A 175,399-nucleotide genomic window follows, 5' to 3' on the forward strand; every position below is an offset into this window, starting at 1 on the left:
CGGCCAGATCCAGATGCGGAAGATCGACCGCCGGGAAACGCTTTCTCAGCCTCTCGAGCCGATGTCTCTTGACCTCGCGGCCTGACTGGAGCCAACCTCACATGCCCGGAGCCCGCTGCTCGGCAATTTCCACCACATTCGCGACACGACCCTACCAGAAGATCCTGCACAGTCATGGGTTCAAGGTATCGATGAGCGGCAAGGGCAACTGCTACGATAATTCGGCCGTCGAAAACTTTTTCAAATCGCTGAAGGCCAAACTGGTCTGGCGCCGCGACTGGCACGCGCGGCGTGACGTCGAAATCGCCATCTTCGAATACATCAACGGCTTCCACAACACGCGCCGAAAACACTCGGCCTTGAGCTGGAAATCGCCCGTGGTCTTCGAACAAAGGGCCGCCTGACATGAGCACCTGACCGGAACGAAACCGGGACAGGTCCATACGGCCGTTGGCAGCGCCGCGATCTCTCGGCCCGGCGGTATGTCTACATCTGGGCGGACGGCGTCTACCTACAGGCTCGGATGGAGCCGCAGGCCGAATGCATGCTGGTCATTCTTGGGGCTACGCCCGAAGGGAAGAAGGAGCTCGTCGGCTTCCGGGTCGGCGTGCGCGAGAGCGCGCAGAGCTGGCGTGAGCTGCTGGTCGACATCAAGGCGCGCGGCCTCGCGGTTCCGCCCGAGATCGCCGTCGGCGATGGGGCCATGGGGTTCTGGAAGGCGCTGGACGAGGTCTTCCCGGGCACGCGCCATCAACGATGTTGGGTTCACAAGATTGCCAACGTGCTCAACAAGTTCCCGAAATCCATGCAGCTGGCGGTGAAGGCCGACCCGCGCGAGATCTGGCAAGCCGAGACCCGCGCCGCGGCGGCAACCGCGATGGACACTTTCGCCGAGAAATACCGCGCCAAATACGAGAAAGCAGTGACCTGCCTGAGCAAGGACCGCGAGGCGCTGCTCGCCTTTTACGACTTCCCGGCCGATCACTGGGATCACCTGCGCACGGGAAGCCCGATCGAGAGCGTCTTCGCCACCGTTCGGCACCGGACCGTCCGGACCAAGGGCGCGCTCTCGCAGAAGACGGCGAAGCTCATGGTGTTCAAGCTCGTTCAGGCTGCCGCGAAAGCGTGGCGCCGCCTGAAGGGCGCGAACCAGTTGCCTTTGGTCATCAAAGGCGTCACATTCACCGACGGTGTCGCCGCCAGCGTCGCCGAAAATCGCGCCGCTTGATTAGGCCGCGTCACACAAATTCCCGCATAGCTCCTCGGGCGGCGAACCGACCTTCGCTGCGCCTAACCCCGATATGGGTTACGGGGCACAGTCCATGAACCCCCGATAGCCTACCCGCAGGCCCTGCTCGAGATGAAAAGTCATCTCGGCTTCGGCGCGGCGCAGGCTGCTATCGGTGTCGGTCCAGTCGGCGCCTGGGTCGGGCATCACGGAAATCTCGACGCCCTCGGCGACGAGCCGCGCGCCGTCCTCCAGCGTCTCGACCGCGATCGGCGCGCCTGCGGTGAGCGGGATCAGCACGCCCGACAGCTTGATCGCGCCGCTCCCGCCGGCCATGGCGAGCACCGGTTCGCCTTCGTCGGTGCGGCGGAAAGCGCAGGTCGCTTCGCTTTCCAAAGCAGTCTCGATCTCATCGGGCGTCAGACCGGCCGGGTCGAGACTGGCCAGCTGCGCAGAGCCAAGCGCCTCCTCGACGGTGCCCTCCTCGGCGGGCACTTTGGCTTCGCCCAAGGACGAAACGCTAGCGACACCGTTTGCTTCGATATCGGCGATCAGGTGGCGCATCTCGCCGATTTCCTTGCGCTGTGCGGCGATGATCTCATCGGCGAGCTTGCGCACCCGCGGGTCTTCAATCTGCGCCCGCTCCGATGTCATGATCGCGATGGAATGATGCGGGATCATCGCCGCCATGTAGCTGGTGTCGTCCACCGTCTCCTGGCTGCGGATCAGCCAGAGTGTCACGCCGAAGACCACGACGGCGCCCACGTAGATCGCAACGTTGATTGCCTTGCTGGAATACATCGACAGCATGAAGCTGAGCATGATCACGGCCATCACCGCGCCCATCAGCAGCGCCATGTAGGTCCGGGTCTCGCTGAAGAAGACATGCTCGAAGGCGTAGGTGTTGAGATACATCAGCCCGAACATCACCACCGTCGAGGTCGCGATCATTGCGGCGAAGCGCCAGTAGGACATAAGGACCACCTTTCCCTTTCGAGCCCTCAAGAACTAGGAGACAAGAGGCCTCGCCGAGGTGAGGTTCCAAAAGCCCGGCAAAAGTCATGAACACAGCGGCCGTTCGGCGCTATTGCGGTGCGAACCGCCCGGGGGCCGGTCGTGACGGACCAGCCGATGCTGGTACTCCAAAGGCCTCTACCTGCAACGTAATCAGTTTGGGGCTCGAAACCGACATTCCCCTTTCACTCCACCGCCTGATCCGGCCGGGCTGCGACGGCGGAGAGCGCCGCCCGCCCGCATCAGGCTGACTCAGCGCTCTCCCCCCATCGACAGCAAGGACAACGCCTAGGCGACGAAATACCATGTGCTAAGCGCCAGTCCCGTTGCGATGACGAACTGCCGGATGATGTGCTGCGGAACGAGCCGGCCGACAGCCACGCTGCCCCAGCCCCCGAGGATGCCTGCCATGGCCACAATGGCAACCGCGCCGTAGTCGATGGCTCCCGAGACTATGAACACAATGACGGCGAGGCCCTGCATGATACAGGCCAGCCAGTTCTTGGCGGCGTTGAGGGCGTGGAAGTCGCGTCCCTCGGTAAGCGAAAGAGACGCAAGCATCATGATCCCCATCCCGGCACCAAAATAGCCCCCGTAGATCGCGACCAGGCCCTGCAGGCCCGTCGCAAGCGGCCCTGGCGCATTCGTCTGGCGACGAGACGCCATGCGCTCCCCGAGGCTTGCGATACGTGGGGCGATCATGAACAGGACGGTGGCAAAAAGGATCAGGAACGGGACGAGCGCCCGGAACGCTCCCTCATCCGTGTTGAGAAGGAGGAGGCCACCGAGGATGCCGCCGACCGCGGAGACCAGCGAGAACGGGAGGAGCCTGCGAAATGCCCTGCCGATCTCCCGGCGATAGGCGAAGGTTGAGGCGATTTGCCCCGGTAGGACAGAGACCGCACTGGTTGCATTTGCAGTCACTGCCGGAAGTCCGATGGCGAGCAGCGCGGAAAATGTGAAGATGGTTCCGCCGCCAGCCAGCGCATTGATCGCGCCTGCCACGAAACCGGATCCAGAAAGCAGCAGCACATCAGCGAAGTTCATCGGGCTGTATCTCTCTCAAAAGCATGGCTCACGGGGCTACCGGCAGGTGCATCCTGCGTTCATGGTGGGCAAAGCTGGCTGGTGCTCTTGAGCACGTTCAGAAGCGAAGTTTCAAGTAATACCAAGGGCGCGGGAAACATGGGCGGTCCGCCGACCGCGTCAGCCAGCCACTCAGCCTCAGCTTGATGCTTCTCGACTGGTGCGCCAGAGAAGCCGTTGGCTGCATCGCTTATCTCTGCCACGATGAGGTGCAAATGTTCAGACGGTGGCGACCCCGCTGACCGCGTTGACAGGCATCAGTTGTCCACCACGGCAGAAGGAGAACTCATCACGAATGACGAACGCACGCAACGGGTCCGGGACCGGGCGCACGCTCTGTGGGAGCAGGCGGGCCGCCCGGAGGGGCAGGATGCCCAGCACTGGTCGCAGGCCGAGCACGACATAGCCGCAGAGGAGGAGGCACAGTCTTCCGCTCCAGGGGGGCCGGTCAGTCTAAGCCGCGGGGCGCAAGCCGAAGGCCGTCAGGCTTCTGACGGCAGCGAAAAGGCCCCGGATCTCTCCGGGGCCTTCGCGTCAGTGGATCGAGACGTCGGGGCGGGGGCCTTCGCCCACCGCGCCAAGCCGGGGGCCGGGGCGGCCGATGCGGTTGCCGACGATCAACCCGTCTGGCCCTGCGCCGACATGCACGGTCGATCCGTCCAGCACCTCGCCCGACAGAAGCAGTTCCGCCAGCGGGTCCTGCAGCGCGCGCTGGATCACACGTTTCAGCGGCCGCGCCCCGAAAACCGGATCGTAACCCTGGTCGGCCAGCCATTTGCGGGCATCGTCGTCCAGCTCCAGCGTGATCTTGCGCTGCGCCAGGCGACGCTCCAGCCGCGAGAGCTGGACCGTGACGATCCCGTCCATGTTCGCGCGGCTCAGCCGGCGGAAGATGATGATCTCGTCCAGGCGGTTCAGAAACTCGGGGCGGAAATGCGCCCTGACCGCTTCCATGACCTGATGCCGCGCATCCGTCGCATCCGCCGTTTCCGGCAGCGTCGACAGCGCCTGCGACCCCAGGTTCGAGGTCAGGATGATCAGCGTCTGCTTGAAGTCCACCGTCCGGCCCTGCCCATCGGTCAGCACACCGTCGTCCAGCACCTGCAGCAGCACGTTGAAGACGTCCGGGTGGGCCTTTTCGACCTCGTCGAACAGGATCACCTGATAAGGACGCCGACGGACGGCCTCGGTCAGCACGCCGCCCTCGTCATAGCCGACATAGCCCGGAGGGGCACCGATCAGCCGGGCCACGGAATGCTTTTCCATGAACTCGGACATGTCGATGCGGACCATCGCACTGTCGTCGTCGAACATGTATTCGGCCAGCGCCTTGGTCAACTCGGTCTTGCCAACGCCGGTGGGCCCGAGGAACAGGAACGAGCCAAGCGGCCGGTTCTCGTCATTCAGGCCCGCGCGGGCACGGCGGACGGCGTTGCTGACGGCCGTCACCGCCTCGGCCTGGCCGATCACGCGCTTGCCGATCTGCTCTTCCATCTTCAGCAGCTTGTCGCGTTCGCCCTCCAGCATCTTGGCGGTGGGGATACCGGTCCAGCGTTCGACCACCTCGGCGATCTGCTCGGGGCGGACGGCTTCCTCGACCATCAACCCGTCGCCGTCGGAGCCGTCGGCTTCGGCCAGCTTCTTTTCAAGCTGCGGGATGATGCCATAGGACAGTTCACCCGCGCGGCCCAGGTTGCCTTCGCGCTTGGCCTGGTCCAGCTCGGCCCGCGCGCGGTCAAGCTGTTCCTTGAGGTTGCGAGAGCCTTCCAGCTTGTCGCGTTCGGCCTGCCAGCGGGCGGTCATCTCGGCGCTGCGCTCCTGCAGATCCGACAGGTCCTTTTCCAGCCGCTCCAGCCGGTCCTTCGATGCCGCATCATCTTCCTTCTTCAGCGCCTCGGCCTCGATCTGCAACTGCAGGATCTGGCGATCCAGCTGGTCCAACTCCTCGGGCTTGCTGTCGACCTCCATCCGCAGGCGGCTTGCCGCCTCGTCCATCAGGTCGATGGCCTTGTCAGGCAGGAAACGGTCGGTGATGTAGCGGTGCGACAGCTGCGCCGCCGCCACCAGCGCAGCGTCGCTGATGCGGACCCCATGGTGCAGTTCGTACTTTTCCTTGATGCCGCGCAGGATGCTGATCGTGTCCTCGACCGTCGGCTCCTCGACCAGCACGGGCTGGAAGCGCCGGGCGAGGGCAGCGTCCTTTTCAATATACTTCCGGTATTCGTCCAGGGTCGTGGCGCCAACGCAATGCAGCTCGCCCCGCGCCAGCGCAGGCTTGATCAGGTTGGCGGCATCCATGGCGCCGTCGGTCTTTCCGGCACCGACCAGCGTGTGCAGTTCGTCGATGAACAGGATGATCTCGCCGGCGGCGGTCTCGATCTCCTTCAGGATGGCCTTCAGGCGCTCCTCGAACTCACCACGGTACTTCGCGCCTGCGATCAGCGCGCCCATGTCCAGCGCCATCAGCCGCTTGTCGCGCAGGCTTTCGGGCACGTCGCCGTCGATGATGCGCAGGGCCAGGCCTTCGGCAATGGCGGTCTTACCGACGCCGGGCTCGCCGATCAGGACGGGGTTGTTCTTGGTGCGGCGGGACAGCACCTGCATGGCGCGCCGGATTTCCTCGTCCCGGCCGATGATCGGGTCGATCTTGCCGTCGCGCGCCGCTTGCGTCAGGTCGCGGGCATATTTCTCCAACGCCTCATAGCTGTCCTCGGCGCTGGCCGAATCGGCGGTGCGGCCCTTGCGGATGTCGGTGATCGCGGCGTTCAACGCCTGCGCGTTCACGCCGCCCGCCGTCAGCGCATCGCGCGCCGGGGTGTTCGCCAGCGCCAGCGCCATCAGCACGCGTTCGGCCGGAACGAAGCTGTCACCTGCTTTCTTGGCGACATTCTCGGCCTCGTCCAGGACGCGGACCAGCGACGGGTCGACATAGACCTGACCGCTGCCGCCGGTCACCTTGGGCTGTTTCGCGACGGCCTGGTCGACGGCCTCCTTCACCCGCCGGGCGTCCCCGCCCGACCGGGTGATGAGGTTCGATGCCAGCCCCTGGTCGTCGTCCATCAGCGCCTTCAGCAGATGTTCGGGCATCACGCGCTGCTGATTCTCTCGGATCGCGATGGTCTGGGCGGCCTGCAGGAAACCGCGCGACCGTTCCGTGAACTTGTCCATGTTCATCGGCATATCTCCTTGGTTAAGCCCCCGAGTGGCAGGCGCCTGTCTTGCGGCACACCCCGGTCCGGGTCTGATGAAGCAAATTTGGGTTTTTTCCGGACGCTTTCAAGCGCCTTGCGGCTGTGTCATAAGGCACCGATTTCGCGGCAAGAGGGAATGGCGATGGATGACCGGCTGATCGTGGCGCTGGACGTGCCGAACGCGCTGGCGGGGCTGGACCTGGCCGAGAGGCTGGGCGATGCCGTCGGCTTCTACAAGATCGGGCTGGGGATGCTGACCGGCGGCGGGCTGGCCCTCGCCAACGAGCTGAAGCAGGACCACGGCAAGCGCATCTTCCTGGACATGAAGCTGTTCGACATCGGCGCGACGATCGAGGCGGCGGTGCGCGGCCTGGCGCAGTTCGACCTGGATTTCCTGACCGTGCACGGCGATCCGCATGTGGTGCGGGCGGCCAAGCAGGGGGCGGCCGGGTCGAACCTCAAGATCCTGGGGGTAACGGTCCTGACCTCGCTGGAACGCGCGGACCTCGATGCCGGGCTGATGCAGGCGGGCGACGTCCACCAGATCACGGTCGAGCGTGCCGCCCGCGCCTTCGAGGCCGGCGCCGACGGCATCATCTGTTCCCCGCGCGAGGCGCAGGCGATCCGCGCCCTGCCCGAGGCGCGGCTGATCGTGACGCCGGGGGTCCGGCCCGTGGGCGCGGCGCTTGGCGACCAGAAGCGGGTCGAGACACCGGCCAGCGCCATCGCCGCGGGTGCAGATCACATCGTGGTCGGCCGCCCCGTCTGGCAGGCCGGCGATCCCCGCGCCGCGGCCGAGGCCATCCTGGCCGAGATCCGCTCGCATTGACCCGCGCCCGATCGGCCGTCAGCCGGCCGGAAACGTGACGGAGGACGGCATGCAGGGCGAAGGACAGAAGGCGGCGAACCAGTTGGTCCTGTCCTTCCTGTCCGTGCGCCGCGCGATCGGGGCCCTTGGCTTCTTCCTGCCGGTGGCGCTGCTGGTTGCCTCGCTGTTCGAGCCGGGCGGGCTGAGGACCAGCATCTCGGCCTATTACTATTCCCCCATGCGAGAGATCTTCGTCGGCACGCTGATCGCGCAGGCGGTTTTTCTATGGAGCTACGAGGGGTTTCGCCCCGATGCGGGCGAATGGATCACCGACCGACGCATGGCGCGCACCGCTGCCGTGGCCATCGCGCTGGTGGCGCTGCTGCCGACGACCGGCCCCGCCCACAGCTGCACGGCGCTGCAGTGCCTGCTGGGTCCCGTCCTGTCGGCAACCGTGCATTTCCTCGCCGCAGGCGTGTTCTTCGGCGCGCTGGCCGTCTTCTGCCTGAAGCTGTTCGTCAAGGGTCAGGTCGACGGGACCGAGAAGCGCGCCTCGAACCGGATCTACCGGATCTGCGGCTGGCTGATCCTGGGCAGCATCGCCGCCATCGGCATCCTCGACCTGACGGGACTCGATGAAAGGCTGGCGACGCTGCGCCCGGTCTTCTGGCTTGAAACTGTGGCCTCTTTCGCCTTCGCGACAAGCTGGGCGGTCAAGGGCGACAGCCTGAGGCCCCTGGTGCACGGCGTGGCGCGAATTATCTAGCGGTTCATTCCCGGCATCTGGTTGATCGGATTCAAGAAGAATCCGCATGGCTTGGTCTATGCTTTGTGCCCGTCGATCGCAGCTGCGTTGCATGTTTCAACAACGGAAAGCAGCGCGGCGGCATGTCCGATCTTATTTGGCCGAACGATGCACAGATGGCGGGTCTTGAGCCGGCTTTTCCGATGCCGCAAGGCAAACCACGGGTCAATCTGCCTTGGATTGCCGTTAACCCCAAGGGTGATGCCCCTGAGGCCCGGCCCGTCACAAGGAGCTTCACGATCGGTGGCTCTTGCCTAGAAGCGGCCGTCTCGCAGCGGCACGCCTCAAAGAGAATGCCGACGTGATTGACGTGGCTTTTCTGAAGACATACCGCGCAGCATCCAATCTGGGCAGTGAAAGTGGGAGCGGACGCCTGGCAGGTCGCGCCGAAGGCGGCATGAACGCCCGGCTGTACGCATGGCAAATGCCACTCGATCAGCCTTCTTGTGATCGTTGGTCAGTCAGGGACTCCAGCCGTGCGTGGGCGCTGCCGAGCAGCCTGCACAGGTTGGGGGCGCCAGATATCGCGGATTTACCCGTCGGTTCCAGACCCACCCATGCCACACGCCCTTGGGTCGAACAGCTTTGGCCGGCCGATGATATGTGTCGTCTAGATCCCGTGGCTGTCGCCTCCGGCCTCACTCCAGATCGTCGGGCGCGGCTTCTTCGGCGCACCGCCAAGGTCCTCGGCCATCGGCGGCTTGCGCCCGTCACGACCGTCCTCGGGCCACAAGAAAGAGGACCGCCCGACAACTCTCGGGCCCTCCTCGGCTTCCGGGTCCCGGGCCGACATCGCGAACGATACCAGTGAGCGATGCTGCCATGTCGGCCTGCCCTCGCAATGGTCACGCGAACCAGTGGCCTTTCCATGGCTTGATCATGGCGCTCGCGGGGCGAACCCGGCCCCTGATGCCGCCGTGCATTGCAGGAAAAAGGACCGTGCCATTGAAGCGCGGGATCAAGCACTCAGGGTCAGCGCGCGGATCCAACTGCAGAAATGCGGGATGGATCTTGCGTGGTCCAGATACTCGATGACCGGCATAAGCCGCCATTCCTGCCCTTCGTCGCCGAAGCGGATCGCGGCGATGTCGTCGGCGCTCAGCGTGCCGCGAAAGAGCCAGGAAGACAGGCGCGGGTTCGCGTGGGACGGGAAGGCGCGGCCGGACAGGCGCTCGGGCGGGAGGTGCAGGGCGAATTCCTCGAGCAGTTCGCGCCGGGCGCAGTCCAGGGGCGATTCGCCGCCCTCGCGCCCGCCGCCGGGCAGGTCCCAGTGCGCGGGAAAGGGAAGGCCATGCCGGTCGTCGCGCAGATAGACCAGCATCCGACTTTCGTGCGTCAGCAGCAGCTTGGCCCCGTGGAAGGCGGTCATTCCGCCGCGATGCGTTCACCTGACCGATCGATGTCCAACGCGGCAAGCCGCGTGACGACCCGCGCCATCCGGTCGGCAAATTTCGGGAAGTCGGGGCGCGGCTTGATGCTGGCCTCGTCCATATAGAGAGAGCGGTCGATCTCGAGCTGGACCACATGGACGCTCTGCGCCGGCCGCCCGTAGGCCGCGCAAATATAAGCGCCAGAGAAAGGAGAGTTGCGGCGGATGCGCCAGCCCTCGGACTCGACCGCCTCGCAAACCGCGTCCGAGATGCGTGCAGCGGCGGACAGGCCGTGGCGATTGCCCAGCACCATGTCGGGCGGCGTTCCCTGCAGGTGCGACAGCGCGTCATGAGGCATCGAGTGCATGTCGATCAGGATCGCCTGGCCGAATCGGGCCCGTGCTTCGGCGATGAGGCCGGACAGCGCCTGGTGATAGGGCCGCCAGCAGAGGTCGATCCGCCGCTCGGCCGCGGTGCGGTCCATAGGCCGGTCGTGGATCACGCGGCCCTGCGATACGACGCGCGGAATCACCCCGAGCCCCGCCAAAGTGCGCTGGTTCAACGGATGGCGCGGCACGCCCTTGACGACCAGGGGGTCGATCTCGTCGGGGCCGCGGTTCAGGTCGACGATGCAACGCGGCACGCGCGCGGCCAGTGTCGCCGCGCCGCACGCCACCGCAGGGGCGATCAGTCGGTCGATGAACGCGTCCTCGGAAGAGCGCAGGACAGGAATGGGCAGGGCGGTTTCGGCCATGAACCAGTCGGGATATTCGCAGCCGGAATGGGGCGACGCGAAGATCACCCCGCTTTGCCAGCTGTCGGGACGGGTCAGGACGTAGGGCAGGTCGGGCTGGGACAAATGCAGACCTCGGCACGCGGCGGCATGGTCCATATAAACCCGAAAAATAGCCTGCCGATAGGTCTTGAATCCCCCGAACACCCCCGTTATAGACACGCGAACCACGAGGTGCCGGGACGGTTTTCACAGGAAATCGCGACGGCATCGAGAGGGGAGGGCGGTTAGCTCAGCGGTAGAGCACTACGTTGACATCGTAGTGGCCACTGGTTCGATCCCAGTACCGCCCACCATTGTTTCGCCGCCCCCGGCCAACGTCGGGGGCATTTCGTTTTCCTGGCGGCAGCGCAGCGCCGCGACGATGGAGAAGACCGATGAAGGTTCGCAACTCGCTCCGCTCGCTCAAGAGCCGGCACCGCGACTGCCAGGTCGTGCGCCGCAAGGGCCGCATTTACGTGATCAACAAGACCAACCGCCGCTTCAAGGCCCGCCAGGGCTGATCGGCAACGGGCTTGGCCGGAAAACCGGCAGGTCATGGAAAGCGAAACAACCCGCCCGGTTCGGCGGGTTTTTTCATGTCCGGACGGCGTTAACGCAGTCTTAAGAATCGTGTTCGCGGCACTTTGCCGCTGCGCTATCCTGAAGCCCTGCCGGTGATGGGCCGGTGGATGGCAGGGTGTGGGTCTATGCTTATTCTGGGCGGTCTTCTGGGTGCGCTGGTGGCAGGGCTGGTGGTCGATGTCGGCGGGCTCGCCTCGTCCCGCGACGCGGATGACGACGACACGCCCGATGCCAAGGATGATGGCGACGTCGCCGGAGATGTCGAGACCGGCCTCGCTGACGGCCCGATGATCCTGCCCCTGCCCGAGGAGGAATATCCCGTCCCGGGCGGTGCGGCCGTCGTGGATGGCGACGACCCGGACCTGCCGACCGGCGGCGGCGACAGGATCGGCGGTGGCGCAGACGACGATGACCTTCGCGGCGGGCTGGGCGACGATTCGCTGGCCGGTGGGGCCGGAAACGATTGGCTTCAGGGCGACGACGCCTATGGCGAGGGCGGCAACGACCTCCTGAACGGTGATTCGGGTGACGACCTGTTGGCGGGGCAGGGGGGCGAGGATCTGCTGTTCGGCGATGACGGCGACGACACGCTGATGGGCGGCGACGGCGACGACACGCTGTTCGGTGGGGCGGGCAACGACATCCTGGCAGGGCACGACGGCGCCGACCTGCTGGTGTCGACCGGCGGGACGGACGATCTGGACGGCGGGCGGGGCGCCGACGTCCTGATCGGCCATGACGGCCCCGAGACGGTCTGGATGAACGGCGGCGAGGGCGACGACACACTGATGCCCGGCGCGCATGACTTCGTGTCGGGGAACGACGGCGCCGACAGGTTCGAGTTGCGCCAGTCCGACGGCGGATTTCCCGTCATCGCCGATTTCGACGCGGACCGCGACCAGCTGGTGCTGCATGTCGGTGCTGACGTGGCGCGCGATGCCCGGCTGACGTTGCGCGAGGACGACGACGGCACTTTCCTGCTGGAGCTGAACGGCAGTCCTGTCGGGCGCCTGCTGACGCCGGGCGGCCTGCGGGCCGAGGACGTCCTTCTTGTCGCCGTCCGCGACTGAGGGGCTTTTCTTTTCCCGTCACTTCGGCTAATGGCGCCCATCCGCCGGACCGAAGGGCCTGTCGGATCATATGGGCCTGCGCTGGACGACATCCCGGCCTGTGCCATCACCCCAATCCGGAAGGAGATCACGATGTCGATCACCGTTGAAGAAAAAGCCCGCGTCATCAAGGAATTCGGCACCAAGGAAGGCGACACCGGCTCGCCCGAGGTGCAGGTCGCGATCCTCAGCTCGCGCATCGCCACCCTGACCGAGCACTTCAAGTCGCACAAGAAAGACAACCACTCGCGTCGTGGTCTGCTGATGATGGTCGCACAGCGCCGCAAGCTGCTGGACTATCTGAAGGCCAAGGACGAGGGCCGCTATACCGCCCTGATCGGCAAGCTGGGCCTGCGCCGCTAAGACCCGATCGGTTCAAGACTTTGTCGGAGGCCCGCGATCCTTGGTCGCGGGCCTTTCGCGTCGGCTGGCCGGTAGTGCGCGCGCAGGCGGTGGCCGCGGCAGGCACAGCCGGCACCGCTCTTCGATGCAATCGTGCAGGTGACGGAAACATCCGGGCCCTTTGTCGGTTGGTCTTGAAATGGATCCAAGGAGGCCGAGATGGTCAAGGAACCCAAGCCAAGCCGCGGCATGCCGCGGTCACTGATCTACGCGGCCATCCCTGGCGGCTTTCTTGTCCTCGTTCTGGTCTTGTTCCTCAGCGGCTGGTTCGAAAGCGACGAGCCGCAGGCGATGGAAGAGGCACGCGAGAGCGCCGAGGAGCGTTCCGAATAGAACACCGCCGCTGCTGATGCGCTCGCTTTCGCTGCCCTTTCCAATTCATCGATTTTCCTGTATCGCCCGTCCATCTGTGACGTGAGGTCCAGCCCCGGGGCACATGCAAAGGATAGGGGCGGCGGCAATGGGGCCGCCATATGACATGGGAGAGCCGGAGGGCCGGTTCACCCTTTGAGGAAATCAGATGTTTGATGAAGTGAAGAAATCGATCCAGTGGGGTCAGGAAACGCTCACGCTGGAGACGGGCAAGGTTGCCCGTCAGGCCGACGGCAGCGTCATCGCCACCCTGGGCGAGACCAGCGTCATGGCCAACGTCACCTTCGCCAAGGAACCCAAGCCCGGCCAGGACTTCTTCCCCCTGACCGTGCATTACCAGGAAAAATACTACGCCGCCGGCAAGGTCCCGGGCGGCTTCTTCAAGCGTGAGGCGCGTCCGTCGGAAAAGGAAACGCTGACCGCGCGCCTGATCGACCGTCCGATCCGCCCGCTGTTCGCGCCCGGCTTCAAGCATGAAGTGCTGGTCATGTGCACCGTGCTGTCGCACGACCTGGTCAACGATCCCGACATCGTCGCGATGATCGCCGCCAGCGCTGCGCTGACCATCAGCGGCGTGCCCTTCATGGGACCGATCGCAGGTGCGCGCGTCGGCTTCTCGAACGGCGAATACGTGCTGAACCCCGAGGTTCAGGACATGGACCAGCTGCGTTCGAACCCCGAACAGCGCCTGGACCTCGTCGTGGCCGGCACCGCCGATGCCGTGATGATGGTCGAATCGGAAGCCTACGAGCTGACCGAAGAGGAAATGCTGGGCGCCGTGAAGTTCGGCCATGACGCGATCAAGCCGGTGATCGACCTGATCATCGACCTGGCTGAATCCGCCGCGAAAGAGCCGTTCGACTTCCAGTCGCCGGACTACAGCGCGCTCCATGGCCGGGTGAAGGAACTTGGCGAGGCTGACATGCGCGCCGCCTATGCCATCCGCGACAAGTCAGACCGTCAGGACGCCATCGCCGCCGCCAAGGCCAAGGTCAAGGAAGGCCTGACCGAGGACGAGTTGGCCGACGCGAACCTGGGCTCGGCGCTGAAGAAGCTGGAATCGGGCATCCTGCGCGGCGACATCATCGGCGGCGGCGCCCGCATCGACGGCCGCGACACCAGGACCGTCCGCTCGATCGTCAGCGAAGTGGGCATCCTGCCCCGCACCCACGGGTCGTCGCTGTTCACCCGCGGCGAAACTCAGGCGCTGGTCGTGACCACGCTTGGCACCGGCGACGACGAACAGATCATCGACGCGCTGCACGGCAACTCGCGCTCGAACTTCCTGCTGCATTACAATTTCCCGCCGTACTCGGTCGGCGAAGTGGGTCGCGTGGGCAGCCCCGGCCGCCGCGAGATCGGCCACGGCAAGCTGGCCTGGCGCGCGCTGCAGGCGGTTCTGCCGGCTGCCACCGACTTCCCCTACACCATCCGCGTCGTGTCCGAGATCACCGAATCGAACGGCTCGTCCTCGATGGCGTCGGTCTGCGGCGGTTCGCTGTCGATGATGGACGCGGGCGTTCCGCTGAAGGCGCCGGTTGCCGGCGTCGCGATGGGCCTGATCCTGGAAGACGACGGCCGCTTTGCGGTGCTGACGGACATCCTGGGCGACGAGGATCACCTGGGCGACATGGACTTCAAGGTGGCGGGGACCGAAAACGGCATCACGTCGCTGCAGATGGACATCAAGGTCCAGGGCATTACGCCCGCGATCATGGAACAGGCCCTGGCGCAGGCAAAGGACGGCCGGATGCACATCCTGTCCGAGATGGCCAACGCCCTGACCGAAGGCCGTCGCGAGTTCAGCGCCCACGCCCCGCGCATCGAGACGATGCAGATCCCGACCGACAAGATCCGCGAAGTGATCGGCTCGGGTGGCAAGGTCATCCGCGAGATCGTCGAGGTTTCGGGTGCCAAGGTCGACATCAACGACGACGGCATCATCAAGATCGCCTCGGCCAACGCCGATTCGATCAAGAAGGCCTATGACATGATCTGGTCGATCGTGGCCGAGCCCGAAGAGGGCAAGGTCTATGTCGGCAAGGTCGTCAAGCTGGTCGATTTCGGGGCCTTCGTGAACTTCTTCGGCAAGCGGGACGGACTGGTGCATGTCAGCCAGATCGCCAACCGCCGTCTGGGTCACCCCAACGAGATCCTGAAGGAGGGCCAGGAGGTCAAGGTCAAGCTGCTGGGCTTCGACGACCGCGGCAAGGTTCGCCTCGGCATGAAGATGGTCGACCAGGAAACGGGTGCCGAGATCGACGAGAAGCAGGAACAGTCGGCCGAGTGATCGGCTGATCTTCCCCTCGTGGAAGCCCCGGCACATCGCCGGGGCTTCTGCCGTTTCAGCGCCGGGTGAGGCTTCGCAGCCTCTCTTTCCACCGCTGGATCATCCGCTGGCGCTGCAAGTGAGCGCATGTGTCGTGGCGCAGCAAAGGGCGAGGCGCCCCCACGCTGCGTTCGGGAAGGTCGCCCAGAGCCAGCATCATCTATGCGGCCAGCCTGATGACGTCGTTCAGCATTGCCTTAATTTTCTTTCCAAAGACCGGTCGATCTCAGGCAGGTCGGCAGGCGTTTCGGAAACGGCGATGTCGGCGATGTATTCTGCCAGCCAGAGGTTCGTGTGCGCGTTGCTTCGCACCAGAGCGGGAACACCTTTCATCGCCGCCAGGATCGCCATGCGATACCGCCCGCCAACATGCAGCCGGCAGCCTGCGACATGCGCCTCGACTGACGCCCGCCGCCGTCATTGATGCAATGCCATCTGCGTGCTGAACATGCCTGCAACAACCGGAAGCGAAAAGCCCACTTGGACGGGATCGTGACAACCTCGTTGCCGCGTGCAAAGCGGTTGCCGCTTCCCGTGCTGCGACTACTCGTCCGGACGCTGCGGCATCGGCCGGCCGAGCGGCTGACGCTTCGCCCTGAGGAAATGGCGGGCCGCCGGGTGCTGATCCTCGGTCCGGCCCGCTGTGGCCCGGAATCTGGAGGCGGTGGACCCTTCGCGGTCCGACGTGATCGTGCGGATGAACAATGGGCTGGATCCGCAGCTTTCCGCCCTCGGCCCCGACCCGCTGCGCTGCGACCTGCTGTTTCATTCGTTGACGAAGGACCCGTGACCTTGGACGAGCTGAGGCGGGCGGGCGAAGGGATGCTGGTCCACCGGACGCCGACGCGGGGCGCCTTCTTCCCGACGGTCGTTTCCGCCAGGCCATTCGCCTCGGCGAACGACGTTCGGTGTCTGCCGCTGCAGCGTTATCGAGCCCTTTCGGCGCAATTGGGCGGGCGCAGTCCGACGACGGGGCTTGTCGCGGCAAGATCTTTGCCGGGCGCGTCCATGGCCGAACTGGCGGTCGTCGGCTTTACGTTCTTCCAGACTTCCTACTGCCCTGACTATGACGCGGCGGTCGTCACGATCCTGCCGCCGCGGGGCGCCTTCTGGCGTCGCTTGTCGCTGCTGCCCGCGCGAAGGGGCAAGGGGTCGCCTTGGAACCCGGGGTCGAGGCGGCGCTTGAGGGCAGGAGGCATCTGCTGTAGGCCCGCGATGCGCCTGCACAACCAAGGGGCCGTGGCATGACAGTGGACGAACCTGTCCTGATCCTGACGATGAAGTGGGGCACGCTCTATGGCGCCGCCGACGTCAACCGGCTTGCGGCGCAGGTTCGCCGGCACCTGGCGCGCCCGCATCGGTTCATCTGCTTCACCGACGACGCGGCAGGGCTGGATACCGGCGTCGAGGCCATGCCCCTGCCAGAACTGGGCCTGCCACAAGGGCATGGCGACACGCGGTGGCGCAAGCTGGGGCTGTTCCGGCGCGACCTGGGCGGGCTGTCGGGAACGGCCCTTTTCCTAGATCTGGACCTGGTCGTCGTGGACGACCTGTCGCCGTTCTTCGATCTGCCGGGCGAGTTCTTCATCATCCGCGACGACGACCTGTTCCGCGCCAAGCCCCTGCGCCGTGTGAACCCGGCCCGCGACCGCTTTCTTCACAGCGTCGGAAACTCCAGCGTCTTTCGGTACCGGGTGGGGGCGCATGGTTATGTTCTGGATGCCTATCTCGCAGATCCAAGCGCCGCGACGTCCAGCTTCGAGATCAGCCAGCAGTTCCAGTCGGCGCAACTGGCCGCGCATGGGCACTTGAACTACTGGCCCGAAGGATGGTGCGTCAGCTTCAAGAACGACTGCGTGCCTCGGCACCTTCGCTCCTATCTGCGCGCGCCGTGCCTGCCGGATGGCGCAAAGATCGTCCTCTTTGCCGGTGCGCCCAAGATGGAGGACGTGTTCGCCGGGCGCGGGCACAAGTGGTACCGCCGCATCGGCAATATCGACTGGCTGCGCAAGGCGTGGGCCAACCCGTGATCGCCGACGCCTTCCGCCGCTTCAAGCACCGCCGCCGGACCGCCCGCGCCCTGGCCGAGATCGCCACCCGCCCCGACCGGCCGCGTAAGCCCCACGGCCTGCCGTCCGAACTGATCGTGTCGCTGACCAGCCACGCGCCGCGCTTTGCGACACTGGCCCCGACCCTGCGCGCGATCCTGCGGCAGACCGTTCAGCCAGATCGGGTGATCCTCTGGCTGGATGAGGGCGACGATGACCGCCTTTCCCCTGATATCCAGGGAATGGCTGGGCTGGAGGTGCGGATTTGCCAGAACTGGCGATCATACAAGAAGATCGTTCCCACGCTCCTGAACCATCCGCACGCATACGTGGTGACGGCCGATGACGACGTCTATTACCCCCATGACTGGCTGGAACGTCTGGTGACGGCCGCGCAGCAGGGCGCGCGTGTCGCCTGTCTTCGGGCACATCAGGTGATGCTGTCCGCGCCGGGCCGGCCTGCCCCCTACGAGGACTGGCGCCACAATCTGGCCGAACCACAATCCGGACCGCTGGTCTTTCCGACCGGCGTTTCCGGTGTTCTCTATGCCCCCGACAGCTTGCACCCGGACGTCACGCGTCCCGACCTGTTTCAGCGGCTGGCGCCGGGGGCGGACGACGTCTGGCTTTACTGGATGCACCGGATGGGGGGATCGCGGCCGTGCAAGATCGGCGGGCGGGCGCGGATTGTGGAATGGGACGGCAGCCAGGTCGTGAACCTGCGTGCCGGGAACCGGCAAGGCAACGGCAATGATCGTGCCGTTGCCGCGCTTCTGGATCGCTATGGCTGGCCCGACTGACCCCGTTACGCCGGGTCCTTGGCATAGCGCAGGTAGGGCAGCTTGATGTCCAGCGGACCGTACTTGGCTTCGGCCGCCTGGTTGTCCAGCGAAAGCGCCACGATCACGTCCTGGCCCGGCACCCAGTTCGCGGGCGTCGCCAGCGGCACGCCGTCGGTCTTGCGCACCGCATCCAGTGCGCGCAGGATCTCGGCAAAGTTGCGGCCCACGGACATCGGATAGGTCATCGTCAGGCGGACCTTCTTGTCCGGCCCGATGATGAAGACGGTGCGGACCGTCGCCGAATGGGCGGGGGTGCGGCCTTCGGTCGGCAGGTAGTATTCGGCCGGCAGCATGTCATAGGCCTTGGCAACCGTCAGATCGCTGTCGTCGATGATGGCGAAATTGGCGGGTGCGCCAGCGACAGCGGCGATGTCGCGCTTCCACTTCTGGTGGTCGTCGACGCTGTCGATCGACACCCCGAGGACCTTGGTGTTGCGCTTCTCGAACTCGGGCGCCAGCTGGGCCACCGCGCCGAATTCCGTCGTGCAGACCGGGGTGAAGTCGCGCGGATGGCTGAAGACGATGGCATAGCTGTCGCCGATCCAGTCATGGAACCGGATCTCGCCCTCGGTCGAATTGGCGGTGAAGTCCGGGGCCGTCTCGTTGATGCGCAGGGACATGGGCTGACCTTTCCGATTGGTTGCGTTGCGCACAACATAAGCGCCGTGCCGCGGATTGCCAGCAGGCAGAACGCCGGTGCGCGCTGCAGAGTGACGCGCGCTCCGGGCTTGCGGCGGGCGGTCGGCGGTGACAGGCTTCGGACCGACAGATGCACAGGAGGGCAGGATGGCCGATTTGCTGAACAAGCGCGAGTTCTATATCGACGGGGCCTGGGTGGCACCCGCGGAGGCCCGTGACCTCGAGGTGATCGACCCGTCGACCGAGGAGCCGGTGGCCGTGATCTCCCTGGGGCAGCAGGCGGATACCGATCGGGCCGTTGCCGCGGCCAAGCGGGCCTTCCCGTCCTGGTCCGCGACGCCCCCGGCGGAACGGCTTGCGGTGGTCGAACGGATCCTCGAGGTCTACGACTCCCGCGCGGGGGACATGGGCTGGGCGATCAGCCACGAGATGGGTGCCCCGCAGGACATGGCGGTCGAGGATCAGGCCGGCAGCGGCAGCTATCACATCCGCAACTTCATCACCGCGTTCAAGGACTTCAAGTTCATCCGCCCCCTTGGCGATCACGCCCCGACCAGCATGGTCGCATGGGAACCCATCGGCGTCGTGGGGCTGATCACGCCCTGGAACTGGCCGATGAACCAGGTCACGCTGAAGGTGATCCCGGCGATCCTGGCCGGCAACACCTGCGTGCTGAAGCCGTCCGAAATCGCGCCCCTGTCGTCGATGCTGTTCGCCGAGATCCTGCAAGAGGCGGGCGTGCCCGCTGGTGTCTTCAACCTGGTGAACGGCGACGGCCAGGCCGTGGGCACGCAGCTGTCGGTTCATCCCGACGTCCAGATGATCAGCTTCACCGGTTCGACCCGTGCCGGCATCGCGATCAGCAAGGCCGCGGCCGACAGCCTCAAGAAGGTGGCGCTGGAGTTGGGCGGCAAGGGTGCCAACCTCGTCTTCGCCGATGCCGACGAGACGGCGGTGATGCGGGGCGCGCGCCACTGCTTCTACAACAGCGGCCAGTCCTGCAACGCGCCGACCCGCATGCTGGTCGAGCGGTCGTCCTATGACGCCGCCGTCGAGACGGCCGCCCGTGTCGCCATGGAAACGACCGTCGCCAGCGCGCATCAACCCGGCGATCACATGGGTCCGGTGGTCAGCAAGCAGCAGTGGGACAAGATCCAGGACCTGATCCAGGTCGGCATCGACGAAGGCGCGCGCCTCGTCGCCGGCGGGCCGGGCCTGCCCGAGGGGGTCAACCGGGGCTACTTCGTGCGTCCCACGGTCTTCGCGGATGTCACCAACGACATGTCCATCGCCCAGCAGGAAATCTTTGGCCCGGTCCTCTCGATCATCCCCTTCGACAGCGAGGAAGAGGCGGTCCGCATCGCCAATGACACGCCTTACGGGTTGACGAACTACGTCCAATCGCAGGACGGCGCCCGGCGCAACCGGGTCGCCCGCCAGCTTCGCTCGGGAATGGTCGAGATGAACGGCGTCTCGCGCGGGGCAGGATCGGCCTTCGGTGGCGTGGGCATGTCCGGGCGCGCGCGCGAAGGTGGCGTCATGGGGCTCGAGGAGTTCATGGACAGCAAGGCCATCAGCGGGTGGGATCGCGAGGCCTGAGCCTGTCGGGGGCGAACGGATGCAGGGGGGGACATCAAGTTCCTTCTGACGCAGCCTTTCGAAACCAGAACAGGCTGAAGCCAAACCTGCTGTCATGTAGCAATTCCAGACAACAGTCATGGCCGGGCCGCGGGGCTTGTCCCCGCGCGAAAGCCGGACCCCTCGATGGGGTCCGGCTTTCGCTTCCTCCGCCGGTAGGGCCGCCGGACGCGCCTTGGCAGGTTCAGGTGATCTCCGCCAGGAAGATATAGCCAGCGCCATAGATCGTCTTGATCAGGCGCGGGTTCTTCGGGTCCTCGCCCAGCTTCGTGCGCAACCGAGAGATGCGGACGTCCATCGCGCGGTCGAAGCTGTCGCCTGCCGCGCCGCCCAGTGTCTCCAGCATCTGGGCGCGGGTGATCAGGCGGCGCGGGTTGTCCGTGAACATCCGCAGCACCTCGGCTTCCGCGTGGCTGAGCGGGGTCTCGGCGCCGTCCGGCGCTGTCAGCAGATAGCGGTCGAAGTCGGCGGTCCAGCCGGCGAAGCGTACCGACTGGGCGCGTGTGGCCGTTCCCGCGGCAGGACGGCGCAGCCGGGCGCGGATGCGGGCCACGACCTCGGCAGGCTCGAACGGCTTGATGATATAGTCGTCGGCGCCCAGTTCCAGCCCCGTCACCCGGTCCTGCACCTGAGCCCGCCCCGAGATGATGATGATCGCCGCCCCGGACTCGGTCGCCAGACGATGCACCAGCGCCAAGCCGTCGCGGTCCGGCAGGCCCAGGTCGATCAGGCAGGCGTCGGGTGTGATCCGGCGCAGGGCGGCCTCGAATTCGGTGGCGCGAGCGAAGCCTTGGGTGCGAAAGCCCGCCTGCTCCAGCGCGGCCGACAGCAGCCGTCGGATCTCTGGCTCGTCGTCCAGGATGGCGATCAGGGGTGCATCGGTCATGAAGTCTCCCTCGTGGCCTCGTCCAGCGCCGCCGCCAGGCGGGCGGGCGTGAAGGGCTTGGTCAGCACCGGAACCGTTGCCCGGTCCCGCAGGCGCGCGCCCGGCGGCAGCGACGTCATCAGCACCACGGGCAGCGCCGTCCCCAGGTCCAGCCCCAGCCCGTCACCCAGTTGGATGTCCGACAGGATCAGGCCCAATCCCGGCAGGTCGGTCAGGGCGCGCGCCTCGGCCAGGCTCGACGCCTCGATGACCGCATGTCCAAGGCCGGTCAGCTGGTCCCGGACCTGGGCACGGATCAGGTCGTCATCCTCGACCAGCAGCACCATCCGCCGGGTGACCGGCCGCCAGGGCAGGCGCAGCGTCACTTGCGCGCCGGTGGGTCCGTTCGTCAAGCGAAGCGTGCCGCCAACCATCTTGGTCTCGTCATAGACCATTGACAGCCCGAGCCCCGAGCCCTGGCCCTTCTTGGTGGTGAAGAAGGGCTCGGTCGCGCGCGACAGTGCCTCCGGCGAAAAGCCGGGGCCGGTGTCGCCGACAACCAGTTCCAGCCAATCGCCGCTTCGGCGCGCATCAAGGGTGATCAGGCCGGGCGGCGGCGTCGCCGCATCGGCATTCAGGATCAGGTTCAGCAGCGAATCCTGCAACGCGCCGGGGTCCAGCAGCAGCGGCGCTTCTGGCAGGTCGATGCGAAGGTCGAGGACGTTTCCCTCAGCCAGCGACGGCCGCGCCAGCACCGCCAGCTCGGCCAGCAGCGCGGGCAGGTCTGTGGGCTCCAGCGCTGCCTCGCGTCCGCCGCTGATGCGCGCCAGCCGGTCCAGAAGCGCGGCCCCTCGGCGCGCGGCCGCCAGCGTAGCGTGCACGTCCTCGGCCGCCTCGGCGTCCAGATCGCGGGCGGCCAGCCGCGCCTGCAGGCCCAGGATGATCGTCAGCAGGTTGCCGAAGTCATGCGCCATCCCCGAGGTCAGTTGCGCCGCCAGGTTGCGCTTGGCCGCATGGGCCAGCGCCTCGCGCGCCTGCACCTCGGCCGATACGTCGGTCGACAGGACATAGACCCCGTTGCCGTCGCGGTCCGGCGTCAGCGCGATCCGGATGCGCCGCCCCGAGGACGGGTGCGTGATCTCGAACACCTGCGGATCGCCGGCCAGCGCCCGCGCCACCCAGGGCTGCAGCGCCGCACAGGTCGGCGCGCCGAGCGCCTCGTGCAGGGTCATGCCGACGATGTTGTCGGCTGCGCCCGGAAAGACCACCGGCAAGCGGCGGTTCGAGAAGGTATAGCGAAACTGCGCGTCCATGTGCGCGATATGGGCCGGGACCATCTCGGTCACCTGCCGGGTGCGCGCCTCGGTCCGGGTGAGGACGCGCTGCGCTTCTTGCAGGGCGGCATTGGTCGCGGCCAGTTCCCGGTTTGCCGCCGCCAGGCTTTCGGCGTTCAGCAGCACCTGTTCGGACAACGCGTCCGATCGGGCGCGCAGCAGCGCCTCCTGCTGCTTGATGCGGGTGATGTCGGTATAGACCGTGACCCAGCCCCCCTGGCTCAGCGGCGCGCCCTCGACCGCGATCCACTGGCCGTTGGCGCGTTCTCGTTCGAAGTAGTGCGGCTGGAACGTGCGCGCCTGATCCACCCGCAGGGCCACGGCGGCATCCGTGTCGTCCTGGGCGCCGTATTCACCGCGCAGCACCAGGTAGCGGATCGTATCCTCGAAGCTGGCACCCGGCTGGGTCAGCGCGTCCGGCAGGTCGAACATCGACTGGTACTGCGTGTTGGCTACCGCAAGGCGCAGGTCGGCGTCGAAGATCGACAGCGCCTGGCCGATCAGGTTCAGCCCCGACCGCGTCAGGTCTGCACGGATTTCGGCCCGCGTCAGCAGGCCGGTGTCGGGTGCGGAATGGGCCATGGGTGTCTCCTCCGCAATCAGGGTTAGCACCGGCGCGCAATCTGCGGAAGCGCTGTAACATTTGGTTGGAATCCGGACAAACTGGCGCAAGGATTGGTGCCGAAGGTGAAGCGGTCATCGGGGCGGAGGAGGTCCCGGCGACCAAAGCTAAGAAACGCCATGTACCTGGGGAGGAAACATGACGGACCGGCAGCCGCCTGCGGGCGATTTGCGATCTGTTCCCGCGCTTCTGGCGCGGAACGTGGCCCGCTTCGGCAATCGGCCGGCTTATCGCGAGAAAGAGTACGGGATCTGGCAAAGCTGGACCTGGGCGCAGGCGGCCGCCGAGATCCGGGCGCTGGCGCTTGGGTTCCTGGCGCTTGGGGTGAAGCCCGGCGATCACGTTGCGATCATCGGGCGCAACCGTCCGGCGCATTACTGGGGCATGATTGCCGCGCAGATGTGCGGCGCGGTTCCCGTCCCGCTCTATCAGGACGCGGTGGCCGAGGAGATGGCCTACGTGCTGGACCATTGCGGCGCGCGCTTCATCCTCTGCGGCGATCAGGAGCAGGTGGACAAGGTGCTGGAAGTCGAGCGGGCAACCGGCGCGCTGGCCCAGATCATCTATACCGACAAGCGGGGCATGCGGAAATACGACCATTCCCGCATGAACGCGCTGGCCGACGTGCAGGCCGAAGGGCGGGCGGCCGCGCAGCGGCTTGGGCCGCAGCTGGACGCGCTGATCGCGGGCCTCGACTACGACAGCAACTGCGTGATGCTCTATACCAGCGGCACGACGGGCAAGCCCAAGGGTGTCGTCCTGTCCAACCGCAACATCATCGAGACCGCGAAGAACACCGCAGAATTCGACCGCCTCGACCAGCGGGAAGAGATCGTGGCATATCTGCCTATGGCTTGGGTGGGCGATTTCATCTTCTCGATGGGCCAGGCGATGTGGTCGGGCTTCACCGTGAACTGCCCCGAGGGCGCGCACACGATGATGACCGACATGCGCGAGATCGGGCCCACCTATTTCTTCGCGCCGCCGCGCGTCTTCGAAGGCCAGCTGACCTCCGTGATGATCCGCATTGAAGATGCGGGCCGGGTGAAGCGCTGGCTGTTCAGGAAGGGCATGGAGATCGCCCGCCGCACCGGCCCCGCACTGCTGGACGGCAAGCCCGTGTCCTTCGGCGAGCGCATCGCCTATGGGGTTGGCAAGATTTTCGTCTTTGGGCCGCTGAAGAACACGCTGGGCCTGTCGCGGGTGCGCGTGGGCTATACGGCGGGCGAGGCCATCGGGCCCGAGATCTTCGACTTCTACCGCAGCCTCGGCATCAACCTGAAGCAGCTCTACGGCCAGACCGAGGCGTCGGTCTTCATCACCCAGCAGCCCGACGGCCAGGTGCGGTCCGACACGGTGGGTGTGCCCAGCCCTGGGGTCGAGGTGCGGATCGGCGAGAACGGAGAGGTCTATTACCGCAGCCCCGGCACCTTCGTGGAATATTACAAGAATGCCGAAAGCACGGCCTCGACCAAGGACCCGCAGGGCTGGGTCGCCACCGGCGATGCGGGCTTCTTCGAGGAGGCGACCGGCCACCTGCGCATCATCGACCGGGCCAAGGATGTCGGAAAGATGGCCGATGGGCGGATGTTCGCGCCCAAGTATGTCGAGAACAAGCTGAAGTTCTATCCCAACATCCTGGAAGCCGTCGTGATCGGGAACGGCCGCGACTATTGCACCGCGATGATCAACATCGACCTGTCGGCGGTCGGCAATTGGGCGGAACGCAACAACATCTCCTATGGCAGCTATCAGGAGCTTGCGGGTCATCCGCAGGTCTATGCCACCATCAGGGAACATGTCGAGGCCGTGAACCGGTCCGTGGCAGAGGACCCGATGCTGTCTGGATGCCAGGTCCACCGCTTCCTGGTCCTGCACAAGGAGCTGGACCCCGACGACGGAGAGATGACCCGCACCCGTAAGGTCCGCCGGGCCGTCATCAACGACAAGTTCGCCGACCTGGTCGCCGCGCTCTATGACGGGTCGTCCAGCATCCACACCCGGACCGAGGTGACCTACGAGGACGGCCGCAAGGGCCAGATCAGCGCGACGCTGCGGATCGAGGACGTGCGCGTCTTCGGCGGCGCGACCCAGCAGAAGGTGGCCGCCGAATGATGCAGGCACATGAGGGATACGTGACTGACGACGGCCGCCAGATCGGCGGCACGGTGATGGAGCTGAAGAACATCACCCTGCGCTTCGGCGGCGTGGTGGCCATCAAGGACATCAGCTTCGACATCCGCCAAGGCGAGATCCGCGCGATCATCGGCCCGAACGGGGCCGGCAAGTCGTCGATGCTGAACGTCATCTCGGGCTTCTACCATCCGCAGGAGGGCGAGGTCTGGTTCAAGGGCTATCGCCGCGGCCCCATGAAGCCCTACCAGGTCGCGCGCTTGGGCATCGCGCGGACCTTCCAGAACATCGCCCTGTTCGACGGGATGTCGGTGCTGGACAACATCATGACCGGTCGGCTGAACAAGATGAAGGCGGGCTTCCTGTCGCAGGCCATGTGGTGGAGCACGGCCGAGCGCGAGGAGAACGAGAACCGCGAGGCGGTCGAGAAGATCATCGACTTTCTGGAAATCCAGAACATCCGCAAGACGCCGGTGGGCCGGCTGCCTTACGGCCTGAAGAAGCGGGTCGAGCTGGCCCGCGCCTTGGCCGCCGAACCGCAGCTGCTGCTTCTGGACGAGCCGATGGCGGGCATGAACGTCGAGGAAAAGGAGGACATGTCGCGCTTCATCCTCGACGTGAACGACGAATTCGGCACCACGATCTGCCTGATCGAACACGACATGGGTGTCGTCATGGACCTGTCCGACCGCGTGGTCGTGATGGATTACGGCAGGAAGATCGGCGACGGCACGCCGGATCAGGTGCGCAACAACCAGGACGTCATCGACGCCTATCTGGGGGTGGCCCATGACTGACAGGCCCATGACCGACAGGAAGGGGACCAACTGATGGACCAGCTGATTTTCGGGGCCGAGGTGTTTCTGAACGGCCTGATGACCGGTGTCATGTATTCGCTGGTGGCCTTAGGCTTCGTGCTGATCTTCAAGGCATCGGGCGTCTTCAACTATGCCCAAGGGGTGCTGGCGCTGTTCGCGGCGCTGACGCTGGTCGGCATTCAGCAGGGGCAGGTGCCCTTTGCGCATCTGATCAACGCGGCCTTCGGCACCAGCCTGCACCATTTCGGCTGGACCGTGCCGTCAATCCTGGCCATCGCGCTGACGGTGCTGGTGATGGTCGTTCTGGCATTCCTGATCGAGAAGCTGGTCCTGCAGCACCTTGTCGGGCAGGAGCCGATCATCCTCTTCATGGCGACCATCGGCCTGGCGTATTTCCTGGAAGGTCTGGGCGACGTCATGTGGGGCGCCGACATCAAGACGCTGGACGTGGGCCTGCCGCAGGGCATCTCGGACGGTATCGAATCCATCACCGCCGGCTGGTTCGGCTATGGTTTCTTCATCGACCGGCTGGACATCTGGGCCACGGTCATCGCGGCGCTTCTGGTCGCGGCGCTGGTGGCCTTTTCGCAATACACCAAGCAGGGGCGCGCCATGCGGGCCGTGGCCGATGACCACCAGGCGGCGCTGTCGGTGGGGATCAGCCTGCGCTTCATCTGGGTCATGGTCTGGTCCATTGCCGGCTTCGTGGCGCTGGTCGCGGGCATCATGTGGGGCACCAAGTCGGGAGTCCAGTTCAGCCTGTCGCTGATCGCGCTCAAGGCGCTGCCGGTGCTGATGCTGGGCGGCTTCACCTCGATCCCTGGCGCGATCGTCGGCGGCCTGATCATCGGCGTGGGCGAGAAGATGTTCGAATTCATCGTGGGTCCCATGGTCGGCGGCGCGACCGAGACATGGTTCGCCTATGTCCTGGCGCTGATCTTCCTCGTGTTCCGTCCGCAGGGCCTCTTTGGCGAACGCATCATCGAGAGGGTGTGACCGTGCTTCATCTTCCGTCTGAACATATCGCGGGCGTGCGCATGGCCGCCACGACCCGGAAAGGAGAGCGGGCATGATCTATCGTGAGGCGGGCGACTTCAAGACCAGCTACCGCGACGACAGCCAGACCTTTCCGATCCGGCTAGACCGGTGGGGATACTATGCGATCCTGGCGGTGGCCTTCGGGATCATCCCCTTCGTCATCAACGACTATTGGGCCAACGCGGTGCTGGTGCCGTTCCTGATCTACGCGATCGCGGCCCTCGGGCTGAACATCCTGACCGGCTATGCGGGTCAGGTCAGCCTGGGGACCGGTGGCTTCATGGCGGTGGGCGCCTATGCGGTCTACAAGCTGATGACGGCGTTCCCCGACATCAGCATCCTGATCCACATCCTGCTGGCGGGGGGCGTCACGGCGGTGGTCGGCGTTCTCTTCGGGCTGCCCTCGCTGCGGATCAAGGGCTTCTACCTTGCGGTGGCGACGCTGGCCGCCCAGTTCTTCCTGATCTGGCTCTTCAACAAGGTGCCGTGGTTCTACAACTACTCGGCCTCAGGGCAGATCACCGCGCCCGAACGCACCGTGCTGGGCCACGCGGTCACCGGACCCGCGACCAGCGCGCCCGCCAAGTACCTCGTCTGCCTGGTGATGGCCTTCCTGCTGGCCTGGCTGGCACGGAACCTGACGCGGGGGATGCTGGGGCGCAAGTGGATGGCCATCCGCGACATGGACATCGCGGCCGAGATCATCGGCGTCGATCCGCTGCGCGCGAAACTGTCGGCCTTCGCGGTCAGCAGCTTCTTCATCGGCATCGCGGGCGCGCTTCTGTTCGCGGTCTACCTGGGCGCGGCCGAGGCGGGCGAGGCCTTCGGCATCAACAAGAGCTTCCTCGTCCTTTTCATGATCATCATCGGCGGGCTTGGCAGCATCTTCGGCAGCTTCGCGGGCGCGGCCTTCATGGTGCTGATGCCGGTCCTGCTGAAGAACCTGCTGGTCGGCACCCTCGGCTGGCCCACCGATCTTGCCGCACATATCGAGCTGATGATCGTCGGGGGCCTGATCGTCGCCTTCCTGATCGTGGAACCTCACGGGCTGGCGCGCCTGTGGCGGCTGACGAAGGAAAAGCTGCGACTCTGGCCGTTCCCGCACTGACACAACGACCGGGCAACCGGCGCATTCCATCTTTGGGAGGAGATACGGATGAAAACGAAACTGACCGCGCTGGTGGTGGCGGGGATCATGGCGGGCGCGCCCGCGATGGCGGACCTGGTGGTTCCGAACCTCAGCTATCGCACCGGGCCCTATGGCGCCAACGGCACGCAATATGCCGACGGGTTCAACGATTACTTCACGCTTCTGAACGAACGCGACGGCGGCATCGGCGGCGAGATGATTAAGGTCCCGGAATGCGAAACCGCCTACAACACCGAAAAGGGTGTCGAGTGCTATGAGGCGACCAAGGACAGCGGCGCGCTGGTCTATAACCCGCTGTCGACCGGGATCACATATCAGCTGATCCCGAAGGTCAGCGTGGACAAGAAGGTCCTCTATACCCCCGGCTATGGCCGCACCTCGGCCAAGAACGGCGAGGTGTTCGAATGGATATTCAACGCGCCCGCGAACTATTGGGACGGCGCGTCGGTCGCGATCAAGCACCTGCTGGACGAAAATGGCGGCAGCCTGGAAGGCAAGAAGATCGCGCTGGTCTATCACAACAGCGCCTATGGCAAGGAGCCGATCCGCACATTGCAGGAGCTGGCCGAAAAGCACGGCTTCACCCTGTCCGAGATCCCGGTCGAGGCACCCGGCCAGGAGCAGGGCAGCCAGTGGCTGCAGATCCGCCGCGACCGGCCCGACTATGTCATCATGTATGGCTGGGGCGTCATGAACCAGGTCGCCATCCAGGAGGCCGCGAACATCCGCTTCCCGATGGAGAACCTGATCGGAATCTGGTGGGCCGGGTCCGAGATCGACGTCGAGCCTGCGGGCGCGGGGGCCGATGGTTACAAGTCGGTGACCTTCAACGGCGTGGGCCAAGACTATCCGCTCTATGACGACCTTCAGCAGTACGTGATCGACCCGGGCAAGGCCAGCCAGGGCGGCCAGCATGTCGGTTCCGCCGTCTATTCGCGCGGCATGTACGCAGCCGTCGTCATCGCCGAGGCGATCCGCACGGCGCAGGAGATGTCCGGCACTTCGGACATCACGCCCGAGCAGCTGCGCGAGGGGTTCGAGAACCTCGACATCACGCAGGAACGGCTGGTCGAGATCGGTCTGCCAGACTTCGGTCCCCCGATCCAGCTGAGCTGTTCCAACCACGGCGGCAGCGGCATGGCACGTATCCAGCAGTGGGACGCGGACGAGGGCAAGTGGAACCTGATCACCGAGTTCACCGAGCCCGACCAGGAGGTCGTGCAGCCGCTGATCGAGGAAGACAGCCAGGCCTATGCGACCGAGGCCGGCATCACGCCGCGCGACTGCTGACGCCACGCGACGACCCCGGCGGCCGGTCCGCCGGGGTTCCAACAAGGGGGACCGCCATGTTCGACGCCGACCGGACCGAGACGCTTCTGGACGTCAACAATATCGAGGTGATCTATAATCACGTCATCCTGGTCCTGAAGGGCGTCAGCCTGACCGTGCCCAAGGGCGGCATCACCGCGCTTCTGGGGGGCAACGGGGCGGGTAAGACGACGACGCTGAAGGCCATCTCGAACCTGCTGGCCAGCGAGCGGGGCGAGGTGACCAAGGGCACGATCACCTACCGCGGCGAAAACGTCGCCGACCTGAACCCCGCCACGCTGGTCCAGCGCGGCGTCATCCAGGTCATGGAGGGCCGCCACTGCTTCGAGCACCTGACGGTGGAGGAGAACCTGCTGACCGGCGCCTATACCCGTCGGGATGGGTCTGCGGCGATCAAGCGCGATTTGGAGATGGTCTATGACTATTTCCCCCGCCTGCGCGAGCGCCGGAAAAGTCAGGCCGGCTATACTTCGGGTGGGGAACAGCAGATGGTCGCGATGGGCCGCGCGCTGATGTCGCGCCCCGAGATGATCCTGCTGGACGAGCCGTCGATGGGCCTGGCCCCACAGCTGGTCGAGCAGATCTTCGAGATCGTGAAGGCCGTGAACGAGGGCGAGGGCGTGACCTTCCTTCTGGCCGAGCAGAACACCAACGTGGCGCTGCGCTATGCCCACAAGGGTTATATCCTGGAAAACGGCCGTGTGGTGATGGACGGGCCCGCTGCGCAACTGCGCGAGAATCCGGACGTCAAGGAATTCTACCTGGGCATGTCGGACGAAGGGCGAAAGTCCTTTCGTGACGTGCGCAGCTATCGCCGCCGCAAGCGCTGGCTGGCCTGAGGAACGCAACATGGCTGCATTTTACGACGATCTGGAAACCCGCGACGACGATATGCGGGCCGAGGCGCTGGCCCATGCCCTGCCCGCCGCCATCTCTCGTGCCAGGACTGCCCCGGCGCTGGCGCGGCTGTTGCGCGACGTGGACCCGGCCAGCATCATCGACCGCAGCGCGCTGGCCCGGCTGCCCGTGATCCGCAAGGCCGAGCTGTCCGAGGCGCAGCGACGCTCGCCACCGTTCGGCGGCTACACGACGCGGCTGGCGACCGAATTCGACCATGTCTTCCAGAGCCCCGGCCCGATTTACGAGCCCGGCCGCCGTGACGGCGACTGGTGGCGGCTGGGGCGATTCCTGCACGCGTCGGGCGTGGGCCGTGGCGACATCGTTCAGAACTGCTTCGGCTATCACCTGACACCTGCCGGGATGATGTTCGAATCGGGCGCGCGGGCCGTGGATGCCGCCGTCCTGCCCGCCGGCACGGGGCAGACCGAGCTGCAGGTCCGTGCCGCCGTCGATATCGGCACGACCTGCTATGCGGGCACGCCCGACTTCCTCAAGGTCATCCTGGACCGCGCCGACGAGATGGAAGAGCAGCTGTCCTTCACCCGTGCCGTCGTCGGCGGCGGCGCGCTGTTTCCGTCGCTGCGCCAGCTTTACGCCGACCGCGGGATCGTGACGCGGCAATGCTATGCGACCGCCGATCTGGGCAATATCGCCTATGAGACCGACGCGGTGGACGGAATGGTGGTCGACGAAGGCGTCATTGTCGAGATCGTGCGTCCCGGGACCGGCGATCCGGTTCCCGATGGCGAGGTTGGCGAGGTTTTGGTGACCACGCTGAACCCAGACTATCCTCTGGTGCGATTTGCGACAGGCGATCTGTCGGCGGTGCTGCCTGGCACCAGCCCCTGCGGCCGAACGAACATGCGGATCAAGGGCTGGATGGGGCGGGCCGACCAGACCACCAAGATCAAGGGCATGTTCGTGCGCCCCGAACAGGTCGCGGCGCTGGTCGCGCGCCACCCCGAGATCGCGCGCGCCCGCGTCATCGCCGACCGCGAGGGCGAAATGGACGTGATGACCGTGCAGCTGGAAACCATCGCGGACGGCGGCGGCTACGCGGCCTCGGTCATGGACACGCTGAAGCTGCGCGCCGAAGTCCAGGTGGTTCCCGTCGGCAGCCTGCCCAACGACGGCAAGGTGATCGAGGACCGCCGCCGCTACGATTGAACCTCAATGCGCGGCATTTGATCCGTTAACTTGTTTGAAACCTTAGTTTCCGCGACGTTGACGCCTGGCTGGAACAAGAGGTGTCATCATGGCTGCGGGCAAGGGGTTGAACGGTCCCTCGATCATCATCAAGCGGATTGAGGTCGCAGGCGAAGGCGGCCATCACGGCGGTGCCTGGAAGGTTGCCTATGCGGACTTCGTTACCGCGATGATGGCCTTTTTCCTGCTGATGTGGCTGCTGAACGCCACGAACGAGGAACAGCGCAAGGGGCTGGCCGACTATTTCACGCCCAGCATGATCCGAACGCCCGGGTCGGAGGGCGACGGGCAGGACAAGGGCGTGCGCCACGCGATCGAGGCGCCGCTGCCCGACAGCGAGAAAGCGGGCGACTTCGACCAGGTGGCGAAGGCCGTGCAGGACAGCCTGACCGGTACGGGCGCCGAATCGATGCAGCTGACGAACCTGCTGAAGCACGTCGTCACGCGCATGACCGATGAGGGCCTGGTGATCGAGCTGAACGACCTGACCGACGCACCGCTGTTCGTCGAGGACACGGCCCAGCCCCAGTCCGCTCTTTCCGAGTTGTCGCGCATCATCGCCAATGTCATCGGCCGCACGCGCAACCAGGTCGCGATCTCGGGCCATGTGCGCGCCTATCCCGAAACGCTGGTCTCCTCGCCCGTCTGGCCGCTGTCGGATGCCCGGGCGCATGCCCTGCGCAACCTCTTGGAAGCCGCCGACTTCGATCCGGACCGCATCCAGCGCGTCAGCGGCTATGCCGACCGCAAGAACCGCCAAGGCAATCCCATGGACCCGCGCAACAACCGGTTGGAGCTGATTTTACTGAGATAGCCTTGGCGATTAGGCGAATCTTAAGCCTTGTCGGACAGGGTGACGGACAAGACCGAAATCAGAAAGGTGTCTGTCCATGTCCATCTCCTCTGCGATGAATGCCGGCGTCGCCGGCCTGTCCGCGAACTCCTCTCGGCTCGGCACGATCTCGGACAATATCGCGAACGCCTCGACTTTCGGCTACAAGCGCGTCGAGACGGAGTTCGACTCGATGATCGTCGGATCGGGGCGCGGATTGTACACGGCGGGCGGCGTGCGGACCTCGACGCAGCGGGTGGTCACGCAGGACGGCGCCGTCGTCACCACCACCCACCCGCTGGACCTTGCGATGACCGGGCGGGGCATGCTGCCGGTCACCACCCTGGCCAATGTCACCGCAGGTGGCGATGCGGAACTGCTGATGACGCGCACCGGGTCGTTCCGGCCGGATGCCAATGGCATCCTGCGCACCGAAAGCGGTCTGGTCCTGATGGGATGGCCGACGGCATCGGACGGCAGCATGCCGCTGGTTCCCCGTGACACCCCCGGCGCGCTGCAGCCCATCAAGGTCGAGACGAACCGCCCCGTCGGCGATCCGACCACCCGGGTGCAGATCGGCGCCAACCTGCCCGCGACCGAGACGGCGACAGCGGCCGACGGCACGTCGATCCCGGTCAAGATCGAATACTTCGGCAATCTCGGCACCTCGGAATCGCTGGATGTCACCTTCACCCCCGTCGTCGGTGGGGCCGGGATGTCGAACGAATGGCAGGTCCAGATCCGCGACACGGCCTCGGGCGGGGCGGTCGTCGGCACGTTCAACGTCGTCTTCGACGACACGCAGGCGCTTGGCGGCAGCATTGCGACCGTCACGCCGGGCGCTGGAACCAGCTATGATGCCGCCACGGGAACGATCCCACTGACCGTCGGCGGGGGCGAGCTGGAGCTGTTCATCGGCAGCCCCGGCGGCTTTACCGGCCTGAAGCAGCTTGCCGCGCCCTTCTCGCCATCGGGGATCACACGCAACGGTTCGCCCGCAGGCCAACTCGTCAGCGTCGAGATCGACAATGCGGGTCTGGTCAACGCCACCTATGACACGGGCTTTATCAAGACGCTCTTTCGCGTGCCGGTCGTTGACGTGTCGAACCCGAACGGGCTCATTGCGACCGAGGGGCAGGCCTTCAAGCCGTCGCGCGAATCGGGCAGCTTCTACCTGTGGGACGCCGGATCGGGCCCGACGGGCGATATCGCCGCCTATGCGCGCGAGGCCTCGACCACCGACATCGCGCAAGAGCTGACGCACCTGATCACCACCCAACGCGCCTATTCCTCGAACGCGAAGATCATCCAAACGGTCGACGAGATGTTGCAGGAAACCACCAACATTAAGCGCTGACCGGCCGGCGCGCCGCCGCATCCTCAGGAGGCATCACATGAGCATTGCCAACGCCATATCGAACGCGATGTCCGGACTTGTCGCGACAGCCCGTGGGACCGAGACCGTCGCGGCGAACCTAGCCAACGTCATGACGCCCGGCTATGCCCGGAGAGAGCTGGCGATCGGCCCCCAGCTGGCCGGCGGCGGCGTGCACATCAACGGCATCACGCGCATCGTGAACGCGAGCCTGCTATCGGAATCGCGCCTGGCGACCTCGGCTGTCGGCGACATCTCGAACAGGGCGGCGTTCTTTCGCCGGATGGAGGGCGTCGTCGGCCTGCCCGGAGAGGATGGCGCCCTGTCGACGGCGCTGACCAATTTCCGCAACGCGCTGGGATCGGCAGCCACGCGCCCCGACGACGAGATCCGCCTGACTGAGGTGGTCAACGCCGCCTCTGCCTTGACCTCGCGCCTGAACTCCGCGTCCGATGCGGTTCAGGCCGCGCGGGGAACGGCGCAGCAGGCCATTGCGTCAGACGTCGCGATCCTGAACGCCTCGCTGGAGCGGGTCGCCCATCTCAACGCGCGGATCTCGATCCTCGACGCGGACGGGAAGGATGCGTCGCCCCTGCTGGACGAACGCCAGCAGGTCATAGACCGCATCGCGGAGATCGTTCCCGTGCAAGAGGTGGCGCGGGATCGCAACAAGGTGGCATTGTTCACCTCCGAGGGCGCGGTCCTGCTGGACGGCAGCGTTCCCGCGAAGATCGGGTTTCAGGGCGCCCAGCAGGTGACGGTCGACCAGACGGTCGGCGCACCGCTCAACCTCCTGACGCTGAACGGTACCGCTTTGACGTCAGGCCAGATGCGGCTGGTTGGCGGCGGATCCTTGGCGGCGAATTTCGCCATTCGTGACGAGCTGGCGCCGCAACTGCAGCAGGAGCTGGACGCCCTGGCCTTTGATCTTCACCAGCGCCTTGCAACGGCCGACCCGACGTTGGGTGCGGCTGATGCGGGGCTCTTTACCGATAACGGCGCCCGGGCGACCCCGGCGGACGTCGCCGGCCTGGCGGGACGTCTTGCGCTGAACGCTTCGGCCGATCCGGCGCAGGGCGGTGCGGCCTGGCGCGTGCGTGCGGGCCTGCAGGCCGCATCGGGCGACCCGGTGGGCCAGACTGCCGTTCTGAACAGCCTGGCCGGCTCGCTCGACGCCGTTGCCCCGGTGCCGGCAGGCACAGGTGCCGAGGGCGAGGGCACGCTCATGAGCCGGTTCAGCACCGTCGAATCCCGCGTTGTCACCCTCCGGGTCGGGGCCGAGGGCGATCTCGCGATCCGCAGCAGCCGCCTCTCGACGATCTCGTCCAGCCTGATGGGGGAAGGGGTCGACAGCGATGCCGAGATGCAGCGCCTGCTGCAGTACGAACAGTCCTATGCCGCCAACGCGCGCGTGTTGCGCGCGGTCGACGAAATGATCAACCAGATCCTGGGGATGTAAGCCGTGACGTTGAACAGTATCAGTGACCAAGCCAGGGCCTATGCGCTGCAAGTCGCGTCCCACCGGATCAAGACGACGCTGAACACGCTGACCGCCGAGGTTGCCTCCGGCGAGGTTGCCGATGTGGGGCTGCGGTTGCAGGGCAATACCCGGACTCTGGGCGATATCGAGGGGCGCATCTCGACCATCCAGCAGTTCCAGCGCAACGGCGCCGAAGCGGCGCATCAGCTGGAAGCGATGCAGAACCTGTTCGAGGGCGTCAGGAAGAACACGACGGACCTTGGCCTCTCACTGGGAACCGACCCGTTCATCGGCAACAACGTGACGGCCCGCACCACCGAGGCGTCCGCCGCCTTCGAGACCGTGATCCAGCGGCTGAACGGAGCCGACAGCAATCGCTTCCTGCTGTCGGGCGACGCAAGCACCACGGCGCCCTTGTCGCCGGCATCCGAAATCCTGGATGCGTTGCAGGTCGCGACTGCCGGAGCCACGACCGCTGACGATGTTTTTCAGGTTGTCTCCGACTGGTTCGACGCTCCGGTCGGCGGGGGCGGGTTCCTGGATGCCGCCTATCACGGCACCGTCGGCACGATCCAGCGGATCGCGGTCAGCGAGACCATCACGATCGGCATCGACACCACGGCTGCGGCGCCGGCCGTTCGTGATCTGCTCAAGGGTCTTGCCTCGGCCGCGCTTCTCGACCGGGGTGTCCTTGCCGGGCAGCCCGATGAACAGGGGCAACTGCTGGAACAGGGCGGGCTGCAGATGATGGCGGCCGATTCGCGGTTGCTGAACGAGATGAGCCGTATCGGGATGAACCAGCAGTCGGCCGAACGGGCGCGGACGGGGAACGCCTCGGCCCTGGCCACGCTGACCGTGGCGCGAAACGAGATCCGGAGTGCCGATCCGTTCGAGACTGCGGCGGCGCTGAAGGAAGTCCAGGCGCAGCTTGAATCGCTCTATACGGTCACGGCGCGCCTGTCGAACCTCAAGCTGGTGGATTACCTGCGGTGAAGAAGCTCATTTCAGCCCTGATCGTCTGGATCGCCTGTGCCGCAGCCGCCATCGCCGTGCCGGTACGCATCAAGGACCTTGCCGACTTCGACGGCGTCCGCGGCAACGACCTTGTCGGCTATGGCCTGGTCGTCGGCCTCGATGGAACGGGCGACGGGATGCGCAACGCCCCCTTCACCGAGGAGATGCTGGCCGGCCTTCTTGAACGCCTTGGCGTCAACGTCACAGATGACGCCCTGAGGTCGAAGAACGTCGCGGCGGTGATTGTCACGGCCGCGCTTCCGCCCTTCGCGCGATCCGGCAGCCGGATCGACGTGAACGTGTCCGCCATCGGCGATGCCAAGAGCCTGCTGGGCGGAACGCTTGTCATGACGCCGATGAAGGCGGCGGACGGCAACATCTATGCCGTGGCCCAAGGCTCGATCATCGCAGGCGGCGCGTCGGCCGAAGGCGATGCCGCGCGCGTTGTGGAGGGTGTGCCGACGACCGGCAGCATCCCCGTAGGCGCGCGGGTCGAACGCGAGGTCGAATTCGACTTCGCCGGCATCGACAACATCCGGATCGCGCTGCGCAATGCCGACTTCACCACCGCCACGCGGGTCGAGGATGCGATCAATCGCGACTTCGACCGCCAGCTGGCGGTCACCCTGGACAGCGGTACGGTTGTCGTCGATTTTCGCAACCTCGGCGACGTGAACCCCGCCCGCGTCGTCGGCCGCATCGAGAACCTTCTGATCGAGCCGGAGGACCGCGCCAAGGTCGTGATCGACCACAAGTCCGGCACGATCGTGGTGGGCGAACGCGTCCGGATCTCTCGGGTGGCCGTGTCGCAGGGCAACCTGACGCTGCGGGTCAGCGAAGCTCCGATCGTGTCTCAGCCCAACCCGTTCGCGCAAGGCGAGACGGTGACAGTTCCGCGCACTGCGGCCGAACTGCGGCAGGAGCCCGGCATCGGCTTTGTCGAGGTCGCAGGAGAGACGAACCTCAGCGATCTGGTCGACGGGTTGAACGCCTTGGGCGTCAGACCCCGAGACATGATCGACATCCTGAAGTCGATCCATTCGGCCGGCGCGCTGCACGCCGACCTGATCATCGATTAGCGGGCGAACCCGACCGTTCCCGCAGCGCCCCGCTGAGCGCTGACATTGCCAGGGCCGCCGTCGCGGCTCTGGTCTGCCTGTAAAAGCCACCCCGGCGCATGGCCCGCAAGGCGTGCGGGCCGGACGCGTGCAGCATGATCTCCAACTGTTCCAGAACCCGGCGGCTTTCCACCGGCATCAGCGGCACCAGCGGGGCCAGGCTGGCTTGGTTGGCGCGCATCCAGCTTCCGAACTCTCCGGCCAAGAGCTGGCGAAGACGTGCGGCAAGGGCAGGCAGCGTATCGTTGCGGCCTACCTCGCTGCGGTCATGCTGACGATAGAGCAGCACCGGCTGGTGATCGTGGATCAGGCTGGCGCCGAAGGCCGCGGTGACCTGGTAGGCCCACCAGTCGTGGGACAGGATACCGGCCCGTTTGGCATGGGGCAGTGCCTGCCGCAGCAGGTCGACCGCGACGGGATTGAAGACCGAAGCGTTTCCCGCCATCACGGCCTGCACAAGCGCGTTGCGCAGACCCAGGGGGCGCAGGAAGCGGCGCGATGGCGCCAGCGGACGGAGTGCACTGTCGGTGATGATCGTGCGCGCAGCGTAGTGGGCCGGGCCGGCGCAGGGCGCGAGGGCAGTGACGGCGCGCTGTAGCTTTTCGGGAAGCCACAGGTCGTCCTGGTCGCAAAATGCCGCCATGGCGCCGTCGGGGACGCGTTCCAGCAGCGACAGGAAGTTGTATGTCGCCCCCGCTCCCGGGCCGGACACCCGGGTGACGCGACCGGCCGGCATCCGTTTCGCGAAGTCGTCGACGATCTGCACCGTCCCGTCGGTCGAGCCGTCGTCCGAGACGATCAGCGACCAATCCTCGTGCGTCTGCTTCGCCAGGCTGTCCAGCTGCACAGGCAGATGCGGTGCGCCCTGGAAGGTCGCCAGAAGGATCACGACATGGGAAGGCGGCATCGGAACCTCGGGATGAACGACGAAAGCCGGGGTCACCCCCGGCTCCGACCGCCTGTTTCCCTTGTCGCGCCGCGTGACGCAAGCCGTTCAGCCCGGTTGGCGGGCGATGTCCTCGATCAGAACGGCTGTCAGCGGCAGATCGGTCACGCCCTGGGCGGCCTTCAGAAGATCCTCTCGCAGCACGACCAGGTTGCGATCGGCCGTGAAGTTCCCGTCGAAGCTGCCGGTGTTGGCGTGGATCATCAGCTGGCGCAGCAGCGCGTCGCGAAGCGCATGCTCTTTCCGGCCAAGCGGACCGAGGCTGGCCCCGTCCGTCTGCAATGTCAGCGTCAGGATCATCACGTCGCGCAGGTCGCCCTGGCGCATCAACGGAACAAAGAACTGGTTCGGGAACGTGAACCAAGCAGCCTCGCCGGGCGCGGCGTGTTCCTCGTCGCCGTGCGAATCGTCGGCGGGTGCGGTTTGGCTGTCGCCGCCATGCGCATCTTCCGCGGGTTCGGCATGGCTGTCGGCGACCGGCTCTTCCGCGGCATGCCCGTCTTCGGCTGCCGCAGGTTCGCCATGCTCGTCCGGGGCGGCGTGATTCTGCGACGCCTCGGCCGTACCGGCAGCCGGAGCGTGCAGCATGTCGCCCGCGACGACGCCGCCGACAAGCGCAGCGACCGGCAGCAGCAATGGAATGATTTTCTTGATCATGGCGTGGCCTCAGTAGGGCAGGACGATATCGGCGATCTGCTGGCCGTATCGCGGCTGCTGAACGTCGGTGATCTGGCCGCGCCCGCCATAGGAGATTCGGGCCCCGGCGATGCGGTCATAGGCGATCTCGTTGCTGCGATCGATGTCGGCGGGGCGCACGAAGCCGCTGACGGTCAGCTCGCGCAGTTCAAAGTTGACGCGCACCTCCTGCGTCCCTTCGATCTGCAGGGTGCCGTTGGGCAGTGTGTCGACCACAGTCGCCGCGACCCGCAGCGTCAGCTTGTCGCGACGCGAGATGTTGCCAGACCCCTTGTAGGTCGAGGACGAGGATGCATCCGCGAGGTTGTCGAAGCTGGCGCCGTCGGGCAGCTTGTCGGACAGACGCTGCGGAATGCCGACCATCTGCGGGATCGCCAGGCTCTCGCCCGAGCTGCGGTTGCGACCGCTGCTGTTGCTGATCTCGGCGCGGTCGTCGATCTCGATCACGACGGTCAGGATGTCACCGCGGATGGCGGCGCGCCGGTCGCTGATCAGCGACGACTGCGTGCCGGCCCAGAGCGAAGCCGCGGCCTCGGGGCGACCGGAATCCAGCGGCAGGTTCAGCGGCGGGTTGGTCATCGCCAGAAACTCCTCGGTCTCGCGGGGCGAGGTCAGTTCCGGCGGCTGGCCGATATTCGCGGCGCGCGAGCAGCCCGAGGCAACCAGCGCGAGGCACAGCAGGTAAGCGGATTTCATCGTCGTTCCTCTCAATTCATCACGGCCAGCGTGCCGTCGGGCATCACCTGTGCCGTGACCGTGCTGCGCGAGCCCATGTTCATGACGCGGATCATGTCACCGGCGGCGCCGTCGGACAGGGCGCGGCCTTCGGTGTCGATCTGCAAGGCGCCCCGGCGGAAGCTGAGGCGCACGATCTGGTTGCGGCCGACCACGCGGGGGGGCTGCAGCATGTTCGCGTGCAGGGGGCGACCCTCGTAGATCGTGATGCGGGTCTGCATCCCGATGGCGGCGGACGGATCGGTGAGGCCGGGGCGGTCCGTGTCAATCACGGTCAGGTCGCCCGCGCCGATCACGCTGCCCGCAGGCAGGGTGCGGGCCGCACCAAGGCCGCCCGCCAAAGCGGCGCCAGGCAGCAGGGCCAGCAGCAGAACCAGCGCCCGCATCAGCGCACCTGCGTCGTCGCGGCCAGCATCTGGTCGGCGGCGGTGATGACCTTGGCGTTCAACTCGTATCCGCGCTGCGCCTTGATCAGCTCGGTGATCTCGCGCACCGCGTCGACCGAGCTTTCTTCCAGGTAGCCCTGCCGCAGCGTCCCCAGCCCGTCCTGTCCCGGGTTCACGACCTGCGGACCACCAGATGCGGCGGTTTCAATGAAGAGGTTCGACCCGATGGCTTCCAGGCCCTTCTCGTTTGCAAAACCCGCCAGCGTCAGCTGGCCCAGCAGCTCGGGCTCGACGCGGTCATTGAAATAGGCGTAGACCTCGCCGCCTGCATTGATCGAAATCGCGCGGGCGTCTTCGGGGATGGTGATGTTCGGCACGACCGGATAGCCGTCGGATGTCACGATCAGCCCGTCCGGCGACCGCTTCAGCCCGCCGTCGCGGGTATAGCCCGAGAGGCCCGAGGGGAGCGTGACCTCCAGGTAGCCGTCGCCCTCGATGGCCAGGTCCAGGTCGCCGCCGGTTGCGGTCAGCGCGCCCTGCTGCAGGTTCACGCTGACGGCGGTGGGCCGAACGCCCAGGCCCAGCTGGACGCCTGCCGGAATTACCGTGCCGTCGGCGGCGGTCACGCTGCCGGGGCGGGCTGCCTGCTGATAGTGCAGGTCGGCGAATTCGGCGCGACGGGCGTTGTAGCCGGTGGTGGACATGTTCGCGAGGTTGTTCGAGATGACCTCGACGCGGGTCTGCTGCGCACTCATGCCTGTGGCGGCGATCTGCAGGACTCTCATGGTGGCTCCTTAGCGGGTCATGGCGGTGATCGCGCCGCGGATCCTCTGATCCTCGCGATCCAGGAAGGACTGGCCCAGTTCGTAGGCGCGCTGGACCTCGATCATGCGGGTGATCTCGAAGATCGGGTCGACGTTCGATTCCTCGAGGAAGCCCTGGCGGATGCGGGCCTCCTCGACGGGTTCGGGGTCGCCCTCGATGCTGAAGGCGGTGCCGCCCTCATGGGTCAGGTTCATGCCCTCCGGCGCGTTGAAGAGACCGATGCGTCCGAAGGGCAGGCCGTTGGACGACAGCGTGCCGTCCGCGCCCACCGCCACCGACGACGCGCCGGCAGGCAGGATGATGGGGGCCTGCCCTTCGTCCAGCAGGCGGTGGCCGTCCGCGGTCATCAGCTCGCCCTCGGCCGAGGGCATGAAGGCCCCGGCGCGGGTCAGGCGCAGGCCTTCGGGCGCCTCGACCAGGAAGAAGCCGTCGCCTTCGATGGCAAGGTCGAGGTTGTTGTTCGTCTGCGTCAGAACGCCCTGGTTCAGGTCCAGCATCCGGCCGCGGGCATGGGCCATTGACAGGGTGTCGCCCTTTCGGTCCAGCGCGGTCAGGTGCTCGGCAAAGATCACACCCTCGCGGCGAAAGCCGGTCGTGTTGGCGTTGGCGATGTTGTTGGCGACGGTGCGCATCTCGGCCATGAGGCCGGACTGGCGGGTCAGGCTGGCATAAATCGCGTTGTCCATGTCAGCTTCCTGCGATCAGGGGGATGATTTCCCCCAGGTAGAAGTCCGACAGCGCCGTGGTCATGAAGCTCATCGAGACCCAGAAAACGACCAGCATCAGCCCGACTTTCGGCACGAAGGTCAGCGTCATTTCCTGCACCGAGGTCAGCGCCTGAAAAAGGCCGATGACCACGCCCGCGATCAGCGCCACCGCCAGAAGCGGCGCCGACATGCGGACCGTGATCAGCAGTGCCTGGCGCAGCATGTCGAAGAGGACTGTCTCGCCCATCACACCGGCATCCGCAGGATTTCCTGATAGGCCTCGACCACCTTGTCGCGGATTGCGACGACGGTATTCATGGTCATCTCGGCCTCGGCGATGGTCTGGACCAGCTGGTGCGTGCTGACCTGGCCCATCATCGCGCCGGTCGAGACCTGGTCCACCTGCGCCATCTGGGCGGCGAAATCCTCGGCCGCCTGGCCGATGCGGGTCACGGTGGAGGAGCCTTGCGCGTCCGGCGCGACGGCCTGGCGGGCGGCGGAATAGGCGTTGGCGGCGTTCAGTCCGGTGATCATCTGGGTCCCTTTCAGCGGCGGAGGAGGTCGAGAAGCGACGCGCCCATCTGGCGGGTCTGTTCGAACATGCGCAGGTTGGCTTCGTAGCTGCGGCCGGCTTCGCGGCTGTCGGCCAGCTCGATCACCAGGTCCACGTTCGAGCCCCGGTAATAGCCGTCCTGGTCGGCCATCGGATGCGCGGGGTCGTGGATGCGCGGCAGCTCGGTCTGGTCCAGGCGCAGGCGCCCGGCCTCGACCTCTCCGGTGGAGCGGCCGAAGCGGACGGCCTCCTCGAAGCTGACCAGTTTGCGGCGATAGCCAGGCGTGTCGGCATTCGCGATGTTTTCGGCGGTATGGCGCAGGCGTTCGGTTTGCGCACGCATTCCTGACGCTGCCAGTCGCAGCGGCGAGATCGGGTCGGTCATGTCGATGTTTCCTTAGCGGCGGCCCAGGCTGGCCTGCATGAGATCCAGTGCCGAGCGATAGATCCCCAGCGACAGGTCGTGCTGCCGCTTGACGTCGGCGGCGCGCACCATTTCCTCTTCCAGGGAAACGGAGTTTCCGTTGGGCGAGATCGGGTCGGTCGTCTGCATCAGCCGCGCCCCGGCCGGCGACCATTGCGGCGCGGCCATGTGCCGGGGGTCGGTCGTCCGCAGGCCGCCGCCGCCCGACGCGGCCAGTTCATAGCTTTCAGCGAAGGGCTGCAGGTCAGAGGCGCGGTATCCGGGCGTATCGGCATTGACGATGTTGCGCGTCACGGCCACCTGCCGGTCGGCGACATGCTGGCCCATTGCGCGGGCCATCCGCATCATCTCGATTTTCTCAAACATGAGGCTTCTCCTCAATCACGATAAACCCGGTCTTAACTCCGATTCGTTTAGAAACCGTTTCGGGAAACGCAATTCGCAGGTCGGACGAGGACAGCTGGATGGATAAACTTGAATCGGTCGCCCGACGCCTGGAACAGATGCGCCTGGTCCGGCATTTCGGCCGCGTGCAGTCGATCCGCGCCGGGCTGATCGGGGTCGAGGGGCTGACCGCCCATGCCTCGGTCGGCGACAGGGTCCAGATCGCGCTGCCCTCGGGCCAGCTGGGCGGAGAGATCGTAGGCCTCAGCCAGCGCAGCGCGCAGGTCCTGCCCGAGGGGACGATCGAGGGGTTGTCGGTCGGCGCCGAGGTCGAACTGGTCTTCGCCCCCCGCATCGCCCCGTGCGACGCCTGGGTCGGCCGGATCATCGACCCGCTGGGTCAGCCGCTGGACGGGCGCCCGCTGCCGCAGGGGCTGGTGGCCCGCAGCTTCCGGACCGAGGCGCCGCCTGCGGTGACGCGCAAGCGGCTTGGCAAGAGGATCTCGACCGGTCTTGCCGTCTTCGATACGCTTCTGCCGCTGGTCGAAGGGCAGAGGACCGGCCTCTTTGCGGGCTCCGGCGTCGGCAAGTCCACGCTGCTGTCGCAACTGGCCAAGGGCGTGCATGCGGATATCGTCGTTATCGCCATGATCGGCGAACGCGGGCGGGAACTGCGCGAATTCGTCGAGAAGACCATGGGTCCCGAGGGGATGGCCCGCACCGTCATCGTGGCGGCGACGTCGGACCAGTCGCCGCTGATCCGGCGGCGGGCAGCCTGGGCCGCAATGAGCGTGGCCGAGCATTTTCGCGACGCGGGCAGGCACGTCCTGTTCCTGGCCGATTCGATCACCCGCTTCGCCGAGGCGCACCGGGAAATCGCCCTGGCGGCGGGGGAGCCTGCCAGCTACCGCGGTTTTCCGCCGTCGGTGTCGAACCTGATCATGGCGCTGGCCGAACGCGCGGGTCCCGGACCCGAGGGGATGGGCGACATCACCGGCATCTTCAGTGTCCTCGTCGCCGGGTCGGACATGGAGGAGCCGGTGGCCGACATCCTGCGCGGGACGCTGGACGGACATGTCGTGCTGGAGCGCTCGATCGCGGAACGCGGGCGGTTTCCCGCGGTCGATGTGGTCAGGTCCGTGTCACGCAGCCTGCCGGACGCAGCCAGCGCAGCCGAGAACGGCCTGATCGGGCGCGCCCGCGCCGCGCTTGGCGCCTATGCGGAATCCGAGCTGATGATCCGCGCGGGCCTTTACGCGCCCGGCTCGGACGCGAAGCTGGACGAGGCCGTGCGCCTGTTTCCGCAGCTCGACGACTTTGTGGCCCGGCGCTGCCCCACCACCGCCGACAGCTTCGCGGCGCTCGAGGCGGCGCTGAGGCTGCCGATGCGAAGCCGGGCCTGACCGGGATCAATGTGCAACCTTTGTCCTTCGGCGCGCGTTTGGCTGGTTAATCAATGTTATACGCCCGGCTGCGGCCATTGCGCGCCATATGCTGATTTGCAAGTGTCCGGCAGCCGAAGAAGGAAGGACGTGCATTGGCGATAACCGACTATTTTGTTCGCTTTCTTCAACGGCGTGACAGTCTGCCAGACAAGGACCTGGCGCGCCTGCGCGCGATCCGGACCCAGCACGTCAGCTTCGCGCCCGGAGAGGTGATCGTCCCGGCCGATCGTACCGCGCGACGCAGCTGCATGATGCTGCGCGGCATGTCGGCGCGGTCGCACCGGTTGGTCGGACGTCCCGACGAACGCGTGATCACGGCGCTGCACGTCCCGGGCGACTTCGTCGACCTGCACGGGTTCGTCCTTGCCGGTCTGGAACATTCCGTTGTCGCCGTGGGCTCGGCTGAGGTCGAGTTCATCGACCACGCCGAGTTGATCGACATCACCGAGAACTTCCCGCACCTGACCCGGCTTTTGTGGATGGCGACGCTGATCGACGCGGCCATTCACCGCCAGTGGCTGGTGGCGGCCGCCTCGCTGCGGTCGAGCGCGCATCTCGCGCATCTTCTGTGCGAGATCTACACGCGGCTGAACGCTGTCGGTGCTGCCGCGGACCAGGAGTTCTCGTTGCCACTGCTGCAGCGCGAACTGGCCGACATCCTGGGTTATTCGCCCATCCACGTGAACCGTGCCGTGCGCGACCTGCGGGATCGCGGCCTGATTCGCTGGTCCGGTGCCGACATCACGATCATCGACTGGAAGGGCCTTGCAACCCTGGCGCGATTCGACCCAACCTACCTGGATATCGAGCGGCTGAGCCGCTGAGTCATTCGCAAAGCCGCCACCCGCCGTTCCGCGCGGCCAGGTCGAGGTGCAGGTGGTCGTCATGGGCGGCATTCGACCCCGGCCCCAGCACCGTCGTGAACAGCAGGCAGGCCGTTCCCCGCGCCGCGCGCAGGAAGCTTTCGGCGCTGTCGCCGTCGCCGGCGCGCGGCAGGACGGTCAGCGGCGCTGACCCCGTCAGCTGAAATCCCATGATGTCGATGGCATTGCCGTAGGCGTGTTCCGAGGGCTTGGGATCGGCGGCGCCGGTTCCGACGCGGTCACGGCAGGTATAGGCAGGACCGGTCTGAAGCGCCTCGATCCGCGGCGCGCCCGGCAGCAGCGCCGCGGCAGGTTGCAGGAAATCGCGCGTCCAGAAGCCCAGGGCGCGGGCAGTGTCGCAGCGCATCACGGGATCGCCGGTCAGTTGGATGCCCGGAACGATCTCGCTGACCCGGATGGGCCGGGCGATGCCGCAGTCGCGGTTGTCGGCATCGGTCACCGGCTGCTCGACCACATAGCGCGTCCGCAGAAGCGACAGGGCCAGGCGGCAGGCGGCAAAGCTTTCGTCGCTTTCCGCCAGGGTGAACCAGACCGGCGGCGGGGGTGGACCGAAGGCTTCGGCCGGCGCCTGGTCGGCCTCCGCAGGCGCCTCCTGGTCGGAGGGCTTCGGCGCGGGCTCTTGCGCATCGACGGGACCCGCTGGTGCTGGCGCGCCATCGGGCGCGGGCCGCGGTTCCTGCGATGCCTCCTCGGTGGCCTCGGCAGGGCGCTCGGGCGGACGCATTTCCGTCGTCGCGGGTGCCTCGGGCGGCCGGTCCTGGGCGAAGACGGGCGCATGCGCCGCCAGAAGCATAGCGCAGGCGGCGGTGCAAAGCGCCCGGAGCGTCATGGTTGCGCATCCTCCAGCGGGGGAACGACGAAGCCCTCGGGCAGCGCATCGCTCAGCGCGTTGCTGAGCGGATCGGCCGGCTGCTCCTCGGCCGGTGCCGGTGCCGGCTCGGCCGTCTGCGCGGGCAGGGGCGTCGCTGCCGTGGCGCCGAGCTCCGGCAGGCTGAGCGGCGCTTCGGTGACAGGCGCGTCCGGCGTCGGCGTGCCTTCCGGCAGCGCGATATCGGCAACGGGCGGAGCGGTCACCGTGGGCGCGCCCGTCGCCTCGGCGATGGTCATGCCAGCGGGAAGGAACTCGACCGTGGTGCCGCCGATGGCAACCATGCCGGCCAGTTCCTCGGCGTCCCAGTTGGTCAGGCGGACGCAGCCGTTCGACTGGTTGCGGAACAGCTGCGACGGCGTCGGCGTGCCGTGGATGCCATAGGTGGGCTTCGTCAGCCCGATCCAGACGGAGCCCACCGGACCGTTCGGCCCCGGCGGGACGACCAGTTTGCTGTCGTTGCCTTCCTGACGGAAGTTGACGTCGGGGTTGTAGGTATAGTTCGGGTTCAGCGCCACCGTGCGGACGTTATGGGTCCCCTCGGGCGAGGGGGTCGCAGACGAACCGATGGTCGCCGGATAGTCCACGACCATGTCGCCCCGCGCGTTGTACCCGGCGACCCGACGGTTTTCCTTGTCGATGATGATCCGCGTCACCTGGCCCTTCAGCTGCGGGTTCGGCGCCATGACCTGGATGGTGACGCCTGGCACCAGTTCGATGCCGGGGTTCAGGAACTGGATGAATTTTTCATCCATGTGAAAGCGTTCGCCAAGGCGCTCGGCGACACTGGTATAGGCCATCGCCTCCATCTGCGCCTTTGCGGCATAGTCCGTGGGGATGTGGTCGACCAACCCCTCGGCATCGGCCTGGGTGATGGTATAGCTTTGCGTGACCGCGCGCGAGGCATAGGCCTGCAGCAGGTTCCAGACATGCGGGTCCATGATGCCGTCGACCGGCAGCGCGGCGCGGCGTTCGAAGGCCATGATCGCGCTCTGGCTCATGCCGCCCTTGAAGCCGTCGATGACGCCGGGCGAAGTGCCCGACCGGTCCAGCAGGATCTGCACCTTGGCGGTCAGGGCGGATCGCCCGGCCGGCAGGTCGCCCAACCCGTATTGCGCGGCCTCGATATCGGCGGCGGTGAAGGGCAGGTCGTCCTGCGCCAAGGCGGGCAGGGCAGAGGCAAGCCCGGATATGAGAGCCAGCATAAGCCGGTAGTGCATCAGGAACTCCGATCGCTTCAGGGGCAACCTTCCGGCATCGCGCGGAAGACCGCCAGATATCCGAGCGGTCACGTTTCGGTCAATTGCCTCTTGTGTTCCGCAGGGTGGAATGGCAGCCTGCATTGCGAAACGGAGGAGGTTTCGATGAGCATCCAGTTCCTGAAGACGGCCACGCTAGCCGCCGGGCTTGCCTCTGCGCTTGCCCTGCCTGCCATGGCCCAGACCACGCTGATCTATGGCGAACCCGGTCCCAACCGGGGCGCCCGTGCCGAGGCGACGCAGTGGTTCGCCGACGAGGTGGCCAAGCTGTCCGGCGGCGACCTGACGCTGGACATCACCTGGGGCGGCGCGCTCTTTTCGGAAAAGGCCGCCGTCCAGTCCCTGCGCGACGGCGTGGCGGACCTCGGAAGCGTGATCGGCGTCTATTTCCCGCAAGAGATGGTCGCCTATGGCATCGCCGACCTGCCGATCAACAACCCCGATCCCTGGGTGGGGATGAAGGCCACCGACGCGCTGATGCGCAACAACGAACAGATCAAGGCGAACCTGGCCGCGCAGAACCTGGTCTATGTCGGCACCTACACGACCTCGGCCGTGCAGATGGGCTGCAAGGGGCCTGCGGTGGCCTCGATCGACGACATTCAGGGCAAGAAGGTCCGCGGCGTCGGCGCCTATGGCCAGACCTTCCGCGACCTGGGCGCGACGCTGGTCGACATGACCGTCTACGAGGCCTACCAGGGCCTAGAAAGCGGGCTGATCGACTGCACGCAGACCTATTCCTACCTCGTCAAGGCGCTGAAATTCGATGAGGTCTTCGACAGCTATACCTTCATCGACTGGGGCCAGATCGGCGCGCTTGGCATCCTGATGAACAAGTCGATGTTCGACAGCCTCCCGCCCGAGCAGCAGGACATCATCATGACCGCCGGCGAAGGCCTTGCCGACGAGTTCGGCCGCATCATCGGCGAAGCGAACGCCGAATCGATCCAGGTGCTGGAAGACGCAGGGAAAGAAATCGTGCGCTTTTCCGACGAAGACCGCGCCGAATTGGACGAAGCCGGGCGTAAGTACATCGACGAATGGGTGGCGCGGGCCAGTGCCACGGGCCTCGACGGAGAGGCGCTGCTTGAGGAATACCGCGGCCTGATCCAGCAATACGCGACCGAGTTGGAAGAGCAGGGCTACCCGTGGGAGCGTGGGTGACCCCATGCGCCTGATCGAACGCACGCTGCTGGACATCGCGGTCCTGGCGCTGATGGCCTTGGGGGCCGTGATCTTCGCCAACGTGGCGATGCGCGCCACGATCGGCGTCAGCGTGCCGGACGCCATCATCATCGTGCGTGAACTGATGGTGGCGGCGATCATCCTGCCGATGGCTGCCGCCACGGCGGCGCGGGGGCATGTGGCGGTTACCTTCCTCAGCGACCGGATGCCGGCGGCGGTGCGCGGCCGGCTGATCCTGCTGGGCCATGTCGTGGGACTGCTGGCGCTGCTGCCGTTGATCTACGCCGCCTGGCGGGTCACCGCGCAGACCTATGTCTCGGGCGAGTTCTATTATGGCGACCTGAACCTGCTGCGCTGGCCGGGGGTGGCGCTGTTCCTGGCCGGGCTGGTGCTGATGTGGGTCCGGATCGCGGTCCTGCTGGCGGGCGACATGCGCCAGCTGCGCGCCACCGGCACCATCCTTGACGGCGACGGAAACGAGGTAGGCTGATGGACGCGATGACGATCGGGCTGGTGGCGATGTCGCTGGTCCTGCTTCTGCTGGCGCTGCGCGTGCCCATCGCCTTTGCGCTGGCGGCGGTGGCCAGCGGCGGGACCTTCCTGGTCTATGCGACCCGGACTGGCGACTGGACGCCGGAACGGGCGCTGAACCCGACCACCTCGGTCGTGTTCTCGAACTTCTTCGACCTCGTGCATTCCTATGACCTGTCGATGGTGCCGCTGTTCGTGGCGCTGGGGAACATCGCCTTCTATGCGGGCATCACGACGCGCATCTATGACGCCGCCGCCGTCTGGCTGCGCGGTCTGCCGGGCGGCGTGGCGATGGCATCGGTCATGGGCTGCGGCGGGTTTTCGGCGATCTCTGGGTCGTCCATCGCCTGCGCCTCGACCATGGGGCGGATCTGCGTCCCCGAGATGCTGCGCATGGGCTATGACCCCAAGCTTGCGACATCCTCCGTGGCGGTGGGCGGCACGCTGGGATCGCTGATCCCGCCCTCGGTCCTTTTCATCCTCTATGGCATCTTCACCGAGACGTCGATCGCGCAGCTGTTCCTGGCGGGCATCCTGCCGGGCCTGCTGTCGCTGGCGGGCATGATCCTGGTCATCGCCTGGTGGGTGGCCCGAGATCCCGCCGCCGCACCGCGCGCCGAAGGGCAGGGTGCCAGCCGGTCGCAGGCCGCGCTGGCCGCATGGCCCGCCGTCCTGCTGTTCGCGGTGATCGTCGGCGGCATCTATGGCGGCTTCTTCACCGCGACCGAGGCCGCGGCCGTCTGCGTGATCCTGACCATCGCCATCGGCTTTGCCGAGCGCCGCCTGTCCCTTGAGGTCCTCTGGCGCGCCGTCCGCGAAAGCCTGGTGCAGACTGCCGCGATCTTCCTGATCGCGGGGGCGGCCAAGATCTTCGTCAGCTTCGTCGCGCTGACCGGCATCGCCGGTGGCGTGGTGGGCTGGGTCGCTGATGCGCAGCTGTCGTTTGCCATGCTGATGCTGGTGATCGTGGTGATCTATCTGGTGCTGGGCATGTTCCTCGACCCGATCGGCATCATGGTCCTGACGCTGCCCTTCATGGTCCCGCTGGTCGAAGGTTATGGCCTGAACCTGATCTGGTTCGGCGTCATCGTCGTCAAGCTGCTGGAAATCGGGCTGATCACGCCGCCCGTCGGGCTGAACGTCTTCGTCGTCAGCAACGTCACCAAGGGCGTGGGCATCGACAAGATCTTTGCCGGCGTGTCGCGGTTCCTCGTCGTCGACCTGCTTGTGCTGGTGCTGCTGATCCTGTTCCCCGTCATCTCGATCCTGATACCGGGGTCGATGTGATACAGGACCCCCGCCCCGATTACGAGGACGACCGCAACTTCGCCACCACCCTGGCGCGGGGGCTGTCGGTCCTGCGCGCCTTCCGGGCGGGCGACGACGGGCTGACCAACGCCCAGATTGCCGAACGGACGGGGCTGCCGAAATCCACCGTGTCGCGTCTGACCTTCACGCTTGGCTGCCTGGGATACCTGACGCAGCCGCAACGCAACGACCGCTATCGGCCGGGACCGACGCTGCTGGCGATGGGCCATGTCGCGGCGGCGTCGCTGTCCTTCCTCGACCCGGCGCAGGACATGATGCAGGCGCTGGCCGACCAGACCGGCACGCTGGTCCTGTTTGCGGTGCGCGACCGCGACAAGGTGGCGCTGATGCGGACATGGCGGCCGCAGCGCGCGGCCTCGATCTGGCTGGAGGTGGGGCACCGCCTGCCCATCGGCGGCTCGTCCTCGGGGGTGGCGGTGCTGGGGTCAACGACGCGCGACGAATTTGCAAGCCTGCTGGCCGACCACCCCGAAGCGCCGCTGGACGGCGGCAGCCTCGACGCCCTGCGGCAAGAGGCCCGCGCCCAGCTGATCGGCCACGGCTATGCGGTCGTCCGGAACGAGCTTCGCTATTCGCGCAACATCTCGGCCGTGTCGGTGCCGTTCCGATCGTCGCGGCTGGCGGGGCCCGTGGCATTTTCCTGCGGCGCGCTGGACGACGTGCTGCCCGATGCCCGCATCCATGCCGAGGTCGGCCCCGCCCTGCAGGACACCGTCCACCGGCTGCAGATCCTGATCGGGCAGCAGGGGACACCCGCCTGGTCCGGCGCCCTGAACGACTGAAGGAGATCCCATGTCCGTCACCTATCGCCGCGACGGCCGCATCGGCGTCATCACCATCGACAACCCACCGGTCAATGCGCTGTCGCAGGCGGTGCGGGCCGGACTGGTGCAGGCGGCTGCGGATTTCGCCGCCGATGACCGGGCGCAGGCGGCGGTGATCCTCTGCGCGGGCCGCACCTGGGTCGCCGGGGCCGACATTTCGGAATTCGGCAAGCCGCCGGCCGAGCCGTTCCTGCCGGACGTGATCGCGGCCATCGAGGGGCTTGATAAACCCGTCGTTGCGGCCCTGCACGGCACCGCCCTGGGCGGCGGCTTGGAGCTGGCGCTTGGCGCCCATGCCCGCATCGCCGTCCCGACCGCACGGATGGGCCTGCCCGAAGTGACGCTGGGTCTGCTGCCGGGCGCCGGTGGCACACAGCGCCTGCCGCGCCTGGTGGGGCTGGAACCTGCGCTGAAGGCGATCACCTCGGCCCGGCAGATCCCTGCGCCCGAGGCCGCGGATCTGGGCCTTGTCGACCGCATCGCCGATGGTGACCTGACCTCTGCCGCCATCGCGCTGGCCGAGGAACTGGCGGGGCAGGCGCCGCGCCGCACGGGCGAACTGCCCGCGCCCGCCGCCGATCCCGCCGTGGCCGGGGCGCTGAAGACGCAGCTGTCGCAAAGCGCACGCGGCCAGATCGCGCAGGCCACCGCCGTCGACGTCGTGACCGAAGGGCTGGCGCTGCCCTTCGCCGAGGGCATGGCGATGGAACGCGCGGCCTTCCGCGCCCTCATGGACAGCCCGCAGCGCGCGGCCCTGATCCATGCCTTCTTCGCGGAACGCGCCGTCAGTCATCTACCCGAGATCGAAGGCGTCGACCCGCGCCCGCTGGACCGGATCGGTGTCATCGGCGGCGGCACGATGGGGGCGGGCATCGCGGTCGTGGCCCTGTTGGCCGGGCTGGACGTGACGCTGGTCGAACGTGACGCCGACGCGGGGACAAAGGCGCAGGCCACCGTTGCCAAGCTGCTGGACGGTTCGGTCAAGCGCGGCAAGCTGGACGCCGCACGCCGCGACGTGATCCTGTCAGGCAGCTTCCGCACCGACGCCGACTATGCCGCCCTGGGGCAGGCCGACCTGATCGTCGAGGCTGTCTTCGAATCCATGGAGGTCAAGGAGCAGGTGTTCCGTACGCTGGACCAGGTGGCCAAACCCGGGGCGGTGCTGGCGACCAACACCTCGTATCTTGACGTGAACCGGATCGCCGAAGCGACCGGCCGCCCGGCGGATGTGATCGGGCTGCATTTCTTCTCTCCCGCCCATGTCATGCGGCTTCTGGAGGTGGTGGTCGCCGACCGCACCGCGCCAGAGGTCGTGGCGACCGGTTTCACCCTGGCCAAGCGCCTGAAGAAGATCGCCGTGCGCGCCGGGGTCTGCGACGGCTTCATCGGCAACCGCATCCTGTCGCATTACCGCGCGGCGGTGGACGCGATGGTGCTGGACGGCGCCTCGCCCTACCAGATCGACCGGGCGCTGGTGGATTTCGGCTTCGCGATGGGTCCTTACGCGGTTTCGGATCTTGCAGGCCTGGACATCGGTTACATGACCCGGCAGCGCAAGGCGGCCGACCGCCATCCGCGCGACCGTGTACCGGTTTTTGCGGATCGCCTGTACGAACAGGGTCACCTGGGACGCAAGACGGGCCGCGGATACTACATCCATGGCGACGCGGCCCCGCAGGAGGACCCGGAACTGGCCCCGCTGCTGGAGCAGGTCCGCGCAGATCTGGGCATCACCCCCCGCAGCTTCAGCGACGACGAGATCGTCGCCCGAACCATGGCCGCCATGGTGAACGAGGCGGCGCGCGTGGTCGACGACGGCACCGCCCTGCGCCCGCTGGATGTCGATGTGGTGATGCTGAACGGCTATGGCTTTCCGCGCTGGCGCGGCGGTCCGATGCATTGGGCCGACCGTCAGGGCCTGCAGGCGATCCTGGACGACATCCGCTGCTTCGCCGCCGCCGATGACCACTTCTGGCAGCCTGCCGACCTGCTCAGCGACCTTGTCGCGGACGGGCGGGGCTTTGCCGATCTGAACGAAGGAACCAAGCCATGAAGCAACCCATCATCGTCCAGGCCGCCCGCACCGGCATCGGCAAGGCCAAGCGCGGCGCCTTCAACATGACCCACGGCGCGGTCATGGCCGGCGCCACCGCGCGTGCCGTCGTTGACCGCGCCGGCATCGACCCGGCGCTGATCGAGGACAGCATCTGGGGCTGCGGCTATCCGGAGTACGTCACCGGCGGAAACATCGCCCGCCAGGCGGTGATCCGCGGGGGCCTGCCGGACAGCATCGCCGGCGCCACGGTGAACCGTTTCTGCGCGTCCGGGCTGCACGCCCTGGCGATGGGCGCGCAGATGGTCGCGCATGAAGGCGCGCGCGCCGTACTGACCGGTGGCGTGGAAAGCATATCGCTGGTCCAGCCGCCGGTGCGCCATTCGCGCGAAGCTTGGATCGAGGCGAACCGCCCCGACCTCTACATGACCATGATCGAGACCGCCGACAACGTCGCCGCCCGCTATGGCATCAGCCGCGAGGCGCAGGACGAATATGCTGTCCAGTCGCAGGCCCGCACCGCCGCCGCGCAGGAGGCAGGTGTGTTCGCCGACGAGATCATCCCCCTGACCGTCACCATGTCCGTCACCGACAAGGCCACCGGGGAAACGTCCGAGCGCGAGGTCACCATCGCCGCCGACGAAGGCAACCGCCCCGGCACCACGCTCGATGCGCTGTCGCGGCTGGAGCCGGTGCGGGGACCCGGGAACTTCATCACCGCCGGCAACGCCTCGCAACTGTCGGACGGGGCGGCGGCGCTTCTGGTGATGGATGCCGATCTTGCGGCCGCCGAAGGGCTGGAGCCGCTTGGCGCCTTCCGCGGCTTTGCCGTTGCCGGCTGCGCGCCCGATGAAATGGGCATCGGCCCCGTCCTGGCCGTCCCGCGCCTGCTGGAACGGCACGGGTTGAGCGTCGACGACATCGACCTGTGGGAGCTGAACGAGGCATTCGCCAGCCAGTGCCTTTACTGCCGGGACACGCTTGGCATCGACCCGGCGAAATACAACGTCAACGGCGGCGCAATTTCCATCGGCCACCCCTTCGGCATGACCGGCGCCCGCACCGCCGGCCATCTGCTGCGCGAAGGCCGCAGGCGGGGCGCGAAATGGGGCGTCGTCACCATGTGCGTCGGCGGCGGACAGGGCGCGGCCGGACTTCTGGAGATCTTCTGATGGATATGCGCTTCACGCCCGGCGAACAGGCGTTTCGCGACCAGGTCCGCGCCTTTCTGCAGGCCGAACTGGATGCTGATCTCGCCCGCAAGGTGCGCCTGCACCAGCCGTTGACCAAGGCCGAGATGGAGGGCTGGCACGCGAAGCTGAGCGCGCAGGGCTGGTTGGCCGGAAACTGGCCGCGCGAATTCGGCGGCGCCGGCTGGACCGCCATCGAGCGCCACATCTTCGAGGAGGAATCCGCCCGCGCCCATGCGCCACGCATCGTGCCCTTCGGAATCGCCATGCTGGGGCCGGTGCTGCAGAAGTTCGGCAGCAAGGAACAGCAGGATCACTGGCTGCCGCGCATCCTGAACGGCGACGACTGGTGGTGCCAGGGCTACTCGGAACCCGGCGCCGGATCGGACCTGGCGGGCCTGCGCTGCCGTGCCGAACGGCAGGGGGACCATTACGTCGTGAACGGCCAGAAGACCTGGACGACGCTTGGCCAGCACGCCAACATGATCTTCTGCCTGGTGCGCACCTCGACCGAAGGCAAGAAGCAGGAGGGGATCAGCTTCCTGCTGATCGACATGACGACGCCCGGCGTCACCGTGCGGCCCATCGTCCTGCTGGACGGCACCGCCGAGGTGAACGAGGTTTTCTTCGACGACGTGAAGGTTCCGACCGAAAACCTGGTGGGCGAGGAGAACCAGGGCTGGACCTATGCCAAGTACCTGCTGACGCATGAGCGCACCAATATCGCGGGCGTGGGTTTCGCGACCGCCGCGCTGGAGAACCTGAAGCGCGTGGCGCAGGCGCAGGTCCATCGTGGCCGCCCGCTGGCGGATGATCCGCTGTTCGCGGCGGAGATGGCGTCCGTCGAGATCGAGCTGATGGCCATGTCCACCACCAACCTGCGGATGCTGTCGGCCGCGGCCCAGGGCCAGGCCCCCGGGATCGAGAGCAGCATGCTGAAGATCAAGGGCACCCAGATCCGCCAGCGGCTGGACGCGCTGACCCGCCGCGCCTATGGCGGGTGGGCGCTGGCGCTGCCCGCGACCGGCAACGAGGGCCAGCCGGAGGGTGCCGACGAGGTGCTGTCGGCCAGCGCCACTTGGTTGAACAACCGCAAGCTGTCGATCTATGGCGGCTCGAACGAGATCCAGCGCAGCATCATTGCCGGCGCCTTGGCAAAGGGGTGATCCCATGGATTTCCAGCTTTCCGACGACCACCGCATGCTGCAGGACAGCCTGCGCGGCATCCTGACCCGCCACAGCGGCGGGGCCCTGTGGCCCGCCCTGGTCGAGGCTGGCGTTCCCGCCGCATTGCTGACCGAGGATGAAGGCGGCTTCGACGGCTCGGGCGCCGCCGTGGCGCTGATCTTCGAAGAGATGGGCCGCGCCGGGGTGGCGCTGCCGCTGGCCGGCACGATGATCGGCGCTGCCGCGATGGCCCAGGCTGGCCAGCCGGCCGAGGACGGCGCCATCGTTGCCTTCGCCGATGCCGAACCCGGCACCAGGTACGACCGCGGTGTGGCGATCCGGGCACTGGGCGACCGGCTGACCGGCCGCAAGACCATGGTCGCCGGAGCGGAGGATGCCGCCGCCATCGTCGTCACCACCGCTGATGCGCTGTGGCTGGTCCGGCCTGGCGCCGAGGGCATGTCGCTGCGGGGCTATCCGCTGATCGATGGCCAGCGGGGGGCGGATCTGGGCTTCGACGCGACGCCGGCGATGCGTCTTGGGTCGCTGGCCGATTTCGACGGGCCGATGGCGCGCGGGGTGCTGGCGCATGCCGCGCTGGCGCTTGGCACTATCACTGCGGCGGTGAACCTGACGTTGGACTACCTGCGCACACGCAAGCAGTTCGGGCAGCCGCTGGTGTCGTTCCAGGCGCTGGCCCACCGAGCCGCCGATCTGGCGGTCGAGGTCGAGCAGGCGCGGTCGGCGGTCATCAACTTGGCGGGTCATCTGGACGATGATGCACCCCTTCGCGACCGCCACCTCCAGGCCTGCAAGGTCACCGTCGGTCGCGTCGCGCGCATCGTGGCCGAGGAAACCGTGCAGATGCACGGCGGAATCGGCATGACCGAGGAATACGCGCTGGCCGCCATGGTCCGCCGTCTGCTGGCCGCCGACGCCGCAATGGGCGATGCCGACTGGCACCTTGAACGCTTTGCCCGGGGCGAACCCGCATGGGCGTGATCCGAAACGAGACCGGCACGCAGCGGCTGATCGGTTATGACCTGGATGTGGGGCAGGGAGACGGCATCGCTCGCTGCCGGTTGCAGCTGGATGACCGGCACCTGAACCGGCAGGGCATCCTGCATGGCGGCTTGGCCGCGACGCTGCTGGACAGCGCGATGGGCGCGACGGGCAGCCTGTCGGTGGACCCGAACGGCCGCCACCCGTTCACCACGCTGTCGCTGACGGTGAACTACCTCGCCCCCGGCCGCCCAGGCCTGGTCGAGGCCAGCGGACGCATCTCCGGCGGCGGACGGGTAACCCTGTTCATCGAGGGCACGTTGCGGCATGAGGACGGTACGCTGATCGCCACCGCGACCGGCGTCTTCCGCAAGACCCGACAGGAGCCCGCATGACCGCCCTCACCAACCCGCATTGCGAAATCAGCGATCTCGGCGACCGCCTTGTGGTCGAAAACCGGAATGCCGCCCGCCGCAACGCGCTGACGCCCGAATTCTATGACGGGCTGCACCAGGCGCTGCGCATGGCCGCCGACGAACCCCGCATCGGCGCCGTGATCCTGATGGGCGAGGGCGAGTTCTTCTGCGCCGGCGGCGACCTGAACATGCTGATCACCGCCCAGCAGATGGACGAAGAGAGCCGCCGCGCCCGCATCGACGCGCTGAACGACCTGATCCGCGCCGTCGTCCGCTGCCCTCGTCCGGTGATCGCGGTCATCGAGGGTGGCGCGGCCGGTGCCGGGCTGTCGCTGGCGCTGGCATGCGACATGGTGATCTCGGCTAGGGGGGCGCAGTTCACGGCGGCCTACGTCAACGCCGGGCTGGTGCCCGATGGCGGTCTGACAGCGGCGCTGGCGGCGGGCCTGCCGCCGCAGATGGCGGCGCAGATGGCGCTGACCGGCCAACCTGTCGATGCCGAACGGCTGCATGCGCTTGGCCTGATCAACGAGCTGACCGAACCAGGCGAGGCGATCATGGCCGCCATGGCCCTGGCCGACCGCCTGTCGCAGGGGCCCGCCGATGCGCAGGCCGCGATCAAGCGCCTGCTGACCAGCGCCCGAGAGGCCGCCTTCGAGGCGCAGCTGACCGCCGAACGCGACGCGATGGCCCATGCCCTGGCCACCCCCGAAGCCGCCGAGGGCATCGGCGCCTTCCTGGGCAAGCGCGCCCCCGACTTCCGACGACTGCGCGAGGACACATGACCGACGCCACCCGCATCCACCAACTGTTCGACCGCGCCCGTGCGGGCCACCCCGATCGCCCGGCGCTGACGGACTGGGACGGGCGGGTGCTGACCTATGCGGCGCTGGACCGGCTGGTGGACGACGCCTGCGCGATCCTTCGCGGCCGGGGCCTGCGGCCGGGCGACAGGCTTCTGGTCGTGGCCGAGAACGCGGCCATGGTGCCGGTGCTGCTGCTGGCGGCCAGCCGGATGGATGCGGTGGCGGTGCCCGTGAACGCCCGCATGACCGGGCATGAACTGGCGCGCATCACCGCCCATACCGACCCGCGGCTGGTGATCCACCTGTCCGATGTCAGCCCCGCCGCCCGCGCCCATGCCGAAGCTGCGGCGGCGCGCCCGCTGGCCCTTTCGGGCGCGGCGCTGCATCTGGAAGGCCCCTTCGACTGCCCGGCCGAGGCCGTCGAGACAGACGCCCGGATGACGTCGGTGATCCTTTACACCACCGGCACGACGGGCACGCCCAAGGGAGTGATGCTGACGCATGGCAACCTGATCTTCGGCGGCCTGTCCTCGGCCCGGCTGCGCGATATCGTACCCGAAGACGTGATCTATGGCGTCCTGCCGATGACCCATGTGTTCGGGCTGACCTCGATGCTTTGTGCGGGGCTGTCGGCGGGGGCGCATGTGCGGCTGGTGCCAAGGTTCTCCGCCGCAGCCACGCTGGACGCGCTGGAGGCCGGCGTGACGGTGCTGCCCGCCGTGCCGCAGATGCACGCCGCCATCATGGCCGAGGCCCGCAGCCGGGGCCAGGACCGGCTGGACGGCCTGCGCTATGTCAGCAGCGGGGCAGCGCCTCTGGACCCCGACTGGAAACGCCGGGCCGAGGCCTTCTATGGCATCGCGCTGCAGAACGGGTACGGGATGACGGAAACCACGGCGGGCGTGACCATCACGACCAACGCCAAGGACGATCCCGACCCGTCGGCCGGGCATCCCTTGCCGGGGGTCGAAATTGCGCTGGATGAAAGCGTCGGGCGCGAACCGGGCACTGGAGAGGTGCTGACGCGCGGCCCGCACGTCATGCGCGGCTATTTCCGCAACCCCGAGGCCACCGCTCAGGTGCTGGACGCCGACGGCTGGATGCATACGGGCGACTTGGGACGGCTGGACGATCAGGGCCGCCTGCACATCGTCGGGCGCAGCAAGGAACTGATCATCCGTGGCGGTTTCAACGTCTATCCCCCCGAGGTCGAGGCCGCGTTGAACGACCACCCGGCCGTCCTGCAGGCCGCGGTGATCGGCTGCAAGCGCGACGGCGGGGATGAGGATGTGCTGGCCTTCTGCCAGCTTGTCACCCCCGGCAGCATCACCGCCGAGGCACTGGCCGAGCATGCGGCGACGCGGCTGTCGGCCTACAAGCGCCCGACGCGCATCTTCCTGACCGGCCCGCTGCCTGCGGCGGCGACGGGAAAGGTGCTGAAACACCTGCTGCTGGAGCATTTCGCCGACCTTTTGTCGGACGAGCCCCGGCGCTAGATGTCGAAGACCAGGCGGTGCTGCGGCGGATAGTGGTGGCGCGCGAAGGACACGGGCGTGCCGTGCAGCGTGTTCACCCGCTCGATCGTCAGGACGGGCGTGCCGGGCTCGATCTCCAGGCTGCGGGCACAGGCCTCGTCGGCGGCTTCGGCGATGATCGACACGTCGCTCTGCGTGACCGGAAGGTTGCGCGACAGCCATTCCTGCGGCGGCTCCAAGGCGAAGACCTCGGCGTCGGGCAGGTCGGCGACGCGGGGGTTCAGCCAGATCGCCTCGCAGCAATGCGGCCTGTCGTCGGCGGAAAAGCGTGACAGAACCAGCAGCAGCGGCTCGTCCGCGCCGACGTGCAGCGCGCGCATCGCGGCCAGGTTCGGCAGGGTCGTCTCGCAGCTGGTCAGGGCATAGCTGGCACGGGCGCCAAGGGTCTCGATCTCGTTGCGGATGGTCGGCAGGCGCAATGTGGTGCGCCGGGCGGAACTTGCGGTCACGCGGGTGCCGACCTTGCGGCGCCGTTCGATGATGCCGCTGTCGGCCAATTCGCGCAGCGCGCGGTTCACCGTGGCGCGGGCGCAGCCCAGCTCGACGGCCAGCATCTGCTCGGTGGGGATCAGCTCGCCCGGGGGCCAGTCGCCCGAGCGGATACGGCGCAGGACCTCGGCATGGATGGCCTGCCAGGTATTCAGGCGCTTGCGGTGAAGATCCGGCCCCGAGGACCGGACCAGAGGCGTCGTGCCTGTGGTGGTGGTTACCATGCGCTTAGAAACTCTTTACCGTACATGACGATTTACGCCCACCGGGGGCCATTGCGCCAGTTGTCCAAATCGATATGGATGGTCCGGCCCAGGCACGACGGTCGCGGGGGGCGTTGATGGTCGGGTGAGCCTTGGGTTCGCCTGCACGCGGAGGGTTGGTTCGGATGCAACAGATCCCAGGCCAGGCGACACTGGCGGTTCCGGGACGGGCGGGTGCGGCGCAGATGACGTCCTGGGGCGTGCTGGCCGCGATCAGCATGTGCCACATGATCAACGACGTGATGCAGTCGATGCTGGCCGCGATCTATCCGCTGCTGCAGATCGAGTTCTCGCTCAGCTATGCGCAGATCGGGGTGATGACGTTCGCCTTCCAGGTAACGGCATCGCTGTTGCAGCCGATGATCGGCATGGCGACGGACCGGCATCCGCAGCCGCGCTCTCTGCCGTTCGGGATGGCGTCGTCGCTGATGGGCGTGCTGCTGCTGGCGTCGGCCCATCGCTACGAGATGCTGCTGCTGGGGGCGATGCTGATCGGCATCGGCTCGGCGGTCTTTCATCCCGAAAGCTCGCGCGTGGCGCGGCTGGCCTCGGGCGGGCGGTTCGGGACGGCGCAGTCGATGTTCCAGCTGGGCGGGAATGGCGGACAAGCGCTGGGGCCGCTGCTGGCGGCCTTCATCGTGGTGCCGCTGGGACGCCCAGCCGTGGCGTGGTTCGCCGTTGCCGCGGCTCTGGGGGCGGCGATCCTGTGGCGCGTCGGCAGCTGGGCCGAGGTGCGCCGCCGCGCCAGCGCCGCAACCGACGACCGCCGCCTGCGCCTGCCGCGCGGCGTCGTGATCCGGGCCATCACGGTGCTGGCGGTGCTGGTCTTCACCAAGAACATCTACACCGCCTCGATGAGCAGCTATTTCACCTTCTTCACCATCGAACGGTTCGGCCTCTCCACGCAGGGCGCGCAGGTGATGCTGTTCCTGTTCCTGCTGGGCATGGCCGGCGGCGTGATGCTGGGCGGCGTGATCGGCGACCGCGTGGGGCCGCTGACGGTGATATGGGTGTCGATCCTGGGTGTGCTGCCCTTCACGCTGATGCTGCCGCATGTGGGGCTGGTGGCGACGGGGGTGCTGGCCGTTCTGATCGGGCTGATCCTCGCCTCGGCCTTTCCGGCCATTGTGGTATTTGCGCAGGAACTGGTGCCGGGGCGCACCGGCATGATCGCCGGGCTGTTCTTCGGCTTTTCCTTCGGCATGGGTGGCATCGCGGCCGCGGCGCTTGGGGTGCTGGCCGACGCGCGGGGGATCGAGACCGTGTTCCAGCTGTGTTCGGTCCTGCCGGTGCTGGGGCTGCTGACCATCCTGCTGCCACGCCGCGACCGCCTGACGGCGTAAGGCGTGTCGGCGCCCGTCGTATTCCACATCGGCCCCGACGGCCCGATGGACCGGGCGCTGGAGCGGCTCTTTCGCGCCAACGGCCATGCCACCGCCTGCCATGACGGCGGGCGGCTGGCGTCCGACATCCTCTATGCGATGGGGCGCAACGAGCGCCCGCTGGCGGACCGGCCCGAGGTGCGGCTCTTTACCGGGCTCTGGCGGTTTCGCCCGCACTGGCGTCCGCCGATCGAGGCTTGGCGCTGCGCCCGCTTCCTGCGCGACAGCGTGCCAGGCGCGCATTTCGTGCTGACCGTGCCGCAGCCGCAAGACTGGTCGCTGTGGCGCAGCGGCACGGATGCGATTCGCTGCCACGTTTTCGCGCAGGGCCTGCCCCCGGCGGCGTTGCCCGCGTTCTGGCAAGAGCAGCTGGCCCTTCATGTCGACCGGACGTTTGCGTTGTTCGACGGCGACCCGCGCCTGATCGTCGTCGATCCGGCCGACGATCCCGCCGATCTGGCGGCGCGGCTGGACCCGATCCTGCCGATGCGGACGCTGCCCTTCGACCGCTGGCCGGCTTTCCCCGCGTCCCCCGGGGTGATGCGATTGCTGGACCGTCCTGATTCGCCAGCAGCGCCGGATGGCTGGGCCGAGGATGTGACGCGCTTCTGCCTTGCGGGGCTGGACCCGGAGGCGCAGGGTGGCCCCGAGGGCCTGTCGGCCTTTGCCTGCCACTGGGACGGAAGCCGCGTGACTGACCGGCAGGGCCGGATGCGACAGTTCACGCAGGCAACGCCACCCGACGCGGTCCCGCTGGCGCTGGCGCGAAGAGATCGTCACTTCAAGCTGATCCGGGCCGAGGGCGTCGTGAACGACATCCTGCGTCTTGGCCGCAGCGATCCTGTCTGGATCGACATGGAGGATTCGCGCTGGTTCGGCAGCCCCGAGGGCGCGCCGCTGGATCGTCCGGTTCTGTGCCACAACCGGCGGGCGGGCGCGGTGAACGCCGTCCTCTGGCCCCTGCCGGACCAGCACAGCATCGGCCTGCCGGGCTTTGATCCCGATGCCGCGCCCGACCCCATCCCCTTCGAGGAGAAGGAGGACAGGCTGATCTGGCGCGGCATGATCTCGGGCTCCGAGATGCGGGCGAGGGGCAAGCCCGGTCCCGCCGCGCATGTCTGGCTGACCCGGCTGGCCGAGGCCTCGACCCCCGCCGATCGAGAGGCTGCGTGGCAGGGCCTGTGCCGCACCAACCGTCTGGCCTTCGTGCGGCGCTTCTTCGATCACCCGGACTTCGACCTGGGCGTGGTGATGGCCTGGGGCTGGCGGCACATGGCCGACGATCCCCTGCTGGCACCCTTCTGCACGCCGCGCGCATCGCCGGACATCCTTCGCCGCTTTCGCTACCAGTTGTGCCTGAGCGGCTATGACCACGGGTCGAACTTCATCGGGGCCATCGACAGCAATTCCGTCCTGCTGGCCGAGGAGGACGGCTGGCAGGTCTTCTATTCGGGCCGCTTCAAGCCCTGGCAGCATTTCATACCGGTGGCCCGCCATGCCGCTGACATCGAGGACAAGCTGGCCTGGGCCCGCGCCCATCCGTCCGAATGCAAGGCCATGTCCGCCGCTGCCCGGGTCGAGGCCGCGCATCTGCGCGACCCCGAGGCACGCGCCCACCTGCTGCGACTGATCCTCGACGGGCTGGCGGCGGCGCGCTAGAAGGCGGCCATGAATACGATCCGCATCCAGCCGCTGACCGCCGCCGCCTTCGCCCCCTTCGGCGACGTCTTGGAACCACGACCCGCGCCCGACCGCATGATCAACGCAGGCCGCTGCGAACGTCACCATGCCCTGGCGACCGTCCAGCGCGGCGGGGGCGAGGCGATCCTCTCGATCTTCCGCAGCGAAGCGGTCAGCCTGCCCTATCAGTGCGACCTGCTGGAACGGCATCCCTTGGGCAGCCAGGCCTTCATGCCGCTGGGGCCGGATGACTGGCTGTCGGTCGTGGCCCCGGACGAGGGCGGCCGCCCCGGTGCCCCGCTGGCCTTCCTGGTGCCCGCCGGCACCGGCGTGAACCTGCGGGCAGGCGTCTGGCACGGGGTCCTGACGCCCTTGGACCGCCCCGCCGACTTCCTGGTGATCGACCGGGAAGGCGACGGCGTGAATCTGGAAGAGGTGCGCATCGACCCGGTCAGGATCACCCGATGATCCCGGACTATACCTTCGAGGCCGCCGCCCTGAAGCGCGGCGCCAGCATTGTCGCCGGGGTCGACGAGGTGGGGCGCGGCCCGCTGGCCGGTCCGGTGACGGCGGCGGCGGTGATCCTCGACCCGCTGAACATCCCCGACGGGCTGAACGACAGCAAGCAGCTGACGGCCCCGCGACGCGAGGCGCTGGCCCACTGGCTGATGACGCATTGCGACTGGTCGGTGGCGCATGTGGGCGTGGACGAGATCGACCGGATCAACATCTATCACGCCAGCCACGCCGCGATGTGCCGCGCCATCGCCGGCCTGCGCCAGCGCCCCTGCCTGGTGCTGGTCGACGGCAACCGCGTGCCGGGCGACCTGTCCTGCCCCGGAGAGGCCATCGTCAAGGGCGACGCGCGCAGCGTGACCATCGCCGCGGCGTCCATCATCGCCAAGGTGTTGCGCGACCGCATCATGGTGGATTTGGCGCAACAGCACCCCGGATATGGCTGGGAAACCAATGCCGGATACCCGACGCCGGCCCACAGGCAGGCCCTGCTAGATCTGGGGATAACCCCACATCATAGACGCAGCTTCGCGCCGGTACACAATATCTTGTGTAAAGCCCCGTTGGCAAGTGCTTGATTCAAAAAAGAAATTGACGGCGATTCGGGTCTGAATCATCTTGGGGACATACCAGACCGGCAAAAGCCGGCTTTCCCCGAAGGCAGAGCACGATGAAGACCAAGGACCAGCGCGCGGATTCCGTGCGGCCATTACCACTGAACCAGATCCTGGGTGGCGACTGCATCGAGATCATGAGCGCCCTGCCGGCGGGCAGTGTCGACCTGATCTTCGCCGATCCGCCCTACAATCTGCAGCTGAAGGGTGACCTCCACCGGCCCGACAATTCCAAGGTCGACGCGGTGGACGATCATTGGGACCAGTTTTCCAGCTTTGCCATCTATGACGCCTTCACCCGCGACTGGTTGGCCGCCGCGCGCCGGCTGCTCAAGCCCAACGGGGCGATCTGGGTGATCGGCAGCTATCACAACATCTTTCGCGTGGGAGCAGAGCTGCAGAACCAGAACTTCTGGATCATGAACGACGTCATCTGGCGCAAGTCGAACCCGATGCCGAACTTTCGTGGCAAGCGCCTGACGAACGCGCATGAAACGCTGATTTGGGCGGCGAAATCCGAGACGTCGAAATACACCTTCAACTACGAGGCGCTGAAGTCGCTGAACGAAGGCACCCAGATGCGCAGCGACTGGGTCCTGCCCATCTGCAACGGCGGAGAGCGTCTGAAGGACGCGGCGGGCGAAAAGGCGCATCCGACGCAAAAGCCCGAAAGCCTGCTGCACCGCGTGATCGTGGGGACGACCAATCCTGGCGACGTGGTGCTGGACCCGTTCTTCGGCACCGGCACGACCGGCGCCGTCGCCAAGATGCTGGGCCGCGACTATATCGGGATCGAGCGCGAGGAGGCCTATCGCGAGGTCGCCACCCGTCGCCTGTCCCGCGTCCGCCGTTTTGACGCCGAAGCCATCGCCACCACCCGCGCCAAGCGCGCCGAGCCGCGCATCCCCTTCGGCCAGGTGATCGAGCGCGGCATGCTGCGGCCGGGCGAGGAGCTTTACTCCATCGGCAACCGCCACAAGGCCAAGGTCCGTGCCGACGGGTCGCTGATCGGCAATGACGTGAAGGGTTCGATCCATCAGGTCGGGGCGGCGCTGGAAGGTGCGCCCTCCTGCAACGGCTGGACCTACTGGCACTTCCGGCGCGAGGGCAAGATGATCCCGCTGGACATCCTGCGCCAGCAGATTCGCGCCGAAATCGAGGGCGAGGTCGCCCGCCCCAACTGATCCCCATCCGGTTCGCCAAGTTCCGCCCGCGTCCGCGCGGTGGAACCACCTTGCCCCGTCATGCCCCCGGCATGGCGGGGCCTTCTTATTGTCCCGCCCGGTCTTTTCGCCGCGACGGATCGGCATTATCCGTGGACGCCGGGCAAGGATGAAGGGGCGGGAATGGATGATCTGACGCAGGCGCTGGCCGATATCGTGGGGCCCGGCTACGTGCTGACCGGCACGGACGCCGCGCCATGGACCTGCGACTGGACGGGGCAGTATCGCGGCCAGCCGCTGGCCGTCGTGCGGCCGGACGGCCGAGCCCAGGTCGCCGCAGTGCTGCGCCTGGCGGTGACGCGCGGGCTGCCGGTGGTGCCGGTCTCGGGCAATACCGGACTGAACGGCGGCGCGATGGGCGAAAGCGCGATCATGCTGTCGCTGGACCGCATGCGGCGCATCCGAGAAATCAACGCCCGCGCCCGTACGGCCGTCGTCGAGGCAGGCGTCGTCGTCGCCGCGTTGGACGCGGCCGCCGAGGCCGAGGGGCTGACCTTTCCGCTGGCCTTCGGGGCCAGCGGACAGGCGATGATCGGCGGCGTGCTGTCGACCAACGCCGGCGGGGCGAATGTCCTGCGCTACGGCAACACACGCGACCTCTGCCTGGGGCTGGAGGTGGTGCTGGCGGATGGACGCGTGCTGGACCTGATGCAGGCGCTGCACAAGAACAACTCGGGCCTCGATCTGCGCGACCTGATGATCGGGGCCGAGGGGCAGCTGGGCATCATCACCGCGGCGGTCGTCAAGCTGCACCCCAGGCCGGTTCAACGTGTGACCGCCATGGTCGCGATGGGGGCGCTGGATCGCGCAACGGATCTGCTGAACGCGCTGCAGGATGCGTCGGGGAACGCCGTCGTCGCATTCGAGTTCATGCCCCGTGCCTTCATCGACGGGCATCTTGCCCTGCGCCCCGACGCCCGAGAGCCGTTCGAGGCGCCGCATCCTGTCAACCTTCTGGTCGAGTTGGCGGCCACCCGCCACGGCAACCTGTCCGAGGTCCTGGAAGAGGTGCTGGCCGCCCACCTGGACGATGGCACGGTCAGCGACGCGGTCATCGCCGCCAGCGAGGCGCAGCGGCGCGAGATGTGGTCACGGCGCGAGGCTGCGGCCGAAATCGCCTTCGCAAGGCGTCCAGTGCTGGACACCGACATCGCCCTGCCGCGCGACCGCGTCGTCGACTTCCTGCGCGACATCGAGCCGCGCCTGAGGGCGCTGGATGCCGGCTGCGACGTGCTGTCGGTGGCGCATCTGGGTGACGGCAATATCCACTATACCTGCTGGCCGTCGCGCGATGATGCCGGTTTGAAGGCCGCGCTGAGGGCCGAGATCGACGCGCTGGCGGTGGCGATGAACGGCACCTTCTCGGCCGAACACGGGGTGGGGCTGTCGAAGCTGGCCTCGATGTCGCGGCACAAGGACCCGGTGGCGCTGGACGTGATGCGGGCGATCAAGGCCGCGCTGGACCCGCAGAACATCCTGAACCCCGGCAAGACGATCCCGCGCTAGAGCGCGCTGCGGGGCATCGGCAGGGTGCCCCTGTTGTAGGCGCTCCAATCCCCGATCTCGGGGTAGAACTGGCGCCGCCAGGCGCGAACGCGGGGGTTCATCCGCCGCCGCCACAAGGGCGGGATCATTGCGACGAAGGTCATCGCCGGATAGCCGAGGGGCAGCTGCGGCGCCTCGTCCGGGGCATAGGTCTGCAACAGCGGGAAACGGCGGTCGGGCTTGAAGTGGTGGTCCGAATGACGCTGCAGGTTGATCAGCAGCCAGTTGGTCGCCCTGTGGCTGGCGTTCCAGCTGTGGCGCGGCCTGACAAGTTCATATCGGCCGTCGCCCAGGTGCTTGCGGGACAGCCCGTAATGTTCGACGTAGTTCGTCAGCTCCAGCTGCCAGACGGCGATGAACGCCTGAAAGACGAAGAGGCCCATGCCCTGCCAGCCCCCCAGGACCAGCGCCAGCGCCAGCATCGCCCCCTGAAGGGCCGCGTAGCGCCAGAAGGGGTTGCGCCTGTCCCCAAAGCTGCGCCCCGCGCGGGCCAGAAACCGCTTTTCAGCGATCCAGGCGCTGCGGGGACCGTCGCGCAGCACGCGGACGAAGAAGCTGTAGAACCCTTCGTTGTAGCGGGCCGATACCGCGTCGCGCGGGGTCGCGACCCAGGAATGGTGGACCAGCAGATGCTCGGTCCGGAAATGGGAATAAAGCACGCTGGCCAGCAGCAGGTCGCCCAGCCAGCGTTCGTGCACCGTCTTCTGGTGCAGAAGTTCATGCGCATAGACGATGCCGATGCTGCCCGACAGGACGCCGATGCCGAAGAAGAGGCCCAGCTTCTCCCACCCCGACAGGTGACCGGTCGCCTGCACGTACCAGATGGACCCGAAGATCGCGGCGAATTGCAGCGGAAACCAGACAACGGTGATGGCGCGGTGCCAGAAGAGGTCGGCGCCGGCGTCGGGGTCGGCGTTCATGCCGTTCTTGCCCAGGATGCCGTCCAGCGCGGAGGTCAGGTACCAGGCATAGGCCGGGATCAGCATCCACCACGCGCCGCCCTGCCAGGCCGCCAACGCGACCAGCGGCAGAAGCGCCGCCGACAGCCAGAAGGGCGCCGCGGCCGGAACGGCAGAGAAGGGCGAGTCGCTCATGCCCTCGATGCTACGCGGCAAGCTCTGCCTGCGCCATATCCCAGACCTTGCGCATCAGGCCTGGCAGGCCGTTCCGGTCGATCCGGTCCAGGGGCACCAGCTCTCCCCGCAAGGGATTGCCGGTCAGATTGCCCAGCATCACCTGCAGGTTCAGCGTGAAGTGGGTGAAGACATGGCGCACCTGGCCGATCGGCCGCCAGTCCGCCGGGCCGGGGGGCGGCAGGTCGCGCCCGTCCCACCGGGCCGAGGGGAAGGCCCGCGTGCCGCCCAGCAGGCCCTTGTCGGGGCGATGCTCCAGCAGCAGGGCGTCGCCATGGCGGGCGAGCCAGACCACGCCCTCGCGTTCGGGCTTGGGCGCCTTGGCGGCCTTGCGCGGCAGGTCCGCAGCGATGCCCTTCTGCCGCGCCGCGCAGGGGGTCATCAACGGGCAGATCGCGCAGGCGGGCTTGCGAGGCGTGCAGATCGTCGCGCCCAGGTCCATCATCGCCTGCGCGAAATCGCCGGGCCGGGCGGGCGGCGTCAGTGTGTCCGCCAGCGCGACAAGTTCCGGCTTGCTGCGGGGCAGGGGCGTTTCCACAGCGAAAAGCCGCGACACGACGCGTTCCACGTTACCGTCGACGACCGTTTCCGTCCGGTCGAAGGCGATGGCGGCAATGGCGGCCGAGGTATAGGGCCCGATGCCGGGCAGGGCGGCCAGCCCGGCGCGCGTGTCGGGAAAGCCGCCACGCTGCGCGACCGCACGGGCGCAGGTTAAAAGGTTGCGCGCCCGGGCATAGTAGCCAAGCCCCGCCCATTCTGCCATGACCGTTGCATCGTCCGCCGCCGCCAAGGCCTGCACCGTCGGCCACAGCGCGGTGAATCGCAGGAAATATGCCTTCACGGCGGCGACGGTGGTCTGTTGCAGCATCACCTCGGACAGCCAGACGCGATAGGGGTCGGCAGGCGCGCCGCCGGGGGGCATGCGCCAAGGCAGGTCGCGGGCATGGCGGTCATACCAGGCCAGAAGGTCGGAAGCGATCACCTTGCTGTCACGCAATTATGTGGCCTTTGTCGAATTGGCGCGCTTTCATCCCGAGGGGCGGCTGGCTAAGGATAGGGTGTGTTAACAGATCAGGCGCAGATGGCCCAGACACCCCAAGCCCCCCGCAAGGCGACCCGACGCCGCAGCCGCGGCTTCCGGGCGGCGGCATCGCTGCTGGCCGACCGGGTGCAGAAGGCGGCCGAGGGTCGGGGCTTCGCCGTCGCGCGCCTGCTGACCCACTGGCCCGAGATTGCGGGCGCGCAGCTGGCCGCCGTTACCCGTCCCGTTCGCATCAGCCACAGCCGCGGCGGCTTTGGTGCGACGCTGACGCTGCTGACCACCGGCCCGATGGCGCCGATGGTCGAGATGCAGCTGCCGCGACTGCGGGAACGCGTCAACGCCTGCTATGGCTATAACGCCGTGCAACGGATCACCTTGACCCAGACCGCCGCCAGCGGCTTCGCCGAGGGGCAGGCGCACTTCACCCAGGTTCCGCCCGCGCCCAAGGCCCCCGACCCTGCGCTGGTCGCCCAGGCCGAGGGCGTGGCCCGGCAGTTCACCGACCCCACCCTGGCCGAGGCGATGGCCCGGCTGGCGATGAACGTCGCCAGCCGCCGGCCCCGCCAAGGCTGACCCCATTCCCAGACCCGCTGAAAGGATCCATTCGATGTTTCTCCGCTCTGTCGCGACCGCCCTTGCGATGACCCTGGCCGTGCCGGCCCTGGCGCAGGAAGCCACGCCCGAAATCCTGCCCGACATCGCGATGGGCGCCGAGGACGCGCCGCTGACCGTCGTCGAATACGCCAGCTTCACCTGCGGGCATTGCGCGAACTTCCACAACGACGTGTTCCCCCGGATGAAGTCGGAATACATCGACACCGGCAAGGTCCGCTTCGTGCAGCGCGACATCTATTTCGACCAGGTGGGCCTCTGGGCCGGGATCCTGGCGCGCTGCGGTGGCGACGACAAGTACTATGCCGTCTCGGACATGCTGTTCGAGGAGCAGGGCGAGTGGCTCTCGGGCGGTTCGGGCGACGAAATCGCGGCGAACCTGCGCAAGATCGGCCTCAAGGCCGGCATGACCGAGGATCAGATGACCGCCTGCTGGGACGACACCGCCAAGGTCGAACAGCTGATCGCCACCTTCCAGCAGAACGCCACCGCCGATGAGGTCGAGGCCACGCCCACCTTCATCATCGGCGGCGAAAAGGTGCAGAACCAGGCCTGGGACAGCATGAAAGAGATCATCGACACCAAGCTCGTCGAAGCGGCCCCGGCCGAGTGACCAAAGGCCTGCCCGGCGTCTGACGCCGGGCACCCGCTGCGGGCGATTGATTTTTATTGATCCACGCCCCAGACTTCGCGCGCGGCAGAACGCCGCTTGGAAGGGACAGGGTGACATGATTCAGGAATTCAAGACCTTCATTGCCCGTGGCAACGTGATCGATCTCGCCGTCGGCATCATCATCGGCGCGGCCTTCACGGCCATCGTGAACTCTCTGGTCGTCGACTTGATCAACCCGATCCTGGGGTTGCTGACCGGCGGGATCGACTTCACCGACAAGTATCTCGCGCTGTCCGGCAACGTGCCCGAAGGGGCCAGCCTGGCCGCCGCGCGCGATTCGGGCGCGGCCATCTTCGCCTATGGCTCGTTTCTGATGGCGGTGCTGAACTTCCTGATCGTGGCCTGGGCCGTCTTCCTGCTGGTCAAGGTCGTGAACCGCCTTCAGCGGGCGGCGATGCGCCAGGAAGCGGCCAAGGAGGCCGTCGCCCCCACCGGCCCCACCCAGGAAGAGCTGCTGGCCCAGATCCGGGACCTGCTGGCCGATCGCGCCAACGCGGCGTGACCGGCCGCGGCGGTCACAGCGCCAGCAGCGCCTCGGGCGTGATCGCCTGCAACTTCAGCGCCTCGCCCACCGGGGGCGAGGTCAACTGACCCTCATGGACCGAAAGGCCCGCGCGCAGGTGCGGGTCGTCGGTGACGGCCTGCCGCCAGCCCTTGTCGGCCAGCGCCATCAGGTGCGGCATGGTTGCGTTTCCCAAGGCCTGGGTCGAGGTGCGGGCGACTGCTCCCGGCATGTTCGCCACGCAGTAATGCACGACACCGTCGACCTCGTAGATCGGGTCCTGGTGCGTGGTCGCCTTCGACGTCTCGAAGCATCCGCCCTGGTCGATGGCCACGTCCACCAGGACCGATCCCTGCGGCATGGTCGACAGCTGCGCGCGGCTGACCAGCTTGGGCGCGGCGGCGCCGGGGATCAGCACCGCGCCAATCACCATGTCGGCGGTCTGGATCAGTTCGGCCGTGGCGGCGGCGCTGGCGAATTGGGTGGTCAGCTTGCCCATGAAGATGTCGTCAAGATAGGACAGCCGCGGGACCGAGCGGTCCATCACCGTGACGTTCGCGCCCATGCCCACGGCGACCCGTGCTGCCGCCGCGCCCACGACGCCGCCGCCGATGATGACCACGTTCGCGGGCCTGACGCCCGGCACGCCGCCCATCAGGACGCCGCGCCCGCCATTGGCCTTCTGCAGCGCCCACGACCCCACTTGCGGGGCCAGTCGGCCCGCCACCTCGGACATCGGCGCCAGCAGGGGCAGGCCGCCGCGCGCATCGGTCACGGTCTCATAGGCGATGGCGGTGACGCCGCTCTCCAGCAGGTCGCGGGTCTGGTCGGGGTCGGGCGCCAGGTGCAGATAGGTAAACAGCAACTGGCCCTTGCGCAGCATCTTGCGCTCGGCGGCCTGAGGTTCCTTGACCTTGATGATCAGCTCGGCCTCGTTGAATACAGATCCGGCATCGGGCGCGATGCGGGCGCCGGCGGCGGTGTAATCCTCGTCCGTGAAGCCCGCCCCCAGGCCGGCGCCCGACTGCACCAGCACCTGGTGGCCGCGACCGACGGCCTCGGCCGCGGCGGCGGGCGTCAGGCCGACGCGGAATTCCTGCGGTTTGATCTCTGTTGGACATCCGATCTTCATGGGTTCTCTCCTTTGCTGTTTTCCCCATCCTGCCAGCGAAAGGCCGCAATGTGCTGCGAAGCTGCGGCCCAGATAGAGAGAAGCGGCGACGATCCTGCTGGAAAAAGCCTCGATCTTCGCACAAGTTGTCGCCATGGCCGACCTTGACGCAATAGACCGCCGAATCCTTGCCCTTCTCCAGGCCGAGGGGCGAATCAGCAATGCCGAACTGGCGGTGCGCGTGCACCTGTCGCCGTCGGCCTGTCACCGGCGCGTGCAGCGGCTGGAGGAAACCGGCGTCATCTCGGGTTACGTCGCGCTGTTGGACGCCCGTGCGCTGCGCCGCCAGACCACAGTCTTCGTCGAGATCACCCTGTCAGGGCAGGCCGACGAGGTGCTGGATGCGTTCGAACGTGGTGTGCGCACCATACCCGACGTGCTGGAATGCCACCTGATGGCGGGCACGGCCGACTATCTGCTGAAGATCGTGGTCGAGGATACCGACGATTTCGCCCGCATCCACCGCCAGCACCTGTCGCGCCTGCCGGGTGTCGCGCAGATGCACTCCAGTTTCGCACTGCGGACCGTGTTCCGCACCACAGCCATCCCCGTCCAGAATTGAAAACCCCCGCGACGCGGGGTCGCGGGGGTTTTCGGATGACACAAGATCGCGTCGTCTTACAGCGCGCCTTCGCGCTGTGCCTTTTTACGGGCCAGCTTGCGGGCGCGGCGAACGGCCTCGGCCTTTTCACGGGCTTTCTTGACCGACGGCTTCTCGAAATGCTGCTTGAGCTTCATTTCGCGGAAGACACCTTCGCGCTGAAGTTTCTTCTTCAGAGCGCGGAGCGCCTGTTCGACGTTGTTGTCGCGAACATTGACCTGCATGTGGTTGTCACCACCTTCCTAGGTTAGAGTTGCAAGATTGCAGGAAGCGTCCCCCTAACAAAGCCGGGCGCGTTTGTCCAGATGAGGTGTGCCATGACCCAGACCGACCGCGACGCGCTGCTGGATGCCGCGCTGATCCACGTCCCGTTCGAGGGGATGAACGACCACGCGCTGGCCGCCGGCGCACGGGACATGGGCATTTCGCCGTCGCTGGTGCGGGTGCATTTCCCGCAGGGCGGTGCCGGCCTGGCTGCCGCCTATCACCGCAACGCCGACCAAGCCCTGCGCGTCTGGCTGGCCGAGACGCCGCCAGAGGGGCGCTTTCGCGACCGCGTCGCCGAGGCCGTCTGGCGGCGGCTGGAACTGGTCGACCCCGAACTGGTCCGCGCGGGTGCCGCGACGCTGGCCCTGCCGCAGAACGCGGCGACCGCCTCCCGGCTGGTCTGGGAAACGGCTGACGTGATCTGGACAGCGCTTGGCGACCGGTCGCAGGACGTGAACTGGTATTCCAAACGGGCGATCCTGTCGGCCGTCATCTCGGCCACCGTGCTGTTCTGGCTGGGCGACGAATCAGAGGGCAAGACCGAGACCCGCGCCTTCATCGACCGCCGGATCGACGGCGTGATGAACTTCGAGTCCGCCAAGTCGCGGTTGCGCAAGCTGCCCGGCGCAGACACGCTGGCCCGCGCCGCCTTCGGCTGGATCCGCGCCCCGCGCGAGCGCGCCCTGCCCGGCAAGACCCGTTAAGGAGAGACGATGTTCCCCGACCAGATGACCGCCGTCGAGATCGCCGCCCCCGGAGACGCCGACCAGCTGCGCCCGACGACCCGGCCCGTGCCGGTCCCCTGCCACGACCAGATCCTGATCAAGATCGCCTATGCCGGGGTGAACCGGCCGGACGTACTGCAGCGCGCCGGCAGCTATGCGCCGCCGCCCGGCGCCTCGGACCTGCCGGGGCTGGAAGCTTCGGGAGAGATCGTGGGCATGGGCGCCGGCGTCACGCGCTGGAAAAAGGGCGAACAGGTCTGCGCCCTGTTGCCCGGTGGTGGCTATGCCGAATACGCCGTCTGCCACGCCGACCACGCCTTGCGCATCCCCAAGGGCATGACCCTGCGCGAAGGCGCCTGCCTGCCGGAAACCGCCTTCACCGTCTGGTCGAACGTCGTCCAGCGCGGCGGGCTGACAGGGGGGGAGCGCTTCCTGGTCCATGGCGGCACGTCCGGCATCGGCATGATGGCGATCCAGATCGCACGTGCCCTTGGCGCCCGGGTCTTCGCCACCGCCGGCAGCGACAAAAAATGCGCGGCGATCGGGGCGCTTGGCGCGACGGCGATCAACTACAGGACGCAGGATTTCACGAAGGTCCTGGCCGAGGCCGGCGGCGCGAACCTGATCCTGGACATGGTCGGCGGCAGCTATATCCCGCGCAACATCAAGTCGCTGGCGCTGGACGGCCGCCTGGTGATGATCGCCTTCCTCGAGGGTCCGAAGGTCGAGCTGAACTTTGCCCAAGTCATGGTCAACCGGCTGACGATCACCGGCTCGACCCTTCGCCCGCAGTCCGACGTCGCCAAGGCGGAGATTGCCGATGCGATCCGCAAGCAGCTTTGGCCGATGGTCGCGGCCGGGTCCGTCGGCGTCACCATCGACAGCGAGTTTGCCCTGGCAGAGGCCGCAGCCGCACACCGGCGGATGGAAAGCAGCGGTCACATCGGCAAGATCGTTCTGAAGGTCGCCGGGGACTGAGGCGGGAGCCGGTGCCTGTGGCTGGCATCGGCAAGGCAGCCACACGTCGCGATGGCGTATCCTGTGGCCGTCGCCGGCATCCCCGCCCCTCACCACATCGCAAGCCGACGACCCCACAAGCACCTTTCGGGCCAAGGCGGCGCCAGGCCGCAAGTCGGTTCAGCGCACCTGTTCCATCAGCACGCGCGGCTGGCTGCAGTCCTGCCGGACATCGGGCGCGCAGTCGCGGGGCTGCAGGTCGCGCGTCAGGCAGATCCGCACCTCGGTCAAGGCGCCGTCGCGGCAGGTGACCGTCAAGCCGTCGGGCCCAAGGTCGGGATTGGCTTCCAGAAAGGCTTCCTCGACCACCGAAGGGGGCAGCGTGATGTCGCGGTCAAGGTCGTCGAAAACCCGCGGGATCGTCAACGGCCCAAGCGCCGCGCGCGTGGCGGCGTAGTAGCTCGTGGCCGACAGCCCGGTGCAGCGGCCGTGCTTTTGCCATTGATACCAGGCCAGGCCACCCGATCCCATGATGTCGGCCATTTCCGCGCTGTCGCGGCGGGACGGATCACGCTCGGACGTGGAGCACCGTTCCGGCCAGCCGCGTTCGTATTGCGGCCAGAGCCCGTGGACGGTGAAGTCGCGCCCACTTCCGTCACGGCATTCGGGCGCGTCGCGCCCGTCGCCGGTGCTTTTGCACCAACTGGGCTGCCAGCTGAGGGCCAGGACGTAATAGTCGAACTGCCCGGCGACGTCGCGGGCCGCCAGCGGCAGCGGTGACAGCAGAAGGGCAAAGGCGGTGATCAGGTTGCGCATGCAGCCACTCTATCGACGCGCGGTGATGTTGGCAGCCGCCAATCGTGCGAATCCTCTTTTCCCCGGCCCCCTGAAACGCTATATGACGCGGCAATTCCCCCCGAAAACGAGGAATGGCACCCGCCAAAGCCGTTTTTCCGGCCCAAGCTTCCTATGTTCGGGACAGACACGCGAAGGAGACTGACATGAGCAAGCCGCTGATGGCCAAGGCCACCGCCGTCTGGCTGGTCGACAACACTACGCTCAGCTTCAAGCAGATCGGCGATTTCTGCGGCCTGCACGAGCTTGAGGTGCAGGGCATCGCCGACGGAGATGTCGCGGCCGGTGTGAAGGGTTTCGACCCCGTCGCCTCGAACCAGCTGGACGCCGAGGAGATCAAGCGCGCCGAGGCAAGCCCTGCCTATAAGCTGCGCCTGAAGCACAACCCGGCGTCCGAAGGCGAGGAAAAGCGCCGCGGGCCGCGCTATACGCCGCTGTCCAAGCGCCAGGATCGTCCGGCCGCCATCCTGTGGCTAGTCAAGTTCCACCCGGAGCTGGCGGACGCGCAGATCGCCAAGCTGGTCGGCACCACGAAGCCGACCATCGCTTCCATCCGAGAGCGGACGCACTGGAACATCCAGAACATCCAGCCGATCGACCCGGTCGCCCTGGGCCTCTGCCGCCAGACCGAGCTTGATGCCGCCGTCCAGAAGGCCGCCAAGAAGCGCGCGGCCGAGGGCGGGGTGATGACCGACGACGAACGCCGCAAGCTGGTCAGCACCGAAACGTCGCTGTCGATGTCCGAGGAGCCGCGGCTGCCGACCTCGATCGCGGGCCTCGAGAACTTCAGCCTGACCCGCGAAGAGCCGAAGAACGAGCCGGCGCGCGACGCCGACAGCTTCTTCAACCTGCCGGCCAATGACGAGGACGATGACGAGGACGAAGACGGCCGCCGCTGAGGGCGCGACGCTTCCGACGAAAAAGGGCCGGTGCGGATCAACCGCACCGGCCCTTCGTCATTTGCGGACCCGATCAGGTGCGGCCGCGCACCATCCGGACCAGCCAGATCAGGATGCAGGCGCCGATCACAGCGATGATCAACTGGCCGATGACGCTGCCTTCGGCGCTGCTGCCCAGCACGAGGTCGAAGAGGAAGTTACCGATCAGGGCGCCGATGATGCCGACGATGATGTTCATCAGCAGGCCCATATCGGACTTCATGATCTTCTCGGCGATCCAACCGGCAATCGCGCCAAGTATGATCGCAAGAATCCAGCCGATACCTTCCATGACATGTCCCTTTCAAGCCTTGGCCGCCCCCGTGGCGGCCATTCGTGGGATCAATGCGCAGCGCGGGCAAAGCGTTCCCGCGCCGTACATATCATGTTGCTGCTGTTGAAAAACGGTCACACGGTCAGGCAGATGTATTTCATTTCAAGGTAGTCCTCGATCCCGTGGTGGCTGCCCTCGCGCCCCAGGCCCGACTGCTTGACGCCGCCGAAGGGCGCCACCTCGGTCGAGATCAGGCCGGTGTTCACGCCGACGATTCCGTATTCCAGCGCCTCTTGGACCCGGGTGATGCGGCCGATGTCGCGGGCATAGAAATAGGAGGCGAGGCCGAAGATCGTGTCGTTGGCCTTGCGGACGACCTCCTCCTCGGTCTCGAACCGGAAAAGCGGCGCGAGCGGGCCGAAGGTCTCCTCGGTCGAAACCTTCATGGCGTCGGTCACCCCGGTGACGACGGTCGGCTGGAAGAACAGCCCCTCGATCCTGTCGCCGCCGGTCACGACAGCGCCGCCGCCGTCCAGCACGTCACGGATATGCTCCTGCACCTTCTCGACCGCGCTTTCGTTGATCAGGGGACCGGTTGTCGTCCCCTCCTGCAGCCCGTCGCCCACGTTCAGCTTGTCGACGGCCGCCGCCAGCTTTCGGGCGAAGGCGTCATAGACGCCCGACTGTACATAGATCCGGTTGGCGCAGACGCAGGTCTGGCCGTTGTTGCGGAACTTAGACGCCATTGCGCCTTCCACCGCGGCATCCAGATCGGCGTCGTCGAAGACGATGAAGGGGGCGTTGCCGCCCAGCTCCATGCTGCATTTCATGACCTGGTCGGCGGCCTGGCGCAGCAGGATGCGCCCCACCTCGGTCGAGCCGGTGAAGGTCAGCTTGCGAACCTTGGGGTTCTCGCAGAACTCCTTCCCGACATCGCTGGAGCGTGATGAGGTCACGACAGACAGGATGCCCCTGGGCAGGCCCGCACGTTCGCCCAGGACCGCCATGGCCAGCGCCGACAGCGGCGTTTCGGCCGCCGGGCGGGCGACGAAGCCGCAGCCCACGGCCAGGGCGGGCCCGGCCTTGCGTGCGATCATCGCGTTCGGGAAGTTCCAGGGCGTGATGCTGCCGACGACGCCGATCGGCTGGCGGATCACCGTCAGCCGCTTATCGGCGGCATGGCCGGGAATCGTCTCGCCGTAGACGCGCTTGGCTTCCTCGCCGAACCATTCGATGAAGCTGGCGCCATATGCGACCTCTCCCTTGGCTTCGGCCAGCGGCTTGCCCTGTTCGGCGGTCATGATGATGCCCAGGTCGTCCTGGTTCTGCATCATCAGGTCGTACCACTTGCGCATCACCTGTGCGCGTTCCTTGGCGGGGCGGGCGGCCCAGTCCTTCATCGCCTCGTGCGCGGCGTCGATGGCGCGGGCGACCTCGGGGCGGCCAAGGTCCGCCACCCGTGCGATGACGTCGCCGCGGGCGGGGTTCGTCACCTCGAACGTGGCGCCGTCGTCGGCATCGACCCACTCGCCCGCCAGAAAGGCGCGAGATTCCAGCAGCGACGGGTCGCGGAGCAGGGTGTTGAGGTCGGTAGGGTGCTTGGTCATGGCGTCCTCGGGGGCAATGGGATCGGGGCAGATGAGCATGCGCCCCGGTGCTTGTCAAAGCGCCCCCGGTAGCCGTGCAGATCCTTCCGATGACCGGAACGTGAAAGAAAGTTTTTCCGGGTACGCAACCTTGGGGTGGGTCGCGCGTTTTGCCTGCAATCGCTAAGCTGTCCCTCTTGGCGATCTCTCGGGGGCGGTGCGCTGGTCGCGCCGCCCTTCGGCCTGTCCGAAGGCGGCCTTCCAGCACGGTTGCAGATCACCGGGAGACGGCAATGCCGCGTAGACACCGCGCGCCACGGCCCGTGCCAGCACTGTCGCAGCGGCATGGCCCAGGCCGAACGCATCCGCCACCGGATCGGTCAGAGGGCGTGCGCCGGTGGACAGGGCAAAGATCAGGTCCCCATCCAGCGGCGTGTGGCTGGGCACCAGCGACCGCGCCAGCCCGTCATGGGCGACGATGGCCATGCGCTGCAGCGCGGCCTTGTCGAGGGCCGCATCCGTCGCAACGATGGCGATGGTCGTGGCCTCTCCCAGCCGCTTGGAGGCGAGGGGCTCCTCGGCTGCGGGAAAAGCTGTCGGCAGGCCAAGACCGCCGAATTCTGCGTCCAGTTCCCACGGTGCGGCCCAGAAATGCGGACCGTCGCCCACCGTCGCCTGTCCAAGCGCATTGACCACGACCAGCGCACCGACCGTGGCGCCGTTCGCCAGCACGGCCGACGCTGACCCGAGTCCGCCCTTCAGCGACCCCGTCAGCGCGCCGAGGCCCGCGCCGGCACTGCCGATGGCGAAGTGCTCGGCCGCCGCGGCCACCGCCGCCTTGCCAAGCGCGGGGTAGGGGTTGGTCCGCCAGACCTTGTCGCCGCCGTTCAGCAGGTCGAAGACGATGGCGCCGGGCACGATGGGCACCCGTGCCGGACCAACGGCGAAGCCACGCCCCGCCGCGTGAAGCGCCGCCATGACGCCGTCGCAGGCCGCAAGGCCAAAGGCCGACCCGCCCGACACCACCAGCGCATCGACGGCGGCGACCAGCTTGTCGGGAGCCAGCAGGTCCGTTTCCCGTGTGCCGGGGGCACCGCCCATGACATGAACCGCCGCCGCGAAGGGTCGGTCGCCCGTCAGCATGGTGACGCCGGACCGCAGGACGGAGTCATGGGCGTTGCCGACCCGCAGCCCCGCCACGTCGGTGATCAGGTTCAGCGGCCCCTGTCTCATCCCGTCGCCTTCTGCGCGGCCTCTCGGGTCTGGGTCAGCGTGGCGCCGGGGGTCAGCGCCTCTGGGTCCAGCCGCAGTTCGATCACCGACAGCCGGCCCGACAAGCGGGCGCGTTCAAAGGCGGGGGCGAAGTCCTCGTCCCCCTCGACCAGTTCGCCGTGGCCGCCATAGGCGCGGACCAGCGCCGTGAAATCGGGGTTGAAGAGGTCGGTCCCCGACACCCGCCCCGGGAAGTGGCGTTCCTGGTGCATGCGGATGGTGCCGTAGCGGCCGTTGTTGCAGACCAGCACGATGGGCGTCGCGCCGTATTGCGCGGCGGTCGACAGCTCGTTCACCGTCATCTGGATGCAGCCGTCGCCCGCCAGGCAGACCACCGTGCGGTCCGGATGCGCCAGGCTGGCCGAGATCGCCGAGGGCAGGCCGTATCCCATCGACCCAGAGGTCGGCGCCAGCTGCGTCCCGTACTGCCGCCAGCGGAAATAGCGGTGCAGGAACGCGGCATAGTTGCCGGCGCCATTGGTGACGATGGCATCGTCGGGCAGGTTCCGGGCCAGCCAATCGACGACCTGTTCCAGGCGCACGCTGCCGGGGGTCGGACGGGGCACCTGCCAATCCTGATAGTTGGCGCGCAGCCGAGCGCGCCATTCCCCCCACGCTCCCGGCTGCGGGGCCGTGTCGGCCAGCGCCGCCACGACGGCGCGGGGATCGGCCGCCAGCCCCGGATCGGCCCGCCAGAGGGTGCCCAGTTCATCGGGGTCCGGATGGACATGGATCACGCGCGCATGGGGCCGCACCGGGTCCATCAGCGCGTATCCTGCGGTCAACGTGTCGCCAAGCCGCGACCCCAGCGACAGGATCACGTCCGCCTCGCGCAGCGCGGCCCCCAGGGCTGGGTTCATCCCGATGCCCAGGTCGCCGACGTAATGCGGCAGCCTGTTGTCCATGTGGTCCTGGCGGCGAAAGGGCACCGCCACGGGCAGGTCCCAGGCCTGCGCAAAGCGTGCCAGGTCATCGGCCGCCCGCTGCGACCAGAGGCTGCCGCCGGCCACGACCAGAGGCCGCCCGGCCCCCCGCAGCGCGTCAACGATAGCCGTCGCGGCGCCCGGTCCGACCTCCGCCAGCGGCGGGCGCGCGGCGGGAAGGTCGGCGATGTCGGCGCGGCCGGACAGCATGTCCTCGGGCAGGGCCAGCACCACGGGTCCGGGCCGCCCCGAGGTGGCGACGTGGAAGGCGCGGGCGACATATTCGGCGATGCGGTCGGTGGCGTCGATCTGCGCCACCCACTTGGCCAGCGGGGCGAACATCGCGCGATAGTCGACCTCCTGAAAGGCTTCGCGGTCGGTATCGCCGCGGGCGATCTGGCCCACGAACAGGATCATCGGCGTCGAATCCTGGCGCGCGACGTGGACGCCTGCGCTGGCATTGGTGGCGCCGGGGCCGCGGGTGACGAAGCAGATGCCGGGCCGGCCGGTCAGCTTGCCCGCGGCCTCGGCCATCAGGGCGGCGCCCCCTTCGTGGCGGCAGACGATGTTGGCGATGCCGCTGTCATAGAGCCCGTCCAGCGCCGCCAAAAAGCTTTCGCCGGGGACCGAGAAGACCCGCGTGACCCCGTTCGTGCGCAGTGCCTGGATCAGGATCTGTCCGCCATGCCGCATCTCTTATCCTTTCGTGAATTCGATCTGGCGCACGCGGACATGCCGCAGCGCCTCGACCATGAAGGCCGTCATCAGGCCAAAGTACAACAGCCCGTTCGCAGCCGCCATGCCGCCCAAGATGCGCCAGTTCTGTGGCATCAGCACGTCGCCATAACCAAGCGTGGTGAAGGTGACCAAGGTGAAGTACATAGCCTCCTCGAAGCTGGCGAAGACGCCCAGCAGGTGGAATGTCGCTGCCCAGAGCCAGACCGACGCCGTCAGCATCGCCAGAACCGCGATGCTGGACGCGACCACCAGCAGGATCAGCTTGGGCCGGTGCGGCGCGCGCATCAGCCATGGCGCGCAACGCGCGAAGACAGTCTCCAGCGCCCAGACAGCCATGCCGGCCACCAGAACGCTGACCACCATCAGCACCGATCCGAACGCGATCTGCCCCAGCATTCCTGCCCCTCCTGCCACAGACGTAGCCCAGGCCCCTGCCGCCGCGCAACGCACCTGCGGCGTGACCATCCGTGGCAGGCCGTGCCTGCAATGTCGGCCGTCGCGCAGGTTTCACGCGTCACATCACGCCCAGCCTTTACAGACCCCATCGGCATGCCTATCTAGCGCCGTCATGGCCAAGGACGACGACAGCAAGAACTACAAGGTGATCGCCGAGAACCGGCGCGCCAGGTTCGACTATTTCATCGAGAGCGATCTCGAGGTGGGCATCATGCTGACCGGGTCCGAGGTGAAGTCCCTTCGCACCGGCCAATCGAACATCGCCGAAAGCTATGCCTCGGTCGAGGGCGGAGAGCTCTGGCTGATCAACGGCTATATCGCGGCCCTGGCCCGCGCCGGCGTCTTCGGCCACGAGGAGCGCCGCCGCCGCAAGCTTCTGGTGAACAAGCGCGAGCTGTCGCGGCTGTGGCAGGCGACCGCGCGAGAAGGGATGACCCTGATCCCGCTGGTGATGTATTTCAACCACCGCGGCATCGTGAAGCTGAAGATCGGCGTCGCCAAGGGCAAGAAGAACCACGACAAGCGCGAAACCAGCGCCAAGCGCGACTGGAACCGCCAGAAACAGCGCCTGCTGAAGCAGGGTTAGCGCCCGCACGCCATTGCAGCCTTGCGCCCGCGCCTGTAGATCGGGGCGGCACAGGCAAGGGGGGCGCAATGGACGATCCGAAGACTCTGGTCTCGACCGACTGGCTGGCGGCGCATCTGAACGATCCCGACCTGCGCATCCTGGACGCCAGCTGGCACATGCCGGCCACCGGCCGCGACGCCCGCGCGGAATACGATGCCGCCCATATTCCCGGCGCGCGCTTCTTCGACATCGACGCGATCAGCGACAAGCGCAGCGCCCTGCCGCACATGGCCCCGCCGGTCGAGATGTTCATCAGCCGCATGCGCGCGATGGGCGTCGGCGACGGGCACCAGGTGGTCATCTATGACAATTCGGACGTGCGCAGCGCCTTTCGCGTCTGGTGGCTGTTCCGCCTGATGGGCAAGACCGACGTGGCCGTGCTGGATGGCGGCCTGCCCAAGTGGCAGGCCGAGGGCCGCCCGGTCGAGGACATGCCCGCCGTCATGCGCGACCGCCACATCACCGTCCAGCGCCAGGCCGCGCTGGTGCGCGACGTCACCCAGGTCGCCGCCGCCAGCAAGCTGGCCGATCACGAGATCATCGACGCCCGCGCGCCCGCGCGCTTCCGCGGAGAGGTCGATGAGCCTCGACCCGGCCTGCGTGCCGGTCACATCCCCCGCGCGAAGAACCTGCCCTTCGGGCGGCTCTTCAACGCCGACGGCACGATGATCACACCGGACGCGATCCGCGCCGCCTTCGAGGATGCCGACGTTGACCTGTCGAAACCCGCCATTACCACCTGCGGCAGCGGCGTGACAGCCGCCGTCCTGTTTCACGCGCTGGAACGGATCGGCCACCGCAACCACTCGCTCTATGACGGAAGCTGGACCGAATGGGGCAGCTTTCCCGACCTGAATATCGCAACCGGAGACGCCTGATGCTGTCCAACCTGCAACCGCAAGCCCCCGACAAGATCCTGATGCTGATCGAGGAGTTCAAGGCCGACACCCGCCAGGGCAAGATCGACCTGGGCGTGGGCGTCTACAAGGACCCGCAGGGTGTGACCCCGGTGATGCGCGCGGTGAAGGCGGCCGAGCAGCGGATCTGGGAGACGCAGACGACGAAGGCCTATACCGGCCTTGCGGGCGAGGCCGACTATCGCAACGCGATGGCGCAGATGGTTCTGGCCGACGTGCCGGCGGACCGCCTGGCCTCGGTCGCCTCGGTCGGCGGCACCGGCGCGATCCGGCAGGCGCTGGAGCTGGCGCGGCTGGCGAACCCTGATGTGCGCGTGTTCGTGTCGGACCCGACCTGGCCGAACCACTTGTCGATCATGAAGTTCATGGGCCTGCCCTTCACTGAATACCGGTATTTCGACAGCGAAACCCGCGGCGTCGATTTCGACGGCATGAAGGCTGACATCGCGCAGGCGGGCCGCGGCGACATCGTCCTGCTGCACGGCTGCTGCCACAATCCGACCGGCGCCAACCTGACGCTGGACCAGTGGTCCGAGGTGGTCGCGATCTTTGAAAAATCCGGCGCGATCCCGCTGATCGACCTGGCCTACCAGGGCTTCGGCGACGGTCTGGACGCCGATGCCGAAGCCACGCGCCTTGTGGCGCGCAGCCTGCCCGAGGTCCTGATCGCCGCCTCCTGCTCCAAGAATTTCGGCATCTACCGCGAACGCACCGGCATCCTGATGGCGCTGGCGGAAAACTCCGCCGCGCGCGATCTGGCGCAGGGGTCGATGGCATACCTCAACCGCCAGAACTTCTCGTTCCCGCCGGACCATGGCGCGCGCGTCGTCAGCACCATCCTGACTGATAGCGCGCTGCGCGCCGATTGGGCGGCCGAGCTTGAGGAGGTCCGCAACACCATGCTGGGCCTGCGTGACCAGCTGGCGTCCGAGCTGCGCGACCTGTCGGGCAGCGACCGCTTCGACTTCATCGCCCGGCACCGCGGCATGTTCTCGCGCCTCGGCGCGACGCCCGAACAGGTGCAAAAGCTGAAAACCGACGCGGCGATCTACATGGTTGGCGACTCGCGCCTGAACATCGCCGGCCTGAACCGCGACACCGTTCCGGTGCTGGCCCGAGCGATCATCGACGCCGGCATCTGAGACATCGGCCACGCGGCGGGGCCACGCCTCGCCGCCTGCGACGATCCGAAAAGACGGTCGTCGCGTCCTCAGCGGCGGCCAAGCCGCTGCTCGATGTAGTCCCGCAACTCCTCGATCTCGCTGCGGGACGTCCGAAGCGCCTCCAGAGTCGCCTGGTTTTCCGCTTCGGCCCTTGCCAGCTGCGACTTCAGCGCCGCCTCGCGTTCGGCATGCGCGGCCAGGGCGCGGGCGTGCTGGTCCTCTGCCTCGTGCAGCTGATGCGCCATACGGTCCAGTTCGTTCATGTCGGATTTCGCGGGGCGCGCGATGCGATGCACCAGCCAGCTGGCCAGCCATCCCAGGACAAAGGCTCCGAACAGGATCAGGGCGGTTGCGGCGATGAATTCGGTACGGGTCATTCGTCAGGACTTCCGTCTTGCGCGGGATCGCGATCGGCAATGTCACCCGGCCGGGGACCGGGGCGGGGCGTGGTCTCGTCGGGCGTCAGCACCGGGACGCGGAGAGCCTCTTCGCGCTCGGCTGCGCTCGGGACCTGCTCCTGCACGCCGACGGTCAGAGGCGCTGTCCCTGCCGAGGCCAACTCTGGCGGCAGCTGCGGCCCCTGGATCGGCGGCAGGGGCTCGGACATCTGCATCGGGCCCTGGACGGGCGGCAGGCGCGGACCCTGCATGCCGGCAGGCATGGGCGCCACCGTAGCCGGTTCGGGCGCGGGCGCCGGGACGGGCAGCGGCTGACCGGTGACGCCTGCGACCGGCTCTGGCGGCTCTGGTGCGTCGGGGCGCACGGGATGGGGCGACAGCAGGCGGAATTCTATCCGTCGGTTCGCCTCGCGCCCGGCTTCGGTGTCGTTGGGGGCGACCGGCTGGCTTTCGCCATAGCCGCGGGCGGTCATGTTCGAAACGTCGATGCCGGCCCATTGCATCGCCATCAGGATCGCCTGTGCGCGGCTGCGGGACAGTTCGGCGTTGAACCGGTCCGAGCCTTGCGAATCGGTGTGGCCGGCAGCCTCAAGCTGGTACTCGTTGCACTCGGCCATGGTGTCGGACAAGAGCGCCAGCGTCGGCTTGGGATCGCCTGCGATGGACGAACCGCCAGGCTCGAAGCCCAGTTCGCTTTCGGACATGATCACGTTCAGCCTGCGGGCGCATTCCTCGCCGTCGGGCAGGTCCAGCGACGGGTCGAGGCGGCGGTCATAGCCGATGGCAAGCTCGAACCGGGCGCCGGCGCCAAGCCGCTCGGTCAAGAACGCCGCCGCGCGTTCGGTCGCGGCGGGCGATCCCGACATGCCGCGCAGCGTGATCAGGTCGGGCGTGACTTCGACGGTTCCGGCGTGCAGCGCGTCCATCGCCTCCAGCCCGGCAATGACGCGGACGGTCCAGCCTTCGGGGACGCGCGGATCGGCACGCAACCCGCTTTGCGCGACGTCGAAGCGGGCGGCGGCGAAGCTGGACACCGCCTCGCGCATGGCCGCATCGGCGATGCGACCCTGCATCGTCAGGGCGCCCCGATCCGACAGGTTGGCGTGGAACTCGATCGGCTGAGGGACCTCTTCCGGCTGTTCCAGCCGGGCCTCCAGCGTGAAGGCCTGCGGCAGCGCCGCCTGAAGGTCTGCCGCGACCTTGTCGAAACGGGCGCTCGTCACGCCCTCGGGCGCCGACAGCGCCACCTGCGCGTTCGACAGCGTCACGCTGCCCCGACCCAGCGTGCCGACCGCACGAATGGCCGCCACCGCCACGTCGCCCCAGTCTGCCGATGGCGCACCAAGTCCCAGCAGGCAATCGGGCGCGCCCTCCAGCCCCGCATCCGCCGCGGCAGCCAGGATACGGTCGCGCGCATCCTCGGTATCGGCCACGCAGGCCTCGAACCCGGCCCCGTTGTCGGTCGCCGCGAAGCTTAGCGTGAAGGGGGAAATCACGGGCCGGGGCGCGGTGACCTGAAGGTCAAGCTCCAGCCCCGCCGGTGCCGCGGCACGCAGGGCCGCCTCCAGCCGCGCCTGGTCGGCGGCGTCGCGTGCCAGGGCCGCGACCTGAACCCGCCCCGGCGCGACCGAGATCTTGGACTGCCCGGTCATGCCCACGGCCCGCAGGCCGAAGCGCAGCGCCGCGTCCCAGCCTTCGGGGGCCGAGTGGTCCGCGACCTCCAGCAGATCCGACAGCTGCCCGTCCGGCGCAGTAGGGCGCAGCTGGCGCAGGACGGCGTCGCGGTCGGTCGAGGCGGGGATCAGCCCGATCAGCGACACGCCCATGTCGCCGCGCAGGAACTCGATCTGGAAATCGGGGGCGGCCATCGCCTCGACCGAGGCGACGGTCATCTGGTCGATGATCCGCGCGGTTCCGGCGGCCGCGGCGGCGCGGGACATGGCGCGAAAGCGTTCCACCTCGGACGGGGCGGTGCCGGTCAGGCGGACCTGGAGGCCGTCCGTCCGCACCTCGACCCAGTCATGCCCGTCCGCGCGCAGTGCCTGGCCGACCTCGGCCGCGGCGCGATCCTCGACATAGGTGGCGGCCGCCTCGGCCCCGACCCAGGCCAATCCTCCGGCGCCTGCAAGCGCCACGAGGGTTGCCAGAGAGGTGGTGATGCGGCGCGAGGAAGCCATGAGCGGACCCTGGTCTGTGAAAGCGCATAACCTCTAGCTGCGGCACCTCACGGGCGCAATCATGCCAGCCCTGCAATGGCAAGAAAAAGCCCAAGGATCAGCCCGCTGTCACGGTTCGACCGGAAGAGGCGCAGGCAGACATCGCCCTGATCGGGTTGGAAATTTCGCAGCTGCCACCCCAGATGCGCGCCAAAGGCCAGAACGCCCGTCCAGGCGATCAACAGGTTGCGACCGGGCAGCGAAACGGCGACGGCCAGCACCGCCACCGCCGCCAGGGCGAAACCAACCAGGATGCGGGGGCTGTTCGCGCCAAAGAGGCGGGCCGTGGATTTCACGCCGATCAGGGCGTCGTCATCGGCATCCTGATGGGCATAGATCGTGTCGTAGAAGATCGTCCAGCAGATCGCGCCCAGCCAGGCCACGACCGGTGCCGGGTCGACCCGGCCCATATGGGCGGCATAGGCCAACATGACGCCCCAGTTGAAGGCAAAGCCCAGGAACACCTGCGGCCACCAGGTAAATCGCTTGGCGAAGGGATAGATCGCTACCAGGGCCAGCGAGGCGACGCCCATCCAGACGGCCGCGCGGCCGAGCGTCAGCAGGATGACCAGCCCGATCAGCCCCTGCAGGATCAGCCACAGGTACGCCCCCCGCAGCGTGATCTGCCCCGACGGCAGCGGCCGCGACCGCGTCCGCGCCACCTGCGCGTCGATCTTGCGGTCGGTGATGTCGTTCCAGGTGCAGCCCGCACCCCGCATCACGAAGGCGCCGATGGCGCAGGCCAGCGCGATCCACAGGTCGAACGGGCGCGGGCCGTCCGCCATCATCGCCAGGCCGATGCCCCACCAGCAGGGCAGCAGCAGCAGCCATGTCCCGATGGGCCGGTCGGCGCGCGACAGCCGCAGCCAGGGGCGCGTGGCGGCGGGGGCCAGCCGGTCCACCCAGTTGCCCTTTGGGGCATCGAAGACTGTGTCTGGCCTTTCGGTCCGGCTTTGCATAGCGTCGCGCCCATCATGGCTAGGATCAGACTGTTCATAGATCACCCCTTGGTCGGGGGACAACCCGTCCCCTTGGACGGCCCGCAGGCGCATTACCTGTCGGGCGTGATGCGCCTGAAGCCGGGGGACGAGCTTCGCGTCTTCAACGGCCGCGACGGCGAATGGTCCGCGACGCTGGCCGACGCCGGCAAGCGCGGCGGCAGCCTGCTGGTCGGCGCCCCCACTGCACCGCAGCAGGACCCGCCGGACCTGTGGCTGATCTTCGCGCCGATCAAGAAGGCCCGCACCGACTTCATCGTCGAGAAGGCGGCCGAGATGGGTGCGGCGCTGATCCAGCCGGTGCAGACCGATCACACGAACTCCGAACGCATCCGGCAGGACCGCCTGCAGGCCCATGCGGTCGAGGCGGCCGAGCAATGCGGCGGGACTTTCGTGCCTGCGGTGAAGGACCTCGTTCCGCTGTCGCGGCTGCTGGACGGGTGGGACCCGGCGCGCCGCATCCTCTGGGCCGATGAGTCGCGGGTGGGACCGGCCGAGGCGCTGACCGGCCTGCCGGAAGGGCCTTGGGCGATCCTGATCGGACCCGAGGGCGGCTTTTCCACCGTCGAGCGCGTGCTGCTGTCGCGGCTGCGTTTCGTCGTGCCGGTCAGTCTGGGGCCGCGGATCCTGCGGGCGGACACGGCCGCGGTCGCCGCGCTGGCGCTTTGGCAGGCGACCTTGGGCGACTGGCGTTGATGAAGCCAGCGGGGGAATGCTGCAATGCGGCATCTCATGACCCGCTTGCGACGCCTTGCCCTTATTTACGCGTTGTTTCCTTGCACGAACTGCATAGCGGCCTTGCCGGTTTCGCGGCTACTCTTCGCGGGTTGCACATTCTATCTGCTGTGTATCCGAAAACTGCCCTCCGATGGGGCAAATTGAAAAGCAGGTGATAAGATGTCGACGATCCAAACGAACCGCAGCGTGGCTGTCGGAGGCGTGGGCAACATCGTCGCGCACCTCGTCTCGCTGTTCGCGTCGTGGAAGGATACCCACGTGACGCGCCGCGAGTTGAGCCGCCTGTCCGACCGCGAACTGGACGATATCGGTCTTTGCCGCGGCGACATCGAGCGGATTGCGCGCGCCCACTGACGCCCGACTTCCCTAAAGACGAACGAACCCCCGGAAGCCGAAACGCTCGCGGGGGTTTTTTCCTGTCCGGATGCCGTCAGCCGCGGGTCATCACCAGCGTCGACCAGTCGCCCAGGTCGTCGCGACGATCCAGTGCGAAGCCTGCCCCCTGATAGGCGGCGACGACCTCTTCGGCCTGGGTGGTCAGGATGCCCGACAGGACGATCTTGCCGCCCGCCGTGACCGAACGCGCCATGTCGCCCGACAGGTCGATCAGCGGCTGCTTGAGGATGTTGGCCAGCACCAGGTCATACGGCGCCGCCTCCTCCAGCACGGGATGGTCGAACCCTGCGGCCTCCAGGCACTCGACCCGGCCCGCCAGGCCATTCGCGATGACATTGGCGGCGGCGGTGTCCACCGCCACGCGGTCGATGTCGCTGGCCAGCACGGTCACGTGCCAAAGGCGGGCGGCCCCCATCGCCAGAACAGCCGTGCCGCAGCCGATGTCGACGATCCGGAACGGTTCGAACCCGTCGGTCGCCAGACGGTCCAGCGCCTCGAGGCAGCCCTTGGTCGTGTCGTGGTGGCCGGTGCCGAATGCCATCGCAGCCTCGATGCAGAGGCCCTCGACCCCTTCCGGCACGGTGTCAGCATCGTGGCTGCCATAGACGTAGAAGCGTCCAGCCCGCACGGGGGTCAGTTCGCGCCGCACATGGGCGACCCAGTCCACCTCGGGCACTTCCGAAACGACGAAGGGCTGCGCCCCGTGCGCGGCGGCCAGAAGCGCCAGAGAGATTTCGTCGGGAGCCTCGGTGAAATAGACGCCGACTTCCCACCGCTCCGATCCGTCCTCGATCTCGAAGACGCCGGTGCCGACGGGCTCGGGGGTCAGGTCCTCGCAAGCCTCGGACAGCGCTTCGGCGGCCTCGCGGCCGTGGACATGGGTCAGTGCGGTGAATGTGGGCATCAGATCGGGTCCGGGTTGGGCATGGACGCCTCTACCCCGGTGCCCTTGAGGCCGCAATAACCGTCAAGGTTCTTTTTCAGGTATTGCTGATGCGCCTCGTGCGCGGGCCAGAAGGGGCCGGCGGGAAGGACCTGCGTGGTGATATGCCCATAGCCCTGCACGGCCAAACGGTTGTCATAGTCGACCTTCGACGCCTCGGCCGCCGATTCCTGCATGTCGGTGAAGGTCATGATCAGGCTGCGGTACTGGGACCCCACGTCGTTGCCCTGCCGGTCGCCCTGCGTGGGGTCGTGGTTTTCCCAGAACAGCTGCAGCAGGTGATCATAGCTGATCAGGGAACTGTCATAAATCACGCGCACGACCTCGGCATGGCCGGTGTCGCCGCGCTTAACCTGGTCATAGGTGGGGTTCTGCAGGTCGCCCCCGGCAAAGCCGACCTCGGTCAGCCAGACGCCGTTCTGCTGCCAGAACAGCCGCTCTACCCCCCAATAGCAGCCCATCCCGAAGATCGCCTGGTCATAGCCGGGAGGCGGATTGACGCCGAGCGGGCGGTGGAAGATGGCGTGATCGGTCATAGGACCCTCTTGTTGCAAGCGTTGCGGTTCAAACGCGGCAGGCGGGGGCAGGGTTCACCCGCGCGGATGGGCAGCACGATAGACGGCCATCAGCCGCGCGTCATCCACGCCGGTATAGACCTGGGTGGTGGACAGGCTGGCATGGCCCAGAAGTTCCTGGATGGTGCGCAGGTCGCCACCGGCGGCCAGCAGATGCGTGGCGAAGCTGTGGCGCATCGCATGCGGCGTGGCGCTGGCCGGCAGCCCCAGCGCCGCGCGCGCTTTCCGCATCGCGCCCGAGATCGCGCCGGGGTCCAGCGCGCCGCCGCGTACGCCGCGGAACAGCGGGCCGTCGGCCGCAAGCCCCCAGGGCGACTGGCGCAGATAGTCCTCGACCGCGGCGCGAGCCACGGGCAGCACCGGGACCTGCCGTTCGCGCCCGCCCTTGCCGCGGATGGTCAGCGCCTCGGGGAAGGGCCAGTCGCGGCCTTGCAGCGCCAGCGCCTCCGAGATCCGCAGCCCGCAGCCCCAGAGCAGCGTCAGCACCGCCATGTCGCGCGCGGCGATCCAGGGCGTCTCGTGCAGCGCCACCTGCGCCAGCGCCCCCTGCGCCTGGTCGGGCGTCAGCGGGCGGGGCAGCGACCGGGCATAGCGCGGGCTGCGCGCCGACAGCGCCGCCGACAGGTCGAACCCCTCGCGGTCGGAAATCCAGCGCAGGAACGACCGCACCGCCGACTGCCGCCGTGCGAGCGAGCGCGCACCAAGGCCCCGCCCGCGCTCGGCGGCGGCGAAGGCCCGCATGTCCGCCTGCGACAGCGCCGACAGCGCCTTGGGCGTGGCGGGTTCGGCCCAGTGGCCGCCCAGGAAGTGCAGGAAGGCGATCAGGTCGGCGCGATAGGCGGTGATCGTATGCGCCGACAGGTCGCGGGTGGCGGCCTCGGTCTCCAGCCAGCGGGCCAGCGCGTTGCTGGTGGCGGGGGCGAGCGTCAGCTGGTGGCTCATCGCCGCATCCGCTCCAGCAGGACAAGGCGGAAGACTTGGGCGAAGAACCGCAGCAGGTCGGTGCCGTGGGACGGCATGAACCGCGACGCATCGGCACTGCCCATCAGCAGCAGGGCGCGCGGCCGCCCGCCGCCCAGGTCCAGCGGCAGCAGCGCCTCGGAGGCGACGGACCGGCCGTGCAGCGGGCGCGTCAGCACCAGCGCGGGCCGCAGAACGATGTCCGCCCCCCGCGGCGCCCGGCGCCCGGCCGAGACGATGCGTTCGATCAGGCCCGCGGGGGCGATGATGGCGTCTTCGGGCAGGGATAGCTGAGGGTCGTCCTCGACGATCAGGCGCAGCGTCTCGATCCGCAGAAGGGGCGCGATGTCGGCCTGCAGGCTGGCTGCGAAATCGGCCAGGTCGGCCGATTCCAGCAGCCCCAGGACCGCGCGATGCACCACCGCCATGCCCGACTGGTTGTCGAAGGCGGCGGCGATGACGCTCTCGTGCGTCGCCTCCAGCCGGTCCAGCCGACTTTCCAGCGCCTCCATCGCGCGGCCGCGAATGTCGATGACATTCGCGCCCAACTCGGCCTCGCGCGCGCTGACCAGCGCGCGCATCAGGTCGCGGTCGGCCAGGATCGCCGACGGATCGGCCAAGAGCCGTTCGCGCGTTCCGGGATCCAGGTGGTCGGTCGGCATCAGCCGATCTTCTGCCCGGTCGCCTTCCAGTCGGCGTCGAACTGCGCCAGGCCCTTGTCGGTCAGCGGGTGGCTGACCATCGACTTGATGACCGACGGGGGCGCGGTGATCACGTCGGCGCCGATCTTGGCGGCCTCGACGATGTGGTTCACGGTGCGGATCGAGGCGGCCAGGATCTGGGTCTTGTAGCCGTAGTTGTCATAGATCTCGCGGATGTCGGCGATCAGGTCCATGCCGTCCAGATGGATGTCGTCCAGCCGTCCGATGAAGGGGCTGATGAAGGTCGCGCCCGCCTTGGCGGCCAGAATCGCCTGGGCGGCGCTGAAGCACAGCGTCACGTTGACCATGCGGCCTTCGTCCGAGAGCACGCGGCAGGCCTTGAGGCCGTCCCAGGTCAGCGGCACCTTGACGGTGATGTTGTCTGCGATCTTGGCCAGGTGGCGGCCCTCGCGGATCATGTCATCGGCGTCGGGCGACACCACCTCGGCCGAGACGGGGCCTTCGACCAGTTCGCAGATCTCGCGCGTGACCTCGGCGATGTCGCGGCCGGCCTTGAGGATCAGCGACGGGTTGGTCGTGACGCCGTCCACCATCCCGTGATCGTTCAGTTCCTTGATGGCGGCGACATCGGCGGTATCGACGAAGAATTTCATGGCCGGCTCCTCTGGTGCGGTTCGGACACGTCATACTGCAGACGAGGTCGCGCGGGAAGGGGCAGGGGGCTTGCAACCGGGGGCCGGGCCGTCTTTATCGTGGGCGATGAACCGCGCCCCCGCCTTCTTCGCCCCCCGCGACCGGATCGCGGTCCTGACCTGCGAACCCGTGGGTGTGCTGGATTATCTGGCGCCCGAAGGCGGCGTCAGGCAGGGCCAGCTGGTGCTGGTGCCGCTGGGTCCGCGCCGCGTGCTTGGTTTGGTCTGGGGCGAGGGCACGGGCGATTTCGATCTGGCCAAGCTGCGCCCCGTCGCGCGGCTTCTGGACGCGGAACCCTTCAGCCCCGGCTTCCTGGACTTCCTGACGCGGGCCGCCGACTACACGCTGACGCCTCTGCCCCTGATGCTGCGCATGGCGACGCGCGCGCCCGACATCGACCAGCCCCCCGCGGCGCGCCGCATCATCGTGCCGGGGTCGGGCGAGGTCAGCCGCCAGACCGAGGCCCGCGCCCGCGTCCTGCAGGTCGTGGCCGACCACGGGGGGGCCAGCTTTGCCGCGTCCGAGCTGGCGCAGCTGGCGGGCGTCGGGACTTCGGTCGTCAAGGGACTGGTGGCGCAGGGCGCCCTGGCTGAGATCGAGGCGCCGCGCGACCAGCCTTATCCGCGCCTCGACCCTACGCTGCCCGGCAAGCCGCTGGCCGCCGACCAGCAGGCGGGCGCCGACGCGCTGCGCGGGGCGATCCGGGGCGGCGGCTATGGCACGACGCTGCTGCGCGGCGTCACCGGGTCCGGCAAGACCGAGGTCTATCTTGAGGCCGTGGCCGAATGCCTGGCGCAGGGGCGGCAGGCGCTGGTCCTGCTGCCCGAGATTGCCTTGTCGGCCGAGTTCCTGGACCGGGTCGAGGCGCGGTTCGGCGCACGCCCGGGCGAATGGCACAGCGGCATCACCCGCACCGAACGTCGGCGCCTGTGGCACATGGCCGGGCGGGGCGAGGTCGGCCTGGTCGTCGGCGCACGGTCCGCGCTGTTCCTGCCCTTCCGCGACCTGGGCCTGATCGTCGTCGATGAGGAACATGACAGCAGCTATAAGCAGGAAGACGTCGTCTATTACAGCGCCCGCGACATGGCAGTGCTTCGGGCATCCATCGGACAAGCGCAGGTGGTGCTGGCCTCGGCCACGCCGTCTTTGGAAAGCTGGGTGAATGCGGCGGCCGGGAAATACACCCGGCTGGACCTGCGCAGCCGCTACGGAGAGGCAGAGCTTCCGCAGATGGCCGCCATCGACCTGCGCGCCGAGGCGATGGAGCCGGGGCGCTGGATTTCCCCGACGCTGGCGAAGGCGGTGACGGCGCGGCTGGAAAAGGGCGAACAGTCGCTGATCTTCCTCAACCGCCGCGGCTTCGCGCCGGTGACGGTGTGCCGCGCCTGCGGCGAGCAGATCGGCTGCCACCAATGCGACGCGCGGATGGTCGAACACCGCTTCCAGAACCGTCTGGTCTGCCACCAATGCGGGGAAACGCGGTCCATCCCGACCGCCTGCCCGTCCTGCGAGGTCGAGGGCAAGCTGGCCCCCATCGGCCCCGGCGTGGAACGCATCGCCGAGGAGGTCGCAGCGCGCTTTCCCGATGCCAAGGCGACGGTCCTGTCGTCGGACCTGTTCCACTCGGCGCGGGCACTGAAGGAGACAATTGCCGCGATCTCGGATGGCGACACCGACATCATCATCGGCACGCAGATCGTGGCGAAGGGACACAATTTTCCGCGCCTGACGCTGGTGGGCGTGGTGGATGCCGACCTGGGCCTGCAGGGGGCGGACCTGCGTGCGGCGGAACGCAGCTTTCAGCTGATGCGCCAGGTGGCGGGGCGTGCCGGGCGGCAGTCGGGGGCCGCGCCCGGCGTCGCGCTGTTGCAGACGCATCAGCCCGACCATGCCGTGATCCGGGCGATTCTGTCAGGTCAGGACGAGGCCTTCTGGGATGCCGAGGCGGCCGGGCGGCAGGCCGCCGGAATGCCCCCCTTCGGCCGGCTGGCGGGGATCATCCTGTCGCATCCGGATTTTGGCGCGGTGACCGATTTCGCCCGCCACCTGGCGGGGCTGGCGATGCCGCTGGCCGATGTGGGGGCCGAGCTGTGGGGACCGGCGCCGGCACCCATCGCGCGGGTGCGGGGCCGGCATCGGATGCGGATGCTGATCCGGGCACCGCGCCAGGCACCGTTGCAGGCGGCGATCGCGGATTGGCTGGGCGCAGTCAAGCTGCCCACGAACATGCGGCTGTCGGTCGATATCGACCCGCAGAGCTTCCTGTAGAAGAGCCGCCCGTCTTGTGGGAAACCGTCAGTTCCTCAGGACGATGCAGCGGCCGCCGAGCGTCTTGAAGCGGGTGCAGAAGCGCGCGGCCTCGGTCCGGGAACCATAGCCGACCTGCGCTGTATAGACAGGACGCGGCATGCCGTTCATCCGCTTGCGGACATAACCGACGCGGGCCCCGTCCTCGAGGATCGGGCGCAGAGTGCGGTTCAGCCGCGCGACCTGCTGGGCGGCGCCCGCCTGGCTGGGATGGCTGGCCACGATCACGCCCCAGGGCATGACCGGCGGCTGTGTCGTGAACTCGCGCAGGCTGCGGTCGCCGGCCATCTTCTCGCAGGCGGCGCGGAAGGGCAGGTCGGCGGCCAGCGCCAGCCGCAGATCTTCGGACGCGGGCGGGTTGTCGCGCCACCGATGGGCGCTGAAGCCCGTGATCGCCTCGACATAGTCGATCGTCTCGAAGGGCAGCGTGGTCTGCAGCGCGACAAAGCGCGCCGCGCGATTCTCGCCGCCGTTATAGGCCACCGCAGCCAAGCCGATATTGCCGAACCGTTCGCTGAGGGCGGCCAGGTACCAGGCAGCCTTGCGGATCGCCTGCGCCGGGTTGAACGGGTCGTCCAGCCGGTAGAGGTCGGCCGTGCCCGGCATGAACTGGGCGATGCCGATGGCCCCGGCGGGGCTGATGGCCGAGGGCTCGAACCGGCTCTCCTTCCACAGCAGCCGCGCCAGGAACGCCGGGTCGAGGCCGTGCTCGGACGCGTTTCTCTCGATCAGCTTGCAGACATCGGCGGCATAGGTAGCCTTGGCGATGCAGTCGCGGCCGTCGTCGCTGCAGCGGCGATCCTCGGAGACGCGCGGGGCGGGGCGGCCGTGTACCGCATCCACGGCGGCGCGCGCCCAAGCTGGCTGACCTATCGACAGGCACAGCGCAATCGCCGGCACCAGGCCGACCGCCGCCCGCCGAATCCGGCCCATCCGCGATATCCGTTGCCGAGACAGAACGGGCCTACTTGCTTTTCTTGCCGCCGCGGGCCTTCTTCTTGTCGCCCTTCGCCGCCTTGTCGGATTTCGGCGCCTTCACCTCGTGCTGGGCAGCCAGAGACGCCTTGGCGGCCTCTTTCTCGCGGGCCTTCCGGGCCTTGCGGGCGGCTTTCCGCTCTGCCTTCGCGGCTTCCTTGGCCTCATCCTTGCGCGCCTTCTCGACGGCTTTCTCGGCGTCCTTCTGGGCCTTGCGGGCAGCCTTGCGCTCGGCCTTGGCGGCCTCTTTCGCGGCGTCCCTGTCGGCCTTGCGTGTTGCCTGCTTCAGTGCCCTCTCGGCATGGGGTTCGGGCATCGGTGCGGCCGAGGTGTCGGGTGCAGCTTCGGCAGGGGCCACCCTCGGCTTCGGCACCCGGTGAGGCTCGGTCCGCAGATCGGTCTTGCGCGTTTCGGCCGACTTGCGACCGGCGGGCTTGCGCGTCTGTGTCGCGGGCTTGCGCTTGACCGAAGCCGGCTTGGCCGGCGGTTTCGGTGCGACGGGCGCCTGCGCCACCGTGGGCAGTCCGCGCTTGCGGCGCTCCGCGTCCAGGCGGCGGATGGCGGCGCGGAAGATCCCGGCCTCTTCGTCCTTCTTGGCGACCACGGCCTCGTCGCGCAGGTTACGCAGCCGCACGGCCGTCTCTTGAAGCTCGACTTCGCTCAGTTGGCCGATCGCCGGCTGGCGGCTTCCCTTGATCAGCGCAAGCTGATCCGCGCTCAGCAGTTCCTGCTCGCGCTTGGCGTAATTCGGCATTGCGGGACCCTTGGTGCAAAGGTGGCGTTGCGCATGACCTTGCCGGTGAGGCCACGGTTTTGCAAATGGAAAGGCCCCGGGACGACGCCCGGCGCCTGCTTCGATGACATGCGTCAGACCGCGATCAGCGCATGGGTACGGCGCTTTCCACAGGCGAGACGAAGCTTGCGTCCGCCGTGGCGAAGGGATCGGTGACGACAGCCGGTGCGACGGGGGCTGCGACCTGCGTCGCCGACATCGACGCATAGGGGTCCATGACCGGCTGCGCCTGCGTCTGCATCTGCGCGGGCACGGCGCTTTCGACCGGCGATCCGCTGACCGTCACGACGCCGTCCGTCGTCGGCGCGACCTGGCCTGCGGGCACGACATAGCCTTCGGGGGTCTCGACCATCGGCCCTTCCATCTGGACGCTCAGCGCCTCGGAGCGCACGACGACCTCGGTTCCGGTCGGGACGTTCTCGAACAGGTCGATGATGTCCTGGTTGAACAGGCGGATGCAGCCGGCCGAGGTGGCCTTGCCGATCGAGGACGGGTCCAGCGTGCCGTGGATGCGGTAATAGGTGTCCGTCCCGCCCTGGTACAGGTAGAGCGCGCGCGAGCCGAGCGGGTTCTGCAGGCCGCCGGGCAGGCCGCCTGCAAACTGGCCGTAAAGCTCGGGTTCGGACCGCAGCATGTTGTCGGTGGGACGCCAGCTGGGCCAGGCGGCCTTGCGCGCGATCGTGGCGCGGCCCTCGAAGCCCTTGCCGGCGCGACCGACCGCGACGCCATAGCGCATCGCCTGCCCGCCGGGCTGGACGTGATATAGTACGCGCGCATAGGGATCGACGACGATCGTGCCCGGCGCTTCGGACCCGTTATAGGGGACAAGCTGGCGCATGTTGCGGTCCGTCAGATATGCCGGGCGCACCGCCTGAATCGGGATCGGCTGGCCGTCCGGGCCTTCATCGACGCGGGCCTTGTAGATTTCCGGAACCTCCACCGGCCCCTGCGGCGCGGGGGCGGCAGTTTCCTGGCTGGGACCACAAGCCGCCAGCCCAAGGGCCAGCGCCGCGAAGAGAAAAGCGAGGCGCATCGTTGCACATTCCTTGTTCATCGCCGGATCCGCCGGCAGAGGCGGACACGAGGCAGCATTTGATTCCATCGCCGGACGGGCCGGACCCGCCTCGCGATTCGCACATCGTTCCATGAGGCCCAGTGCCGAGCCGCGTCAACCCCGCCGCCAAGGTTCGGTCGATCCTTGGCGCAATTGTGTCTGGCCGATGTGGCGCGGCGGTGTCAGCCTGGTCAACTTCGTGCGTCAGGGGAACAACTTGACGTGCGTTCCGGTTTCATCGGCACACGGCGCAAGGCGGCGGTATCCTTGCAAGATGTTGCCGGTTCGGCGCAATGACCTGCCGTGGCGCGATTGCCGGCCCACCCGTTGCGGCCTAACTTCTCCTGACGCCGGACCTGTCCGGTCACCTCAAAAGGTCTCACGTGACAAGCTCTACCGACCCGACGCCGCCCGGCCCCGCGATGCCCCGCGGCGCGCTTGCGCCTTTCGGCTATCGCGATTTCCGCCTGCTTTGGGGCGCGACGCTGATCTCTAACTTCGGGGGGCTGGTGCAGGCCGTGGGGGCGGCGTGGCTGATGACGCAGCTGACCGACAGCGCGACGTTGATCGCGCTTGTGCAGGCGTCGAACACGCTGCCGGTCATGCTGCTTGCCATCGCTTCGGGCGCGCTGGCTGACATCTTCGACCGCAAGACGCTGCTGACGGCGGCGCTGATCTTCATGTGTACCGTGTCGGTCGCGCTGGCGGTCGTGGCCTGGTCGGGCGCCTTGACGCCGTGGCTTCTGCTGGCCTTCACCTTCCTGCTGGGCGCGGGGCAGGCGGTCTATAATCCGCCATGGCAGGCCAGCATGGGCGATTTGGTCAGCCGAAAGGATCTGCCGGCGGCCGTCAGCCTGAACTCGGTCGGCTTCAACCTGATGCGCAGCGTGGGTCCCGCGGCTGGCGGTCTGATCGTGGCCACCCTGGGCGCCGCCGTCGCATTCGCGGTCAACGCGCTCTCCTATCTGCCGCTGGTGGGTGCGATGCTGCGCTGGAAGCCGCAACTGGCGCCGCGCGTCACAACGCCCGAGCCGTTCATGGCCGCGATGGGCGCGGGGCTGCGCTATGTGGTGCTGTCGCCGAACCTGATGCGCGTCATGCTGCGCGGGGCGCTTTTCGGCTTTGCCGCAATCTCTGTGCTGGCGCTGCTGCCGCTGGTCGCCAAGAGCCACCCCGAGGGCGGATCGCTGCTGTTTGGGGGGCTGCTCGGCTGCTATGGCATCGGCGCGATTGCCGGGGCGCTGTTGAACCCGCGCATCCGCGCGCGCATGGATAACGAACATGTCGTCCGCATGGCCTTCGCGGGCTTCGCGGTGGCGGCACTGGTGCTGGGCCAGACCGAGTCCGTCTGGCTGCACGCTGCGGCGCTGCTGCCGGCAGGGGCGTCCTGGGTGCTGGCGCTGTCGCTGTTCAACGTGACGGTGCAGCTGTCGACGCCGCGTTGGGTCGTGGCGCGGGCGCTGGCCTTCTATCAGACCGCGACATTCGGCGGCATGGCGACGGGGGCCTGGGCATGGGGCGCCATGGCGGGCGCGCAGGGGTTGGACAGCGCGCTGACGACGGCCGGGTTCGTCCTGATCCTGGGGGCGCTTCTGGGCTTCTGGCTGCGCGCGCCAGAGTTCGGGACCGTCGACCTCGACCCCGTGAACCGGTTCCGGGAACCCGCCTTGCGCCTGGACCTGCGCGGGCGGTCAGGACCGATCATGGTGATGGTCGACTACCGCATCGCCCAGGCCGACGTGCCGGAATTCCTGCGCCTGATGCGGCAGCGGCGCAATATCCGCCGCCGGGACGGCGCGCGGAACTGGGCGCTGCTGCGCGACCTGGAGCATCCCGATCAGTGGAGCGAAAGCTATCATATCGCCACCTGGGACGAATACGTGCGCCACAACCTGCGGCGGACCAAGACGGATGCCGAGGTCGCGGTGTCGCTGCGCGCGCTCCACCAGGGCGAGGGGGACCCGCTGGTCCACCGCATGATCGAACGCCACAGCGTCGGGCCCCAGGACGACGTGCCGCTGATGGGCAAGATCGAGATCCCCTGAGCCGGATGATTCCGCCTCGCCTGCACGCGCGGGTTGTGCCAGATTTGGCGCGACCGATGACGCGAAAGGCCGGGAAATGATCCGACTTGCCCTGATCCTGTCGCTGTCCTTTCCGGTCGTGGCCCTTGCCGGGCCGTGGCCGCGCGAGGTCGGCGAAACATTCCTGTCGCTGTCGGGCGAACACAACCGCGCGGGCAACGCCTATGGCGCGCTCTACGTCGAACACGGGCTGACGCCCCGCACCACTCTGGGGATCGAAATCGGGCGCGCCGATCAGGCCGAGACGAGCGCCATCGTGTGGCTGCAGCGCGCGCTGGACGACGGGCAGGGGCCGAACCGGTTCGCACTGCAGTCGGGGGCGGGCGTGATCCGGCGCGGCGACGACGTCTTGCCCGTGGTGCAGGGCAGCCTGTCCTGGGGCCGTGGGTTTAACCGATGGGGCGGCGGCTGGCTCACCGCGCAGGTGCTGGGCAAGATGACCGGACGCGGCGCCGACCCGCGCGAACCGGTCCGCCCGTCCTTCGCCGCCAGCTTCCTGACGGCCGAGCGTGTGGTCAAGACCGACCTGACCCTGGGCCTGCGCCCGCGCGACGGGCTGATGGTCATCAACAGCCTGTGGCTGGAGGAGCGCCAGGACGAGGCGTTCTCGGCCCGGCTGATGTCGTCGGTGGTTCTGGACGCGCCGGGGCCGGTGCAGATCGAACTGGGGATGGTCCATCCCGTCTCGGGGCCTGCCGAAAGGGCCTTCAGGCTGGGCACCTGGATCGAGTTCTGACCCTAGATCCTGTCGCGCCAGCGGTTGACCAGCGGGTAACGCCGGTCCAGCCAGAACGCGCGGGTCGATATGCGCGGCCCCGGCGCGGCCTGGTACCGCTTCCACTCACTGACATAGAGCAGCCGTTCGACGTGCCGGACCGTGTCCGCGTCGAAGCCTTGCGCGATCAGGTCGGCCAAGGACAGGTCCTTCTCGACCAGCCCGTCCAGGATCGCATCCAGAACCTCGTATGGGGGCAGCGAATCCTCGTCTTTCTGGTCGGGGCGCAACTCGGCGGAAGGCGGCTTCGAGATGATCCGCGGCGGGATCACCTCGCCGGGGCGTCCAAGCATCCAGTCACGATGGTTCTCGTTCCGCCAGCGGCAGGTCTCGAACACCCGCGTCTTGTAGAGGTCCTTGATCGGGTTATAGCCGCCCGCCATGTCGCCATAGATGGTGGCATAGCCGACCGCGACCTCTGACTTGTTGCCGGTGGTCAGCAGCATCTCGTTGAACTTGTTGGAAATCGCCATCAGCATCACGCCGCGCAGGCGCGACTGGATGTTTTCCTCGGTGATGTCGGGCGCGGTCCCTTCCATCAGATGCGCCAGCGCGTCGCCCACGGCGTCGCGCGCCCCCTCGATATGCACCGTGTCCAGCCGGGCGCCAAGTCGGGTCGCGCAGTCGGCGGCATCGTCCAGGCTGGCCTGCGAGGTGTATTCCGACGGCAGCATCACGCAGCGCACGTTTTCCGGGCCGATGGCATCCGCGGCGATGGTGGCCACCAGCGCGCTGTCGATCCCGCCCGACATGCCAAGCACGACCTTGGAAAAGCCCGACTTGCACAGGTAATCGCGCAGGCCCAGCATCATCGCGAAATAGTCCTGCTCCCACGCGTCGGGCTGGGGCGCCATGGGGCCGGGTTCGGCCCGCCAGCCATCGTCCGTCCGCAGGAAATCCACGTGGGCGATGGCCTCCTGGAACGCGGGCAACTGGACAACCTTCCTGCCGCCGGGGTTCAGCACGAAGCTGGCCCCGTCATAGAGCTGGTCGTCCTGCCCACCGACAAGGTTCACATAGACCAGCGGCAGCCCGGTTTCGACCACGCGGCCGACCATGTGGCCCATCCGCAGGTCCAGCTTCTCTCGGTGATAGGGGCTGCCGTTGGGAACCACCAGGATCTCGGCCCCGGTTTCGGCCAGCGTCTCGGCCACGTCGGGATACCAGCCGTCCTCGCAGATCGGGCTGCCGAGGCGGACGCCCGCGACCGGATATGGGCCGCTGATCGGTCCCGACTGGAACAGCCGCAATTCATCGAAAAGCTGCTGATAGGGCAGGTGGTGCTTCAGCACCCGCGCCACCAGCGCGCCGTCCCGGAAGACCCACCACGCGTTATAAAGCTTGCCGTCGTCACGCCAGGGACCGCCGATGCCGATCGCGGGGCCGTCCGCCAGCGACGTGCCCAGCTGCATCAGGGCGGCCACGGCCTGGTCGGTGAAGGCGGGCTTCAGCACCAGGTCCTGCGTCTGGTAGCCGGTGATGAACATCTCCGGCAGGGCCAGCATGTCCGCCCCGGCCGCCCGTGCCTGATCCCAGGCGGCGCGCGCCTTTGCGGCATTGCCTTCCAGGTCGCCAACGGTTGCGTTCAACTGCCCGATGGTCAGGCGGAAGCGGTCGGTCATGGTCTGTCCCCTCTGGATCGCTCCGAGGGATAGAGGATCGCGACCGAGAGGAAAAGTCAGGCTTTGCGTGCGGGCGCCTGCTGCGCTACACCTGCCGCAAACACGGGCAAGGGCACAGGCGGATGAAAGCGGCACTCGGCACGGCGATGGTTCTGGCGGTCCTGGCAGGGGCGGCGGGCGCGCAGGTCGTCACCAAGCAGTACGACGACGGCGGCGTCTACGAGGGCACGTTCCGCAACGGGGTGCAGCACGGGCGCGGCAGCTATGAATTGCCGAACGGCTATCGCTACGAGGGCGATTGGGTCGAGGGCCAGATCATGGGCCAGGGCCGGGCACAGTTTCCGAACGGCTCGGTCTATGAAGGGCAGTTCGCGCGCGGCAAGCCGGACGGGCAGGGCAAGATCACCTATGCCGACGGCGGCACCTACGAGGGCGAGTGGGTGCAGGGCGAGATCACCGGCAATGGCATCGCGCGCTATGCCAACGGGTCCGTCTACGAAGGACAGTTCGTCAAGGGCCTGCACGAGGGCAAGGGCGTCCTGACTCAGGCCAACGGCTATCGCTACGAAGGCGACTGGAAGGGCGGCGTCAAGGAAGGCCAGGGCAAGATCACCTATCCCGATGGCGCGACCTATGAAGGCGGCATGCTGGCCGGCCAGCGGGCGGGGCAGGGCAAGCTGGTGATGGCCGACGGGCTGACCTATGAGGGGATCTGGGCCGCCGGCCAGATGTCGGGCAACGGCGTCCTGGTCCAGCCCACCGGCGACCGCTACGAGGGCCAGATGGAGGGCGGTCGCCGCCAGGGCACGGGCGTCGCGACCTACGCCAATGGCGACGTCTATGACGGCGAATTCGCCGACGACCGCCGCCACGGGCAAGGCACATTCACCGGCGCCGACGGTTATGTCTATGTCGGCGAATGGGCCGAGGGGCGGATGCAGGGCCGCGGCCAGATCACCTATCCCGACGGCTCGATCTATCTGGGCCAGATGCGCGCCGACCGCCCGCACGGGACCGGCAAGATCACCTATGCCGATGGGTCCACCTACGAGGGCCAGTGGGTCGAAGGCGTGATCGACGGCGACGGCAAGGCGACCTACGCCAATGGGATGGTCTACGAGGGCAGCTTCCGCAACGCCCGGAACGAGGGGCAGGGGCGCATGTCCTATCCCGACGGCTATGTCTATTCCGGCGCGTGGAAGGACGGCCAGCGCCACGGTGAAGGGCAGGCGACCTATCCCGACGGCACGGTCTATACCGGCAGCTTCGTGAACGGGTTGCGCGAAGGCCAAGGGCGGCTGACGACGCCCGACGGCTTCGTCTACGAAGGCGGCTGGAAGGCCGGAGAGATCGACGGCGCGGGCGTCGCGACCTATGCCAACGGCGACCGATACGAGGGCAACTTCGCGGCGGGCAAGCGGCAGGGCCAGGGCGTCATGCGCTATGCCACCGGCCAGGTCGCCTCGGGCGAATGGGAAGACAACCGCCTGGTCGATGCCGATGAGACCCCGGCCGATGCGCCGGCGTCCGATGTGCAGCCTTCGGACGCCGCGCCCGCCGAGGCACCCGAGCTGCCCGTCGAAAGCGGCACCACCCCCTGATGGCCCCGGTCTTCCGCCGCGCTGTCGCCGCCGACCTGCCTGCCATCGTGGCGCTGTTGGCCGACGACCCCCTTGGCGCCGCCCGAGAGACAAGCGACATCGCAGCTTATCGCGACGCCTTCGCGTCCATCGATGCCGATCCGAACCAATATCTCTGCGTGCTCGAGGACAGCGGCCGCGTCATCGGCACAATGCAGCTGACCTTCATCGCCGGCCTGTCGCGTCGCGGCGCCCGGCGCGGCCAGATCGAGGCAGTCCGCATCCATCGCGACCATCGCGGCAGCGGGCTGGGGCGGCGAATGATCCTCTGGGCCATCGGGCGCTGCCGGTCCGAAGGCTGCACCATGGTGCAACTGACGACCGACCGGTCGCGCGAGGATGCGCACCGGTTCTATGACAGCCTTGGCTTCGTTGCATCGCACCTGGGCTACAAGCTGACCCTGGACCAGGTTTGAACACTCGCGCCGCGGTTCATCGGGGGTGGAACGGCAGAGGTGCCACGGGGGCCTTGGTTCGCAACCTCTCAGCGGCGCACGGACCTGCGGAACGGGTCGCGCGAACGTCTTGGTTCGTTCCAAGGCGCGTTTGCGGCCAGCTGTGCCAGCTGCCGTCTTGAGGATCGAAGACGCGCTCGTGCAGGAGCGGCTTGCGCGCGGACTCAAGCCGGCTGGATCGGCTTGCAGCCTGACAGATCGGCTCAGCATCGTGGAACTGCCGGATGGTGCGCCGTGCCGATGTTTCCACCTCTGGTCATCCGGCTGTCGGCGCATGGTGGCCGGAGCCAGTTTTCATGGTCCATAGATGGCGCGGCATGCGCCGGTCCGCATCATCCGGGCGTGGCGCAACATTTTCGGCGGGCTGAACGGATGACCGAACGCTGTGTTGTCGTCTGTCGTCTGTCGGCGGTGTGCGGCCCTCTGCGATATTGATGCCCAAATCCGAGGCGGCTTTGGAATGGGACGCGAGGAGCTTTCCGGAACGCCAGATGCCGATCAGGGGTCCGCCACGGTCGGTACAGGGCACGGCCGCGCAAGTTGATCGGCAGCAGGGCAGGGCGGGGTCAGCCGCCCCGCTGATCGTCGAAGAGGCCGGTCAGGGCGCGGCCGATCAGGTTGCCGACCTTCGGGCGTGGTTGCGACAGGAATGGCAGGGGGCGGCAGACCTCCATGGCGGCGATGCCGACGCGGGCGGTCAGGGCGCCGTTCACAAGCCCCTCGCCGAAGCGGCGCGACAGCTTGGACAGGATGCCGCCGCCGGCCATCGTGTGCACCAGGTCGTCGCCCGCCGCGACGGCTCCGGTCGCGATCAGGTGGGTCATCACGGTTCGGGCCAGCCGCCAGCCGCCGACGGCACCGGCGCGCCCGCCATAGATCTCGGCAATGCGGCGGATCATGCGCAGGTTCGCCGCCAGCGCCGCCGCCACGTCGGCAAAGGCCAAGGGCACCAGCGCGGTCGTTGCGGCGACGGTGCGGGCGGCGACCTCGATTTCCCGCCGCGCCTGCTGGTCGAGGCCAGCCAGAAGCTCGGTCTCGGCAAGGGTCAGCAGGGTATGGGCGTCGAAGGTTTCGGCCCGCCGCTCGGCCAGGCGGTCGCGCTGCCATTGAAGGTCGGCCCGGCGCGAAAACAGCGCCACCAGCCCGTCGGTGACCGCCCGCGCCTGGTCCAGGCTGTCCTCGGCCAGCGCCGCGCCCGCTTGGCGCTGCAGGTGATCGATCCGCCCCAGCCGTCGCCACGCCCACCATTCGCGCAGCGCCATCCCCAGGCAGGCCAGCGTGAACAGCGCGAACAGCGCCACCGCGATCCAGCCCAGCAGCGGATAGCTGACCAGCAGGCGGTTGATGAAATCCAGCGCCGCGACGCCCAGAAGGAAGGTGAAGAGGGCGACCCCGCTGTTGATGAAAAAGCGCGTCAGTCGGGATGGCCCGCGCCCGACCAGCCTTGTCACCATCTCCATCGTGCGGGGGCGGGGCAGGGGGGCGTCGCTGGCGTCGATGGGCGGGGCATCGGCGGGGCTGGGCGCGTCGTCGGTGGGCGTGCGCACCTGCGGGCCGCGGGTCGGGGCGGCCGCGGCGGCGTCGAGGTCCAGGATGACCGGGCGGCGGGGGCGCTTGGGGTCGTCGCTCATAGCCGGTCTCCGATCAGGAATTCGGCCGCGCGGTCCAGCCGGATATGGGGCGGCCCGTCGCCCGGCCGGGTGGTCAGCGGTGCGGGGGCGAAGTTCATGATGGCATAGTCGTGGTCCAGCCAGGCCTCTGCCCCCTGCCGCGCCGGATGCAGCAGCATCGCGGGATCGGCGGGCAGTTCGCCCGCAAAAAAGGCGGCTTGCCGGCCATCGACCAGGCGGCCGCGGACGGCGGGAAGCTCGTCCTCGCCCTGCGTGATCATCTCTTCGGTCGTGGCGCGCAGGGCGGCGATGGCCATCGCCTCGGTCCGGGCGCCTTGGAAGTCGGCGCGGTCGCGCGCTTCTCTCAGCATCGAGGACAGGATCGCCGTCAGGCGGTTGTGCTGGACGTGGTGCAGGTAGTCTGCCTTGGTCGCGGAAAAAAGGATGCGTTCCACCCGGCGGCTGCCCAGCAGCTGGCCCAGCCAGCCCGCGCGGCCGGGGCGGAAGGCCGACAGGATGTCGGCCATGGCACGACGCATGTCCTCGACCGCCTGCGGGCCCTGGCGGATTGCGCCCAGCACGTCGACCAGGACCACCTGGCGGTCGATGCGCGCGAAGTGGTCGCGGAAGAAGGGTTTCACCACGCGGGACTTGTAGGCGTCGAAGCGGCGGCGGAATTCGCGGCCCAGCTTGCCGTCCAACAACTCGGGCGGCAGCGGCGCGAAGGTCAGCGCCGGTGAGCCGGCAAGCTCTCCGGGGATCAGGAAGCGGCCGGGGGTGCAGTCGGACCAGCCGGCCTCGCGGGATGCATTCAGGTGGTTGGTATAGATGTCGGCCAGTTCCTGGGCCTGCGGTTCGGTGAAGCTGTCGCCCTGCGGCAGGGCGGCCAGGGCGGCGGTGAACCGGTCGGCGCCGGGGCGGCCGGCGATTCGTTCCAGCACCTCGGCAGACCACTGGGCGAAGTCACGCCCCATCAGGCGCAGGTCCAGAAGCCACTCGCCGGGATAATCGACGATGTCGAGATGCAGCGTCCGCGCACCTCGCAGGCCGCCGAAAAGACCGCCGCCTTCCAGGCGCAGCGACAGGCGCAGCTGGCTGACATGGCGCGTGCCCTCGGGCCAGTGCGGCGTCGGGCCTGTCAGCGCGGCCAGATAGCGTTCGAAGTCGAAGCGCGGGATCGTGTCATCGGGCTGGGGCTGCAGCCAGACCGCCTTGAGCCGCCCGTCCGCGGCCGCCCGCAGGGACTGCATCCGCCCCCGTTCCAGCAGGTTCGCGACCAGCGAGGTGATGAACACCGTCTTGCCCGCCCGCGACAGCCCGGTCACTCCGATGCGGACCACCGGGTCCGAGAGGCCGAGCCCCTCCATCACGTCGCTTCGGATGCCCATTGCCGCCCCTGTCGTTCCTGCCGCGCCACACAACGCCCGGTGGCGCGGATGGTTCGGACGATACCTGCCGGGAAATGGCTAAGGCCAGGGGGAACGGCTGGCAATGGCGGGATTGCCGATTGTGCTGCCCGGTCGCAGGGCGGTATCAGCGGGCGCATGTCACATGCGCTGCCGATCGACGATGTCCTGCCCGCCCTTCGCGACGCCGTTGCCCGGCACGGGCGGGCGGTGCTGGTGGCGCCGCCGGGCGCAGGCAAGACGACGCGGGTGCCGCTGGCGCTGATGGACCAGGTCCAAGGCCGCATCCTGATGCTGGAGCCGCGGCGCTTGGCCGCCCGCGCCGCCGCCGAGCGGCTGGCCGCGACCCTGGACGAGGTTGTGGGCAGGCGCGTCGGCTATCGGATGCGCGGCGAAGCGGTGCGCGGATCGCGGATCGAGGTGGTGACCGAGGGCATCCTGACGCGGATGATTCAGTCCGACCCGTCGCTGGAGGGCGTCGGCTGCGTGATCTTTGACGAGTTCCACGAGCGGAGCCTAAATGCCGACCTGGGACTTGCCCTGGTGTGGGAGGCGCGGGGCGCGCTGCGCGAGGATCTGGCCGTGGTGGTCATGTCGGCCACGCTGGATGCAGGTCCGGTGGCCGCGCTGCTGGACGACGCGCCTGTGGTGACGTCTGAGGGCCGGGCCTTCCCCGTCGAGACGCGGTGGCTGGACCGCCCCCTGCCAGCGGGCGCGCGACTGATCGACGAGGCGGCTCGGCTGATCGGCCGGGCCGAGGAGGAGACGCGGGACACGGGCGGCACGATCCTGGCCTTCCTGCCCGGCGAGGGCGAGATCAGGCGGGTGACGGGCGCCCTGGGCGGGATGGGCTGCGAGGTGCTGCCGCTTTTCGGGGCGCTGCCGGCGGCGGCGCAGAGGGCGGCGCTGGCCCCGCCGGGGGCGGTGCGGCGGATCGTGCTGGCCACGGCCATCGCCGAGACGTCGCTGACCATCCCCGAGGTGCGGGTCGTCGTCGATGCGGGGCGCGCGCGCCGGGCGCGGTTCGATCCCGGCAGCGGCATGTCGCGGCTGGTGACCGAGCGGGTCAGCCGGGCCGAGGCCGGCCAGCGGCGCGGGCGCGCGGGCCGTGTGGCGCCGGGCATCTGCTATCGCATGTGGGCGCGGGCCGAGGAAGGTGCGCTGCCGGCCTTCGCGCCGCCCGAAATCGCCGTGGCGGACCTGTCGGGGCTGGCGCTGGAACTGGCGGCCTGGGGCGCGGAGCCAGGCGAGCTGGCCTTCCTGACGCCTCCGCCCGAGGGGGCGCTGGTCGAGGCGCGGACCCTGCTGGAGGCGCTGGAGGCGGTGGACGGCGGCCGGATCACCGATCATGGGCGGTTGCTGGCCGGCCTGCCGGTGCACCCGCGTCTGGCGCATATGCTGGTCCGCGCTGGCCCCCGGGCGGCCGAGCTGGCGGCGCTGCTGTCCGAGCGCGACCCCCTGCGCGGCATCGGCGTCGACCTTTCGCCGCGGCTGGAGGCGATCCGCGATCTGCGGGGGGCATCCGCGCGGCATGGTGTGGAGGCAAACCGTGCGGTCGTGGAGCGCATCCGCACCGAGGCAAAGCGCCTTGGGCGGCTTGTTGCGTCCCGCGACGGCGGGGGGGACAGGGTCCCCCCCGCACCCCCCCTGCGGCGCGCCGAGCAGGGGGCGATCTCGGTCGGGGCGATGGCGTCCCTGGCCTATCCCGACCGCATCGGGCTGCGGCGGCGGGGCGACGACGCCCGCTATGTTCTGTCGGGCGGCAAGGGGGCGGCGATGGACAACGCCGATGCCCTGGCAGCTCAGCGCCTGATCGTCGCGCTGGACCTGGATGGCGATCAGCGCGAGGCCCGCATCCGGCTGGCCGCACCCTTGGATGAGTCCGAACTGCGGGCACTTCATGGTGACCGGATCGAGATGGTGGAGCTGTGCGAGTGGTCGCGCCGCGAGGGCCGCGTTCTGGCTCGCGTGCAGGAGCGGTTCGGGGCGCTGGTCCTGTCCGAACGCCCTTGGCCCGAGGCCTCGGCCGAGGCGATCGCCTTGGCGGCACTGGAGGGGCTGCGGCAGGACGGGCTGCGCTGGAGCCCGCCCGCGGCGCGGCTGCGGGCGCGGATCGCGCTGCTGCATGCGTCCGGCGCCGAGGTGGCGCCCGTGGATGACGCCACTCTGCTGGCGGAGGGCGACTGGCTGCTGCCCTGGCTGGGACGCGTGCGCACGCTGTCGGACCTGCGGGCGCTGGACCTGTCGGAGCCGCTGAAGGCGCGCCTTGGCTGGGAGGGGCAGCAGCGTCTGAACCGCGACGTCCCAGGGCATTTCACGACCCCGCTGGGGCGGCGGGTACCCATCGACTATGACGGCGAAGAGCCCTCGATCGAAATGCGCCTGCAGGAGCTTTTCGGCGTGACGCGCCATCCGGTGGTGGGCGGCAGGCCGCTGCGCATCACCCTGCTGTCGCCGGGGCAGCGCCCGGTGCAGGTGACGATGGACCTTCCGGGTTTCTGGGCCAATTCCTATGCCGATGTCAGGAAGGACATGCGCGGGCGGTATCCCCGTCACCCTTGGCCGGAGGATCCGACGGCCGCCGATCCGACGCTGCGAGCCAAGCCGCGCGGGACGTGACGCGGCGGTATCGTCGCCGGTGGCTAATCGACGGCGCGGATCAGCTTGCTGTCCAGCACCCGCAGCACCTGCGTCAAGTCGTGGCCGCGCTTCAGAACGCGGCCGTCCATCCCGATCACCGCATAGGCGCCCTGGGCGCTGCGCAGGCGCGGGCGTTTCTCGATGCGGTAGAGCGGGTGTTCGGCGGCGCGGCGGAAGACGCTGAAGATCGCGACGTCGCGCAGAAAGGACATGCCATAGTCGCGCCATTCGCCGGCCGCGACGAAGCGGCCATAGGTCGACAGGATCAGGCCCAGCTCTTTGCGGTCGAAGACGACGCGGTCGGGATCGGCCTGGAACGGCGGGCTTGCAGTCATCATGACGGGATGGTGACACCCCGTCCGCCGCAAATCAATGCCGTTCGGATCAGTAGCAGCTGACTTTCGAGATCCGGCCGTTCGGCGCGTATTCGATGTTCAGGCGGTCGGGCCGGAAGTCGGCGGTGACCATGTCCTCGGGGCCGATGACGCGGGTGTTCAGCGGAAAGTTCATCCGCTCCAGCACGTCGCGGGGCTGGCCGAGCAGGCCCTGGTAGCCTTCGGCCCCGCACTGGTCGGGCGCCTCGACAGGGGCTTCGGGCTGAACGGGCACGGGTTCGCAGGCGGCAAGAAGGCCTGCCGAGAGGGTCAGAAGAAGAGCTGTCTGGCGCATTGTTGTCATCCGCAATCGATTTTGGTGATGATCCCTGCCGCGTCGAGGCGGAAGACGATCCGGTTGGGGTCGTAGGTCTGCGGCTCGATCCCGCGATATTCGACCACGCGATAGGTCTTGGTCAATCCAAGCCCGGGAATGGCGCTGGCGGGCTGGCCGACGGCCGCGGACTGCGCCCGCGCGCCGCAGAGATCGGGCTCACGTTCGGTCAGGCCGCTGATGCCGTCGACCGGCGTGGGTGCCGGGGCGGCCACTGGCATGACGGGCGCCGGCGCGGGGGCATAGGGGGCCGCAGCATAGGGGGCGGCTGCGTAGGGCGCGGGCGCAGCAGGCGCGGCATAGGGTGCGGCACCTGCCGACGGCGGCATCCGGTAACCTGATGAGGCGCAGCCCGAAATCACCCCAACGACCGCCACCATAGCGGTCTTTGCAATCAATACTTTGCAGATCATCGCCCGTCACCTCTGCCGGTCCTGTTTCGGACCTTGTTCTTGCCCCAGCATAGAAGCAGCCATCCCGCTTGAGAAGCCGCCGCCTCAATCACGTTTCGATCATCGCAGGAATGCCACAGGTCGTCGCGGGGGCTGCTAGCGCCATCGGTGGTGGCGGCCCGCGGCGCTTTGGCCTAGCGTCGGGGCGCAACGGCCTGCGATGACATCAGGAGGAAAGCAGCCATGTCCGTCAACACCACCTCGTTCCGGGAATCTGTCGAACGCATGTTCACCCATGCCGCCGGGCTCATGGAACTGGCGCCGGGGCTGGAGGAGAAGATCCGGGTCTGCAACTCGACCTATACCGTCCGCTTCGGCGTGCGGCTGCGCGGCCAGATCCACACCTTCACGGGCTATCGCTCGGTCCATTCGGAACACATGGAGCCCGTGAAGGGCGGCATCCGCTATTCGCTGGACGTGAACCAGGACGAGGTCGAGGCGCTGGCTGCGCTGATGACCTATAAGTGCGCGCTGGTCGAGGTGCCCTTCGGAGGGTCGAAGGGCGGCTTGCGCATCGACCCCCGCGCCTGGAACGAGGACGAGCTGGAGCGGATCACCCGCCGCTTCACCTATGAATTGTCGCGCCGCAACCTGATCTCGCCCAGCCAGAACGTGCCGGCGCCCGACATGGGCACGGGCGAGCGCGAGATGGCCTGGATGGCCGACGCCTACAAGCGGCTGCATCCCGACGACATCAACGCCAAGGCCTGCGTCACCGGCAAGCCCCGTCATGCGGGCGGCATCGACGGCCGGGTCGAGGCCACGGGCCGGGGCGTGCAATACGCGCTGCGGGAATTCTTCCGCCACGACGACGTGATGAAGAAGGCGGGACTGACGGGCACGCTGGCCGGCAAGCGGATCATCGTGCAGGGCCTGGGCAACGTGGGCTACCACGCCGCCCAGTTCCTGTCGGCCGAGGACAACGCGCTGGTCACCTGCGTGATCGAACGCGACGGCGCCATCGTGAACCCGCAGGGGATCAACATCGACGCGCTGCGCGGCCACATCCGCGCCACCGGCGGCATCAAGGGCTTTGTCGGCGGCGACTATCGCGAGAACGGCTTGGCCGCGCTGGAGGATGACTGCGACATCCTGATCCCGGCAGCGGTCGAAAGCGTCATCCACGCCGGCAATGCCGAACGGATAAAGTGCAAGCTGATCATCGAGGCCGCGAACGGCCCCGTGACTGCAGATGCCGACGAGATCCTGCGCCGCAAGGGCATCGTCATCATCCCCGACATGTACGCGAACGCCGGCGGCGTGACCGTGTCATACTTCGAATGGGTCAAGAACCTGTCGCAGATCAGCCTGGGCCGCCTCGAACGCCGCCACGAGGAGGCGCGCGCCCGGATGCTGGTCGAGGAGCTGGAGCGGATCTCGGCGGATACGGGCACGAACTTCGAACTGGCTCGGGGCTTCAAGGAGGCGTTCCTGCATGGCGCCGACGAGCTGGACCTGGTCCGATCCGGCCTGGACGACACGATGCGCGAATCCTTCAAGAAGATGAAGGAGGTGTGGATGTCGAATCCGAAGGTCACCGACATGCGGACAGCGGCCTATGTCGTGGCGATCCGGCGCATCTCGAACGTCTATCACTCGCTGGGGCTGTAATGGGGCAGGGGGCGCTGCCCCATCGCCTGCGGCGATTCCCCCGGGGTATTTGGGCAAAGAAGAAGTCAGTTCCGGGGGGCGGCGGCGCGGCGGAGGCGGTCGTTGATCGCCGCGCCAAGGCCGTGTTCCGGGATCGGTGCAACCGAGATGGGGCGGCCGGTTTCGTCAGCGCGGCGCAGGAGGTCGAAGAGGCGCGCCGCTGCCTGCGCCAGGTCGCCGCTGTCGGACAGGCTGAAGGGACCGGGCTGGCCGAAGGTCAGGTGGGTCTCTCCGGCCTGCGGCTCGGCGTTCAGGCGCAGGGGAGCTTTGGGCGCATAGTGGCTGGTCAGCTGGCCGGGCGCGCTGGGGGCTGACGGATCGGCGTGATGCGCGGCCAGGGGCTGGCCCAGAACGGACTCGATGGCTTCGGCGGCAATCCCTCCGGGCCGGAGAAGGGCCGGGCGGCCGTCCGGCCAGCCGACGATGGTTGATTCGACGCCCACAGGGCAGGGGCCGGCGTCCAGAACCGCAGCGATCCGCCCCCTCAGCCCGCCATCCGCAGCCAGCACGTGGTCGGCGCTTGTGGGGCTGATCCGCCCCGACGCGTTGGCTGACGGTGCCGCCAGTGGTGCGCCGCTGGTCCGCAGCAGCGCCTGCGCGGCGGAATGGGCGGGCACACGCAAGCCGATCGTCTGCAGCCCCGCCGTCACAAGGGACGCGATGCCGCTGTCTGCCTGCAGCGGCAGGATAAGCGTCAGCGCGCCGGGCCAGAAGCGGTCGGCCAGAAGCCGGGCCTGCGCGTCGAACTGGCCCAGGGCCTCGGCCGCGGCAAGGTCCGCGACATGCACGATCAGCGGATTGAAGCTGGGACGCCCCTTCGCCTGGTAGATGCGGGCGACCGCCTCTCCGTTGCGGGCGTCGGCGGCAAGGCCGTAGACCGTTTCCGTCGGAATGGCGACGCACTGGCCCTCTGCCAGCAGCCGGGCGGCGCGGGCCAGTCCGGGGCTATCGGGTAACAGTCGCAGGGTCTGCATCGTGACGCGGGGTTCCGGTTGAGCCTGAAGGAATGGCGGCCCAAGATGCCGCCTGACCGCCGTTCATAGTTGCGCGAGGCCCCGATGCCAAGGCGCCAGGAGGAGAACCCGATGAGCTACAAGGCCCCGGTCGAGCAGATCGACTTCATCCTGTCCCATGTCGTGCCCTTTGGCGACCTGTCCGCGACCTCTCGCTTTGCCGAGGCCACGGCCGAGACCGCGACCGCGATCCTGTCCGAGGCCGGAAAGCTGGCCCAGAATGTGCTGGCGCCGCTGAACCGGGCTGGGGACGAGCATCCGGCGCGGCTGGAAAACGGGGTGGTGCGATCCTCTCCGGGCTTTGCCGAAGGATTTCGGGCGATTGCCGACGGCGGCTGGGTCGGCGTGTCGGCAGATCCCGAATACGGCGGCATGGGCCTGCCGCAGGCGCTGAACATGGCCGTGGCCGAGATGATGTCGGGCGCTTGCCTTGCACTGCAGCTGAACCCGCTGTTGACGCAGGGCCAGATCGAGGCGCTGGAGCATCACGCGAGCGACGAGCTGAAGGCGCTCTATCTGCCCAAGCTGATCGGCGGCGAATGGTCGGGAACCATGAACCTGACCGAACCGGGTGCGGGCAGCGATGTGGGCGCGCTGACGACGCGGGCGGAACCTGCGGGCGACGGCACCTACCGGATCAGGGGACAGAAGATCTATATCACCTGGGGCGACAGCGACGTGACCGCGAACACCTGCCACCTGGTGCTGGCCCGCCTGCCGGGGGCCGCGAAGGGCACGCGGGGCATCAGCCTCTTCATGGTGCCGAAGCTGATCCCGGACGACGAGGGCAATCCGGGCGTGGCGAACAGCCTCAAGGTCGTCAGCCTGGAGGAGAAGCTGGGCATCCACGGCAGCCCGACCTGCGTGATGTCCTATGAGGGCGCCACGGGCTGGCTGGTCGGAGAGGAGCACAAGGGCATGGCCGCGATGTTCACGATGATGAACGTCGCCCGCCTTGGCGTCGGCATGCAGGGCGTCGGCGTGGCCGAGGCGGCGCTGCAGAAGGCCGTGGCCTATGCCACCGACCGCAGCCAGATGGGGCCGATCATCCGGCACCCCGACGTGCGCCGGATGCTGGCCACCGCGAGGGCCGAGGTCTTTGCCGCCCGCGCCATCGGCCTGGGCTGCGCCACCGCAATCGACATGGCCCGCGCGACCGGAGAAGTCGAACACGCCGCCCGCGCGGCCTTCCTGACGCCCATCGCCAAGGCCTATGGCACCGATGTCGGCATCCGGGTGGCCGACATGGGCGTGCAGGTGCATGGCGGCATGGGCTATGTCGAGGAGACGGGCGCGGCACAGTACCTGCGCGACGTGCGCATCACCTCGATCTATGAAGGGACGAACGGCATCCAGGCGATGGACCTGGTCGGGCGCAAGCTGGCCGACGGTGGCGATGCCGCCCTGCGCCTGCTGGATGAGGTCGCGGACGGCGCCAAGGCCGCGCAATCCGCGCACCCGGACCTTGCCCACCAGCTGTGGCAGGCGGCCGAGACGCTGCGCGAGGCGACCCACGCCCTGCTGGAGCGCGAGATGCCGGACCGCTTCGCCGGCGCGGTCCCCTACCTGACGGCCTTCGCGCGGGTGCTGGGCGGGCATTACCACCTGCGCGCGGCGGTCGCCGGGGGTGCTGCCCATCAGGCGCTGGCGCGGGTCTTCTTGGCGCGCGTCCTGCCCCGCTACGTCGGCGATCTGGCCGAGGTGCAGGCGGGCGTGGCCGATCTGCTGGCGCTTGACGATGCGGCGCTGGCGGGCGAACACGCGGCATGATCCGCACGCCGCATCCCACACCACCCGCAGAGAGCGAGGCCGTCACGGTCGCGCCGGGCGTCCTGTGGATGCGGCTGCCCCTGCCGATGGCTCTGGACCATGTCAACGTCTATGCGCTGGAGGATGACGAGGGCTGGACCATCGTCGACACGGGCTTTGACAGCCGGCGTGGGCGCGCGATCTGGGACGGGCTGCGGGATGGCCCGCTGCAGGGTCGCCCGGTCCGGCGCGTGATCGGGACGCATCACCACCCCGACCATATCGGCCTTGCGGGCTGGTTCCAGGACCGTGACGGGGCCGAGCTGATGATCAGCCGCACCGCTTGGCTGATGGCGCGGATGCTGATCCTTGACGTGCAGGACGCGGCCTCGCCGCAGGCGCTGAAGTTCTGGCGCCGCGCCGGGATGCCCGCCGACCTGCTGGCCCGCCGCAAGGCCGAGCGTCCGTTCAACTTCTCGGACGTCGTGCACCCGCTGCCTTTGGGGTTCACCCGCCTGTCCGAGGGAGACATAGCCGCCTTCGGCCGCCGCCGCTGGCGCGTGGCGATGGGGCACGGGCATGCGCCCTGCCACGCGACCTTCTGGTCGATGGACGACAACCTTGTGATCGGCGGTGACCAGCTGCTGCCCTCGATCTCGCCGAACCTGGGCGTCTATGCGACCGAGCCTTTGGCCGACCCGGTGGGCGAATGGCTGGAAAGCTGCACCCGACTTCTGGGGCTGGCGCGCGACGACCAGCTGGTGCTGCCGGGGCACAAGCTGCCCTTCACGGGCCTGCCCTTCCGGTTGTCCCAGCTGATCCAGAATCACCTGACCGCGCTGTCGCGCCTGACCGACGCGCTGGCCGCGGGGCCGCGCACCGCCGTCGGCTGTTTCGACGTCCTCTTCAAGCGCCGCATCGGCGACGGAGAGTTCGGCCTGGCCATGGTCGAGGCCGTGGCCCATGTGAACCATCTTTATCGGGCCGGGGTGATCCGCCCGGTCGGCGAAAGGGATGGTGCGGTGCTGTGGGGGGCGTGACAGGGCCGCCCGTATCGGCTATCGCAAACGCAAACCATTCCAAGAGGGCAGCCATGGCCGACCATCACGAGAAAACCGAAGCCACGCCGGGGACGATGGACCTGACCAACCACAACAAGACCTTTGCGGGCTTCATCCGCATGACGGTCTGGGTGATCGGTCTGTCGCTGGCCGCGCTGGTCTTCCTTGCGCTGACCAACGCCTGATCGCCTGTCATGAAGAGACGCGTCTTTATTGCGGCGGCCGCGCCGGCCGTGCTGGCCGCCTGCGGCGGGCAGAGCATCTGGGCCAGCGACGAACGCCTGCGCGCCGCCCGCTTCGTGTCCAGCGAGCCGCCGTCGATCACCCTGTTCACCGTGATCGGCATCCCGCGCGGCGAAGGTGGGCATTCGGGGCTGATGATCAACGGCAGCCAGCGGGTCATCTATGATCCGGCGGGCAGCTGGCAGCATCCGAACATTCCCGAACGCAACGATGTGCTTTACGGGATCACAGACAACTTCAAGAACTTCTACATCGATTACCACGCCCGCAGCACCTATTGGGTGGCCGAGGACACGATCCCCGTCCCGCTGGAAATCGCCGACCTGGCGATCCGTCGGGCGGAGCAGAACGGGGCCGGTGGAAAAAGTTTCTGCGCCGTCGAATCAAGCAAGGTCCTTTCGGGCGTTCCGGGGTTCGAGACCGTGCCGCGCGGGTTTTCCCCGCTGCGTCTGCGGCGCTGGTTCCTGGCGCAGCCGAACGTGATCTCGAAGCGGCACCAGGACGGTGACCCGGCCAACAACCACGACGTGCTTCTGCGCCAGAAGAACGGGCAGATCGTCGGCTACAACATGTAAAGAAGGCCCGCCAGCGTGACGCCTCCGGCCAGGATGGCCAATGTCACGTTGCGGGTCAAGACGCCCACGGCGACGGTGACGGCCGCGGCCGCCATGCGCGCAGGGTCAGGCTCGCCGCCGGTCGCGGCGGGCCAGACGACCAGCGGCGCCACCAGCGCGGGCAGGACCGCCACCGGGGTATAACGCAGCATCCGCATGAACCATCCGGGCATGTCCCGGTCGCCGAGCGCGCCCAGGAACGACCAGCGGATCAGATAGGTGCCGATGCCCAGCACCAGGATCACCACCCAGATCATCATGTCGGAAACCTGCATCCTCAGCGTCCCTTCCGCTCGGCCCTGACCTCGACAAGGGCGCCTGTTGCCATGCCCAAAGGCGCCGCGATCAGCAACCCCAGCCCCGAGGGCAGCCCTGCCAGAACCAGCGCGGCGGCGATGGCCACGAAGCAGGCGGCCATGTGCGCCGGAGTCCGCAGCATCGGCGCGATCATTGCAAGGAAGGTGATCGGCATCGCGAAGTCGAGCGCGATGTCGTCGGGAATGGCTTGCCCGACCGTCGCGCCGACCCAGCTGGCGATCATCCACGGAACGCAGACCACCGCCGCCGTTCCGGCGAAATAGGCAAGCCGCTGCGTCATCGACAGCCGCGGGTGGCGTTCATAGTGCTGGATCGACAGCGCATAGCTCTGGTCGACCAGCGCATAGGCGACCCAGGCCTTCTGCCCGGGCGTCGCCTGCCGCAGCCAGGGCAGAAGCGAGGCCGAATACATGGCCATGCGCAGGTTCACCGCCAGCGCCGACAGGATCACGATGATCGTGGGTGCGTTGTCGCTGAGAAGTTGCACCGCCGTGAACTGCGACGCGCCGGCCAGCACCAAGACGGAAAATCCCATGACCTGCGCGATGTCCAATCCGGCCTCGGTCGCGACGACGCCGAACAGCAGCGCGAAGGGGACGATGACGACCATGAACGGAACCGACTGCAGGATGCCGTGACGGAAGGCCGCCTGCGGGCTGCGCGCAAGCGCGCGTTCCGAGGCGTCATCGGCAGTCGCCTGCCGGGCGGCGGTCTGAGACTGGGGCAGGGGTGACATGTGCTTTCGTCCGTTCGCCGTTCGCGGCACATTGCTTGCACGTGACGCAAACCAAGGCAAGGCCGCCCGATGCAGATCCTGCACCCGATCCCCGACAAGGCGCTGCCGTCCGCCACCGCCCTCTGGAGGTCGCATTTCGGCCTTCTGGCCTGGCCCCGGCGGCTGCGGCCCCGGCACGGCATGGTCGCGGTAGGTGCGGCAGGACAAGTGCTGGGCGTGATCGGCCTTCGGGACGCTGCCGGCGGTGCGGCGGCCGGCGCTTTGTCCGCACCAGGCTGGCTGTTCCGGCCAGCGCCGCCGACGGGCGACCTGGTCATCGACGGTCTTGCGGTGGCCGGCCGGCGCCGCGGGACCGGGCGGGCGCTGGTGGCCGAGGCCCTGCGCCGGGCGCGCGGAGCCCGTCATCCGGGCCTGCGGGCCGAGGTGCGGGCGCGGAACCGCGGCGCACTGGCTTTCTATCGCAGGCTCGGTTTCACCGAGGAAAGCCGCGGCCGCTACGGCCTGCCCTGGTGGGGGCAGGTCCATGTTCTGCGGCTGGAGGCCTAGCCGAAGACGCCCGACACCCGGCCCAGCAGCATGAAGGCGCGTGCCGTGCGGCTGTCGGCGAGAACCGCGATCTGCAGATCGTCCAGCTGCGGCACCAGCCGGGCCAGCAGGCCGTCGACATGGCGCAGGAAGTGGTGGGCGGTGTCGCGGAAGATCTCGTCGTCCTGGATCATCGCGGCGGCGATCTGCAGCGCCTCGGGCTGGTGGATGCCGCCAAGTGCCGCGACGGCGCTGCCGCGCGCGCCCTCGGCATAGCGGCGCCAGGTTTCGGGGCGTGCGGGTTCCGGCGGCAGGTCGTCCATGTAGACGTCGCGCCCGGCCAGCAGCGTCACCACGTCCTGCGCGGCACGCAGCACCTTCGAATTCTTCTTGTCGCGCAGCGCGTGGCGCAGCGCGTCGATGGCCTCGACGTCGTCGGGACCGTCAGGGAAGTTCAATGCGCGGATCAGCGTGGCCGGGTCGACCTCGATATTTTCGACCGGTTCGGGCTGCGCAACGGCGGCGGCGGTCCGCGGCGGGGCAGGCGGCCGCGGGCGGGCGACGGGCGCGGCACGCGACGCCATGGAGGCGGGCTGCGGGGCACGGGCGTCGTCGGCCGGATCCTCATCCTGCGGGGCCGGGGCGCGCATGTGCGCCAGGTGCCGCCGCAGATCGTCGGTTTCCGCACGCAGCACGGCCAGCTGCCGCGCCTGCGCGACGCCCAGCCAGACCAGCGCCACGGGCAGCACGATGCCGGCCACCGACACCAGCAGGCCGACGCCCCCGCCGGCATCGGGCTCGCCCGGCGACAGGATCCAGAACAGCGCCACCAGGAACAGCCAGATCCCGGAAATGGTCAGGCCGACCGTCGTGATCCGGTCCCGGCGCGACAGGCTGGCGATGCGTGCGATCAGTGACATGAACCTATCCGTAACGGATCTCGACGATTTCGTAGCTGCGCAGACCGCCGGGCGTAGTGACGTCGACGCTGTCGCCCTCGTCCTTGCCGATCAGCGCACGCGCCAGCGGCGAACGGATGTTCAGCAGACCGTTCTCGATATCGGCCTCGGCCTCTCCGACGATCTGGTAGGTGCGCTCTTCCTCGGTGTCCTCGTCGATCAGCTTGACGCGGGCGCCGAACTTGACGCTGCCCGACAGCTTGGCGGGGTCGATCACCTCGGCGCGCGACAGCAGGCTTTCCAGTTCCTTGATCCTGCCTTCGATGAAGCCCTGTTTCTCGCGCGCGGCGTGGTATTCGGCGTTCTCGGACAGGTCGCCATGTTCGCGCGCCTCGGCGATGGCGCGGATGATGGCGGGACGTTCCTGGGATTTCAACACGCCCAGCTCGCGCTCCAGCGCCTGAAAGCCGGTCGGGGTCATCGGTATCTTTTCCATCGCTGCCCTGTCCTTCGTGGGATGCGGTTGTCCTGCGGATGCCAAGCCAACGCCCCTGCCATGCGAGGATGGCAGGGGCGCTTGACCTTAAGTCGCAAGCATCGTGACCTTAATTCAACGGCATTTGCAAGACCGCTCGCCATGGCCGGTACGTTTAAGCGCGACCCGTCGCCGCGTTATGATTGCCCCTGCGCCCGCAGCGCGCTAAATCCCCTTTCAGCCAGAATGCCGAGGGAGGGCGCCAGCAGATGACCGACGGGGCGGGGATCGAACGCGAATCCATGGAATACGACGTCGTGATCGTCGGCGCGGGTCCTGCGGGCCTGTCCGCGGCCATCCGGCTGAAGCAGATCGACGCGGACCTGTCAGTGGTGGTGCTGGAAAAGGGGTCCGAGGTCGGCGCGCACATCCTGTCGGGCGCTGTGCTGGACCCCTGCGGCCTGAACCGCCTGATCCCGGAGTGGAAGGCGAAGGGCGCGCCGGTGAACACGCCGGTGACCGACGACAACTTCTATGTGCTGGGCGAATCCGGCCAGGTGCGGATGCCGAACTGGCCGATGCCGCCCTTGATGTCGAACCACGGCAACTACATCGTCAGCATGGGCAATGTCTGCCGCTGGATGGCCGAGCAGGCCGAGGAGCTGGGCGTCGAGATCTTCCCGGGCATGGCCGCCAGCGAGATCGTCTGGGCCAAGGACGAACAGGGTCGCGTCCGGGTCAAGGGCGTGGTCGCGGGCGAATTCGGCAAGAACCCCGACGGCAGCATCGGCGACGGCTATGAGCCGGGGATGGAACTGCACGGCAAGTACGTCTTCATCGCCGAGGGCGTGCGCGGCAGCCTGGCCAAGCAGATCAACGAGCGCCTGGACCTGACTGCCGCGACCGATGCGCAGAAGTTCGGCCTGGGCATGAAGGAGATCTGGGAGGTCGCCCCCGAGAAGTTCAAGCCGGGCCGGGTCGTGCACACGATGGGCTGGCCGCTTGGCAAGAACGCTGGCGGCGGCAGCTTCATCTATCACCTTGAGAACAACCAGGTGCTGGTGGGCTTCGTCGTCCACCTGAACTACGAGAACCCTTACCTCCACCCCTACATGGAGTTCCAGCGCTTCAAGCACCACCCGATGGTGGCCGAGCTGCTGGAAGGCGGAAAGCGCATCTCCTATGGGGCGCGTGCGATCAGCGAGGGCGGCTGGCAGTCGCTGCCGCAGCTGTCCTTCGAGGGCGGGGTGCTGCTGGGCTGTTCGGCGGGCATGGTCAACGTGCCGCGCATCAAGGGCAACCACAACGCCATGCTCTCGGGGATCGAGGCCGCCGATGCCGCCGCCGCCGCCATCAAGGCGGGCCGCGAGGGCGACCGCCTGACCGCCTATGACGACGCCGTGCGCGGCGGTGCGATCGGGCAGGACCTCAAGCGGGTCAGGAACGTCAAGCCGATCTGGTCGCGCATGGGCCTGACCGCCAGCATGATGCTGGGCGCGGCCGACATGTGGGTGGCGAACCTGACCGGCTGGAACCCGATGGGAACCTGGAAGCACGGCAAGTCCGATGCCGCGGCCACCGGCAAGGCCAAGGATCACAAGCCGATCGACTATGCCAGGCCCGACGGCGTGCTGTCCTTCGACCGGCTGACGAACGTCGCTTTCAGCTTCACCAACCACGAGGAAAGCCAGCCCTGCCACCTGAAGCTGCGCGACCCGTCGGTGCCGATCGGGGTGAACCTGCCGGAATATGCCGAACCGGCGCAGCGCTATTGCCCCGCAGGCGTCTACGAGGTGGTCGAGGATGCGGACGGCCCGCGCTTCGTCATCAACTTCCAGAACTGCGTCCACTGCAAGACCTGCGACATCAAGGACCCCAGCCAGAACATCGTCTGGACCACCCCGCAGGGCGGCGACGGGCCGAACTACCCGAACATGTGATGCCTTGGCCGGGGCTGGGGGCGTTGCGGCCCCTGTGTCCCGCAGCTAGGCTGTCCGAAACGCAAATGTGATTTCGGACATGCCGCTCTTGACCCAGACCCCGACCTGCCCGCGCCTGACCCTGTCGCGCCTTGCCCTTGTCGCAGCGCTGCTGGGCGCGGCGCCTGCGCTGGCGCAGCAGGAGGACCGCCCGGACCCGCGGCCCGCGCATGAACAGCCGGCCCCCGACATGCAGGGTCTGGCGGGGCCGTACCTGGCCGCCCGCATGGCCACGGTCGAGAACGACTTCCGCGCCGCCGCCCGCTATTACGAGGAAGCCTCGGCCAAGGACCCCGAGGATGTCTACCTGCAGGACAGCGCCCTTGTCGCGCTTTCCTCGGCCGGAGAGGTCGACAAGGCCGTGGCCTTGGCCGAACGCCTGGCCGAGGCCGGTCGTGACACGGAACTGGCCGGGCTGCTGCGCCGGGCGCAGCTGATCCGCGCCGGCGACTGGGACGGCCTCTTGTCGTTGATCGCCGCCGACAGCGACCCCGAGCGTCCGATCGAGAGCGACCTTCTGGATGGCACCATGCAGGCCTGGGCGATGCTGGGCGCCGGCCGGGCGCAGGACGCGCTGGCGAAGTTCGAGGAAATGGCCGCGGCCGAGGGCATCGGCCCCGTCGTGAACTATCACCTGGCGCTGGCACGGGCGCTGGTGGGCGACTACGAGACCGCCGACGAGCTTTTACAGCAGTCCGAGGCCGGAAGCCCGCTTCTGGGCGTGATCGCCCGCGTGCAGATCCTGGCCCAGCTGGATCGGCAGGACGAGGCGCTGGCCCTCCTGGAGGACCTGCCGGGGATCGAGGCCGAGCCGCAGCTGCTGAAGCTGCGCCAGCGCCTGCAGGCCGGCGAGCCGGTGCCGTTCGATGTCATCGCCGGACCTGCCGACGGCATCGCGCATCTGTTCCTGTCCTTTGCATCGGCCCTTGCTGGAAGCCCAGACCCCGAGCCCCTGGCGCTGATCCACGCACGGCTTGCCGCCTGGATCTCGCCCGAGAACCCAGAGGCGCGGCTGATTGTCGCTCAGCTTCTGCAGGACCGCCAGCAGTTCGACCTGGCCGAGACCGAGTTCGAGGCTGTCCGCCGCATGGGCGAGATGCGTCCCCAAGCCGAATTGTCGCGGATCGACGCGCTGTCTGGCGCCGGCCGCCACGACGAGGCCGAAAAGGCCGCGCTGGCCCTGACCGTCGCCTATCCCGACCTTGCGCCTGCCTGGGTCGCGCTTGGCGACGTGATGCGGCAGCAGGAGAAGTTCCGCGAGGCCATCCCCAGCTATGACAAGGCGCTGGCGCTGCTTCAGGGCGCCCCGGCCGAGGTGCGGTGGTTCCCGCTCTATGCGCGCGGCATCGCGCTGGAACGGGCGGGCCAGTTCGACCGCGCCGAGGCGGACCTTCTGGCCGCGCTGGAGATCCGGCCCGATCAGCCCAGCCTGCTGAACTACCTTGGATATTCCTGGATCGACCGGGGCGAGAACCTGGAACGCGCGCTGGGGATGATCGAACGCGCGGTCGAGCTGTCGCCGGGCGACGGCTATATCCTCGATTCGCTGGCCTGGGCCTATTACCGCCTTGGCCGGTATCAGGAAGCCGTCGCGCCGATGGAGCAGTCAATCGCCACCATGGCCTCGGACCCGCTGGTCAATGACCACCTGGGCGACATCTACTGGATGGTCGGCCGCGGGCGCGAGGCGCAGATCCAGTGGCGCCGCGCCCTGTCGCTGGAGCCCGGAGAAAGCGGCGAGGTCGATCCCGACCGAATCCGCGACAAGCTGGAGCGGGGCCTGGATGCCGTCCTGGCCGACGAGGCCGCGGCCGGCACCGTCGACCAGCCCCGTGCCGAGGCAGACGCGACCGAATGACGCCCGCCGATCCGGCGGTCGTGACCGAGGCCGCGCCCGCCAAGCTGAACCTGGCGCTGCACGTGACGGGGCGGCGCGACGACGGCTATCACCTTCTTGATTCGCTGGTCTGCTTTGCCGCCGCTGGCGATGTCGTCCGGGTCGCGCCGGGCCCGTTGTCGCTGCGGATCGATGGGCCCTTCGCGGCAGGTCTTCAGGCCGAGGACGACAACCTCTGCCTGCGGGCCGCGCGCCTGGCGGGGATCGATGGCGCGATCCGCCTGACGAAGAACCTGCCGGTCGCCTCGGGGATCGGCGGCGGGTCGGGCGACGCGGCGGCGGTGCTGCGTGCGGCGCGGCGGATGGGCCACGCGCTGCCGCTTTCGCCAGAGCGGTTGGGTGCCGACGTGCCGGTCTGCATTGCCTCGGTCCCCGCGCGCATGCAGGGCACCGGAGAGATCGTGACCCCGCTGCCGCCGCTTCCGCCGCTGCACCTGGTGCTGGTGAACCCAGGCGTCGCGCTGTCGACGCCGCAGGTCTTCGCGCGCCTGACCTGCCGCGACAATCCGCCCCTGCCGCAGGTCCCGATGTTCCCCGACGCATCGGCGCTGGTCGCCTGGCTTGCCGGCACGCGAAACGACTTGGAACCGGCGGCCATTGGCGCGGCCCCGATCGTCGCTTGCGTCCTGCAGGCGCTGACGGCGCAGGGGGCGGCGCTGGCGCGCATGTCCGGCTCTGGCGCGACCTGCTTTGGCATCTTCGACCGTCCCGCCGCTGCGCAGGCCGCCGCCGCCGTTCTGGCCAGACAAGGGTGGTGGGCGGTCGCGACCGAACTGGCGCCCGCCCCGCAGCCCCGCTAAAGTGCCTGCAACTTCAGCGGAGGATACCATGCTGCGCCTTGGCGTCAACATCGACCACGTCGCCACCATCCGGAACGCCAGGGGCACGCCCTGGCCCGACCCGCTGCGCGCGGCACGCATCGCCGAAGCCGCCGGCGCCGACGGTATCACCGCCCACCTGCGCGAGGACCGGCGCCACATCAGCGACGCGGACATCGATGCGCTGATGGCAAACTTGACGCTGCCCCTGAACCTGGAAATGGCCGCCACGCCAGAGATGCAGGCCATTGCCCTGCGCCACCGCCCCCACGCCGTCTGCATCGTCCCCGAAAAGCGCGAGGAACGCACGACCGAGGGTGGTCTGGACGTGGCCGGCAACGACAGCATGCTGGCGGACTTCATCGCGCCGCTACGCGACGCCGGCTGCCGCGTGTCGCTCTTCATCGGCCACGAGCCCGAGCAGATCCGCGCCTCGGCCCGCATCGGTGCGGCGGTCGTCGAACTGCACACCGGCGCCTATTGCGACCTGGACACCGAAGGCCGCCATGCGGAACGCGACGCCGAACTGGCCGCGCTGCGCGAGGGTGCTGCGCTGGCCCATGATCTGGGCCTAGAGGTGCACGCCGGCCACGGCCTGACCTTCGACACGGTTGGCCCCGTCGCCGCAATCCCGCAGTTGGCGGAACTGAACATCGGCCACTTCCTGATTGCCGAATCCGTCTTCACCGGGTTGGGCGAGGCGATTGCCCAGATGCGCCGTCGCATGGACGACGCGCGCGCGTGAAGGGTCTGACACAGGACGCGGTGGACGCGGCATGATCCTCGGCATCGGAACCGACCTGGCGAACATCGACCGTATCCAAGGCACGCTGCACCGCTTTGGCGACCGCTTCCGGCACCGGGTCTTCACCGACACGGAACTGGCCAAGGCCGCACGCCGCGCCGACGAGGCCGGGACGCTGGCCAAGCGGTGGGCCGCCAAGGAGGCCTGTTCCAAGGCGCTTGGAACGGGCCTGGCCATGGGGATCAGCTGGCGCGACATGGCGGTCGCGAACCTGGCGTCGGGGCAGCCGGTCATGGCGCTGACGGGCTGGGCGGCCGACCGCTTGGCCGCCATGACGCCGCCGGGTCATCATGCCGTCGTTCACGTCACGTTGACCGACGACCACCCCTGGGCGCAGGCTTTCGTGGTGATCGAGGCGCGTCCGGGCCCGGCTCAACCTTGACTTTGTCCCCTGTCGGGGACCATGAACGCGCGATGCGGCGGGGGCCGCGCCTGACCGAAGGAACAGACGAACCATGGCCGACAGCACGATCCCGAAAAAGGACGGCATCTGGGAGACGATCAAGACGATCTTCTGGGCGCTGCTGATCGCGGGCATCTTCCGCACGCTGTTCTTCCAGCCCTTCTGGATTCCGTCGGGCAGCATGAAGGATACGCTGCTGATCGGCGACTTCCTGTTCGTGAACAAGATGGCCTACGGCTATTCCGCCCATTCCTGCCCGTTCTCGGTCTGCCCGATCTCGGGCCGGATCTTCGGCAGCGAGCCCGAGCGTGGCGACGTGGTGGTGTTCCGCCACCCGACCCGCAACGTCGATTTCATCAAGCGCGTCATCGGACTGCCGGGCGACACGATCCAGATGCGCGGCGGACGCCTGTGGCTGAACGGCGAGGCCGTGCCGATAACGCCGGTCGAGGACTTTGTCGAAACGAAGGAACAGCAGGGTCCGCAGGGCCTGATCCCGCGCTGCGTCAACGACCCGGTCCCCGAGGGCGGCGACTGCATCAAGGAACGCGCGACCGAAACGCTGCCCGGCGGGCGCACCCATGACGTCCTGAACATCGTCGACGGTTGGGTCGCCGACGACACCGCGACCTTCACGGTTCCCGAGGGCCACTACTTCTTCATGGGCGACAACCGCGACAATTCCGAGGATTCGCGCTTCCCGGCGGAAATCGGGGGCCTGGGCTTCGTGCCTGCCGAATACCTGATCGGCCGCGCCGACCGGATCATGTTCTCGTCCGCAGGGCGTTCGCTGCTGTATTTCTGGACCTGGCGTCCGGACCGCTTCTTCAAGGCGGTGGAGTGACGCCGGGCGCCGACATCCGTGCCTTCATGGGCCGTCTCGGGCATGACTTTGCGCGGCCCGAGCTGCTGGTGCGCGCGCTGACCCACGGCTCGATCGCCAGCGCCACGCGGCCCGACAATCAGCGGCTCGAATTCTTGGGCGACCGGGTGCTGGGCCTTGTCATGGCCGAGGCGCTGTTCACCGCCGACACCGCCGCCAGCGAAGGCCAGCTTGCGCCGCGCTACAACGCCCTGGTGCGTGGCGAAACCTGCGCCGCCATCGCCCGCGAACTGGCCCTGGGCGACGTGCTGAAGCTGGGCCGGTCCGAGATGCTGTCCGGCGGTCGCCGGAAAGAGGCGCTGCTGGCCGACGCGATGGAGGCGGTTCTGGCCGCCGTTTACTTGGACTCCGGCTTCGATGCGGCGCGCAAGGTGGTGCTGCGGCACTGGTCCGGCCGGTTGTCGACCGTCGAAAAGGACAGCCGCGACGCGAAGACCGCGTTGCAGGAATGGGCGCAGGCCAATGGCATGCCGCCCCCGCATTACGAACAGACCGACCGCAGCGGCCCCGACCATGCGCCGGTCTTCCTGATCACCGTGCGGCTGGAAGACGGCCACCACGCCCAAGCCCAGGGCAGCGGCACCAAGCGCAGCATCGAACAGGCAGCCGCGCAGGCGATGCTGGACCTGCTGGAGACAGAGACATGACCACTGAACCGCAAGACGACAATCCCACCCGCGCGGGCTTCGTCGCCCTGATCGGCGAACCCAATGCGGGCAAGTCCACGCTGCTGAACCAGATGGTCGGCGCCAAGGTCAGCATCGTGACCCACAAGGTGCAGACGACGCGCGCCCGCATCCGCGGCATCGCCATGCACGGGCCCGCGCAGATCGTCTTCGTCGACACGCCGGGCATCTTTCGCCCGCGCCGCCGGCTGGACCGCAGCATGGTCGCTGCGGCCTGGGGCGGGGCATCGGACGCGGATGTCGTACTGCTGCTGATCGAGGCGCATCGCGGCCTGACCGACGGGACGCAGGCAATCATCGACCAGCTGAAGGAGCTGGGGCAGGGCACTTCCGTCGCGCTGGTCATCAACAAGATCGACCGCGTCAAGGCCGAGGTGCTGCTGGCGCTGACGAAACAGATGAACGACGCCTATCCCTTCACCGAGACCTTCATGATCTCGGCCGAGAAGGGCTATGGCTGCCCGCAGCTGCGCGACTGGCTGGCCCGCGCCGTTCCCGCCGGACCCTGGCTCTATCCCGAGGATCAGATCGCCGACCTGCCCATGCGCATGATCGCCGCCGAGATCACCCGCGAGAAGCTGACCCTGCGCCTGCACGAGGAGATCCCCTACCAGCTGACGGTCGAAACCGAGGCCTGGGAGGAGAAGAAGGACGGCAGCGCCCGCGTGGACCAGGTCGTCTATGTCGCGCGTCCCGGCCACAAGGGCATCGTTCTGGGCAAGGGCGGAGAGACGATCAAGGCCGTCGGCCAGGCGGCGCGGGCGGAACTGGAGGAGTTCATGGGCCGCCGCGTCCACCTGTTCCTGCAGGTCCGCGTCCGCGAGAACTGGCTGAACGAGGCCGAGCGCTATGACGAGATGGGCCTGAACTTCAAGGACGGCGATGGCTGAGGACCACCGGTCTTCGGCGCGCCTGGCGGCGGGCCTCTGGGTCGCGGCCTATCTGGCGCGCCTGGGACAGGCGAACATCCCGGCCTATGTCGTGGTGCGGGGTGACGACACGGCGGGCGCGGTCGCAGTGAAATGCGCGCATCTGGACGGCACGGCGGCGCTGTGGATGCGCGAGTGGGACTTCGACAGCGACACCCGCCCCTGGGTCGCCGTCGAGACCGGTCCGGAACGCGACATCGACGGCGCCGTCGCCCGCCAGCGGTCCCGCGATCCCGACCTCTGGGTGCTGGAGATCGAGAGCCGCGAGGGGGCCACGCTGCTGGACCAGCCGGGACTCATCTGACCTCTGGCGCGATTTCCGGTTGCAGCATATGCACCGGACATGAGCAGCATTCCCCTACCTCAGACCGATTCGCCCCGCGGACTGGCCTATGCCATTGCCGCCTATGTGCTGTGGGGGGGGCTGCCGATCTATTTGAAGGCGCTGTCGCACCTGCCCGCCGCCGAGATCATCGCCCACCGCATCATCTGGTCGCTGCCCGTCGCGGCGGCGGTGCTGATCTGGCAGGGCCGCTCGAGCGACGTTCTGGCCGCGCTGCGCCAGCCGCGCCTGCTGGCGATGGCGACGCTGACCGCGATGCTGATCTCTGCCAACTGGCTGATCTATGTCTGGGCAATCGCCAACGACCACGCGCTGGACGCGGCGCTTGGATATTACATCAACCCGCTCTTCAGCGTGTTCCTGGGCGCGACCCTGCTGGGTGAGCGTCTGACGCGCGGCCAGTTCGCGGCCATCGCGCTGGCGGCGGCGGCGGTGCTCATCCTGACGGTGCAGGCCGGGCGCCTGCCGATGGTGGCGCTGGGGCTGACCCTCAGCTGGGGCTTCTACGCCTATTGCAAGAAGAGCCTGCCGCTTGGCCCGAACCAGGGCTTCACGCTGGAGGTGCTGCTGCTGACCCCCTTCGCCATCGCCCTCCTGATCTGGCAGGCGCTGCAGGGGCAGTCGCATTTCACTTCGGGCGGGTGGGGGCAGACGCTGCTGCTGCTGGGGGCAGGGCCGGTGACGGCGATCCCGCTGCTGTTCTACGCCAACGGCGCCAAGCTGATCCGCCTGTCGACCATCGGCATTCTGCAATACATCGCCCCGACGATGATCTTCCTCTGCGCCGTGCTGCTGTTCGGCGAGCCCTTCGACGGCGCTCGCCTGATCGCCTTCCCGATGATCTGGGCGGCGCTGGTGATCTATTCAGTGACGCTGCTGCGGCAGGCGGGGCAGCGCCGCCGCGACCGGCGGCAGCTGGCAGCGCAGCGGATGCAGTAACCGCCGCTCTGGTTCTTGCGCCTGCGATGACGCAAGCTGGCGCGGAACGGAGGCGGCGATGGAATGGCAGGCAGAAGGCACGGTGATCGGCCGCCGCCCGCATGGCGAGACGGCGGTGATCCTGGACGTGCTGACACGGGAACACGGGCGCCACGCCGGGATCGTGCCGGGGGGCGCGTCGCAGCGGAAGGCCGCAATGCTGCAGCCGGGCGCGCATCTGTCGCTGCGCTGGCGCGCGCGGCAGGCCGACCAGCTTGGCACGCTGGTGGTGGAACCCGTCCGCATGCGGGCGGGGCTGATGGCCGATCCCCTCGCGCTGGCCGGCTTGAACGCGGTCTGCGCGCTGCTGCTGTTCGCGCTGCCCGAGCGGGACCCGCATCCGAACCTGGTCGCCCGGACCGAGGCGCTTCTGGACCTGATCGAGGCCGGCCGCGACTGGCCCCCAGCCTACCTGGCGTGGGAGATGCTGCTTCTGGACGAGATGGGCTTCGGACTGGACCTGTCTGCCTGCGCGGTCACCGGGCTTGGCGAAGGGCTGGCCTATGTCAGTCCGAAATCTGGGCGCGCCGTCAGTCGGGAAGGGGCCGGCGAATGGGCCGACCGACTGCTGCCCCTTCCGGCCCTGATGGGCGGGGCGGGCGACAACCACGGTCGCGATCTGGCGCAGGGGCTGGCGATCACCGGCCACTTCCTGGAACATCGCGTCGCGGCCGAACTTGTCGGCCGCAATCTGCCTGCCGCGCGCGACCGGCTGGTGCGCCGGCTGACCCGCGACACGGGTCAGCCGGGGTGAAAGCTTATTGGTTGCCGCGGGCCTGCGACAGCGCGTCGGTGGCCATGGCCGCGGGACGACCGCTTTCGAAGATCAGCCAGGTCGGGCCCTTGATGCGCAGGACACCGCCGTAATACTCCATCTCGGTCGCCTGCTGCAGGGCGGTGAAATAGCGTTGTTCGACCGCCAGATCCTTGCAGTCGGTGACTCCGGTGGTCTGCAGCGGCTCGAACGCGACGGCGGGCAGGGGAACGGTGTTCTTGGCGGCATAGCCGTTGCAGGGTCCGACGCCCGACACGCCCTCGGGGCGGACGGTGATGGTGATGTTGCGCAGCGGCACGGTGCCGTTGCCGATGCCGACCAGCACATAGTCGTTGGCCGGGATCCCCCCCATCGGATTGCCAGCAGGCTGCGAGTTGCAGGCAGAGAGCGCCAGAACCGCAATGGCGGCAACGGCAAGAACAGGGCGATTCGGCAGCGGCATGGGAGGACTCCTTGGGCGGAATGCGAAACTGCAGTGGAATAACCTTATTTGTCGGCTCGATCCAGTGCGTCGCGTTCTATCCCAGAAGTCGGCGCGCGATGACCTGCGCCTGGATCTCGGCCGCGCCCTCGAAGATGTTCAGGATCCGCGCGTCGCACAGCACCCGGCTGATCCTGTATTCCAGCGCGAAACCGTTGCCGCCGTGGATCTGCAGGGCATTGTCGGCGCTGGACCAGGCCACGCGCGCGCCCAGCAGCTTGGCCATCCCGGCCTCCACGTCGCAGCGGTGACCGTGATCTTTTTCCCACGCACTGTAATAAGTCAGCTGCCGGGCGATCATGATTTCGACAGCCATCATGGCCAGCTTGTCGGCCACGCGGGGGAAGGCGATCAGCGGCTTGCCGAACTGCTTGCGGTCCAAAGCATAGTCCAGCCCCAGTTCCAGCGCGCTTTGCGCGACGCCGATGGCGCGGGCGGCGGTCTGGATGCGGGCCGACTCGAAGGTCTGCATCAGCTGCTTGAAGCCTTGCCCCGTCACCCCACCCAGCAGGTTCGCGCCGTCGACATGGAAGCCGTCGAAGCCGAGTTCATATTCCCTCATGCCGCGATAACCCAGGACCTCGATCTCTCCTCCGGTCATGCCGGGGGTCGGGAAGGGGTCGGCGTCGGTGCCGGGGGTCTTCTCCGCGATGAACATCGACAAGCCGCGATAATCGTCGGTTGCGGGGTCGGTGCGGGCCAGCAGCGTCATGATGTGGGTACGTGCCGCATGGGTGATCCAGGTCTTGTTGCCGGTCACCAGCCAGTCCTTGCCGTCGCGGACGGCGCGCGTGCGCAGGCTGCCAAGGTCGCTGCCGGTGTCGGGTTCGGTGAAGACGGCCGTGGGCAGGATCTCCCCGGACGCCAGCCGGGGCAGCCAGTGCGCCTTCTGCTCGTCCGTGCCGCCGCAGAGGATCAGTTCGGCCGCGATCTCGCTGCGGGTGCCAAGGCTGCCGACGCCGATATATCCCCGCGACAGTTCCTCGGACACGACGACCATCGCGGCCTTCGACATGCCGAGGCCGCCCATCTCCTCGGGGATGGTTAGGCCGAAGACCCCCAGCTCCGCCAGTTCCTCGATGATCTCCATCGGGATCAGCTCGTCCTTCAGATGCCAGTCATGGGCGTGGGGGACGACCTTGTCGTCGGTCCAGCGGCGGAACTGGTCGCGGATCATTTCAAGATCCTCGTCCAGGCCCGATGCGCCGACGGTCGCGGCGCCGCGGCCGTGGGCGATCAGCGCCGCAAGCTCGGCCCGCGCCTCGGCGCTGTTGCCCGCCATCATCGCCCGCGCCTCGTCCGAGGGGTGCCACTCGACCCCCAGGTCCGACAGGCGTGCGAATTCGGTCTGGCTCATCGGGATGCCGCCGGCGATCTGCGTCAGGTATTCGCCAAAGCCGATCTGCGCGATCAGCGCCTCGACCGGGCCGTTGACGCGCAGCGACCAGGCGTGCAGCTGCCGCAGGGCGGTCACATAGGTTGCCAGCCAGGACAGCGCGTGGGCGGCGTGCTGCTGTTCCTCCAGCAGCGCAGGGTCGATGAGGCCGTCGGTGCCGACGCGCCCGCGCAGTTCGGTCGTGGCGCGGGCCAGCAGGTCGTCAAGGTCCGAGAGAACGGCCTGGCTGTGGTGCTGCACGTCTTTCATCTGGTCCTCCTTCTGCGGCGTTGCAGCATGGGTAGCGGCTTCGCAACCGCAGCGCAACAAATTTGCGCGCAGGCTTGTCACATTGATCTAAAGTGTCGCATCCGTCCGGCAGGTTGGCTTGGTCGTCGATGCGGTCTTTTCCTTCCCGCGCGCCGGCGCTAGCGTGCCGCCATGTTCGGACTGGAGCCCTGGCAATTCGCGGCGGCCCTTGCGGTGACCGCCTTCGCGGGCTTCGTGAAGGGCGCGTTGGGCTTTGCCATGCCGATGATCATGATGTCCGCCTTCGGGTCGATCATGCCGGCGACGCTGGCGCTGGCGGCGATGATCCTGCCGACGCTGTTCACCAACGTGCAGCAGGGCTTTCGCGAAGGCACGGGCGCGGCGGCGCAATCCATAATCAAGTTCCGCCTGCATATCGTCATGGTCGCGATCTTCATTTGCGTGTCGGCGGGCTTCGCGCAGAGCATCCCGCAATGGGTGATGTACGCGCTGCTGGGCGTCCCGATCACCGGCTTCGCGATCTGGCAGCTGTCGGGCCGCCCCCTTGCCCTGAACCTGCGGCACCGCCGCCGGGCCGAGGGGATCTCGGGCGTGATCGGCGGGCTCTATGGCGGTATCTCGGGGATCTGGGGGCCGCCGCTGATCGTCTATCTGCTGTCGATCGGTACCGAAAAGCGCGAACAGGTGCGCGTGCAGGGCGTCGTTTTCCTGATCGGCGCGGTGACGCTGACGGTGGCGCACCTGGTATCGGGCCTTCTGAACGCGCAGACGCTGCCCCTGTCGGCGGTGCTGTGCGTTCCGGCATTCGCAGGCATGAAGGTGGGCTTTGCCTTGCAGGACCGGCTGGATGTGGGGCAGTTTCGCCGCTGGACGCTGGTGCTGCTGATCCTGACCGGCCTGAACCTTGTCCGACGTGCCTTGGAACTCTGGAGCCTGTGATGCTGGATGCCGCCGACCTGACCGCCCGCCTGATCCGCTGCCCATCGGTCACGCCCGAGGAAGGCGGTGCCCTGGTCCTGCTGGAGGAGGTGCTGAGCGGCGCCGGCTTCGAATGCCACCGCGTCGACCGGAACGGCACGTCGAATCTGTTCGCGCGCTGGGGCGCCAGAGGGGTGCGGACCTTCGGCTTCAACGGTCACACCGACGTGGTGCCCCCGGGCGATCCGGCGTCCTGGACGCATCCGCCATTCTCGGGGCACCTGGACGAGGACGGCGTGATCTGGGGGCGTGGGGCCACCGACATGAAATCGGGCGTCGCCGCCTTCGTGACCGCCGCGGTCGATTTCGTGCGTCAGACTCCGCCCGACGGAGCAGTCATCCTGACCATCACTGGCGACGAGGAGGGGCCGTCCCGCGACGGGACCATCGCCATCCTGGACTGGATGGCGGCGAACGGCGAACACATGGATGTCTGCGTCGTGGGCGAGCCGTCGAACCCCGAGGTCATGGGCGAGATGATGAAGATCGGCCGCCGCGGTTCGGCCACCTATCGCATCGCGGCCAAGGGGGTGCAGGGGCACGCGGCCTATCCTCATCGGGCGAAGAACCCGCTGCACGCGCTGACCCGCTATCTGGCCGAACTGACGGCCGAGCCGCTGGACCAGGGGACGGGTCACTTTGACCCCTCGGGGCTGCAGATCACCTCGATCGACTGCGGGAATCCCGCCTCGAACGTGATTCCGGAAAGCGCGACGGCCGTGGTGAACATCCGCTTCAACGACCTTCACACGGGCGCGTCGCTGGCCGCGATGCTGTCTGACCGCGCGGCGCGGGTCACGTCCGAAACCGGCGTCACGCTGACCGTCTCGGCCGAGATTTCCGGAGAGGCGTTCCTGACCGAACCCGGCGTCTTCGTCGACATGGTGCGCGGGGTGGTCCAGCAGGAAACCAACCGTCAGCCGGTGCTGTCCACCTCGGGCGGGACGTCGGATGCCCGTTTCGTCAAGAACCACTGCCCGGTGGTGGAATTCGGTCTTGTCGGTGCCCACATGCACCAGGTGAACGAACGCGTGCCGGCCCAGCAGGTCCGCCAGCTGAAGACCATCTATCAGCGCATCCTGGAAAGATTTTTCGAATGAAGATTACCGAGACCAGCGACATTGCCGCCTGCCACGCGCTGCGCCGCACCGTCTTCATCAAGGAACAGAACGTCCCCGAGGCCGAGGAAATGGACGACCTGGACGGGCAGGCGATCCACCTGCTGGCCTGCGACGGCGACCGGCCGGTGGGCACGGCGCGCGTCCTGATCCGTGACCGGATCGGCAAGATCGGCCGCGTCTGCGTGCTGCCCGACCAGCGCGGCACGGGCCTGGGCGCAGCGCTGATCCGCGCCGCGCTGGAGGTTCTGGGCAAGCATGGCGTGGCGCAGGCGCGGCTGGGGTCGCAGACCCATGCCATCGGTTTTTACGAGAAACTGGGCTTCGTCGCAGAGGGGCCGGTCTATGACGACGCGGGCATCCCGCATCGCGACATGGCCCTAAACCTGAAGTGACCCCATGACGCAGATCCCCAGCAAGGCCCAGATCCTCGAATGGGTGGCCGACAATCCTGACGCCAATTCCAAGCGCGACATCGCGAAGGCCTTCGGAATCAAGGGCGCCGCCCGGATCGAGCTGAAGCGCCTGCTGAAGGAACTTGAGGCCGAAGGCCAGCTGGAGCGCCGCCGCCGCCATTACCTCGACGCCGAAAAGCTGCCGCCGGTGACCGTGCTGGAGTTGCTGGCGCCTGACGGGTCTGGCGATCTCTTTGCGCGGCCGCTGGAATGGTCGGGGCAGGGACCGGTGCCGCGTATCCTCTATGCGCCGCGCCAGACCGACCCGGCGCTTGGCCGCGGCGACCGGTTCCTGGGCCGCCTGATCGAGGTGCTGGGCGAAGATCACCAGTACCAGGCCCGGCTGATCCGCCGCATCACGGCCAGCCCGAACCGCATCACCGGCGTTTTCCGCAAGGACAGCGAAGGCGGTCGCATCCTGCCCATCGACAAGGGCCAGGACAAGGAGTGGCGCATCCGCGCCGACGCCACGCTGGATGCCGAGAATGGGGAACTGGTGCAGGCCGAACAGATCGGCCCCAAGAGCCGCATGGGCCTGCCCTATGCCCGCATCATCGAACGGTTGGGCGACCCGTCCGCCCCCCGTGCCGTCAGCCTGATCGCGATCCACCAGCACGGCATCCCTGACGAGTTCCCGCAGAAGGCGCTGGACGAGGCGGAGGCCGCCAAGCCCGCCACCATGAAGAACCGCGACGACCTGCGTACGCTGCCTCTGGTCACGATCGACCCCTCGGACGCGCGCGACCACGACGACGCCGTGGCGGCCATTGCGGAAGATGACGGCGGCGCGACCATCTGGGTCGCCATCGCCGACGTCGCCTTTTATGTCCGCCCCGGCAGCGCACTGGACCGCGAGGCGTGGAACCGCGGCAACTCGACCTATTTCCCCGACCGCGTGGTGCCTATGCTGCCCGAGGCGCTGTCGGCCGATCTCTGTTCGCTGCACGAGGGCGTGGACCGTTCCGTGATTGCGGTCGAGATGCGGCTGGACGCGCAGGGCAACAAGACCCGGCACCGCTTCCATCGCGGGATGATGAACAGCCGCGCGTCCCTGTCCTATCAGCAGGCACAGGCGGCGGCGGATGGCCAGCCGGACGACCAGACGGCGCCGCTGATGGACGATGTCATCACGCCGCTGTGGCACGCCTATGTCCTTCTGAAGGGCTCGCGGGAACGCCGCCAGCCGCTGGACCTGGACCTGCCGGAACGCCGGATCGAGCTGACGCCGGAGGGCCGCGTCAAGTCGGTCGCCTTCCGCGACCGCCTGGACGCCCACCGCCTGATCGAGGAGTTCATGATTTTGGCCAACGTGGCCGCGGCCGAGGAACTGAGCCGCCGCCAGCGCCCGCTGCTGTTCCGCGTCCACGAGGAACCCAGCCTGGACAAGATGGACGCGCTGCGCGAGGTGGCGCAGGCGTCCGGCTTCACGCTCGCCAAGGGGCAGGTGCTGCATACCAGCCACCTGAACCGGCTTCTGGCGCAGGCCGAAGGGACCGACTTCGACGAGCTGATCAACATCTCGACCCTGCGGTCGATGACGCAGGCTTACTACCACCCCGAAAATTTCGGCCACTTCGGACTGTCGCTGAAAAGCTATGCGCATTTCACCTCGCCCATCCGACGCTATGCCGACCTGATCGTGCACCGGGCGCTGATCAGCGGACATGGCTGGGGCAAGGACGGCCTGGACGACGTGCAGATCGAGCGTCTGGATGAAACGGCCAAGCATATCAGCGAAACCGAACGCCGCAGCATGGCGGCCGAACGCGACACGACCGACCGCTATCTGGCCGCCTTTTTGGCCGAGCGCGTGGGAACCGAGATGACCGGCCGCATCAGCGGCATCCAGAAATTCGGCGCCTTCGTGAAGCTGGATGAAACCGGCGCAGACGGCCTTTTGCCGATCCGCGCCATCGGGCAGGAGTATTTCCACTTCGATCCCGATGCGCAGATGCTGATCGGCAGCGATACGGGACTGGAAATCGGCATCGGTCAACGCGTCACTGTTCGCCTGGCCGAGGCGCTGCCCCTGACGGGCGGTCTGACGCTGGACCTGCTGGAGCTGGAAGGAAAGGCGCTGCCGCGCGGCCCGGCAAAGGGCAAGCGCGGCCGCAGCCCCCGCCAGATGGCCGTGAAGTCGCGGCTGGCCGAGATCAAGCGCGCCAGCAAGCGCCGCCGCAAGCGCTGACGCCGCGGGCGTGGTAGGTCCGGGGGCAGGGCGCCCCCGGACCGTCAGGCCAGATAGAGCACCCCGCCCACGACGGCCCCCACGATCACCAGGTGGATCACGCAGAACCCCATGATGTCGCGCGCCTGCAAGCCGGCGATGCCCAGCATCGGCAGGGCCCAGAAGGGCTGCAGCAGATTCGTCCAGGCATCGCCCCAGGCCACAGCCATGGCAACGCGCGGCAGATCAGCCCCCAGCGCCTGCGCTGCAGGCAGCATCACCGGCGCCTGGACCGCCCATTGTCCGCCGCCTGACGGCACGAAGATGTTGACGATGCCGGCGGCGATGAAGCTCCAGAACGGCAGGGTCTGGGCGGTCGAGATCGACACGAACCATTCCGACAGGCTGGCGGCCAGCCCGCTTTCCACCATGATCGCCATGATACCGGCGTAGAAGGGGAACTGGATCACGATGCCCGCGCCGCCGCGCACCGCGCCGTCCAGCGCCGCCAGCAGGCTGCGCGGCGTGCCGTGGCAGACGATGCCCAGGAACAGGAACAGGAAGTTCACCACGTTCAGGTTCAGCGCCCCGCCGTTCAGGAAATGAAGCATCAGCCAAGCGAGGCCCGGAATACCGACCAGATACATCAGCAGGGGGCTGGTCTCCAGCCACTCGGCCGGGGTGGGGGTGCCGGCGCGCGGTGTGGCGGCCGGATCGCGCAGCTGCTCGGGGTCTACCAGGACCTGCTCATGCTCCAGCGGCAGCATCAGGCGGTTGACCAGCGGGACGACCACGAACAGCAACGCGACGATCAGCAGGTTCCACCAGGCGAAGATCGTCTGGCCGGTCGCGACGACACCGATCTGGCCTTCGGTGAAGTGCCCCGGCGTCGCGATCACCAGCGGGATCGACCCCGAAATGCCGCCGTGCCAGATCACGAAGCCCGAATAGGCTGCCGCCACCAGCAGGCGGTAGTCGACGCGGATCTGGCGCGCGATCTCTTTGGCGAAGATCGCGCCGACGACCAGGCCGAAGCCCCAGTTGATCCAGCTGGCCGCCAGCGACACGACGCTGACCAGCAGGATCGCGCCGCCCCGGCTGTGGGCAAGCCCGGCCAACCGCGCCAGCACCCGGCGCACCGGCGGCGACGAGGCGAGGATGTAGCCGGTGACCAGCACCAGCAGCATCTGCATGGAAAAGGACAGCAGCTCCCAGAAGCCGTCGCCCCACATCTGCACCAGGGCCACGGGATCGGTGCCCTGGGTCAGCATCGCGGCGGCGGCGGCCACCAGTGTCAGCACGATCACGAAAATGAACGCGTCGGGCAGCCAGCGTTCCATCAGCCGCGTCGCGGGCCGGGACAGGATTCTCAGCATCTTCTTCCTCCTTGGTCGCGCAGAGGCTGCGACAGCCAGGGGGGAATGACAACCGTTCCGTCAGCTTTCGCGGAAGGCGCGGTTGAAGTAGTCGGCCAGGGGCTTTACCAGATAGGCCATCGGGCTGCGTTCGCCGGTCTGGATATAGACCTCGACGGGCATGCCGGGGACCAGGTCCAGGCTGCCCAGCTTGCTCAACTCTTCCGGCGGGATGGACACCTCGGCGCGGTAATAGGGGGTGCGGGTCGCCTCGTCCATCAGCGCATCGGCCGAGATGCGGTCCAGCCGGCCGTCGATTTCCGGCGTCGTCCGCGACGAGAAGGCCGAGAAGCGCAGCACGACCGGCTGGCCGATCTGGATCTCGTCGATGTTGATCGTCGAGACACGCGCGCCGATCACCAGCGGGCGGTCCTGCGGGATCAGATAGAGCAGCGGGTCCGCCGGCCTGACGACCGATCGGGGCGTAGTGACCTGCATGTTGTAGACTACGCCGGACACGGGTGCCCGGATCTCCAGCCGGCTGATCTGTTCCAGCAGGCTGCGGCGGCGTTCGGCCAGTTCCAGTTCCCGATAGCCGAGGTCGCGAAGTTCGGTTTCCGCCTGCTCGCGGCGCTCGGCCGTCAGGCGCAGGCGCTGGATCTCCAACTCGGTCTGGCGGATCAGCGCCGCCGCGCGCTCGGCCTGCAGCGCCCCCAGCTGACCGTCCAGCCGCGCGGCCTCGCGTTCGAGGCCCAGGACGCGCGAGGCCTGCGCCAGGCCGCGGTCCAAAAGGCTCTGCTGGTCGGCAAGCTCTTGGCCGATCAGCTCTCGCTGCGTGGCCAGCGCCTCGATCTGGGCATCGATCCCTTCGACCTCGGCATCGACCTGCTCGGTCTGCTTGGTCAGCTGGTCCAGCGACTGCCGCAGTGTCAAGAGACGGGTTTCGAACAGGCTCGACTGCCCGGCCATCAGGTCCTTCAGTTCTCCTGAATCCGCGGCCGCTTCGACCAGAAGCGGCGGGAAGGTGATCTCGTCGGCATCGGCGCGCTCGGCCTCCAGCCGACCGCGGCGGGCGAGGATCTCGAAATACTGGCCTTCGACGATGGTATGTTCGGTCTGCAGCAGCGTGCCGTCCAGCGACAGCAGAAGATCGCCCGCCTCGACCGACTCGCCCTCGGACACGGCGATGGTCTCGACCACGCCGCCGTCGGGGTGCTGCACGATCTGGCGCTGCTGCTCGACTTCGACCTGCCCGGTGGCGACGACGGCGCCCGAGATCTGCGTGGCCATGGCCCAGGCCACGAAGCCGCCGACCAGGACGATCACGGCGACCAGCCCCGCGATGATCGGGCCTCGCACCGGCCAGCGGTTGTCGCCCGCCGCGCTCATGCGACGCCGCCCTTCTGTCCACCCGACTGCGCCTTGAGGATCTGGGCCGAGTTCTGCACCATCTGTTCCAACACCTTGTCGCGGGGCCCGAAGGCGCGCCTCTGGCCGCCCTCCAGCACCAGCAGGTTTTCGCATTCGTTGATCGCGGCGGGGCGGTGGGCCATGATGACCACCGCGCCGCCCTGCGCCTTCAGCCGCCGGATCGCCTGGTTCAGCGCCTCGGAGCCTTGGTTGTCCAGGTTCGAGTTCGGCTCGTCCAACACCAGCAGCACCGGGTCGGGGTAAAGCGCGCGGGCCAGGCCAATGCGCTGGATCTGGCCGCCCGACAGCCGCCCGGCGGTCTGGCTGATGCGCGTGTCATAGCCCTGCGGCAGGTCCAGGATCATCTGGTGGGCGGCCGCCGCCTGCGCGGCACGGACGACGCGATCGGGATCGGGATTCTCCGCAAGGCGCGCGATGTTCTGGGCGATGGTGCCGTCAAACAGCGTCACCTGCTGCGGCAGGTATCCGATGAGGCTGCCCAGGACGTCCGGATGGAACTGGTCCAGCGTCGCCCCGCCAAGGCGGATGCTGCCCGCGCCCACCGGCCAGGCACCGATCAGCGCCCGCGCCAGCGTCGACTTGCCCGCCCCCGACGGGCCGATCACGCCAAGCGCCGTGCCCGGTGGGATACCGAAGCTGACGCCGCGCAGCGTGGCGTTCGAGTCGCCGGGGGGCGCGACGGACAGGTTGCGAACCTCCAGCCGCGCCTCGGGGCGGGGCAGGGCGGTGCGTGCGGCGTCCGGCGCGTGGCGGGACAGAAGCCCGCCAAGACGCGCCCAACCGTCCTGTGCGGCCTGCACCGCCGGCCAGCCGCCGACCAACTGGTCGACCGGCGCCAGGGCACGTCCCATCATGATCGAGCTTGCGATCATCGCCCCCGGCGTCAGTTCCTGGCGCAGCACCAGCCAGGCACCCGCGGCCAGCATTGCGCTTTGCAGGAACAGGCGGAAGCTGCGGGAAAACACGCTGAAGCCCGACGACAGGTCGCCCGCCCTGACCGAATCGTCCTGTGCCTGCGCACGGGCGCGCCGCCAACGGGCGAAGGTCGCCCCGCGCATCCCCAGCGCGCCGATGACCTCGCCTTCATCGCGGTAGAGGTCCGCCATCCGCTGCGCCTGCGCGCCGGCCTGCGCCGACCCCTGAAGCGGAGCCTTGGTCAGGACGCGGTTGGCGATGGTGGTCGCAACCAGGATCGCGCCGCCCGCCGTCGCGACCACCCCCAGAAGCGGGTGAAAGATGAAAACCGCCCCCAGGAACAGCGGCGCCCAGGGCAGGTCGAAGAACGCCAGCGTCACGGGTGACCCCAGCAGCCGCTGGACTGCGTCCAAGTCGCGCATCCCGCCCGCGGCGGCGGCCGATTCGTCGCCCCGCAGCGCGCCTTCGCGCAGGGCGGCGCTGAAGACGCGCCCCTCCATCCGGTCCTGGAAACGCGCGGCGATGCGCTGCATCACGCGGTTGCGGATCAGGTCGACGACGCCCATCAGCAGGAACAGGAAGACGACCAGGATGAACAGCGCCGTCAGGGTCTCGGTGCTGCGCGAGGCCAGCACCCGGTCATAGACCTGCAGCATGAAGAGCGGGCCCGTCAGCATCAGCAGGTTCACCACGGCCGAAAAGACCGCAACCGCCACGAACAGCCGCCAGCCGGCGGCGCGGGCCGCACGCAGTTCCCTCGCCCCGTCGTGAAGTGTCGCACCTCGGACCATGATGTTGCCTTGAACTTTGCTGCGATCGGCAGGGCCATGTTGCTGGCAAGCGACAGGGCTTGCCTCGATTCCGCGCGGAACATATCACCAAGGTCAGGCAATGACACCCTCTCTGCCTCAAAGCAGGCACGGAAAGGCCAGGATACACGTGGATTGGTTACCATCTCGCCGGGCGCCGCTCTGGCTTCTGCTGGGGGCGCTTGCCGCGGCGGGATGCGCGTCGCAGCCGGTCCAGCGCGACGGAGTGTCGATCAGCGACCCCTACGAGGCGCAGAACCGCCGCGTCCACGCCTTCAACAAGGCGCTGGACGCGCAGGTGATCGGCCCGGTCGCGAACCGCCTGAAAGGCAAGGGCGACGCGCCGCGCGATCCCGATGCGCCGATCGGGCCGCTGCAGATGGTGATCAACGCTGGTCGCAACCTGTCGCTGCCGGTCAAGGTGGTGAACGGGCTGCTGCAGGGGCGGCCGGGGAACGCCGGCCAGAACCTGACGCGCTTCGCGGTGAACACCACGCTTGGCCTTGGCGGCCTGTTCGACCCGGCCGCGGACGGCTTCGGCGTGACCGAGCGCGATACCGACTTCGGCGAGACGCTGGCGGTCTGGGGCGTCCCCGAGGGGGCATACCTGGAATTGCCGGTGCTGGGCCCCTCGACCCAGCGCGACGCGGTGGGGCAGGTGGTCGACCTGCTGATCAACCCCCTCTACCATGTGCTGGATGGCGGCGAATCCGCGGCGGTCTTCGGGCTGCGCGTCGCCTCAAAAGCCGGTGATCGGGCGCGCTTCGGGGACAGCGTGGATGGTATCCTGCAGGGAAGTGCGGATAGCTATGCGCAATTGCGGCTCATCTGGCTGATGAACCGCCGCCATGACCTGGGAGAAGAGCGTGCCGAATATGATCCCTACGACGATGCCGCGATCGACCCTTATGCCGAATGACCGGCGCGGGTTCCTGCGCGGTTTGGCCCTGACGGGTGCGGTGGCCGCAATGCCGTGGCGGGCCTTCGCGCTGGATGCAGGCGGCGCGCGCGCGCTGATCGACCGGTCCCTGGGCGAGGTCTATCAGGTCATCAACTCGGGGCAGCCGGCCCCACAGATGTACCAACAGTTCGAGGCGACTTTCGCCCGCTACGCCGATGTGGACGTGATCGCTCGATCGGCGCTGGGTCCGGCGGCGCGACAGGCCGGAGCGGCCGAGTTCGCAGCCTATCGGCAGGCGTTCCAGGGCTATATCGGCCGCAAGTACGGCAAGCGCTTCCGCGAGTTCATCGGCTCGCGGATCGAGGTTACGGGCGCCCGCCCGTTGAAGAGCTTCTATGCCGTGACCTCGGTCGCCTACCTGAACGGGCGCGCGCCGATGGAGGTGGAATGGCATGTCTCGGACCGCTCGGGGCAGGACCTGTACTTCAACATCATCATCGAGGGCGTGAACATGCTGGCCAGCGAACGGGCCGAAATCGCGGCCATGCTGGCCCGCCGGCAGGGCGACCTTGCGGCGCTGACCGCGGACCTTCAGCAGGCAGGCTGACACCGCGGAACCGGCGCAGCCGCCAGGTGGTTGTAGGGAGCGCGCGGCACTGGTGAACGCCTGCATGGCAATTCCGAGCCAGCGAAGAGAATGGATCATTGACTACCGCGCGCGGAAGCCCCGCCCGAACATTCGGACGGGGCTTTCACTTGACGTCCAGCATGGCGTCAGTTGCCGCCCAGGATCCCGTTCAATGCCCGGCTGAGCGCATCTTCCGAGTCGGCGCCGACGCTGTCGCCTGGGGTCTGCGGTGCCCCCACCTCGGTCGGTGCCGTGACGACGCGGCCGGTGCGTTCGGCCTCGACCCCGTCCATGACGCCGGCCAGCGCCGCCGCCAGCGGATCGTCGGCCGAGCCGCTGGTCACCACCCGCGGCGTCGAGCCGCCCTGCGACATGATGATGCCGCTGCCATCGGGCGACACGGTGGACAGGGCCAGCTCGGGCAGGTCCTTGTGGATCTCGGACATGACGGCCTGCCATATCTCGGCCGGAAGGCCGCCGCCGGTGACGCCCGACAGGGGCGTGTTGTCGTCATAACCCATCCAGACGCCGGTGACGTATTGCTCGGTGAAGCCCACGAACCAGGCGTCGCGATAGCTGCTGGTGGTGCCGGTCTTGCCCGCCGTTGGACGCGAACCCAAGCTGGCGCGGCGGCCGGTGCCGTCCTGAATGACCTTCTGCATCATGTAGATCAGCTGCCCCGCCGCGCGCTGGCTGATGACCCGCTGGCCCAGGCCGCCCGACTGACCCATCAGCGGGCGTTCATCGCCCTTCATGGTCAACTCGACCAGGCCGTAGGGCAGGACCGAGGTGCCGCCGTTCCGGATGCCCGCATAGGCGCCGGTCAGTTCCAGCAGCGTCGCCTCGGACGCGCCGAGGCCGAGCGACGGGCTGCGGGTCAGGTTGCTGACGATGCCGAAGTCATGGGCGATGCGGATCACCTCGTCCCGGCCCACGGCTTCCTGCAGGCGGATGGTGGCGGTGTTCAGCGACTGCGCCAGCGCGGTCGTCAGCGACACCGGCCCGCGATAGGTGCGGGTATAGTTCTGGGGCGACCAGTTCTTTCCGCCGGGGATGCGGATTGTCAGCGGCGCGTCCTGCACCTGGTCGCCGGGCCCATATCCCGCCTCCAGTGCGGCGGCGAAGACGAAGGGCTTGAAGCTGGACCCGGTCTGGCGCTTGGCCTGGGTCGCGCGGTTGAAGGCGCCGTTCACCGTCGTGTCGCGCCCGCCCAGCATGGCGCGCACGGCACCATCGGCCGACATGACGACGACCGCGGCCTCGACGTCCGAACCGTCCTTCAGCTTTTCGTCGAAAACCCGCTTCAGCGCGCGTTCGGCGGCGCGCTGGATGCCCTGGTCCAAGGTCGTCCTGATCGTGACGTCCTCGGTCGTTTCGCTGGTCAGGAAGCCGGGACCGGACTCCATCAGCCAGTCGGCGAAGTAGCCGCCGGCGCGTGCTGTGGCCGCCTGCGACAGGGTCGCGGGATTGGCGCGGCCCTCGGCGGTCTCGGCCGGAGTCAGATAGCCTTCCTCTCCCATCAGGCCCAGGATCACGTTGGCGCGTTCCTGGCTGCGCTGAAGGTTGGCGGTCGGCGCGTAATAGCTGGGCGCCCGCAGCAGGCCCGCCAGCATCGCCGATTCCTGCGCGTTCACCTGAGAAGCCGGCTTGTTGAAATACCGCTGGCTGGCGGCCTCGAATCCGCGCGCGCCGGCGCCCAGGTACGACCGGTTCATGTAGATGTTGAGGATGTCGTCCTTGCTGTACTTCGCCTCCATCGCGAAGGCATAGGGAACTTCCTTGATCTTGCGCCAGACGCCGCCGGACCGGCAATCGGCCTCGAACTCGGCCTCGTCGGCGAAACGGGTCGGGTCGAACGTGTCGCCCAGGCACAGCAGTTTCGCGACCTGCTGGGTGATGGTCGAACCGCCGTTGCCCTCCAGCGGGCCACGGCCGGCGGCAAGGTTGATGCGGATGGCGCTGGCGATGCCGCGCGGGCTGACGCCGAGATGGCGGAAAAAGCGCCGGTCCTCGGTCGAGATCACGGCCTCTTTCAGCACGGGCGCGATATCCTTGCTGCGCACGGCCCCGTAGGTTTCGCCCCGCCAGGCGAAGACGTTGCCGTCGTGGTCCAGCATGGTGACGCTTCCGCGCGCGCGACCATCGAACAGATCCTCGGCCTCGGGCAGGCTGACATAGAAATACGCCGTCGCCGCCCCGATGATCAGCGCCACCACCATGGCAAGCCGCCAGATCGATCCCCAGACGACCCTCCAGATCAGCGCGACGAAGCCAGCGATCCAGCCGAAGATGCCCACGCGACGCGGCTTGCGGTGCCGGCGGACCTTTCGCGGCTTTGTCGGCGTGGCCGGTGGCGTGCTGCGCTTGTCGGCAACAGGGCTTTTGCCCGTGCGGGGCGGGGTGCCGGTCGGTCTTTTCATGCGTCGGGTGCCTGCGTGACTGCCATGCCGGTTGATCCGGCCAGAATTGGGGCAACCCTACAGCAAGATGCGCCGCAGGGGAATTGGGGTGACCAATCCGTGATCCCGCGTCGGCGGCGCGTCGCGACCGGCGCTGCTGACCGCCTTGAGGGCAGGTTGCACAGGCTGCGGGCATCTCCGCGCGGCTTTCGCGCAAACGCTGCCTGTTTCGCTGGCCATGCCATCAGAATTAGCCCGTTCAGCGGGCAGTTCCGGATTCCGGCCTGTCGTTGCCCCTGCGCGACTTTGCCCGGCGGACGGAATTGCTGATGAAAGGGGCGACAACAGCCGGTCCGGCGGCTGTGGCTTGATGCGAGGTTTAGACACATGCAAAAGACCCTCCCGCTCATCGCGACGCTTGCGGCGCTGGCAGCGTTTCCCGCTGCCGCCCAGGACGCCGCGGCGCCCGCGGAGGCGGCCGCCGCGGTCAGCGCGGACGTCGCTTATATCTTCAACACGCTTCTGTTCCTGATTGGCGGCTTCCTGGTCATGTGGATGGCAGCGGGCTTTGCCATGCTGGAAGCGGGGCTAGTCCGGTCGAAGAACGTCACCACGCAGCTGTTCAAGAACATCTCGCTGTTCGCGATCGCGGGCATCATGTACTGGCTGATCGGCTATAACCTGATGTATCCGTCCGACTGGACCGTGACCGGCTATATCGGCGAACTGTTCAGCCCCAAGGCCATCGACCCTGTCGGCGCCGGTGTCGCCGCTGACGGTTATTCGGCCGGATCAGACTTCTTCTTCCAGCTGATGTTCTGCGCCACCACCGCATCCATCGTGTCGGGCACCCTGGCCGAGCGCGTAAAGCTGTGGCCGTTCCTGATCTTCACGGTCATCCTGACCGCCTTGATTTATCCCATCGAGGCCAGCTGGCAGTGGGGCGGCGGCTTCCTGTCGGAAATGGGTTTTTCGGACTTCGCAGGCTCGACCCTGGTTCATGCGGCGGGCGGTTTCGCGGCGCTGGCGGGGGCTATGGTGCTGGGTGCACGGACGGGCAAGTACCGCGCCGACGGCCGAATGCAGCCGATGCCGGGCTCGAACCTGGCGCTGGCGACGCTTGGGACGTTCATCCTGTGGCTGGGCTGGTTCGGCTTCAACGGCGCGTCGCAGTTGGCCATCGGGTCGGTCAATGACGCGGCCGATGTCAGCCGGATCTTCGTGAATACTAATATGGCGGCTTCGGCCGGCGCGGTCGCGGCGATCATCGTGACGCAGCTGGTTTACGGCAAGATCGACCTGACGATGGTCCTGAACGGCGCGCTGGCGGGCCTTGTGTCCATCACGGCCGAGCCCCTGACCCCCTCGATCTTCGCGGCGATCCTGATCGGCGGCCTTGGCGGCGCAATCGCGGTCTTCGTGGTGCCGATGCTGGACCGCATGAAGATCGACGACGTGGTGGGCGCCATCCCGGTGCACCTGGTCGCGGGGATCTGGGGAACGATGATCGTTCCGGCCACCAATGACGGCACCAGCTTCGTGACGCAGTTCATCGGCATCCTTTGCATCGGCGGCTTCGTCTTCGTCGTCAGCTTCGCCGTCTGGTCGATCCTGAAGGCGACGATGGGCATCCGCGTCAGCCAGGAAGCCGAGATCAGCGGCCTCGACATCTCGGAGATGGGCATGGAGGCCTATCCCGACTTCGTCCAGGCCAAATAATCCAAGGCCTCTTCCCGGAGAGGGGGCGGGTCGCGCAAGCGGCTCGCCCTTTCCCGTTCCGGAATGGGGTGCAACCAAGAAGACGGGAAGTGTCAGGCGACGCGGCTGACCACGAAATCCGCAAGGTCCGACAGCATCTCGCGGATCGGATGCGCCGGCAGGGCAGTCAGCGCGGCCTTGGCGCGCGCCGCATGGGCCAGCGCGTCGCGGCGCGCGGCTTCCATCGCGCCGTGGCGGGCCAGCAGGCTCAGCGCGTGGTCCAGGTCGCCGTCGCGCTGGTCACCGGCCTCGATGGTGCGCGACCAGAAGGCGCGCTCCTCGGCATCGGCCTTGGCGACGGCCTTGATGACGGGCAGGGTCAGTTTGCGTTCGCGGAAGTCGTCGCCGACGTTCTTGCCGATCATCTCGGTCGCGCCGCCGTAGTCCAGCAGGTCGTCGACGATCTGGAAGCTGATCCCCAGGGCGTCGCCGTAATCGAACAGCGCCTGCACCTGGTCGTCGGACGCGCCCGCGATGACGCCGCCGACTTCGGTCGCGGCGGAAAACAGCGCCGCCGTCTTGCCGCGCACGACCTGCAGATAGATCGCCTCGTCCGTGGCAAGGTCCTGGGCCGCGGTCAGCTGCAGCACCTCGCCCTCGGCAATGGTGGCGCTGGCGTTGGAAAGAATTTCCAGCGTGCGCATGTTGCCGGGTTCGACCATCAGCTGGAAGCTGCGCGCGAACAGGTAATCCCCGACCAGCACGCTGGACTTGTTGTCCCACAGCAGGTTTGCCGTCGGACGCCCGCGCCGCTGGCGGCTTTCGTCCACGACATCGTCATGCAGCAGGGTGGCGGTGTGGATGAATTCCACCGTGGCGGCCAGGTGGATGTGATGCGGCCCCGGATAGCCCAGCAGCTTGGCGGCGGCCAAGGTCAGCATCGGGCGCAGGCGCTTGCCGCCGGCCTCGATCAGATGGGCGGTCACCTCGGGGATGCGGGGGGCGTGGCGGCTGGCCATCCGGTCGCGGATCAGCGCGTTCACCGCCTCCATCTCGGCGCCAAGGGCGTCGGAGAGAAGATCCAGCGGTTTGCGGACGTTTTCCTGCACAGTCATAGCCTACCCCGTGTCTGCGACATCGCATTGCCACGGGATCGACAAAATCGCAACCGCCGCTTAACGTCGCGTCCATGAAAGAGCTTTTCCGCAGCAACGACCCCGTGCGCATGTCCGCCGCCACCAGCCTGCTGGAGGGCGAGGGGATCGCCACCTTTCCCATGGATCAGCACATGAGCGTGCTGGAAGGGTCCATCGGCGTGCTGCCGGCGCGGCTGATGGTCGCGGACCGCGACGAATTCATGGCCCGCGCCATCCTGCGCGACGCCGGGCTGGATGACTGAGACCCGCATCGACGGCTTTCTGGACGGCCGGTTGCGGATCGCCCAGCCCGCGCGCGGGTACCGGTCGGGCGCGGATGCGGTGATGCTGGCGGCCGCCTGCCCGGCGCGTCCGGGGCAGTCGGTGCTGGAGCTGGGCTGCGGGGCAGGGGTGGCCAGTCTCTGCCTCGGCTGGCGCGTGCCGGGCCTGACCCTGACGGGGCTGGAGCGGCAGGCGGACTACGCAGCGCTTGCGGCGGACAACGCGACCGCCAACGGCATCGCGCTGGAGGTGCTGCTGGGCGATCTGGCCGGGCCGCCGCCGGCGCTGCGGGACAGCGCCTTCGACCACGTCATGATGAACCCGCCGTATTTCCTGGCCGGCACCGCCGCGTCGGACCGGGGGCGGGCCGAGGCGCGACAAGAAGAAACGCCCTTGGCTGCCTGGATCGATGCGGGCCTGCGCCGCCTGCGGCCCGGCGGCTGGCTGACGCTGATCCAGCGGGCCGACCGGATGGACGCGGTCATCCGCGCCTTGGGCAGCCGCGCCGGTGCGCTGTCAATCCTGCCGGTTGCCGCCCGCCACGACCACCCGGCGGGACGGGTGATGATCGTCGCGCGCAAGGGTTCGCGCAGCCCGATGCGGCTTCTGGCACCCTTCGTGATGCATGCAGAGCGGGCTCATCTGCGCGACGGCGAGGATCTGACCCCCGGCGCCGCCGACGTTCTGCGCAACGGAGCGCCGATCGAAATGACACATGCGAAAGTCTCGTGACAGAATCACAATCCTATGCTGCACTCCCAATGTTCGACACAACTATACAGGAGGATGCGATGTCGGTTGCTTCCCACGTCGAGGAGCTTCGCAAGAAACACCAGAACCTGTCAGATGCCGTTGAAAGGGCGCACCGAACCCCCAGTGCCAGCGATCACGAGATAACGGAAATGAAGCGCGAAAAACTTCGCCTGAAGGAACAGATCAGCCGGCTTGCCCACTGATGTCGTCCAAACCATGACATTTGCATGAAAACGGCCCGCGTGGATCGCGCGGGCCGTTCGATGTTGGGCCAGTCAGACGAAGAACTGGCCGCCATTCGCGCTGAGGGTCGATCCGGTGATGAAGCCCGCATCCTCGGCCGCAAGGAACACCACGGCGCGGGCGATCTCCTCGGGCTCGCCAAGGCGACCAACGGGGATCTGCGGGATGATACGCTCGTTCAGCACCTTCTCGTCGATGGCGCGCACCATCTCGGTCCCGATATAGCCGGGGCAGATGGCGTTGACGGTGATGCCGGCCCGCGCGCCTTCCTGCGCCAGGGCCTTGGTGAAGCCCAGGTCGCCCGCCTTGGCGGCGGAATAGTTCGCCTGGCCCGCCTGGCCCTTCTGCCCGTTGATCGAACTGATGTTGACGACCCGCCCGAACTTGCGGTCGCGCATGCCCGACCAGACGGCGTGAGTCATGTTGAACAGGCCAGTCAGGTTGGTGTCGATGACCTCTTTCCACTGCTGCGGCGTCATCTTGTGGAACATGGCGTCGCGGGTGATGCCCGCGTTGTTGACAAGAACCGCGACCGGACCCAGGTCCGCTTCGACCTGCGCCACGCCGCTGGCACAGGCATCGTAGTCGGCCACAGACCATTTGTAGGTCTTGATCCCGGTTTCGTCGGAAAAGGCACGAGCGGCGTCATCATTGCCGGCGTAGTTCGCGGCGACAGTGTATCCTGCCTGCTGCAGCGCCTTGGAAATGGCGGCGCCGATCCCCCGCGACCCTCCGGTGACGAGTGCGACCTTGGACATGTTTCCCCCCTTTGAAGATCAACGTTCGAAATCTTGCTAACGAAACGAATACAGCCGCGCAACAAAATTGCGCGGCTGATCGCCCTTAGCGTTCAAGGCACATGGCGACGCCCATGCCGCCACCGATGCACAAGGTGGCAAGACCCTTCTTCGCGTCGCGGCGCTTCATCTCGAACAGCAGCGTGTTCAGGACGCGGGCGCCCGAGGCGCCGATCGGGTGGCCGATGGCGATGGCGCCGCCGTTCACGTTCACGATCGACGGGTCCCAGCCCATGTCCTTGTTCACGGCGCAGGCCTGGGCGGCAAAGGCCTCGTTCGCCTCGACCAGATCCAGGTCGCCGACGGACCAACCGGCCTTTTCCAGCGCCTTGCGGCTGGCCGGGATGGGTCCGGTGCCCATGATCGCGGGGTCCAGACCCGCAGTGGCATAGCTGGCGATGCGCGCGAGCGGCGTCAGGCCGCGGCGGCTGGCCTCCTCCTCGGTCATGACCATGACGGCGGCCGCGCCGTCGTTCAGCCCCGAGGCGTTCGCCGCGGTGACCGAGCCGTCCTTGGTGAAGGCCGGGCGCAGCTTCTGCATCGCGTCCAGCGTAGCGCCGTGGCGGATGTATTCGTCCTTGTCGACGACCGTGTCGCCCTTGCGGGTCTTGACGGTGTAGGCCACGATCTCGTCGTCGAAGCGACCTTCCTTCTGCGCGGCCTCGGCCTTGTTCTGGCTGGCCACCGCGAACTCGTCCTGCTGGTCGCGGCTGATCGTCCACTTCTCGGCGACGTTCTCGGCCGTCTGGCCCATGTGGTAGTTGTTGAACGCGTCCCACAGACCGTCGCGGATCATGGTATCGACCATCTGCATGTCGCCCATCTTGTGGCCCGCGCGCAGATAGGCCGCGTGCATCGCCAGCGACATGCTTTCCTGGCCACCGGCCATGATCACGCGGGCGTCGCCCAGGATCACCTGCTGGGCCGCCAGCGCCACGGCACGCAGACCCGATCCGCAGACCTGATTGATGCCCCAGGCCGCTGATTCCTGCGGCAGGCCGGCCTTGATATGCGCCTGGCGCGCCGGGTTCTGGCCCTGGCCCGCCGTCAGGACCTGACCCAGGATCGTCTCGTCGACCTCGGCCGCGTCGACGCCCGACCGGGCCAGCACTTCCTTCAGAACGGCGGCGCCGAGGTCATGTGCCGGAATATTGGCGAAGGACCCGAGGAAACTTCCTACGGGTGTCCGGGCGGCAGAGACAATAACGGCTTTGGTCATGGCGGGCTCCTTCCCATCACTGCCGGCGGGCCGGCGAATCCGGTTCAGGATGCGCGTTCACGACGTGGCGTCAAGAAGATCACCGTGACAATTGGACAAAGTGGTCAGGACACGATCAGCGCGTCGCCAGCGACGGCGGGGACTTCCAGGGCGGCGCGATGGTCGGCGCACCGAAGTAGTAGCCCTGCAGGCAGTCGATGCCGATATCGATCAGGAAGCTTGCATCCTCGGCCGTTTCGACGGATTCAGCGACCGTGAACATGTCGAAATGGTGCGCGATGGACTGCAGCGCGCGGGTCAGCACCTGGTTGTCCGGGTTGGCCGAGATCTGGCGGATGAATTGCCCGTCGATCTTGATCATGTCGAAGCAGAAGTCGCGCAGATAGCGGAACGAGGTATAGCCCGCCCCGAAATCGTCCAGCGCCAGGCTGATGCCATATCCCTGCACTTCGGCCATGAAGCCCTGAACCTCTTGCGGCATGCCCATGGCCGAACTTTCGGTGATTTCCAGGATCAGACGCTCGGCCGCCATCGGGTCTTCCGAAACGCTGCGCCGCAGGGTGTTGATCCAGTCGGGATAGTTGATCGAGCGGGCGGACATGTTGATCGACAGGCGCAGCGACAGATCCTCGGCCAGGGTCTGCAGGCCGAGGGACAGCGACAGGCAGTCGATCTTGCGGCCAAGCTCGGTCTTTTCCGCCTGCGGCATGAAGTCGCGCAGCGGCACCAGCCGCCCGGTGTCGTCGATGATGCGGATCAGCCCTTCATAGAACGCGGCGGTCTTGGTGCGGCCCGATTGCACGATCGGCTGGAAGGCCAGGACCGCGCTGGCGCGTTCCACCGCCGCAGTGACCGCCGACATGGTGATCCGGTCCTGAAAGCGGATCGCATCTTCCAGGGGCGAACTGTTTTCCACGATTCTGTCGCTCACGGCGCGCCTCTCTATTCTCGGCCTGCTTGAAGTCTGGCCATCATGGCTTAACCTGCCGTGAAACGGGATCTGATTTTCAACTCAGGGTTAACGAATGATCCAGCGATGCACTTGGTGCGGCAGCGACCCGCTGTACCAGGATTATCACGACACCGAATGGGGGGTGCCGGAACGCGACCCTCGGGCGCTTTGGGAAAAGCTGGTGCTGGACGGCTTCCAGGCAGGCCTGTCGTGGATCACCATCCTGCGCAAGCGCGACGCGTTCCGCGAGGAATTCGACGGCTTCGAACCGGTGCGCGTGGCGACCTGGGATGCGGCGCGGATCGACCGGGCGCTGCGCAATCCCGGCATCGTCCGCCATCGCGGCAAGATCGAGGCGACCGTCCGCGGCGCCCAGGCCTATCTGGACATCGAGGCGACCGAGGGATTCTCGCCGTGGCTGTGGTCCTTCGTGGGCGGCCAGCCGATCCTGAACGGCTGGCCCGACACGGCGTCGGTGCCGACCCAGACCGCGCAGTCTCAGGCCATGTCGAAGGCACTGAAGAAGCGGGGCTTCAACTTCTGCGGGCCGGTCATCATCTATGCCTTCATGCAGGCCACCGGAATGGTCAACGACCACCTGACGACCTGCCACCGGCACGGCGCCCTTACGGCGCCATCAGCTGCGTGATCAGCGTCTTTGCCGCATCGGAATCCCATTCGGCGTCGCCAAGGTAGCGTGCGACCTCATTCCCGTCGCGGTCGATCAGCACGGTCACCGGCAGGCCCACGACGCCCATGTCGCGGGCGACCTGCTGGCGCGGGTCCAGAAGCACCGGCAGGTTTTCCACGCCGACCTCCTTGAAGAAGTCGTCGATGCGCTCGGGCGAGTTGCGGCCGGTGGCGATGGTGACAACCTCGAAGTCGTCGCCGCCCATCTCGGCCTGCAGGCGGTCCAGCGCCGGCATCTCCTCGCGGCAGGGGGCGCACCAGGTGGCCCAGAAGTTCAGCAGGACGACCTTGCCTTTCCAGTCGGCCAGGGTGTGCGTGCCGCCGTCTGGATCGGTGAATTCGGTTTCCGACAGGGGCGCGGGATCGTCGGCGACGACCAGCTTTCCCAGCCCTCCGTCCCGGGCCGCCTGCCAGTCGGGCTGGGCCGCGAAGGCGGTGTTTGCACCGATGATAAGGGCCGTATAAAGCAGGGCGGAACGCAGCATGAGACCTCCGAGGGACGTACCTGATGACCGACCGGCCAGAAACCTCCGCCAACAGCATGTGGGGCGGGCGCTTCGCCGCCGGACCCGACGCGATCATGGAGGCGATCAACGCCTCGATCGGCTTCGACCGGCGGCTTTATGCCCAGGACATCCGGGGCAGCCGGGCCCATGCCGCCATGCTGGCGGCCACGGGCATCATCAGCGATAGCGATGCGAAGGCGATCGGGGAAGGCCTGCTCACCGTCTTGTCAGAGATCGAGGCCGGAGATTTTCCGTTCAAGACCGCGCTGGAGGACATCCACATGAACGTGGAGGCGCGCCTGAAGGAGATCATCGGCGAACCCGCGGGACGCCTGCACACCGGCCGGTCCAGGAACGATCAGGTGGCGACGGATTTCCGCCTGTGGGTGCGCGACCAGTGCGACGCGGCCATCGACGGGCTGACCGCGCTGATCCGCGCGGCCCTTGGCCAGGCCGAGGCGGGGGCGGATTGGGTCATGCCGGGCTTCACCCACCTGCAGACCGCGCAGCCGGTGACCTGGGGCCACCACATGATGGCCTATGTCGAGATGTTCGGCCGCGACCTGTCGCGGTTTCAGGACGCCCGCAAGCGGATGAACGAATCGCCCTTGGGTGCTGCGGCACTTGCCGGGACCGGCTATCCGATCGATCGTGACATGACCGCGAAGGCGCTGGATTTCGAGCGCCCCATGGCCAACAGCCTGGATGCCGTCAGCGACCGCGATTTCGCGCTGGAGTTCCTGTCCGCGGCCTCGATCTGCGCCGTCCACCTGTCGCGCCTGGCCGAGGAACTGGTGATCTGGTCGTCCGCGCAGTTCCGCTTCGTGTCGATGTCGGACAAGTGGTCCACCGGGTCGTCGATCATGCCGCAAAAGCGCAACCCCGACGCGGCTGAACTGATCCGTGCCAAGATCGGGCGCATCCTGGGCGCGACGGTGGCGCTGTTCACGGTGATGAAGGGCCTGCCCCTGGCCTATTCCAAGGACATGCAGGAGGACAAGGAGCAGGTCTTCGACGCCGCCGACAGCCTGATGCTGGCCCTGGCCGCGATGTCGGGGATGCTGTCGGACCTGACGGCCAACCGCGACCGGCTGGAGGTTGCGGCCAGCACGGGCTTTTCTACCGCCACCGACCTGGCCGACTGGCTGGTGCGCGAATTGGGCCTGCCGTTCCGCGACGCCCATCACGTCACCGGGTCGCTGGTGGCCCTGGCCGAAGGCCGGGGCATCGACCTGCCGGACCTGACGCTGGAGGACATGCGGTCGGTCCATGACGGGATCACGCAGGATGTCTTCACCGTGCTGGGCGTGCACAACTCCGTCGCTTCGCGCCAAAGCTATGGCGGCACGGCGCCCGCGCAGGTGCGCGCGCAGATCACCCGCTGGAAGGAGAAACTGGCATGAGAAACACCCTGATCATCGTCGTCGTGCTGGTCGTGCTTCTGGCCGTCCTGGCAGGGTGCGGCGTCGACGGCGCACCCCAACGCCCGGTCGAGGAGCCGTTGCAGCAGAAGGTCGGCGTCACCGTCAGCGGCGACGCGACCGTCGGTGTCGTGGCCGAACTGTAGATGGACCATTTCCTCTATAAAGATGGGCATCTGCATGCCGAGGACGTACCGCTGTCGCGCATCGCGGCAGAGGTCGGCACGCCTGTCTATGTCTATTCGGCGGCGACCCTGAAACGGCATTTCGGCCTGTTCCGGCAGGCGCTGGACTGGACGGATCACCTCGTCTGCTTTGCGGTCAAGTCGAACAGCAACCTGGCCGTGCTGAAGCTGATGGGTGATCTGGGTGCGGGGATGGATGTCGTCTCGGGCGGCGAATATGCGCGCGCTAAGGCGGCGGGCGTGCCGGGAGAGCGGATCGTGTTTTCCGGCGTCGGAAAGACGGCGCCCGAAATGCGCATGGCGATCGAGGGTGGCATCCGCCAGTTCAACATCGAGAGCGAGCCCGAGATGCGCGCCTTGTCGGCTCTGGCTGCCGGCATGGGCGCCAGCGTGCCCGTGGCCATCCGCGTGAACCCCGACGTGGACGCCAAGACGCACGAGAAGATCGCCACCGGGAAGTCCGAGAACAAGTTCGGCATCCCGATATCCCGCGCCATCGAGGTCTATGCCGAGGCGGCATCACTGCCGGGCCTTCAGGTCGTCGGGATCGACGTCCATATCGGCAGCCAACTGACCGACCTGAAGCCGTTCCGCGCCGCCTATGTCAAGGTCGCCGACCTGACCAGGGCGCTGCGGGCCGAAGGGCACCAGATCACGCGGCTGGACCTGGGCGGCGGCCTGGGCATCCCCTATCGCCGCGACAACAACTCGCCGCCGCTGCCCATCGAATACGGAGAGGTCATCCGCGAGGCGGTGGGCGATCTGGGCTGCGAGATCGAGATCGAGCCCGGCCGCAACATCGTCGGCAATGCCGGGGTGCTGTTGTCCCAGGTCATCTACGTCAAGAAAGGTGAGGATCGCGACTTCCTGATCGTGGATGCGGCCATGAACGACCTGCTGCGCCCCGCGATGTACGGCGCGCATCACGACATCGTTCCGGTGGTCGAACCTGATCTGGGTGCCGGCGTGCATCCCTATGACGTGGTGGGCCCGATCTGTGAATCGGGCGACACGTTCCAGAAAGCCGCGGAACTGCCCGAAATTGCGGCGGGCGGGCTGATCGCCTTCCGCTCGGCCGGGGCCTATGGTGCCGTAATGGCATCGGAATACAATTCCCGGCCGCTGGTGCCCGAGGTTCTGGTGCAGGGCGATCACTTCGCCGTCATCAGGCCGCGTCCGACGTATGAGGAGATGCTAGGGCGCGATAGCATCCCGGAATGGCTTTGATCGGGCGTCAGCATCTGACCGACAGGCCGGGGGTCGTCAGCCTCCGGAGCCCTGAAGGCGTTTCCGACATCACGATGCCGCGCGTCACCCGCGCCCTGCGCCTGACCCGCTGGGGCATGGCGTGGGAACGGGCGGCGCGCGCCTTCTGGCCGCTGGTCACTCTGCTTGCGGTGGGTTTCGCGGCGCTGGCCCTTGGGGCGGTGTCGGCCGCGCCGGGTGCCGTTCTGCCCTGGCTGGCGGGGCTGTGGCTGCTGGCCGTGGTGATCGCCGCAGGCTGGGGCGGCTGGCGGTTCCGGCGCGTGCGCCCGTCCGAGGCGCTGGAGCGGCTGGACCGCACGCTGCCGGGGCGACCACTGAGCGCGCTGCGGGACCGGGCGGCCATTGGCGGCGAAGGCGCGCTGTGGCAGGCGCACCTGGCGCAGATGCAGGACGCGGCGCTGGCGGCGCGGGCGGTGCGGCCCGACGCGGATCTGGCGCGACGCGACCCTTATGCGCTGCGGCTGGCCGGCATGGTGGCGCTGGTGATGGCGCTGATCTTCGGCGGCGCGGGCCAGATGGGACAGGGCGTCCGCGCCATCGCGGCGACGATGACGCCTCCGGGCGCTGGCGTGGCCGTGCCTTCGGGCCCTGCGTGGGAGGGGTGGGCAGAACCCCCAGCCTATACGCGACGGCCGACGATCTATCTGAACGCGCTGGCCGATGGCGAGGTGCTGGAACTGCCAAAGGGCAGCGCCGTCAGCTTCCGGCTCTATGGCGGCGACGCCGAGGTGGTGCAGGACATCGGCTCTCCGACGGGCCGGGATGTCACCGCGCCCGCCTTCACCGCCGAGCAGACGGGCGTGATCGAGGTCGCGGGCCGCCGCTTCGACGTGACGGTGTTGCCCGACGCCGCGCCGGTGATCCGCGCGGGTGCGGCCCCGACACGCCGGGCCGATGGGCGGATGATCCAGGACTTCAGCGCGGTCGACGATCACGGCGTGGTCGGGGCCGAGGCCGTGATCGCGCTGGACATGCCGGCCATGGACCGCCGCTTTGGGCTTGCGGTCGAGCCCGAGCCGCGCGAGCAGGTGGAGTTGCCCTTGCCCCTGCCACGGGGCGCGCGCCAGGAGGTGCAGGGACAACTGGCCGAGGATCTCTCGCGCCATCCATGGGCGAACCTGCCGGTGCGCCTGACGCTGCGGGCCGAGGACGGGATCGAGCAGGTCGGCCGGTCGGACCCGATGTCGGTGATCCTGCCCGGCCGGCGGTTCTTCGACCCGATGGCCGCCGCGCTGATCGAACTGCGCCGCGACCTGCTGTGGTCGCGCGAAAATGCGGGCCGCAGCGCCGAGATCCTCCGCGCCGTCACATGGCAGCCAGAAGGGTTCGTCGAGGATGACCTCTATACGCAGCTGCGCGGCGCGGTCGGCGTGCTGGAAGGCGACGACGTCACCACCGAGGCCCGCGACCGACTGGCCGAGGCGCTGTGGGAGGCGGCGGTCCAGCTGGAGGATGGCGGCCTTCAGGACGCGCTGGAGCAGATGCGCCAGGCGCAGGAGCGCCTGTCCGAGGCGATCCGCAACGGCGCCAGCCCCGACGAGATCCAGCGCCTGATGGCCGAGCTGCGCGAGGCGACCGACGCCTATACCCAGATGCTGGCCGAGCAGAGCGAGGATCAGAACCAGGCCGACAGCCCCGATCGCGGCCAGCAGGGCCAGCAGATCACCGGCGATCAGATCCAGGAGATGATGGACGCGATCCAGCGCCTGATGAACGAGGGCCGCATGGCCGAAGCCGAGGCCTTGCTGGAGCAGTTCAACCGGATGATGGAGAACCTGCAGGTCCAGCAGGGACAGGGCGAAGGGCAGGAGGGCGGCCAGGGCAGCCAGCCGATGAACCGCTTGGCCGACACGCTGCGCGAGCAGCAGCGCCTGTCGGACGAGGCCTTCCGCGACATGCAGCGCCAGTTCGGCCAAAACCAGCGCCAGCAAGGGCAAGACCAGCGGGGCGAAGGCCAGCAGGGCGACGGACAGGAGGGCCAGAGCCTGGCCGACCGGCAGCGCGCGCTGCGCGACGAGCTTGAGCAGCAGCAGGGGCTGATGCCGGGGCAGGGCTCGCCCGAGGGGGATGCGGCGCGGCGGCAGTTGGATGAGGCCGGGCGCGCGATGGAGGATGCCGAACGGGCGCTGCGCGAGGGCGATGCCGGGCAGGCCCTGCAGCGCCAGGCGGACGCGATCCAGTCGATGCGCGAGGGCATGCGCTCTCTGGGCGAGATGATGGCCGACGAGGCCCAGCAGGGGCAGGAAGGCCAGCAGCCGGGCCAAGGCCAGCAGCCTGGCAACCAGCCGGGCCAGAGCGCGCAGGGCGGCCAAAGCCAGCAGCCCTATCAGGGGCGCCCGATCGTCGACCCGCTTGGGCGGGAAAGCGGTGGCGGCGGCAACGTGATCACCAATGGCGATCCGCTGGCCGAGGGGCGCGATCCCGCGCAGCGGGCGCGGGATCTTCTGGACGAGATCCGGCGCCGCAGCGGTCAGCAGGGCCGCCCCGAGGACGAGCGCGACTATCTGGGGCGGCTGCTGGACCGGTTCTAAGGCTCAGCCGCGCAGGCGTGCGGCCTGGCTGTCCAGCCACAGCCGGATGCGGTCCATGCCTTCGCGCAGGTCGGCCAGGCGCTCGCCGATGGCACCCTGCCCGTCAAGCTGGGGCGCCAGAAGATAGATCGCGAGGCAGGCAACCGCCAGCATGACCATCAGCCCGAAGCCCAGGGCATAGCGCCCCGGGCGTCGGCCGATCGATTCGCGGGACATGGTGCCGGGCTGGTGCGGCCTGGGCGCAGGTCGGGACACTGGCTGGTGCCGGAGCACCACGGGCGAGGCGTTGGCGGCCGGCGTCAACGGCACCTGCGGCTGCGGGTTGGCCGTCACCGCGCGGGTGGCGCCGGCCGGGACCACCACCGTCGTCGCGGGCCAGTCGGGTTCGGGCTGCGAAACCGCTGCGGGCTGGGGCATGGATTCCTCTCCGGCGCGCAGGCGGCGTTCGTGTTCGACCTCTTCGCGCAGGATATCCAGCACTTCCGGGGCCAGACGGCGGCTGGCGGGCGGGATGGCCGGCTGGGGGACGGCTGGCTGCGGGTCGGGGGCCTTCCCGGCCAGCGTATAGGACGTCAGGTTCAGCGGCTCGGCCACGTCGGCGCGCTTCGCCTGCCACACAAGGCCGCAGCGGCTGCATTCGACCTCTCGGCCTGCGGGGGGAAGGGCGGCGAAGGGCAGAACGTATTCGGCCTTGCAGCCCGGACAGATCAAGTTGATTTCAGCCATGCCACCCTCGTAATCGCCTTGTGGCTGTTCTATCAAGCGCAGGTCCGGCTTCCAAGTCGCGCCGGGCGCGAGGTCCGCGCCAGACGGGCCGTAACGGAAATGAGGTGGCGCTTGATCGAGATGCGGGATGTCGGTTTCGGCTATCACGGCGGGGCCGAGCTGTTGTCGGGCATGACGCTGAGCCTGCAACCGGGCATGTTCCACTTCCTGACGGGGCCGTCGGGATCGGGCAAGACCACGCTGTTGCGGCTGTGCTACGCCGATCTTCTGCCCACCGCGGGCCGGATGACCGCCTTCGGCCACGAGCTTCGGGATCTTTCGCGCGACGACATTGCGGACCTGCGCCGCCAGGTCGGCGTGGTGCACCAGGACCCGCAGTTTTTGGAACACCTGGCGGTTGCGGAAAACGTCGCGCTGCCGCTGACCGTTGCCGGAGAGCCGGTGGACATGGAGGCGCTGCGCGACCTTCTGGGCTGGGTGCAGCTGGCGCCGCAGGCTCGGGCGCTGCCGCCGTCGCTTTCGGGCGGAGAACGCCAGCGGGCGGCCCTGGCGCGCGCCGTGATCCTGTCGCCCGACCTGGTGCTGGCGGACGAACCGACCGGCAACCTGGACTGGGAGATGTCGATGCGGCTGATGCAGCTGCTGATCGAGCTGAACAAGTCGGGCAAGACGGTGCTGGTCGCGACCCATGACCTGAACCTGATCCGCGCCACCAAGGCGCAGGTCACGGCGCGGGTGCTGCGGATCTCGGGCGGCAGTCTGCATCTGGCAGGGGCGGATCTGTGATGCGGCGGGATCTTCGGGGACTGAACCTGGTGGCCCTGTGGCGCGGCCTGATCGGCGGCGACGGCGGCAAGGGCGACCGGATCGTACCGCCGACCGGCTTCACGGCGCAGCTGACGCTGTTCTCGGCCGGGGCGATGGCCTTCCTGGCGGTCTTTGCGCTGGCCCTGGCGCTGGCGACGGGGCGGCTGGCCGACCGTTGGTCCGACGCCCTGGCGGGCAGCGTGACCGTCCGCGTCAGCGCCCCCGTGACCGAGCAGGAGGCGCAGGTGCAGACGGCGCTGTCGATCCTCCAGACGACGCCCGGCGCCGGAGAGCCGCGCCTGCTGCCGCCGGAGGAGATGGCCCAGCTGCTGGAACCCTGGTTCGGGCCCGACATGCCGGTCGATGCCCTGCCGGTGCCGGCGCTGATCGACGTGCCGGTCACGGGCGACGACTTCGACGCCGAGGGCCTGCGCCTGCGGCTGGAGGCCGAGGCCCCGGGCGCGGTGCTTGACGACCATACCGAATGGCGCCGGCCCCTTGTCTCGGCCGCGAACCGGCTGCGGATGCTGGGCATCGTGTCGCTGGTGCTGATCGCGGCCGCCTCGGCCGCGATGATAACGCTGGCGGCCAAGGCGGCGCTGGCGGCCAACGGGCAGGTGATCCGCGTGATGCGTCTGATCGGGGCGCGGGACCTGACCATCGCCAACGCCTTCGTGCGCCGCTTCACCCGCCGCGCGGCGGTCGGATCGGCTGCGGGAACGGTCCTGGGGATGCTGGCTGTCGCGATCCTGCCGGACGCCAGCGCGGCAGGCGGCTTCCTGACCGGCCTGGGGTTTCAGGGTTGGGGCTGGCTGATGCCGCTGTCGATCCCGCTGATCGCCGCCGCCGTCGGCTTCTTCGCAACCCGTTGGGCGGCGCTGAAGATGCTGGGGGCTGTCCGATGAACCGCGACCGCGCCAAGCCCGGTCCGCTGACGGCGTGGCAATATGTGCAGAACGTCCTCTTCTATGTCCATGTCGCGCTGGCGACCACCGTCATCGGGCTGGCCGGCCTGCCGGCGCTGCGGCGGGGTCGGGCGGGGGCCAATTCCGTGGCCACCCGCTGGATCGCCTACATGGTCTGGGCGGCACGGCTGCACCTGGGCCTGACCTGCGAGATCAGGGGCACGCCGCCCACCGACGACTGCATCGTCGCCGCCAAGCACCAAAGCTTCTGGGATATCCTGATCATCGCCCATGCCGTCCCCCGCCGCGCCTTCATCATGAAGCGAGAGGTGATGGGCGTGCCGGTCATGGGCTGGTACGCCTGGAAGACCGGCTGCATTCCCATCGACCGTACGCGGGGGCGGGACGCGATGGCCGCCATCTCTCACCAGATCAACCAGCGCATGTCGGGCGAGGGGTTGGGCCAGCTGATCATCTATCCCGAAGGAACGCGCACGCTGCCGGGGCAGCGCAAGTCATACAAGCAGGGCGTGGCGACGATCCGGCTGGGGACCGGGCTGCCGGTCGTGCCGGTGGCGGTCAACACGGGCATGTTCTGGCCGCGCAGCGGATGGGGCATCCGTCCCGGCCGCGCCGTGGTCGAGTTCCTGCCCACCATCGGCCCGCAGATCCCGGCGGAGGGCTTCCTGCCGCGACTGGCAGCCGAGATCGAGACCCATTCCGACCGCCTGATGGCCGAGGCCGGGCTGGACATCCCGGTCCGGGCGGCGGATCTTGCGCCGCCCGAGATGGTAGATCACCGCAGCTCGTAATGGCGCGGGACATGCGGCTCCACCGGCGGCAGGCCGATGTCGCGCCGCATGTGCGGGGACAGGTGGTAAGGGTCCGGCGGCCGGGGCCGCCTGCGCCGTGGCAGCAGCAGCGCCCGGACAAGGGCCCATAGGACCGCCGTCGCGCCATGACGGCGGATCAGGCGGTGCAGGGTGGGGTGCAGGCTGTTGGCCTGCGGATGCAGTTCGGCAATCATCGTTGCTCTCCGGCTGACCTCCATGGCGGGATCATGTGCGGTCGGTTGGGTCGGTCTTGGAAAATGACGACATGCGGACGGGCCGCGCGAACGCGGTCGGTCGGGATCAGGTCGTCGGTGGGGGCCCGTTCAGGCGGTCAGCGGCGATCCATTCGTCGCTGCATGCCAGCCATCGTGGCGAAGGTGGTGTCCGATATGTTCATGCGGCCCCTCCTTCCTGCTGATGGTTGCGGGCAGGGTGGAGGCTGCCCGGCGTCTGCAGTTCGCGCAAGCGCGCAAACATGGACAGCCGCCCGTTTCGGGGCGGCTGTGGCAGGGCGGTCACAGTGTCGTGTTCAGGCGGCCAGCGACTTGGACCCCATCGCCAGGAACTTGGCGCGTCGGTCCCTGGTCAGTTCTGCCGGCGATTTTCCGTCCAAATCGGCCAGCATCGCGGCGATTTCCTGCCCGACCGAGGCGATGGTATCCGCCGGCGCCCGCTGCGCACCGCCGAGCGGCTCGGCGATGATGCGGTCGATCACGCCAAGCTTCTTCAGGTCCTGCGCAGTCAGGCGCAGCGCCTCGGCGGCCTCGCGCATCTTCTCGGCGTCCTTCCACAGGATCGAGGCGCAGCCCTCGGGCGAGATGACCGAATAGATCGAATGTTCCAGCATGGCGATGCGGTTGGCGGTCGCGAAGGCCACGGCACCGCCCGATCCGCCTTCGCCGATGATGACGCTGACCAGCGGCACGCCGATCTCCAGCGACTTCATGGTGCAGCGGGCGATGGCCTCGCTCTGCCCACGCTCCTCGGCTCCCTTGCCGGGATAGGCGCCAGGCGTGTCGACCAGCGTGATCACCGGCAGCTTGAAGCGGTGCGCCATGTCCATCAGGCGGATCGCCTTGCGATACCCCTCGGGGCGCGCCATGCCGAAGTTGTGGTGGATGCGCGAGCGGGTGTCGTTACCCTTCTCGTGGCCGATCACGACGCAGGCCGCGTCGTTGAACCGCGCCAGCCCGCCCATGACCGCATGGTCGTCGCCAAAGGCGCGGTCGCCGGCCAGGGGCGTGTATTCGCTGAACAGCGCCTGGATATAATCGCGGCAATGCGGGCGGTCGGCATGGCGCGCGACCTGCGTCTTGCGCCAGGGGTCCAGCGACTTGTAGAGGTCGCGCAACAGGTCCCCGGCCTTCTTGTCCAGCGCCGCGGCCTCTTTCTCGACATCGACGGCCCCCTCGCCCTTGCGGGCCATGGCGCGAAGTTCCTCGGCCTTGCCCTCGATATCGGCGAGCGGTTTTTCGAAATCCAGATAGACCATGCGTGCTGCCCTCGGCGCGTTCGGGTTCGGCCCCATATAGGCGCCTCGCCCGAACAGTGCAACGCAGGCTGCTTATTGCAGGTCCGCGAAGGCCTTCTGCAGGCGGCGCACCGCTTCGATCACGCGGGCGCGGGGCGTGGCCAGGTTGAAGCGCACGAACCGGTCGCCCCCGGTCCCGAAGGTCGCGCCGTGATTGGCGGCGATCTGCGCCGTGCCCTCGACTCGCGCGGTGAATTCGGCGGGCGTCATGCCGGTGCCGGAAAAGTCCACCCAGGACAGGTAGGTCGCCTGCAGCGGCATGGACCGCAGGCCGGGAATCGCGTTGACACCGTCATCGAAGATGCGGCGGTTGCCGTCCAGATAGTCGACCAGCGCATCGACCCAGGCCGCGCCCTCGGGCGAATAGGCGGCGGCGACCATGTCCATCCCCAGCATCGCCGGAGAGATCCCGGCCGCCATCAGCGCCGCCTTGAACCGCGCCCGCAGGTCGGGGTCCGCGATGATCGCGTTGCCGATATGGGCGCCCGCGATGTTGAAGGTCTTGGTCGCGGCCGTCAGCGTCACCAGCCGGTCGGCGATGTCCGGCGCGACGGTCGCGATCATCCGGTGGCGCGGGCTGTCAGGCATCACCAGATCGCAATGGATGTCGTCGGAGATCAGGATCAGGTCATGGCGGCGGCAGAAGTCGGCCACCTGCGACAGTTCCTCGAAAGTCCAGACGCGGCCTCCCGGGTTGTGCGGCGAACAAAGGATCAGCAGGCGCTCCTGGCCCTTCAGCATCCCCTCCCAGCTGTCCCAGTCCATGTGATAGATGCCTTCCCGCTGTGCCAGCGGCAGTTCGACCAGGTCGCGGCGACCGGCGCGGATCACGCGACCGAAAGCGTGATAGACCGGGCTCATGACGATAACGCCATCACCCGGTGCGGTGAAGGCGTTCAGCGCCATCGCGACGCCGTTCACCAGACCCGAGCAGGTCAGGACCCAGTCGGGCTGGACCTGCCAGCCATGACGATTTTCCATCCACCAGCAGATCGCATCCAGATACGGGCGGTTCGCACCGGGATAGCCATAGACGCCATGCGCCACGGCCGCCTCGACCGCGCGCTGCACGGACTGGGGCGGGCGGAAGTCCATGTCGGCCACCCACATCGCCAGACCGTTGTCGGGGTCCACGCCATAGGCCGACTGCATGTCGTCCCATTTGCTGCACCGGGTGCCGCGGCGGTCGATGATCTGGTCGAAATCGGGATCGGGCATGGGACCTCCTGCAGGTTGCGCCACGCCTGCATACGCTGGTTGTTGCTTATGGTGAAGCCATGCCCTAAATCGCGGGCATGAACGTGCGACCGATCCTCATCCATCCCGATCCGCGCCTGAAGAAGGTGGCCGAACCCGTGGCCCGCATCACGCCCGAGATCGAGACGCTGGCCGCCGACATGCTGGCGACCATGTACGACGCGCCCGGCATCGGCCTGGCGGCGCCGCAGATCGGCGTCGGCGCGCGCGTCTTTGTCATGGACGCCACCCGCGATCCGCAGGCCGAACCCGCGCCCCTGGTGCTGGTCAACCCTGAGGTAACCTGGACCTCGGAGGCGCTGAACAGTTATGACGAGGGCTGCCTGTCCATCCCGGACCAGTATGGCGAGGTGACGCGCCCCGCGCAGGTCCGCATGCGCTGGCTGGGCCTGGACGGCAAGACGCACGAACGCGAATTCGACGAGCTGTGGGCCACCTGCGCCCAGCACGAGCTGGACCACCTGGACGGCATCCTGTTCATCGACCACCTGTCGGCGATGAAGCGGCAGATGATCACCCGCAAGATGGTCAAACTGAAACGGGAACGGGCGCGTGCCTGAAGATCCCGCCCCCAGGGGTTGGACCCGGCCCTTGCTGCCGGCCCCCTTCGGATCGGGAATCGAGCGGGACCTGGTCCTGTGGCCGGACCCGCGCCTTCGCCAGCCGTGCGAGCCGGCCGGTTATCTGAAGAGCCCCAATCTGCACGCGCTGGCGGCGGATCTTCTGGCCACCATGTATGCTGCGGGGGCCCGTGGCCTTGCTGCGCCGCAGGTCGGCAACCTGCGGCGCATCTTCGTCATGGATGCGGGGTGGAAAAATGGCGATCCGGAACCGCTGGTGATGCTCGATCCCGAGATCCTGTGGCGTTCTCCGCAGACCGAGGTTGCGGTCGAGGCCTGTCTCTCGATCCCCGGGCATCCGGTCGAGGTCGAGAGGCCCGCCGCCATCACGCTGGGGTGGTACGACCTCGACGGGAAGCACCAGAAGCGCCAGCTGACCGGCACCCATGCCCGCATTGCCCAGCACGAGGTCGACCATCTGGACGGCCGGCTGATCGTGAAGGACTGACCATGGCCGCGCGCCCTTTTCTGCCTTACGCCGACCCGCGCCTGCACCGCCCGGCCGACCCAGTCGAGGCGATCACGGAAACCGTCCGGATGATCTGGGACGACATGATCGACACGATGGAGGCGATGCCCGGTGTAGGGCTTGCCGCACCCCAGATCGGCATCATGCTGCAACTGGCGGTGGTCGACGCCTCCGACAAGCGCGGGCAGGCGGTGCGCATGGCCAATCCGCAGATCCTGCACGAAAGCGTCCAGTTGCGCGCCCATGACGAGGCCAGCCCGAACCTTCCCGGCGTTTCGGCCCGCATCAACCGCCCCCGCGCCGTGACGGTGCGGTTCCTGAACGACCAGGGCGAGGTCGAGGAGCGCGATTTCGTCGGCCTCTGGGCAACCAGCGTGCAGCACCAGATCGACCACCTGCAGGGGCGGCTTTATGTCGACCACCTGTCGCCGCTGCGCCGCAAGATGCTGGTCGCCAAGTCGGCAAAGCTTGCCCGCCGCTAGCGGTTGATCCCGATGCCGGTGGAGTCCGGAGGAGCAGTCGCCATCCTCGGGCGGCAGGCGGATCGGAAGCTGCGGATCGCCCCCCCGACCTGACCTTGCTCCGGCACGCGCCAGTCCCTAGACCGAAGCCAAAGGCAGCAAGCGGAGAAGCACATGCGCGTCATCTTCATGGGAACGCCCGAGTTCTCGGTGCCTGCCCTCAGGGCCATCGCCGCCGAACACGAGGTCGTCGCCGTCTATTCGCAACCTCCGCGCGCCGCCGGTCGCGGCCAGACGGCGCGCCCGACCCCCGTTCATGCCGCAGCCGAGGCACTGGGCATCCCGGTCCGCACGCCCGAGAGCCTGCGCGACCCGCAGGCGCAGGCCCAGTTTGCAGCGATCGATGCCGATGTCGCGGTGGTCGTGGCCTATGGGCTGATCCTGCCGCAGCCGGTTCTGGACGCGCCGCGGTTGGGCTGCCTGAACATCCACGCCTCGATCCTGCCGCGCTGGCGGGGGGCGGCGCCGATCCACCGCGCGATCCTGGCAGGCGACGCCGAGACCGGCGTCGCCATCATGCAAATGGAGGCGGGGCTGGACACCGGCCCGGTCATGGCCGAAACAAAGACGCCGATCGGATCCATGGAAACGACCTCCGACCTCCATGAGCGCTTGGCCGAAATGGGGGCCGGCCTGATCGTCTACGTGCTGTCGCGCCTGCCGCTGCCGACGACGCCGCAAGTGGACACGGGCGTCACCTACGCCACCAAAATCGATAAGTCCGAGGCACGCATCGACTGGACCCGCCCGGCATTCGAGGTCGATCGCCAGATCCGGGGCCTGTCGCCATTTCCCGGCGCCTGGTGTGATGTCGGTGGAGAGCGGGTGAAGCTCCTCCGCAGCCGTCTAGTCGAGGCAAACGGCGCGCCCGGCACGGTTCTGCGCGATTTCACGATCGCCTGCGGTGACGGGGCCGTGCAGATCACCTTGGCCCAACGCGCCGGCAAGCGGCCGATGACTGCCACCGAACTCCTGCGCGGCTGGGACCTGCCGTCACGGCTCGGCTAGGGGCGGGAAGCGCCCCTTCGCGCCCGGCTGCGGCGGGGGCCTGTCCCCCGCCCGGCGGGCGCGAAAGCTGCCGCGGGACGCAACCCGCGCCGGACCCGGCTCAGATCGCGCCGTGGCAGTGCTTGAACTTCTTGCCTGAACCGCAAGGGCAAGGGTCGTTCCGCGCCGAGCTTCCCCAGGTCGCGGGGTTAGACTCGTCAACGCCGGGCCGCGCGTTTGCCGCAGGCTCGGCGGCCGGTTGCGGCTCGGGGGCTTCTGCAGGCGCGGTGTCGGCCTCCGGCGCGGACGGAGGCGCCATCTGCCGCAGCATCTCGGCGCGCTCTGCCTCGGTCAGTGGGCGAATCTGGCTGAGGCGCTGCGTCACGTCGAAGCGCAGCCCGTCCAGAAGGCTCTCGAACAGCTGGAACGCCTCGGTCTTGTATTCCGACAGCGGGTCGCGCTGCGCATAGCCGCGGAAGCCCACGACAGACCGCAGGTGGTCCAGCGTCAGCAGGTGATCGCGCCATTTCTGGTCGATCTGCTGCAGCAGCACCTGCTTTTCGATCTGCACCATCGTCTCGGCCCCGAAGGCCGCCGCCTTGTCCGCCATATAGCGGTCGCTGGCCTCGGTGATCCGCTCGCGCATCGCATCGTGGTCCACGCCTTCCTCGGCCGCCCAATCTGCCACGGGAAGGTTCAGGTTCAGCCGCTCCCGCACCGACACCTTCAGCGCCTCGACGTCCCACTGGTCGGCATAGCTGCGCGCCGGCATGTGGTCCTCGATCAGGTCGTCGATGACCTGGTGGCGCATGTCGGCGGTGATCTCTCCGACATCCTCGCTGTCCATGATCTCGCGGCGCTGGCTGAAGATCGCCTTGCGCTGGTCGTTCATGACGTCGTCGAACTTCAGAAGCTGCTTGCGGATGTCAAAGTTGCGGCCTTCCACCTTGGCCTGCGCGCGTTCCAGCGACTTGTTCACCCAAGGGTGCACGATCGCCTCGCCTTCCTTCATGCCAAGCGTGGACAGGACCTTGTCCAGACGCTCGGACCCGAAGATCCGCATCAGGTCGTCGTCCAGCGACAGGAAGAACAGCGACCGGCCCGGATCGCCCTGGCGGCCGGAACGGCCGCGCAGCTGGTTGTCGATCCGTCGGCTTTCATGACGCTCGGTTCCCAGGACGAAAAGACCACCCGCCTCCAGAACCTGCTGCTTCTCGGCGGCGTGTTCGGCCTCGATGCGGGCTCGCAGATCGTCGGGATGGGCGTCCGGATCGGCCTTCAGCGCCTCCATCACCTTCATTTCGACATTGCCGCCCAGCTGGATGTCGGTGCCGCGGCCGGCCATGTTGGTCGCGATGGTCACCGCGCCCGGCTTGCCCGCGTCGGCCACGATCTGCGCCTCGGCCTCGTGCTGGCGGGCGTTGAGGACGTTATGCGGAATGCCGTCCTTCTTCAGCATCTCGGACAGCATCTCGGACTTCTCGATGCTGGTGGTGCCGACCAATGTCGGCTGGCCCTTGGCATGCGCCTCCTTGATCGCCTCGATGACGGCCGCATATTTTTCGGCCGCCGTGCGATAGACGCGGTCGTGTTCGTCCAGGCGCGCGATGCCACGGTTCGTCGGCACCTCGACCACGCCCAGCTTGTAGATCTCGGCGAATTCCTCGGCCTCGGTGGATGCCGTGCCGGTCATGCCCGACAGCTTCGAATAAAGCCGGAAGTAGTTCTGGAAGGTGACGCTGGCCAGCGTCACGTTCTCGGGCTGGATCTCGACGCCTTCCTTGGCCTCGATCGCCTGGTGCAGGCCGTCCGACAGGCGGCGGCCCTTCATCATGCGCCCGGTGAATTCGTCGATCAGCATCACCTCGCCGTCGCGCACCATATAGTGCTGGTCCTTCAGGAACAGCTTGTGCGCGCGCAGAGCCTGGCTGGCATGGTGGACGATGGTGGTGGATTCCGGATCATAAAGCGTCTGCCCCTCGGGCAGGACGCCATCGGTCTGAAGGCGGGTCTCGAGGAACTCGTTGCCTTCCTCGGTGAAGGTGGCGTTCCGGGCCTTTTCGTCCAGCTTGTAATGTTCGTCCGTCAGCAGGGGCACATAGGTGTTCAGCACCTTGTAAAGTTCGGAACGGTCCTGCGACGGGCCGCTGATGATCAGCGGCGTCCGGGCCTCGTCGATCAGGATGCTGTCGACCTCGTCCACGATGGCGAAGTTATGGCCGCGCTGGACCATTTCAGCGACGCTGCCCTTCATGTTGTCGCGCAGATAGTCGAAGCCCAGTTCGTTGTTGGTCGCGTAGGTCACGTCGCAGGCATAGGCCTCGCGCTTCTCGCCCTCGGGCTGGAAGGGAACCACGACGCCGCAGGTCATGCCCAGCTGGGCATAAACCTTGGACATCCATTCCGCGTCGCGCTTGGCCAGATAGTCGTTGACCGTGACGACATGGACGCCCTTGCCGGACAGCGCGTTCAGATAGGCCGGGAAGGTGGCGACCAGGGTCTTGCCCTCGCCGGTCTTCATCTCGGCGATGTTGCCCTGGTGCATGAAAATGCCGCCGGTCAGCTGCACGTCGAAGGCCCGCAGGCCCAGGGCGCGGCGCGCCCCCTCGCGGCAGTTGGCGAAAGCCTCGGGGAGGATGTCGTCCAGGCTCTCGCCCTTGGCGACGCGGTCCCTGAACTCAACCGTCTTGTCGATCAGCCCCTGGTCGGACAGCGCCTTGAACTGCTCCTCCAGCGCGTTGATGCGCGCCACCAGCGGACGCGTTCCCTTGACCATGCGGTCATTGGGCGTCCCAAAGACCATCTTCGCCAGATTTCCAATGCCGAGCATGTTACCTTCGCAATCACGTTGATGGGAAAGGCGCGTCCCTTGCGGCCCACTTGCCCGCCCCGGTCGCATTGCCGTATCAGGGGCCGGAACGAACGCGGCGGCGGCGCCTTCCACGGAGTTGCTTCGGGATGTAGGCCGCGCCCGCCTGACTGTCAATGTTGGCACCGGATTCACGCCGCGTGCCTGTGGATCTGCAAAGGAAGTCCCATGACCAGACCGAACCTGCTGGCCGCCGCCCTGATCGCGGTGCCGTTCCTGTCTGCGCCCGTCCTCGCCCAGGACCAGGGCGCCGACGCGGTCGTCGCGACCGTCGGCGACGACCAGATCACCCTGGGGCAGATGATCGTCATGAAGCAGTCGATCCAGGACCCGAACATGGCGAACCTGCCCGACCAGGCGCTGTGGGACATGATGCTGGACCAGCTGATCCGCCAGACCGCCGTTGCCCAATCGGCCGAGGAGGACGCCGCCGTCCGCGCCCAGCTGGAATTGCAGCGCCGCAACACGCTCGCCAGCGCCGCCGTCACCCAGATTGCCGCGGCCGATCCGACCGAGGAGGAGCTGAAGGCGACTTATGACCGGCTGTTCGCCGAGGCCGATGCCGTGCGCGAATACAACGCCGCCCATATCCTGGTCGAGGCCGAGGAAGAGGCCAAGCAGATCAAGGCCGAGCTGGACGACGGCGGCGACTTCGGCGCACTGGCGGAACAGCATTCCACCGGCCCGTCCGGTCCGAACCAGGGCGATCTCGGCTGGTTCTCCGCCGACCAGATGGTTGCGCCCTTCGCCGAAGCCGTTGCCGCGATGGAGCCGGGGGCCGTGTCGGACCCGGTCCAGACCGAGTTCGGCTGGCACGTCATCAAGCTGAACGAGACCCGCCTGCGCGAAGCGCCGCCGCTCGGGGAGGTCCGCGACCAGATCAGCCAGATGGTCCTGCGCGAAAAGGTCGAGACCGAGATCCAGCGCCTGGTGGAGGCCGCCGATGTCGAGAAGACCGACGACGTCGATCCCGCCGACCTGAACCGCATCGAACTGCTGGAGGCGAATTGATGGGCAAGGCCGGACTTCCCGTCTCGCCCTTGGCCCCGGCGTCCTTCCCGGACCTGCCGGTGATCGCGGGCATCGATTTCGCCAGCGCCGCCGCCGGGGTGAAGTACCAGGGCCGCACCGATGTCACCCTGATCCGCATCGCGCCGGGCAGCACGGTGGCCGGGGCCTTCACCCGGTCCTCGACCCGCGCGGCCTGCATCCTCGACAACCAGGCGAAGCTTGCGCAGGGCGGCGATGCGCCGCAGGGGGCGGCAATCATCATCAATTCCGGCAATGCGAACGCCTTCACCGGCGCGCGGGGGCAGGAATCGGTCGATGCGGTGACGGGCACCGTCGCCTCGGCGCTGGACCTGCCGCGGGGGCGGGTGTTCTCGTCCTCGACCGGCGTGATCGGAGAGCCGCTGCCGCATGACCGCATCGTCGGCGTCGTGGGCGACCTGGTCGCGGGGCTTGACCCCTCAGGCGTTGCCGACGCGGCGCGGGCAATCATGACGACGGACACCTTCCCCAAGGGCGCCTCGGCCACGATCGAAGGCGAGGGCGGGCCGATCCGCATCACCGGCATCGCCAAGGGGTCTGGGATGATCGCGCCGGACATGGCGACGATGCTGGTCTATGTCTTCACCGACGCACGGGTGCCGGCGGATCTGCTGCAGCAGGCGCTCTCGTCCGGGCTGGACCGGACCTTCAACGCGATCACCGTTGACAGCGACACCTCGACCTCGGACGCACTGGTTTTGGCTGCGACGGGCCAGAGCGCGGCCGCGCCGATTTCCGATCTGGAAGACGATGTCGGGCAGGCCTTTGTCGAGGCGCTGCATGGCGTCATGCGTGAATTGGCGCATCTGGTCGTCCGCGACGGCGAGGGTGCGACGAAATTCGTCGAAGTCGCCGTGACTGGCGCGGCGTCCGAGGCTGACGCCCGAAAGGTCGCCATGGCCATCGCCAATTCGCCGCTGGTCAAGACTGCCATCGCCGGAGAGGACGCCAACTGGGGCCGCATCGTCGCCGCCGTCGGCAAGTCCGGGGCCGAGGCCGATCGCGACCGGCTGACCATCAGCTTCGGCGATATGGTCCTGGCCGAGAACGGCTGGCGGTCGCCCATCTATGACGAGGCCGCGGCCAGTGCCTACATGAAGAACGCCGATCTGAAGATCGGTGTCGACCTGGGGTTGGGGCAGGGCGCACGGACCGTCTGGACCTGCGATCTGACCCATGGCTACATCGACATCAACGCGGATTACCGTTCGTGAAGACTGTCCTTGTGTCGGCCGTGGCGCTGATCGATCCCGACGGGCGCGTGCTTCTGGCACAGCGCCCCGAGGGCAAGCCCATGGCCGGCCTGTGGGAGTTTCCGGGCGGCAAGGTCGAGCCCGGCGAGACGCCGGAGGCCGCCCTGATCCGGGAACTCGACGAGGAGTTGGGAATCCAGACCTGGAACAGCTGCCTGGCCCCCCTGACCTTCGCCAGCCACAGCTATGACACGTTCCACCTGCTGATGCCGGTCTTCGCCTGCCGCCGCTGGCAGGGCATCGTACACCCTCGCGAGGGGCAGCAACTGGCATGGGTCAAGGCGCGCGACTTGCGGGCCTATCCGATGCCTGCGGCTGACATACCACTGATACCCGCACTGCAAATGTGGCTCTGATAACGCGCATTTTAGTGATCTGGTTGCAATACTGCCCAAAAAAGTCGTAGCTGGGCTTATAAATAATCCATTGTTAACTATTTCATGACTACCTTACCCCATGGGCGCAAGGAGGGATTGACATGATTCGCACCATTTCGATCGGAAGCTACATTTCGATTCAGGGTCTTTTCGAAGGCGCAATGTCGAACGGAAATATTCTGGTTCGCGTCGGCAGCCGCCTGTTCGAAGGCAAGCCGGTCAGCAACTGACAGTTACTCGGCACCTACAGCTTGATCGTTAGAAGTTATATGATCTGGGCAGTCAGGCGCTGACACATCAGAACCGAGCAGCCGCCGAGAAATCGGCGGCTGTCTTGCACGAGGCATGGCAAAATCGAGCTTTGTTGCCGTCCATTGCCAATCGGCATCCGGGTCCTTCCAGCACACCTGTCATTTGGCAGTTGCTGGTGGACCTATGCCGCGTTGACCTGAATGCCAACGCGTTGTGGCTTTGCTGAACCGGGTCGTTCGCCCTGAATAAGTCGGAACGACCTGCATTTGCTGGGTGATTGTGCCAAGACGGTAGCGTGGAATTGCAAGGTTTCGTATGCTGAGGCTTGAAACCTTGCGAATTCCGGAGCTGTGAT

174 protein-coding genes, 1 tRNA gene and 3 pseudogenes are annotated in these 175,399 nt (G+C 67.8%); 107 read left to right on the forward strand and 71 right to left on the reverse strand.

What is annotated here, in order from left to right; translation table 11 throughout:
• Positions 1-149: 149 nt before the first annotated feature.
• Positions 150-404 (forward strand): annotated as a pseudogene (locus OC159_RS04990) (IS3 family transposase); the annotation flags it as partial.
• Positions 405-436: 32 nt separating this feature from the next.
• A pseudogene (locus OC159_RS04995) lies at positions 437-1,228 on the forward strand (IS256 family transposase); the annotation flags it as partial.
• Between the two features lie 78 nt (positions 1,229-1,306).
• Here OC159_RS04995 and OC159_RS05000 read toward each other — a convergent pair.
• Both OC159_RS05000 and OC159_RS05005 read right to left on the reverse strand, forming a co-directional pair.
• Positions 1,307-2,203 carry a DUF305 domain-containing protein gene (locus OC159_RS05000; RefSeq protein WP_265500057.1) on the reverse strand — a complete coding sequence of 299 codons (897 nt, stop codon included), beginning with the start codon at positions 2,201-2,203 and terminating at the stop codon, positions 1,307-1,309.
• Positions 2,204-2,530: 327 nt separating this feature from the next.
• Positions 2,531-3,289 (reverse strand): sulfite exporter TauE/SafE family protein, encoded by a 759-nt coding sequence (locus OC159_RS05005; RefSeq protein WP_265500058.1) that lies wholly within the window; start codon positions 3,287-3,289, stop codon positions 2,531-2,533.
• Between the two features lie 243 nt (positions 3,290-3,532).
• On the opposite strand from OC159_RS05005, the pseudogene OC159_RS20085 reads away from it, so the two are divergent.
• Positions 3,533-3,727, forward strand: a pseudogene (locus OC159_RS20085) (DUF2934 domain-containing protein); the annotation flags it as partial.
• A gap of 135 nt (positions 3,728-3,862) precedes the next feature.
• On the opposite strand, the gene clpB reads toward OC159_RS20085, so the two are convergent.
• Positions 3,863-6,502, reverse strand: a complete 2,640-nt coding sequence (clpB, locus tag OC159_RS05010; protein WP_265500059.1) for an ATP-dependent chaperone ClpB — start codon at positions 6,500-6,502, stop codon at positions 3,863-3,865.
• 159 nt (positions 6,503-6,661) lie between these two features.
• Here clpB and pyrF point away from each other — a divergent pair, with 159 nt between their 5' ends.
• Positions 6,662-7,348 (forward strand): orotidine-5'-phosphate decarboxylase, encoded by a 687-nt coding sequence (gene pyrF / locus OC159_RS05015; RefSeq protein WP_265500060.1) that lies wholly within the window; start codon positions 6,662-6,664, stop codon positions 7,346-7,348.
• Positions 7,349-7,397: 49 nt separating this feature from the next.
• Positions 7,398-8,093 (forward strand): hypothetical protein, encoded by a 696-nt coding sequence (locus OC159_RS05020; protein ID WP_265500061.1) that lies wholly within the window; start codon positions 7,398-7,400, stop codon positions 8,091-8,093.
• Positions 8,094-8,742: 649 nt separating this feature from the next.
• Here OC159_RS05020 and OC159_RS05025 read toward each other — a convergent pair.
• The 3 genes from OC159_RS05025 to OC159_RS05035 form a co-directional block, all read right to left on the reverse strand.
• Positions 8,743-8,925, reverse strand: a complete 183-nt coding sequence (locus tag OC159_RS05025; protein WP_265500062.1) for a hypothetical protein — start codon at positions 8,923-8,925, stop codon at positions 8,743-8,745.
• Positions 8,926-9,090: 165 nt separating this feature from the next.
• The gene (locus OC159_RS05030; RefSeq protein ID WP_265500063.1) at positions 9,091-9,501 is read right to left on the reverse strand and encodes an NUDIX hydrolase; all 411 of its coding nucleotides are present in this window, start codon (positions 9,499-9,501) and stop codon (positions 9,091-9,093) included.
• Complete coding sequence (locus tag OC159_RS05035) at positions 9,498-10,361, reverse strand: N-formylglutamate amidohydrolase (protein WP_265500064.1); 864 nt, start codon at positions 10,359-10,361, stop codon at positions 9,498-9,500. The genes OC159_RS05030 and OC159_RS05035 overlap by 4 nt, the downstream gene beginning before the upstream one ends.
• A gap of 155 nt (positions 10,362-10,516) precedes the next feature.
• Between OC159_RS05035 and OC159_RS05040 the strand changes: the two genes are divergently transcribed.
• The 6 genes from OC159_RS05040 (at position 10,517) to pnp (ending at position 15,032) form a co-directional block, all read left to right on the forward strand.
• Positions 10,517-10,591: transfer RNA gene (locus tag OC159_RS05040), tRNA-Val, on the forward strand.
• Between the two features lie 81 nt (positions 10,592-10,672).
• A complete protein-coding gene (gene ykgO / locus OC159_RS05045) occupies positions 10,673-10,798 on the forward strand; it encodes a type B 50S ribosomal protein L36 (RefSeq protein ID WP_042245282.1) in 126 nt (41 codons plus the stop codon).
• Positions 10,799-10,984: 186 nt separating this feature from the next.
• Positions 10,985-11,929, forward strand: coding sequence for a calcium-binding protein (locus OC159_RS05050; protein ID WP_265500065.1), 945 nt, complete (start codon positions 10,985-10,987; stop codon positions 11,927-11,929).
• 132 nt (positions 11,930-12,061) lie between these two features.
• Positions 12,062-12,331: a 30S ribosomal protein S15 gene (gene rpsO, locus OC159_RS05055; RefSeq protein ID WP_265500066.1), complete on the forward strand. Its 270-nt coding sequence runs from the start codon at positions 12,062-12,064 to the stop codon at positions 12,329-12,331.
• 198 nt (positions 12,332-12,529) lie between these two features.
• A complete protein-coding gene (locus OC159_RS05060; protein WP_265500067.1) occupies positions 12,530-12,703 on the forward strand; it encodes a hypothetical protein in 174 nt (57 codons plus the stop codon).
• 187 nt (positions 12,704-12,890) lie between these two features.
• On the forward strand, positions 12,891-15,032 hold the full coding sequence (gene pnp / locus OC159_RS05065; protein WP_265500068.1) for a polyribonucleotide nucleotidyltransferase: 2,142 nt from the start codon (positions 12,891-12,893) through the stop codon (positions 15,030-15,032).
• A 225-nt stretch (positions 15,033-15,257) separates the two neighbouring features.
• Here the strand turns inward: pnp and OC159_RS05070 are convergent, their stop codons facing one another.
• The gene (locus OC159_RS05070) at positions 15,258-15,422 is read right to left on the reverse strand and encodes a hypothetical protein (RefSeq protein ID WP_265500069.1); all 165 of its coding nucleotides are present in this window, start codon (positions 15,420-15,422) and stop codon (positions 15,258-15,260) included.
• Positions 15,423-15,714: 292 nt separating this feature from the next.
• On the opposite strand from OC159_RS05070, the gene OC159_RS05075 reads away from it, so the two are divergent.
• The 3 genes from OC159_RS05075 to OC159_RS05085 all read left to right on the forward strand — a co-directional run bounded on the left by OC159_RS05075 (position 15,715) and on the right by OC159_RS05085 (position 17,919).
• Complete coding sequence (locus OC159_RS05075) at positions 15,715-15,861, forward strand: hypothetical protein (RefSeq protein ID WP_265500070.1); 147 nt, start codon at positions 15,715-15,717, stop codon at positions 15,859-15,861.
• A 454-nt stretch (positions 15,862-16,315) separates the two neighbouring features.
• A complete protein-coding gene (locus tag OC159_RS05080; RefSeq protein ID WP_265500071.1) occupies positions 16,316-17,101 on the forward strand; it encodes a hypothetical protein in 786 nt (261 codons plus the stop codon).
• The gene (locus OC159_RS05085; RefSeq protein ID WP_265500072.1) at positions 17,086-17,919 is read left to right on the forward strand and encodes a glycosyltransferase family A protein; all 834 of its coding nucleotides are present in this window, start codon (positions 17,086-17,088) and stop codon (positions 17,917-17,919) included. Before OC159_RS05080 ends, OC159_RS05085 begins: the two co-directional genes overlap by 16 nt.
• A gap of 5 nt (positions 17,920-17,924) precedes the next feature.
• On the opposite strand, the gene OC159_RS05090 is transcribed toward OC159_RS05085, so the two are convergent.
• Entirely contained in the window at positions 17,925-18,581 is a 657-nt protein-coding gene (locus OC159_RS05090; RefSeq protein ID WP_265500073.1) for a peroxiredoxin, read from the reverse strand.
• A 175-nt stretch (positions 18,582-18,756) separates the two neighbouring features.
• On the opposite strand from OC159_RS05090, the gene OC159_RS05095 reads away from it, so the two are divergent.
• Positions 18,757-20,199: an aldehyde dehydrogenase family protein gene (locus OC159_RS05095; RefSeq protein WP_265500220.1), complete on the forward strand. Its 1,443-nt coding sequence runs from the start codon at positions 18,757-18,759 to the stop codon at positions 20,197-20,199.
• Between the two features lie 223 nt (positions 20,200-20,422).
• On the opposite strand, the gene OC159_RS05100 is transcribed toward OC159_RS05095, so the two are convergent.
• Together OC159_RS05100 and OC159_RS05105 are read right to left on the reverse strand one after the other, a co-directional pair.
• Positions 20,423-21,124, reverse strand: a complete 702-nt coding sequence (locus OC159_RS05100; protein ID WP_265500074.1) for a response regulator transcription factor — start codon at positions 21,122-21,124, stop codon at positions 20,423-20,425.
• Positions 21,121-23,019, reverse strand: coding sequence for a PAS-domain containing protein (locus OC159_RS05105; protein ID WP_265500075.1), 1,899 nt, complete (start codon positions 23,017-23,019; stop codon positions 21,121-21,123). The genes OC159_RS05100 and OC159_RS05105 overlap by 4 nt, the downstream gene beginning before the upstream one ends.
• 178 nt (positions 23,020-23,197) lie before the next feature.
• On the opposite strand from OC159_RS05105, the gene OC159_RS05110 reads away from it, so the two are divergent.
• The 12 genes from OC159_RS05110 to OC159_RS05165 all read left to right on the forward strand — a co-directional run bounded on the left by OC159_RS05110 (position 23,198) and on the right by OC159_RS05165 (position 37,413).
• Positions 23,198-25,174, forward strand: a complete 1,977-nt coding sequence (locus OC159_RS05110; RefSeq protein WP_265500076.1) for an AMP-binding protein — start codon at positions 23,198-23,200, stop codon at positions 25,172-25,174.
• Positions 25,171-25,989, forward strand: coding sequence for an ABC transporter ATP-binding protein (locus OC159_RS05115; protein ID WP_265500077.1), 819 nt, complete (start codon positions 25,171-25,173; stop codon positions 25,987-25,989). The genes OC159_RS05110 and OC159_RS05115 overlap by 4 nt, the downstream gene beginning before the upstream one ends.
• Before the next feature lie 30 nt (positions 25,990-26,019).
• Complete coding sequence (locus OC159_RS05120; RefSeq protein WP_265500221.1) at positions 26,020-27,006, forward strand: branched-chain amino acid ABC transporter permease; 987 nt, start codon at positions 26,020-26,022, stop codon at positions 27,004-27,006.
• Positions 27,007-27,079: 73 nt separating this feature from the next.
• Positions 27,080-28,156: a branched-chain amino acid ABC transporter permease gene (locus OC159_RS05125; protein WP_265500078.1), complete on the forward strand. Its 1,077-nt coding sequence runs from the start codon at positions 27,080-27,082 to the stop codon at positions 28,154-28,156.
• Between the two features lie 48 nt (positions 28,157-28,204).
• A complete protein-coding gene (locus OC159_RS05130; protein ID WP_265500079.1) occupies positions 28,205-29,488 on the forward strand; it encodes an ABC transporter substrate-binding protein in 1,284 nt (427 codons plus the stop codon).
• A gap of 56 nt (positions 29,489-29,544) precedes the next feature.
• Positions 29,545-30,366 carry an ABC transporter ATP-binding protein gene (locus OC159_RS05135; RefSeq protein WP_265500080.1) on the forward strand — a complete coding sequence of 274 codons (822 nt, stop codon included), beginning with the start codon at positions 29,545-29,547 and terminating at the stop codon, positions 30,364-30,366.
• A gap of 10 nt (positions 30,367-30,376) precedes the next feature.
• Positions 30,377-31,594, forward strand: a complete 1,218-nt coding sequence (locus OC159_RS05140) for a phenylacetate--CoA ligase family protein (RefSeq protein ID WP_265500081.1) — start codon at positions 30,377-30,379, stop codon at positions 31,592-31,594.
• 88 nt (positions 31,595-31,682) lie between these two features.
• Positions 31,683-32,447, forward strand: a complete 765-nt coding sequence (locus tag OC159_RS05145; RefSeq protein WP_265500082.1) for a flagellar motor protein MotB — start codon at positions 31,683-31,685, stop codon at positions 32,445-32,447.
• A gap of 76 nt (positions 32,448-32,523) precedes the next feature.
• Positions 32,524-33,822, forward strand: a complete 1,299-nt coding sequence (locus OC159_RS05150) for a flagellar hook protein FlgE (protein ID WP_265500083.1) — start codon at positions 32,524-32,526, stop codon at positions 33,820-33,822.
• 37 nt (positions 33,823-33,859) lie between these two features.
• The gene (gene flgK, locus OC159_RS05155; RefSeq protein WP_265500084.1) at positions 33,860-35,299 is read left to right on the forward strand and encodes a flagellar hook-associated protein FlgK; all 1,440 of its coding nucleotides are present in this window, start codon (positions 33,860-33,862) and stop codon (positions 35,297-35,299) included.
• Positions 35,300-35,308: 9 nt separating this feature from the next.
• Complete coding sequence (locus tag OC159_RS05160; protein WP_265500085.1) at positions 35,309-36,313, forward strand: hypothetical protein; 1,005 nt, start codon at positions 35,309-35,311, stop codon at positions 36,311-36,313.
• A gap of 8 nt (positions 36,314-36,321) precedes the next feature.
• A complete protein-coding gene (locus tag OC159_RS05165) occupies positions 36,322-37,413 on the forward strand; it encodes a flagellar basal body P-ring protein FlgI (RefSeq protein ID WP_265500222.1) in 1,092 nt (363 codons plus the stop codon).
• Here the strand turns inward: OC159_RS05165 and OC159_RS05170 are convergent.
• From OC159_RS05170 to OC159_RS05215, 10 genes are read right to left on the reverse strand one after another with little or no spacing between them, the layout of a single operon-like run.
• A complete protein-coding gene (locus OC159_RS05170; protein ID WP_265500086.1) occupies positions 37,403-38,395 on the reverse strand; it encodes a glycosyltransferase in 993 nt (330 codons plus the stop codon). The genes OC159_RS05165 and OC159_RS05170 overlap by 11 nt on opposite strands.
• 51 nt (positions 38,396-38,446) lie before the next feature.
• Positions 38,447-39,055 (reverse strand): hypothetical protein, encoded by a 609-nt coding sequence (locus OC159_RS05175; RefSeq protein ID WP_265500087.1) that lies wholly within the window; start codon positions 39,053-39,055, stop codon positions 38,447-38,449.
• Positions 39,056-39,064: 9 nt separating this feature from the next.
• Positions 39,065-39,790, reverse strand: coding sequence for a flagellar basal body L-ring protein FlgH (gene flgH / locus OC159_RS05180; RefSeq protein WP_265500088.1), 726 nt, complete (start codon positions 39,788-39,790; stop codon positions 39,065-39,067).
• 11 nt (positions 39,791-39,801) lie between these two features.
• Complete coding sequence (gene flgA, locus OC159_RS05185; protein WP_265500089.1) at positions 39,802-40,215, reverse strand: flagellar basal body P-ring formation chaperone FlgA; 414 nt, start codon at positions 40,213-40,215, stop codon at positions 39,802-39,804.
• Complete coding sequence (gene flgG, locus OC159_RS05190; protein WP_265500090.1) at positions 40,215-41,000, reverse strand: flagellar basal-body rod protein FlgG; 786 nt, start codon at positions 40,998-41,000, stop codon at positions 40,215-40,217. The genes flgA and flgG overlap by 1 nt, the downstream gene beginning before the upstream one ends.
• A 9-nt stretch (positions 41,001-41,009) precedes the next feature.
• On the reverse strand, positions 41,010-41,726 hold the full coding sequence (locus tag OC159_RS05195; RefSeq protein ID WP_265500091.1) for a flagellar hook-basal body complex protein: 717 nt from the start codon (positions 41,724-41,726) through the stop codon (positions 41,010-41,012).
• 1 nt (position 41,727) lies between these two features.
• Positions 41,728-41,994, reverse strand: coding sequence for a flagellar biosynthetic protein FliQ (locus tag OC159_RS05200; RefSeq protein WP_265500092.1), 267 nt, complete (start codon positions 41,992-41,994; stop codon positions 41,728-41,730).
• Positions 41,994-42,281, reverse strand: a complete 288-nt coding sequence (locus tag OC159_RS05205; protein WP_265500093.1) for a flagellar hook-basal body complex protein FliE — start codon at positions 42,279-42,281, stop codon at positions 41,994-41,996. The genes OC159_RS05200 and OC159_RS05205 overlap by 1 nt, the downstream gene beginning before the upstream one ends.
• 11 nt (positions 42,282-42,292) lie before the next feature.
• Positions 42,293-42,685, reverse strand: a complete 393-nt coding sequence (gene flgC, locus OC159_RS05210; protein ID WP_265500094.1) for a flagellar basal body rod protein FlgC — start codon at positions 42,683-42,685, stop codon at positions 42,293-42,295.
• 12 nt (positions 42,686-42,697) lie between these two features.
• Positions 42,698-43,090: a FlgB family protein gene (locus OC159_RS05215; protein ID WP_265500095.1), complete on the reverse strand. Its 393-nt coding sequence runs from the start codon at positions 43,088-43,090 to the stop codon at positions 42,698-42,700.
• Positions 43,091-43,188: 98 nt separating this feature from the next.
• Here OC159_RS05215 and OC159_RS05220 point away from each other — a divergent pair, with 98 nt between their 5' ends.
• Complete coding sequence (locus OC159_RS05220; protein ID WP_265500096.1) at positions 43,189-44,511, forward strand: FliI/YscN family ATPase; 1,323 nt, start codon at positions 43,189-43,191, stop codon at positions 44,509-44,511.
• A gap of 134 nt (positions 44,512-44,645) precedes the next feature.
• Positions 44,646-45,377, forward strand: a complete 732-nt coding sequence (locus OC159_RS05225; RefSeq protein WP_265500097.1) for a Crp/Fnr family transcriptional regulator — start codon at positions 44,646-44,648, stop codon at positions 45,375-45,377.
• A 1-nt stretch (position 45,378) separates the two neighbouring features.
• Here the strand turns inward: OC159_RS05225 and OC159_RS05230 are convergent, their stop codons facing one another.
• Both OC159_RS05230 and OC159_RS05235 read right to left on the reverse strand, forming a co-directional pair.
• The gene (locus OC159_RS05230; RefSeq protein ID WP_265500098.1) at positions 45,379-46,266 is read right to left on the reverse strand and encodes an extensin-like domain-containing protein; all 888 of its coding nucleotides are present in this window, start codon (positions 46,264-46,266) and stop codon (positions 45,379-45,381) included.
• Entirely contained in the window at positions 46,263-47,525 is a 1,263-nt protein-coding gene (locus OC159_RS05235; protein WP_265500099.1) for a L,D-transpeptidase family protein, read from the reverse strand. Before OC159_RS05235 ends, OC159_RS05230 begins: the two co-directional genes overlap by 4 nt.
• A 144-nt stretch (positions 47,526-47,669) precedes the next feature.
• Here OC159_RS05235 and OC159_RS05240 point away from each other — a divergent pair, with 144 nt between their 5' ends.
• Genes OC159_RS05240 through OC159_RS05290 form a run of 11 tightly spaced genes read left to right on the forward strand, consistent with a single transcriptional unit; the run spans position 47,670 to position 59,563 of the window.
• Positions 47,670-48,728, forward strand: coding sequence for a C4-dicarboxylate TRAP transporter substrate-binding protein (locus OC159_RS05240; RefSeq protein WP_265500100.1), 1,059 nt, complete (start codon positions 47,670-47,672; stop codon positions 48,726-48,728).
• A gap of 4 nt (positions 48,729-48,732) precedes the next feature.
• Complete coding sequence (locus OC159_RS05245; protein WP_265500101.1) at positions 48,733-49,239, forward strand: TRAP transporter small permease; 507 nt, start codon at positions 48,733-48,735, stop codon at positions 49,237-49,239.
• Positions 49,239-50,567, forward strand: coding sequence for a TRAP transporter large permease (locus OC159_RS05250; protein WP_265500102.1), 1,329 nt, complete (start codon positions 49,239-49,241; stop codon positions 50,565-50,567). The genes OC159_RS05245 and OC159_RS05250 overlap by 1 nt, the downstream gene beginning before the upstream one ends.
• On the forward strand, positions 50,564-51,391 hold the full coding sequence (locus OC159_RS05255) for an IclR family transcriptional regulator (protein ID WP_265500103.1): 828 nt from the start codon (positions 50,564-50,566) through the stop codon (positions 51,389-51,391). The genes OC159_RS05250 and OC159_RS05255 overlap by 4 nt, the downstream gene beginning before the upstream one ends.
• A 10-nt stretch (positions 51,392-51,401) precedes the next feature.
• Positions 51,402-53,486, forward strand: coding sequence for a 3-hydroxyacyl-CoA dehydrogenase NAD-binding domain-containing protein (locus OC159_RS05260; protein ID WP_265500104.1), 2,085 nt, complete (start codon positions 51,402-51,404; stop codon positions 53,484-53,486).
• Complete coding sequence (locus tag OC159_RS05265; protein ID WP_265500105.1) at positions 53,483-54,658, forward strand: acetyl-CoA C-acyltransferase; 1,176 nt, start codon at positions 53,483-53,485, stop codon at positions 54,656-54,658. Before OC159_RS05260 ends, OC159_RS05265 begins: the two co-directional genes overlap by 4 nt.
• A complete protein-coding gene (locus OC159_RS05270; protein ID WP_265500106.1) occupies positions 54,658-55,842 on the forward strand; it encodes an acyl-CoA dehydrogenase family protein in 1,185 nt (394 codons plus the stop codon). Before OC159_RS05265 ends, OC159_RS05270 begins: the two co-directional genes overlap by 1 nt.
• A 4-nt stretch (positions 55,843-55,846) precedes the next feature.
• The gene (locus OC159_RS05275; RefSeq protein ID WP_265500107.1) at positions 55,847-56,845 is read left to right on the forward strand and encodes an acyl-CoA dehydrogenase family protein; all 999 of its coding nucleotides are present in this window, start codon (positions 55,847-55,849) and stop codon (positions 56,843-56,845) included.
• Positions 56,836-57,240 carry a PaaI family thioesterase gene (locus OC159_RS05280; RefSeq protein WP_265500108.1) on the forward strand — a complete coding sequence of 135 codons (405 nt, stop codon included), beginning with the start codon at positions 56,836-56,838 and terminating at the stop codon, positions 57,238-57,240. The genes OC159_RS05275 and OC159_RS05280 overlap by 10 nt, the downstream gene beginning before the upstream one ends.
• Positions 57,237-58,046: an oxepin-CoA hydrolase, alternative type gene (locus OC159_RS05285; RefSeq protein ID WP_265500109.1), complete on the forward strand. Its 810-nt coding sequence runs from the start codon at positions 57,237-57,239 to the stop codon at positions 58,044-58,046. The genes OC159_RS05280 and OC159_RS05285 overlap by 4 nt, the downstream gene beginning before the upstream one ends.
• Positions 58,043-59,563 (forward strand): class I adenylate-forming enzyme family protein, encoded by a 1,521-nt coding sequence (locus tag OC159_RS05290; protein ID WP_265500110.1) that lies wholly within the window; start codon positions 58,043-58,045, stop codon positions 59,561-59,563. Before OC159_RS05285 ends, OC159_RS05290 begins: the two co-directional genes overlap by 4 nt.
• Here the strand turns inward: OC159_RS05290 and OC159_RS05295 are convergent.
• Positions 59,560-60,315, reverse strand: a complete 756-nt coding sequence (locus tag OC159_RS05295) for a GntR family transcriptional regulator (RefSeq protein WP_265500111.1) — start codon at positions 60,313-60,315, stop codon at positions 59,560-59,562. The two genes, OC159_RS05290 and OC159_RS05295, sit on opposite strands and share 4 nt — an antisense overlap.
• 164 nt (positions 60,316-60,479) lie before the next feature.
• Between OC159_RS05295 and OC159_RS05300 the strand changes: the two genes are divergently transcribed.
• From OC159_RS05300 to OC159_RS05325, 6 genes are all read left to right on the forward strand, one after another.
• Positions 60,480-61,697 carry an MFS transporter gene (locus OC159_RS05300; protein ID WP_322626712.1) on the forward strand — a complete coding sequence of 406 codons (1,218 nt, stop codon included), beginning with the start codon at positions 60,480-60,482 and terminating at the stop codon, positions 61,695-61,697.
• A gap of 3 nt (positions 61,698-61,700) precedes the next feature.
• Entirely contained in the window at positions 61,701-63,395 is a 1,695-nt protein-coding gene (locus OC159_RS05305) for a glycosyl transferase family 90 (protein WP_265500112.1), read from the forward strand.
• Between the two features lie 9 nt (positions 63,396-63,404).
• Positions 63,405-63,884, forward strand: coding sequence for an ureidoglycolate lyase (locus OC159_RS05310; protein WP_265500113.1), 480 nt, complete (start codon positions 63,405-63,407; stop codon positions 63,882-63,884).
• The gene (locus OC159_RS05315) at positions 63,881-64,510 is read left to right on the forward strand and encodes a ribonuclease HII (protein WP_265500114.1); all 630 of its coding nucleotides are present in this window, start codon (positions 63,881-63,883) and stop codon (positions 64,508-64,510) included. Before OC159_RS05310 ends, OC159_RS05315 begins: the two co-directional genes overlap by 4 nt.
• A 92-nt stretch (positions 64,511-64,602) precedes the next feature.
• The gene (locus OC159_RS05320) at positions 64,603-65,730 is read left to right on the forward strand and encodes a site-specific DNA-methyltransferase (protein ID WP_265500115.1); all 1,128 of its coding nucleotides are present in this window, start codon (positions 64,603-64,605) and stop codon (positions 65,728-65,730) included.
• A 162-nt stretch (positions 65,731-65,892) separates the two neighbouring features.
• Positions 65,893-67,275 carry an FAD-binding oxidoreductase gene (locus OC159_RS05325; protein ID WP_265500116.1) on the forward strand — a complete coding sequence of 461 codons (1,383 nt, stop codon included), beginning with the start codon at positions 65,893-65,895 and terminating at the stop codon, positions 67,273-67,275.
• On the opposite strand, the gene OC159_RS05330 is transcribed toward OC159_RS05325, so the two are convergent.
• A complete protein-coding gene (locus tag OC159_RS05330) occupies positions 67,272-68,408 on the reverse strand; it encodes an alkane 1-monooxygenase (RefSeq protein ID WP_265500117.1) in 1,137 nt (378 codons plus the stop codon). The two genes, OC159_RS05325 and OC159_RS05330, sit on opposite strands and share 4 nt — an antisense overlap.
• 10 nt (positions 68,409-68,418) lie before the next feature.
• Entirely contained in the window at positions 68,419-69,444 is a 1,026-nt protein-coding gene (locus OC159_RS05335) for an A/G-specific adenine glycosylase (RefSeq protein ID WP_407674054.1), read from the reverse strand.
• Positions 69,445-69,528: 84 nt separating this feature from the next.
• Between OC159_RS05335 and OC159_RS05340 the strand changes: the two genes are divergently transcribed.
• The 3 genes from OC159_RS05340 (at position 69,529) to mscL (ending at position 71,276) form a co-directional block, all read left to right on the forward strand.
• Positions 69,529-70,062: a DUF721 domain-containing protein gene (locus tag OC159_RS05340; RefSeq protein WP_265500118.1), complete on the forward strand. Its 534-nt coding sequence runs from the start codon at positions 69,529-69,531 to the stop codon at positions 70,060-70,062.
• Positions 70,063-70,096: 34 nt separating this feature from the next.
• Positions 70,097-70,714 (forward strand): DsbA family protein, encoded by a 618-nt coding sequence (locus OC159_RS05345; RefSeq protein WP_265500119.1) that lies wholly within the window; start codon positions 70,097-70,099, stop codon positions 70,712-70,714.
• Positions 70,715-70,829: 115 nt separating this feature from the next.
• Positions 70,830-71,276: a large conductance mechanosensitive channel protein MscL gene (gene mscL / locus OC159_RS05350; protein ID WP_265500120.1), complete on the forward strand. Its 447-nt coding sequence runs from the start codon at positions 70,830-70,832 to the stop codon at positions 71,274-71,276.
• 13 nt (positions 71,277-71,289) lie between these two features.
• Here the strand turns inward: mscL and ald are convergent, their stop codons facing one another.
• Positions 71,290-72,408, reverse strand: a complete 1,119-nt coding sequence (gene ald, locus OC159_RS05355) for an alanine dehydrogenase (RefSeq protein WP_265500121.1) — start codon at positions 72,406-72,408, stop codon at positions 71,290-71,292.
• A 133-nt stretch (positions 72,409-72,541) separates the two neighbouring features.
• On the opposite strand from ald, the gene OC159_RS05360 reads away from it, so the two are divergent.
• A complete protein-coding gene (locus OC159_RS05360) occupies positions 72,542-73,009 on the forward strand; it encodes an Lrp/AsnC family transcriptional regulator (RefSeq protein ID WP_265500122.1) in 468 nt (155 codons plus the stop codon).
• Positions 73,010-73,065: 56 nt separating this feature from the next.
• Here the strand turns inward: OC159_RS05360 and rpsU are convergent, their stop codons facing one another.
• On the reverse strand, positions 73,066-73,272 hold the full coding sequence (gene rpsU / locus OC159_RS05365) for a 30S ribosomal protein S21 (protein ID WP_081994671.1): 207 nt from the start codon (positions 73,270-73,272) through the stop codon (positions 73,066-73,068).
• Positions 73,273-73,365: 93 nt separating this feature from the next.
• Here rpsU and OC159_RS05370 point away from each other — a divergent pair, with 93 nt between their 5' ends.
• Together OC159_RS05370 and OC159_RS05375 are read left to right on the forward strand one after the other, a co-directional pair.
• Positions 73,366-74,019, forward strand: a complete 654-nt coding sequence (locus tag OC159_RS05370) for a COQ9 family protein (protein WP_265500123.1) — start codon at positions 73,366-73,368, stop codon at positions 74,017-74,019.
• Between the two features lie 9 nt (positions 74,020-74,028).
• Positions 74,029-75,018, forward strand: coding sequence for an NAD(P)H-quinone oxidoreductase (locus OC159_RS05375; RefSeq protein WP_265500124.1), 990 nt, complete (start codon positions 74,029-74,031; stop codon positions 75,016-75,018).
• 159 nt (positions 75,019-75,177) lie between these two features.
• Here the strand turns inward: OC159_RS05375 and OC159_RS05380 are convergent, their stop codons facing one another.
• The gene (locus OC159_RS05380; RefSeq protein WP_265500125.1) at positions 75,178-75,813 is read right to left on the reverse strand and encodes a ribonuclease T2; all 636 of its coding nucleotides are present in this window, start codon (positions 75,811-75,813) and stop codon (positions 75,178-75,180) included.
• 185 nt (positions 75,814-75,998) lie between these two features.
• Here OC159_RS05380 and OC159_RS05385 point away from each other — a divergent pair, with 185 nt between their 5' ends.
• Positions 75,999-76,751: a DUF1013 domain-containing protein gene (locus tag OC159_RS05385; RefSeq protein WP_265500126.1), complete on the forward strand. Its 753-nt coding sequence runs from the start codon at positions 75,999-76,001 to the stop codon at positions 76,749-76,751.
• A 73-nt stretch (positions 76,752-76,824) separates the two neighbouring features.
• Here the strand turns inward: OC159_RS05385 and OC159_RS05390 are convergent, their stop codons facing one another.
• The 5 genes from OC159_RS05390 to OC159_RS05410 all read right to left on the reverse strand — a co-directional run bounded on the left by OC159_RS05390 (position 76,825) and on the right by OC159_RS05410 (position 81,979).
• Positions 76,825-77,082, reverse strand: coding sequence for a GlsB/YeaQ/YmgE family stress response membrane protein (locus tag OC159_RS05390; protein ID WP_265500127.1), 258 nt, complete (start codon positions 77,080-77,082; stop codon positions 76,825-76,827).
• A gap of 116 nt (positions 77,083-77,198) precedes the next feature.
• Positions 77,199-78,671, reverse strand: coding sequence for an NAD-dependent succinate-semialdehyde dehydrogenase (locus OC159_RS05395; RefSeq protein ID WP_265500225.1), 1,473 nt, complete (start codon positions 78,669-78,671; stop codon positions 77,199-77,201).
• A 162-nt stretch (positions 78,672-78,833) separates the two neighbouring features.
• Complete coding sequence (locus OC159_RS05400) at positions 78,834-79,883, reverse strand: P1 family peptidase (RefSeq protein ID WP_265500128.1); 1,050 nt, start codon at positions 79,881-79,883, stop codon at positions 78,834-78,836.
• A complete protein-coding gene (locus tag OC159_RS05405) occupies positions 79,880-81,538 on the reverse strand; it encodes a thiamine pyrophosphate-binding protein (RefSeq protein WP_265500129.1) in 1,659 nt (552 codons plus the stop codon). The genes OC159_RS05400 and OC159_RS05405 overlap by 4 nt, the downstream gene beginning before the upstream one ends.
• 3 nt (positions 81,539-81,541) lie before the next feature.
• Positions 81,542-81,979: a potassium channel family protein gene (locus tag OC159_RS05410; protein ID WP_265500130.1), complete on the reverse strand. Its 438-nt coding sequence runs from the start codon at positions 81,977-81,979 to the stop codon at positions 81,542-81,544.
• Between the two features lie 172 nt (positions 81,980-82,151).
• Between OC159_RS05410 and smpB the strand changes: the two genes are divergently transcribed.
• The 3 genes from smpB to OC159_RS05425 all read left to right on the forward strand — a co-directional run bounded on the left by smpB (position 82,152) and on the right by OC159_RS05425 (position 84,726).
• Positions 82,152-82,625, forward strand: a complete 474-nt coding sequence (smpB, locus tag OC159_RS05415; protein WP_090745737.1) for an SsrA-binding protein SmpB — start codon at positions 82,152-82,154, stop codon at positions 82,623-82,625.
• Positions 82,626-82,693: 68 nt separating this feature from the next.
• Entirely contained in the window at positions 82,694-83,545 is an 852-nt protein-coding gene (gene sseA, locus OC159_RS05420; protein ID WP_265500131.1) for a 3-mercaptopyruvate sulfurtransferase, read from the forward strand.
• On the forward strand, positions 83,545-84,726 hold the full coding sequence (locus OC159_RS05425; protein ID WP_265500132.1) for an amino acid aminotransferase: 1,182 nt from the start codon (positions 83,545-83,547) through the stop codon (positions 84,724-84,726). The genes sseA and OC159_RS05425 overlap by 1 nt, the downstream gene beginning before the upstream one ends.
• 68 nt (positions 84,727-84,794) lie before the next feature.
• Here OC159_RS05425 and OC159_RS05430 read toward each other — a convergent pair whose 3' ends face one another.
• Genes OC159_RS05430 through ubiA form a run of 3 tightly spaced genes read right to left on the reverse strand, consistent with a single transcriptional unit; the run spans position 84,795 to position 88,320 of the window.
• Positions 84,795-85,124 (reverse strand): DUF6779 domain-containing protein, encoded by a 330-nt coding sequence (locus OC159_RS05430; protein WP_265500133.1) that lies wholly within the window; start codon positions 85,122-85,124, stop codon positions 84,795-84,797.
• The gene (locus tag OC159_RS05435) at positions 85,121-87,322 is read right to left on the reverse strand and encodes an OmpA family protein (protein WP_265500134.1); all 2,202 of its coding nucleotides are present in this window, start codon (positions 87,320-87,322) and stop codon (positions 85,121-85,123) included. The genes OC159_RS05430 and OC159_RS05435 overlap by 4 nt, the downstream gene beginning before the upstream one ends.
• A 59-nt stretch (positions 87,323-87,381) precedes the next feature.
• The gene (ubiA, locus tag OC159_RS05440; RefSeq protein WP_265500135.1) at positions 87,382-88,320 is read right to left on the reverse strand and encodes a 4-hydroxybenzoate octaprenyltransferase; all 939 of its coding nucleotides are present in this window, start codon (positions 88,318-88,320) and stop codon (positions 87,382-87,384) included.
• 15 nt (positions 88,321-88,335) lie between these two features.
• Here ubiA and OC159_RS05445 point away from each other — a divergent pair, with 15 nt between their 5' ends.
• Positions 88,336-89,055, forward strand: coding sequence for a 16S rRNA (uracil(1498)-N(3))-methyltransferase (locus OC159_RS05445; protein WP_265500136.1), 720 nt, complete (start codon positions 88,336-88,338; stop codon positions 89,053-89,055).
• Positions 89,056-89,256: 201 nt separating this feature from the next.
• Positions 89,257-89,451 carry a DUF1127 domain-containing protein gene (locus OC159_RS05450; protein ID WP_265500137.1) on the forward strand — a complete coding sequence of 65 codons (195 nt, stop codon included), beginning with the start codon at positions 89,257-89,259 and terminating at the stop codon, positions 89,449-89,451.
• Positions 89,452-89,527: 76 nt separating this feature from the next.
• On the opposite strand, the gene OC159_RS05455 is transcribed toward OC159_RS05450, so the two are convergent.
• The 5 genes from OC159_RS05455 to fsa are packed head-to-tail and all read right to left on the reverse strand — an operon-like array spanning position 89,528 to position 93,286.
• Complete coding sequence (locus OC159_RS05455) at positions 89,528-90,397, reverse strand: 50S ribosomal protein L11 methyltransferase (protein ID WP_265500138.1); 870 nt, start codon at positions 90,395-90,397, stop codon at positions 89,528-89,530.
• Complete coding sequence (msrA, locus tag OC159_RS05460) at positions 90,397-90,972, reverse strand: peptide-methionine (S)-S-oxide reductase MsrA (protein WP_265500139.1); 576 nt, start codon at positions 90,970-90,972, stop codon at positions 90,397-90,399. Before msrA ends, OC159_RS05455 begins: the two co-directional genes overlap by 1 nt.
• Before the next feature lie 54 nt (positions 90,973-91,026).
• Positions 91,027-91,953: a tyrosine recombinase XerC gene (locus OC159_RS05465; RefSeq protein WP_265500140.1), complete on the reverse strand. Its 927-nt coding sequence runs from the start codon at positions 91,951-91,953 to the stop codon at positions 91,027-91,029.
• On the reverse strand, positions 91,950-92,633 hold the full coding sequence (locus tag OC159_RS05470) for a DUF484 family protein (protein ID WP_265500141.1): 684 nt from the start codon (positions 92,631-92,633) through the stop codon (positions 91,950-91,952). Before OC159_RS05470 ends, OC159_RS05465 begins: the two co-directional genes overlap by 4 nt.
• Positions 92,633-93,286: a fructose-6-phosphate aldolase gene (fsa, locus tag OC159_RS05475; RefSeq protein ID WP_265500142.1), complete on the reverse strand. Its 654-nt coding sequence runs from the start codon at positions 93,284-93,286 to the stop codon at positions 92,633-92,635. Before fsa ends, OC159_RS05470 begins: the two co-directional genes overlap by 1 nt.
• Positions 93,287-93,392: 106 nt before the next feature.
• Here fsa and OC159_RS05480 point away from each other — a divergent pair, with 106 nt between their 5' ends.
• Positions 93,393-95,594: a primosomal protein N' gene (locus tag OC159_RS05480; RefSeq protein ID WP_265500143.1), complete on the forward strand. Its 2,202-nt coding sequence runs from the start codon at positions 93,393-93,395 to the stop codon at positions 95,592-95,594.
• 27 nt (positions 95,595-95,621) lie between these two features.
• On the opposite strand, the gene OC159_RS05485 is transcribed toward OC159_RS05480, so the two are convergent.
• The 3 genes from OC159_RS05485 to OC159_RS05495 all read right to left on the reverse strand — a co-directional run bounded on the left by OC159_RS05485 (position 95,622) and on the right by OC159_RS05495 (position 98,434).
• Entirely contained in the window at positions 95,622-96,566 is a 945-nt protein-coding gene (locus OC159_RS05485; protein WP_265500144.1) for a lytic transglycosylase domain-containing protein, read from the reverse strand.
• Positions 96,567-96,597: 31 nt separating this feature from the next.
• The gene (locus tag OC159_RS05490) at positions 96,598-97,362 is read right to left on the reverse strand and encodes a hypothetical protein (RefSeq protein WP_265500145.1); all 765 of its coding nucleotides are present in this window, start codon (positions 97,360-97,362) and stop codon (positions 96,598-96,600) included.
• Between the two features lie 124 nt (positions 97,363-97,486).
• Positions 97,487-98,434 carry a L,D-transpeptidase gene (locus OC159_RS05495; RefSeq protein ID WP_265500146.1) on the reverse strand — a complete coding sequence of 316 codons (948 nt, stop codon included), beginning with the start codon at positions 98,432-98,434 and terminating at the stop codon, positions 97,487-97,489.
• A 443-nt stretch (positions 98,435-98,877) separates the two neighbouring features.
• Here OC159_RS05495 and OC159_RS05500 point away from each other — a divergent pair, with 443 nt between their 5' ends.
• Together OC159_RS05500 and OC159_RS05505 are read left to right on the forward strand one after the other, a co-directional pair.
• A complete protein-coding gene (locus OC159_RS05500; RefSeq protein ID WP_265500226.1) occupies positions 98,878-100,500 on the forward strand; it encodes an MFS transporter in 1,623 nt (540 codons plus the stop codon).
• 76 nt (positions 100,501-100,576) lie between these two features.
• The gene (locus tag OC159_RS05505) at positions 100,577-101,275 is read left to right on the forward strand and encodes a hypothetical protein (RefSeq protein ID WP_265500147.1); all 699 of its coding nucleotides are present in this window, start codon (positions 100,577-100,579) and stop codon (positions 101,273-101,275) included.
• A gap of 2 nt (positions 101,276-101,277) precedes the next feature.
• Here the strand turns inward: OC159_RS05505 and OC159_RS05510 are convergent, their stop codons facing one another.
• Positions 101,278-102,936, reverse strand: a complete 1,659-nt coding sequence (locus tag OC159_RS05510; RefSeq protein WP_265500148.1) for an NAD+ synthase — start codon at positions 102,934-102,936, stop codon at positions 101,278-101,280.
• Positions 102,937-103,058: 122 nt separating this feature from the next.
• On the opposite strand from OC159_RS05510, the gene OC159_RS05515 reads away from it, so the two are divergent.
• Entirely contained in the window at positions 103,059-104,537 is a 1,479-nt protein-coding gene (locus tag OC159_RS05515; RefSeq protein WP_265500149.1) for an MORN repeat-containing protein, read from the forward strand.
• Positions 104,537-104,992, forward strand: coding sequence for a GNAT family N-acetyltransferase (locus tag OC159_RS05520; protein WP_265500150.1), 456 nt, complete (start codon positions 104,537-104,539; stop codon positions 104,990-104,992). The genes OC159_RS05515 and OC159_RS05520 overlap by 1 nt, the downstream gene beginning before the upstream one ends.
• A 605-nt stretch (positions 104,993-105,597) precedes the next feature.
• On the opposite strand, the gene OC159_RS05525 is transcribed toward OC159_RS05520, so the two are convergent.
• Complete coding sequence (locus OC159_RS05525; protein ID WP_265500151.1) at positions 105,598-106,662, reverse strand: YcjF family protein; 1,065 nt, start codon at positions 106,660-106,662, stop codon at positions 105,598-105,600.
• On the reverse strand, positions 106,659-108,029 hold the full coding sequence (locus OC159_RS05530) for a YcjX family GTP-binding protein (RefSeq protein WP_265500152.1): 1,371 nt from the start codon (positions 108,027-108,029) through the stop codon (positions 106,659-106,661). The genes OC159_RS05525 and OC159_RS05530 overlap by 4 nt, the downstream gene beginning before the upstream one ends.
• A gap of 156 nt (positions 108,030-108,185) precedes the next feature.
• Here OC159_RS05530 and hrpB point away from each other — a divergent pair, with 156 nt between their 5' ends.
• A complete protein-coding gene (gene hrpB / locus OC159_RS05535) occupies positions 108,186-110,666 on the forward strand; it encodes an ATP-dependent helicase HrpB (protein ID WP_265500153.1) in 2,481 nt (826 codons plus the stop codon).
• Between the two features lie 23 nt (positions 110,667-110,689).
• Here the strand turns inward: hrpB and OC159_RS05540 are convergent, their stop codons facing one another.
• Genes OC159_RS05540 through OC159_RS05550 form a run of 3 tightly spaced genes read right to left on the reverse strand, consistent with a single transcriptional unit; the run spans position 110,690 to position 111,772 of the window.
• On the reverse strand, positions 110,690-111,022 hold the full coding sequence (locus tag OC159_RS05540) for a DUF2794 domain-containing protein (RefSeq protein WP_265500227.1): 333 nt from the start codon (positions 111,020-111,022) through the stop codon (positions 110,690-110,692).
• Between the two features lie 49 nt (positions 111,023-111,071).
• Positions 111,072-111,356 carry an I78 family peptidase inhibitor gene (locus OC159_RS05545; protein WP_265500154.1) on the reverse strand — a complete coding sequence of 95 codons (285 nt, stop codon included), beginning with the start codon at positions 111,354-111,356 and terminating at the stop codon, positions 111,072-111,074.
• A 5-nt stretch (positions 111,357-111,361) separates the two neighbouring features.
• Positions 111,362-111,772: a hypothetical protein gene (locus tag OC159_RS05550; protein ID WP_265500155.1), complete on the reverse strand. Its 411-nt coding sequence runs from the start codon at positions 111,770-111,772 to the stop codon at positions 111,362-111,364.
• 258 nt (positions 111,773-112,030) lie between these two features.
• Here OC159_RS05550 and OC159_RS05555 point away from each other — a divergent pair, with 258 nt between their 5' ends.
• A complete protein-coding gene (locus OC159_RS05555) occupies positions 112,031-113,458 on the forward strand; it encodes a Glu/Leu/Phe/Val family dehydrogenase (RefSeq protein WP_265500156.1) in 1,428 nt (475 codons plus the stop codon).
• 65 nt (positions 113,459-113,523) lie between these two features.
• On the opposite strand, the gene OC159_RS05560 is transcribed toward OC159_RS05555, so the two are convergent.
• Positions 113,524-114,471, reverse strand: a complete 948-nt coding sequence (locus OC159_RS05560) for an L-threonylcarbamoyladenylate synthase (RefSeq protein ID WP_265500157.1) — start codon at positions 114,469-114,471, stop codon at positions 113,524-113,526.
• Between the two features lie 111 nt (positions 114,472-114,582).
• Between OC159_RS05560 and OC159_RS05565 the strand changes: the two genes are divergently transcribed.
• Genes OC159_RS05565 through OC159_RS05580 form a run of 4 tightly spaced genes read left to right on the forward strand, consistent with a single transcriptional unit; the run spans position 114,583 to position 118,138 of the window.
• Complete coding sequence (locus OC159_RS05565) at positions 114,583-116,280, forward strand: acyl-CoA dehydrogenase (RefSeq protein ID WP_265500158.1); 1,698 nt, start codon at positions 114,583-114,585, stop codon at positions 116,278-116,280.
• On the forward strand, positions 116,277-117,299 hold the full coding sequence (locus tag OC159_RS05570) for an MBL fold metallo-hydrolase (protein ID WP_265500159.1): 1,023 nt from the start codon (positions 116,277-116,279) through the stop codon (positions 117,297-117,299). Before OC159_RS05565 ends, OC159_RS05570 begins: the two co-directional genes overlap by 4 nt.
• Positions 117,300-117,352: 53 nt before the next feature.
• Positions 117,353-117,505: an aa3-type cytochrome c oxidase subunit IV gene (locus tag OC159_RS05575; RefSeq protein WP_265500160.1), complete on the forward strand. Its 153-nt coding sequence runs from the start codon at positions 117,353-117,355 to the stop codon at positions 117,503-117,505.
• 9 nt (positions 117,506-117,514) lie between these two features.
• The gene (locus OC159_RS05580; protein ID WP_265500161.1) at positions 117,515-118,138 is read left to right on the forward strand and encodes a hypothetical protein; all 624 of its coding nucleotides are present in this window, start codon (positions 117,515-117,517) and stop codon (positions 118,136-118,138) included.
• Here the strand turns inward: OC159_RS05580 and OC159_RS05585 are convergent.
• Together OC159_RS05585 and OC159_RS05590 are read right to left on the reverse strand one after the other, a co-directional pair.
• Complete coding sequence (locus tag OC159_RS05585; RefSeq protein ID WP_265500162.1) at positions 118,126-118,452, reverse strand: AzlD domain-containing protein; 327 nt, start codon at positions 118,450-118,452, stop codon at positions 118,126-118,128. The genes OC159_RS05580 and OC159_RS05585 overlap by 13 nt on opposite strands.
• Before the next feature lie 2 nt (positions 118,453-118,454).
• Positions 118,455-119,231: an AzlC family ABC transporter permease gene (locus OC159_RS05590; protein ID WP_265500163.1), complete on the reverse strand. Its 777-nt coding sequence runs from the start codon at positions 119,229-119,231 to the stop codon at positions 118,455-118,457.
• Between the two features lie 69 nt (positions 119,232-119,300).
• Here OC159_RS05590 and OC159_RS05595 point away from each other — a divergent pair, with 69 nt between their 5' ends.
• Positions 119,301-119,777, forward strand: a complete 477-nt coding sequence (locus tag OC159_RS05595; RefSeq protein WP_265500164.1) for a GNAT family N-acetyltransferase — start codon at positions 119,301-119,303, stop codon at positions 119,775-119,777.
• Here the strand turns inward: OC159_RS05595 and OC159_RS05600 are convergent.
• Both OC159_RS05600 and greA read right to left on the reverse strand, forming a co-directional pair.
• Positions 119,774-120,676, reverse strand: coding sequence for a hypothetical protein (locus OC159_RS05600; RefSeq protein WP_265500165.1), 903 nt, complete (start codon positions 120,674-120,676; stop codon positions 119,774-119,776). The two genes, OC159_RS05595 and OC159_RS05600, sit on opposite strands and share 4 nt — an antisense overlap.
• A 4-nt stretch (positions 120,677-120,680) precedes the next feature.
• Positions 120,681-121,151 carry a transcription elongation factor GreA gene (greA, locus tag OC159_RS05605; RefSeq protein WP_265500166.1) on the reverse strand — a complete coding sequence of 157 codons (471 nt, stop codon included), beginning with the start codon at positions 121,149-121,151 and terminating at the stop codon, positions 120,681-120,683.
• A gap of 248 nt (positions 121,152-121,399) precedes the next feature.
• Here greA and OC159_RS05610 point away from each other — a divergent pair, with 248 nt between their 5' ends.
• From OC159_RS05610 to recO, 11 genes are all read left to right on the forward strand, one after another.
• A complete protein-coding gene (locus OC159_RS05610; RefSeq protein WP_265500167.1) occupies positions 121,400-123,070 on the forward strand; it encodes an electron transfer flavoprotein-ubiquinone oxidoreductase in 1,671 nt (556 codons plus the stop codon).
• A gap of 79 nt (positions 123,071-123,149) precedes the next feature.
• Complete coding sequence (locus tag OC159_RS05615; protein ID WP_407674055.1) at positions 123,150-124,967, forward strand: tetratricopeptide repeat protein; 1,818 nt, start codon at positions 123,150-123,152, stop codon at positions 124,965-124,967.
• The gene (locus OC159_RS05620; protein ID WP_265500169.1) at positions 124,964-125,806 is read left to right on the forward strand and encodes a 4-(cytidine 5'-diphospho)-2-C-methyl-D-erythritol kinase; all 843 of its coding nucleotides are present in this window, start codon (positions 124,964-124,966) and stop codon (positions 125,804-125,806) included. Before OC159_RS05615 ends, OC159_RS05620 begins: the two co-directional genes overlap by 4 nt.
• Positions 125,807-125,834: 28 nt before the next feature.
• Positions 125,835-126,569, forward strand: a complete 735-nt coding sequence (locus OC159_RS05625) for a pyridoxine 5'-phosphate synthase (RefSeq protein WP_265500170.1) — start codon at positions 125,835-125,837, stop codon at positions 126,567-126,569.
• A gap of 31 nt (positions 126,570-126,600) precedes the next feature.
• Entirely contained in the window at positions 126,601-127,011 is a 411-nt protein-coding gene (gene acpS / locus OC159_RS05630) for a holo-ACP synthase (RefSeq protein WP_265500171.1), read from the forward strand.
• A 73-nt stretch (positions 127,012-127,084) separates the two neighbouring features.
• Positions 127,085-127,876 carry a signal peptidase I gene (gene lepB, locus OC159_RS05635; protein WP_265500172.1) on the forward strand — a complete coding sequence of 264 codons (792 nt, stop codon included), beginning with the start codon at positions 127,085-127,087 and terminating at the stop codon, positions 127,874-127,876.
• A gap of 26 nt (positions 127,877-127,902) precedes the next feature.
• The gene (rnc, locus tag OC159_RS05640) at positions 127,903-128,562 is read left to right on the forward strand and encodes a ribonuclease III (protein WP_407674057.1); all 660 of its coding nucleotides are present in this window, start codon (positions 127,903-127,905) and stop codon (positions 128,560-128,562) included.
• Positions 128,559-129,491: a GTPase Era gene (gene era, locus OC159_RS05645; RefSeq protein ID WP_265500174.1), complete on the forward strand. Its 933-nt coding sequence runs from the start codon at positions 128,559-128,561 to the stop codon at positions 129,489-129,491. Before rnc ends, era begins: the two co-directional genes overlap by 4 nt.
• Positions 129,484-129,834: a DUF1491 family protein gene (locus OC159_RS05650; protein ID WP_265500175.1), complete on the forward strand. Its 351-nt coding sequence runs from the start codon at positions 129,484-129,486 to the stop codon at positions 129,832-129,834. The genes era and OC159_RS05650 overlap by 8 nt, the downstream gene beginning before the upstream one ends.
• A gap of 39 nt (positions 129,835-129,873) precedes the next feature.
• Positions 129,874-130,812 (forward strand): EamA family transporter RarD, encoded by a 939-nt coding sequence (gene rarD, locus OC159_RS05655; RefSeq protein ID WP_265500176.1) that lies wholly within the window; start codon positions 129,874-129,876, stop codon positions 130,810-130,812.
• A gap of 58 nt (positions 130,813-130,870) precedes the next feature.
• On the forward strand, positions 130,871-131,605 hold the full coding sequence (recO, locus tag OC159_RS05660) for a DNA repair protein RecO (protein ID WP_265500177.1): 735 nt from the start codon (positions 130,871-130,873) through the stop codon (positions 131,603-131,605).
• A 4-nt stretch (positions 131,606-131,609) separates the two neighbouring features.
• On the opposite strand, the gene OC159_RS05665 is transcribed toward recO, so the two are convergent.
• Positions 131,610-132,068 carry an META domain-containing protein gene (locus tag OC159_RS05665; protein ID WP_265500178.1) on the reverse strand — a complete coding sequence of 153 codons (459 nt, stop codon included), beginning with the start codon at positions 132,066-132,068 and terminating at the stop codon, positions 131,610-131,612.
• A gap of 76 nt (positions 132,069-132,144) precedes the next feature.
• A complete protein-coding gene (locus OC159_RS05670; RefSeq protein WP_265500179.1) occupies positions 132,145-133,752 on the reverse strand; it encodes an acyl-CoA dehydrogenase family protein in 1,608 nt (535 codons plus the stop codon).
• Positions 133,753-133,923: 171 nt separating this feature from the next.
• Here OC159_RS05670 and OC159_RS05675 point away from each other — a divergent pair, with 171 nt between their 5' ends.
• Genes OC159_RS05675 through rnr form a run of 4 tightly spaced genes read left to right on the forward strand, consistent with a single transcriptional unit; the run spans position 133,924 to position 138,491 of the window.
• A complete protein-coding gene (locus tag OC159_RS05675) occupies positions 133,924-134,691 on the forward strand; it encodes a sulfite exporter TauE/SafE family protein (RefSeq protein ID WP_265500180.1) in 768 nt (255 codons plus the stop codon).
• Positions 134,688-135,830: a succinyl-diaminopimelate desuccinylase gene (gene dapE / locus OC159_RS05680; RefSeq protein WP_407674056.1), complete on the forward strand. Its 1,143-nt coding sequence runs from the start codon at positions 134,688-134,690 to the stop codon at positions 135,828-135,830. Before OC159_RS05675 ends, dapE begins: the two co-directional genes overlap by 4 nt.
• A complete protein-coding gene (locus tag OC159_RS05685) occupies positions 135,827-136,243 on the forward strand; it encodes a GNAT family N-acetyltransferase (protein ID WP_265500182.1) in 417 nt (138 codons plus the stop codon). The genes dapE and OC159_RS05685 overlap by 4 nt, the downstream gene beginning before the upstream one ends.
• Before the next feature lie 4 nt (positions 136,244-136,247).
• A complete protein-coding gene (gene rnr / locus OC159_RS05690) occupies positions 136,248-138,491 on the forward strand; it encodes a ribonuclease R (protein ID WP_265500183.1) in 2,244 nt (747 codons plus the stop codon).
• 44 nt (positions 138,492-138,535) lie between these two features.
• On the opposite strand, the gene OC159_RS05695 is transcribed toward rnr, so the two are convergent.
• The 3 genes from OC159_RS05695 to OC159_RS05705 are packed head-to-tail and all read right to left on the reverse strand — an operon-like array spanning position 138,536 to position 142,962.
• Positions 138,536-139,846, reverse strand: coding sequence for a short-chain fatty acid transporter (locus OC159_RS05695; RefSeq protein ID WP_265500184.1), 1,311 nt, complete (start codon positions 139,844-139,846; stop codon positions 138,536-138,538).
• Between the two features lie 60 nt (positions 139,847-139,906).
• Complete coding sequence (locus OC159_RS05700) at positions 139,907-141,214, reverse strand: HlyD family type I secretion periplasmic adaptor subunit (protein WP_265500185.1); 1,308 nt, start codon at positions 141,212-141,214, stop codon at positions 139,907-139,909.
• Complete coding sequence (locus tag OC159_RS05705) at positions 141,211-142,962, reverse strand: type I secretion system permease/ATPase (protein WP_265500186.1); 1,752 nt, start codon at positions 142,960-142,962, stop codon at positions 141,211-141,213. Before OC159_RS05705 ends, OC159_RS05700 begins: the two co-directional genes overlap by 4 nt.
• A 148-nt stretch (positions 142,963-143,110) precedes the next feature.
• Here OC159_RS05705 and OC159_RS05710 point away from each other — a divergent pair, with 148 nt between their 5' ends.
• Both OC159_RS05710 and OC159_RS05715 read left to right on the forward strand, forming a co-directional pair.
• Entirely contained in the window at positions 143,111-143,899 is a 789-nt protein-coding gene (locus tag OC159_RS05710; RefSeq protein WP_265500187.1) for an MlaA family lipoprotein, read from the forward strand.
• Entirely contained in the window at positions 143,889-144,488 is a 600-nt protein-coding gene (locus tag OC159_RS05715) for an MlaC/ttg2D family ABC transporter substrate-binding protein (protein ID WP_265500188.1), read from the forward strand. The genes OC159_RS05710 and OC159_RS05715 overlap by 11 nt, the downstream gene beginning before the upstream one ends.
• A 167-nt stretch (positions 144,489-144,655) precedes the next feature.
• Here the strand turns inward: OC159_RS05715 and OC159_RS05720 are convergent, their stop codons facing one another.
• A complete protein-coding gene (locus OC159_RS05720; protein ID WP_265500189.1) occupies positions 144,656-146,929 on the reverse strand; it encodes a transglycosylase domain-containing protein in 2,274 nt (757 codons plus the stop codon).
• Positions 146,930-147,295: 366 nt separating this feature from the next.
• Here OC159_RS05720 and OC159_RS05725 point away from each other — a divergent pair, with 366 nt between their 5' ends.
• A complete protein-coding gene (locus OC159_RS05725; RefSeq protein ID WP_265500190.1) occupies positions 147,296-148,627 on the forward strand; it encodes an ammonium transporter in 1,332 nt (443 codons plus the stop codon).
• Positions 148,628-148,719: 92 nt separating this feature from the next.
• Here OC159_RS05725 and OC159_RS05730 read toward each other — a convergent pair whose 3' ends face one another.
• Positions 148,720-149,721 (reverse strand): polyprenyl synthetase family protein, encoded by a 1,002-nt coding sequence (locus tag OC159_RS05730; RefSeq protein WP_265500191.1) that lies wholly within the window; start codon positions 149,719-149,721, stop codon positions 148,720-148,722.
• 74 nt (positions 149,722-149,795) lie between these two features.
• Between OC159_RS05730 and OC159_RS05735 the strand changes: the two genes are divergently transcribed.
• The 3 genes from OC159_RS05735 to OC159_RS05745 are packed head-to-tail and all read left to right on the forward strand — an operon-like array spanning position 149,796 to position 150,980.
• Complete coding sequence (locus OC159_RS05735) at positions 149,796-150,005, forward strand: putative signal transducing protein (protein WP_265500192.1); 210 nt, start codon at positions 149,796-149,798, stop codon at positions 150,003-150,005.
• Positions 149,998-150,756, forward strand: coding sequence for a tRNA1(Val) (adenine(37)-N6)-methyltransferase (locus OC159_RS05740; RefSeq protein WP_265500193.1), 759 nt, complete (start codon positions 149,998-150,000; stop codon positions 150,754-150,756). The genes OC159_RS05735 and OC159_RS05740 overlap by 8 nt, the downstream gene beginning before the upstream one ends.
• A gap of 59 nt (positions 150,757-150,815) precedes the next feature.
• Positions 150,816-150,980 carry a YdcH family protein gene (locus tag OC159_RS05745; RefSeq protein WP_265500194.1) on the forward strand — a complete coding sequence of 55 codons (165 nt, stop codon included), beginning with the start codon at positions 150,816-150,818 and terminating at the stop codon, positions 150,978-150,980.
• 72 nt (positions 150,981-151,052) lie between these two features.
• Here OC159_RS05745 and phbB read toward each other — a convergent pair whose 3' ends face one another.
• The 3 genes from phbB to OC159_RS05760 form a co-directional block, all read right to left on the reverse strand.
• Positions 151,053-151,778 (reverse strand): acetoacetyl-CoA reductase, encoded by a 726-nt coding sequence (gene phbB, locus OC159_RS05750; protein WP_265500195.1) that lies wholly within the window; start codon positions 151,776-151,778, stop codon positions 151,053-151,055.
• Between the two features lie 85 nt (positions 151,779-151,863).
• Entirely contained in the window at positions 151,864-153,036 is a 1,173-nt protein-coding gene (locus OC159_RS05755; protein WP_265500196.1) for an acetyl-CoA C-acetyltransferase, read from the reverse strand.
• 115 nt (positions 153,037-153,151) lie between these two features.
• Positions 153,152-153,967: an EAL domain-containing protein gene (locus OC159_RS05760; RefSeq protein ID WP_265500197.1), complete on the reverse strand. Its 816-nt coding sequence runs from the start codon at positions 153,965-153,967 to the stop codon at positions 153,152-153,154.
• Positions 153,968-154,061: 94 nt separating this feature from the next.
• On the opposite strand from OC159_RS05760, the gene OC159_RS05765 reads away from it, so the two are divergent.
• Positions 154,062-154,637 (forward strand): DNA-3-methyladenine glycosylase I, encoded by a 576-nt coding sequence (locus tag OC159_RS05765; RefSeq protein ID WP_265500198.1) that lies wholly within the window; start codon positions 154,062-154,064, stop codon positions 154,635-154,637.
• Here the strand turns inward: OC159_RS05765 and OC159_RS05770 are convergent.
• Positions 154,615-155,163 (reverse strand): TlpA disulfide reductase family protein, encoded by a 549-nt coding sequence (locus OC159_RS05770; RefSeq protein WP_265500199.1) that lies wholly within the window; start codon positions 155,161-155,163, stop codon positions 154,615-154,617. The two genes, OC159_RS05765 and OC159_RS05770, sit on opposite strands and share 23 nt — an antisense overlap.
• A 23-nt stretch (positions 155,164-155,186) precedes the next feature.
• On the opposite strand from OC159_RS05770, the gene argH reads away from it, so the two are divergent.
• From argH to OC159_RS05790, 4 genes are all read left to right on the forward strand, one after another.
• Positions 155,187-156,587 carry an argininosuccinate lyase gene (gene argH / locus OC159_RS05775; RefSeq protein WP_265500200.1) on the forward strand — a complete coding sequence of 467 codons (1,401 nt, stop codon included), beginning with the start codon at positions 155,187-155,189 and terminating at the stop codon, positions 156,585-156,587.
• Positions 156,584-156,751 carry a hypothetical protein gene (locus tag OC159_RS05780; protein WP_265500201.1) on the forward strand — a complete coding sequence of 56 codons (168 nt, stop codon included), beginning with the start codon at positions 156,584-156,586 and terminating at the stop codon, positions 156,749-156,751. Before argH ends, OC159_RS05780 begins: the two co-directional genes overlap by 4 nt.
• On the forward strand, positions 156,752-158,017 hold the full coding sequence (lysA, locus tag OC159_RS05785) for a diaminopimelate decarboxylase (protein WP_265500202.1): 1,266 nt from the start codon (positions 156,752-156,754) through the stop codon (positions 158,015-158,017). It abuts the gene before it with no gap.
• 74 nt (positions 158,018-158,091) lie between these two features.
• Positions 158,092-160,587, forward strand: a complete 2,496-nt coding sequence (locus OC159_RS05790) for a DUF4175 domain-containing protein (protein ID WP_265500203.1) — start codon at positions 158,092-158,094, stop codon at positions 160,585-160,587.
• 3 nt (positions 160,588-160,590) lie between these two features.
• Here the strand turns inward: OC159_RS05790 and OC159_RS05795 are convergent, their stop codons facing one another.
• On the reverse strand, positions 160,591-161,313 hold the full coding sequence (locus tag OC159_RS05795; protein WP_265500204.1) for a zinc-ribbon domain-containing protein: 723 nt from the start codon (positions 161,311-161,313) through the stop codon (positions 160,591-160,593).
• Between the two features lie 111 nt (positions 161,314-161,424).
• Between OC159_RS05795 and OC159_RS05800 the strand changes: the two genes are divergently transcribed.
• From OC159_RS05800 to OC159_RS05810, 3 genes are read left to right on the forward strand one after another with little or no spacing between them, the layout of a single operon-like run.
• Entirely contained in the window at positions 161,425-162,099 is a 675-nt protein-coding gene (locus OC159_RS05800) for a cell division ATP-binding protein FtsE (protein WP_265500205.1), read from the forward strand.
• The gene (locus OC159_RS05805; RefSeq protein ID WP_265500206.1) at positions 162,096-163,025 is read left to right on the forward strand and encodes a cell division protein FtsX; all 930 of its coding nucleotides are present in this window, start codon (positions 162,096-162,098) and stop codon (positions 163,023-163,025) included. The genes OC159_RS05800 and OC159_RS05805 overlap by 4 nt, the downstream gene beginning before the upstream one ends.
• Positions 163,022-163,837, forward strand: a complete 816-nt coding sequence (locus tag OC159_RS05810; protein ID WP_265500207.1) for a lysophospholipid acyltransferase family protein — start codon at positions 163,022-163,024, stop codon at positions 163,835-163,837. The genes OC159_RS05805 and OC159_RS05810 overlap by 4 nt, the downstream gene beginning before the upstream one ends.
• Here OC159_RS05810 and OC159_RS05815 read toward each other — a convergent pair.
• The 3 genes from OC159_RS05815 to OC159_RS05825 all read right to left on the reverse strand — a co-directional run bounded on the left by OC159_RS05815 (position 163,822) and on the right by OC159_RS05825 (position 166,607).
• Positions 163,822-164,052 (reverse strand): hypothetical protein, encoded by a 231-nt coding sequence (locus OC159_RS05815; protein WP_265500208.1) that lies wholly within the window; start codon positions 164,050-164,052, stop codon positions 163,822-163,824. The genes OC159_RS05810 and OC159_RS05815 overlap by 16 nt on opposite strands.
• A gap of 335 nt (positions 164,053-164,387) precedes the next feature.
• Entirely contained in the window at positions 164,388-165,350 is a 963-nt protein-coding gene (locus OC159_RS05820; protein WP_265500209.1) for an acetyl-CoA carboxylase carboxyltransferase subunit alpha, read from the reverse strand.
• 72 nt (positions 165,351-165,422) lie between these two features.
• Positions 165,423-166,607: a MalY/PatB family protein gene (locus OC159_RS05825; protein WP_265500210.1), complete on the reverse strand. Its 1,185-nt coding sequence runs from the start codon at positions 166,605-166,607 to the stop codon at positions 165,423-165,425.
• Between the two features lie 77 nt (positions 166,608-166,684).
• On the opposite strand from OC159_RS05825, the gene def (OC159_RS05830) reads away from it, so the two are divergent.
• The 4 genes from def (OC159_RS05830) to fmt all read left to right on the forward strand — a co-directional run bounded on the left by def (OC159_RS05830) (position 166,685) and on the right by fmt (position 169,264).
• The gene (gene def, locus OC159_RS05830; protein ID WP_265500211.1) at positions 166,685-167,206 is read left to right on the forward strand and encodes a peptide deformylase; all 522 of its coding nucleotides are present in this window, start codon (positions 166,685-166,687) and stop codon (positions 167,204-167,206) included.
• A gap of 31 nt (positions 167,207-167,237) precedes the next feature.
• Complete coding sequence (def, locus tag OC159_RS05835) at positions 167,238-167,714, forward strand: peptide deformylase (RefSeq protein ID WP_265500212.1); 477 nt, start codon at positions 167,238-167,240, stop codon at positions 167,712-167,714.
• Positions 167,715-167,716: 2 nt separating this feature from the next.
• Entirely contained in the window at positions 167,717-168,217 is a 501-nt protein-coding gene (gene def, locus OC159_RS05840) for a peptide deformylase (protein ID WP_265500213.1), read from the forward strand.
• A gap of 153 nt (positions 168,218-168,370) precedes the next feature.
• Positions 168,371-169,264, forward strand: coding sequence for a methionyl-tRNA formyltransferase (fmt, locus tag OC159_RS05845; protein ID WP_265500214.1), 894 nt, complete (start codon positions 168,371-168,373; stop codon positions 169,262-169,264).
• 100 nt (positions 169,265-169,364) lie between these two features.
• Here fmt and secA read toward each other — a convergent pair whose 3' ends face one another.
• Complete coding sequence (gene secA, locus OC159_RS05850; protein ID WP_265500215.1) at positions 169,365-172,073, reverse strand: preprotein translocase subunit SecA; 2,709 nt, start codon at positions 172,071-172,073, stop codon at positions 169,365-169,367.
• Between the two features lie 207 nt (positions 172,074-172,280).
• Between secA and OC159_RS05855 the strand changes: the two genes are divergently transcribed.
• The 4 genes from OC159_RS05855 (at position 172,281) to OC159_RS05870 (ending at position 175,022) form a co-directional block, all read left to right on the forward strand.
• A complete protein-coding gene (locus tag OC159_RS05855) occupies positions 172,281-173,123 on the forward strand; it encodes a peptidylprolyl isomerase (RefSeq protein WP_265500216.1) in 843 nt (280 codons plus the stop codon).
• Positions 173,123-174,376, forward strand: a complete 1,254-nt coding sequence (gene argJ, locus OC159_RS05860; RefSeq protein WP_265500217.1) for a bifunctional glutamate N-acetyltransferase/amino-acid acetyltransferase ArgJ — start codon at positions 173,123-173,125, stop codon at positions 174,374-174,376. The genes OC159_RS05855 and argJ overlap by 1 nt, the downstream gene beginning before the upstream one ends.
• Positions 174,373-174,771 (forward strand): 8-oxo-dGTP diphosphatase MutT, encoded by a 399-nt coding sequence (gene mutT, locus OC159_RS05865; RefSeq protein WP_265500218.1) that lies wholly within the window; start codon positions 174,373-174,375, stop codon positions 174,769-174,771. The genes argJ and mutT overlap by 4 nt, the downstream gene beginning before the upstream one ends.
• Before the next feature lie 122 nt (positions 174,772-174,893).
• Entirely contained in the window at positions 174,894-175,022 is a 129-nt protein-coding gene (locus tag OC159_RS05870; protein ID WP_265500219.1) for a hypothetical protein, read from the forward strand.
• Positions 175,023-175,399 lie beyond the last annotated feature (377 nt).

The sequence above is a fragment of the Paracoccus beibuensis genome (assembly GCF_026162625.1).
GTDB classification, from domain to species: domain Bacteria; phylum Pseudomonadota; class Alphaproteobacteria; order Rhodobacterales; family Rhodobacteraceae; genus Paracoccus; species Paracoccus beibuensis.

Excerpts from the sequence above, each read along its gene's own strand:
- acpS (WP_265500171.1), top strand. The coding sequence starts at position 126,601 with ATGATCCTCGGCATCGGAACCGACCTGGCGAACATCGACCGTATCCAA.
- OC159_RS05715 (WP_265500188.1), top strand. The coding sequence starts at position 143,889 with ATGCCGAATGACCGGCGCGGGTTCCTGCGCGGTTTGGCCCTGACGGGT.
- pnp (WP_265500068.1), top strand. The coding sequence starts at position 12,891 with ATGTTTGATGAAGTGAAGAAATCGATCCAGTGGGGTCAGGAAACGCTC.
- OC159_RS05295 (WP_265500111.1), bottom strand. The coding sequence starts at position 60,315 with ATGGTAACCACCACCACAGGCACGACGCCTCTGGTCCGGTCCTCGGGG.
- flgK (WP_265500084.1), top strand. The coding sequence starts at position 33,860 with ATGAGCATTGCCAACGCCATATCGAACGCGATGTCCGGACTTGTCGCG.
- OC159_RS05675 (WP_265500180.1), top strand. The coding sequence starts at position 133,924 with ATGTTCGGACTGGAGCCCTGGCAATTCGCGGCGGCCCTTGCGGTGACC.
- flgH (WP_265500088.1), bottom strand. The coding sequence starts at position 39,790 with ATGAAATCCGCTTACCTGCTGTGCCTCGCGCTGGTTGCCTCGGGCTGC.
- OC159_RS05230 (WP_265500098.1), bottom strand. The coding sequence starts at position 46,266 with ATGACGCTCCGGGCGCTTTGCACCGCCGCCTGCGCTATGCTTCTGGCG.
- ykgO (WP_042245282.1), top strand. The coding sequence starts at position 10,673 with ATGAAGGTTCGCAACTCGCTCCGCTCGCTCAAGAGCCGGCACCGCGAC.
- flgC (WP_265500094.1), bottom strand. The coding sequence starts at position 42,685 with ATGACCGACCCGATCTCGCCGCTGCGACTGGCAGCGTCAGGAATGCGT.
- argH (WP_265500200.1), top strand. The coding sequence starts at position 155,187 with ATGACCGACCGGCCAGAAACCTCCGCCAACAGCATGTGGGGCGGGCGC.
- OC159_RS05290 (WP_265500110.1), top strand. The coding sequence starts at position 58,043 with ATGACCGACGCCACCCGCATCCACCAACTGTTCGACCGCGCCCGTGCG.
- OC159_RS05480 (WP_265500143.1), top strand. The coding sequence starts at position 93,393 with ATGAACCGCGCCCCCGCCTTCTTCGCCCCCCGCGACCGGATCGCGGTC.
- pyrF (WP_265500060.1), top strand. The coding sequence starts at position 6,662 with ATGGATGACCGGCTGATCGTGGCGCTGGACGTGCCGAACGCGCTGGCG.
- OC159_RS05795 (WP_265500204.1), bottom strand. The coding sequence starts at position 161,313 with ATGGCTGAAATCAACTTGATCTGTCCGGGCTGCAAGGCCGAATACGTT.
- OC159_RS05450 (WP_265500137.1), top strand. The coding sequence starts at position 89,257 with ATGTCGACGATCCAAACGAACCGCAGCGTGGCTGTCGGAGGCGTGGGC.
- OC159_RS05025 (WP_265500062.1), bottom strand. The coding sequence starts at position 8,925 with ATGTCGGCCCGGGACCCGGAAGCCGAGGAGGGCCCGAGAGTTGTCGGG.
- OC159_RS05700 (WP_265500185.1), bottom strand. The coding sequence starts at position 141,214 with ATGAGCGCGGCGGGCGACAACCGCTGGCCGGTGCGAGGCCCGATCATC.
- OC159_RS05705 (WP_265500186.1), bottom strand. The coding sequence starts at position 142,962 with ATGGTCCGAGGTGCGACACTTCACGACGGGGCGAGGGAACTGCGTGCG.
- OC159_RS05140 (WP_265500081.1), top strand. The coding sequence starts at position 30,377 with ATGGCTGCATTTTACGACGATCTGGAAACCCGCGACGACGATATGCGG.
- OC159_RS05495 (WP_265500146.1), bottom strand. The coding sequence starts at position 98,434 with ATGCGCCTCGCTTTTCTCTTCGCGGCGCTGGCCCTTGGGCTGGCGGCT.
- OC159_RS05555 (WP_265500156.1), top strand. The coding sequence starts at position 112,031 with ATGTCCGTCAACACCACCTCGTTCCGGGAATCTGTCGAACGCATGTTC.
- secA (WP_265500215.1), bottom strand. The coding sequence starts at position 172,073 with ATGCTCGGCATTGGAAATCTGGCGAAGATGGTCTTTGGGACGCCCAAT.
- OC159_RS05430 (WP_265500133.1), bottom strand. The coding sequence starts at position 85,124 with ATGACCCGTACCGAATTCATCGCCGCAACCGCCCTGATCCTGTTCGGA.
- OC159_RS05500 (WP_265500226.1), top strand. The coding sequence starts at position 98,878 with ATGCCCCGCGGCGCGCTTGCGCCTTTCGGCTATCGCGATTTCCGCCTG.
- OC159_RS05730 (WP_265500191.1), bottom strand. The coding sequence starts at position 149,721 with ATGACTGTGCAGGAAAACGTCCGCAAACCGCTGGATCTTCTCTCCGAC.
- OC159_RS05215 (WP_265500095.1), bottom strand. The coding sequence starts at position 43,090 with ATGTTTGAGAAAATCGAGATGATGCGGATGGCCCGCGCAATGGGCCAG.
- OC159_RS05855 (WP_265500216.1), top strand. The coding sequence starts at position 172,281 with ATGACCAGACCGAACCTGCTGGCCGCCGCCCTGATCGCGGTGCCGTTC.
- OC159_RS05175 (WP_265500087.1), bottom strand. The coding sequence starts at position 39,055 with ATGATCAAGAAAATCATTCCATTGCTGCTGCCGGTCGCTGCGCTTGTC.
- OC159_RS05100 (WP_265500074.1), bottom strand. The coding sequence starts at position 21,124 with ATGACCGATGCACCCCTGATCGCCATCCTGGACGACGAGCCAGAGATC.
- OC159_RS05815 (WP_265500208.1), bottom strand. The coding sequence starts at position 164,052 with ATGATTGCCGAACTGCATCCGCAGGCCAACAGCCTGCACCCCACCCTG.
- era (WP_265500174.1), top strand. The coding sequence starts at position 128,559 with ATGACCACTGAACCGCAAGACGACAATCCCACCCGCGCGGGCTTCGTC.
- OC159_RS05115 (WP_265500077.1), top strand. The coding sequence starts at position 25,171 with ATGATGCAGGCACATGAGGGATACGTGACTGACGACGGCCGCCAGATC.
- flgG (WP_265500090.1), bottom strand. The coding sequence starts at position 41,000 with ATGAGAGTCCTGCAGATCGCCGCCACAGGCATGAGTGCGCAGCAGACC.
- OC159_RS05585 (WP_265500162.1), bottom strand. The coding sequence starts at position 118,452 with ATGCAGGTTTCCGACATGATGATCTGGGTGGTGATCCTGGTGCTGGGC.
- OC159_RS05615 (WP_407674055.1), top strand. The coding sequence starts at position 123,150 with ATGCCGCTCTTGACCCAGACCCCGACCTGCCCGCGCCTGACCCTGTCG.
- fsa (WP_265500142.1), bottom strand. The coding sequence starts at position 93,286 with ATGAAATTCTTCGTCGATACCGCCGATGTCGCCGCCATCAAGGAACTG.
- OC159_RS05395 (WP_265500225.1), bottom strand. The coding sequence starts at position 78,671 with ATGACCAAGCACCCTACCGACCTCAACACCCTGCTCCGCGACCCGTCG.
- OC159_RS05050 (WP_265500065.1), top strand. The coding sequence starts at position 10,985 with ATGCTTATTCTGGGCGGTCTTCTGGGTGCGCTGGTGGCAGGGCTGGTG.
- OC159_RS05080 (WP_265500071.1), top strand. The coding sequence starts at position 16,316 with ATGACAGTGGACGAACCTGTCCTGATCCTGACGATGAAGTGGGGCACG.
- OC159_RS05285 (WP_265500109.1), top strand. The coding sequence starts at position 57,237 with ATGACCGCCCTCACCAACCCGCATTGCGAAATCAGCGATCTCGGCGAC.
- OC159_RS05325 (WP_265500116.1), top strand. The coding sequence starts at position 65,893 with ATGGATGATCTGACGCAGGCGCTGGCCGATATCGTGGGGCCCGGCTAC.
- fmt (WP_265500214.1), top strand. The coding sequence starts at position 168,371 with ATGCGCGTCATCTTCATGGGAACGCCCGAGTTCTCGGTGCCTGCCCTC.
- OC159_RS05235 (WP_265500099.1), bottom strand. The coding sequence starts at position 47,525 with ATGCACTACCGGCTTATGCTGGCTCTCATATCCGGGCTTGCCTCTGCC.
- OC159_RS05405 (WP_265500129.1), bottom strand. The coding sequence starts at position 81,538 with ATGCGGCATGGCGGACAGATCCTGATCCAGGCACTGCGCACGAACGGG.
- OC159_RS05650 (WP_265500175.1), top strand. The coding sequence starts at position 129,484 with ATGGCTGAGGACCACCGGTCTTCGGCGCGCCTGGCGGCGGGCCTCTGG.
- OC159_RS05070 (WP_265500069.1), bottom strand. The coding sequence starts at position 15,422 with ATGGCGATCCTGGCGGCGATGAAAGGTGTTCCCGCTCTGGTGCGAAGC.
- rnr (WP_265500183.1), top strand. The coding sequence starts at position 136,248 with ATGACGCAGATCCCCAGCAAGGCCCAGATCCTCGAATGGGTGGCCGAC.
- OC159_RS05300 (WP_322626712.1), top strand. The coding sequence starts at position 60,480 with ATGCAACAGATCCCAGGCCAGGCGACACTGGCGGTTCCGGGACGGGCG.
- OC159_RS05110 (WP_265500076.1), top strand. The coding sequence starts at position 23,198 with ATGACGGACCGGCAGCCGCCTGCGGGCGATTTGCGATCTGTTCCCGCG.
- recO (WP_265500177.1), top strand. The coding sequence starts at position 130,871 with ATGGAATGGCAGGCAGAAGGCACGGTGATCGGCCGCCGCCCGCATGGC.
- OC159_RS05445 (WP_265500136.1), top strand. The coding sequence starts at position 88,336 with ATGGCTAGGATCAGACTGTTCATAGATCACCCCTTGGTCGGGGGACAA.
- OC159_RS05245 (WP_265500101.1), top strand. The coding sequence starts at position 48,733 with ATGCGCCTGATCGAACGCACGCTGCTGGACATCGCGGTCCTGGCGCTG.
- OC159_RS05600 (WP_265500165.1), bottom strand. The coding sequence starts at position 120,676 with ATGTCACTGATCGCACGCATCGCCAGCCTGTCGCGCCGGGACCGGATC.
- OC159_RS05595 (WP_265500164.1), top strand. The coding sequence starts at position 119,301 with ATGCAGATCCTGCACCCGATCCCCGACAAGGCGCTGCCGTCCGCCACC.
- rpsO (WP_265500066.1), top strand. The coding sequence starts at position 12,062 with ATGTCGATCACCGTTGAAGAAAAAGCCCGCGTCATCAAGGAATTCGGC.
- OC159_RS05250 (WP_265500102.1), top strand. The coding sequence starts at position 49,239 with ATGGACGCGATGACGATCGGGCTGGTGGCGATGTCGCTGGTCCTGCTT.
- OC159_RS05565 (WP_265500158.1), top strand. The coding sequence starts at position 114,583 with ATGAGCTACAAGGCCCCGGTCGAGCAGATCGACTTCATCCTGTCCCAT.
- OC159_RS05765 (WP_265500198.1), top strand. The coding sequence starts at position 154,062 with ATGATCCAGCGATGCACTTGGTGCGGCAGCGACCCGCTGTACCAGGAT.
- OC159_RS05490 (WP_265500145.1), bottom strand. The coding sequence starts at position 97,362 with ATGCCGAATTACGCCAAGCGCGAGCAGGAACTGCTGAGCGCGGATCAG.
- OC159_RS05520 (WP_265500150.1), top strand. The coding sequence starts at position 104,537 with ATGGCCCCGGTCTTCCGCCGCGCTGTCGCCGCCGACCTGCCTGCCATC.
- flgA (WP_265500089.1), bottom strand. The coding sequence starts at position 40,215 with ATGCGGGCGCTGGTTCTGCTGCTGGCCCTGCTGCCTGGCGCCGCTTTG.
- OC159_RS05260 (WP_265500104.1), top strand. The coding sequence starts at position 51,402 with ATGTCCGTCACCTATCGCCGCGACGGCCGCATCGGCGTCATCACCATC.
- OC159_RS05270 (WP_265500106.1), top strand. The coding sequence starts at position 54,658 with ATGGATATGCGCTTCACGCCCGGCGAACAGGCGTTTCGCGACCAGGTC.
- OC159_RS05125 (WP_265500078.1), top strand. The coding sequence starts at position 27,080 with ATGATCTATCGTGAGGCGGGCGACTTCAAGACCAGCTACCGCGACGAC.
- phbB (WP_265500195.1), bottom strand. The coding sequence starts at position 151,778 with ATGTCCAAGGTCGCACTCGTCACCGGAGGGTCGCGGGGGATCGGCGCC.
- OC159_RS05000 (WP_265500057.1), bottom strand. The coding sequence starts at position 2,203 with ATGTCCTACTGGCGCTTCGCCGCAATGATCGCGACCTCGACGGTGGTG.
- OC159_RS05320 (WP_265500115.1), top strand. The coding sequence starts at position 64,603 with ATGAAGACCAAGGACCAGCGCGCGGATTCCGTGCGGCCATTACCACTG.
- rpsU (WP_081994671.1), bottom strand. The coding sequence starts at position 73,272 with ATGCAGGTCAATGTTCGCGACAACAACGTCGAACAGGCGCTCCGCGCT.
- OC159_RS05515 (WP_265500149.1), top strand. The coding sequence starts at position 103,059 with ATGAAAGCGGCACTCGGCACGGCGATGGTTCTGGCGGTCCTGGCAGGG.
- OC159_RS05240 (WP_265500100.1), top strand. The coding sequence starts at position 47,670 with ATGAGCATCCAGTTCCTGAAGACGGCCACGCTAGCCGCCGGGCTTGCC.
- OC159_RS05620 (WP_265500169.1), top strand. The coding sequence starts at position 124,964 with ATGACGCCCGCCGATCCGGCGGTCGTGACCGAGGCCGCGCCCGCCAAG.
- OC159_RS05505 (WP_265500147.1), top strand. The coding sequence starts at position 100,577 with ATGATCCGACTTGCCCTGATCCTGTCGCTGTCCTTTCCGGTCGTGGCC.
- OC159_RS05670 (WP_265500179.1), bottom strand. The coding sequence starts at position 133,752 with ATGAAAGACGTGCAGCACCACAGCCAGGCCGTTCTCTCGGACCTTGAC.
- OC159_RS05105 (WP_265500075.1), bottom strand. The coding sequence starts at position 23,019 with ATGGCCCATTCCGCACCCGACACCGGCCTGCTGACGCGGGCCGAAATC.
- OC159_RS05820 (WP_265500209.1), bottom strand. The coding sequence starts at position 165,350 with ATGGTCTATCTGGATTTCGAAAAACCGCTCGCCGATATCGAGGGCAAG.
- OC159_RS05330 (WP_265500117.1), bottom strand. The coding sequence starts at position 68,408 with ATGAGCGACTCGCCCTTCTCTGCCGTTCCGGCCGCGGCGCCCTTCTGG.
- sseA (WP_265500131.1), top strand. The coding sequence starts at position 82,694 with ATGGACGATCCGAAGACTCTGGTCTCGACCGACTGGCTGGCGGCGCAT.
- OC159_RS05400 (WP_265500128.1), bottom strand. The coding sequence starts at position 79,883 with ATGAGACAGGGGCCGCTGAACCTGATCACCGACGTGGCGGGGCTGCGG.
- OC159_RS05375 (WP_265500124.1), top strand. The coding sequence starts at position 74,029 with ATGTTCCCCGACCAGATGACCGCCGTCGAGATCGCCGCCCCCGGAGAC.
- OC159_RS05280 (WP_265500108.1), top strand. The coding sequence starts at position 56,836 with ATGGGCGTGATCCGAAACGAGACCGGCACGCAGCGGCTGATCGGTTAT.
- OC159_RS05265 (WP_265500105.1), top strand. The coding sequence starts at position 53,483 with ATGAAGCAACCCATCATCGTCCAGGCCGCCCGCACCGGCATCGGCAAG.
- OC159_RS05580 (WP_265500161.1), top strand. The coding sequence starts at position 117,515 with ATGAAGAGACGCGTCTTTATTGCGGCGGCCGCGCCGGCCGTGCTGGCC.
- OC159_RS05665 (WP_265500178.1), bottom strand. The coding sequence starts at position 132,068 with ATGCCGCTGCCGAATCGCCCTGTTCTTGCCGTTGCCGCCATTGCGGTT.
- OC159_RS05275 (WP_265500107.1), top strand. The coding sequence starts at position 55,847 with ATGGATTTCCAGCTTTCCGACGACCACCGCATGCTGCAGGACAGCCTG.
- lysA (WP_265500202.1), top strand. The coding sequence starts at position 156,752 with ATGGACCATTTCCTCTATAAAGATGGGCATCTGCATGCCGAGGACGTA.
- OC159_RS05390 (WP_265500127.1), bottom strand. The coding sequence starts at position 77,082 with ATGGAAGGTATCGGCTGGATTCTTGCGATCATACTTGGCGCGATTGCC.
- rarD (WP_265500176.1), top strand. The coding sequence starts at position 129,874 with ATGAGCAGCATTCCCCTACCTCAGACCGATTCGCCCCGCGGACTGGCC.
- ubiA (WP_265500135.1), bottom strand. The coding sequence starts at position 88,320 with ATGCAAAGCCGGACCGAAAGGCCAGACACAGTCTTCGATGCCCCAAAG.
- OC159_RS05360 (WP_265500122.1), top strand. The coding sequence starts at position 72,542 with ATGGCCGACCTTGACGCAATAGACCGCCGAATCCTTGCCCTTCTCCAG.
- OC159_RS05005 (WP_265500058.1), bottom strand. The coding sequence starts at position 3,289 with ATGAACTTCGCTGATGTGCTGCTGCTTTCTGGATCCGGTTTCGTGGCA.
- OC159_RS05150 (WP_265500083.1), top strand. The coding sequence starts at position 32,524 with ATGTCCATCTCCTCTGCGATGAATGCCGGCGTCGCCGGCCTGTCCGCG.
- OC159_RS05020 (WP_265500061.1), top strand. The coding sequence starts at position 7,398 with ATGCAGGGCGAAGGACAGAAGGCGGCGAACCAGTTGGTCCTGTCCTTC.
- OC159_RS05410 (WP_265500130.1), bottom strand. The coding sequence starts at position 81,979 with ATGCTGGGGCAGATCGCGTTCGGATCGGTGCTGATGGTGGTCAGCGTT.
- msrA (WP_265500139.1), bottom strand. The coding sequence starts at position 90,972 with ATGACCGATCACGCCATCTTCCACCGCCCGCTCGGCGTCAATCCGCCT.
- OC159_RS05135 (WP_265500080.1), top strand. The coding sequence starts at position 29,545 with ATGTTCGACGCCGACCGGACCGAGACGCTTCTGGACGTCAACAATATC.
- OC159_RS05590 (WP_265500163.1), bottom strand. The coding sequence starts at position 119,231 with ATGTCACCCCTGCCCCAGTCTCAGACCGCCGCCCGGCAGGCGACTGCC.
- OC159_RS05435 (WP_265500134.1), bottom strand. The coding sequence starts at position 87,322 with ATGGCTTCCTCGCGCCGCATCACCACCTCTCTGGCAACCCTCGTGGCG.
- greA (WP_265500166.1), bottom strand. The coding sequence starts at position 121,151 with ATGGAAAAGATACCGATGACCCCGACCGGCTTTCAGGCGCTGGAGCGC.
- OC159_RS05870 (WP_265500219.1), top strand. The coding sequence starts at position 174,894 with ATGATTCGCACCATTTCGATCGGAAGCTACATTTCGATTCAGGGTCTT.
- rnc (WP_407674057.1), top strand. The coding sequence starts at position 127,903 with ATGGGCCGTCTCGGGCATGACTTTGCGCGGCCCGAGCTGCTGGTGCGC.
- OC159_RS05745 (WP_265500194.1), top strand. The coding sequence starts at position 150,816 with ATGTCGGTTGCTTCCCACGTCGAGGAGCTTCGCAAGAAACACCAGAAC.
- hrpB (WP_265500153.1), top strand. The coding sequence starts at position 108,186 with ATGTCACATGCGCTGCCGATCGACGATGTCCTGCCCGCCCTTCGCGAC.
- OC159_RS05385 (WP_265500126.1), top strand. The coding sequence starts at position 75,999 with ATGAGCAAGCCGCTGATGGCCAAGGCCACCGCCGTCTGGCTGGTCGAC.
- OC159_RS05200 (WP_265500092.1), bottom strand. The coding sequence starts at position 41,994 with ATGGGCGAGACAGTCCTCTTCGACATGCTGCGCCAGGCACTGCTGATC.
- OC159_RS05220 (WP_265500096.1), top strand. The coding sequence starts at position 43,189 with ATGGATAAACTTGAATCGGTCGCCCGACGCCTGGAACAGATGCGCCTG.
- OC159_RS05485 (WP_265500144.1), bottom strand. The coding sequence starts at position 96,566 with ATGGGCCGGATTCGGCGGGCGGCGGTCGGCCTGGTGCCGGCGATTGCG.
- lepB (WP_265500172.1), top strand. The coding sequence starts at position 127,085 with ATGGCCGACAGCACGATCCCGAAAAAGGACGGCATCTGGGAGACGATC.
- OC159_RS05810 (WP_265500207.1), top strand. The coding sequence starts at position 163,022 with ATGAACCGCGACCGCGCCAAGCCCGGTCCGCTGACGGCGTGGCAATAT.
- OC159_RS05685 (WP_265500182.1), top strand. The coding sequence starts at position 135,827 with ATGAAGATTACCGAGACCAGCGACATTGCCGCCTGCCACGCGCTGCGC.
- OC159_RS05205 (WP_265500093.1), bottom strand. The coding sequence starts at position 42,281 with ATGATCACCGGACTGAACGCCGCCAACGCCTATTCCGCCGCCCGCCAG.
- OC159_RS05145 (WP_265500082.1), top strand. The coding sequence starts at position 31,683 with ATGGCTGCGGGCAAGGGGTTGAACGGTCCCTCGATCATCATCAAGCGG.
- OC159_RS05425 (WP_265500132.1), top strand. The coding sequence starts at position 83,545 with ATGCTGTCCAACCTGCAACCGCAAGCCCCCGACAAGATCCTGATGCTG.
- OC159_RS05315 (WP_265500114.1), top strand. The coding sequence starts at position 63,881 with ATGATCCCGGACTATACCTTCGAGGCCGCCGCCCTGAAGCGCGGCGCC.
- OC159_RS05510 (WP_265500148.1), bottom strand. The coding sequence starts at position 102,936 with ATGACCGACCGCTTCCGCCTGACCATCGGGCAGTTGAACGCAACCGTT.
- OC159_RS05545 (WP_265500154.1), bottom strand. The coding sequence starts at position 111,356 with ATGCGCCAGACAGCTCTTCTTCTGACCCTCTCGGCAGGCCTTCTTGCC.
- OC159_RS05770 (WP_265500199.1), bottom strand. The coding sequence starts at position 155,163 with ATGCTGCGTTCCGCCCTGCTTTATACGGCCCTTATCATCGGTGCAAAC.
- OC159_RS05610 (WP_265500167.1), top strand. The coding sequence starts at position 121,400 with ATGACCGACGGGGCGGGGATCGAACGCGAATCCATGGAATACGACGTC.
- OC159_RS05790 (WP_265500203.1), top strand. The coding sequence starts at position 158,092 with ATGCCGCGCGTCACCCGCGCCCTGCGCCTGACCCGCTGGGGCATGGCG.
- OC159_RS05540 (WP_265500227.1), bottom strand. The coding sequence starts at position 111,022 with ATGACTGCAAGCCCGCCGTTCCAGGCCGATCCCGACCGCGTCGTCTTC.
- smpB (WP_090745737.1), top strand. The coding sequence starts at position 82,152 with ATGGCCAAGGACGACGACAGCAAGAACTACAAGGTGATCGCCGAGAAC.
- OC159_RS05625 (WP_265500170.1), top strand. The coding sequence starts at position 125,835 with ATGCTGCGCCTTGGCGTCAACATCGACCACGTCGCCACCATCCGGAAC.
- OC159_RS05130 (WP_265500079.1), top strand. The coding sequence starts at position 28,205 with ATGAAAACGAAACTGACCGCGCTGGTGGTGGCGGGGATCATGGCGGGC.
- OC159_RS05340 (WP_265500118.1), top strand. The coding sequence starts at position 69,529 with ATGGCCCAGACACCCCAAGCCCCCCGCAAGGCGACCCGACGCCGCAGC.
- OC159_RS05740 (WP_265500193.1), top strand. The coding sequence starts at position 149,998 with ATGACTGAGACCCGCATCGACGGCTTTCTGGACGGCCGGTTGCGGATC.
- OC159_RS05345 (WP_265500119.1), top strand. The coding sequence starts at position 70,097 with ATGTTTCTCCGCTCTGTCGCGACCGCCCTTGCGATGACCCTGGCCGTG.
- OC159_RS05825 (WP_265500210.1), bottom strand. The coding sequence starts at position 166,607 with ATGCCCGATCCCGATTTCGACCAGATCATCGACCGCCGCGGCACCCGG.
- OC159_RS05725 (WP_265500190.1), top strand. The coding sequence starts at position 147,296 with ATGCAAAAGACCCTCCCGCTCATCGCGACGCTTGCGGCGCTGGCAGCG.
- OC159_RS05560 (WP_265500157.1), bottom strand. The coding sequence starts at position 114,471 with ATGCAGACCCTGCGACTGTTACCCGATAGCCCCGGACTGGCCCGCGCC.
- OC159_RS05465 (WP_265500140.1), bottom strand. The coding sequence starts at position 91,953 with ATGAGCCACCAGCTGACGCTCGCCCCCGCCACCAGCAACGCGCTGGCC.
- clpB (WP_265500059.1), bottom strand. The coding sequence starts at position 6,502 with ATGAACATGGACAAGTTCACGGAACGGTCGCGCGGTTTCCTGCAGGCC.
- OC159_RS05090 (WP_265500073.1), bottom strand. The coding sequence starts at position 18,581 with ATGTCCCTGCGCATCAACGAGACGGCCCCGGACTTCACCGCCAATTCG.
- OC159_RS05310 (WP_265500113.1), top strand. The coding sequence starts at position 63,405 with ATGAATACGATCCGCATCCAGCCGCTGACCGCCGCCGCCTTCGCCCCC.
- OC159_RS05380 (WP_265500125.1), bottom strand. The coding sequence starts at position 75,813 with ATGCGCAACCTGATCACCGCCTTTGCCCTTCTGCTGTCACCGCTGCCG.
- argJ (WP_265500217.1), top strand. The coding sequence starts at position 173,123 with ATGGGCAAGGCCGGACTTCCCGTCTCGCCCTTGGCCCCGGCGTCCTTC.
- OC159_RS05695 (WP_265500184.1), bottom strand. The coding sequence starts at position 139,846 with ATGCTGAGAATCCTGTCCCGGCCCGCGACGCGGCTGATGGAACGCTGG.
- OC159_RS05060 (WP_265500067.1), top strand. The coding sequence starts at position 12,530 with ATGGTCAAGGAACCCAAGCCAAGCCGCGGCATGCCGCGGTCACTGATC.
- OC159_RS05470 (WP_265500141.1), bottom strand. The coding sequence starts at position 92,633 with ATGCCGACCGACCACCTGGATCCCGGAACGCGCGAACGGCTCTTGGCC.
- def (WP_265500213.1), top strand. The coding sequence starts at position 167,717 with ATGGCCGCGCGCCCTTTTCTGCCTTACGCCGACCCGCGCCTGCACCGC.
- OC159_RS05780 (WP_265500201.1), top strand. The coding sequence starts at position 156,584 with ATGAGAAACACCCTGATCATCGTCGTCGTGCTGGTCGTGCTTCTGGCC.
- OC159_RS05570 (WP_265500159.1), top strand. The coding sequence starts at position 116,277 with ATGATCCGCACGCCGCATCCCACACCACCCGCAGAGAGCGAGGCCGTC.
- OC159_RS05735 (WP_265500192.1), top strand. The coding sequence starts at position 149,796 with ATGAAAGAGCTTTTCCGCAGCAACGACCCCGTGCGCATGTCCGCCGCC.
- OC159_RS05575 (WP_265500160.1), top strand. The coding sequence starts at position 117,353 with ATGGCCGACCATCACGAGAAAACCGAAGCCACGCCGGGGACGATGGAC.
- OC159_RS05195 (WP_265500091.1), bottom strand. The coding sequence starts at position 41,726 with ATGGACAACGCGATTTATGCCAGCCTGACCCGCCAGTCCGGCCTCATG.
- def (WP_265500211.1), top strand. The coding sequence starts at position 166,685 with ATGAACGTGCGACCGATCCTCATCCATCCCGATCCGCGCCTGAAGAAG.
- OC159_RS05525 (WP_265500151.1), bottom strand. The coding sequence starts at position 106,662 with ATGAGCGACGACCCCAAGCGCCCCCGCCGCCCGGTCATCCTGGACCTC.
- mscL (WP_265500120.1), top strand. The coding sequence starts at position 70,830 with ATGATTCAGGAATTCAAGACCTTCATTGCCCGTGGCAACGTGATCGAT.
- OC159_RS05530 (WP_265500152.1), bottom strand. The coding sequence starts at position 108,029 with ATGGGCATCCGAAGCGACGTGATGGAGGGGCTCGGCCTCTCGGACCCG.
- ald (WP_265500121.1), bottom strand. The coding sequence starts at position 72,408 with ATGAAGATCGGATGTCCAACAGAGATCAAACCGCAGGAATTCCGCGTC.
- OC159_RS05755 (WP_265500196.1), bottom strand. The coding sequence starts at position 153,036 with ATGACCAAAGCCGTTATTGTCTCTGCCGCCCGGACACCCGTAGGAAGT.
- OC159_RS05370 (WP_265500123.1), top strand. The coding sequence starts at position 73,366 with ATGACCCAGACCGACCGCGACGCGCTGCTGGATGCCGCGCTGATCCAC.
- OC159_RS05455 (WP_265500138.1), bottom strand. The coding sequence starts at position 90,397 with ATGCCCACATTCACCGCACTGACCCATGTCCACGGCCGCGAGGCCGCC.
- OC159_RS05030 (WP_265500063.1), bottom strand. The coding sequence starts at position 9,501 with ATGACCGCCTTCCACGGGGCCAAGCTGCTGCTGACGCACGAAAGTCGG.
- OC159_RS05720 (WP_265500189.1), bottom strand. The coding sequence starts at position 146,929 with ATGAAAAGACCGACCGGCACCCCGCCCCGCACGGGCAAAAGCCCTGTT.